Source organism: Streptomyces sp. A 4/2 (assembly GCF_940670765.1).
Classification (GTDB): domain Bacteria; phylum Actinomycetota; class Actinomycetes; order Streptomycetales; family Streptomycetaceae; genus Streptomyces.
In genome coordinates this window covers 1-230,686 of sequence record NZ_CALNVW010000007.1, presented here as the reverse complement: position 1 = coordinate 230,686, position 230,686 = coordinate 1, and the positions used below count along the sequence as shown (strand labels likewise).

Sequence of the window (230,686 nt, the reverse complement as noted above, 5' to 3'; positions counted from 1 at the left end):
CGCAGCCCGCTCCAGGTCGCTGCGGCTGCTGGAGGCCGGGGTCTTCCGGGTAGCGGCGCTGGTCCGGCCCGGCACGCTGGGAATGGGCCACCTCGCGGGTTTCGCGATGCGGCGCTCCGGCGGTGAGCGCGGGGCGGCCGGGGTGCGCGGCCTGCTGGCCACGGACCAGGTGCAGTTCGCCACCGAGTGCGTGGGACGGGCAGATGTGATCGGCACGGTGGGCGGCGAGACGCTGGCCGACGTGCTCGGGTCGCTGGAGAAGCTGCGCGCGCTGAAAGGCGTGCACGGGCTGGAGAGCTGGCTCCATCTGGAGTTGGTCAAGGAGCGGTACGACTCGCTGACGGGCTGAGCACACCACACCGCCGCGCCCGCGCTCGAACGCAATGCGCCGCCCCATCCGAGGGGACGCACCGCCGCATCCCGGCCCACGGCACCCCGCCCGAACGTTTCGTTTGCCGCCACCCCGCCCCGCGAGACGCTTCGCTCGCACCGACCGCGCCCCGCGAGCGAAAAGTTTCCAGCCTGGCCCTCTGGATAATCGTTCGCTCGCGTCGTACTGTCACATGCAGCGAATCGCTCGTACGCGCCCTTACCGGTCGTCGATTCGTTTCCCGGCCGCTGCTGCCACACCCGCACCGGCGCCCGAGCGGCCGACAGCGCCCGCCCTCCGGGACCGCACGCCCTTTCCTGCACTACGGGAGCACCCTCATGGCCACCACCACACCCGCAGCACCCTCGGACCGCACCCTCCTCGTCACCGGCGGCACCGTCCACACCCTCACGCCCTCGGGCCGGACCGAGGCGCTCGCCGTGCGCGGTGAGCGCATCGTGCACGCGGGTACGGCCGACGACTGCCGAGCGGCGCTGGACGGCCGGATCGACACGCGGCTGGACCTCGAAGGGCGCCACCTGCTGCCCGGCTTCGTCGACGCCCACTGCCACCCGGTCATGTACGGACAGAACCTCGCCTGGGCCGACGTGCGGCCGGAGACCGTCCCGGACATCGACGGCCTGGTCGCCGCGCTGCGCGCCCACGCCGGAGGACTCCGCCCCGACGCGGCCGTCCGGGGCTTCGGCTACGAGCACCGCAGGCTGGCCGAGGGCCGCCACCCCACCTGCCACGACCTCGACCGCGTCGCCACCGACCGCGAGGTCTACGTGATGAACGCCTCGGGCCACGGCGGCGTCGTGAACACCTACACGCTGCGCAAGTACGGCATCACGGCCGGCACCCCCGACCCGCTCGGTGGCCGCATCGGCCGCACCGCGTCCGGCGAGCCCAACGGCGAACTCTGGGACGGCGCGTGCGACCTGCTCACCGGCCCCGACGGCGTGAAGATCACCAACCACGGCCCGAACTTCCACCTGGACGACCCCGAGGACGTCATGCGCGGGCACCTGCTGCGCGCCCAGGAGACCTTCCTCGCCGCCGGTGTCACCACCATCGGCGACGCCCAGGCGTCCCGCCGCGAGCTGGGCACCTATCTGCGCGCCCGCGACAGCGGTGACCTGCGGATGCGTACCTCCGTCTATCTGACGTCCGCACTGCTGGACACCGCGCTCGACCTCGGTCTGAGCCACGCGCTCGGCGACGACTCGCTGCGCATCCAGGGCATCAAGCTGTACGCGGACGGCACGCTGGGCGGCTGGACCGCGTACTTCCCCGAGGGGTACGTCTCCGACTGCTGCAACCACGGGCAGCTCTACCACGACCCCGCCGAGTACGCGGAGCTGGTGCTGCGCGCGCACCGGGCCGGGTTCCAGACCGCGACCCACGCGCAGTCCCCGTACGCCATCGGCATGGTCCTGGACGCGGTCGGCGAGGCGCTCGCCGACACGCCCCGCCAGGATCCCCGGCACCGCATCGAGCACTGCGGGCTGCCCACCGACGACGAGATCGCCCGGATGCGGGAGCTGGGCGTCCACGCCGTCCTCCAGCCGCAGCACCATCTGCGTACCGGTGACGCCACGCTCACCGCGATCGGTGACCTCGGTCACCGTTACAACCCGGCGGGACTGCTCCGGTCCGCCGGTACCGAGTTCGCCTTCAGCTCGGACGCGCCCGTCGCGCCGCCCCGCCCGTTCGAGGCGATCGCCGCCGCCGCGAGCCGGGAGACCGTCCTGGGCACCCGGCTCGGCACTCCGGAGATGCGGCTGGCCGTCGCGGACGGCATCCGGGCGCACACGCTCGGAGGAGCGCGCGCGCTGCACCGCGAGAACGAGGCGGGCAGCCTGCGTGCCGGCGCCTTCGCCGACTTCGTCATCACCTCCGCCGACCCGTACGGGATCGAGGATCTCGGGACGCTCGCGACGACCGGCGTCGACGAGACCTGGATCGGCGCCCGCCGGGCCTGGGCCGCGACTGCCTGACCGGGGACCGGCCGGCGGACGGGCCACCCGACCTGCTCACAGGCCCGTCCGCCGGTTCGTCCGCCGGTTCGCCCGGTGGTCTGCCGGCCCCGGCGGTCCCTCGGTTCGCCCGGCGGTCCACGGGTCCCCCGGCCGGTGATTTGTCCGGCCGGCGCACCATTGATCCCAGGCTGTTCGCCGATCCCAGGCTGTTCACCGATATCGGCACACCGCGCCCGCGGCTCGCCACCGTGAAGGAGTACCAACGATGAGCACCACCGCACAGCCGGGCCCGCCGGGAGCCCGCGTCGCCGAGAACGCCGACGGCGGGCCGGGCCCCGCCGCGAGCGCGGTCGAACAGCACGGTTACGACTTCATCCCCGAGTCCGAGCGCTACCTGACCCCGCGCCAACTCGGCTTCTTCTGGGCGGGGATCAACTCGTACCAGTTCTTCTTCGTACTCGGCGCCGGAGCCATAGCCCTCGGCCTCTCGCTCCTCCAGGCCGTGGTCGCGGTCGTGCTGGGCAACGCGCTCTTCGGGCTCGTCGCGTACAGCTCGATCGCCGGGCCGCGGGCCGGACTGCCCGCGCTGACGCTGAGCCGGGCGCCGTTCGGAGTGTTCGGCAACCGCATCAACGCGCTGTTCACCTGGGCCATGTCCCTGGGCTTCAAGACGGTCAACGGGCTCCTCGGCGTCTTCGCCGTACTCGCCCTCTTCGACCGGCTCGGCTGGCACCACTCCGGCGCCCCCGGCAAGATCCTGGCGACCCTGCTCGTCCTGGGCGCGGCCATCGTCATCGCCGTCACCGGACACCGGCTGCTGGTCAAGGTCCAGCCGTACTTCGCCGTGGTGGTGGCCGTGATCTTCGCGCTGCTGCTCTGCTACACCGTCGGCGGCGTGGACTGGCACTGGCAGCCCCCGCACCACTCCGGGGGCGGTGGCAACTGGCTCGTCCTGATCCTCTCCGCCGCCGCGCTGATCGCCTCGGGCTCCCTGTCCTACCTGGTGGTCTCTCCCGACTACGCCCGCTACCTCCCGTCGGACACCCCGGTGCGCAAGGTCTTCCCGAGGGTGCTGGGCGGCGGCGCGGGCATGGCCGTCTACCTGGGCATCGTCGGCGTCCTCGTCGCGACCCGCACCGACCTCACCGACCCGGTCGCGGGCGTCCAGCCCCTCGTACCGGCCTGGCTGTACGTCCTCTACATCGCGGCCTGCTTCATGGGCTCGATCTCCAACAACGCCTCGGTCTTCTACTCGTCGGGCCTGGCCGTCCAGGCCGTCGGCATCCCGCTCAAGCGCTGGCTCGCCACCGCCCTGGACGCCACGCTCGCGCTGGCCGCGGTGCTGCTGATCCTCTTCGTGTACGACTTCGAGACCGCCCTCAACGACTTCCTGTCCCTGGTCAACGTCTGGGCGGGACCGTTCGCCGCGGTCTGGATCGTCGACGGCATCCTGCGCCGCTGGCACTACGACCAGCACGACATCCACACCAGCGACCGCAGCAGCCGCTACTGGGGCAAGGGCGGCGTCAACGTCCAGGGCCTGATCGCTCTCGTCTGCGGCATGGGTACCGGCCTGCTCAGCATCAACTCGCCGCTGCTGCACGGCTGGCTGAGCGGTCACCTCGGCGGCGCCGACGTCTCCTGGTTCCTGCCGATCCTGGTCTCGGGCGCGGTCTATCTCGCGCTGGCCGGACGGCGCGTACGAGGGGAGCGTGCGACGGCCTGAGCGGAGTGCGGGCGCCGTCTCCGGCAGGGGGGAGATCGCGCACGGAACGGGTGCCCCGGCGCCGCGTCCGGAGGTCGTGCGGGCAACACCGCCCACTCGCACAGGTGTTGGTGTGTGGCACGATCTTCGGAGCGGCGATCCGCGGAGGCAGGGATACCGGCCCGCGTCTCGCTCGCCGCGCTGCGTTCAGATCCTTGGAGGAAACCCCATGTCGACAGAGTCGTCCCGTCCGCAGCAGTCCCGGTCGACCGCGCCGATCGACACCAGCAAGCCGCACCCGGCACGTGTCTACGACTACCTCCTCGGTGGCAAGGACAACTACCCGGTGGACCAGGCGCTGGCCGAGAGGCTGACGGTCGAGGCGCAGGAGGGGGCCAGGGAGAACCGCGCCTTCATGCACCGTGCGGCCGACTGGGTGGCCCGCAGCGGCATCGATCAGTTCCTCGACATCGGCACCGGCATTCCGACCGAGCCGAACCTCCACCAGATCGTCCAGGGGATCAATCCGCTGGCCCGGGTCGTCTACACCGACAACGACCCGATCGTCCTGCGGCATGCCGAAGCGCTGCTGGTCAGCACGGTGCAAGGCGCCACCGACTACATCGAGGCCGACGTCCGCGAGCCCACCCGGATCCTCGAACACGCCCGCAAGCTGCTGGACTTCAACCGTCCGGTCTGCGTCTCGCTCATCGCCCTCATGCACTTCGTCCCCGACGAGGACGACCCGTACGGCATCACCCGTACGCTGGTCGACGCCCTGGCCCCCGGCAGCTGCCTCGTGCTCTCCCACCTGACGGCGGACTTCCTGCCCGAGGAGCGGAACAAGGTCGGCGAGTACCGGGCGAGCGGGATCAACCTGCGCCCCCGGAGTCGGGCCGAGGTCGAGCCGTTCTTCGAGGGCCTCGACCTCGTCGAGCCGGGCCTGGTCACCCGCTGGTACAAGGACACGCCGGCCCCGGTGAGCACCGGCATCGAGCTCGGCTACTCCGGAATCGCGTACGTCCGCTGAACCCGTGGCCGGCTCCGCCCGGCCACGGAAGCCCCCGGGTTCTGAGCTGGCCGGATGCAGAGCCAGGACGGCTTGCACGAGGGCTGTGATCCGGGTGGTGGAGCACCGGATTTTGCGGAGCAGCCGCTCTCTTGGTCGAAAATCCATCTACCAGGGGCTTCATCACGTTGTCAGCCCAACGGGCAAGCTGACGCACCAAGTTGAAGAGATTTCCGTGAGCCGCAAGCCCAGGCTGATGTGTTCTCAGCCGACCCGAGCACGCGGGCGCTGCTTGCGGGTGGTTCGCTCTCAGCAGTGGCGTGCATGGATACAACGCCGAAACGTGTGTCCCTGCAGGTCAGTGGTACCTTTTTGCTGGCAGGGTGTCAGATCGCTTCGTCCCACTGAATACCCAGGGGCAACTCCGCACACTGTGCTTGCCCGAGGCGGGCGGACGGAGTGAACCAGACCGCTGGACCCCTCGTCTTGCAAGGCGACGCCCGACTGGCGTCTTCGCCGCGTCGAAGGCGGCACACACCTGTTCCGAAAGGCATGGCTCAGATGACCATTTCACGTGCACGATCAGGCAGCACATTCTCGTGGTTGCGAGGCAAGCGATCCAAGCTGGCGCTGGCGGCGGTATCGGCCGGCGCGCTCGCGCTCACCATGGGCAGCGCCGGATCCGCAAGCGCGGACCAGAACGCGCAGCTCCATTCCATCTTCGTGTATCCCACGGGCGGGGCTCCCATAGCATGCCTGGACATCCTGGGCGGCTCCGCCGCGAACGGCACCCCGGTCCAGGCCTACGACAAGTGTCACTTCGATGGGTCGGTGACCGCCTCCCAGACGTGGACCGAAATCACGGCCGGCAGCACCATCCGGTCCGCTGTCTCCGGCAAGTGCCTGGACATCGTTGGCGGCGGGAAAGCCGCCGGCACCAAGGTGGACATGTACACCTGCAACGGCACTGGCGCCCAGGTCTGGATACGCAATGCCAACGATTCCTTGTACAACCCCCAGTCCGGCAAGTGCCTCGACGTCCCGGGCGGCGCTACTGGGGTCCAGGTACAGATCTGGAACTGCACCAACTCCTCCGACCAGCTTTGGCTGCAGCGTTTTGGTAAATGACCTGGGCTGATATGCGCGACACGCCGTGCGCTGTATCCGCGAGTAGCGGCCTGACCGCGGAACGGCGGGCGTTCCGGGCCCTGTTGTGGCTGGAGGCAGTCGAGCGGTTCAGGCGCGATGAACCCAATACAGGCAAAACACGGACGAACACCAAGAGAGCCCTCCACCCTGACCGTGTGGGCAGGTAGTTGGGGGCGGTGGCTGGACGTGAAGAAGCTCCTGGTAGGCGGGTTCACAAGCAAGATCGCCTGTCCCGCCAGGAGCTTCCGCGTTCTTGTCCACCCGTCTGGCGTCGATGTCCACCTCGGTCCTGCGCTGCCTAGCCACTCGGCGGCGGACCAGCCGCCGTCGCGGGCCCCCGGTGGCGCCGGCTGCCCGTCGACCGGCAAGCGCTCCTGTTCCTCGCCCACTTGCGCTCGGGACACACTTACCCCCACCTCGCCGCCGGTTTCGGGATCGGCTCACACGCAAACCCGCGCACCCGTCGAGCGGGCCATCGGATCGCGGGCATCCCGGGATGCCGCAGCCGGCCGAGCGGCGCCGCTTGATTCCCGCCCGGGCATCACCAGCGCTCTGCCCGTCCTTGCCGTCCGTCCCTTCTCCCCGTCGGATCCCGTCGGGCTCCGTCGGACCCATCCGGTCCTCGTCCCGGAACGGGCACCGGTGCCTCGGCGTGATCCGGCAGGTTGTCGACGGCTCCCGTCGGAATCCGGTGCGGTGGGCGTCCCGCCTTTCGCTTTGATCGGTGCGCGCAGCACCCGTACGCCGTCGGCGAGCGTCGATACGGCGGTGCCGCTCCGGATCACAGTTGTGGAAAGTGCCGGCGCAGGTGCTGCGGCCCCTGTCGCCCGGCCAGGGCTTCTCCGTGCCCTGCCCTTACGCCGTCACTACATCGTTCTCGCTACGTTCCCCAGACCTGAAAAAGCCCTCCCGTGAGGGAGGGCCGGCCGCAGTGCGGCGAGAGTGCCCCCGGCAGGACTCGAACCTGCGGCCAAGCGCTTAGAAGGCGCCTGCTCTATCCACTGAGCTACGGGGGCCGATGGTGGCCTCGGCGGCCTGGAGCCCCGGTGATACGGGTGCGTGACCTTGCCGGGGACCAGGATAGGGCTCCGTTCGCCTGCTCCCCGTTGCTTCACCTCCGTGGCACGATGTGGAGGTTCGGTGAAGCGAACTGATAATCGCAGGCAGGTGCGATTTGCGCACGGCTTTTGACGTCTCATGTCGCGGGTGTTGTGTACTCGTTATGCCTGCGTCCCACTCGTCCCGAGTGTCCCGCGTGTCCTAACGGCCCTGATCGGCCCCGATTGGCGCGCAGAAGTGGCTATACGCTTCAAAAAGCCAATTAAATTGGGCATTCTTCGCATGTGGTGACCTTGGATGTACGGCCTCAGCTGATTGACGCACTCTCCGCCCTGCGTGACCGAGTCGCCGCCGTGCGCCTTCCGCTTCCCCTCCCGGGGGCACCGCGCGCACGACGGACGCGGACGGAACTGCTGGCGCAGCTCGACGACTATCTGGTGCCCCGGCTCAGAGCCCCGGAGGCGCCGCTGCTCGCCGTGATCGGCGGGTCGACCGGCGCCGGGAAGTCCACCCTCGTCAACTCCCTGGTGGGCCGGCGGGTCAGCGAGGCCGGGGTGCTCCGGCCCACCACCCGGACCCCGGTGCTGGTGTGCCATCCCGACGATCATCACTGGTTCTCCGGGCTGCGGGTCCTGCCCCAGCTCACCCGCGTATGGCTGCCGCAGCAGGACGACACCGGCGAGGACGACGGGCCTCCGGAGCCGCACGGTGCCACCAGCGGCGCACTGCGCGTCGAAGTGGTGGAGAACGTGCCGCGCGGGCTCGCCCTGCTCGACGCTCCCGACATCGACTCGCTCGTCGCGGGCAACCGCGCGCTCGCCGCGGAGCTGATCTGCGCCGCCGACATCTGGGTCCTGGTGACCACGGCCTCCCGGTACGCCGATGCCGTGCCCTGGCATCTGCTGCGTACCGCCAAGGAGTACGACGCGACGCTCGTCACCGTCCTCGACCGGGTGCCCCACCAGGTCGTCGGAGAGGTGTCACGGCAGTACGGCGCCCTGCTCACCCGCGCCGGGCTCGGGGACGCGCCGCGCTTCACCATCCCCGAGCTGCCCGAGTCCGCCGGCGGCCGGAGCGGGCTGCTGCCCACCACCGCCGTCGCACCCCTGCGCGCCTGGCTCACCCACCGCGCTCAGGATCCGGCGGCCAGACAGCAGTCGCTGGACCGCACGGCGAGTGGCGTGATCGATTCGCTCGGCGCGCGGATGCCCGAGCTGGCCGCGGCGGTCGCGGTGCAGTACTCGGCGGCCGTACGGCTCACCGGCACGGTCGAGGAGGCGTACCGGAGCGAGGGCGAGCGGGTACGGGCGCGGCTCAAGTCCGGGGCGGTGCTGGCCGGGGACGCGCGGACCCGGTGGCGCGGCTACCCGCTCGACAGCTCGTCCGAGGAACTGCTCGACGCGCTGGTGGAGAGCCTGGCCGTGCTGCTCCAGTGCGCGGTGGCCGCCGCCGACGAAAGGGTCCGCGAGAGCTGGCGGCGCGAACCCGCCGCCGACGGGCTGGAGATGGAGGCGGTGGAGACCGGCGAGCGGGTCGGGCTCGCGGTACGGCGCTGGCGGCGGGTCCTGGAGGAGCTGGCCGACGAGGAGGTGCGGGAGCTGGACCACTCGCCCGCGCCCGACCCGGAGGCGGTCGCGGCCCTGCTGGCTGCCGCGCTGCTCGGCGGGAAGCGGGCACGCAAGGCGGGGGAGCGGTTGGCCGAGCGGATCGGCGCACAGGGAGCGCTGCGGCTCCGCGACAAGGGGGCGGAGCTGGTCAGCACATACATCGACCAGGTGCTCGGCGCCGAACGCGACCGTCGGCTGGCGCCGCTGGACGCCCTCGACGTGAGCCCCGAGCCGCAGGCCGAGCTGATCGCGGCGTTGTCCGTACTGCAGAAGGAGAGGTGCCCGCGATGAGCGAGGCGACTGGGGTGACCGAGGCGGCTGGGGTAACTGGGGTGGTTGGGGTGGCTGGGGTAACTGGGGTGGCTGGGGTGTCCGGGGCGGCTGGAGCGACCGGGATGGCTGAGGTGGCGGTGTCTGCTGGGTCTGCTGGGCCCGCTCTGTCAGCTGTGGTGACTGATGCGGTTGAGAAGGCTGAGACGGCCGAGGATCGCTGGGGCCCGGAGCCGGACGAGAAGGCAGGTGCGGACCGTACTGCCGATGCGCCCGGGGGCTACGACTTGTCAGGGACCACTGGGACCGCCGAGATGATCGAGGCCGCTGAGGTCACCGAAACCTTCGGGGCCTGGAGGGTTGCTGAGGCCTCCGGGATCGGAACCGCCGTGACTGCCGAGACCGCCGTGACTGCCGGGGCCACTGGGATTGCCGAGACTGCAGGTGGGATTGCCGAGACTGCAGGGACTGTTGGGACTGACGGGGCCACCGGGACCGCTGAGACGGCGGGGGCTGCAGGGACCGCCGGGACCGGCGGGAGCCCAGCGATGCCCGGACAGGTCGGCCACCGCTGGGACGACGGCTTCATCGCCCGGCGGGCGGCCGGGCGCGACAGCGCGCCGGGCAGCGCCCGCGACTTCGACATGCGCCCGCTCCCCGAGTCGTACGAGGACTTCCCGCGCTCCGTGTCGTACGGCGCCGACCTGCGCGCCCGGCTGGACGCCCTGCGGGAGCTGGTGGGCCTCTCCCGTACCCGGCTCGAAGGTACGACGCTGACCGAGGCGGGCAGGGTCCTCGACGAGGCGTCCGCCCGCCAGCGGCTCTCCTCGCAGCACACCGTCGTCGCCATCGCGGGTGCGACCGGCAGCGGAAAGTCGACGCTCTTCAACGCCCTCGCCGGGGTGGCGATCTCGGAAACCGGGCTGCGCAGGCCCACCACGTCCGCGCCCCTCGCCTGCAGCTGGACGGACGGTGCCGCCGGGCTGCTCGACCGGCTCGCCATCCCCGGGCGGCTGCGCCGCAGGCCCTGGATGAGCGCGGGCCCCGGCGACGAGCTGCACGGCCTCGTACTCATCGACCTGCCGGACCACGACTCGGCGGTGACCGCCCACCGTGACCAGGTGGACCGGGCGATGGAGCTGGTCGACGCGGTGATCTGGGTGGTCGACCCGGAGAAGTACGCGGACGCGGCCCTCCACGACCGCTACCTGAAGCCGCTCGCGGGCCACGCCGAGGTCACCTTCGTGGTGCTCAACCAGATCGACAGGCTGCCCGGTGACGCCGCCGACCAGGTGCTCGACGATCTGCGCAGGCTCCTCGACGAGGACGGGATGGCACTCGGCGAGCACGGCGAGCCCGGTGCCACCGTCCTCGCGCTGTCGGCGCTCACCGGGGACGGAGTGGGCGAACTGCGGGAACTGCTCGGCCGGTTCGTCCGCGAGCGGGGCGCGGCGGCACGCAGGCTGTCCGCGGACGTGGACGCCGCGGCGGACGAACTGCGCTCGGTGTACGTGGCCGAAGGGCACTCCGGGCTCGGCGAACTGGCCCGCGAGGAGTTCGGCGACCGGCTCGGCGACGCGGTGGGCGCGGCGGCGGCGGGCGAGGCCGCGGAGCGCGAGTGGAGCAGGAACGCGGTGAAGGCCTGCGGGACGCCGTGGCTGAGGCTCTGGCGCTGGTACGAGTCCACGCGCGCGCCCGGCGGCCTCGAACAGACGGCGGCGGTCACCGAGCCGGAACCGGCCGGGACGGAGCCCACCGCCCGGCAGCGGGTGGAACAGGCCGTGCGTACGGTCGCCGACGAGGCGACGGACGGGTTGCCCGCGCCCTGGGCGCAGGCGGTGCGCGAGGCGGCCGTACGCGGGGCCGACGGGCTGCCCGAGGCGCTGGACGAACTGGCGGAGGCGACCGTTGCGCAAGAACCGGGCGGCCGTACGTCCCGGCCCGCCTGGTGGCCCGCGGCGGTACTGGCCCAGGTGATGATGACGGTGCATCAGATCCTGGGCGTCCTATGGCTGTTGGGTGAGACGGTGGGCGCGCTCGACGCGGGCCCGCTGACGCCGCTGCTGGTGATGGTGGCAGGCACCGCGGGCGGGCCGGCCGTGGAGTGGGCCTGCGGAATGGCGGTACGGGGCCCGGCCCGCCGGTACGGGCAGGAGGCCGAGCGCAGGCTGCGGGAGGCCGCCGGGGCGTACGGCCGGGCAAAGGTGCTGGACCCGGTGGCCGCTGAGCTGCTGCGTTACCGGGAGGTGCGGGAGCAGTACGTGACGGTGAACGGGTTGTCCACAACCGGCAAGTAATCCACAGGCGCAAGCAGAGTCGGCCTCCCCGGGCCAGCATGGAAACCGCAACGGACAAGCAGGCCAGGCCAGGTCGGGCCGATCAGGCCAGGTCTGCCGGGTCGGGCCGGACCGGCGAGACGGCCGGCCGAGGACAGCACGGGGAGGCAGGAATCATGAGCGACACCTTGGTGACGTTGGTGGGAAATGTGGCGACGCAGCCGGAATTCCGGGAGTCGGTGGCCGGTGGAATGTCGCGGTTCCGGTTCGCGGTGACCCCCCGTCGCTGGGACCGGCAGAAACAGAACTGGGCGGACGGACCCACCAGCTTCTACACGGTGTTGGCGTGGCGGACACTTGCCGCGAATGTGGCTGGTTCGGTCTCGGTCGGTGAACCACTCGTCGTGCACGGCAGGTTGCGGGTGCATGAAGAAGAGCGGGACGGGCAGCGCAGATTCTCCGCAGACGTCGAAGCGGTGGCGGTGGGACACGATCTGACCCGTGGGACCTCGGCGTTCAAGCGTGTGACCAGGGCTGATCCGTCCCTGACGGAGCGTCCGAAAGCCTTGGTGCCCTGACCGGTGGGGCTGCCGGACCGGTGGAGATTTGTCGATACACCAAGGTGACAGAGGTATGCGGGATAACGATTCCGATTCGGAATGGTTGTCCGGGGGCTTGTGTGGAGACTGTGTTGCCCGCGTGTCCTTAGGATTCCCGGATACTCACGGGCCATTTGAGTCTGCCGGCGAGGAACTTCCCCCACGCGTACCGCGAAGCGAAGCGCAGCGCGCGAAGTGTCCTCGCCCGAAGGGGAATTCTGTGTTTTCTGCGGTTTCTGCTGTTCCTGGTTCCTCCATACGGCGTCGGGGTACCTCCCGTCTCGCCGCTGCGGCCCTGGCCGCAGGACTGGTCGCGGGTGGCGCCATAGCCACTGCCGCGCCCGCGTTCGCCGATGACGCGCCGGCCAGCTCGTCCGGTGTCAACGCCACCCTGGACAACCCGGGCGTGGTGGTCGGCGGCACGGTCAAGATCAACGGCGCCAACGAGACGGCCGGGCTCTTCGAGCTCAAGGTCGACGGCGGCGGCACCATCAAGACGTACTGCATCGACCTGCACAACCACACCCAGGCGAACACCTCGTACCGCGAGGTCACCTGGGCCGAGTCCTCGCTCGCCGGCAACGGCGACGCGGGCAAGATCCGCTGGATCCTTGAGCACTCGTACCCGCAGGTGACGCCCGCGGACCTCGGGCAGACCCTGAACGTCACCCTGAACGACGCCACGGCCGCCGCCGCCACCCAGGCCGCGATCTGGCACTTCTCGGACCACGTCGACGCGGTGCCGAAGGACGAGGCGGGCCAGAAGCTCACCAAGTACCTGGAGGAGAAGGCCAGCAACGTCGCCGAGCCGGCCGCTTCGCTCTCGCTCGGCCCCGCCGAGGTGGCGGGTCACCCGGGTGCGAACCTCGGTCCGGTGACCGTGTCCACCAACGCGGCCAAGGCCGAGGTCGCGCTCGCCCCCGACGCGCCGCGGGGCGTCAGCGTCGTCGACAAGGACGGCAAGCCCGTCACCACCGCGGCCAACGGCACGCAGCTCTTCTTCAAGGTGCCGGCCGGCACCGAGCCGGGCTCGGCCAAGCTGACCGTCAGCGCGCAGACCGCGGTGCCGATCGGCCGCGCCTTCGTCAGTGACTCCAAGAGCCAGACCCAGATCCTCGCGGGCACCAGCACCGCTTCGGTCAGCGCGGTCGCCTCGGCGAACTGGGCCAGCCAGGGTGCCATCCCGGCTGTCTCCGCCAAGAAGGACTGCGCCAAGGGCGGGGTGGACATCACCGCCTCGAACAAGGGCGACGAGGCGTTCACCTTCGAGCTGGCCGGTCAGAAGCACACGGTCGAAGCCGGTAAGTCGCAGACGGTGACCGTCCCGGTCGCCGAGGACCAGGCGTACGACTTCACGATCAAGGGTCCGAACGGCTTCGAGAAGCGCTTCCAGGGCGTCCTCGACTGCAAGACCGCCGGTAGCACCCCGGTGAGCACCGGCACCCCGACGCCCGCGCCCAGCGCGGCCTCGGCCGGTGGCAGCACCTCGGGCTCGCAGGGCGGGGACCTCGCCGAGACCGGTGGCTCCAGCTCCACCCCGATCATCGCCGGTGTCGCGATCGTCCTCGTGGTGCTCGGTGGCGGCGCGGTCTTCATGCTCCGCAGGAAGAGCGCTTCGGGTCAGTGATCCGGAATCCGGCCTGCCGGTGATCCGGCCGGTCAGCGGTGAGTGATCGCCGCTCCGACACAGAGTGACCGAGTGGCCGAAACGGCCCCGGTACGCCCCTCGGCGTACCGGGGCCGTTTTCGTCGGGGGGCGGAGGTGCGGCAAGATGGGGTGTATCTGCCCACACATCGATTGCCGGACGGTTTCTCTTGGCTGAGTACATCTACACCATGCGCAAGACGCGTAAGGCGCACGGCGACAAGGTGATTCTCGATGACGTCACCCTGAACTTCCTGCCCGGTGCGAAGATCGGTGTCGTGGGCCCCAACGGTGCCGGTAAGTCCACGGTGCTGAAGATCATGGCGGGCCTTGAGCAGCCCTCCAACGGCGACGCGTTCCTCTCGCCCGGGTTCAGCGTCGGCATCCTCATGCAGGAGCCGCTGCTCGACGAGAGCAAGACCGTCCTGGAGAACGTCCAGGACGGCGCCGCCGAGATCATGGGCAAGCTCAAGCGCTTCAACGAGGTCGCCGAGCTGATGGCGACCGACTACTCCGACGCGCTCCTCGAAGAGATGGGCAAGCTCCAGGAGGACCTGGACCACTCCAACGCCTGGGACCTCGACGCCCAGCTCGAACAGGCCATGGACGCCCTGGGCTGCCCGCCCGGCGACTGGCCTGTCGTCAACCTCTCCGGTGGTGAGAAGCGCCGCGTCGCGCTCTGCAAGCTGCTGATCGAGGCGCCCGACCTGCTGCTGCTCGACGAGCCCACCAACCACCTGGACGCCGAGTCGGTGAACTGGCTGGAGCAGCACCTCTCGAAGTACCCGGGTGCGGTCGTCGCCGTCACCCACGACCGGTACTTCCTGAACAACGTCGCCGAGTGGATCCTTGAGCTCGACCGCGGCCGTGCGCTCCCCTACGAGGGCAACTACTCCACGTACCTCGACAAGAAGGCCACCCGCCTCAAGGTCGAGGGCCGCAAGGACGAGAAGCGCGCCAAGCGGCTCAAGGAAGAGCTGGAGTGGGTCCGCTCCAACGCCAAGGGCCGCCAGACCAAGTCCAAGGCCCGTCTCGCCCGTTACGAGGAGATGGCAGCCGAGGCGGACAAGATGCGGAAGCTGGACTTCGAGGAGATCCAGATCCCGCCGGGCCCGCGGCTCGGTTCCATCGTCGTCGAGGTCGAGAACCTCTCGAAGGCCTTCGGCGACAAGGTCCTCATCGACGACCTGTCCTTCACGCTGCCGCGCAACGGCATCGTCGGTGTCATCGGCCCGAACGGCGCGGGCAAGACCACGCTGTTCAAGATGATCCAGGGCCTGGAGACGCCGGACTCGGGGGCCATCAAGGTCGGCGACACGGTCAAGATCTCCTACGTCGACCAGAGCCGCGCCAACATCGACCCCAAGAAGACCCTCTGGGCGGTCGTGTCGGACGAGCTGGACTACATCAACGTCGGCCAGGTCGAGATGCCTTCGCGGGCGTACGTCTCCGCGTTCGGCTTCAAGGGTCCGGACCAGCAGAAGCCGGCCGGTGTCCTCTCCGGTGGTGAGCGCAACCGCCTCAACCTGGCGCTGACCCTCAAGGAGGGCGGCAACCTGCTGCTCCTCGACGAGCCCACCAACGACCTCGACGTCGAGACCCTGTCCTCGCTGGAGAACGCGCTCCTGGAGTTCCCCGGTGCGGCCGTGGTCATCTCCCACGACCGCTGGTTCCTGGACCGCGTCGCCACGCACATCCTGGCGTACGAGGGCGACTCCAAGTGGTACTGGTTCGAGGGCAACTTCGAGTCGTACGAGAAGAACAAGATCGAGCGCCTGGGTGCGGACGCGGCCCGCCCGCACCGTGCCACGTACAAGAAGCTGACGCGAGGCTGACCGTGCGGCACATCTACTCCTGCCCCCTGCGCTGGTCGGACATGGACGCCTTCGGGCACGTCAACAACGTCGTCTTCCTGCGGTACCTGGAAGAGGCGCGGATCGACTTCATGTTCCGGCTGGCGCCGGGGGACGGCTCGCCGTCGTTCTCCGGCGGGTCCGTGGTGGCCCGGCACGAGATCGACTACGTGCGTCCGCTGGTCCACCGGCACGAGCCGGTGACCGTCGAGTCCTGGGTGACGAAGATCGGCGCTGCCTCGCTGACCATCGCCTACGAGGTGAAGGACCCGGACCAGGTGTACGTCAGGGCGTCGACGATCGTCGTCCCGTACAACCTGGAGGCGCAGCGTCCGCGGCGGATCACCGCCGAGGAGAAGTCCTACCTCCAGGGGTACCTGGACGAGCCGGGAACGCTCGCCGCATGACGGCGCGCCTGGCCTTCGCCGACGCGGGGGAGGCGGCGGATCTCGCCGCCTTCCTGGCCCGGCTGATCCACTACGACCGGGCCGCCGCGGTGCGCTTGCAGGCGCGGGCCGACGGCGGCACGGGCAGGAGTACGGCAGGCAGCGGTACGGCAGGCAGCGGTACGGAGCACGGGCTGGCGGTCTTCGGCCGCCCGCCCTCCTTCGAGGTGCTGGCCGTCCGTACGGCCCGGCTGGCGATCCCGGTCGAACTGGACGTCACCGTCTCCGCCGGTGAACTCCTGGAGTCCGTCGACGAGTCGGGCGGTACCGCCACGGTCCCGGGCGCGGTCACCGGGCCGCCGTGGGCCGGTGTGCTGCCGCCGCGCGGGGGCTGGCAGCAGCTCCCGGGGCTGCCGTCGCCCGACGCGCTGCGCGCCGCGGTCGCGGCCGTGGTGGCCGAATTCCGCACCCGTACCGAGGCGTTGACCGCCGAGCTGCGCACCCGCGCAGAACTCGACCGGATCGGGCGGGAGATCTGGTCCCGGCCGGTCGGCGACACCGGGCTGCCGGTCCGTGCGCTGCACGCCGCCCAGTCGCTCGGGTTCCTCCGCCCGGTACGGGTCGCCGTACCGGAGCGCCCCGTGGAGACCGGGCGGGACGAGCCGTTCGCGCTGTTCGGCGCGGGTTCCTGGCTGCGGCTGCGCACCCCGTACGGCTCGACCGCCGTCCGGAGCGCGTCGGCCCTGGGAGGGCTGAGCGTCACCCCGGCGTGAGCGGGCGGCCGTACGGTTCGCGGGTGCTACAGGTGGGGCCGGGGCGTCACGCGCAGACCACCTTCGCGTCGGCGAGGTCGGTGTGGTCGTACCAGTTGACGTCCTTCACCTTGTCGACCCGCAGGGTCAGCAGCTGGACGCCGGTGACGTCCACGGTGGGCTGCCAGAGCGGGGCCGTCCTGTTCAACTCCCCGCTGCGGCCCAGCGACGTGCCGTCGCCGAGCACCGAGACGGTGACCCGCGGATCCTTGTCCGCGCCGCGCATGTCGTCGTCGATGCCCGCCGTCATGGAGAAGGACGAGCACTGACCGCCGAGGTAGAACGTCACCGTCGCGTCCGAGTTGGTGCCGAGACCCTTGGCGTAGGTGGTACCGAGCATGGTCAGGGTGTGGCCGTCGCCGGGGGCTTCCTCACCGTTGCTCGTGTCCCGTTCCCAGGGCCCGTATCCGCCCTGCGCGTCGATGAACGGCAGATCGCTCAGATAGTCGGTACCGGCCTTCGGCGCGGCGGCCACCGGGGTGTCGACGCCGGCGACCGCTGCCGTCGTGCTGCCCGCGTGGGTGACGGACACGGCGGCGCGCAGACGGACCGTCGGGGTGGTCGGCGCGCTGTCCGCGCGGACCGTCCAGCTGAGCGTGGCCGACTTGCCGGGGGCGATCCGGCCGGTGGTCACGGTGGCGGGGGTCGTCAGCCGTACGCCCGCGGGCGGTGTCAGCACCGCGCTGACCCGGTCGGTGGACGTCAGCCCGTTGCCGTTGCGGACCGTCGCCGTCACCGTGAGCGGCTTGGCCGGGTCCAGGTAGGGGCTGGCCGTCTTGAGTGTCACCCGGTCGGCCAGACCGTCCTTGCGGAGCTGGTCCCGCAGCGCGGTCGCCAGCCGGACCGGGTCTCCGGACGGGGTGGCGGGCAGCGGCGTCCTCTTCGCGATCCAGTCCTCCCCGACCGTGTACCAGTCGATGGCGGCCGGAGCGGTGCCCTGGGCCAGCGCGGTGTCCAGCGACCGGAAGTACTGCTGCCAGCGGCCGAGGTAGTAGTCCCCGACCAGCCCGGACCACTCGCGGTTCGCGTAGTCGCCCAGTCCGGCGTCCACGCCCGAACGGCCGCCCCAGTTGGTGATGAGCGACCGCATGTCCCGCTGGACGGCCGCCTTGTCAGCGGCGGTGGTGGTTGCGTCCGAGCCGTACTTCAGCCACCCGCCGAGCTGGAACTCCGGGCGTGAGCCGAGCAGGGCGTCCAGGGTGCTCATCGAGCCCAGCCACTGCTGGGAGAGCTTCTTCAGCAGCGGTCGGTCCTTGGCGTCGTACGCGGCCTTGATCTGCGGAAGCCAGGACCGGCTGCGGTTGGAGAGGACCTGCCGGGCCACGTCGACGACGTCGTACTGGTAGAGCGCGTTCCCGCGCAGCGCGGGGGAGACCTGCAGCAGTTCGTCCAGGGCCCGTTCGAAGGCGACCGGGTCGTAGCGCATGGCGTCCGGCGACCAGGCCGCGGCGTTGGTCGTGGTCAGGCTCGGCGCGGCGCCGAAGAGTCCGTCCTGGGCCTCGCTCCAGCCGTCCGCGGGAAGGGAGTACGCGGTACCGGAGATGATCTTCCAGGCGGCCTCGGCGTGCGGATCGGCCCCGTAACGCGCGTCGGCGAACCGGCTGAACCACTGGGCCTGGTCGGGCGCGGCGGGCTGCCAGGCCAGCTCGGTCAGGAACTCGAACGCGGCGTCGTTGTTGTCATTGGCCTCAGGAAGTACGGCGATGCCGTCCAGCGCGGTACCGGGCCGGTCCAGCTGGGCGAAGAACCGCTTGTTCCAGACGCCGGTGTTCGCGCCGAGCGTCGTGTGGCCGCCGAAGTTCCAGATCGCTCCGAACGCGTACGGGGTGCCGCCGAAGAGCTTGTTCGGGTCGGCTGTCGCGTCGGAGTCGGCGTACCGGTCCGTCAGGCCGTCGACGATGAGCATCCGCGACCGGTCGACCCCGCTGAGCAGCGCCGCTCCCGGATTGCTCTGCCAGCCGAGTATCACCCAGGTGGCGTCCGGGTGGGCCAGGTCCAGTGCGCTCTGCACCGCCTTCGCGGCGTCGCCCACCGGGACCGTGCCCGCCTTCCCGCCCTCGTGCAGCAGGTCCATCTTGAAGGCGCCGGTGTCACCGAAGAGCTGCTTCTGGGAGCGGTAGAAGGCCGCCGCCACCTTGCCGAACACCGCCGTGCGCGGGTCGAGCCAGTCCGGCCGCCGGGTGCCGCTCCAGTCTCCCTGCGGGACGACCGCCGCTCCGGGGTTCTTCGCGACGAAGCCGGAGGGGACCGTACCGAAGTAGCCCGGGAAGACCGGCTCCATCCCCATCGTGCGCATCCGGTCGGCGATCTTCCGGCCGAGCGCGGCACGGGAGTCGATCAGCGCCTGACTCTCCTGGTCCGAGGTGAAGTTGGACATGTTCTGGAGCAGCCACCACGGCTGGTGCGCGGGCATCGGGATCCAGGCCCGCATCTCGGCTTCCGAGTAACCGAACTGGCGCATCGTCTGCTGGTACACCGCCTCCATGCCCACCGGCATGAAGAACTCGTTGATGCCGTGCAGCGCCGCCACGTCGATCTCACGCTGCCAACGGTCCCAGTCCCAGTAGGCGTTGGTGTAGCCGTCAGCGGTGTCGTTGGAGAGGACCCGGTGCGAGACATTGGCCGTACGGGTGACGGTCGACGCGGGAAGCGGGGGCCTCCCCTTCACGGCCAGGGGTTCGGCCGAGGCGTCCGACGACCAGGAGATGTCGCGGTGCGCGGTGTACTTGAGGTACTGGCCCACGCCGTTGAGCAGCGCGCTCGGTGAACTCCCGGATATCAGCACCTCGCCCTTGTCGCGGCCGATCCGGTACTGCTCCTTGCCCGACGGCGCGGGGGCGAGGGTGCCCAGTTCGATCTTCGACGACCAGCCGGGGATCATCCGGTCGACCACGCCCCGTGCGGCGGCGGTGGAGAACGCGGGGCGGTCGGGCCGGGCCGGTGCGGCGGCGGATGCCGTTGCCGGGCCGCTGCCGAACATGCCGACCACAAGGGCCAGCCCGAGCCCGCCGACGGCGGCGGTTCGGAAGGGACGCATGAGAACCCTCGATTCTGCGGGGTCCAGCGGGCCCTGGTGGTGCCGCTGGCAGGAAGAGAGATGGGGGAGGAGCAGATGGGGCAAGAGCCTTGTGACGGGGGAGAGTTACTAACGGACGGTTCGTTAAGATGGTTCACCGGGGTGTCCCTGTCAAGAGGTTGTGCCTGCCATGAGGTTGGTCGTTCCTGTCACGAGGTCGTTCCTGCGATGAGGTTGTGCCTGCGATGAGGTTGTTCCTGTTATGAGGTTGTTCCTGCCAAGGGGGCAGAGTTGACGTCCAGCGAAGCGGCCACCGGGCCGCACGTTCTCCGGCGGATCAATGAGCGGGTGGTGCTCGAACAGCTGCGGGTCGCCGCATCCCTGCGGCTGTCCGAACTGATGGAGAGCACCGGGCTGTCCCGCCCCGCCGTCGCCCGCGCGGTGGCCTCACTGACCGAGGCGGGCTGGCTCCAGGAGGTCGCCGAGTCCGACCAGCCCGAACGCCGGCTGGGACGTCCGGCCCAGCGGGTGCGTTTCTGCGCCGAGCGGGGCCATGTGCTGGGCATCGACGCGGGTCCGCACAACGTACGGGTGTGCGTCGCCGATCTCGCGGGCCGGGCCGTGGCCGATCACAAGGTCGAGAAGGGGTCGGGCTCCTGGGCCGCGGCCGATGTCCTCGCGGCGATCACCCGCTGCACCGACGAGGCGCTGGAGCGGGCCGGACTACGGCGGTCCGACATCTGGTCGGTCGGGGTGGGCACGCCCGGCATCGTCGACGAGGCCGAGGGCACCGTGACCCTCGCGCCGAGCATCCACGGCTGGGCGGGCCTCTCGGTGGGCCAGGAGATCCGCGCGGGGTTCGACTGCCCGGTCTACCTGGACAACGAGGCCAACCTCAGTGCGCTGGCGGAGAGTTGGACCGGAGTGGCGGCCGGGACCCGGCACTCCGTCTTCGTCCAGTGGGGCGCGCGTATCGGTCTCGGCATCGTCATCGACGGGAAGCTCCACCGGGGCGGCGCCTCCGGCGCGGGCGAGCTGGGCTTCGTCGATCTGGCCATGCCGCCGGATGCGGACGAACCGCCGGTGCCCCGGTCCGGCGCGGGCGGGAACGAGGGCGAGGGGGAGGGGGAGCGGATGGGCGCCTTCGAGCGGCTCGTCGGGGCCGCCGCCATCGTCGAGCTGGCGGTGTCCGAGGCGGAGCGCGCGGGCGACGAGGAGTTGCGCCGCGCGCTGACCACCCCCGACCAGACGGTCAACGCCGGTACGTTCTTCGCGGCGGCCTCCCGGGGCGACAACGCGGCGGTCACCCGGACCGTCGAACGCGTGGCGGGCCGGTTCGCGCGGGGGATCGCCGTCGCCGCGCTCGTACTCGACCCGGACCTGATCGTCATCGGCGGTGGCGTCTCGCAGTGCGGCGCGCCGCTGCTGGCTGCCATCGAACGGCGGCTGCGGCCCCGGCTGCTGACCGCTCCACGGCTGGAACTGTCCGCGCTCGGCGCGCGCTCCGTGGCCACCGGGGGCATCCGCCGCGCGCTCGACGAGGTCCAGGCCCGGTGGGACCGGGGCGCGTTCGAGAAGTAGACCTCATGCGAGGCGCGCGGCTCACGGGGCGCTCGGTCGATGGGGTGTCCGGCTCACGGGGCACCCGGCTCACAAGCTGTCCGGCTCACAGGGTGTCCGGCTCACAGGGTGTCCGGCCACACCCCGATGTGGTCCTGCTCCAGCTCCAGCGCCACCCGGTCCCGCATCGCCAGCGTCTCGGTGTACTCGGCGGGGAGCTGGAGCCGCCCCGCGCGGTCCAGCATCGCGTACTCGCGGGCCACCACCGACTCCTCGCCGGTCGCCGCGTCCACCTGGGTGCGGCGCAGCACCTCCGTCGACGTGCGCCCGTCGCGGATCGCGACCGTCCGCCGTACCTCGCTCGCCACCGCCTGGTCATGGGTGACGATCACGATCGTCGTGCCCAGCTCCTCGTTGGCCTTGCGGAACGCGGCGAAGATCTGCTCGGCGGTGTGCGAGTCCAGCTCGCCCGTCGGCTCGTCCGCCAGCAGGACCGACGGCTCGTTGGCGAGAGCCACCGCGATGGCCACCCGCTGCTGCTCCCCGCCGGACATCTGCTGCGGGCGGCGGTCGCGGCAGTGCGCGACCTCCAGCATCGTCAGCAGCCGCTCCGCGCGTTCGGCCTTCTTCCTGGAACGGCCGCGCAGCTGCATCGGCAGCGCCACGTTCTGGACGGCGGTGAGATACGGCAGCAGATTGCGCGCCGTCTGCTGCCACACGAACCCCACCACGTCACGGCGGTAGCGCAGCCGCGCCCGCGCGTCCATGGTGAGCAGGTCGCAGCCCGCGACGGCCGCCGCACCCGCGGTCGGCACGTCGAGGCCCGCCAGGATGTTCATCAGCGTCGACTTGCCGCTGCCCGACGCGCCGACCAGGGCCATCAACTCGCCCTCGGTGACCAGCAGATCGAGGCCCTGGAGGGCCTGGACCTCCACCCCGTCCGTACTGAAGATCCGGACCAGCCGGTCGCAGGCGATCAGCGCGTCATGGCCGTAACCGGGCCGGTCCCGCCGGGCCGCGGCCCGGCGCTCCAGCTCGGCGAGCGTCGTCCCACCGGACGCGCCGGGGGAGGCCGCGGCGCCGGAACCGACGGCGGAACCGGCGGCTCCCTTCGAAGCTCCGGTGGAAGGCCCACCGGACGGCCCGGTGGAAGATCCGGTGGATGTTCCCGTCATCGCGCGTCTCCTGCCCTGAGTTCGCTGATCGATCCCTTGCGCCCGGTCCACCAGGCCTGCGACGCCGCCACCCCGGCCGCGAGCAGCACCACCCCGGCCGCCGGAAGCACCAACGACCAGACGTCTGCCCGTAGTTGTACGCCGCCCGCCGCGGAAGCCCCGTCGGACGCCAGGGCGAGTCCGCTCAGATCGACGCCCGCCGCCAGCAGCCGCACCGACGCCCAGCCGGTGAGCGCCCCGCCCGCCGCCGCGAGCAGCGCGTGCGGCAGCGCCTCCAGGACCAGCAGCCTGCGGCCCTGCCCCCGGGTGAGCCCCATCGTGCGCAGCCTGGCCAGCAGCGCGGCCCGCTCGGGAGCCGTACGCAGCAGCGACAGCAGCAGCGCGAGCGCCGCGTACCCCGCCCCGGCGCCGACCGCCGCCCGGTAGATCCGCGAAGCGCCGGACTGCATCGGGGAGTCGGAGTACTTCGCCCGCACCTCGGTACGCACCTGTACGTACGCCTGCTCCTGCGCGGTACGTACCACGCTCCGCAGGGCCTTCGCGTCGAGGGACGGGCCGCTGACCATCAGTGTGGTCGGCACCCGCCTGCCGAGACCGGCCAGATCGAGCACCATGAAATCGCCGTCCGGCAGCACCGGGGTGCGCCGGTCGACCGCCGCCACCCGCACGGTGATGTGGTACCCGGCGACGACCAGTTCGCGCGGCCGGGTGCCGAGCCGTGCGGCCGTACCCGGCGAGACGATCACCGGCAGCGGCGCGGAGCGGTCCGGGCGCTTCAACAGGTCGGCGCGGAAGGGCCCGATGCCGGTGGAGCGGGCGAGCGCCGCGTAGGCGTCCGGGGTCACCCCCAGGACCGGTACGGGCTTCCCGTCGCCCGGCACGGCCACGTCGTACTCGATACGGACCGGCGCCACGGACCGTACGCCGGGCACGGCCGCGACCTTCGCGGCCAGCCCGCCGGGCAGCAGCCCCTCACCCGTCACCCGCGCGTCCGCGCCGGTCGACAGCAGGGCCGCCTGGTCGCGTGCGTGCGCGATCCCGGCCAGCACCGAGCCGCCGAAGGCCGCCGTCGTCAGCGCCGTCAGCAGGGCGAGCAGCGGCAGGGCGCCGCCCGCCGACGAACGTCCGGCGCGGGCCAGCGACAGGAAGCCGACCGGGCCGCGCAGCCGTCCCGCGGGACCGGCCAGCAGGCGCAGCGGCAGCGGATACAGCCGTACGAGCACCAGCGCCGCCACGACCCCGACCAGCACCGGGGCCGCGCTGACCAGCTCGTCGGCGCCTCCGGTGCCCCGCCGGCGCAGGGCGACGACCGCGCCGACGGCCAGGACGAGCAGGGTGAGTTCGGCGACCGTGCGCCGCCGGGACGGCCGCGCGCGTACGACGTCGTCCCGGCCCGCGTTCAGCTGGGGCCTGCGGTGCGCCACGACCGCGCGCAGCGGCAGCGTCAGGCAGGCGGCCACGGCGACCGCTCCGGCGCCGGTCAGCGCGGGCCACAGCCGGGCGTCCGGCAGGGCGAGGACGGCGACCCCGAGACCGAGCGCGGCGGCGGGCAACGCCACCACGGCCGTCTCCGCGCACAGCCGCCCCCCGATGCCGCGCAGCGAGGCGCCCCGGGAGCGCAGCAGCGACAGCTCCGCCCGGCGGCGCGAGGTGGCGAGCCCGCCCGCCATCAGCAGCACCACGGCGGCGACCGTCCCGGTCCCGAAGGCCGCGACGGCGATCACCGGGCCGATGGTGGAGCGCGTCAGCGTGTACGCGTGGAGGATGTCGTCCAGATCGGTGGACGCCTCCGTGGCATCGTCCACCGTGTCGCGCAGCTTCAGCAGGCCGGGGCCGCCCTCCACGTAGGCGACGGCCGAGGTCAGAGCGGCCAGCCGGCGGGCGGTGAGATGGGTGGAGACGGGTGCCAGGTTCCAGTACAACTCCGGGTTGCCCGGCGTCGACTGGAGGACGGGCGCGGCCCCCGGCGCGAGCAGCAGACCGCCCTGCCAGAACTTGGGCGGCACCGGGTCGTTGCCCGGCTTCAGGTCCAGCTCCGGGGTGCGCAGCACCGGATTCACCGACCAGTAGCTGCCGGACGGGCGCAGCGGGCGCACGAACCCGGTGATCCGGAAGGCCACCGTGCCGCTCGGTACGGCCTGCGAGTGCACCACCGAACCCACCTCGATGTGCAGGCTCTTCGCGGTCTCCGGCGTGACGGCGGCCTCCACCTCACGGGTGGCCGCGGACACCTGGCCGTTCGTCCTCGGCAGCCGCCCCGCGACGACCTTCGCGTGCCGGGCGAGGTCGGACTGGTCGGTGACGGTGACCTTCGCGGGGAGTCCGTAGGGGCGCGGCAGCCAGCTGTCCAGGGTCTCCAGCGGCTCGGTGGTGTGGAAGCCGTACGACGACTGGGCGCGGTCCACGGCCAGTTCGGCCGGGATGCGCGCACGGACGTCCCGGTCCAGGCCGGCCAGCGAGGCGGGGCGCAGGATGCGGTCCCGTTCGGCGGGGGCGGTCAGCACTCCCGGCGGCGGCGCGCTCACCCGCAGGGCGCTGCGGTCGGGCCCGGCCGAGGCCACCGCGGAGCGCAGCCCGTCGTCCTCGTACGTGTCCACGGCGCGCGGGAACGCGGCGGCCAGGCAGGCCGTCAGCAGCACCAGCACGGCGAGCGCGGCGGCTCCACCCGGTGCGGTGCGCAGCCGGGTCCTGACCCAGGGGGCGACGGCCCGCCCAACGCCTCGTGCGCGCATGTCAGTTGCCTCCCTGGTGGCGCATGTCCCTCGCCGGGTCGCCGCGGCGCAGCGCGATGGCGGCGACGACCAGCAGCGGGACGGCCACGATCCCCGCCAGCAGAAGAGCGATCCGCCCGGCCGGCAGTTCCACCAGGACGCGGGGCACCGGTTGGGCGGCCTGCCCGGTCAGCACGATCAGCGGGACCACCGCTCTGGTCAGTACCGTGCCCAGCACCAGCCCCACCAGCAGTGCGAGTGCGAGCAGCACGCCCTGCTCGACGGCGATCAGCCGCGCCAGCTGACGGCGCGGGGCACCCAGCGCGCGCAACAACGAGAATTCCTGGCCCCGTTCGCGCAGCGAGCCGACGGCGCCGACCGCGAAGCCGACCGCGGCGAGTGCTGCGGCGACCATCGCGGCAGCGGCCAGCGCCGACTGCGGCCCCGCCCCCAGCGGATCGCCCACCAGCTCGTCGGCGATGTCGTCGCGGGCCACGATCTGTTCCGGGTCGACGTCCGGCCGGTTCCGCAGCGCCGCGGCGACCCGCGCCTCCTTGCCCGGCTCGGTCGACAGCCACCACTCGGTGGGCGTCGCGATGCCGTCCGATCCCACGGCGAGCACGTCGTTGACGGCGCGCAGATCGACCAGCAGCGCCCCGCCGAGGGCTTCGCCCGATCCGTCCACGGCTCCCGCGCCGGTCGTCGGCAGGTCGCGGACCGACTTCACGATCCGCACCTTGAGCGTCTCGCCGCCCAGCGGTACGTCCACGCTGTCCCCGGTCCGGGCGGCTGCGGACTTCAGGAACCGGTCCGTCGCCACGGCCTTGAGCTGCCCGGGGTGCGGACGCACCACCGTGAGCCGCAGCGTGACCTCGGGGGTCTGCAGGAACTCGTCGTTCGGATCGTCCAGTGCGCCCGTCCAGTAGCTGACGGTCAGCGGGCCGTCCGCCGAAGCGGCGGGCCGCAGCTTCTCGTCCGGCTCCGGCATTGTCGCTCCGGCCACCGACAGCACCCCCTGCCAGTGCGCGGCGCCGGGGACGGTGACCGGTTGCGCCCCGCCGCCGGCGCGCACCGCCAGCAGCCCGTCCACCGAGAGCCGGTGGGTCTCGCCGGTGACCGGCTGCGGGAGATCGGTCTCCAGACCGGTCAGGGCGAACGGCCCTGCGGGCTTCCCCTCGGGCGCGTCGGCCGCCTTCAGCAGGTCCAGGGTGAGCGTGTGACGACGCCCGTCGGCCGGCAGATCACCGATCTGTAGCCGGTAGGGCAGCCCGAAGCGGTCCTCGACGATCGCGGTCACCGCGGTGCTCAGCCCTGCCGGGGACCTGCCGTGCGGGGCGCCGTCGGAGGTGAGGCGCAGCCCCAGCGCCAACTGCCCGGTGTCGGCGGGCAGCAGCACGCCCGGCCTGGCCGTGGCGGGCGGGGTGATGTTCTTGAGCAGCCCGGACGCCGGCTCGTCGGCGAGGTCGCCCCTGAGCATCAGCCGGTCCGGGGCATGAGCGCTGTCCACGGCCAGTACCGTCGCCGTCCGGTTCCCGGAGAGCTCCATGGACGAACGGGAGACGGGCGCCACATCGCGTACGCCGGGCAGTGAGCTGTACGTACCGGCCTGGCCGAGCGGATCCGTACGGGAGCCGAGCACCCGGATCGGGGCGCCCGCCCGGAAATCCGCCTGGTCGGCCTGCGAACGCTGCCACGAGGCGCCCTGGCCCACGGCCAGGATGCCCATCGACACGGCGAGGACGAGCAGCAGCACCGGGCCCGCGTTCCGCGCCGGACGGCGGCTGAACTGCCAGCCCGCGAGGGCGGCGGGCAGCCCCCGGCCACCGGCCGCGCGGCGCTCGGCGAGCCGGGCCGCGGGCGGCAGCAGCCGGAGCGTCAGGACGGTGCCCGCGAGCAGCGCCAGCGCGGGGGCCGCCACCAGCAGCGGGTCGATACCGAGTTTTCCCTGCCGGTCACCGCCGAGCGCTCCGCTGCCCGAGGTCTGCCGGTCCAGCTGCCAGTACGCGACGCCCGCGACGACCAGCAGGGCGATATCGGCCCCGGCCCGTACCGGCGCGGGCAGCACGTTCGCCCGGCCGCGCCGTGACCGGCCCGCGGAGAGCGCGGGCGCGATGACGGCAGCCGCGCAGCCCAGCGCGACCGCCGCGGCCACCAGCCACACGGAGCCGGTGGCGCCGGAGTCGAGCCGTAGCCCGACCCGCGCCAGCGCGCCCTGCCCGGCGAGCAGCCGGGTCAGCGGACCGGCGAGCAGCGGGCCGCAGACCGCGGCGGGCACCGCGAGCAGCAGCGCCTCCAGCGCGGCGAGCGCGGCGATCCGCTGCCGGGAGCCGCCACGGGCCCGCAGCAGCTCGGTCTCGCCCGCCCGTTCGGTGCTGAGCAGCCGGGCCACCAGCAGGAGCGTGTACGCGGCGAGCAGCACCAGCTGCAACGCGACGATCAGCAGCGTGGAGCGGGCCACCAGCAGGGCCCGCCCTGCCTGGTCGAGCACCTCGGGAAGCGCGGTGGACGCGGTCGCCTGGCCGCCCAGGGCCGGGTCGGCGCCGACTGCCTCGGGGCCGCTCCGCGCGGCCTTGGTCAGGGCGCCGATCCGGCTGGTGGTGATCTTCCGGAAGTCGCCCGCGGCCAGCCAGGAGGTCTCACTGGAGGTGACCCGCCCGGCGGTGAAGACGGCGGGGTCGGTGAGCAGCGGGCCGTACGTGGTGAAGTCGACGGTCCGCATGCCGCGCCCGCCCAGCCCGTCCAGCTGCCAGTACGGATCGGTCCGGTCGGCCGGCCGGTACACGCCGGTCACACGGACGGCGACCTTCTTGGTGGTGTGCAGCCGGTCGTCGAGTGTGAGCCTCGCCCCGGTCCGCAGCCCGAGCTGTTTGGCGGCGACCTCGGGCAGCGCGACCTCGACGGGACCGCTGCCGGTGGCCCGCGGCCAGGCCCCCGAGGAGAGCCGCACCCGCGAGCGGTCGATCGCGGCGAAGAGCGTGAGGTCCGGGTCCCCGCTGCGGGCGGCGGGCTCCTGGACGCTGCGGGGGAGCGCGTACGGCCCCGACCCGTCGAGCGTGCGCACGGTGACGGGCAGCCCGTCGAAGGTCCGCTCGGCGTGCTTGCGCACCGCGGTGGCCGCCGACTGCTCCTGGCCGGGCGGCACTTGGGCCCGGACGACCAGGGTGGCGCGCGTGGCGTCGCGGGTGAGCAGCGAGTGGCGCAGCCCGGCGTCGCCGATGGAGCCGGAGAAAACGGTGAGGGTGGCCAGCACCGAAGTGGTCAGCAGGACGGCCAGCAACGCGGCTGCCAACAGCAGCCGGTGCGCCCGCACCCGCAGAAAGACGAACCCCGTCACCCTGCTCCCCCGATCCCGCCCCCGAACCTTTCCGGATGCTGTCAGAGGGCGGGCGGACGGGAAAACGCCTGAGGGGCCACCTTCATTGGATTGTGACCGGATTCCGGGTACAGGGCACCGGATTCCGTAATTCCGGTGACGCGGAGGTCAGGCCCCGGTCACTCTTCGCAGGCCCGGTGGGGTGGCCGCGGTCAGCCGTCGCTGTTGACCATCGAAGCCGCCGCGTACGTGAGGTACTTCCACAGCTGCTGCTCGTGCTCCTCGGCCAGGCCCAGCTCGTCGACCGCCGCCCGCATGTGCTTGAGCCAGGCGTCGTGGGCGGCCCGGTCGACCTTGAAGGGGGCGTGACGCATCCGCAGCCTGGGGTGGCCGCGGTTGTCGCTGTAGGTGCGGGGGCCGCCCCAGTACTGCATCAGGAACAGCACGAGCCGCTCCTCGGCCGGGCCGAGGTCCTCCTCCGGGTACATGGGGCGCAGCGTGGGATCGCCGGCGACGCCCTGATAGAAGTGGTGAACCAGTCGCCGGAAGGTCTCCTCGCCGCCGACCTGCTCGTAGAAGGTCTGCTCCTGAAGCGTGCCGCGCGGGATCTCTGTCACCCCTCCATGGTCTCAGACGGAGCGACGGAGGCCGGTGGTCCTAGGACCCGCCGCCGGTCCTCGCCGGGCACCGTGACCGTTCGCCTCCCGGCCCCGCACGCAGCACAGTGGAGACATGGGCGCAGACCGGGAATTGCGGGCGGCGCTGGTGCGGGAGATCGCGGAGGGCGGTGCTCTGGCGGATCCGGCCTGGCGCAGGGCGTTCGAAGAGGTGCCGAGACACCTCTTCGTGCCGTACTACTTCGCGGACGGCTTGTGGCGCCGCGAGCGGCTCTGGAGCGAGGACCCGGACCCGGAGCGGCGCAGACGCTGGCTGGAGGGGGTCTACACCGACCAGCCGCTGGCCATCCGCGTCCGGGACGGCGAGCTGGTGTCGTCCAGCAGCCAGCCCTCGCTGATGGCGCGGATGCTCGACGAACTGGACGTGCGGGACGGGAACGCCGTCCTGGAGATCGGGGCGGGCAGCGGGTACAACGCCGCTCTGCTGGCCCATCGGCTGGGAGATTCTCTGGTCACGACCGTCGACCTCGATCCGGAGATCACCGAATCGGCCCGCGGTCACCTGGAGGCCGCCGGGTACGCACCGGCCGTCGTCACCGGCGACGGGGCCCGGGGCTGCCCGGCGCAGGCCCCCTTCGACCGGATCATCGCCACCTGCACGCTCCCGTCCGTGCCCCGCGCCTGGCTCGCGCAGTGCAGGCCGGGGGCGCGGATCCTCGCGCCGCTGTCGACCGGGCTGATCGTGCTGGAGGTGCAGGACACGGAGTACGCGCAGGGGCGGTTCCTGGACACGCCCGCCTACTTCGTGCCGCTGCGGGGCGGCGGGGGCGACGAGCCGCCGCTGCGTAGTGGAGGACTGCCGCCCAGCGTGCTGGAGAACGGACTCTTCCGCTTCCTGCTCACACTGACCGCGGGGAGCCTGGACCCGGTCGAGGCGTTCTCCCTCTGGGAACGGGAGGAGCGCCCCGCGCGGGAGCGGTACGGGGTGACGGTCAGCGGGGGGCACGAATGGGCCTGGCTGGACGACCCCGAAGGGCCGTACGCCTGGCCGCTCGTACCCCCCGCTTCCCGGCTGCCGGCCGTCAGGCCCGGTGGATCGTGATGGTGGTCCAGGCACCCACGTGCACCCGGTCGCCCTCTTCGAGCGGGATCGGTACGTAGGGCGGGATCGGATCCTCGGCGCCGTTGACCGTGGTGCCGTTGGTGGAGTTCTGGTCGACCACGGCCCAGGAGCCGTCGGGCTGCTGGACCAGGACCGCGTGCTGGTGCGAGACCCCGGGATCCTCCGGCGGGACGGCCAGATCGATGTCGGGGGACTCGCCCGTGGAGTGCCTGCGGCGGCCGATGGTGATCTGGTTGCCGGTGAGCGGAAGCTGCTGCTCCGGGGAGTAGGCGGGCAGATTCAGGCCGGTGGCCTCGGGGCCGCTGCGCTGCATCATCGCCATGAAGTACTCACGGTCCGGACCGACGGTGGCGGACCAGCTCTGCGACTGCGGCGGCTGTGGAGCCTGCGGCTGCTGCTGGGCCTGCGGCGGGTGCTGGGCCTGCGGCGGGTGCTGAGGACCGTGCTGACCCGGACCGTGCTGACCCGGACCGTGCTGACCGGGGCCTTGGGGACCGCCCCCCTGCGGTCCGGGACCCTGCGGTCCGGGACCCTGCGGTCCGGGACCCTGGGGCTGTGACCGGGGAGGCCCCTGCGGCGGCTGCGCCTGGGACGGCGGGGGCAGCAGCCAGTCGTCCGCGCTCGGCTGCTGAGGTTGCTGGGGCTGCTGGGGAGCCTGCGGCGCGCGCGGCGGCTGGGCGAACGACGGCGGCGGCGGAGGGCCCGGCTGCTGCTGGTACGGAGGCGGCGGCGGAGGACCCTGCCGCCGGGACGGGTCGTTCGTCAGCGGCTCGGCGGGGCGGTTCACCTGCGAGGGCCGCGAGCTCTGGTAGTCGAACGCGTCCGGAGGCCGCGGCGGCTGCTGCTGGGACTGGAAGCCCGGCGGCAGATTCGGGGCGACCGGGGTGTACGACGTCGCGGTGCTGGTGAGGAAGTTCCACCGGCACTCCTCGCAGAACGGCGCACCGGCCTCGCGCGGCGTACGGCACTGCGGGCAGATCTCCGCCTGGGCCGTGGGGTCCGGCGGGTAGCCGTAAGCGGCGGCCGGATTCCCTCCCTGCGGCGGCGGGGGCGGCTGCTGGGGTCCGCCGGGTCCCGCGTACGGCGGGGGCGGAGGGGGAGGCGGCGGCACGGCGCCCATGCGGTGGCCGCAGACCTCGCACCAGTCGTCGGATCCCGACTGGTGTCCGTTCGGGCAGGTCGGCATGGAGTCGCTTCCCCCTCTCCTCATCCGGCCCGAAGGCCGCAAAATGTTACTTCTGCTGCTTCTGCTGCTTCTGCTGCTTCTGCTGCACCTGTTGCAGCAGCGGCTACTTCTCGCTGCTTCTCTTACTTCTTCTACTTCTACTTCTTCACGCGAACTGTCTTCGTGGAGCGCGTTTCGAGGGTCATCTCGTCCGCCTCCGCGACCTTTGCCTTCAGTCGCACAGTACCGGTCGCTTCGTCGACGACGTCCACCACCTTCGCGAGCAGCTTCGCGGTGTCCTGGTTGCCCGAGACCGCCGCCAGCTGTACCGCGCGGCCGAGCTTGGCCGTGGCGCCGTCCAGATTGCCGGACTTGCGGGCATCAAGGCCCTGTTGAATGACTTGTGCCAGTTCGGCCTGGCCGGTGTAGTGCGCCACCTGCGGGTTGATGGAGGTGGACGCCACCATGTCGTCCGTCCACACCGCCCGCACCAGCCCCTGCGACAGGGTCTGCGGGGCGCCGCCGGACGGGTCGGGCAGCACGAGCGAGACGCGGGCGGCGAGCATCTCCTGGCCGATGCCCGCCTCGGGGACCTGCACACACACGTGGTAGTCGCGGGACTCGTCGCCCCACGAGCCGGTCGGATAGTCCCCGGCCCGGGGTCCCACCTCCGTGCGACGGTCCGTCAACTGCTCCACCCGGGGGGCCACTTGCTTGACGAACTTGATCTCCACGCCGACGGGTGTCCAGAGGCGCAGCGCCACGTCCGCGATCTCCTTGCCCATCGCGGTCTCCATCATCTGCGTGAAGTCCGCGGCCAGGCCCGCCGGATCGGCCACGATGTCGGCCGTGCCGAGCAGCGCCGAGGCGATGGCGGTGACCTCCTTGACCTCCCAGTCCGTGCCGACCCCGCGGGCGTCACAGGTGAACCGGCCCGCCCCGGCGTCGAGCGCCGCCCGCAGGTCCTCGGGCGACTCGTGTTCGTTGCGGCCGTCGGTCAGCAGGATGCCGTGCCGGATCGGCGGCACGCCCGCCGCGTCGTACGGGCCGTCCGCGGAGTTCAGCAGCCGGTCGGCGAGCCGCAGCCAGGTGCCGATCGCCGTACCGCCGCCCGCGCTCAACCTGCGCAGCGCTTCCTTGGCCTGGGCGCGGGTCTGCGGATCAGCGGTGGCCAGACGGCCGTTGCCCGGATAGATGTCCTTGGCCACATGGGTCCCCGCCACCACGGAGAACGCGGTGCCGTCACGCAGTGCGTCGATGGCCGAGGCCGTCGCGTCGCGGGCGTTGCGCATCTTCGTCGGCGGGTAGTCCATCGAACCCGAGCAGTCCACCATGATCACCACGGCGGAGCCCGGCGCCTGCCCCGGCAGCCGGGGGGACGGAACGCCCGGCCCGGTGAGGGTGCCGCCGCTGGTGCCGCCCCCGGTCGAGGTGACCGTGACGATCGCGTTGACGTCGCGCCCGCCCTCCGGCAGGAACTCGTTCTGGTACACGTCGACCGAGAATTGCGGCACGTTGGACTTGGAGAAGTTGGCCATCTGATCGGCTCCTTGACGAACAACGCGGCAATCACAACAAATGAACGGCAATCACAACAAGTGCACGTATGTAAGCCCTCTTCACGCCGTGCAGGCGGATCCTGCCCCTTGTGCGGGCACGCGGAACGGCACAACGGCCACTGTTACGTTGTCGTGGCCCCCACCGTCGAGCGCGTGGCCGACGAGCACCTGTGCGCAGTGCAGCGGCCGGACGCTCGCGTCGGCCGGAACGACCTGTGTCATTTCCTCCGCCGACTCCGCGTAGTTCCACAGGCCGTCGGAGCACACCACCACCACTCCCGGCCGGTCCGGCTTGAAGGAAGCGGTGTGCGGCTCCAGTTCGTACGCGTCGGCGCCGAGCCAGCCCGTGATGGCGTGGGCGCGCTCGTCGGCGTACGCCTGCGCCTCGCTCATCAGCCCCGTCGCCACCATCTGCGCGGCCCAGGAGTCGTCCTCGGTGAGCCGGGACGGATGTGCCGTGCGGTCGTCGGGCACCCAGTAGACACGGCTGTCCCCGACCCAGCCGACGACGAGCAGCCCGCCCGCCACGATGGCGGCGACCAGGGTGCACGCCGGGGCGTTCTGATGGTGGTGCGGGCCGTGCTCCATGGCCCGGTCGGGCCCGGCAGCCAGTGAGTTGACCGCTTCCGACGAGGCGAGGATCGCCTCGTGCAGCGCCTGCTGCGGGTGCACGCCCGCGGGCAGGGAGGTCTGCAGCGCGTCCTTGGCCGCGGCGGCTGCGGCGGCCGACGCCTCGTCGGGGCGGGTCGCCGAGGACACTCCGTCACAGACGACTGCGACGACGGCCGGTGAACCGTCGGGCAGCGCCGCCGAGGACACCGCGAACGCGTCCTCGTTGCGGTGGTGGCGCAGTCCGCGGTCGCTCACCGCGGCGACCGCGTCCAGCTCCTCCTCCATGTGGTCCCGCTCACGGGGTTGCGCATGGCCGCAGTTCTCGCAGTAGCCGTCGTCGTCGATCCGGCCGGTGCGGCAGGCGACACAGACCTTGGTGCCCTCGGGCGGGGCGGACGCGGCGGCTGCCGCTGCGGGGTCCGGGGCGGGCAGCGCGTACTCCGCGGGCGAGGGAGGCCCGTCGAACCGTACGACCGGGGGGAGTTCGCTCCCGTCCGACGCCACACCGGGCACATCGCCCGCCGTCTGTACGGGGGCGGGTTCGCCCGTGCCGGTCCCCTCCGCGGCGTCCGGCCAGGCCACACCCGGCGCGGGGCCGGTACCGCCGACGGCCGACGCGGGCCGGTCGTCCGGCGGTTCGGGCACGGCCGACAGGTCGTATCCGCACGCGCCGCAGAACAAGTCGCCCGGCTCCAGCGGCTCCTCGCAGCTGGGGCAGGCGGCCAGGTTCGTCTGGGACATCAATTCACACCCACGTCCGGGGGCGGAAACGGTTGGCCCGCTCCACCAGGTCGATCCTCTCCTCGCCACGCTGGGCGAGCCGGGCGAGTACCCGGTACGAGCGTTCGAGACCGAAGCGCAGGCCCCGCTCGTCGAGTGGGCTGCCGAGCAGGGTGGTGGACTCCACCACCTGGCCGCCCCGGCCTCCGGAGAGTACCCAGTCCAGGGCCGTGCCCAGTACTTCGGTGGCGAGCCGCTCGCGGCGTACCGCGTCGAGCCCGAACTGCTGGAGCGCCGCCACCTGGCCCGCGGCTGCCCGCAGGTCGTCCACCAGCGGGTCGGTCGCCGCCCGGCGCCGCAGCCGCGCCCGCACCGTGGCGACGCGGGCCGCCGTGTAGTGGATGGACGCCTCGGGCACCGACTCCAGGGTGCGTACGGCGCCGGTACGGTCACCGGCCGCGAGCTGCACCCTGGCCAGCCCGAAGGCGGCGCTGACGTAGCTCGGATCGGTCGTCCACACGAGGCGGTAGTACTCCGCCGCGTTGTCCAGCTGGCCGAGCAGTTCGGCGCAGACACCGAGCGCCAGCTTGGGCGCGGGCTCACCGGGGAACGCGTCGTAGATCGCGTCGAAGGAGAGCGCGGCGGTCTCCCGGTCGCCGGTGACGAGCGAGGCCACCCCGCGGTACCAGACCACCCGCCAGTCGTCGGGGTGGTCCGTCTCCAGAGCCATGATCAACTCGACTGCGGTGTACGAGTCCTGGTTGTCCAGCCGGGCCCGCACCTGACGCAGGCTCCGCTCCAGGGACTCACCGGGCGCGGCCTCCAGGGCGGCGATCACCTCGCCGGGAGCGGAGGCCATCAGGCCCGCCAGGAAACCGGCGTTGGGGTCGTTCGGGTCCACGCGCGGAACCGGCAGCGCCAGCGCGGTGGCGCGCGCATCGATCCCGGCGAGGAACGCCTGGGCCGGTGCGCCGGTCGCCGGTGCGGCGGACTCCGGCGGTCGCTGCGCGGGGACACCGGACTGCGCGGGGAGACCGGGCTGTGCGGGACCGCCCGCCGTGCCGGGTGCGTACCCGCCGGCCGGGCTGCCCGGTCCGGCCCCCGCGCCGTACGGGGCGCCGGTGACCGCGGCGGGTGCGCCGGTCCTGCCGCCGCGCCCGGTCCGACGCCGGCCGGTGGGCAGTTGGCGTGCCCCGAACAGCGACACGTCCTCCGTCAACTCGGCGAACAGCGTGGTGTCGGTGACCCGGACCTCGGGCCCGAACAGGGTCGACAGCGAGGGCCGCGGCCGGCCCGTCTGGACCGCGACGACCTCGCGCAGCACACCGGTGAGCTGCTCGGCCATCTCCGTGGCCGAAGCGAACCTGCGCGCCGGATCCGGGTCCGTGGCCCGGACGAGCAGCCGGTAGAAGGACTCGTACTTCCGGAAGACCTCGATGTTGTCCGGGTCGGGGAGGCTGTCCACGAACACATTCGTGTAGCCCTGGAAGTCGAAGGTCAGCACCGCGAGCGTGCGCGCCACCGTGTAGAGGTCGGAGGCGATCGAGGGCCCGGCCTCCGCCACCTCCGGTGCCTGGTAGCCGACCGTGCCGTAGATGGCCGACTCGTCGTCGTCCATCCTGCGTACCGCGCCCATGTCGATGAGCTTCAGCTGGTCCTGCTGCTGGATCGCGTTGTCGACCTTGAAGTCGCAGTACAGCAGATTGCGGCTGTGCAGATGCCCCAGCGCCTCCAGGGCCTCGATTCCGTACGCGCAGGCCTGCTCGACCGGCAGCGGATCGCGTCGCCCGGCTGCCCCGCGCCGTTCGTTGGCGATCTCCTTGAGCGACTTGCCGCCCACGTACTCCATGACTATGTAGCCGTCCATGGAGCCGGTGCGCTGATCCAGGTGCTCGACGAAGTTGTAGATCCGCACGATGTTGGAGTGCTCGATCTCGGCGAGGAAGCGCCGCTCCGAGATCGCCGCGGCCATGGCGTCCTGGTCACCGGTGTCCAGCAGGCCCTTGAGCACCACCCAGCGGTCGGAGACCGCCCTGTCGACGGCCAGATAGACCCAGCCCAGACCGCCGTGGGCCAGACAGCCCATGACCTCGTACTGGCCGTGCACGATGTCGCCGGTGTTCAGCTTCGGTACGAAGGAGTACGGGTGGCCGCACTTGGTACAGAACCCCTCGGTCCGGCCCGGCCGCGCACCGCGCGAACGTCCCACCGGGGCCCCGCAGTCGGAGCGCGAGCAGAACCGCTTCCGCTCGGGGACCTCCGCGTGCTGCATCACCGCGGACTGCGGGTCCGGGCGCGGCACGTCCGGGATCGAGACCAGTCCCGCTCCCAGCCGGTTGCGGCCCGACGCGCTCGCCGAGGCTCCGGAGCTGCGCACCGAGACCGAACGGCCCGAGGCCTGGCCCGACACCGCCCGGGACAGCCGCCCCGAAACCGACCTGCGTGACGTCGACGAGCGGGAGGAGGACCGCGAGGACGCCCGCGACGAGGCCCCCGAACCACTGCGCGCGGAAGCGCTGTTGCTGCCCCGGCCGCCACCGGCGATCCCGGTCGGCGGTGAGCTGACCATCCCGTCGCCGGGTCCCCGGCCGTGTTCGGACGGGGAGGACCCCGAGGCCGACACCACCGGGGCGAGGCCGCAGGTGTCGCAGTACAGCTCGCCGCCGCCCATGTCCTCGTAGCTGCCCTCGCACTGGGGCCGCTGGCACTTCTGCTGCTCGCTCATCCCGGACACCTCACGCGTTCCCCCTGTGGTCGGCGGGCCCGGACTGTCCCGGGACCAGGACCTCCGCCGTGGCCTGCTGGTAGCGCAGCACCGCCTGCTCGGCGACGCGCAGATCGCACGGCGCGCTCCACAGCATTCTGCGGGCCGCGTCGTACCGCTCGATCAGCAGCGGATCCTCCGCCATCCCGTGCCGGGAGACCTTCGCCCGGTACGCGTCAAGTCGGCCGCGCAGCTCCGCACGGACCGCGAGCGGCGCGGTGACCGCCGACAACGACTCACGGGCGCGCAGCAGTTCGTCCTCGGCCTCCCGCTCCAGGGACTCCAGGAGCGGCGAGAGCCGGTGCCACTGTGCGTGCCTGCGGTACTCGGCGGCGGCCCGCAACTGCTCCTGGAGCACCGTCGACGGTCCGCTCACCGCGGGCACCTCGGACGCGGCGATCTTCGCGAGCACCTCACCGCGGGCCACCCTGGCCTCGGCCAGCGTACGGTCGGCACGCGTCAGCAGGTCCCGCAGGTGCAGCAGCCGCTGCTCGGCGTCCTGGCGCACCGTGAGCACCGCGTCGATCTCGCGGCGGATATCCTCCAGCGCGCGGGCGGCCCGGTCGTACCGCTCGGTGTCCGGGCGTCCGCCGCCCGGCGCCGAACTGCCCTGGGCGGCACGCCAGTAGGCCAGCGGATCGGAGATCACCTCGGCCCGGAGCGTGGCCAGTTCCTGGGTGATCGACTCCAGGTCGTCGCCCGCCGGGTGTTCCCCCGGGCGTACGCCCACGGAGTGCGCCAGCGAGCGGGTACGGGCCAGCTCCGCGGCGAGCAGGTCTATCCGGGCGGGCAGCGCCGACCACACGGCGTCCGACGCGACCACCATGTCCAGCGCCTGGGCGTACAGCTCGTTCATCCGGGTCACCAGCTCTTCGAGCGAGAAGCGCTCGGTGAGCCTGGCGGGTCCGGTGATCGACAGGGCGGGATACGTCGGGGCCGTGTGCGTGGCGGTGCTGGGGAGGGTGACGCTCCGGCCGCGCAGCACTTCGGTGAGCTCGGTCAGCTCCTCGCGGCCCGGCCAGCGCCGCCGTGAACGCAGCGCCCTGGCGTCCTCCAGAGCTGCCGCGTACGCGTCGAAGTACGCCCAGAGCACCGTGATGGACTGCTCGGTGGCGGCCCAGCGGTCCTTGGTGAACCCGGTCAGCGCGGCGCCTTCGAGGAGCCTGCGCCCCGCGTGGTCCTGCAGGGCGAGCAGCGAGGTCTCGATCGCCTCGTGTTCGGCGGCGAGCCGTGTCAGCGCACGGTCCACCTCGTCCCGGTCCATCACCGGCCCGGAGGCGCTCCCCGGCCAGCCAGGACCGGGGACGGAACCCGCGACGCCCATCGATCACCTCTCCGCTCCGCTGTCCTCAGCCTCAGCTGCCTATGGTCTCAAGTCCTGCCGGTACCACGCTCTGCCGGTATCACGATCTGCCGGTACCCGGTCCGGCCCGCGCAGGTTCTGCCGGTGTCCGGATCCGCCGGTGTCCAGTTCTACCGGTGTTCAGTTCTACCGGGTCCGGGCAGGGCCACCAACCGTCCTACCCCCGCTGCCCTATCGGTACTTGGGTGCCGGCGGACCCTTGATCCCCTTCATGTCGGCCGACAGCCACTTGTCGTACGCCTTCATCCACTCGCTGTTGTCCCCGCCGCTGCGGTAGTCCACCAGCACCTGGTTGATGCGGCGCACCAGGTCGTCATTGCCGATCTTCGTCGCCACGCCGTAGTACTCGGTGGTGAAGGGGGCGCCCCGCAGGCCGACGGCCGGGTCCTGCGCCGCCTGGCCCGCCGCGAGGGCGTTGTCCGTGACCACCGCGTCGACCAGGCCCAGTTGGAGCTGGACCAGACAGTCCAGTTGGTTGGGCACGGTGCGCTGCTCGGTCGGCGTGTCCTCGAATATCGCGCCGTACGACTTGTTCTTCAGCGCGTCGTAGGCCGTCGAACCGGTGGCCGTACAGACCTTCTTGCCCTTGAGGGTGTCGTTGTACCCGGTGATCGTGGAGTTCTTGGGCGCCAGTACCTGCTGTCCGGCCTGGAAGTACGCGGTGGAGAAGGCTACTTGCTTGCTCCGCTCGCAGTTGATCGTCATCGTCCTCACCACGATGTCGACCTTGCCCTCCTGCAGCGCCTCGATCCGCTGGTTGGTCGGGATGGCGCGGTAGGTGACCTTGTCCTCGCTGCCCAGCAGGTTCTTCGCGATGGCCTTGACGAGGCTGATGTCGAAGCCCTCCAGGGTGCGGGTCGCGGGATTGCGGTAGCCCCAGCGGTAGCTGTTCTGATCGACACCGACGACCAGCCGGTCCGCCTTCTTGATCTTGTCGATCGTGGGGCCGTCCGCGCTGGACGGCGGGAGGCTGGCCTCCGGGTCGGTACAGGTGTCGGCCTTGGCGGGCGAGGCCGACGCCACACCCTGGCCGCCCAGCGCGGTGCCACCGGAGTCGGTGCCCCCCAGCGTGAGCGGGATCAGCGCCGCGGCGGCGGTCAGCGCACAGGCCGCGGCCATCGCGGTGACACCGCCCCAGCCACGGAGCCTGACGGTCCGTGCGGCGTGCGGCGAGGGGCCCGGCAGGGCGGCCGGGGGACGCCCCCCGGAAGAATCCAGCGAACTCGGCACGCTGCGCCTCCTCACCTGTACTCCGAAAGCCTGCGGCTGATGCCGAGCCCCGCGGCGGCGGCACCCAGCACGGCCAGTACCGCCGCGCCCACCGGGAGCCCGGCCAGCGCGCCACGCCCGTTCGTGGCGGCCCGGGTGAATTCCTGCTGTTCATGGCCGAGCGCCTGCTCCAGGGCCCGGTCCACCTGGTCGAAGGACTGGCCGGTCGACCCGGTCCTGCCGATGACCTGCGGCAGCGCGGCCTCGTAGTTCCCGGCGTCGTCCGTGCTGCGCGCCGTGGCGTGGCGCGTCTTCCAGGTGGTGACGGCGGTCACCGCGCGCTGCACCGGGAGCTCGCCCGCGGTGTCGTCCTTCGCCAGGCTCTTCGCCTTGTCGAGCCCGCTGACCAGGGAAGCCATCTCCTTGGTGAAGTCGTACTCGTACTGGTCGTGCTTGCCGTCCTTGGTCAGTACGGAGCCGCGCGACACCAGGGTGAGGTTCTCGTTGGACCGTGCCTTGAGCGAGCTGATGCGTGCGTCGTTGAGCACCTTCAGCGACTCCTGGCCGTGCGCCCTGGAGGTCCGCAGATCGGCTCCGGCGACCACGTGGCCGACGACCATCCAGAGGAGGACGACGACGGACGCGGCCGAGGCGGTCACCAGGCCGTGGTTGAACACGCGGTTGGTACGCAGGAAGTTGCGCCGCTGCACGTAGAACAGGCCGGCCAGCGCCAGGATCCCCACCGCGGTGGAGAAGTACGGCCAGGCCGAAGCGGAGTCGTAGTCCTCGTACAGCCGCCCGGTCTCCGCCTCGTAGAGCTTCTCGGCGGCGGGCAGCAGCAGCGTGTTCATCTGCTGGTTGGCGTACCGCAGGTAGGCGCCGCCGAGCGGCAGCCCCTGGCGGTTGCTCGCGCGGGCGCGCTCGATCAGGCCGGTGTAGCGCGGAAGCTGTTCGTTGATCTGCGCGATCTGGCGGCCGGACTCGGTCGAACTGTCCGTGTTGGCCGCGGCCTTCACCAGCAGCCGTGATGCCGTGGCGATGTCCTTGTCGTACCGCGCGTGCACGTCCGCGGGCTCCTGCATGCCCGCGAGGAAGCCACTCGCCGCTGCCGTGTCCGCGTCGGCCAGTGAGCGGTAGATGCTCGCCGCGTCCGCACTCAGTGGCTGGCTGTGGCTGACCACGTCGTCGGCGGCTGCCGCACGGTCGGAGATCTCGAACGCGGTCACCGCTCCGAACGCCACGACCAGCACGGCCACCAGCGTTCCCATGATCCACAGTCGGCCGGGCTCGGTCGTCGCCGCGGCACGCAGCCGGTCCCGGGCCCCGGACACCGCACTGCGGTGCGCCGCCGGGGGCGGCTGCACGGGTGGCGCGGGCGCGGGAATCCGCGCGGGCGCCACGGCGGGGGGCGGCTGCGCGGGCGGTGGACCCTGCGCCGTGCCCCCGTTCGGCGGGTGTACCACTTGACCTCCCCCTCGGTCACGGACGGTTGCCCGTCTTCCCCGGCGTCGGAAGACGAGTGCCCGGCCAGCAAGTATGGCCGCAGGGAGCGACATCCACACCGGGATTGACACGATCTTGTACGACCTGTCGCCCGCCCCCGCTGTATCCCCACCATGAATACGTCGCGGGGATCAATTCGGTTCCCGTTCGAGGCGCATGAATCGGTGGTTCACCTGCGCATCAGGGGCGCACGGAAAGGGGGTTGCGCTCCGTCACTACACGGAACGCAACCCCCTTCACTCCCTGATCAGGCGCACTGCGCCCGGAGCCGCAGCCGCACGGGGCCCGAACCTCAGGCGTACTGCGCCCGGAGCCGCGCATGGGACTCGGTAGGCGCCCCGACCTGGTCCAGCCCCAGCAGGGCCGCGCCCAGCACCGGCGACGCCGTCACCACCCGCGGGACCGCCTTCGGCGCCCGCTCGGCCAGCAGCCGCCGGACGACGTCGTCCAACTGTGGGTGCCGCGCCGCCAGTACGCTCCCGCCGAGCAGCACGGGTACCTCCGCGTCGAGCAGGCCGAGCCGGTCGAGCGCCACCACGGCGAGCGCGACGACCTCCTCCGCCTGCCGCTCGACCACCGAGCGCGCGACCGCGTCACCGGCCGCCGCGGTCGCGAAGAGCACCGGGGTCAGCTCGTGCTTGCGCTCGCCCGGGATGCGGCCCAGATGCAGCGCCTCGATCACCGCGTACATCGTCGGCAGCCCGAAATGCGCGGGTACGGCCCTCTCCAGCTCGGTCGGCACGCCGCGCCCGTCCTCGGCCCGCGCCGCATGCCACAGCGCCTCCTCGGCCAGGCCCCCGCCGCCGCCCCAGTCGCCGGATATCCGGCCGATCGCGGGGAAACGCGCGGTCCGTCCGTCGGGCGTCATGCCGACGCAGTTGATGCCCGCGCCGCACACCACGGCCACCCCGAGCGGCTCGTCCACGCCCGCCCGCAGTATGGCGAAGGTGTCGTTGCGCACATCCACCACGGGACCCCAGCCCCGCGCCTCGATGGCCTCGGCCAACTCCCGTTCCTCGACCGGGAGATCCGCATTGGCCAGACAGGCGGAGACGAACGACGCGACCGGCGCCGCAGCGGAGCCCGCTGCACCTCCGACCTCGCCGGGCACCGCCCCGGCCCCGGCTTCCCTGACCGCCGCGTCGACCGCGGTCGCCAGGACGTCGATCGCCGCGTCGATCCCGACCACCGGCGGCTGGAAGCCACCGGCCCGCCCCCTGCCCAGGACGGTGCCGTCCGCCGCGATGACGGCCACGTCCGTCTTGCTGTTGCCGGCATCGATCGCCAGCACACTTGCTGTCACGCCCACGCGAGGTGCTCCCGGTTGTGCGCGACGAGCTGGTCCGTCAGCTCGTCGGCGTACGCGTACTGCCCGATCAGCGGGTGCGCGAGCAGGGCCCGGAAGACCCGGTCCCGGCCGCCGCGCAGCGCGGCTTCCAGGGCGAGGTCCTCGTACGCCGTGACGTTGGCGATCAGACCGGCGTACAGCGGGTCGAGCGCCGGCACGGCCAGCGGCGTGGCGCCGTTCCCGTCCACCGTCGCCTGGACCTCGATCACGGCGTCGTCGGGGAGGAACGGCAGCGTGCCGTTGTTGTACGTGTTGACCACCTGGTACCGGGAGCCCCCCGCGCCGAGCAGCGAGGACGCCAGGTCCACGGCCGCCTCGGAGTAGAACGCGCCGCCCCGCTTGGCGAGCAGCGCGGGCTTCTCGTCCAGCGCCGGGTCGCCGTACATGGTGAGCAGTTCCTTCTCCATCGCGGCCACCTCGGCGGCCCGCGACGGCTTGGTGCGCAGCTCCCGTACGACCTCGTCGTGCGCGTAGAAGTAGCGCAGGTAGTACGAGGGCACCACGCCGAGCCGGTCCACGACCGAGCGCGGCAGATGCAGGTCGTCGGCGATCGCGTCGCCGTGCTCGGCGAGCAGCTTCGGCAGCACGTCCGCGCCCTCGGGACCGCCCAGGCGGACGCCGAGTTCCCAGGTCAGGTGGTTGAGCCCGACGTGGTTGAGGAACACGTCGGACGGCGCGACGTCGAGCTGGGCGGCGAACTTCCGCTGGAAGCCGATGGCGACGTTGCAGAGCCCGACGGCCTTGTGCCCGGCCTGGAGCAGCGCCCGGGTGACGATGCCCACCGGGTTGGTGAAGTCGATGATCCAGGCGTTCGGGTTGGTGCGCCGTACGCGCTCGGCGATGTCGAGCACGACCGGCACCGTGCGCAGCGCCTTGGCGAGGCCGCCGGCCCCGGTCGTCTCCTGCCCGATGCAGCCGCACTCCAGCGGCCAGGTCTCGTCCCGCTGGCGGGCCGCCTGGCCGCCGACGCGCAACTGGAGCAGGACCGCGTCGGCGTCCGCGACGCCCGCGTCCAGGTCCGAGGTCGTCGTGATGACGCCCGGGTGACCCTGCTTGGCGAAGATCCGCCGGGCGAGACCGCCCACCAGTTCGAGGCGGTCGGCCGCGGGGTCCACGAGCACCAGCTCGCTGATCGGCAGCGTGTCCCTCAACCGCGCGAAGCCATCGATGAGTTCGGGGGTGTAGGTGGAACCGCCCCCCACTACTGCGAGCTTCATTTCAGCTAACCCTTCACTCCGGTCAGTGTGACGCCCTCGACAAAGGCCTTCTGTGCGAAGAAGAAGACGAGGATCACGGGGGCCATGACCAGTACGGTCGCGGCCATGGTCAGATTCCAGTCGGTCTGGTGTGCGCCCTTGAAGGAATCCAGGCCGTAGGACAGCGTCCAGGCGGCCGAGTTCTCCGAGGTGTAGATCTGCGGGCCGAAGTAGTCGTTCCAGGCGTAGAAGAACTGGAACAGCGCGACGGCGGCGATCCCCGGCTTGGCCATCGGGACGATGACCTTGAGCAGCGTGCGGAACTCACCGCAGCCGTCGACCTTGGCCGCGTCGATGTACTCGTTCGGGATCGTCAGCAGGAACTGCCGCAGCAGGAAGATGGAGAACGCGTCGCCGAACGCCATCGGGATGATCAGCGGCCAGAGCGTGCCGGACAGGTCCAGCTGCTTCGCCCAGAACAGATACATCGGGATGATGACGACCTGCGGCGGCAGCATCATCATCGAGATGACGAGCATCAGCGACAGGTGCCGCCCGCGGAAGCGGAACTTGGCGAGCGCGTACGCCACGGGCAGCGACGACACCACGGTCAGTACGGTGCCGAGTCCCGCGTACAGCAGGGTGTTCCGCCACCAGGTCAGGAAGCCCGGGGTGTCGAAGACCTTGCGGTAGTTGGACCACTCGAAGGTGTGCGGCCACAGGTCGCGGGTGAGTGTCTGCTGGTCGCTCATCAGCGAGGTCAGGATCACGAAGACGAACGGCAGCACGAAGAAGAGCGCTGCGGCCACGCCCAGGGCGTGCACGGCGATCCAGTGCAGCAGCGTCTTGCGGCGTGCGGTCCGCTCGGCCTCGTCGGCCTGGACACGGATCGACGGGTTGTCGGTGACGTGGGTGGTGAGCTGTGTCATGACGGTCAGTCACCTGCCTGTACGAGCCCGCTGCGGCGCCGCATCAGCAGTGCGGTGAAAGCCATGGCCAGGGCGAAGAGGACGAGCGCGACCACGCACGCGGAGCCGTAGTCGAAGCGCTGGAAGCCGAGCGTGTAGACGAGCTGCGGCAGGGTCAGCGTGGACTTGTCGGGGAAGCCCGGCTGGAACTGCTGCCCGCTGCCGCCGATGATTCCGGAGGCGACCTTCCCCGCCACCAGTGGCTGGGTGTAGTACTGCATCGCCTGGATGATCCCGGTGACCACCGCGAACATGATGATCGGCGAGATGTTCGGCAGCGTCACGAACCGGAAGCGCTGGGTCGCCGAGGCGCCGTCCAGCTCCGCCGCCTCGTACTGCTCCTTCGGTACGTCGAGGAGCGCGGCCATGAAGATCACCATCAGGTCGCCGATGCCCCACACCGCGAGCATGGTGAGCGCGGGCTTCGACCAGGTGGAGTCGGTGAACCAGCCGGGCGTCGGCAGCCCGATGTCGCCGAGGATCGAATTGACCGGCCCGGTACCCGGGTTGAGCAGGAAGACGAAGGCGAGGGTGGCGGCGACCGGCGGCGCCAGGTACGGCAGGTAGAAGAGCGTCCGGAAGACCCCCGCTCCCGTCTTGATCTTCGTGATCAGCATCCCGATGCCGAGACCGAAGACCACCCGGCAGGCGACCATCACGATCACCAGCCAGAGGGTGTTGCGCATCGCGGGCCAGAAGTCCGGATAGTTCGTGAAGACGTAGGTCCAGTTCTGCAGACCGTTGAAGGTGGGCGGTTTGAAGCCGTCGTAGTCCGTGAACGAGAAGTAGACGGTCGAGACCAGCGGGTACACGAAGAAGACGCAGAACCCGATGAGCCAGGGCGACATGAAGGCCGCCGTCCGGAGCGCCGCGCGGCGGCGCTTCGATCGCGGGGTGTACGTGGTCATGGCGAGGTTACTTCGCCTTCTCGATGTCCTTGTCGATCTGCGACGCGGTGTTCTCCAGACCGCCCTTCAGATCCTTCGACTTGCCGGACTCGAAGGCGTATCCGAAGTCCTGGAGCGTCACCTGGTAGGTACCGCCGTTGATCGAGGCGGGCGTGGTGTTCGAGTGCGGGTCCTGCGCGATGTCCAGGAAGGTCTTCAGGCGTGGGTCGAACTTCAGCTTCGGCGACTTGAGGGCGGCCAGCGTGGACGGGACGTTGTGGATGTCGTTGGCGAAGTCCACGACCGCGTCGGTGTCCGTGGTGATGTACTTCACGAACTCCCAGGAGGCGTTCTGCTTCTTGCTGGTCGAGGCGATCCCGACGACCGTGCCGGTGATGTAGCCCTTGCCGTAGCTGTCCTTCTGGTCCGCGGGGACGGGCAGCGGCGCGACGCCGATGTTCACCTTCGACTTGGCGTCCTGGGCCATGCCCAGCCGCCACTCCCCGTCGACCTGCATGGCGACCTGACCGGTCTGGAAAGGATGCTTGGCGCCCCACTCGTTACCGAACGTGGCCCGGAACTTCTCCAGCTTGTCGAACCCGCCGAGCTTCTTCACCAGGTCCTGCTGCCAGGCGAACATCTTCGCGAACGCGGGGTCCGCGGCGACGTTGGACTTGCCCGCCTTGTCGAAGTAGGTGGGGCTCCACTGCGCGACCAGGTGGCTGGGGGTCGACTCGTATCCGTGGAAGGTCGGCATGAAGCCGAGCTGCTGGTACGAGTCGCCCTTGGACTTCGTCAGCGTGACGGCGTCCTTGTCGAACTCGTCCCACGTCGTGGGCGGTTCGGTGATGCCGGCCTTCTCGAACGCGTCCTTGTTGTAGTACAGCGCGTACGCGTCGCTCAGCAGCGGCAGCGTGCAGCGCGTGCCGTCGAACTGCGTGTAGTCCAGGAGCGGCTTGGAGAAGGTGGCGCCGACGTCGATCTTCGACTTGTCGAGGAACGGCTTCAGATCCGCGAAGGCGCCCGACGAGCAGAACTTCCCGACGTTGTCGGTGGTGAAGGAGGAGACGACGTCCGGCGCGTTCGAACCGCCGCCGCGCAGCGCCTGGTTGATCTTGTCGTCGGTCATGTTGCCGACGACCTTGACCTTGATGTTCGGGTGCACCTTCTCGAAGCGGTCGACGTCCGCCTGCATCGCCTTCACTTCGCTGGCGGCGTTCCAGCCGTGCCAGAAGGTGATGGTGGTCTTGGCGTTCGCGTCGTCGGTGGCGCCTCCCGAACTCTGGCCCGTACAGGCCGAGGTGAGCAGGGACATGGACGCGGCAGCGACGGCAGCCGCGGCCAGTCGGCGGTTTCTGGGCATGACGGAATCTCCCTCTGGCGGATCTGGGGCTGAGCGGGGGTGCGGGACGGGCTGAGTGGTGCGGGCGGGTGGTGCGCGGTGGTGCGGTGTGCGGGTGGTGCGGCGCGGGTGTGTGATGCGGGTGGTGCGGTGCGGAGGTCAGTGGGACGAGGTGTCGAAGACGTCGTCGCGGGTGGTGGCGAGCGCACTCTCCAGCGCGCCGCGCAGGACGGGCTTCTCCCGTACGGAACCGAGGACGAGCCGGGGTCGTGAGGCGGCGAGTTCGGCGAGTTCGCTCTGGACGAGTGCGCGCAGCGGCTCCCCGCCGGCCACCATCAGGTCGCCGGAGAGAACCAGCAGTTCGGGGTCGAGCACGGCCACCAGCGAGGCGAGTCCGGTGGCGACCGCCGTGGCGAAGACTTCGAGGAGCCGCCGGTACGGTCCCTCCTCGGCCGCTGCGGCCTCGGTGATCAACCGGCCCGCCATCTCGGTGTGCGAGCCGGGCCCGATGTTCTCGATGCCGAGTTCACCGGCCAGCCGGGCCAGCGCCTGGGACCCCGCGAGCTCCTGGAACCCACCGGCGTTGACCTTGGTCACCTGGCGCACCAGCGGAGCGCCGGGCACCGGCATGAAACCGACCTCGCCCGCGCCGCCGGTGAATCCCCGGTGCAGCCGGCCGCCGAGGACGACGGCCGCGCCGACACCCTCCTCGTTCCACAGCAGGACGAAGTCGTCGTGCCCCCGTGCGGCGCCGAGGCGCTGCTCGGCGATGGCCGCCAGATTGACGTCGTTCTCGTACTCCACGGGCATCGGCAACGCGGCTGCCAGCTCGTCGAGCAGGGTGGGGGAGTGCCAGCCGGGCAGATGGGAGGCGTACCGCAGCTGCCCGGTGTTGGGGTCGAAGGCGCCCGGGGTGCCCACCACCACCCGCCGTACGTCGGCCCGCACCAGACCGGCCGCCTTCGCGGCGCCGTCCAGCGCGTCGGTCACCTGCCGGACGACTCCGGCGCCGCGCCGGCCCGGGGTCACCAGCCGGAACTCGCCCACGGTCCGGCCGGAGATGTCGGCGACGGCGGCCCGGATGCGCTGCGGATTGACGTCGATCCCGGCCGCGTGGGCGGACCGGGCGTTGACCGCGTAGAGCTGGGCGCTGGGACCCGGACGGCCCTCACTGGTCCCGGTGGCCACGACGAGCCCGGCGGCTTCGAGGCGCGCGAGCAGCTGGGAGGCCGTCGGCTTGGAGAGCCCGGTCAGTTTGCCGATCCTGGTGCGGGACAGCGGCCCGTGCTCCAGCAGCAGGTCGAGGGCCGCGCGGTCGTTCATCGCCCGAAGAACCCGCGGAGTCCCCGGAGTCGTTCCACCGGCCATGCCGTACGCACCTGCCCCTCACGCCACTGTTAGGAAACTTTCCAATTCGGTGTGAGGAACGTAGGCCGCAGGTCAGCCGGTCGTCAATGGTCTGTCCCGGTCCGGCAACCAAAGCGTTACCTGGGCAACCGAAATGAGCGCCCCACGTGTCCCGTGGGGCGCTCCTGTGTACGGAGAGTCAACGGCGGGCGCCGACAGGGCGTCCGACCGGGCTACTTCGACAGTTGTTGCGGCGGAATGGGCGACGCGGCGAGCGACTGCGGGGAGGTCGGACTGGCCAGTGCCGAAGGCGCCGACATGGCGGCGGACGGGTCGGCCGCTTCCTCCGGGTCGGCCGCGACCGGGCTGCCCACCACGTGGATGCCCGCAGCGTCCAGGGCGACCTTCAGCCGCCAGCGCAGTTCGCGCTCGACACCCACGGCCTTGCCCGGCATCGTCCGGGCCGAGACCCGGATGACCATCGAGTCGAGGAGCACGGAGTCCAGGCCCAGGATCTCGACCGGGCCCCAGAGCTGTTCGTTCCACGGCTCGGACTTGGCCAGTTCCTGCCCGACCTCGCCGAGCACCTCGCGCAGCCGCTCCAGATCCTCGGTCGGCTTGACGTGGACGTCCACGGCGGCGGTGGCCCAGCCCTGGCTGAGGTTGCCGATCCGCTTGATCTCACCGTTGCGCACGTACCAGATCGCGCCGTTCTCGCCGCGCAGCTTGGTCACCCGCAGGCCGACCTCGATGACCTCGCCGGAGGCCACTCCCGCGTCGATGGTGTCCCCGACGCCGTACTGGTCCTCCATGATCATGAAGACGCCGGAGAGGAAGTCGGTGACGAGATTGCGCGCGCCGAAGCCGATCGCGACACCCGCCACCCCGGCCGACGCCAGCAGTGGCGCCAGGTCGATCTTCAGCGTGGAGAGCACCATCAGGGCGGCGGTGCCCAGGATGACGAACGAGGCCACCGAGCGCAGCACCGAACCGATGGCCTCGGACCGCTGGCGGCGGCGCTCCGCGTTCACCAGGAGACCGCCGAGCGCGGTGCCCTCGACGGCCGTCGCGCTGCGGTTCATGTGCTCTATCAGCCGGGTGAGCATTCGCCGTATGACGACGCGCAGCACCACGGCGATGACGAGGATCAGCACGATGCGCAGACCCACCGAGAGCCAGGTGGCCCAGTTCTGCTGCACCCAGTCGGCGGCATTGGTGGCGGTCTTCTGGGCGTCGCCGAGGGTGTCGGCCGTATCGGGCCGAGAGCTGTCCCCCGCAGCTAGTGACCAGGTCACGGGCATCACGGGCAGGAACCTCCAGGGAAGCGGGCAGAACCTCCACACTAACGGCGCATCGCGGTGAGGCCGCCGCCCTGCGCGACGGAGAGAGGTATCCCACCCGGCGGAGCGCCGGTCCGTGGGCGAAAACACTCCGAGCCCGTTACCTGGCGTTGGTGGCGCTTCGACCAGGCAGGAGGAGAGACTGAGAGCAGATCGTCCCGGCGCGAGCCACGCGCCGCCGGCGTACAAGGAGGCATCCACCGTGCCGCATGTCCTGGTCCTCAACGCGTCGTACGAGCCCCTCGGCGTCGTACCGCTCCGTCGCGCGCTCGTCCTCGTCCTGGAGAACAAGGCAGTCTCCCTGGAGGAATCCGGCGCCTTCATGCACAGTGCCACCTGCATCGTTCCCGCGCCCAGCGTCGTACGGCTGAAGCGGTTCGTCCGGGTCCCGTACCGGGGTCCCGTCCCGCTCACCCGCCGTGCGCTCTTCGCCCGTGACGGCGGGCGCTGCATGTACTGCGGTGGCGTCGCAACCAGCGTCGACCATGTCATTCCGCGCAGTCGCGGCGGGCAGCACCGCTGGGACAATGTGGTGGCCGCGTGCCGCCGGTGCAACCACGTCAAGGCCGACCGTCACCTGCTGGAACTGGGCTGGCGGCTGCGTCACCAGCCCGCCCCGCCGAGCGGGCTCGCCTGGCGCATCATCGGGACCGGGCACCGGGACCCGCGCTGGCTGCCGTACCTGCAGCCCTTCGGCGCGGACGACGCGCTGGCCCGGATCGACGGCGTCTCGGCCTGAGAGGCCGACGGGGGGCCGGCGGGGCTGCCGGGCCGGGCCTTCGTCGCGGCCGGGTGACAGCGCCTCCGTCACCCGGCGCTCGTGCATGTCCGCGTATCCGCGTATCCGCATATCTGCATGTCCGAACACCCCCGCACGGCCGAAGAAGTGTCCACGCGTGTGGCCGGTGTGCCGGAATTGCCCTGACCCCTGGCGGTGTGGACAATTCCGGTGCCGGGGAATGGAATGTGACCCAGCACACGTTGGTGAGACGTGTACGGATGGGGTCGCGCCTGCTGGGTAGGGGCCTGATTCCGACCCATCAGCCGACCTTACGGAGATTCTTGTGGTCGCTTCAGCGCAGCTTCTGCTCTCGGCCCTGTGCAAACCCGTCACGGAGACTGTTCCGGAGCTCCTGCCGGTCCAGATGTCCGACCCCGACGCGAGCACCAGCTCCATGGAACTGCCCCTGACGAGCGAACCACCCCTCTCCGACGTCGCCCCCCTCACCAGCGAGCCGCCGCTCGCCGACGCCACCCCGCTGACCAGTGAGCCCACCGCATACGGAACGGCTGCCGGAATCTGAAGCCGGAGCCTGAACGGGGAGTCCGCATGAGCCTTGCCAGGCTCGCCGCGTTGCACGGAGTCGCCACCTCCTACTCACCTTCCGCGGACGTCACCGTCCCGGTCTCCGACACCACCGTCGTCGCGGTGCTCGCCGCGCTGGACGTCGACGCGTCGACGCCGGAGGCGATCGGCGAGGCTCTCGGCCGCCACGAGGCGGACCTGGCGAGCCGGCTGCTGCCGCCGACCGTGGTGGCCAGGCCCGGGGAGCGGCCCGCCGTGGTGAGCGACCTGCCGCCGGGCAGCACACTGCGGATCGAGACCGAGCAGGGCCGCACGCTCGACAAATGGCAGGAACTGCCCCTCGGCGTACATGAGTTGCACGCCGAGGCGGAGGACGGCCGCACCGCGCGGGCCACCCTCGTCGTCGCGCCCGAGCGGGTGCCGCAGCCACCCGGCCACCGTCACGGCTTCCTCGTGCAGCTCTACTCCCTGCTGTCCGACCGCTCCTGGGGCATGGGTGACCTCGGCGACCTGGCCGAGCTCGCGGCCTGGTCGGGGCGGGTGCACGGCGCCGGATTCGTCCAGGTCAACCCGCTGCACGCGGCGGTGCCCGGCACGCCCACCGACCCCTCGCCCTACCGGCCCTCGTCGCGCCGCTTCCCCGATCCCGTCCATCTGCGCATCGAGGCCGTCCCCGAGTACGCGTACGTGGCGGACCGCAGCCACCTGGAGCGGGGCGCCGCCCTGCGGGACGAGGTCCTCCGGAACGGCGCGCTGATCGACCGCGACGCCGTGTGGGCGCTGAAGAAGGAAGCCCTGGAACTGATCGCCCGGGTGCCGCTCGGACCCGGCCGCCGCGCCGCGTACGCGGACTTCCTCGCCGCCCAGGGCAGACCCCTGGAGGACCACGCCACCTGGTGCGCGCTGGCGGAGGCGCACGGCCCGGACCGGCACGCCTGGCCCGCGGGCCTCCGCGACCCCCGCTCGCGCGAGACAGCCCGCGCCCGCGCCGCGCTCCAGGACCGCGTCGACTTCCACATGTGGCTGGCCTGGCTGACCGACACCCAGCTCGCCGCCGCCCAGCACACCGCGCACGAGGCGGGCATGGACATCGGTCTGGTCCACGACCTGGCCGTCGGCGTGCACCCGGGCGGCTCCGATGCCTGGGCGCAGCAGGACGCCTTCGCCTCCGGCATGTCGGTCGGCGCCCCGCCGGACGCCTTCAACGCCCGGGGGCAGGACTGGGGCCTGCCGCCCTGGCGCCCCGACGCCCTGGCCGCGTCCGGGTACGCACCCTTCCGCGGGCTGCTCCGCGGCATCCTGCGCAACGCGGGCGCCCTGCGCATCGACCATGTGATGGGGCTCTTCCGGCTCTGGTGGGTACCGGAGGGCGACGATCCCACCACTGGAACATATGTCCGTTACGACGCCGACGCGATGCTCGCCGTCCTCGCCCTGGAGGCCCACCGCGCGGGCGCCGTGGTGATCGGCGAGGACCTCGGAACGGTCGAGCCCGGAGTGCGTGAGGCCCTGTCACGGCGGGGCGTGCTGGGCACCTCCGTGCTCTGGTTCGAGCGCGACTGGAGCGGTACGGGGCGCCCGCTGGCCCCGGCGGAATGGCGGGAGGAGTGCGTGGCCACGGCCACCACCCACGATCTGCCGTCCACCGCGGCCCGGTTGACCGGCGAGCACGTCGAACTGCGCCACCGGCTGGGGTTGCTGACCCACCCGCTCGGCCAGGAGCAGGCCGAGGACAAGGCGGAGACCGCCGAGTGGCTCGGATACCTCTCCCGGCTGGGCCTGCTGCCCGAGGGCTCCGGCGACGAGGAGGGCGAGGTCCGCGCGGTCTACCGCTTCCTGCTGCGCACCCCGGCCCGGATGACCGGTATCTGGCTGCCGGACGCGGTGGGCGACCGGCGCCCGCAGAATCTGCCCGGCACCTGGGACGAATACCCCAACTGGCGCCTGCCGGTTGCCGACGCGCACGGACGGCCCGTCACCCTGGAGGAAGTGGCGGCCTCCCCCCGGCTGCACCGCCTGATGGCTGAGTTCGCGGCGCGTACGGGACCCCCGGGCGCGCGGGCCACAAGGCCGTTCGCTACGTTTGCTCCGTGGACAAGAAGAACGCCCTGCGCGCCGGAGCCGTAGCAGCCGGTACGACGCTGATGATGCTGCTCATGTCGTCCCCCGCGCTCGCGCTCACGCGCGACGACGGCGACGACCCCGGTCCCGGCCTCAGTGTGATCGACACGGTCGGCCTCTTTGTGATCACGCCGCTCCTTCTGTTCGGGATCATCGCCGGACTGGTGATGGTGCTCGACAAGTCCCGCAAGAAGGCCTGACACCTCGCACGTCACTGATGCTGCGGAGCCGCCCGGGGCGACTCCGCAGCATCTCTGTGTCCGGGGCCCCCGCGAGCGGTGCGGGTAGGTTGCGGGCATGACCGAGTGGGACATCAGGAAGCTGCAGATCCTCCGCACCCTGAACGAGCGCGGGACCGTGACCGCCACGGCCGAGGCGCTCCGGATGACCCCGTCGGCCGTCTCCCAGCAGCTCTCCAACCTGGCCAGGCAGCTCGGCGTACCGCTGCTCGTGGCACACGGCAGGCGGGTCAGGCTGACCGACGCGGCCCAGCTCGTCCTCCGGCACGCCGAGGCGGTCTTCGCCCAGCTGGAGCGCGCGGACGCGGAGCTGGCCGGATACCTCCAGGGCGAGGCGGGCGAGGTCCGGGTGGGCGCCTTCTCCACGGCGGTCCCCGCCCTGGTCGTGCCCGCCGTCGCCGCGCTGCGGCTCAGCAGCCCGGAGCTGGACGTCCGGGTACGGGAGGCGGAGGCGGCCGAGGCGTACACCCTGCTGTCGGGCGGTGAGGTCGATCTGGCCCTCTCGCTGGCCGCGCACGCCCCGACGGCCCGGGACCCGCGCTTCACCCGGATACCGCTGCTGGCGGATCCGCTCGATGTCGCGCTGCCCGCCGGCCACCCGCTCGCCGCCGCCGAGGGGCTGCGGCTGGCGGATCTCTCCGGTGAGCCATGGATCTTCGGGGGCAGCGGTCCCTGGTCGGAGATCACCACGGCTGCCTGCGAGGCCGCCGGGTTCGTTCCCGAACAGGCCCACAGCGCCGCGGGCTGGACGGCGATCCTGGCCATGGTGGAAGCGGGCATGGGGGTCGCGCTGGTGCCGAGGATGGCCGCGGCGGAGCGCCGTACGGGGGTGGTCACCCGGGTGCTGAGCGCCGACCAGCCGCAGCGCCATGTGATCGCGGCGGTCCGGCGCGGGGCCGAGGAGGGCGCCGCGGTGGGCCGGGTGCTCGACGCGCTGCGCGAGGTGGCGGCCGTTCGTAGGAACGTTCAGAATTCCTGAAAGAATCCTGCGGAAACTTTCGATGGACGCGATCGGTGTGCAGGGGTGACAGTCGACTCATGACTTCCACCGACGCAGCGAACGCCCAGGACCCGCACGCGAACGACGCCGCCCCGTACGGCGGCGGCGACCCGTACGCCGACTACCGGGTCGGGGACTTCCCCTTCACCGAACTCGTGGACCTGGCGGACCGCCGCCTCGGTGCGGGTGTCGTCGCCGCCAACGACGAGTTCTTCGCCGAGCGCGAGAACCTGCTCGTCCGCGAGCGCGCCGTCTTCGACCCCGAGCGCTTCGGCCACAAGGGCAAGATCATGGACGGCTGGGAGACCCGCCGCCGGCGTGGCACCGCCGAGGCCCCGTTCCCCGCGCCCGGGGAGCACGACTGGGCGCTGGTACGGCTCGGCGCCCCCGGCGTCATCCGCGGGATCATCGTCGACACCGCCCACTTCCGCGGCAACTACCCGCAGCGCGTCTCGGTCCAGGCCGCGGCCGTCGAGGGCTCCCCGAGTCCGGAGGAACTGCTCGCCGACGACGTGAAGTGGGAGGAGATCGTCCCGGAGACCCCCGTACGCGGCCACGCCGCCAACGGCTTCGAGATCACCGACGACCGCCGCTGGACCCACGTCCGGCTCTGCCAGCACCCCGACGGCGGTGTCGCCCGGCTCCGGGTGCACGGCGAGGTCGTCCCCGACCCGGCGTGGCTGGAGCTGCTCTCCACCGTCGACCTGATCTCGGTGCTCAACGGCGGTACCTACGAGGACGCGTCGGACCGCTTCTACTCCTCGCCGACCCAGATCATCCTGCCCGGCACCTCCCGCAAGATGGACGACGGCTGGGAGAACCGCCGCCGCCGGGTCCGCCACACCAACGACTGGGTGCGGTTCCGGCTGGCCGCCCAGGGCGCCGTGCGCGCCGTCGAGATCGACACGGCCTATCTGAAGGGCAACGCGGCGGGCTGGATCGCGCTCAGCGGGCGCGACGGCGAGACGGGCGAGTGGTTCGAGATCCTGCCGCGCACCCGGCTCCAGCCCGACACCTCGCACCGCTTCCCGCTGGACACCGAGGCGGTCGTCACGCACGTACGCCTGGACGCCTTCCCGGACGGCGGTGTGGCGAGGATGCGGCTGCACGGGACGTTCACCGCGGCGGGTATCGCGGAGCTGCGCAGCCGCTACTGAGCTGCACTGCTGCTGACCAGGACAGCTGACCAGGACAGCTGACCAGGACAGCTTCAGGACAGCTGAACAGGACGGACAGGGGCGGGTGCGGAACGGTCCCGGGGGAACCGTTCCGCACCCGCCCCGGCGTCGTTACGCCGTCGCCGCACCCGCGTCGGCGGCCTGCGCCCGGAGCGCCCGCTCCACGCCGGACCGCGACTCGGAGATCAACCGCCGCAGCGCGGCGCTCGGTTCGGCCGAGGCCAGCCACGTGTCGGTGGCGTCCAGCGTCTCCTGCGACACCTGGAGCGACGGGTAGAGACCCACCGCGACCTGCTGGGCCATCTCGTGGCTGCGGGAGTCCCAGACCTTCTTGACCGCCGCGAAGTACTTCTCCGTGTACGGGGCGAGCAGCTCGCGCTGGTCGGTCTGCACGAAGCCCCCGATGACCGCTTCCTGCACGGCGTTGGGCAGCTGGTCCGACTCGACGACGGAGGCCCAGGCCTCCGCCTTCGCGGCCTCCGTCGGACGCGCGGCACGGGCGCTCGCTGCGTGCCGCTCACCCGCCGAGGTCCGGTCACGCACCAGCTCGCCGGCGATCTCCTCCTCGTCGAACCGCCCGACAGCGGCCAGCCGGTGGACGAACGCCCAGCGCAGCTCGGTGTCGACGGCCAGCCCCTCGACCGACTCGGTGCCTTCGAGCAGCCCGACCAGCAGATCGAGCTGGAGCGGCGTACGCGCCGTATCGGCGAAGGCACGCGCCCACGCCAGCTGGTGGTCGCTGCCCGCGTCGGAGGACCGCAGGTGCGCCAGCGTCGCGTCGGTCCACCGGGTCAGCCCCGCCTCGCGCCCGGCCGGGTCCGCGTACAGGTCCAGCGCCATCTTCACCTGACGGTGCAGCGACTGGACGACGCCGATGTCCGTCTCCTTGGAGATGCCGGAGAGGACGAGCGCCAGGTAGTCACGGGTGGCGAGCTCGCCGTCGCGGGTCATGTCCCAGGCGGAGGCCCAGGACAGCGCGCGCGGCAGCGACTCGGTGAAGTCCCCGAGGTGCGCGGTGACGACCCGCAGCGACTCCTCGTCCAGGCGCACCTTGGCGTACGACAGGTCGTCGTCGTTGAGCAGGATCACCGCGGGGCGCGGCGTGTTCGGCGGGAACGGCACCTCGGTGCGCTCGCCGTCCACGTCCAGCTCGATGCGGTTCGTACGGACGAGCTTGCCGCTCCCGTCCAGGTCGTAGCAGCCGATCGCGATGCGGTGCGGGCGCAGCGTCGGCTCGCCCTTGGCGCCGGCGGGCAGCGCGGGCGCCTCCTGCCGCACGGCGAACGAGGTGACATGACCGGCGCCGTCGACCTCGATCTCCGGGCGCAGGATGTTGATCCCCGCGGTCTCCAGCCACGCCTTCGACCAGGCCTTCAGGTCACGCCCGGAGGTCTTCTCCAGTGCGCCCAGCAGGTCGGAGAGCCGGGTGTTGCCGAAGGCGTGCTGCTTGAAGTACGCCTGCACGCCCTGGAAGAACGCGTCCATCCCGACGTAGGCGACGAGCTGCTTGAGCACCGAGGCGCCCTTGGCGTACGTGATGCCGTCGAAGTTGACCAGGACGTCGTCCAGGTCGGTGATGTCGGCCATGATCGGGTGCGTGGAGGGCAGCTGGTCCTGGCGGTAGGCCCAGGTCTTCATCGAGTTGGCGAACGTCGTCCACGACTGCGGCCACTTCGAACCCGGCGCGTACGCCAGGCAGGCGATCGAGGTGTACGTGGCGAACGACTCGTTCAGCCACAGGTCGTTCCACCACTCCATGGTGACGAGGTCGCCGAACCACATGTGCGCGAGCTCGTGCAGGATCGTCTCGGCGCGCGTCTCGTAGGCCGCGTCGGTGACCTTGGAACGGAACACGTACTGGTCGCGGATGGTCACCGCGCCCGCGTTCTCCATGGCCCCGGCGTTGAACTCCGGCACGAAGAGCTGGTCGTACTTGGCGAACGGGTAGTCGTAGTCGAACTTCTCCTGGAACCAGTCGAAGCCCTGCCGCGTGACGTCGAAGATCGCGTCGGAGTCCAGGAACTCGGCCAGCGAGGGGCGGCAGTAGATGCCGAGGGGGACGGACTTCCCGTCCTTCTCGTAGCTGCTGTGCACCGAGTGGTACGGACCGACGATCAGCGCGGTGATGTACGTCGAGATGCGCGGCGTCGGCTCGAACCGCCAGACGTGGTCCTCGGGTTCCGGCGTCGGCGAGTTGGAGATCACGGTCCAGCCCTGCGGGGCCTTCACGGTGAACTGGAAGGTCGCCTTCAGGTCGGGCTGCTCGAAGCTGGCGAAGACCCGCCGCGCGTCCGGGACCTCGAACTGCGTGTAGAGGTACGCCTGGTCGTCGACCGGGTCGACGAAGCGGTGCAGCCCCTCACCGGTGTTGGTGTACGCGCAGTCGGCGACGACCCGCAGCTCGTTCTCCCCGGCGAGCAGCCCGGACAGCGCGATCCGCGAGTCCTGGAAGACCGCGGAGGCGTCCAGCGCCTCGCCGTTCAGTACCACTTCGTGCACCGCGGGCGCGACCAGGTCGATGAAGGTGGCGGCCCCGGCCTCGGCGGACTCGAAGCGCACGGTGGTCGCGGACCGGTAGGTGCCACCCTCCTGCGCCCCGCTCAGATCGAGGTCGATCGTGTACGCGTCCACGGTGAGCAGGCGCGCCCGCTCCTGCGCCTCTTCGCGGGTCAGATTCGTGCCAGGCACCTGGGATCTCCTCGGCCTCGGTATGGAACGTTTCCCGTCATCCTTCCACGCGTGGAGCCGCGGCCGGTGGGGACCTTCCCTCAGCACGGTGCCGCCGCAGCGCCTGCCCGAGCGGGACACGGCACTGCGGCGGCACCTGGGCCTGTGCGGCGGCGGGATTCAGATGGGGCTCAGCCCTGGAGTTCCGCGGCCACCAGCTCCGCGATCTGGACGGCGTTCAGCGCCGCGCCCTTGCGGAGGTTGTCGTTGGAGACGAAGAGGGCGAGGCCGTTCTCCACGGTCTCGTCCCGGCGGATCCGGCCCACGTACGCGGGGTCGGAACCGGCCGCCTGGAGCGGGGTGGGGATCTCGGAGACCTCCACGCCCGGCGCCTCCGCCAGCAGCTCGTAGGCCCGCTCCACCGACAGCGGGCGCGCGAAGCGGGCGTTGATCTGGAGGGAGTGTCCGGAGAAGACCGGGACCCGGACGCAGGTGCCGGAGACCTTCAGCTCCGGGATCTCCAGGATCTTGCGGGACTCGTTGCGGAGCTTCTGCTCCTCGTCCGTCTCGAAGGAACCGTCGTCGACGATCCCACCGGCCAGCGGCAGCACGTTGAAGGCGATCGGGCGCTTGTAGACGGCGGGTTCGGGGAAGTCCACCGCGCCGCCGTCGTGGGTCAGCCGGTCCGCGTCGGTGATCACCTTGGACGCCTGGCCGTGCAGTTCGGCGACACCGGACAGACCCGAGCCGGAGACGGCCTGGTAGGTGGCGACGACCAGCGCTTCGAGACCGGCCTCGGTGTGCAGCGGGCGCAGCACGGGCATGGCGGCCATGGTCGTGCAGTTCGGGTTGGCGATGATGCCCTTGGGGCGGTGCGCGATCGCGTGCGGGTTGACCTCGGAGACCACCAGCGGCACTTCCGGGTCGAGGCGCCAGGCGGACGAGTTGTCGATCACGACGGCGCCCTGGGCGGCGACCTTCTCGGCGAGCACCTTCGAGGTGGCGCCACCGGCGGAGAAGAGCACGATGTCCAGGCCCGAGTAGTCGGCCGTCGACGCGTCCTCGACGGTGATGCCCTTGCTCTGCCAGGCGAGCGTGGTGCCCGCGGAGCGCGCGGAGGCGAACAGCCGCAGCTCGGTGACCGGGAAGTTCCGCTCGGCGAGGATCTTCCGCATGACTGTGCCGACCTGACCGGTGGCTCCGACGATTCCGACCCTCACGGTGACTCCTCCGTACTCGCCGCGCACCTGCTGCGCGTCACTTTCGGCCATGGGTGGCCGCCCCATGATGCGTATGACCGACTGCACCTTGTCCAATCCATTGTCCGGGGAACGGACGGTACGGACCAGTACGGCCGGCGCGGGCCGGCCCGGAACGGCGCGGACCGGCACGGAAAACGGGGCAGGCACCGGATCTACGGCGCCTGCCCCGCTCCCCTTCCGCTCACACGTCAGTGCACGCGCTTACGGTGTGACCTTCGCGATCTGGACGCTGCCGGTCCCCGCCACCGTGCCGCGGGCGTTCAGCAGCTGCACCTGGCCGAAGAACTCGCGCCCCTCGGGAGCCGCGCCCGCGGCGATGATCCGGGCGCCGACCCCGGTCGAGGCCCCGGCGGGCAGCTTCACGGCCTTGGTCTCGTCGACCTCGACCGTGCCGAGCGACGGCGCGAAGTACACATCGCGGTAGTCGTACGACGTGGACCCGGCGGGCACCGCGTACGCGTCCACCTCGATGGTGTACGTACCGGCGGCCGGCTTCAGCAGGCTGACCGACTCCTCGGAGCCGCCGGTCGCGGACGAGCCGACCTGCGTGGCGCCCTTGTAGACGTAGAGGTCCAGGTCCGCGCCGGTGTCCGAGGTGTGGCCGATGGCCACGTCGAGACGGTCGACGCCCGCACCGATGGTGACCGTGGTGGTGCGGGTCGCGCCCTGCTCGATCGTCGGGGTGTCGCTCTTCGACGACCCCAGCGGGCCGCCCTTCAGCGTGCCGTCGATGGCGGCGAAGCCGTTGCCGACCTTCCACTCGACCGGGGCCGGGGTGCCGACCTTCACCTCGGGGAGGGTCTGGACGGCCGGGTCGAAGGCGGCACCGAGCAGCGCCACGTCCAGCTTGTACGGATTGTCGAGGTAGGGCGAGGTACGACGGGCCTCGACCTCGATCTCCCAGACGCCCGGCGCCGGGTCCGCGTACGAGCGCAGGTCCGGACGGCAGGTGTTCGCCGGGTTGTCGTAGTTCGGGTAGCAGCTGGGCGTCCCGGTGTCGTCGACGGCCACACCGTAGGGGTGGATCGAGATGAACCGGGTCTGGCTGCCCGAGCGCAGGGCGCCCATGCCGACCTCGAGGGCCTTCGCGCCCTCCGGCACCGTCACGAAGTACGACGTGGTGCTGTTGCGCTGCACCGAGCCGGAGGCCGTGAAGGTGTACGAGGGCTTCGCCAGCGGCTTGGCGACGATCACGGTCGCCAGGATCTGCTGGTCCACGCCCAGGGTGTTCTTGTCGTCGAGCTGCAGGATGGCGCTGTGCACCCCGGCCGACGCGGGCTTCGCCTGGACCTTGACGGTCACCGGCTTCCCCAGCGGCAGGGCCACCTGGCCGGAGCCGGTCAGCTTGAAGGTGCCGTCGTTGTTCTTGAGCGAGACCTTGTGCGTGACGGCCTTGTCCGGCCCGGTGGTCCGGACGACGGTGACCGGGTACGTCTTCGTCTGCCCGGCCTTCAGCCCGCCCTCACGGTCGTAGATGCCGGTGCCGAAGCCGGGCGTCTTCAGCGCGTAGCTGAGCGCGGTGTCGACCGGCGCCTTGACGGTGTACTCGTGCGCGGCGGCCCGGTGGCCCTTCGCGCCCTTCGTGATCTGGTCCCAGGCGCCGACGATGTTGATCAGGCCCGCACCCTCGGCGTGCGCCGGGACGCCCTTGATGTGGGTGGCGGTGCTGGTCAGCGCGGTCCGCAGATCGGCCGGGGGCAGCTCGATGTGCTTCTGCTTCGCCGCCGACAGCAGCAGCGCGCTCGCGCCGGTGGCCTGCGGGGAGGCCATCGAGGTGCCCTGGAGCATCGAGTAACCGGCGGGCAGTGCGTAGCCCGCCTCCTTCACCGGGGAGCCGGGCAGCCAGGTCTGGGTGGAGTTGATGGCGGCGCCGGGCGCGGAGAGCGTCGGTGTGAAGCCGCCGTCCTCCCGCGGGCCGCGCGAGGAGAACGGCATCATGTCGTTCTTCTTCGTCACGCCGGACCCGTAGTTCGCGGCCCAGGTCTCCTTGGAGATGGTCGCGCCGACGGAGATCACGTGGTCGGCCAGGCCCGGGTCACCGATGGTGTTGAGGCCGGGCCCCTCGTTGCCCGCCGAGATGACCAGCTGGACGCCGTAGGTGTCGATGAGGCGCTTGTACAGCTCGTCGCGGGCGCTGCTGCCGTCGTTGAGCGCGGGCAGACCGCCGATCGACATGTTCACGATGTCCACGCCGCGGTTGACGACGAGGTCCATCATGCCCTCGGTGAGCGCGACGTTGGTGCAGCCGCCGCTCCAGGTGCAGGCGCGCGAGGAGACGATCTTCGCGCCGGGCGCGGCACCGTTCATCTTCCCGCCGAACAGGCCGTTGGCCGCGGTGATGCCCGCGACGTGGGTGCCGTGCTCGGACTGGATGACGCCGATGTTGACGTAGTCGGAGGTGTCCCCGGCCGCGTCGTGGACGACGTTCTTGCGGATCTCGACGACGAACGGGACGCGCTCGGCTACCTGCGTCGCCGGGTCGTCCTTGCCGAAGTAGCCGACCTGGAACGTGTCCTTGTACGGCTTCATCGCGACGTCGTCGGTGAAGTCGCCGTTGTCGTTCAGGTCCACGCGCACGGTCCCGGCCACCGGGTCGTACAGCACGCCCCAGGTGTCGGTGGTGTCGCCGTCCCGGTTCAGGTCGCCCGCCTCGTCACCGCCGACGGTGACCTTCTCGGCGAAGAGCTTGAACTGGTACGAACCGGCCGGGGCCTTCCAGGTGCGGCCCTCCGCGGTGAAGACCGAACCCTTCACCGGGCTGTTCATCCGCAGCCAGGTGCCGTCGCCGTCACCCACCGGGTCGGTGGACGTCACCCAGTCGACGACCTTGCGCTCGCCGGTGCTGGTCTTCTGCAGCGCCGGGTGGCCCAGGTCGACGCCCGAGTCGAGGATGCCGATGGTCACGCCGCGGCCGTCGGACTTCGGGTGCTGCTTCACGAAGTCCACCGCGCCCGTCTCGAAGGACGGGTTGTACGGGTTCCTGGCGGGCGTGTTCCTGCCCGGCGCCGCGTAGGTCCCGGTCGTCGCCTTGGACTTGGCGCCCTTCGCGGTGTCCCCGGCCGGTGTCGGGTCGTCCAGCTGGATCTCCTGCTTGAGGTCGATCCCGTGGACGGAGGAGAGCTTCTCGGCCGCCTTGATGGCGGAGCCCGCCCGGGGGGTGGGCAGTGTCGCCCGTACGTAGCCCAGCTTGTCGTCGGTCCTGCCGACGACCGCGCCGGGGACGCCGTCGAACTGCTTGCGCACCTGCGCGGTGGCGCCCGGCGCGGTGGCGACCATCACCGTGACGGACTTGGTGCCCTCCGCCTCGGCCTGGCCGAGCAGTTGCGCGTCGGCCGCGCCGAGCTTGCCGGAAGTGGCCCCTGCGGACTTGACGGACTTCACCGGGGACGGTGCGGGACCGTCCTGACCTGCGGCGAACGCGGGCCCGGCGGCCGAGGCGGCCAGGGCGAGCACCACGCCCGCAGCAGCGGCGACACGGGCCGTGCGTCTTGCCCGGGTTATGGAGCCGGGGAATTCGAGGGTCATCTGCATCCCTGATTTGTGGAAGAAATGGTCCGTTATTCGGAGCATGATGACCGGAGCTTTACCTAAGTGACAGCTTCTTGGGGAGAGTTGACCGTGGCGTGATCGCCGCTTGGCGGACTTCCGCCATACGCCACTGCGGACATACAGTGGCGAAACCTGGCAAGATCACCCCCTGTTCACCGGCCGGTCTAACCTCACGGAATGAACAAGGAGCTGAGGGTGGCGGCCTACGCCGTCTGCGTGCGCGACGAACAGATCCTGCTGGCCCGCTGGGTGGCACGGGACGGCGAGAAGCACTGGACGCTGCCCGGCGGCGGTATGGACCACGCCGAGGACCCCCTCGACACGGTCGTCCGCGAGGTCGACGAGGAGACCGGCTACGCCTGCGAGCCGGTCCGGCTCCTCGGCATCGACTCGATCACCCGGCACTACCCGCGCAGACTCGGCACCTTCGCGGACTTCCACGGGCTGCGCATCGTCTACGAGGGCCGGATCACCGGCGGCGAGCTGCGGCCCGAGACCGACGGCTCCACGGATCTCGCCGCCTGGCACCCGCTGGACGCGATCGACGACCTGGACCGGGTCGAACTGGTCGACGTGGGGCTGGCGTTGTGGCGCGAGCAGCCGCCGGTCGGACGGATCGGCCGCACCACGGGGTGAGGACAGGACCGCGCGGCCGTGAGTGATCCCTGTGCGGTGATGGGCGCTGCCTGTTGCGGCCTCGTTCACGCGCAGGTCACGCCCGGTGCCAACCATCAAGGAGAGGCGGGGAATCCAGCCCCGCCGTCCGATGCGTTCGCACCCGGGGAGACCGCGCCATGTCACGCATACGCTCCGCAGCCGCCGCACTCGACCGCCGTACCTTCCTCGTCGCCACCGGAGCGGTCGGCGTCTCGGCCGGTGCCGCCGCGGCCCTGGGCACCGGCAGCGGCGCCTCGGCCGCCCCCGCTCCGGCCGAGGCGCCGGCGCCCGCCGTACCCGCCGCCGCCCGCCGGGCCCCCGCCCCGGCCGCGCCCTCGGGGGCCGGCACCACCCTGCTCACCGCGGCGACGCCCCGCACCGGCCACCCGGGCAGCGGTTACCGGCGGCTGGGAGACGGCCCCGGCTGGGCCCGCGTCGTACGCCCGCAGCTCGCCGCTCCCCGGGCGGGCCGCGCCACCCGGCGTACCGTACTCAGCGCCTTCGTGCAGCTGACCGATCTGCATCTCACCGACGTCCAGCACCCGGTACGCGGCGAGTTCCTGCGCCCCGCCGACCCCGCCGCCTGGCGCCCCCAGGAAGCCCTCACCGTGCCCGGCGCGGTCTCTCTGATCGAACGCGTCAACGCCCTGCGCGGCGGCCCCGCCACCGGCGAGCCGCTGGCCTTCGTGATGACCACCGGGGACAACACGGACAACAACTCGCGGGCCGAACTCGACTGGTTCCTCAAGGTGATGAGCGGCGGGCGCATCACCCCCGACACCGGCGACCCGCACCGCTACGAAGGCGTACAGGCCTCGGGCCTCCGGCAGTTCTGGCACCCGGACGCCGCGCTGCGCGACATGGACAAGCAGCGCGGCTTCCCGCACATCGAGGGCTTCCTCGCGGCGGCCGTCCGGTCCGTCAACAGCCCCGGCCTGCGCATGCCCTGGTACTCGACCGTCGGCAACCACGACTCGCTCACCAGCGGCTCCATGGCACCCCGTGGCCGCTTCCTCGCCGACTTCGCGGTCGGCGGGCGGAAGCTGTACGAGATCCCGCAGGCGGAGGCGCGGGCGCAGCTCGCGGCCGACCAGAGGAACGGCGACTACGACGGCAGCCACTTCGCCGCCCTGATGCGCCGCCACGCCAAGAACCTGCGCCCCGTCACCCCGGACGAGACCCGCGCTCCCTTCACACCGCGCGAGTACCTGACCGCGCACCTCGACCCGGCGCACGCGGGGGCGGGCCCGGTGGGGCACGGCTACACGCGGGCCGACCTCGACAGCGGCACCCTCTACTACACGTTCCGCATCGCCGACGGCGTCCTGGGCGTCAGCCTGGACACCACCGGGCGCGGCGGCCACTTCACCGGCACTCTGGGCACCACCCAACTGCGCTGGCTGGAGCGGACGCTGAAGGACCACGCCGACGACCACGTCATCGTCTTCAGCCACCACAACAGCTGGACCATCACCAACACCCACCCCGACCCCGCCCACCCCGGCGACGGCCACCACTCCGGCGAGGAGGTCGTGGCGCTGCTGAAGCGCCACCGCAACGCGCTCGCCTGGATCAACGGCCACAGCCACCGCAACAAGATCCAGCCGCACGGCTCCTTCTGGGAGATCACCACCGCGTCGCACATCGACTTCCCCCAGCTCGCCCGGGTCTTCGAGCTGGTGGACAACAAGGACGGCACGCTCTCCCTCTTCACCACCCTCGTCGAGTCCGCGGCGCCGCACCGCACCGACTTCACCGATCTCTCGCAGACCGGGCTGGCCGCGCTCTACCGCGAACTGTCGTCCAACGCGCCGGGCGCCCGCACGGACCTCTCGGGCGGCGCGGGCGACCGCAACACCGAACTGGTCCTGAAGAAGCGCTGACCGCCCACGCCGACGCGCCCCCGCCGACGCGCCCCCGCGGGCCGGCCCGACGGACCGGCCCGGCGGACCGGCTCAGCGCGGCAGTACCGTCACATACGCCGCGGGCGCCCGGTCCGCCGCGGCCATCAGCGCGGTACGCACCACCGTGGCCTGCTGCGCGGGCGCCTCCCGCAGCTTCTTCGGCGTGAGGTGCACGACGGTGATGCCCAGCCGCTCCAGATGCTCCCGCTTACGGGCGTACGCGGACCGCAGCACCTCCTCCTCGCTCTGCGGCTCGCCGCCCGGCGGCCGGGTGTCCAGTTCCAGCGCCACCGCCTCCTCCGGCCAGTACACGTCCACCCCGCCGAGCCCCGGCCCGCCGGGCAGCCGCAGCTCCACGTTCCACAGCGGGTCGGGCAGCCCGTGGTGGCGCACCATCGCGTACAGCCGGCCCTCGGCGATCGCCCGCCCCTCCGCCAGCAGCATGTCCACCGCCTGCGCCACCTGAGGCCGGGCGAGCAGCCGGGCCCGGATCAACTCGCCGACCACGAGCGCAGGTTCGCAGTGCCCGCCGCGTACCGCCTCGGTCAGCAGCGCGCGCACCACTTCCGGGTCCGCGAGCACGGCGACCGCGTCGGCCAGCGCCCGCTCCACCGGGGCCACCGGCACGCCCTCGATCTGCTGCGTCACGGGCAGCGCCTGCGCGCGGACGATGCGGGCGCAGCCCGTCGAGCGCAGCCTGCGGGTGCGGGGCACCAGCACGTCGATCGGGTCGACGGCGATGAGCGCGGGAGCGGCCGAGAACCGGTACAGGGCGAGCGCCGCGAGGCCGGTGACCATGGTGCTGCCGTACTCGGACCGGTCCGCCGAACCGTCCTGCGCCGTGTCCTTGCGCGGCTGGCAGGGGATCTTCCCGGCCCGCTCCACGGGCGGCCGTCCGGCGTACAGCAGCGCCGCGTGCAGCCGTTCCTCACTCGTCGGGGGCCCCGGGTGCAGCACGAAGACCCCGGGCAGCAACTGCTGCCAGGGGCCTCCGGGCCGGCACTGCGCACTCGTACGGGCCGGGCTCACCCCGTGGTCGCGCAGCTGCGCCATCGAGAGCACCCGGCGGCGGACGCCGGAGAGGTGACCGAGGGAGGCGGGGGAGAGCGGCGGCGTCGTCTCTCCGCAGAGAGGGGAATGGTGAGTCATGATCCGGGGATTCCCGCGTTCCCCCCGCCCTCAACCGCTGTTACACAATCGTCGGCAAAACCGGACAACACCGGCCTAAAGTACGGGCGTTCGAGTGCCGAGCGAGCCGTCGCCCGAATGGTCCAGGCGACGGCTCACGGATGGAGCAGACGGCAGTTCTTCAGACAGTCGGAACCGCAGCCGATGCCGCGTCGCACGCCTGGCCGCGCAGCGAACGCGCCAGGTCGTCCCGCGCCTCCAGCACCAGGCGCCGCAGCGCGGGCGCCGCGTCCCGGTGCCCGTCCAGCCAGGCGTCCGTCGCGTCCAGCGTCGACGGGTCGTCCCGCAGCGCCGGGAAGAGGCCCCTGACCACCAGCATCCCGATCTGGATCGAACGCGTCGCCCACACACGTTCGATCGCCTCGAAGTACTTCGACGCGTACGGCGCGATCAGTTCACGCTGCGAGGCCTGCCGGAACCCCGAAATCGTCGCCTCGACCAGCGCGTTGGACAGCGTGTCGGACTCGACGAGCGCCGCCCAGGCCGCCGCCTTCACCTCCGCGGAGGGACGCGAGGCCAGCGCGCGCACCTCGTGCCGCTTGCCGGACGCCGTGTCGTCGCGGGCCAGTTCCGCCGCGACGACCCGCTCGTCGGCGATGCCGTGCGAGGCGAGCGGCGCCAGGAGTTCCCAGCGCAGCTCCTGGTCGACGTCGAGTCCGTCGACCCTCGCCGTGCCGTCGAGCAGACCCTGGAGCAGCTGGAAGTCGGAGTCCGTGGCCGCCACGGCCGCGAAGAACCGCGCCCAGGCCAGCTGGTGCTGGCTGCCCGGCTCGGCCAGCCGCAGCTCCCGCAGCGCGCCCTCGGCGAGCAGCGGCCCGCCCTGCGCACGCCACTCGGGCGCCACGTAGTTCTGCAGCGCGCTCTGCGTCCAGGAGTGCAGCATCTGCAGGACCCCGATGTCCGTCTCGCGCCCCGCGAAACGCAGCACCAGACCGATGAAGTCCCGGGCCGGCATCAGCGCGTCGCGGGTCAGGTTCCACAGCGCCGACCAGCAGAGGGCGCGGGCGAGCGGGTCGGTGATGTCGCCGAGGTGGGCGCGGAGCGTGTCCAGCGACCCCTCGTCGAACCGGATCTTGCAGTACGTGAGGTCGTCGTCGTTGACCAGCACCAGATCGGGCCGCTCCACGCCGGTCAGCTCGGTCACGACCGTGCGCGGACCGTCGACGTCGGCCTCGGCGCGGGCGTAGCGCACCAGCTCACCGCCGTCGAGCCGGTACAGGCCCACCGCGACCCGGTGCGGGCGCAGTTCGGGGTGCGACTCGGCCGCGTCCTGGACGACGGCCAGCTCCGTGATGCGGTCACCCGCGTCGTACGTCACCGCGGGCGTCAGGGAGTTGACCCCGGCCGTCTGGAGCCAGGACCGCGACCAGGACGCCATGTCCCGGCCGCTGGTCTCCTCCAGCACGGACAGCAGGTCGCCGAGCCGGGTGTTCCCGTACGCGTTCCGCTTGAAGTACCGGCGGGCACCCTCCAGGAAGGCGTCCTGCCCGACATGGGCGACCAGCTGCTTGAGCACCGAGGCGCCCTTGGCGTAGGTGATCCCGTCGAAGTTGAGCTTGGCGTCCTCCAGGTCACGGATGTCGGCCGTGATCGGGTGGGTGGAGGGCAGCTGGTCGGCGCGGTACGCCCACGACTTGCGGTTGTTGGCGAAGGTGATCCAGCCGTCGGTGAACCGGGTGGCGTTCACCATCGAGAACGCGCCCATGAAGTCGGCGAAGGACTCCTTCAGCCACAGGTCGTCCCACCAGGCCATGGTGACCAGGTCGCCGAACCACATGTGTGCCATCTCGTGCAGGATGACGTTGGCCCGGCCCTCGTACGCAGCGCGGGTCACCTTGCCGCGGAAGATGTACTCCTCACGGAAGGTCACCAGACCCGGGTTCTCCATCGCGCCGAGGTTGTACTCGGGGACGAAGGCCTGGTCGTACTTCCCGAAGGGGTACGGGTAGTCGAAGTGGTCGTGGAAGAAGTCGAGCCCCTGCTTGGTGATCAGGAAGATGTCGTCGGCGTCGAAGTGCCTGGCCAGGCCCTTGCGGCACATGGCGCCGAGCGGGATCTCCAGCTCGGTGCCGTCCGTGAAGGTCCGGCGGTAGGTGTCCGTGACGTAGTGGTACGGGCCGGCGACGACCGCGGTGATGTACGTCGAGATCGGCTGGGTCTGCGCGAAGCTCCACACCCCGTCGGTGAGCTCGCCGGCCCCGTTGCTCCACACCGTCCAGCCCTCGGGCGCGGACACCTCGAACTCGTAGGGCGCCTTCAGGTCCGGCTGTTCGAAGTTGGCGAAGACCCGGCGGGCGTCGGCGGGCTCGTACTGCGTGTACAGATAGACCTCGCCGTCCTCCGGGTCGACGAAGCGGTGCATGCCCTCGCCGGTCCGGCTGTACGCACACTGCGCGTCGACGACCAGCACGTTCTCCGCGGCGAGCCCGTCCAGCGCGATCCGGACCCCGTCGAAGACGACGGCCGGGTCCAGCGGCTTCCCGTTCAGCGTCACCGCGGTCACCGACGGTGCGATCAGATCGGCGAACGTGTCCGCGCCGACCTGCGAGGACCGGAACCGGATCGTGGTCACCGAGCGGAACGTACGGGGCTCGCCGTCCGGGCTGTCCCCGATCGCCGAGCGCAGGTCGAGGGCGACCGCGTACCCGTCGACGGAGATCAGTTCGGCCCGCTGGCGGGCTTCGTCGCGGGACAGGTTCTCACCGGGCACGGGCACTCCTTCGTGTATACGTTCCGTGATTCGAATCCTCCCACGGGGCGCTCGGCGGTGGCATCCGGGAATGGCCGCGCGACTCGGGACGTTCCGGGACCAGAGATCCGCGCCTTTCGAGGAGAGACATGTCCGAGAAGACCCCCGTCGACTTCTGGTTCGATCCGCTGTGCCCCTGGGCATGGATGACCTCCCGCTGGGTCCTCGAGGTCGAGAAGCTCCGGGACATCGAGGTCCGCTGGCACGTGATGAGTCTCGCGGTCCTCAACGAGGACCGGCTCGACGACCTGCCGGACGAATACCGCGAACTGCTCGCCGTCAAGGCCTGGGCCCCGGTGCGTGTGGTGATCGCCGCTCAGCAGCTGCACGGTGACGAAGTGGTCGGCAAGCTCTACACCGCGCTCGGCACCCGCTTCCACAACGAGGATCAGGGGCCGACCCGCGAGGCCATCGCGGAGGCACTGGCCGAGGTGGGGCTGCCCGCGGACCTGCTCGACTACGCCGACCAGAGCCCGTTCGCCTACGAGGCCGAGCTGCGCGCCTCCCACAAGGAGGGCATCGACAAGGTCGGCCAGGACGTCGGCACCCCGGTCATCGCGGTCCCCGGCGCCGACGGCGAGCAGATCGCCTTCTTCGGACCGGTCGTCACCCCGGCGCCCAAGGGCGAGGAGGCGGCCAAGCTCTGGGACGGCACGCTGATGGTCGCCTCGATCCCCGGCTTCTACGAGATCAAGCGGACCCGCACCCAGGGCCCGGTCTTCGACTGACCCGGTTCCGCGCCGCACCCCTCACGCGAACAGCAGGCCCCCGCGAGTCACGTCCTCGCGGGGGCCTGCCGTTGTTTCCGCCTGCGGGTGAAGGTGAGAAGACGATCACGAGCAGGACGTATCTCCGTGGTGGCTACGGCGTCACGGCGCCAGCAGCAGCACGTCGCCCCGGGCCTTGGCCGCGGCGTAACGCTTCGCCACGTCCTGCCAGTTGACGACCTTCCACATCGCCTCGATGAAGTCCACCTTCTGGTTCTTGTACTGGAGATAGAAGGCGTGCTCCCAGGCGTCGAAGACCAGGACCGGCACCGAGCCCTGGCCGACATTGCCCTGGTGGTCGTAGACCTGCTCGACGACGAGCCGGCCGCTGAGCGGCTCGTAGGCGAGCACGCCCCAGCCCGACCCCTGAGTGGTCGCCGCCGCCTTGGTGAGCTGGGCCTTGAACTTGGCGAAGGAACCGAAGGACTCGGTGATCGCGTGGGCGAGGTCACCGACCCCGTCCGCCGCGAGGGGCTCGCCGCCACCGTCGCCGGTCATGTTGTGCCAGTAGATCGAGTGCAGGATGTGCCCGGAGAGATGGAACGCGAGGTTCTTCTCCAGCCCGTTCACCGCTCCCCACTGATCCTTGTCCCGCGCTTCGGCGAGCTGGTCGAGGGTGTCGTTCGCGCCCTTCACGTACGCCGCGTGGTGCTTGTCGTGGTGCAACTCGATGATCTGCGGGTTGATGACCGGTTCGAGCGCCGCGTAGTCGTACGGAAGTTCAGGAAGTGTGTACATGGCCATGCCGTCCAAGCCCTCCGACTGCTTATTGCAACCTCTATGCAAGTGCAGGCTAGCAGCAGGAGTGTCGGAAGTCCGGGCGGGCATGCCGAAGGGGGCATGTCGTCGACATGCCCCCTTCGGTCGTCCCGGTCGCCCCGGACGGCTACCCGCGCCGCGCCCTCAACTCCCGTACGCCCGCGACCGCGATCCCGGCGCCGGAACCCACGAAGAGCCCGGCGCCGATCACCCCGCCCAGGCCCAGCATGGTCAGGTGGCGCTGCTTCAGCCCGGGGGACAGGGGTTCCGCGGGAGGGGGTCAGACATGGGGGTTCAACGCTCGCGATGCTCTGGACGATTTGGTGGGACCCAACAGTCTCCCCATCCGGCTGCCCGATGCACAACGGAGGACTCTCCCGCTGGGCCTCCAGTGACAAGCATCACGCGGCAAGGCGGTTGAAGCGCCCTCCTTGTATGAAACCCACCAAACCCTCAACCTCCGCTTTGTCGGCCGCTGATGGTGATCGGCCGAAGGCCCCTGGGCTAACGTCACCCTGTCCCCACCTGCCCTCACCCGCGGAGTCCCGATGAGTACTGCTGCCGTCACCACCCGCCCCGGAGCGGTCCTCGCCGATCTGCTTCCGGCCACCCGTACCCGCGACATCGCGCTCGTGCTCGGCGGCGCCGCGCTCACCGGTATCGCCGCGCAGATCGCCGTGCCGATCCCCGGCTCCCCGGTCCCGGTCACCGGCCAGACCTTCGCCGCGCTGCTCGTGGGCGCCTCGCTCGGCGCGCGCCGCGGTTTCCTCTCCCTCGCGCTGTACGCCCTGGTGGGCATGGCCGGAATGCCGTGGTTCGCGAACGGCACCTCGGGCCCCGGCGGTGCCTCGTTCGGATACGTCCTGGGCATGCTGCTCGCCTCGTCCGTGGTCGGCGCGCTGGCCCGCCGCGGCGGCGACCGGTCCGTCCTGCGCACCGCGGGCACCATGGTGCTCGGCTCGGCGATCATCTACGCGGTCGGCGTCCCCTACCTGGCGCTGACCACCGGCCTGTCGGCCTCCGCGGCCATCGCCGCCGGGCTGGTCCCGTTCCTCATCGGTGACGCGCTGAAGGCGGCCCTCGCGATGGGCGCGCTGCCGAGCGCCTGGAAGCTCGCGGGCCGCCGCGGCTGAACCGCCTCCGTAGGTACGGGGAAGGGCCCGCATCCGGTGATCCACCGGATGCGGGCCCTTCCCGTGTGCGCCGGGCGGCCGGACTCAGGGGCTGACGTCCGCCGCGCTCGGCGCCTCGGTCTTCCGCCGCCGGTCCCGCACCAGCGCGACCACCATGACCAGCGCGCCGACCAGCACCGAGAGCAGCATCTGCTTGCGCCCCTCGGTGTCGTACAGCATGTAGCCGACCACGAAGAGGATCAGGCCGATCGTCGCCCAGGTCAGATACGGGTACAGCCACATCCGTACGGTCAGCAGCTCCGGGCTCTCCCGCTCGATCCTGCGGCGCATCTTCAACTGCGAGAAGCAGATGACCAGCCACACGAAGAGGGCCACCGCGCCCGAGGAGTTCAGCAGGAACTGGAAGACGGTGGCCTTGGCGATGTAGTTGAAGAACACCGCGACGAAGCCGAACGCGACGGACGCCCAGATGGCCACGGCGGGCACCCGGCCCTTGTTGACCGAGGCGAACGCCTTCGGCGCGTCACCGCGCTGGCCCAGCGAGAAGGCCATCCGGGAGGCCGTGTACAGACCGGAGTTGAGGCAGGAGAGCACCGCGGTCAGCACCACGACGTCCATGATCGTGCCCGCGCCGGGGATGTCCAGCGAGTCGAGCACCGCGACGTACGGGCTGGTCGAGACGGCCTTGGAGTCCCACGGCAGCAGCGTGACGATGACGAAGATCGAGCCGATGTAGAAGAGCGCGATCCGCCAGATCACGCTGTTGACCGCCTTGCGGACGGCCTGCACCGGGTTGGGCGACTCGGCGGCGGCCAGGGTCACGATCTCCGAGCCCATGAAGGAGAAGACGACCAGCAGCATCCCGGAGAGGATCGCGCCGGGCCCGTTCGGCAGGAATCCGCCGTGCCCGGTCAGATTGCTCATCCCGACCGCGTCACCGCCCGGCGGCAGACCGAAGACGGCGAGCAGGCCGATCACGATGAAGGCAATGATCGAGACGACCTTGATCCCGGCGAACCAGAATTCGAATTCACCGAAGGACCCGACCGAGACCAGGTTGGTGCCGGTCAGCACCAGCATCACCAGGAGCGCCCACGCCCACTGAGGTATCGCGGGGACCCACCCGGTCAGGATGGTCGCGGCGGCTGTCGCCTCGACCGCGAGGACCACCGCCCAGAAGAACCAGTAGAGCCAGCCGATGGTGAACCCCGCCCACCGGCCGAGCGCCCGGTCCGCGTACGTGGAGAACGACCCGGAGACCGGATCCGCCGCGGCCATCTCGCCCAGCATCCGCATCACCAGGACGACGAGCAGCCCGGTCAGCGCGTACGAGAGCAGAATGCCGGGGCCCGCGGCATTGATCCCGGCCCCCGAACCGACGAAGAGCCCCGCACCGATCACGCCGCCGATGGCGATCATCGAGAGATGGCGGTTCTTCAGGCCGGCCTGGAGCCCGTCCGGGGAGCCGCCGTCGGGCGATCTCTCAGCGACCCGCGAAGGAGGTGCAGCACTCATGCTCTCTGTCCTTAATTGTCGCGAACGGGTCACGCGATACGTGCCCCGACCAGGCGTCCCACCTACCCCACGTGCCACACTCGATGCATGCGCGTGCACCTCGGTTCCGATCATGCCGGTTACGAACTCAAGAACCACCTCGTCGAGTGGCTCACCGCCCAAGGCCATGAGGCCGTGGACTGCGGTCCCCACATCTACGACGCCGTGGACGACTACCCCCCGTTCTGCCTCCGGGCCGCCGAGCAGACGGCCGCGGACCCCGACAGCCTCGGCATCGTGATCGGCGGCTCCGGCAACGGGGAGCAGATCGCGGCCAACAAGGTCAAGGGCGTACGGGCGGTGCTGGCCTGGAGCGAGCAGACCGCCGCGCTCGGCCGTGAGCACAACGACGCCAACGTGATCTCCGTCGGCGGCCGGATGCACACGCAGGAGGAGGCGGTGAAGTTCATCGAGATCTTCCTCAACACCCCGTACTCCGGCGAGGAGCGCCACCAGCGCCGCATCGACATGCTCACCGCGTACGAGGCGACCGGCGAACTCCCGCCCGTTCCGGCCCACCACCCGAAGCCGCAGGACTGACCCTCCGTGCCCGAGGGCCACACGATCCACCGACTGGCCGCCGACCACTCCGAGAGGTTCGGCGGCCGGCCTGTGCGTGCGTCCAGCCCGCAGGGGAAGTTCTCCGGCAGCGCGGCGCTCGTCGACGGGCGGGTCATGGAGGCCACCGAGGCACACGGCAAGCACCTGTTCCTTGGCTTCGGCGCGAGCGGCTGGATCCATATCCACCTGGGCCTGATCGGCAAGCTGCGGTTCGGCGACACCCCGGCGCCGCCGCCCACCGAAACGGTCCGCCTCCGCCTCGTCAACGACGACGCGTACGCGGACCTGCGCGGCCCGGCCACCTGCGCCCTGATCACCGACGGCGAGAAGCAGGCGATTCACGACCGCCTGGGCCCCGACCCGCTCCGCCCCGAGGACTCCGCCGACCAGGCCTGGCCCCGGATCTCCCGCTCCCGTACGAGCGTGGCCGCCCTGCTCATGGACCAGAAGGTGATCGCGGGCGTCGGCAACGTCTACCGCGCCGAGGTCCTCTTCCGGCACGGCATCGACCCGTACCGGGCGGGCAAGGACCTGACCCGCGCCGAATGGGACGCGGTCTGGGCCGACCTCGTCGCCCTGATGCGCGAGGGCGTACGGAACAACCGCATCGACACCGTGCGCCCCGAGCACACCCCCGAGGAGATGGGCCGCGCGCCGCGGGTCGACGACCACGGCGGCGAGGTGTACGTCTACCGCCGGGCCGGCCTGCCCTGCCACCGGTGCGGCACCGAGATCCGCACCGCCCCGCTCGCCGCCCGCAACCTCTTCTGGTGCCCGGACTGCCAGCAGCGGTAGCCGGGCCCTCGCGTCAGAAGCCGTGCGGCAGCCACGGCGCGACGTCGGACCCGAAGGCGAGCGACGCCTCGGCCAGCGCACCGGGCCGCAGCTCCTGTACCAGCCCGGCACCCGCGAGCGCGGACAGCGCCGTCCCGCCGAGGTACGCGGCGCCCAACTCCTTGACGGACAGCGCGAGATCGGCCGCGTCGTCGGTCCGTACGCAGGACGCGCCCTTCGCGTCCCCGGTCAGCCGCCAATGCCCGCTGTTCCAGGGGCAGAAGACGTCCTCCACATCCAGCACCACGTCCACCGGCCGCTGATACGTACGGGCTTCGAGCGCGGCCCCGACGTCCACCAGCCGGACGTGCAGCGAGTCGCGCCGGGACAGTCCGCAACGCCTGACGTCGGAGACCAGCGACAGCCAGGGGTCGTCCACCGGCCGGTTCTGCACCCGCACGGTCGACGTCAGATCGACGTCGAAGAGGAAGCGCCACAGCGCCGCGTACGCCGCAGGATCCAGCGCCGCCATGTCCTTCAGCACGATCACGCCCTCGGGACCGGCCGCGTCCCACTCGGGCTTGTTGTGGAAGCGGACATAACCCACCACCTCGCCGTCCCGCTCGGCCACGACACACTGCAACCGCGAAGCACCCTCGCGCCCGGCGGGCGGGTCGAGGAGCGGCAACCGCTCCCAGCCCGGCAGCCGCGCGGGCATTCCGGGCCGCGAGCCGACCGACCGCAGATACACCGCCTCGCACTCCTCGGCGGCGTCCTCGGGCGGCGCGAACCGCAGCCGCACCGCGTCGGTGCCCCGCGGAACCGTGAGCTTCACCCGCGAGGTGTCGATCTCGGCCGTCAACTGCCAGGTGGCGGCGCCGTATCCGAACCGGCCGTAGATCTCGGGCTCCGAGGCGGTCAGCACGGCCAGCGGCTCACCCAGCGCCCGTACGTCGTCCAACTGCCGCCGCATCATGGAGGTCAGAATGCCGCGCCGCCGGTGCGTCGCCGCGACACTGACCATGGTCACGCCCGCCGCGGGTACGAACGCGCCCCCGGGAACCGAGAGCCGGAAGCTGAACGCCCCCGACGTCCCCACGCACCGGTCGCCGTCCCAGGCGCCGACGGACCGGTCGTACTCGGTGAGTTCCTCGAAGAGCCTGCGCTCCTCGGGAGATTCGTCGACCCCGCCGAAGGCGAGTTCCAACCCTGCATACCAGGTGCCCCAGTCTTCCCGGCGCAGTACCTTCAGCTCTGTACTCATGGGCCATGCCTACCAGCGCGGCCCACGTCGGGCGAGTCGATTTCGAACGCAATGTCATAGGGTCCCCCTGCACAGGACCCGCGTGGGTGGATAAGGTCCGGGCAATGGCCGGTGGCGTCGGAGAAGAATCAGTCACGGCCCGGATGCGGAAGTCCCTGCACCGGGCCCGCATCGGGCTGCGCAGATCAGGCGTCGACTACTTCAGGGGCGACGGCTCGGACTGGATCGCCCTGGCCGGGCTGATGCTGACCGTCCCGGCGCTCGCCTGCGGGACCGTCCTCACGCCCGTGTGGTGCTCCCCCTCGATCCTGGTCCTGCCCATCGTGGCCGGGGGACTGCTGCTGCGCCCCGCGAGCCTGCTCGCGCTGTACGCGGCGGCGGCTGCCGCCCTCATCGTCGAATCGGTCGCGCTCGGCCCGTACACCGACGGCACCGCCCAGGTCACCCCCGGCACGGTCCTCACGGTGGCCGCCTGCGGTCTCTTCGGCCTGCTCATCGCGCAGTTCCGCAGCCGGGTCGGGGTGCCGTGGCGGCGCGGCGGGACCATGCTCTTCGACCTGCGCGAACGCATCCGGGTGCAGAGCAAACTGCCCCGGCTGCCACAGGGCTGGCACCGCGAGATGGCGCTGCGCCCCGCAGGCGGCCAGTCCTTCTCGGGCGACTTCGTGGTGGCCGCACGCACCAGCGGCGGACGCACCCTGGAGGTCGTCCTCACGGACGTCTCGGGCAAGGGGATGGACGCGGGCTCCCGCGCCCTGCTGCTGTCGGGCGCGTTCGGCGGCCTGCTCGGCTCACTGCCGCCGCACGACTTCCTGCCGGCCGCCAACGGCTACCTCCTCCGCCAGGACTGGGACGAAGGATTCGCCACCTCGATCCACCTGGTCCTCGACCTGGACTCCGGCGACTACGAACTCCTCTCCGCGGGCCACCTCCCCGCGCTCCAGCTCCACGCGGGCAGTGGCCGCTGGGAGGAGAAGTCCGGCGAGGGCCCGCTGCTGGGTGTCTACGACGGCGCCGAGTTCGACCCGGCCAAGGGCTCGCTGGGCCCCGGTGACGTACTGATGCTCTTCACGGACGGCCTGGTCGAGGCCCCGGACCGGGACATCAGCGAGGGCATCGACCGGTTGTCGGGGGAGGCCGACCGGTATGTGCCGACCGGCTTCGAGGGCGCCGCGTGGCATCTGATCGAGGCGGTGGCGAAGGACGTGAACGACGACCGGGCGCTGCTGCTGATCTGCCGGGACGCGGATTCGGGGCCGATGCTCTGACGGTCGGGTCTTCTGAAGGCCTGGCCCGCTGCTCCGACGACCGGGTCTGCTGACGGCCGGATCTCCTGAGGGCCTGGTGGGGAGAACCCCACCCCGTATCCGCCAGCAGCCGCCATGGTTCCACCCACCCCGCTCTCCGTAGCGTCGAAGCCGTAGACATCGGGTGAAACGGAAGGCGGACAACATGGGGCTGCGACGCAGCAATCGGCAGGCCGGGCCGGACGACCCTCGTACAGCGGTCGTCCCGGGCACCGACTGGGCCGTGGAGCTGCGCGGCGTCCGCCGCAGGTACGGGCGCGGCAGCTCCGTCGTCCACGCCCTGCGCGGGATCGACCTCGCCCTCCCGCGTGCCGGTTTCACCGCGGTGATGGGCCCGTCAGGATCGGGCAAGTCGACGTTCCTCCAGTGCGCGGCGGGCCTCGACCGTCCCACCGAGGGCTCCGTACGGCTCGGCGGCACCGAGATCACCGGCATGAGCGAGAACAAGCTCACCGCCCTGCGCCGCTCCCGCATCGGCTTCGTCTTCCAGGCGTTCAACCTGCTGCCCTCGCTCACCGTCGAGCAGAACGTCCTGCTCCCGATGCGCCTCGCGGGTGTCCACCAGGACCGGGACCGGGCCGCCGGACTCCTCGCGAAGGTCGGCCTCGAAGGCAAGGGCAAGCGCCGCCCCGGCGAACTCTCCGGCGGTCAGCAGCAGCGCGTCGCCATCGCCCGCGCGCTCGTCACCGAGCCGGACGTCGTCTTCGCCGACGAGCCGACCGGCGCCCTGGACACCACCACGGCGGCCGAGGTGCTGAACCTGCTGCGTGGCGCGGTCGACACCCTCGGCGCGACGGTCGTGATGGTGACCCACGACCCGGCAGCCGCCGCCTACGCGGACAGCGTCCTCTTCCTGGCGGACGGCGAGATCGCCGACAGCCTGCCGCGCGCGTCCGCCACGCAGATCGCGGCGCGCATGAAGGCCCTGACCGCGCCGGTGTACGCGGGGGCCGCAGCGTGATGTCCCGCACCCCCAACGGTCTCGCCCGCGCGGCCATCCGCTTCCGCCCCTCCGGTTTCGCCGGCACCTTCATCGCGCTGATGGCAGCCGCGCTGATCGTCTCCGCCTGCGGAATCCTGCTGCAGACCGGAGTACTGGCCACCGTCCCGCCCGCACGGTACGCGGGCGCCCCCGTGGTCGCCGCCGCCGACCAGCAGTCGCACGTCAAGGCCACGCAGTCGCCGGTCCCGGACAGGGCACGGCTCGACAACGCCCTGGTACGGAAGGCCGCTTCGGTCCCCGGCGCCGCGAAGGCGATCCCCGACCTCACCTTTCCGGTCCACCGGACCGCAGCCGCAGCGGACCGCACGGCCGGCCCGCTGACCGCCCACGGCTGGGGCTCCACCGCCTTCACCGGCACCCGGCTGTCGGCGGGCGCCGCGCCCCGTACCGGCGAAGTGGTGATGGGGGCGGACGCCGCGGTCGGTGACCGGATCACGCTCGACACGGCAGCGGGGGAGCGGGAGTTCACCGTTTCCGGCCTCACCGACGCAGTCGGCACCGTCTGGTTCGGTGACGCGCAGGCGCAGTCGCTCTCCGGCCACCCCGGCCGGGTCGACGCCATCGTCGTCCTGCCCCGGCCCGGGACCACCACCGACGCCCTCGCCGACCAGGTCGGACACGCCCTGGGCACGCAGGCCCAGGTCCGTACCGGCACCGACCGGGGCGCCGTCGAGGACCCCACCCTGGCGTACGCCAAGGAGGCCCTCACCGGCATCGGCGGCTCCTTCGGCGGCATCGCCACCCTGGTGGCGATCTTCACCGCGGCCGGTACGGTCGCTCTCTCCGTAGGCCAGCGCCGTCGGGAGTTCGCCCTGCTGCGGGCGATCGGCGCGACCCCGCGCCAGCTCCGGCGCACCGTCGCCACCGAGGCCCTGCTGGTCGCGCCGGTCGCGGGTGCGCTGGGCTGCCTGCCCGGCATCGCCCTGGCGTCCTGGTGGTTCGGGCAGCTGAAGGAGAAGGGCGCAATTCCGCAGGCCGTCGAACTGACCGTGTCCTGGCTCCCGCTCACCGTCGCCACCGGCGCCGCCTGCGTCACCGCGCTGCTGGCGGGCTACTGCGCGGCGCGCCGTCCCTCGAAGATCAAGCCGGGGCTGGCGCTGGCCGAGTCCGCCGTGGAGCGGCTGCGCCCGGGACTGATCCGGACGCCGCTGGGCGTCGCGGCGCTCGTCGGAGGCTTCGTCCTCGCCGGGCTGGCCGCATCGGAGTCGGGGGAGAACGCGGCCAACACCGCACTCGGTGTGGTCATGCTCTTCATGCTGGCGGTGGCCCTGCTCGGCCCGCTGATCGCCCGGCTCTGCGCGGGGCTCATCGGCTTCCCGCTCCGCGCGGGCGGCGCCGCGGCCTCGCTGGCCGCGGCCAATTCCCGTACCCATGCCCGCAGGCTCTCCTCCGCCATCACCCCGATCGTCCTCGCGATGGCCTTCTCGTCGGTGCTGGTCTTCATGCACACCAGCGAGGACCGGGTGGCGGCCCACCAGCTGCGGGACGGCATCACCGCCGATCACGTCGTCTCGGCGCCCGCGGGCCTGCCGTCCGGCGCGGTGGACCGGGCGAAGTCGACCGCAGGCGTGTCCACGGCCGTCTCCGTGCTGCACACCTCCGTACTGGTACCGATCGGCTCGGGCGACGGCGCCTACCTGGAGAGCGCGTCGGCGCAGGGCGTCTCCGGCCGGGGCCACGACCTGGCCAGGGTCCAGGACCTCGGTGTGCGCGCCGGATCGCTGGACGCGCTGGGCCACGGCACGGTGGCGGTCGACGCCTCCCTCGCCGCCGCGGCCCACGTACGGACCGGCGACCGCCTGCACCTGCGCCTGCCGGACGGCACCCCGGCGGCCCCCCGGGTCGTCGCGGTGTACGGCCGGGGCATCGGCCTGCCGCAGCTGACGCTCCCGCAGGCGGAGTTGACCGCGCACGTCACCTCGCCGTTCGCGACGGAACTCCTCGTACGGTCGTCCACGCGGGCAGCGGCCGGGCTCGCGGGGCTGGGCCAGGTCACCACCAAGGACGGCTACGCCACGGCGCAGGGTCTCGACCGGCAGCTGAACGCCTGGGCCAACACCACCATGGCGGTGGTACTCGGCGGGTTCGCCGCGGTCGCCGCGGCCAACACCCTGGTGATGACGGTTCTCGACCGCCGCCGTGAACTCTCCGTGCTCCGGCTGATCGGCTCCACCCGCCGCCAGGTCATGGGCATGATCCGCTGGGAGGCCCTGCTGGTCGCGCTGGCCGGGATCGCGCTCGGCACCGCGATCGCGCTCGCGACGCTGATCCCGATGATGAAGGGCCTCACCGGAGAGGGCCCGTACATCCCACCGCTGCTGTACGGATCGTTCGCCGCGGGCGTGGTGGCCCTGGGCCTGACGTCGACACTGCTCCCGGCCAGGGCGGTCGTCCGCCGCTGAAGCGTGGTCCAGGAGGTCTGCCAACGGCACACGCCCCGCCCGACGGGTTTCCGTCGGACGGGGCGTGTGCCGTGCGCATGCTGGTTCGGCTCGCGGATCAGGCGGGGACCTTCTCGCGCTCACGGGCGGTCGCCACCGGGTCGGGCCGGAAGGCCCACTTCATCTCGGGCTCGGTCACGAAGCGCATCACCCGCCGTACCGGCGGAGTGCAGAAGAGCGTCACGGCCGCTGCCATGAACAGGGTCGAGAACACCTCGCCGAGCGGGCTCTTCAGCCAGCTGAAGTCGTCGATCCAGCCGGCGTACTCGATGGTCTTGATCAGCAGTCCGTGCAGCAGATAGCCGCAGAGCGTGCCCGCGCCCAGCGCGGTGAACCAGGTCCTGCCCCGCGGCACCAAGGCCAGGAAGCAGGCGGTCAGCACCAGCGAGCAGGCGGTGAGACCGAGAGCCATGACGACCCCTTCCCACCACGAGACGCCCAGCTCCTGGGCGCTGGTGCCCCGGTAGAACCAGTTGAGCGTCATCCGGGGCGCCGCCCAGTACGCGAACACCAGCGTGGCGAGCATGACCGGCACGGCCACCAGCCGCGCACCGCGGCGCTGCACCAGCTGGAAGTGTTCGGGCTTCAGCTTCAGGCCCAGGACGAAGAACGGCAGGAACTGCAGGACCCGCTGGAGATCCAGGTCGTCGCCGATGTTCGGCGTGATCGCCGCGAGCACCGCGATCACGAGTGAAATGGTCATCGGATAGCGCAGATTGCGCCAGATCGGTGTGGTCAGCCGCCAGATGAAGAGGGCGATCAGGAACCAGGTCAGGTAGTACGGGTCGAGCAGGCTGATCTCGTGCGAGGGGTCGTTGTTGCCCCACTTCTCGTAGAGCGAGTACGTGGTCTCGAAGACCACGTACGGCACGACGACGCCCGTCACCAGACGGCGCAGCCGGTCCGGCCGCATGTCGAAACTGCGGGAGAAATATCCCGAGATGACGATGAATGCGGGCATGTGGAAGGTGTAGACGAACATGTAGAGGGCCCTGGTGGTACGGCTGCCGTCCATCAGGGGTTCCCATGCGTGTGCCGTGGCCACGAGCACGATGGCCAGGAACTTCGCGTTGTCGAAGAGCGCGTCACGCTGCTTCTTGGCGCCCGGGGCGGCCGTCTGTGCGGGGGCTGTGCCGGGTCTCTGTGGCGACTGTGAAGAGGTGGGGGGTTCGAGTTCCGTCTCCCGCGCCAGGGGGAGTGGGGCCCGCTGATATCCGTGTGGAGCGTGAACCATTCGAGGAACCCTAGCGTCGCATGAGGGATTCCGTAAAACCCTCTCCGATGGGTGTGATATTCGCAGTACAGGTACCCCGGTAAATAATCTTTACGCGCCGATCTTATGTGCCCATATGGGTGTTCTGATCGCCTCAAACTGGTACATAGTGCCAGCTTTCTGTGCATGATTGCGGCCGGATTCCGCGTTATCAGAATCACCTGTGAATGAAATGTGTGGACAGTGGAACGATCTTTTCGAATTTGTTCGTGAGAGTGACGGGGCGCACAGTCCGGAAATTGCCCCCGGGGGCGCGGGCGGTGCCTGTGAGCCGGGCGCGGGCGCCGTCCGCGCGGGGTGCGCGGGATGGCGCGATCTGATCGGCGGCGTTTCGTCAGCAGGCAACAAGCACAGGCTGGTTGGTGGCACGATGGAGCTCGCGGAAGAGTGCTGGAGCGGCACCGTTCCCGGCCGGCAAGGCGGACCGACCAAAGGTGTGATCAGTTGTGGCCATTTCACTGTCAGTGGTGCTGCTGTTGGCGATCGTCCTTGTGGTGTTGATCCGCAGTGGATCCATCAAACCGGGACCAGCGGTCGTCGCCGCGCTCTTCGGCTTCTTCGTGGCATCGACGGGCATGGCCCCGTCGATCAACAGGTTCCTCAACTCGATAGCCGACACGATCAACCAGATCAAGTTCTAGGCAGGACGCTCCGGGACACGACAACGGCCCGGCCGGTGAGCGGACTCACCGGCCGGGCCGTTGTTCTGTGGAGCGGGCGACGGGAATCGAACCCGCGTAGCTAGTTTGGAAGACTAGGGCTCTACCATTGAGCTACGCCCGCAGGCGCCGCAGGCCGGAACGACCGCGGCGACGAGAAGCATCGTAGCGGGTCGGACCCGGTCGGTGCACACCGGTACCGCGCCGCCGCTCGCCACCGCTCCCGTGGCGCGTGAAAATGCGGCCACGGCGTCACGTGCGGCCATGTACCCTACGTCTCGCACCGACGGGGTGTGGCGCAGCTTGGTAGCGCGTCCGCTTTGGGAGCGGAAGGTCGTCGGTTCGAATCCGGCCACCCCGACCATCAGCAAGATCGCATTGTGGGTCTCCTCCTGCTTGCCGTTACTATGCAAGCTGTGTGCCCGCGTGTCTCTAACCGGGCAGAGATTCTGAAGTCAGCCCCCAAGGAGACCGAACCGTGAAGAGCGCCGTGGAGACCCTGAATCCGACTCGGGTTCGGCTCAGCATCGAGGTGCCCTTCGAGGAGCTCAAGGACAGCCTCGACGCGGCGTACAAGAAGATCAACGAGCAGGTCACGGTGAAGGGCTTCCGTAAGGGCAAGATCCCGAACCGTGTCATCGACCAGCGCTTCGGCCGCGGCGCCGTCCTGGAGGAGGCCGTCAACGACGCCCTCCCGAAGTACTACACCGAGGCCGTCAACGAGGGTGAGCTGAATGTCCTCGGCCAGCCCGAGGTCGACATCACCGAGCTCAAGGACGGCGAGCTGCTCGCCTTCACCGCCGAGGTCGACGTCCGGCCCGAGATCGAGATCCCGGACTACTCCGGCATCGAGGTCGAGGTCGACGCGGTCGAGGTCAGCGACGAGGACGTCGACAAGGCCGTCGAGGAGCTGCGTGGCCGCTTCGCGTCCACCAACCCCGTCGAGCGCGCCGCCGCCGACGGTGACGTCGTCACGATCGACCTGGAGGCCAAGGTCGACGGTGAGGTCCTGGAGGACGGCGTGGCCGAGGGTGTTTCGTACACCATCGGTTCCGGTGAGCTGCTCGACGGTATCGACGAGGCCGTGATCGGTCTGGAGGCGGGTGGCGAGGCCACCTTCACCTCCGAGCTCAAGGGCGGCTCCGCCGAGGGCAAGCCGGCCGAGGTCACCGTCAAGGTCACCGCGGTCGCCGCTCGTGAACTTCCCGGCCTGGACGACGACTTCGCGCAGCTGGCGAGCGAGTTCGACACGCTGGACGAGCTCAAGGCCGACAGCCGCAAGCGCCTCGAGAACACCAAGCAGTACGACCAGGCCACCCAGGCCCAGGAGCGCGTCCTCGACGAGCTGCTGAAGCTGGCGGAGGTCCCGATCCCCGAGAAGCTCCTCGAGGACGAGATCAACACCCGCAAGCACAACCTGGAGCACCACCAGCTCGGCCAGATGGGCCTCGACCTCGCCAAGTACCTGGAGATCCAGGGCAAGACCGAGGAAGAGTTCACCGCTGAGACCAAGGAGCAGGCGGAGAAGGGCATCAAGACCCAGTTCATCCTCGACGAGCTGGTCAACAAGGAGAAGCTGAACGTCAACCAGGAGGAGCTCACCGAGCACCTCATGCGGCGTGCCGCTTCCTCCGGCATGAGCCCCGACCAGTTCGCCCAGGCGGTCGTCGAGGGTGGCCAGGTCCCGATGCTGGTCGGCGAGGTCGCCCGCGGCAAGGCGCTCGCGGTGGTCGTCGAGGCCGCCAAGGTCAAGGACACCAACGGTGAGATCGTCGACCTGAGCGACGACGACGACGAAGAGGCCGAGGCCGCCGCCGAGACCGTCGAGGCCGTCACCGACGGCGCGTCGGACGAGGCTGCCGACGAGGCCAAGACGGAGTCCTGAGCCGCTGTTCGATGCCGGCCGGGGGTTGATCTGACCCCCGGCCGAATCCCATCTCGATCGAAGGGTCCGGGCGTACTGCACGTCCGGACCCTTCGTCGTACGCACGCACATGGCCCGTACCTTGCGCTCCGAGCGAACAGTTCGGGAAGCGGGATGGCGTTGTCCTACCTGCGCGTTAGGGTCCATGAAGAGGAGAGCACGGGAGTAGCCAACCCCCCGGACTCCTGCTGGTACAAGACGCTGAGACGGCCGGAGCCGTCAGAGACGAGCAGGTGGATACGTGACGAATCTGATGCCCTACGCCGCCGGCGAGCCCAACATCGGTGGCGGCCTCGGCGACCAGGTCTACAACCGACTGCTCGGAGAGCGGATCATCTTCCTCGGCCAGCAGGTCGACGACGAGATCGCGAACAAGATCACCGCGCAGCTGCTGCTCCTTGCCGCTGACCCGGACAAGGACATCTTCCTCTACATCAACAGCCCCGGCGGCTCGGTGACGGCGGGCATGGCGGTCTACGACACCATGCAGTACATCCCGAACGACGTGGTCACCATCGGTATGGGCCTCGCTGCCTCGATGGGCCAGTTCCTGCTGACCGGCGGCACCGCGGGCAAGCGCTTCGCGCTCCCGAACACCGACATCCTGATGCACCAGGGCTCGGCCGGCCTCGGCGGCACCGCCTCGGACATCAAGATCCAGGCCGAGCAGCTGCTGCGCACGAAGAAGCGCATGGCGGAGATCACCGCCCTGCACTCCGGCCAGACCGTCGATGCGATCATCCGCGACGGTGACCGCGACCGCTGGTACACGGCGGAGGAGGCCAAGGACTACGGCCTCATCGACGAGATCATCTCCTCTGCCTCGGGCGTTCCGGGCGGCGGCGGCACCGGCGCCTGAAGCTCCGCGTCCCTGCCTCCGAACCCGGCCGACCACTGAACGCCACCAGGATGGTGAACACCGACATGAACGACCTCTCTGCTTCCGCCAGCGGCCTCTACACCGGCCCGCAGGTCGACAACCGCTACATCGTTCCGCGCTTCGTCGAGCGCACCTCGCAGGGCGTGCGTGAGTACGACCCGTACGCGAAGCTCTTCGAGGAGCGCGTGATCTTCCTCGGCGTGCAGATCGACGACGCGTCCGCCAACGACGTCATGGCACAGCTGCTGTGCCTGGAGTCGATGGACCCGGACCGGGACATCTCGATCTACATCAACAGCCCCGGTGGCTCGTTCACCGCGCTGACGGCGATCTACGACACGATGCAGTTCGTGAAGCCGGACATCCAGACGGTCTGCATGGGCCAGGCGGCCTCCGCCGCCGCGGTCCTGCTCGCTGCGGGCACCCCCGGCAAGCGCATGGCACTGCCCAACGCCCGTGTGCTGATCCACCAGCCGTCCTCGCAGACCGGCCGTGAGCAGCTCTCCGACCTGGAGATCGCGGCCCGCGAAATCCTGCGCATGCGCAGCCAGTTGGAGGAGATGCTGGCCAAGCACTCCACCACGCCGCTGGAGAAGATCCGCGACGACATCGAGCGCGACAAGATCCTCACGGCCGAGGACGCCCTCGCGTACGGGCTGGTCGACCAGATCGTTTCGACCCGTAAGAGCACCGCAGGGATGCTGGCCAACTGACGGGCGTTTGATTTAACTGCCTCCCCCTGGCACGGTGCACGTTCACAGTGAACCGTGCCAAGGGGGGCCCGTACGAGGGGCCCGGCAAGGTACCGTCGAATATGAGGCACCAGGAGACGCTGAACGTGGCGCCTCCCAGGCGAAGGGGAAGCACCTCGTGGCACGCATCGGTGATGGCGGCGACCTGCTCAAGTGCTCGTTCTGCGGGAAGAGCCAGAAGCAGGTGAAGAAGCTCATCGCAGGCCCCGGGGTGTACATCTGCGACGAGTGCATCGATCTCTGCAACGAGATCATCGAAGAGGAACTCGCGGAGACCTCCGAAGTGCGGTGGGAGGAACTGCCCAAGCCGCGCGAGATCTACGAGTTCCTCGAGGGGTACGTCGTCGGGCAGGAGCCCGCGAAGAAGGCTCTCTCGGTAGCGGTCTACAACCACTACAAGCGCGTCCAGGCCGGTGAGAACGGCGGCGGGACCAACCGCGAGGACGCGATCGAGCTCGCCAAGTCCAACATCCTGCTGCTGGGCCCCACGGGCTCCGGCAAGACACTGCTCGCCCAGACCCTGGCCCGGATGCTCAACGTCCCGTTCGCCATTGCGGACGCGACGGCGCTGACGGAGGCCGGGTACGTCGGCGAGGACGTCGAGAACATCCTGCTGAAGCTGATCCAGGCCGCTGACTACGACGTCAAGAAGGCCGAGACCGGCATCATCTACATCGACGAGATCGACAAGGTCGCCCGCAAGAGCGAGAACCCGTCGATCACCCGCGATGTCTCCGGCGAGGGCGTCCAGCAGGCCCTGTTGAAGATCCTGGAGGGCACGACCGCCTCGGTACCGCCGCAGGGCGGCCGTAAGCACCCGCACCAGGAGTTCATCCAGATCGACACGACGAACGTGCTGTTCATCGTGGGCGGCGCCTTCTCCGGTCTGGAGCGGATCATCGAGTCCCGGGCGGGCGCGAAGGGCATCGGCTTCGGCGCGACCATCCGTTCCAAGCGGGAGATCGAGGCGAGCGACCAGTTCCAGGAGGTCATGCCGGAGGACCTGGTGAAGTTCGGGATGATCCCCGAGTTCATCGGCCGTCTCCCCGTGCTGACCTCGGTCCACAACCTGGACCGCGAGGCGCTTCTCCAGATCCTGGTCGAGCCGCGCAACGCGCTGGTGAAGCAGTACCAGCGCCTCTTCGAACTCGACGGCGTGGAGCTGGACTTCGACCGCCCGTCCCTGGAGGCCATCGCCGACCAGGCGATCCTGCGCGGCACCGGGGCGCGCGGGCTGCGCGCCATCATGGAAGAGGTCCTCCAGTCGGTGATGTACGAGGTGCCGTCCCGCAAGGACGTCGCCCGGGTCGTCATCACGGCGGACGTCGTCCGGGACAACGTGAACCCGACGCTGGTCCCGCGCGAGCCGCGGATCGTGGGCAACGACGGCCGCCACGAGAAGTCCGCCTGACGCCCGGCAGATACGCGAAGGGGCGCCCGGTCAGTCAACTGACCGGGCGCCCCTTTCTGCTGGGCTGTTACTGCTTGACGCGGGCGGCGTTGTAGACCTTGGCCGCGATGGCCGCGGCGTCGTCCATCGGGAGTGTCTTCTTGGTCAGGATCAGCGACACATCGGTGTTCTGCACGATCCCGAGCGTGCTGTAGTCGGCCCAGACGCAGATGGGCAGCACGAAGGTCTTCGGCACCTGGGCCGCGGCGCCACTGGTGTCGTCGGTGGAGGTGTTCGTGACCTTGGCGTTCTGGCACTTCATGAGGGCGCCGGAGAAGCCGGGAGGCGTGACCTTCTGGGGGCTGTCCTCCAGCTCCACCTTCACACCGTCCGACGAGCTCTTGGAAATACCCGCCTGGGACATCGCGAACGCACCGTCGATGGCCTTCTCCGGGTCGTCGATCGTGCCCCAGAGACCGGAGAAGTTGAGGTCCTTCTCGGTCAGTCCCGTGCCGGTCGTGTACGAGGCGCCGACCTTCGAGGGGTCCTTGATGCCGATGCCCTCGGCCTTCTGCTTGCCGTCCGCGCCCCATGACGAGTCGTCGGAGCCCGACTTCTTCTGGTACTCGCCGATCGACGCCGGGGCGACGAGCTTGTACCCCTTGGTGCTGTCGGCGACGTCACTGCTGCCGCCGCCCTTCGAGGTCAGCAGGAAGACACCGCCGCCGATCACCGCGACGGCCACGACCACCGCGCCCACGATCAGACCCGTCTTCTTCTTCGGTCCCTGCGGCGGGGGCGGCATCTGGCCGTATCCGGGCTGCTGCCCGTACGGCGGCTGCTGCGGCGGCTGGCCGTACGGGTTCGGCTGGCCCGGCTGCTGCTGCGGGTAGCCGTACCCCGGCTGCGGCGGGACGCCCTGCGGGGGCTGCTGCGGGTAGCCGTAGCCGGGCTGCGGCTGGCCGGCGGGCTGGCCGTACGGGTTGGCAGGCTGCTGCTGGGGCTGCGCCGGCTGTCCGTACGGACCGGGCTGCTGCGGCGGCTGCTGCCCGTACGGCCCCGGCTGCTGCGGCTGTTGGCCGTACGGTCCCGGCTGGTTGTAGCTCATGGACTGGGTTCCCCCTCTGGATACTCACGTGACGCGAACATCCTGACCGACGTATTCGCCCACCGGGGAGACGGGGGCCACAGTCTCACCAAAGATTCCCGTTTCAGTACGTGACCGTGACGCCCTTAAACTAGGTCCGTGACCGAGAACTCATCGCAGACTCCAGCGCCCACCACCGAACTGCCGACCCAGTACGTTCCGGCCGAGGTAGAGGGGAAGCTGTACGAGCGCTGGGTGGAGCGCGGCTATTTCGAGGCCGACGCGAAGAGCGACAAGCCTCCGTTCACCATCGTCATCCCGCCGCCGAACGTCACGGGCTCCCTCCACCTGGGCCACGCCTTCCAGCACACGCTGATGGACTCCCTCACCCGCCGTAAGCGCATGCAGGGCTACGAAGCCCTGTGGCTGCCCGGTACGGACCACGCCGGTATCGCCACCCAGAACAAGGTCGAGCAGCAGCTCGCCGAGGAGGGCAAGTCCCGGCAGGACCTGGGGCGTGAGGAGTTCACCGAGCGGGTCTGGCAGTGGAAGGAGGAGTACGGCGGCAAGATCCTCGGGCAGATGCGCCGCCTCGGCGACGGGGTCGACTGGTCGCGTGAGCGGTTCACCATGGACGAGGGGCTGTCCCGGGCCGTCCAGACGATCTTCAAGCGGCTGTACGACGACGAGCTGATCTACCGCGCCGAGCGCATCATCAACTGGTGCCCGCGCTGTCTCACCGCGATCTCCGACATCGAGGTCGACTACCAGGACGACGACGGCGAGCTGGTCTCGCTCAAGTACGGCGAGGGTGACGAGACCCTGGTCGTCGCCACCACCCGGGTCGAGACGATGCTCGGTGACACCGCGATCGCCGTCCACCCGGACGACGAGCGGTACGCGCACCTCATCGGCAAGCGGATCAAGCTGCCGCTCACCGACCGGACCATCCCGGTCGTCGCGGACGCCCACGTCGACCCGGAGTTCGGCACCGGCGCCGTCAAGGTGACGCCCGCCCATGACCCGAACGACTTCGCCATCGGCCAGCGGCACGGCCTGGAGTCCACGACGATCATGGACGAGCGCGGTGTCATCACCGTGCCGGGCCCGTTCCACGGTCTGGACCGGTTCGAGGCGCGCTCCACGATCGTCGAGGCCATGCGCGAGCAGGGCCGGATCGTCGCCGAGAAGCGCCCGTACACGCACTCCGTCGGACACTGCTCGCGCTGCAAGACCACCGTCGAGCCGCGCCTCTCCCTCCAGTGGTGGGTCAAGGTCGAGACGCTCGCCAAGGACGCGGGCGACGCGGTCCGCGACGGGCGGGTCACGATCCACCCGAAGGAGCTGGAGAAGCGCTACTTCGACTGGGTCGACAACCTCAACGACTGGTGCATCTCACGGCAGTTGTGGTGGGGCCACCGGATCCCCGTCTGGTACGGCCCCGAGGGCCAGGTCGTCTGCGTCGGCCCCGGCGACGAGGCGCCCACCGGCGAGGGCTGGCACCAGGACGAGGACGTCCTCGACACCTGGTTCTCCTCCGGCCTGTGGCCGTTCTCCACGCTCGGCTGGCCGGAGCAGACCCCGGACCTGGAGAAGTTCTACTCGACCGATGTGCTCGTCACCGGCCACGACATCATCTTCTTCTGGGTCGCCCGGATGATGATGTTCGGCCTGTACGCGATGGACGGCGTCGCGCCGTTCAAGACGGTCGCGCTGACCGGTCTCGTCCGTGACGAGAACGGAAAGAAGATGTCCAAGTCCTTCGGGAACGTGATCGATCCGCTGGACTGGATGGACGAGTACGGCTCCGACGCCGTCCGCTTCACCCTCGCCAACGGCGCCAACCCCGGCGCGGACGTGCCGATCGGCGAGGACTGGGTCAAGGCGTCCCGCAACTTCGCCAACAAGATCTGGAACGCCACCCGCTTCGCGCTGATGAACGGCGCCAACGTCGAGGGTGAACTGCCGCCCGTCGAGAAGCAGTCGGCCAACGACCGGTGGATCCTGTCGCGGCTGAACGCGGTCGTCGCCGAAGTGGACGCGTACTACGACGACTTCCAGTTCGCGAAGCTCGCCGACGCCCTCTACCACTTCGCCTGGGACGAGGTCTTCGACTGGTACGTCGAGCTGTCCAAGACGACGTTCTTCGCGGGCGGCGAGGCGGCGCAGACCTCGGGGCGGGTCCTCGGTGAGGTCCTCGACGTGATGCTGCGGCTGCTGCACCCGGTCGTCCCGTTCGTCACCGAGACGCTCTGGACCACGCTCACCGGCAAGGAGTCGGTGGTCGTCGCCGACTGGCCGAAGGACTCCGGCTTCCGGGACAGCGCGGCCGAGCAGGAGATCGCGCTGGTCCAGCAGGTGATCACCGAGGTCCGCAGGTTCCGCTCCGACCAGGGACTCCAGCCGGGCCAGAAGGTCCCGGCCGAACTCGACCTGACCGGCACGGCGCTGGCACCGCACGAGGGGGCCATCCGCCAGGTGCTGCGGCTCCAGCCCGCGGGGGAGGGCTTCCACGCCACCGCGTCGCTGCCGGTCGCGGGTGCGAAGGTCGCACTCGACCTGTCGGGGACGATCGATGTCGCGGCCGAGCGCAAGCGGCTGACCAAGGACCTCGGCGCGGCCGAGAAGGAGAAGGCGCAGGCGCTCGGGAAGCTCGGCAACGAGGCGTTCCTGGCGAAGGCCCCGGACCAGGTGGTCGACAAGATCCGTACACGGCTGGCCAAGGCCGAGGCGGACATCGAGCGGATCAGCGCCCAGCTGGACGGGCTGCCGCAGGCGTAGCCGGGTGACCGCACGCGCGTGACGAAGGCCCCCGGTCCGCCGGGGGCCTTCGCCGTGTGCGCCCGGCACGGGCGGTCAGGCGGCGGGCGTCAGCACCTTCGCCGTCACCGTGTCGAACTCCTCGACGCACTGGCCGGTGCCCAGCGCCACACAGTCCAGCGGTGCGTCCGCCACCGTCACCGCGATGCCCGTCGCCGAGGCGAGCCGCAGATCCAGGCCGGGCAGCAGCGATCCGCCGCCGGTCAGGACGATCCCGTGCTTCATCACGTCCGCGGCCAGTTCGGGCGGGCACTCCTCCAGCATCGCCCGCACCGTGCTGACGATCGCCTCGACGGGGCTGTTCAGCGCCGCCCGCACCTCGGTCGCGCTCAGCGTCACGGCGGTCGGGAACCCGCTGATCTTCTGGCGGCCCCGCACGGTGCAGGTCCGGGTCTCCAGCCCCTGGTCGCCGGGGACCGGCCGGGCCGAACCGAGCGCCAGCTTGACCTCCTCGGAGGTCCGCTCACCGACCAGCAGGCCGTGTTCCTTGCGGATGTGGTTGCTGATCGCGGCGTTCATCCGGTCGCCCGCCGTGCGCAGCGAGCGGGCGGCGACGGTCCCTCCCATGGAGATCACCCCGACCTCGGTCGTACCGCCGCCGATGTCGACCACCATCGAACCGCGCGGTTCGTCGACCGGCAGCCCCGCGCCCATAGCCGCCGCCATCGGCTCGTCCAGCAGATGGACGGTCCGGGCCCCCGCCCGCCGCGCCGCGTGCACGATGGCCCGCCGCTCCACCGGAGTGACGCCGCTCGGCACGCACACGATCATGCGGGTGCGCGGCCGTCTGCCCTTGACGGCCTTGCGCACGAAGTACCTGATCATTTCCTCGGCGGCGTCGTATTCGCTGATCACGCCGTCCCGCAGCGGACGGATCGCGGTGACCGACTCAGGAGTGCGCCCCAGGCTCTCCTTCGCCTCGTCGCCGATCGCCGGAGCCCCGCGCCCGTCGTCGCGGACGGCGACCACGGACGGCTCGTTGAGCACAATGCCCTGGCCGCGGACGTAGAGAAGCGTGTTGACCGTGCCGAGATCGATGCCTATGTCCATGATTCTTGAGTGTGCCCCCGGCGGGTCCGGTCCGCGCGCCGGAGTACGCCGAACCGGGCCCCGGCGCCCGGACCGGACCGGGGCGCCCCGACTGTCGGTGGACCTCCGTAGACTGGACCCGTGAGCGAGCCCGACCCTTTCGACGAGATCGTCGACGCAGCAACGACCCGTGACCCCGACCTGGCGGTGATCGAGGCCGGCAGCCGTACCCTGCGCACCCAGGCCGGATCACCGCAGGGCGACGAGGTCCCCACCCGACCCACCGACCCGGAGGTGGACAAGGCGCTGCGCACGGTGGAGCAGGATCTCCTGGGCCGCTGGCCCGAGACCAAGCTCGACCCCTCCCTCGTACGGATGGAGGCGCTGCTCGACCTCCTGGGCGACCCGCAGCGCGCGTACCCCTCGATCCACATCACCGGCACCAACGGCAAGACATCGACGGCGCGCATGATCGAGGCGCTGCTCGGCGCGTTCGAGCTGCGCACCGGGCGGTACACCTCGCCGCACGTCCAGTCGATCACCGAGCGCATCAGCCTCAATGGTGCGCCGATCGAGGCCGAGCGCTTCATCGAGACGTACGAGGACATCAAGCCGTACGTCGGGATGACCGACGAGCAGCAGGAGCACCGGCTCTCGTTCTTCGAGGTGCTCACCGGTATGGCGTACGCCGCCTTCGCCGACGCGCCCGTGGACGTCGCGGTGGTCGAGGTAGGGATGGGGGGCAGCTGGGACGCCACGAATGTCATCGAGGCCCCCGTCGCCGTGGTCACCCCTATCTCGCTCGACCACACGGACCGGCTCGGGAACACGCCCGGCGAGATCGCCGTGGAGAAGTCCGGGATCATCAAGCAGGGTGCGACGGTCGTCCTGGCGCAGCAGCCGGTCGACGCCGCGCAGGTGATGCTGAAGAAGGCCGTCGAGGCGGACGCCACCGTGGCCCGCGCGGGCATGGAGTTCGGCGTCGTCAGCCGGGAGGTCGCCGTCGGCGGTCAGTTGCTGACGCTGCGCGGACTCGCCGGTGAGGCCAACGAGTACACCGAGATCTTCCTGCCGCTGTACGGCGCCCACCAGGCGCAGAACGCGGCGGTGGCGCTCGCCGCGGTCGAGGCGTTCTTCGGCGTCGGCGCGCAGCAGTCCGGCCTGCTCGACATCGACACGGTCCGCAAGGCGTTTGCCTCGGTGACCTCGCCCGGCCGGATGGAGGTCGTGCGCAGCTCGCCGACCGTCGTCCTGGACGCCGCGCACAACCCGGCGGGCGCGCAGGTGACGGCCGCGGCCGTCACCGAGGCGTTCAGCTTCTCGCGGCTGATCGGGGTGGTCGGCGCGAGCGGCGACAAGGACGTCCGGGGGCTGCTCGAAGCGTTCGAGCCGATCTTCGCGGAGGTCGTCGTCACGCAGAACTCCACGCACCGCGCGATGAGCGCGGACGACCTCGCCGCCATCGCCGTCGAGGTGTTCGGCGACGAGCGGGTGGTCGTCGAGCCGCGCCTCGACGACGCCCTGGAGGCGGCGATCACCCTCGCCGAGGAGGAGGACGAGTACGCCGGAGCGGGCGTCCTGGTCACCGGTTCCGTGATCACTGTCGGCGAGGCCCGGCTGCTCCTGGGGAGGCGCTGACCCATGCGTACGCTCTGCGCGTCCACCCTGATCGGTGAATTCTTCGTCATCGGATTCGCCGGTCTGGTCGCCATGAAGGGTGATCTGTCGGGGGCGACCGTCTGGACGGTGTGCGGCATCGGCATGCTGCTCTCGGTGCTGCTCTGCGGAATGCTCAGCCGTCCGGGCGCGGTGCAGATCGGCTGGGCCCTCCAGATCGCGCTGATCGCGAGCGGCTTCGTCGTGCCGATGATGTTCATCCTGGGGGTCGCGTTCGGTGGCCTGTGGTGGGCCTCGGTCCACTACGGACGGATCATCGACGCGGCCAAGGCCCGCTGGGCCGCCCAGGCGGAGGCGGCGGAAGCCCAGTAGCACGCGCCGGGCGGTCACCGGCGCGTGAGTGCCCGGTCCGGGTGTTTCCCGCTCAGTGACTCCCTGTAGCCTCGTGCCCCCGTACATATTTGCCCACAAGGAGCCGCACGCGATGACTCAGCGCACCCTCGTCCTTCTCAAGCCGGACGCTGTCAGGCGCAGCTTGGTAGGCGAGATCGTCGGCCGCATCGAGCGCAAGGCCGGCTGGAGGATCACCGCGCTGGAGATGCGCAGCCTGGACCGTTCGCTCCTGGAGCAGCACTACGCCGAGCACGTGGGCCGGCCCTTCTACGAGCCGCTGGTCGAGTTCATGGCCTCGGGCCCGGTCGTCGCCCTGGTCGTCGAGGGCGAGCGGGTCATCGAGGGCGTGCGCGCCCTGGCGGGTCCCACTGACCCGATTGCCGCAGCGCCCGGCTCCATTCGTGGCGATTTCGGCAGCATCGTCCGGGAGAACCTCATCCACGCATCGGACTCGGAGGAGTCCGCAGAGCGAGAATTGAAGATCTTTTTTCCGGGCGTATCCTGACGTGGCGTCAGCCGAATAGCCGCTCACAGGCTGGGGCGACCGAATTAATTCGGTCGCCCTTCGGCATATGCCGGGCGATTTCGGGAACGCATCGCTCCGACATGACGTCACCATGACTGAGGCGGCTACAAGTTCCGCCCACATGGCGGAGGACCCTCGCGCGGTGTCCGTGCAGGCGGCACTACGATGGAAGTCTTCACACCCACAGCGCTCACTTCGCCTACCAAAAAGCCAATCGCTCCACTTGGGAAGGCCCGACGCATCCTCATGGGGAACAAGGGGAACTCAATGTCGTTCATCGGCCGTGACATGGCTATCGACCTCGGGACTGCCAACACGCTGGTGTACGTCAGGGGTCGAGGAATCGTCCTCAACGAACCCTCCGTCGTCGCCATCAACACCAACACCGGCGGGATTCTCGCCGTAGGCGCCGAGGCGAAGAAGATGATCGGCCGTACGCCGGGCAACATCGTTGCCGTACGGCCGCTGAAGGACGGCGTGATCGCCGACTTCGAGATCACCGAGCGGATGCTCCGTTACTTCATCCTGAAGATCCACAAGCGCCGCTACCTGGCCCGCCCGCGCGTCGTCGTCTGTGTGCCCTCGGGCATCACGGGGGTCGAGCGCCGCGCCGTCATCGAGGCGTCCACGCAGGCCGGTGCCCGTCAGGTGCACATCATCGAAGAGCCCATGGCCGCAGCCATCGGCTCGGGACTTCCGGTCCACGAGGCCACCGGCAACATGGTCGTCGACATCGGCGGCGGCACCACCGAGGTCGCCGTCATCTCGCTCGGCGGGATCGTCACGGCGCAGTCGATCAGGACCGCCGGGGACGAGCTGGACAACGCGATCATCCAGCACATCAAGAAGGAGTACTCGCTCCTCCTCGGTGAGCGCACCGCCGAACAGATCAAGATCACGATCGGCTCGGCGTTCGATCTGGAGAAGGACGAGCACACCGAGATCCGTGGCCGCGACCTCGTGTCCGGTCTGCCCAAGACCGTGGTCATCTCCGCCGCCGAGGTCCGCAAGGCCATCGAGGAGCCGGTCAACGCGATCGTCGACGCGGTCAAGACCACGCTCGACAAGTGCCCGCCCGAGCTCTCCGGTGACGTCATGGACCGCGGCATCGTCCTCACCGGTGGCGGCGCGCTGCTCCGCGGCCTGGACGAGCGGCTGCGCCACGAGACCGGAATGCCGATCCACATCGCCGAGGACCCGCTCGACTCCGTCGCGCTCGGATCCGGCAAGTGCGTCGAGGAGTTCGAGGCGCTCCAGCAGGTGCTGGACGCCCAGCCCCGCCGGTAGCCGCACACCGCTTACGGCCGTACGGGGCACGTCCGCCCCGTACGGCCGATCGTCGGCGGAGACAGCGCCGGGACAGGCGCAGAGTTACACCGACAGACAAACGCATAGACATTCCGACGAGGAAGGCACGGCCTCCGCACGTGAGGGACACACGAGAGAGCCGGCTGCTCCTGGTGCTGCTGATCGCCATCGCGTTCGCGCTGATCACTGTGGACATCCGCGGCGGTGAGGCGTCTCCGGTCGACGGTGCCCGGCATGCCGCCGCCACCGTCTTCGGACCGGTCGAGAACGGGGTCGCGGGCGCCGTGAACCCGGTCGGCAACGCGATCGGCGCAGTACGGGACTCCGGCGAGCGCCACAACCGCATCAGCGCACTGGAGCGTGAGAACGCCGCTCTGAAGCAGCAACTCGGCAGCAGCGACCGCAACCGCAGCCGCGTCCGCCAGCTCGACAGCATGCTCAAGACCGCGGGTGCGGGCCAGTACGGAATCAAGGGCGCCCAGGTCATCGCCATAGGAGCCGCACAGGGCTTCTCCTGGACCATCACCATCGACGCCGGGTCCTCCGACGGCATCAAGCGCGACATGACCGTGCTCAACGGCGACGGGCTCGTCGGCCGGGTCACCACGGTCGGCCCGAACACCGCGACCGTACTGCTCGCCAACGACCCCGACTTCACCGTCGGCACCCGGATGGAGCGGACCGACGAGGTCGGCTTCGCCACCGGCCGCGGCGACCGCCCGCTCGCCGTGCAGTTCCTCAACGGCAAGGCACAGGTCAAGAAGGGTGACCGGTTGGTGACCTTCGGTTCGAGCAACGACAAACCCTTCGTGCCGGGAGTCCCGGTCGGCCAGGTCGTCCGTGTCGACCCGACCGGCGGTGACCTGACGCGGACCGTCTACGTCCGTCCGTTCGTCGGGTTCACCAAGCTCGATCTGGTCGGCGTCGTCGTGGAGCCGCCGCGTGACAACCCGCGCGACACGGTGCTCCCCGCCAAGCCCGCGAAGCCGAAGCCGATCCCCACCGTCACGGTCACGGCCACTCCTCCGGGGAACGCCGACAACCAGCAGCAGGACAACAACACCCCCCAGCAGTAGGAGCTGACCGTATGCGTCTCAACCGGATGCTGCTCTCGGCCACTCTGGTGGTGGTCGCCCTGGTGATCCAGGTGAGCGTGCTCGCCCGACTTCAACTCCCTGGTGCCGTACCGGACCTGCTGCTGCTCACCGTGGTGGCTCTCGCGCTGGTCTACGGCCACGTGGGCGGCGCCCTCGTCGGCTTCGGCGCGGGTCTGCTCGCCGACCTCGCCCCGCCCGCCGACCACGCGGCCGGGCGGTACGCGCTCGTCCTGTGCGTCGTCGGCTACGCGGCAGGGCTCGCCAAGCCCGAGACCGGCCGCATCAGGTCCGTCATGGGCCCGATGCTCGTGGTGGTCGCCGCGGCGGTCGGCTCCACCCTGCTGTACGCGGGCGTCGGCTCCCTCGTCGGCGACACCGCCGCCCGTCATGTGGGCCTCATCGGCCTGCTGTTCAGCGCCGCGGTGTACGACCTGCTGCTCGCGCCGTTCACCGTCCCGTTCATCATGGCCCTGGCGAGACGAGCCGAGAACGACCCGCTCGCCGACAGCAAGAGCAGCGGCGTGGGCAGCGATGTCGCGACCGGCTGGCTGGCGGCCGGCACCGGACTGAAGATCGGCAGCCAGCGCGGCGGACTGCGGATGCGGGCGGCCAGGTCCCGCGCGGCGAAGGCCGGACGCATCAAGGGGGTCAAGCGGCTGTGACGTTGTCTGTCCCGGGGGACGACCCCCGAACCCCCAGCAGGACAACGAGGGGGGCATCGCTGTGAGGCTGTTCCTTCCGGGGGACGTCCCCCGAACCCCCAGCAGGACAACCAGTGGGGCATCGCTGTGAGCAATATTCCCGAGACCGGGCGGACCACGCGGCTCCAGATCCGGCTCGTCGTCATCCAGATCCTGGTCTTCTCCCTCCTCCTCACCCTCGGCGGCCGGCTCTGGTACCTCCAGATCCGCAACGGCCAGGAGTACACGGCCGAGGCCAAGAACAACCACGTCCAGCAGGTCGTCCAGCCCGCCGTACGCGGCTCCATCCTCGATGCGCGCGGGGTGCCGCTCGCCGACAACGAGACCCGTCTCGTCGTCTCCGCGAGCCGCTCCAAGCTCACCAAGATGAAGGACGACGGCAAGGCCGTCCTCATCCGCCTCGCCGACGTCCTGGACATGAAGCCCCAGGACGTCCTGGACAAGGTCAGGCTCTGCGACGCGAAGACCAAGCAGCCCTGCTGGAACGGCTCTCCGTACCAGCCGATCCCGGTGACCGACGAGGCCACCACCCAGCAGGCGCTCCAGATCCGTGAGCGCTCCGAGGACTTCCCGGGCATCACCGCCGAGCCCACCGCCGTACGCCGCTACGCCGCGCCCGCCAACGCCAACACCGCGCAGGTGCTCGGCTACCTCTCGCCGGTCACCGACGAAGAGGTCAACAAGGCCAAGAAGACCTCGTCGCCGTATCTGACGTCCGACCAGGTCGGTCGCTCCGGCGTGGAGCGTACGTACGACAAGGAGCTGCGCGGCAAGGCCGGAGTCACCCGCTACGAGGTGGACAACCTCGGCCGGGTCATCGGCCAGGCCGCCAGCGACAAGGCCCAGCCGGGGTCGAACATCGTCACCTCCATCGACGCGCGCGTCCAGGGCGTCGCCGAGCGCGAGCTCGACGAGGCCATGAAGACGGCCCGCAAGGAGTACGACTCGGTCACCCACGAGAACTACAAGGCCGACTCGGGATCCGTCGTCGTCATGGAGGCCAAGACCGGCCGCGTCGTCGCGATGGCGTCCAACCCGACGTACGACCCCAACGACTGGGCCGGTGGCATCTCCGCCAAGAACTACGCCTCGCTCACCGGTAAGGACTCCGACTTCCCCCTGCTGAACAGGGCGATCCAGAGCCAGGCGGCCCCCGGGTCCATCTTCAAGGTCGTCTCCACCACGGCCGCGGTCAACGCGGGCTACCCCTTCAACGGGCACTACCCGTGCACCAGTTCCTACTCGATCGGCAACCAGACCTTCCAGAACTTCGAGTCGGAGAACTTCGGCCCCATCACCCTCGGCCGCGCGCTGGAGGTCTCCTGCGACACCGTCTTCTACGGGATCGCCCACGACGAGTGGAAGAAGGACGGGGGCATCAACCCGAAGAAGAAGCCGAACGACTGGTTCTACAAGACCGCCCACCAGTTCGGCCTCGGCAAGACCACCGGCGTGGACCTGCCCAACGAGGTCAACGGCCGGGTCCCGGACCGCCAGTGGAAGAAGAACTTCTACGCGGCGAACAAGGCCGCGTGGTGCAAGCAGGGCAAGAAGGACGGCAGCTTCGTCGAGCGGATCGCGTACGAGAACTGCCGCGACGGCTACCAGATGCGTCCCGGTGACTCCGTCAACTACTCGATCGGACAGGGCGACACGCTCGTCACCCCGATCCAGATGGCGGACATCTACTCGGCGATCTCCAACGGCGGCACGCTCTACACGCCGACCATCGGCAAGGCGATCGTCAGCGCGGACGGCAAGACCGTCCAGGAGATCGCGCCCACGTCGCACGGCAAGCTGCCGATGGACCAGGCGACCCGCAAGGACATCGACGGCGCACTCGCGGGCGTCGCGACCAACGGAACCGCCGCCTGGCGGTTCCAGGGCTGGCCCCAGTCCAAGATCCCGATGCACGCCAAGACCGGTACGGCCGAGGTCTACGGCAAGCAGACGACCTCGTGGTTCGCCACGTACACCAAGGACTACACGATCGTCATGACGATCTCCCAGGGCGGTACGGGCTCCGGAGGATCCGGGCCCGCCGTGCGCAAGATCTACAACGCGCTCTACGGTCTCGACGACTCCGGGCACCAGGATCCGAAGAGGGCCCTGCTGCCGCACCCCGAGAAGTCCCTGCCGAAGATCAGCCAGGACGGCTCGATCGTCTCGCCGAAGGTCAAGCCGTACGACCCCAACCCGCCGAAGAAGTTGCCGCCGACGGGCCAGCAGCAGATCGCTGCGGGGCTGGGAAGGAAGGACTAGGACCATGGGCGGTTTCTCCGTAGCGCGGTACGCGCCCGAACAGGGCTCCTGGTCCAAACTGGTCGCCCGCGACTCCGTGGTGCGCAGGCTGGACTGGCCCCTGCTCATGTCGTCGCTCGCGCTGTCGTTCATCGGCTCGCTGCTGGTGTACTCGGCGACGCGTGGCCGTGACTCGCTCACCCACGGCGACCAGTACTACTTCCTGCTGCGCCATGCCATGAACACCGGCATCGGGATCGGCCTGATGATCGGCACGATCTGGCTGGGCCACCGGACCCTGCGCGGCGCGGTGCCCGTACTGTTCGGCCTCTCCGTCCTGCTGATCCTCGCGGTGCTCTCGCCGCTCGGTCAGACCGTCAACGGCGCGCACGCCTGGATCGTCATCGGCGGCGGATTCTCCCTCCAGCCCTCCGAGTTCACCAAGATCACGATCATTCTGGGGATGGCGATGATCCTCGCCTCCCGGGTGGACGCGGGCGACCAGGAGACCCCCGACAACCGCACGGTCGTCAAGGCCCTCGGGGTGGCCGCCATCCCGATCGTGATCATCATGCTGATGCCGGACCTCGGCTCGGTCATGGTGCTGGTGATGATCATCCTCGGCGTCCTGCTGGCCTCGGGCGCCTCCAACCGCTGGGTGCTCGGACTCCTCGGTACCGGGGTGGTCGGCGCCATCGGGGTCTGGAAGGCCGGTCTGCTCGACGAGTACCAGATCGCCCGCTTCGCCGCGTTCGCCAACCCCGCGCTGGACCCGGCGGGCGTCGGCTACAACACCAACCAGGCCCGGATCGCGATCGGTTCGGGCGGACTGCACGGCACGGGGCTCTTCCACGGCTCGCAGACCACCGGGCAGTTCGTCCCCGAGCAGCAGACCGACTTCGTCTTCACCGTCGCGGGCGAGGAACTCGGCTTTCTCGGCGCCGGACTGATCCTGGTCCTGCTCGGAGTCGTCCTGTGGCGCGCCTGCCGGATCGCCCGCGGGGCGACGGAGCTGTACGGCACGATCGTGGCGGCCGGGATCATCGCCTGGTTCGCCTTCCAGGCGTTCGAGAACATCGGGATGACGCTCGGCATCATGCCGGTGGCGGGACTGCCGCTGCCGTTCGTGTCGTACGGCGGTTCGTCGATGTTCGCGGTGTGGATCGCGATCGGGCTGCTCCAGTCGATCCGGGTGCAACGGCCCATGTCCGCCTGACCGTTCCGGTGTGAGGTGCGTGAGGTGCGTGACATGGCGGAAGGCGGGCGGGAGAGCGGGACGGCCCCCGGGCCCGACACCGCGGGCGGCCGGGTGCTGGCCTACGTGCGGGCCCAGGCCGCCGCGCTCGCCGCGAGCGACCCCGCCGTACGGCGTGACCGCCCCGACGCCGTGCACCAGCTGCGCGTGGCCACCCGCAGACTGCGCAGCGCCTTCCGCGCCTACCGGGAGGTCTTGGACCCGACCGTCACGGACCCCGTCGCCGACGAGCTCAAATGGCTCGCCGCCGAACTGGGCGTGGACCGTGACCAGGAGGTCCTCGCCGAGCGGCTGACCGCCCGGATCGACGCGCTCCCCGACGCGCTCCTGCTGGGCCCGGTCCGCGGCCGGCTGCGGATCTGGACCGTCGCCGGGCGGACCGGATCCCGGCGCAGGACGGAGGACGTACTCGACGGCGCGCGCTACCCCGCGCTGCTCGACGCCCTCGACGCGCTGCTCACCGCACCGCCGCTGCTGCCCGCCGCGGACCGCCCCGCCGCGCAGGTACTGCCCGCGGCGGTACTCCGGGCGCACCGCAGACTGGCGGCCCGGATCGGGCACGCGCTGGCGCTGCCCCCGGGGGAGCCCCGGGACCTGGCGATGCACGACGCGCGCAAGGCGGCCAAGCGGGTCCGGTACGCGGCCGAGGCGGCGGCGCCCGCGCTGGGCCCGCCCGCCACGCTGTGCGCGCAGCGGACGAAGGCGGTCCAGACCGTGCTCGGCGACCACCAGGACAGCGTGACCGCCCGCCGGGCCCTGCGGACGCTCGCGATCCAGGCCCAGGCGGCGGGCGAGCCGTCGTTCACCTGGGGACTGCTGTACGGGCAGGAGGCGGCGCAGGCCGCCGAGCGGGAGCGGGAACTGCCGAAGGTGTGGGCGAAGGCATCGGCGGTGGATCTCCGGACGGCGCCGGACAGCTGACCGCCGGGGTACGCTGGATGGTCACCCCTGCCCGCTCATGAGAGACACCACCATGCCTGTCGAGTCGGTCTTCCCGCGGCTGGAAGCGCTTCTCCCGCACGTCCAGAAGCCCATCCAGTACGTCGGCGGTGAACTGAACTCCACTGTCAAAGACTGGGACGCATGCGACGTCCGCTGGGCCCTCATGTACCCGGACGCGTACGAGGTGGGCCTGCCCAACCAGGGCGTCATGATCCTCTACGAGGTACTGAACGAGCGTGAGGGCGTCCTCGCCGAGCGCACCTACAGCGTCTGGCCGGACCTCGAAGAGCTGATGCGCGAGCACCAGGTCCCGCAGTTCACCGTGGACGCGCACCGGCCCGTGAAGGCCTTCGACGTCTTCGGGCTGAGCTTCTCCACCGAGCTCGGCTACACCAACATGCTCACCGCCCTGGACCTGGCGGGCATCCCGCTGGACGCCAAGGACCGGACCGTCGAGGACCCGATCGTCCTCGCGGGCGGCCACGCGGCCTTCAACCCCGAGCCGATCGCGGAGTTCATCGACTGCGCGGTCATCGGCGACGGCGAGCAGGCCGTCCTGGAGATCACCGAGATCGTCCGCGCCTGGAAGGCGGAGGGCCGCCCCGGCGGCCGTGACGAGGTGCTCTTCCGGCTGTCGAGGACCGGCGGGGTGTACGTCCCGCGCTTCTACGACGTCGAGTACCTGCCCGACGGCCGCATCGGACGCACCGTGCCGAACCGGCCGGGTGTCCCGTGGCGTGTCTCCAAGCACACCGTGATGGACCTCGACGAGTGGCCGTACCCCAAGCAGCCCCTCGTGCCCCTCGCCGAGACCGTCCACGAGCGGATGTCCGTCGAGATCTTCCGCGGCTGCACCCGCGGCTGCCGTTTCTGCCAGGCCGGCATGATCACGCGCCCCGTGCGGGAGCGAAGCATCACCGGCATCGGCGACATGGTGGAGAAGGGTCTCAAGGCGACCGGTTTCGAGGAGGTCGGGCTGCTCTCGCTCTCCTCCGCCGACCACACCGAGATCGGCGAGATCGCCAAGGGCCTCGCCGACCGCTACACCGAGGACAAGGTCGGCCTCTCGCTGCCGTCCACCCGGGTCGACGCCTTCAACATCGACCTCGCCAACGAGCTGACCAGGAACGGCCGCAGGTCCGGCCTGACCTTCGCGCCCGAGGGCGGCTCGGAGCGCATCCGCAAGGTCATCAACAAGATGGTCTCGGAGGAGGACCTCATCCGTACGGTCTCCACGGCCTACGGCAACGGCTGGCGCCAGGTGAAGCTGTACTTCATGTGCGGCCTGCCCACCGAGACCGACGAGGACGTCCTGCAGATCGGCGACATGGCGGTCAACGTCATCGCCGAGGGCCGCCGGGTCTCCGGACAGAACGACATCCGCTGCACGGTGTCCATCGGCGGCTTCGTGCCCAAGCCGCACACCCCGTTCCAGTGGGCCCCGCAGCTCTCCGCCGAGGAGACCGACGCCCGGCTGACCAAGCTGCGCGACAAGATCCGCGGCGACAAGAAGTACGGCCGCTCGATCGGCTTCCGCTACCACGACGGCAAGCCCGGCATCGTCGAGGGCCTGCTCTCACGCGGTGACCGCCGGGTCGGCTCGGTCATCCGCGCGGTGTACGAGGGCGGCGGACGTTTCGACGGCTGGCGCGAGTACTTCAGCTACGACCGCTGGATGAAGGCCGCCGAGCAGACGCTCCCGGACTTCGGCGTGGACGTCGACTGGTACACCACCCGTGAGCGCACGTACGAGGAGGTCCTGCCCTGGGACCACCTCGACTCCGGCCTCGACAAGGACTGGCTCTGGGAGGACTGGCAGGACTCGCTCGACGAGACCGAGGTCGAGGACTGCCGCTGGACGCCGTGCTTCGACTGCGGCGTCTGCCCGCAGATGGACACCAGCATCCAGATCGGCCCCACCGGCAAGAAACTGCTGCCGCTGACGGTCGTCAAGTAGCCCCCGCCGGTCACCGACCGGCACACTGCCCGGCCACGGAACTCCGCGGCCGGGCAGTGGCGTACCACGGGGCGTCCCCCGGTCGGCGGAGCGTGCCCGTCCGGGTCCGGGAACCTGTGGTGCCCCGTACGCGTACTCTGGGTAGTAGAAACGACTGTCCCCGACGTGGTACCGAGGCCAGAGATCTCCCTGTCCGGCACAGAGCCGGACCGGGGTGAGCCGGTCCGGGTACCCCGGGAACCCCGCCGTAGGGCGGCGCGTCCCCCGCGCCAGCCCCGCACCGAGGAGAAGAACCACTGGGCAAGCGACAGCCCGAAGGCCCGCCGCCCGCTCCGGCGGTGCAGCGCATCCGACTGCGCTACACCAAGCGCGGCCGCCTCCGGTTCACCAGCCACCGTGACTTCCAGCGCGCCTTCGAGCGGGCACTGCGCAGAGCCGAGGTGCCCATGGCGTACTCGGCGGGCTTCACCCCGCACCCGAAGGTCTCGTACGCCAATGCCGCACCCACCGGCACCGGCAGCGAGGCCGAATTCCTGGAGATCGCGCTCACCGAGGCGCGCGACCCGGAGAAGCTGCGGCAGCTCCTGGACGAATCACTCCCCGACGGGCTCGACATCACCGACGCGGTCGAGGCGCGCACCTCGGGTCTCGCCGATCGGCTGACCGCGTCCGTATGGGAACTGCGCCTGGACGGCGTCGAGTTCGAGGAAGCGGAGCGGGCCGTCGCGGCCTTCGTCGCGGCCGGGACCGTCGAGGTCCAGCGCCGTACGAAGAACGGTGTGCGGACCTTCGACGCCCGCAGCGCCGTGGCCGAGCTGGTGGCCGTCCGCCCCGAGCCCGGTGCGCGCGCCGACGCCACCGGAGCGGACGGCACGGACCTCGTCAATAGGCCGGGGGGTGAGCGCTGTGCGATACTGCGGCTGGTTGTTCGGCACGTGACGCCTGCTGTGCGACCCGACGACGTCCTGTCCGGTCTCCACGCTGTGGCCGACCTCGCGCCGCCGGTCCCCGCAGCGGTGACCAGGCTGGCGCAGGGGCTCTTCGACGAGGAGTCCGGCACGGTGACCGACCCGCTCTCGCCCGACCGCGAGGCAGCCCCGGCCGCTCCACCCACGGCCGCCGGGACGGCCTCCCACCGGCTTTCCGCCGGGGGGACACCCGCGACGGCGTAGGAGGGGGTGCCTCCCCGGCCCTTCAGGGCCTGGGAGCGGTCCCGCCGCGTAAGGACAGTCGTTGTAGCGCAGCCCTTGGATCCGGGAGCCACCTGGGTCGGGCAGCGCACTGACCAGAAGACTTTCGCCAGGCCGTACGTACATCGCGTAGGGAACCGGCGAGCCAGACATCAGCTCCCGTGCGGCGCCCGCGCCCCGGACGAGCGGAACCGCGCATCAGACGCGGACCGTGCCGGACCGGAAACAGACGCGGCGCCCGGGAGCGTGACGGGAGAACCGCCCGCATGCTTGAGTCGAACGAATCCGGTACCACCGGAGCGAACGAAGAGACCAGTCCCAGCGACACGCTGCCGCCGCGCCGCAGGCGCCGCGCGGCATCACGCCCCGCCGGGCCCCCGGCCGGTGCGCGCGACGCCGCCGCGGACGCGGCCGAAGTGGTGACGCCGGCCATACCGGCCGCGGAGGGTACCGCGGCCGGATCGGCGACCGGCGAGGCGGCTCCGCCCGTCCGCCGCCGCGCGACCCGTAAGGCGACCGCTCCGGCGGGCGCCGCGAAGGCCGCCGAGCCGGCGGAGACCCGCCCCACGGACATCGCCGACACCCCGGTCACCGCCGAGGCCGCGGAGCCCGCACCGCGGGGCCGCCGCCGTGCCTCCGCCCCCGCGGGTGCACCGGTGACCGAGGCGACCGCCGGATCCGTCAAGGACGCCAAGGACGCCAAGGACACAGAGGCCGACGCGGCGCCGCCCGCGCGGACCCGCCGTCGTGCCACCCGTGGCACCGGCACACCTGTGGAAGACCCGCAGACCACTCAGGCCCCCGTGGCCGCTGCTGAGCCGGAGGCCGTTGTGGTCGATGAGACCCCGGACGCGGCCCCGCCGCGCGCCCGCCGTCGTGCCACCCGTAAGGCGACCGCACCCGCCGGTGCGCCGAAGAGCGCGGAGGCCCCGGCCGCCGAGCCCGTGGCCGCCGAGCCGGAGACCGCAGCGGCCGACGAGGCCCCGGTGGCGCAGGACGCCGCTCCGCCGCGCGCCCGCCGCCGCGCGACCCGTAAGGCGACCGCGCCCGCTGTCGAGCAGCCCGCCGCCGAAGAGCCGGCGCCGCAGGCCGACGAAGCCCCCGTCGAGGCGCCGCGCGGCCGTAACCGCCGCCGTGCCACCGCGCCCGTCGCCACCCCGGAGCCCGAGATCGCCCAGCCCGAGGCCGCGGGCGAGAGCCTGCCCGAGGCCGTCGCCGAGGCGCTGGCCGAGGAGACGGAGGCGGCGCCCCGCGGACGTAAGCGCCGCAGGGCCGAGTCCCCGCAGTTCACCGCGGTGGCCGAGAAGGAGAAGGCCCCGCAGCCCGCGGAGCCCGCCGAGCCGGCCCGCTCCCGTCGCCGGGCGCAGCGTCCCGCCGTGGCCGTGTTCCAGGCGCCCGTCTTCGCCGAGCCGATGTTCCAGACGCCGGAGACCGCCGCTGCTGCCGCTGCTGCCAGGTCCGCGGAGCCGGTCGAGGAGATCACGGACATCGAGGACGAGGAGGAGGGCGTCGAGGAGACCGTGAAGGCCCCCGAGCCCGCCGAGTCCGCGTCGCACGGCGGCTCGCGCGGCCGTCGTCGCCGTCGCCGTGGCGAGCCCGCCGAGGCCGAGAAGGCCCCCGAGCCGGTGGCCGCGCCCGCGGCCGAGGAGCCCGTCGAGGAAGAGCCGGAGTCCGAGGACGCGCAGGGCGGGGGCGAGGAGTCCGACGAGTACGGCGACCGCCCCTCGCGCCGCCGCCGCCGGGGTGGCCGCCGCCGTCGCCGCGGTGAGTCCGCGGAGACGGACGAGCACCACAACGACCAGCACGACGACGAGTCCGAAGGCGCCGACGAGGGCGAGTCCCGCGACGCCGCCGACCAGGACACGGACGGCGACGACCACGGCGACAGCGACACCGACACCGACGACAACGGTGCCTCCGGGTCGAGCAGCAGCCGCCGTCGCCGTCGCCGCCGCCGTCGCAGCGGTGACTCGGGCACCGACGCCGACGCGGTGGCCGACGACCCGGAGCGTACGGTCGTCAAGGTCCGCGAGCCGCGCAAGAAGGAAGCCGAGCGCGAGCCCGGCACCGGCTTCGACGAGGTCCAGTCCATCAAGGGCTCGACCCGTATGGAGGCGAAGAAGCAGCGCCGCCGCGAGGGCCGCGAGCAGGGCCGCCGCCGCGTCCCGATCATCACGGAGGCCGAGTTCCTGGCCCGCCGTGAGGCCGTCGAGCGCGTGATGGTGGTCCGCCAGCACGGCGAGCGCACCCAGATCGGTGTCCTGGAGGACAACGTCCTGGTCGAGCACTACGTCAACAAGGAGCAGGCCACCAGCTACGTCGGCAACGTCTACCTGGGCAAGGTCCAGAACGTGCTGCCGTCGATGGAGGCCGCGTTCGTCGACATCGGCAAGGGCCGCAACGCCGTCCTGTACGCCGGTGAGGTGAACTTCGAGGCGCTCGGCATGGCCCACGGGCCGCGCCGTATCGAGACCGCGCTCAAGTCCGGCCAGTCCGTCCTCGTCCAGGTGACGAAGGACCCGATCGGCCACAAGGGCGCCCGCCTGACCAGCCAGGTCTCGCTGCCCGGCCGCTACCTGGTCTACGTGCCCGAGGGCTCCATGACCGGCATCAGCCGCAAGCTGCCCGACACCGAGCGCGCGCGTCTGAAGACCATCCTCAAGAAGATCGTCCCCGAGGACGCGGGCGTCATCGTCCGTACCGCCGCCGAGGGCGCCAGCGAGGACGAGCTGCGCCGCGACGTCGAACGGCTCCAGGCGCAGTGGGAGGACATCGAGAAGAAGGCGAAGAGCGGCGGCAGTTCCAACGCGCCGACGCTGCTCTACGGCGAGCCGGACATGACCGTCCGGGTCGTCCGCGACATCTTCAACGAGGACTTCTCGAAGGTCATCGTCAGCGGTGACGACGCGTGGAACACCATCCACGGCTACGTCGCCCACGTCGCCCCCGACCTGGCTGACCGGCTCTCGCGCTGGACCTCCGAGGTGGACGTCTTCGCGACGTACCGCATCGACGAGCAGCTGATGAAGGCGCTGGACCGCAAGGTCTACCTGCCGAGCGGCGGCTCGCTGGTGATCGACAAGACCGAGGCGATGGTCGTGGTCGACGTCAACACCGGCAAGTTCACCGGCCAGGGCGGCAACCTGGAAGAGACCGTCACCAAGAACAACCTGGAGGCGGCCGAGGAGATCGTGCGTCAGCTGCGGCTGCGCGACCTCGGCGGCATCGTCGTCGTCGACTTCATCGACATGGTGCTGGAGTCCAACCGGGACCTGGTGCTGCGGCGGCTGCTGGAGTGCCTGGGCCGGGACCGTACGAAGCACCAGGTGGCCGAGGTCACCTCGCTCGGACTGGTCCAGATGACCCGTAAGCGGGTGGGCCAGGGTCTGCTGGAGTCCTTCTCCGAGACCTGCGTCCACTGCAACGGGCGCGGCGTGATCGTGCACATGGAGCAGCCGACGGCGATCGGCGGCGGTGGCGGGAAGCGCGCCAAGAAGCGCGGCCGGGGCGGCTCCGCGGGTGGCGACCACGACCACACCGGCGAGCACACGCACGAGCAGGACCACGACCACGACCAGGCCGACGACCACGAGCCGGAGGCCGGGTACGCGGACGTCGCGGAGCCGCAGGAGAGCTTCGTACCGGACGAGGACCTGTACAGCAGCCCCGCAGAGGCGGAGGCGGCTGCCACGCGCAGCCGTGGCCGTCGCAGGGCGACCCGCAAGGTGTCGGCCCCGGCCGGTGCGCCCAGGGCGGCGCAGCCGGAGACGGTGGCCGAGCCGGTCGCCGAGGAGCCGGTGGCACCCGAGCCGGTGACCCCGGAGCCGGTCGTCGAGGCCGAGCCGGTCCAGGAGGCCGCTCCGGCCCGTACGCGCCGCAGGGCGACCCGTAAGGCGACGGCTCCGGCCGGCGCGCCCAAGGTCGCCGACGAGGCTGCCGAGATCGTCGTCGCGGAGGCTCCGGCCCCGGTGGCCGACGAGCCGCAGGCAGCCCCGGAGCCGGTCGCCGAGCCCGCGCCGCCGCGGGCCCGCCGCCGCGCGACCCGTAAGGCCACCGCCCCCGCGGGCGCGGCCGAAGCGGCTGTCGTCGTGGTGGAAGCCCCGTCGGACGAGGCCCCCGCCCAGGCGGAGGCCCCGACCGCGGAGCCGGAGGCGCCGGCCAAGAAGACGGCCGCGCGCAAGACGGCGAAGAAGGCGCCGGCGAAGAAGGCCGCCGCCAAGAAGACCGCGGCGAAGAAGACGACGGCCGCCAAGAAGACGACGGCCAAGAAGGCTTCCAAGAAGACCGTGGCGGCGGAGCAGGACGCGCCGTCCGCGGTCTCGGCCTCCACGGAGGACTGACAGCCGTCGCGCAAGTAGCAGTCACCCCGGAGGTGCGGTTTCCTTGGCGGAGCCGCACCTCTGCTGTGTGCGCCTTTCCGGAATCGCCGGACAGCCGGGCACGCGGGCCGGAGGATGTCGTGCAGTGAGGTCGTGCGGCGACATCGAGAGACTGCTGAGGTGATGGTGTGGGCGGCGTACCCGATGCGACGGTGGCCTCCGGGCGGTTCGCGGAGACCGTCGAACTGCTCTCCTCGCGCTGGCTCCAGGACGGTGAGGCACTCTCGCTGGAGCTGGTGGTACGGATCGGGGGAGCCGCCGACCCCGGCACTGCCGCCGTGCATCTGGGACCTGTCCGGCAGGGCGGGACCACCCGCACCGCGACCCCGGACGGCGGCGGTACGGCCGTCCGCGCCCGGTTCCCGGTGGAACGCCGCGACGCCACGCTCCCCGTGCGCGTCTCGTTGGACGTCGCCGGCGCCCCGTACGAGATCCCGCTGCGGGCCGCGGGGCTGCCGATGCCGCTGGCCCGCCGGTGGGGCCGTGCGGACCCGTACAAGGCCGCGGCGCACGTGGACGCGGAGGGGCACATGGTGGTCAGTACGGAACGGCTGTTCCCACCGAGACCCTCGCTCGGCGCGCGGCTGCGCGGGCGGCTGCGCGTACGGCGGTGAGCGACCGGGGGTGAGACCGCGCGGGAGGCATTGCGGGAGGCCTTGTGCACGGTCGAAGGGGGCCGGTTTGACCCTCCGCGCCCGGCCCCGTAGCCTTACCCATCGGCGTGTTTCCTGTACGTCGCACCTCTGAGCAACTCCCTCCTGGCTCCGCCGGGAGAGGCCGCTCGTCCCATCCGGATCGTCACGGGTCCCCGGACCCGTGTGGGCGGCTGGCTTCAGAGGGCCGATTCCGAGCGAAAGAGAGATCCGCGTGTACGCCATCGTGCGCAGCGGTGGTCGCCAGCACAAGGTTGCTGTCGACGACATCGTTGAGGTTGACAAGATTCCCACCGCCAAGGTTGGCGACACGGTCGAGCTCTCGACCCTGCTCGTGGTCGACGGCGACGCCGTCACCAGCGACCCGTGGGTGCTTGCCGGTATCAAGGTCCAGGCCGAGGTCGTGGATCACCACAAGGGCGCGAAGATCGACATCCTTCGCTACAAGAACAAGACCGGCTACCGCCGTCGCCAGGGTCACCGCCAGCAGTACACGGCGATCAAGGTCACCGGTATCCCCGCGGCTGCGAAGTAAGGGACTGAGGAGACATGGCACATAAGAAGGGCGCATCGTCCACTCGGAACGGGCGCGATTCCAATGCTCAGCGGCTCGGCGTGAAGCGCTTCGGCGGTCAGGTCGTCAACGCCGGTGAGATCCTGGTCCGCCAGCGCGGCACCCACTTCCACCCGGGCTCCGGCGTCGGCCGTGGCGGCGACGACACGCTGTTCGCGCTGAACCCCGGTGCGGTCGAGTTCGGCACGCACCGTGGCCGCAAGGTCGTGAACATCGTTCCGGTCGCCTGACCTTTCAGGCTGCCGTAGAGCGATCTGTCGAGGGCGGACCAGGTTTCCCGTTGCTTACGGGAAGCTGGTCCGCCTTTGTCGTGTTACACGTATGACCGGTCGGTCTGAGACAAATTTCGTACTTTCTGGAGGCACACCCATGACCACCTTCGTGGACCGCGTCGAGCTGCATGCCGCCGCGGGTAGCGGAGGCCACGGCTGCGCCTCCGTACACCGTGAGAAGTTCAAACCGCTCGGCGGACCCGACGGCGGCAACGGCGGGCGGGGCGGCGACGTCATCCTCGTCGTCGAGCAGGCTGTGACCACGCTGCTGGACTACCACCACAGCCCGCACCGCAAGGCGACCAACGGCCAGCCCGGCGCCGGTGACAACCGCTCCGGCAAGGACGGACAGGACCTCGTCCTGCCCGTGCCCGACGGCACCGTGGTGCTCGACAGGACAGGGAACGTCCTCGCCGACCTCGTCGGCCAGGGCACCACGTTCGTCGCGGGCCAGGGCGGCCGTGGCGGCCTCGGGAACCACGCGCTGGCCTCGGCCCGCCGCAAGGCCCCCGGCTTCGCGCTGCTCGGCGAGCCGGGCGAGTCGCGGGACATCGTCCTGGAGCTGAAGACCGTCGCCGACGTGGCGCTCGTCGGCTACCCGAGCGCGGGCAAGTCCTCGCTGATCTCCGTGCTGAGCGCGGCCAAGCCGAAGATCGCGGACTACCCGTTCACCACGCTCGTCCCCAACCTCGGTGTGGTGACGGCCGGTTCGACCGTCTACACCATCGCGGACGTCCCCGGGCTCATCCCCGGAGCCAGCCAGGGCAAGGGCCTCGGCCTGGAGTTCCTGCGGCACGTCGAGCGCTGCTCGGTGCTCGTGCACGTCCTGGACACGGCCACGCTGGAGTCCGACCGCGACCCGCTCTCCGACCTCGACATGATCGAGGAGGAGCTCAAGCTGTACGGCGGTCTGGAGGACCGGCCGCGCATCGTCGCCCTGAACAAGGTCGACATCCCCGACGGCCAGGACCTCGCCGACATGATCCGCCCGGATCTGGAAGCGCGTGGCTACCGGGTCTTCGAGGTGTCCGCCGTGGCGCATCTCGGCCTGAAGGAGCTGTCGTTCGCGCTGGCCGGCATCATCGCCGAGGCGCGCGCCGCGAAGCCGCTGGAGGAGGCGACCCGGGTCGTCATCCGCCCGAAGGCCGTGGACGACGCGGGCTTCACGGTGACCTTCGAGGAGGAGGAAGGCGTCTACCGCGTACGGGGCGAGAAGCCGGAGCGCTGGGTCCGCCAGACCGACTTCAGTAACGACGAGGCCGTCGGTTACCTCGCCGACCGCCTCAGCCGCCTCGGGGTCGAGGACCAGCTGCTCAAGGCCGGTGCCCGTGCGGGTGACGGCGTGGCCATCGGCGCCGAGGACAACGCGGTCGTCTTCGACTGGGAGCCGACGCTGACGGCGGGCGCCGAGATGCTCGGCCGCCGCGGTGAGGACCACCGGATGGAGGCCCCGAGGCCCGCGGCGCAGCGCCGCAGGGACCGCGAGGCCGAGCGGGACGACTCGGACAAGGAGTACGACGAGTTCGACCCGTTCTAGGACGCGTTTGAAAGTCCGCCTGCGCCGCGCCGTCGGACCGTTTGCCGCCGCCCGAAGGGCGGCCCCGCGCACCCGGCCACAGGGGCGGACCTGAAGTGATTCAGGTCCGCCCCTGTGGCGTCGGTCACTCACCGTGGCAGGTGGGATTCGAGTGACCTTCCTGCCCTTAGGGTGAACAGGCGGTATCGCAAGGGTTGTGGAGGCTTGGCGTCCATCTTGCGAGACGGTCACGGAGAGTGCGACCATCACACCGTTCCCTCGTCATCGCAAGGTAGGTCGTCTGTGTCTGTGCAGCACAAAGCAACCAAGCCCCGGACTACAGCAGTCGTTCTCGCCGGTGGTACCGGCCAGCGCGTGGGTCTGTCGATCCCCAAGCAACTGCTGAAGATCGCCGGGAAGGCTGTCATCGAGCACACGCTGACGATCTTCCAGCAGGCTGATTCCATCGACGACGTCATCGTGCTGATGGCGCCGGGCTACGTACCCGACATCGAGAAGATCGTCGCCAAGTCCGGCCTCACCAAGGTGACTCGGATCATCGAGGGCGGCTCCACCCGCAACGAGACCACCGAGCGTGCCATCGCGGCCCTCGGCGAGGGCCTGGCCGAGGGTGAGGACCGCAACGTCCTCTTCCACGACGCCGTGCGCCCGCTGCTCTCGCAGCGCGTGATCAAGGACTGTGTGGACGCGCTGGAGCGCTACCAGGCCGTCGACGTCGCCATCCCGTCCGCGGACACGATCATCGTGACCCGCACCCACGGCGAGGACGGCGAGTTCATCACCGAGGTCCCGGACCGCTCCCGGCTCCGCCGCGGCCAGACCCCGCAGGCGTTCAAGCTCTCCACCATCCGCAGGGCGTACGCCGTCGCGTCCGGTGACCCGAACTTCCAGGCCACCGACGACTGCTCGGTCGTGCTCAAGTACCTGCCGGACGTGCCGATCTACGTCGTCGCGGGCGACGAGTACAACATGAAGGTCACCCAGCCGGTCGACGTCTTCATCACCGACAAGCTGTTCCAGCTGGCCTCCACCGCCGCCCCGCGCCAGGCCGACGAGGCCGCCTACCGCGAGCTGCTCGCCGACAAGACCCTGGTCGTCTTCGGCGGTTCGTACGGGATCGGCGCGGACATCGCCACCATCGCCGAGTCCTACGGCGCCAAGGTGTACGCACTGGGCCGCTCCACCACCGGCACGCACGTCGAGAACCCGGAGCACGTCGACGACGCCCTCTCCAAGGCGTACTCGGAGACCGGCCGGATCGACTACGTCATCAACACCGCGGGCGTGCTGCGCATCGGCAAGCTGGCCGAGACCGACAACACGACCATCCAGGAAGCGCTGAACGTCAACTACCTGGCGCCGGTGCAGATCGCGCGCGCCTCGTACAAGTACCTGGCGGAGACCAAGGGCCAGCTGCTGCTCTACACCTCCAGCAGCTACACGCGGGGCCGCGCCGAGTACAGCCTCTACTCGTCGACCAAGGCGGCCATGGTGAATCTCACCCAGGCCCTCTCCGACGAATGGGCGGGCGACGGGATCCGCGTCAACTGCGTCAACCCGGAGCGCACGGCAACGCCGATGCGGACCAAGGCATTCGGCCAGGAGCCCGAGGGGAGCCTGCTCTCCTCGGAGGCGGTGGCCCGTACCTCGCTGGACGTGCTGCTGTCCGAGCTGACCGGCCATGTCATCGACGTACGCCAGCAGGACCCGACCCGCGACGCCAGCGCGGACGCCTCAGGGTTCGAGCAGGCCCTGGCCTCGGTGTTGGACCGTCAGGAAGATGTGTAATACTTCTTGAGCAAAACTGGAAGCTTTTTTCGGGCCTCTGTGATCGCTTCACGCGAATCGCAGAGGCCCGAATGCGTGAGGCCTCGCCTTCACAATTCCCCCAGATAAGCCGACCGACAAATGGGACGGGAGAAGGAGCGGGGTGTGGTGCGTGCCACACCCGGTGACGCCGCCCCCTATTTGCCGGCCGGTCAAAAACCGGCACCCCCTGGAGCAGGTTCTTCGTGATTTCGACCGCCATTCGGCTGGCGCGCGTAGGCAGCCGGTCCGAGCTGTTCGCCGCAGCCTTCATGGGGCTCAGCTACCCGTGCGTGATGATCGCCGCACTCATCCCCAATATCTGGTTCTTCGCCGCTGCCACCGTCGTGACGTACGTCTCCGACTGGTTTCTCCATCAGCGCGGCAGCTATCTGATCAATCGCCTGGCGAAGGTCCGGGCCGGTCTGTCGATCCGATTCCTGCTGCGTGAACTGCTGCTTATTCTGCTGCTGGCCCGGCTGGAGCTCGCCGATCAGAACGTCTACTACGCCGCCGTCGCCTGCTTCCTGGTCTTCTACGGTCTCCAGGCCGCGCACGGCACCCTGACCACCCTCATCCGGCTGCGCCGGGTCATGCCCGTGGTCACCCGCAACGTCGACCTGGGCTCGATCCGGGTCCCCGAGGCCCCGCCGCGGCTGCTGCTCAACCGAGCCGCCGAGAAGATGCTCCACCTGGACGTCTTCGCGGTGATCGGCCTGCTGATCGCCGCCCGGACCGGGACCGACGACTACGGGTACATCGGCATCGTCGCCACCCTGGCCCTCGGCGTCCTCTACATCGCCGTGCTCGTCCCGTACATAAAGAAGGGCCGCAGGCTGCCGAGCGCGGCCGAGGTGCTGGAAGGTCTCGACGGCTGGCTGCGCGAGTACCGGCCGACCGTCGCGCTCTACTTCTCCGGCTCCAGGGACTCCGCCTACCAGGTCAACATGTGGCTGGAGACGATGTCCCAGGTCGAGGGGCGCCCGCTGATCATCCTGCGGGAGCGCGCCATCGTGCCGCAGCTCGCGTCGACCGCGGTGCCCGTGGTGTGTGTGCCGGGTGGCGTGCACCTGATGAACATGGACCTCTCCACCGTGCGTGTCGCGCTGTACGCGGCGAACGTCGGCAAGAACATCCACATGCTGCGCGTCCCCACCATCAAGCACGTCTTCATCGGGCACGGCGACAGCGACAAGCTCGCCAGCGTCAACCCGTACAGCAAGGCGTACGACGAGGTGTGGACCGCGGGCCGGGCCGGGCGCGACCGTTACGCGCTGGCCGACGTCGGTGTGCGCGACGAGGACATCGTCGAGGTGGGCCGCCCGCAGCTGGCACCCATCCGGAGCTGGACCGGCACCCCGAAGCAGCAGATCCCGACCGTGCTGTACGCGCCCACCTGGGAGGGCTGGGACGACAACCCGGGCAACACCTCCCTGCTGCTGGCCGGCGAGAACATCGTCCGGCGGCTGCTCACGGCCGAGCAGCCGGTCCGGGTGCTCTACAAGCCGCACCCCTTCACCGGCACCCGCAGCGCCAAGGCCAAGGCGGCGCACATCCGCATCACCGCCATGGTCGAGAAGGCCGCCGCCGCCCGCGCGGCCGAGCCCCGCTGGACCGAGCTGTCCGCCGCGACGGCGGCCGACCGGACGGCGGCCCGAGCCGAACTGGTCCGGATCGAGGCCAGGCTGGCCGAGCTGGAGAGCTCCGGCAGCGAGAGCGGCGACGAGTCCGACGCCTCGCGGGTCTCGCTGGCCGACCCCGCCCGCGAGGACGAGACCGCCGCGCTGCGCGGCGAGTGGAACAGTGCCTACTGGCGCACCTTCGGCTGGTGGGAGCACCGGGTCATCGAGGGCGGCGAGCCCCGTCTGTACGACTGCTTCAACGAGTCGGACGGCATGGTCTCGGACATCTCCAGCGTCGTCTCGGACTTCATCGCGAGCGGCAAGCCGTACGCGGTCACCGACTCGGCCGAACTGGGCGTGGAAGAGTTCAAGCGGCAGAACACCGCCGTACGGGCCGCCGTCATCCTCTCCAACAGCGCCAAGGAGATCGGCGAGCTGCTGGCGTCGATCACCGACGCGGCGGCCGACCCGCTGGCGGGCGACCGGCGGGAGCTGAAGCAGTATCTGCTCGGCCCCGACGAGCCGACCTCGATGGAGCAGTTCAACGCGGCGGTACGGGCGTTGACGGCCAAGGCCGAGGCGCGCAACCAGGGCGTGGCGCAGCGCACCGCCGGTCCGGACGGCGCACCCGGCCTCAACGACTCCGGCGTGACCGGTGTCGATTCGGCGGTCGGCGGCTGACCGTTTCCCGGCTCCACGGGTGCCTCACGGCCGTCCGCGCACAGTGCGCGGGCGGCCGTTTCGCGTGCTGCGGGGCGGTCCTCGGGCGCCCGGCACTTACGGTGCCATCACGCCAGAACGGATAAAATCCGACCGGACGGATCAAGCTCTGCCAGACCGACTGCTCGCCAGGGACCGAATCGTGAAGGCTCTTGTACTTTCCGGCGGCGCGGGCACGCGCCTGCGCCCCATCACGCACACCTCAGCGAAACAGCTCGTCCCCGTGGCGAACAAGCCCGTGCTCTTCTACGGGCTGGAAGCCATCGCCGACGCGGGCATCACCGACGTCGGGATCGTCGTCGGTGACACCGCCGAGGAGATCCGCGAGGCCGTCGGTGACGGATCCCGGTTCGGCGTCAAGATCACGTACATCCCGCAGGAGGCCCCCCGGGGGCTGGCCCACGCGGTGCTCATCTCCCGCGACTTCCTCGGTGACGAGGACTTCGTCATGTACCTCGGCGACAACTTCATCGTCGGCGGCATCACCGGCCTGGTGGACGGCTTCCGCGAGGCCCGCCCCGATGCCCAGATCCTGCTCACCCAGGTCCCCGATCCGACGTCGTTCGGCGTGGCCGAACTCGACGGGAACGGCCGGGTGGTGGCCCTGGAGGAGAAGCCGGAGGTCCCCAAGAGCGACCTCGCGCTCGTCGGCGTGTACCTCTTCACCCCGGCCGTGCACGAGGCGGTCCGTGCCATCGAGCCGTCCTGGCGCGGCGAGCTGGAGATCACGCACGCCATCCAGTGGCTGATCGACCAGAAGCACGACGTGCACTCCACGACGATCTCCGGCTACTGGAAGGACACCGGCAACGTCACCGACATGCTGGAGGTCAACCGGGCGGTGCTGGAGACCGTCGAACCGTGCGAGGACGGCACGGTCGACGGGGCCAGCGAGATCATCGGCCGGGTCAGGATCGAGGCGGGCGCCCGGGTCGTCCGCAGCCGTATCGTGGGCCCCGCCATCATCGGCGCGGACACCGTGATCAGTGACGCGTACGTCGGTCCGTACACCTCGGTCTCCGAGCGGTGCCGGATCGAGGACAGCGAGATCGAGTACTCCATCGTCCTGCGGGACGCGTCGATCGCCGGGGTCCGCAGGGTGGAGGCCTCACTGATCGGCAGAGGCGTCGAGGTGACACCCGCGCCACGCAACCCGGCAGCCCACCGACTCGTGCTCGGCGACCACAGCAAGGTGCAGATCTCTTCATGACGAACAGGATTCTGGTGACCGGCGGCGCCGGCTTCATCGGCTCGCACTACGTCCGTACGGTCCTCGGACCCCAGGGCCCGGGTGACGTCTCCGTCACCGTGCTCGACAAGCTCACCTACGCGGGCAACCCGGCCAACCTCGACGAGGTAAGGGACGACCCCCGGTTCGCCTTCGTCCAGGGCGACATCTGCGACCCCGGCCTGGTGGACAGGGTGATGGCGGACCACGACCAGGTGGTGCACTTCGCCGCCGAGTCGCACGTCGACCGGTCCATCGACGGCGGCGCCGAGTTCGTCCGGACGAACGTGCTGGGCACCCACACCCTGATCGACGCGGCACACCGGGCCGGCATCAAGACCTTCGTGCACATCTCGACCGACGAGGTGTACGGCTCGATCGACGAGGGATCCTGGCCCGAGACCCACCCGCTGGAGCCCAACTCCCCGTACTCGTCGGCCAAGGCGTCCAGCGACCTGATCGCGCTCTCCTACCACCGCACCCACGGCCTGGACGTGCGCGTGACCCGCTGTTCCAACAACTACGGGCACCACCACTTCCCGGAGAAGGTCATCCCGCTGTTCATCACCAACCTGCTGGACGGCAAGTCCGTCCCGCTCTACGGCGACGGGGGCAACGTCCGCGACTGGCTGCACATCGACGACCACGTGCAGGGCATCGAGCTGGTCCGTACGGAGGGCCGCGCGGGCGAGGTCTACAACATCGGCGGCGGCACCGAGCTGTCCAACAAGGAGCTCACCGGCCTGCTGCTCGACGCGTGCGGCGCGGACTGGGACACCAGCGTCGAGTACGTCACCGACCGCAAGGGACACGACCGCCGCTACTCGGTCGACTGCACCAAGATCCGTACGGAGCTGGGGTACGAGCCGCGCAGGAACTTCGCCGACGGGCTCGCGGAGACCGTGCAGTGGTACCGGGACAACCGCGCCTGGTGGGAGCCGCTGAAGGAGCGCGCGGCGCTCGTCTGACGGGCGCCGCGTTCGGACAGGGCCTCGGGTAGCGTCGACCGGGGGCCCGACGTACCACGGAACAGGTGAGAGATGAGCGGCAGTTGGCTGGTCACCGGAGCGGGCGGCATGCTCGCGAAGGACCTCGTCGCGAGGCTGGCCGGCGAGGGCACACCCACGGTGGCTCCCGACCGCACGGCCCTGGACATCACCGACCCGGCGGCGGTCACCGCGGCCCTCGCCGCCCACCGCCCCTCGGTCGTCGTCAACTGCGCGGCCTGGACCGCGGTCGACGACGCCGAGTCCGAGGAGGACCGGGCACTCGCCGTCAACGGCACCGGGCCACGCGTCCTCGCCGAGGCCTGCCGGGAGAGCGGTGCGGTGCTGTTCCAGGTCTCCACGGACTACGTGTTCGCCGGTGACGCCACCGAGCCGTACCCGGAGGACGCCCCGGTCGCCCCGCGCAGCGCGTACGGACGCACCAAGCTGGCAGGGGAGCGGGCCGTCCTGGACACGCTGCCCGAGCGTGGCTACGTGATCCGCACGGCCTGGCTGTACGGGGCCGGCGGCGCGAACTTCGTCCGTACGATGATCAAGCTGGAGGGCGTCAAGGACACCCTGGACGTGGTGGACGACCAGCGCGGGCAGCCCACCTGGACCGTTGATCTGGCGGACCTGCTGGTACGGCTGGGCGCGGGCGCCCTGGCGGGCACCGCGCCCGCCGGTGTCTACCACGGCACCAGCGGCGGCGCGACGACCTGGTTCGGCCTCACCCGGGAGATCTTCCGGCTGCTGGACGCCGATCCGGACCGGGTGCGCCCCACCACCAGCGAGGCCTTCGTACGGCCGGCGCCGCGGCCCGCGTACAGCGTGCTGGGACACGACCGCTGGGCGGCGGCGGGAATCGAGCCGGTGCGTGACTGGCGGCTCGCACTCGGCGAGGCGTTCCCGTCACTGGTCGCCACCGAGCGGTCCTGATCCCTGGCAAATAGCGGTTTAAATAAATCGCTGCGCATTCACAGGCCCCTTGCCGATGGGGTAACTTCGCCGGAGATCGGACCAGTTGCTTTCCGACGAAAGGCGCTCCTTGTGAACCGTCATGAATTCCTGCGCGGCCTCCATCGCGTATACCGGCCCCGGAACTATCTGGAGATCGGGGTCAATGACGGGCGCAGCCTGGCGATATCCCGGGTCCCTTCTGTGGCCGTCGACCCGGCATTCAAGGTCGTGACATCGATCAGTTGCGACGTCCATCTGGTCAAGGCGACGAGCGACGATTTCTTCGCCCGCAAGGATCCGCTGCTGCATCTGCGGCCCGGCCGCAATCCCTTCCGTGCGCTCGCCCGCCGGGACCCCCTCCAGATGCTCGGCGGCGATCCGAAACTGGAGCTGTCGTTCATCGACGGCATGCACCTTTTCGAGTTCGCGCTGCGGGACTTCATGAACGTCGAGAAGCACGCGCGCTGGAACAGCGTGATCGTGCTCGACGACATGCTGCCGCGCAATGTCGACGAGGCGGCCCGCGACCGGCACACCAGGGAGTGGACGGGCGACGTGTACAAGGTCGCCACCGTGCTGCGGCGTTTCCGCCCGGACCTGCTGGTCGTCGAGGTGGACACCGCGCCGACCGGCGTGCTCGCCGTCTTCGGCGCGGATCCGGGCAGCACCGTGCTGAAGGAGAAGTACGAATCCATCCTGGCGGAGTACGTCACCGCGGACCCGCAGGACGTCCCCGACGAGGTCATGACCCGCAAGCGCGCGGTGGCACCGCAGGCGCTGCTCGGCGCGGACTTCTGGCCCGGCCTGGTCCGGGCCCGTAACCTCAACCGCTCACGCGCCGCCTTCACCGGGCTGCGCCGGAGCATCGAGCGGGTCACGGGCTGAGCAGCTCACCGGCCGGGCGGGTGCCCGGCCGGGGCCGTTGTTCAGCCGCGCAGCTTCGCGGCGTACGCGACGCAGTCCGCGTAGGACGGCAGCAGGCCGCTCGCCTCGGCCTCGGCGAGCGTCGGGGCCGCCGCGTCCTTCTCGGAGAGCAGCGGGGTGAGGCCCGCCGGCCAGTCGATGGCCAGCTCCGGGTCGAGCGGGTGGATGCCGTGCTCGCGCTGGGGGGCGTACCCGGTGGAGCAGAGGTAGATCACCGTGGCGTCGTCGGTCAGCGCGAGCAGCGCGTGGCCCAGCCCCTCCGAGAGGTAGACGGAGCGGTGGTCCACATCGTCGAGGCGTACGGCTTCCCACTGCTTGTACGTCGGTGAGCCGACCCGGATGTCCACCACGACGTCGAGAACGGCGCCGCGCACACACTTGACGTACTTGGCCTGGCTCGGCGGTACGTCGGCGAAGTGGATACCCCGCAGGGTGCCCCGGCGGGACACCGAGCAGTTGGCCTGGGCCAGCCGCAGCCCGTGACCGGCAGCCTCGGCCAGGTCCGGCTCCTTGAACCACTCGTGGAAACTGCCGCGGCTGTCCGGGAAGACCTTCGGCTCGTGCACCCAGGCTCCCTCGATGGCGAGCTGCCGCATTTCGATCACGTCCTTTTCTGCGTTCACCGAGGCCTCTGCCGTGGCCCGCACGGGTGGTCAGCCACCCAGCTTCGCGGCGAGCCGGCGGACCCTCTTGCGGGCCGCCGGGGGAAGCCGGCGGACCAGTGGGCCGCCGAGCGTCCTGAGTCCGTTCCGCAGTGCCGTCCGGCGCCGCCGGACGATCATCGCGCGGATCTCCCCGCGGTCGGCGTACGGCACGCTGTCGTCGGGCCGCAGTCGGCCGTTCTCCGTGACGGTGACGTCGCACAGGGGCAGTTCGGGCCCCTTCGCGCCGTCCAGCCGGACACCGAGCTGCCAGCTCCCGGCCGGGACGCCGGGGGCGCGGGCGGGCAGCGCGAGATGGAAGCGGCCCAGGACCGGCCGGAGACCGACCGGCAGGAAGTGCCCGGCCCCGCTGTCGGAACTCAGCACCAGCTCCGCCGTGGTGGCCGTGGCCGGATCCGGGGCGAAGACGCCGAGCCGCAGCTCGGCGGAGCGGCCGGGCATTCGGAGCACCGGGTGGGCCGCCAGCGCCCGTCCCAGCTTCTTGCCGCGGCGCCCCACGTCGAGCGTGAGGTTGCTGTGCGGGTGCGTGAAGTACGGGATCACCGGGCGGGCCGGAGAGCCGAGCAGCGCGGGCCGGACCGCCGCGTCGACCCGCGCGTGCCGGTCGGCGCCGAGCCTGACCTTGCGGACCAGGCCCAGCCCGCGCACCGTGACCCAGACGTCCCAGAAGCCGCGGGGGAGCGGGCCGCGGTCCCGGAAGGCGTCGGCGGGCAGTTGGGCGGTGCCGCGCAGGATGACCTGGCAGCGTCCGTCGCCCAGGTCCTCGGCGGCTGCGGTGAACGTCACCGGGCACGGCCACTCGACGGCCGTCTCCCGGTCGCGCAGGGCGACTTCGGCCTTGAACGCCTTGATCTCGCCGGTGACGTCGAGCGGTTCACCGGTGGGCAGGCCGGCGTCGGGCAGGTCGGCGTCGGGCCGTTCACCGTCGGGCAGCGGGTCCGCGGTGAGGGCGGGGTGGAGCAGGATCCGGTCGTCGGAACGGAGCAGCGCGAGCGGCGCCTTGTCCTTGCCCACGGTGAGGCGGGCGCTGAGGGTGACGGTGAGCAGGCCGCCGGGCTGCCAGGCGATGTCCTCCAGGCGCGCGGCGCTCTTCACGGTGGCCGCCTGCCGGGCGAGCTTCACCAGACCCTGCCGGTCGTCGTCGCGCAGCAGCGTGGAGCGGAGGCGGTTGACCGCGCCGAGACCCTCGTGCACCCCGTCGCCCATGAACCCGGTGGCCAGCGGGCGGACCGCGTCCACCATCTCGTCGAGGAAGGCGGCGTCGTAGCCGAGGACGGCGGGCTCGCTGAGGCGGCCCAGCATCTCGACCCGGTAGAAGCGCCGGAGCAACCGGTCCTGGAAGGCGCCCGGTTCGGTCCGGGTCCCGACGACCTCCAGCACCTCACGCAGATTCCCGTAGTACCCGGAAGGGACGATTCTCGTGGAACCCGAGTTGTTTCCGTCGTCGCGCTTCGAGTAGTAGTAGCAGGTGTACGAGCCGAGAATGGATACGGTCTCGGCCGGGAAATACGCCTGCATCATGTAGAGCTGGTCCTCCAGCCTGCGCCGGCCCTCCGGGTAAGCGATCTTGTTGTCGCGGAGGAAATCCGTCCGGAACATCTTGTGCGCGGTGAGACTGTCGTGGAGCGGCGCGGTTTCCAGCGTGCACTTCTCCCGGTCGGTACGGAAGATGCCGTGCGGAACTCCGCGGAAATCGCTGGCCACCTTGCCGATCACGATGTCCGAGCCGTTGCGGTGCCCCATGGCGTACATGCGCCGCAGGGCGTCCCGGCCGAGATGGTCGTCGTGGTCGACGAACTGGACGTACTCGCCCCGGGCTTCGGCCACACCGATGTTCCTCGGCTTACCCGGCCATCCCGAATTGGGTATGGTTTTCACCCGGAAATGCGGATGCTCGGCGGCCAGCTTTTCCAGTCTGGCGGGAGTGTCGTCCGTCGAACCGTCGTCGATGAAGAGGACTTCGAATTCGTCCGCGGGGAGAGTCTGCTGCAACAGGGATTCAATGCACGGGTCTATGTACTTTCCCGAGTTGTACACCGGGATGACGACACTCACTTTGACCGGCAATGTATGCGCCTCGTGTCTGGTAGGGATTTTCCCTGTGCTGGTGAGCGCGTGACGGCACCACTTCCGGGCGCTGCGTACGGGACCCGCCGGGCGGCACTCTATCCGGTGTGCCGAACGCCACTTCCCGGACCCCTCACGTATGGGGAATGTAAAATTCCGGATGGGGTGAGGAGAGGGAGATCGTGAAACCAATCCGGGGGTACCAGGCAACCATCTGGCGCATTAGCCCGTCTCCCTCGTGTGATGAGTACCTGTGAGCCCGATGTGACTGTCGTCGTCGGCGCCTATGAAGCGATGCCGTACCTCGTGAAGTGCCTGGCATCCGTCGAGTCCCAGACCCTGGGCGCGGACCGGATCGAGATCGTCGCCGTGGACGACGGATCGACCGATGGCACGGGGGAGTACCTCGAAGAGTTCGCAGCGAGATCAGTGATACGCACCACAGTCGTCAGACAGGAGAACTCCGGAGGGCCCAGCGGCCCGCGCAATGTCGGTCTCGGACTGGCCCGCGGCCGTTACGTGTTCTTCCTCGACGCCGACGACTATTTCGGCGAGGAAGCCCTCGAACGAATGGTCGCCATGGGTGACCGGGCCGGTACCGATGTCGTGCTCGGAAAGGTCGTCGGCGTCAATCGCGGGGCCCCGAAGTCCATGTGGAAAGAGACCGTCGAGCGCGCGGACGTCTTCTCCTCACAGATCAAGTTCACCCTCAGCGCGCAGAAGCTGTTCCGGCGCGAACTGCTCCTGCGCCTGGGCATGAAATTCGACGAGTCGCTCAAGACCGGTGAGGACGCGCTCTTCACCCTGGAGGCATATCTGCGCGGCGGGGGTGTCTCCGTCGTGTCCGATTACACCTGCTACTACCTGGTGGGGCGCGACGACGGCAAGCACGTGACGAAGAGCGGCACCTATGTGCTGCGGTTCGACTCCGCGCGGGCGCTGACCGGACTGATAGCCGAGTACGTCGAACCGGGCCCGCAGCGCGACCAGTTGATGATGCGGCCGTTCATCGTCACCCTGCTGCCGCAGTTCGGCCCCGGCTTCCTGAAGCAGTCCGACGAGGTCCAGCGCAAGCGGATGGAACTCGCGGCCCCGATGATGGCCGCGTACTGGAACAAGGGCGTGGCACGCAAGCTCAAGCCCATCGAACGGCTGCGGCTGCAGTGCGTCGCGCAGGGCCGCATCGACCTGCTCTGCGAAGTCCTCCGCTACATGAAGGCAGGCAAGGAACCCGAGCGGGTCGGACGCGGGCTGAACGGCACCCACCACCTCGCCCTTCCGTACTTCCGGGACCGCGAAGCGGGCATCCCGGACCATGTGTACGCGGTACGGGGAACCCCCGTCTGGCGGCGGCTGCCCGCAGTCGGCCGCACCCGGCTGCGCAGAGTGCGGAAGTGGGCGGCAGCACGCCCTGTCCAGCGCGTGGAATCCCCGAGCGGCGGTCGGCGCGGCTGACATAGATTCGCCCGTGTGACAGAGGCAAGGCAGCTCGTAACGGAAGCCCGCAGGATCGTCGTGAAGGTCGGTTCCTCCTCCCTCACGACCGCGGCAGGCGGCCTCGACGCGGACCGGGTGGACGCCCTCGTCGACGTACTGGCCAAGGTCAGGAGCGGTGGCGAGAAGGAGATCGTGCTCGTCTCCAGCGGCGCCATCGCCGCCGGGCTGGCCCCACTGGGGCTGGCCCGCCGCCCCAAGGACCTGGCCAGACAGCAGGCCGCGGCCAGCGTCGGCCAGGGGCTGCTCGTCGCCCGGTACACCGCGTCCTTCGCGCGCTACGGCGTACGCGTCGGCCAGGTGCTGCTGACCTCCGACGACACCAGCCGCCGGGCGCACTACCGCAACGCCTACCGGACCCTCGACCAGCTCCTCGCCATGGGCGCGCTGCCGGTCGTCAACGAGAACGACACCGTCGCCACGGACGAGATCCGCTTCGGCGACAACGACCGGCTCGCCGCGCTCGTCGCCCATCTCGTACGGGCCGATCTGCTCGTCCTGCTCTCGGACGTGGACGGCCTGTACGACGGCGATCCGGCCAGACCGGACACCAGCCGGATCCCGGAGGTGGCGGGGCCCGGCGACATCGCGCACGTCACCATCGGCGCCGCGGGCAAGGCGGGCGTCGGCACCGGTGGCATGGTCACCAAGGTGGAGGCCGCCAGGATCGCCGCGGCGGCCTCCATCCCCGTCGTGCTGACCTCGGCCTCCCGCGCCGCCGACGCCCTCGCCGGCCGGGACACCGGCACGTACTTCCACCGCACCGGGCGCCGCTCCGCCGACCGGCTGCTCTGGCTCCAGCACGCGTCGACCCCCCGGGGCGCGCTCACCCTGGACGACGGGGCGGTACGGGCGGTCGTCGAGCGCAACTCCTCGCTGCTGCCCGCCGGGATCGCCGCGGTCGAGGGCGAGTTCAGCGCCGGGGACCCGGTCGAGCTGCGGGACACCGCGGGCCGTACGGTCGCCCGCGGACTGGTGAACTTCGACGCCAAGGAGCTCCCGCAGCTCCTCGGCCGCTCCACCCGCGACCTCGCCCGCGACCTCGGTCCGGCCTACGAGCGGGAAGTCGTACACAGGGACGACCTGGTCGTCATGAACCCCTGAACGCACCCCTGAAACGGCTGAAAGTCCAGGTTTGCGGCAGAGACCTTCCGGAAAACCGTCACACGCCGGGCGCCGGGCTGGTCAACTTTGTCCCAGGGGTAACTGCGGGGGCAGTCACAGCAACGCACACAGGAGGCCGCCGGTGAGACGAGCGCGTCCGGGGGCGCCTCCCCGAGGGGCCGGGGAGCGGACCCTGACGAGTGTCGGCGCGGGGGCCGACTTCGAGAACCGCCGGGAAGCGGACGGCCGGGCGGCAGATGCGGAGCAGGGCACGGAGAAGCACAGGGAGGAAGCCACTCTGTCGAAGCTGTGGCACATCACCCTGAGCGTCTCGGGTCCCGCGGCCCCGCTCAAGGAGGTCAGACGGGGCCTCGAACAACTGGCGCACGACCATCCCTTCCTGCTGACCAGCCGGTACGCCGACGACCACGCGGAGATCCGGTACTGGGAGGAGGCCAGGGACCTGCATGACGCCGCCGCGGTGGCGCTGCGGCTCTGGGGCGAGCACCGGTCGACGGCGAAGCTGCCGCCGTGGGAGATCGTCGGTCTGGAGGTCATCGACCGCGAGACGTACCACCTGCGCATAGCCGAGGGGTACGGCCCGCCGCCCGCGGCTCCGGTCGGGGTGCACCCCTACTGAACCCGGCGTCTCGGAGCATGGGACACCGGGCGGATGCCCGCAGACGGCCCATTAGTCTGCGGGCATGACCTCGCTCTCCCCGCACTCCGCCCCGTCCCCGGTCATCCTGGCCGCCCAGCGGTCCCGCGCCGCCGCGGCGGACCTCGCACCACTGCCGCGCGCGGCCAAGGACGCCGCGCTGCTGGCCGTCGCCGACGCGCTCGAAGCCCGTTCGGACGAGATCGTCGAGGCCAACGCCGAGGACGTCGCCAGGGCCCGCGCCGCCGGTACCGCCGAGACGGTCATCGACCGGCTCACCCTCACCCCCGAGCGGATCCGCGCCATCGCCGGCGACGTACGGGACGTAGCGGCGCTGCCCGACCCGGTCGGCGAGGTCGTACGGGGCTCCACGCTGCCCAACGGGATCGACCTGCGCCAGGTGCGGGTGCCGCTCGGCGTCGTCGGGATCATCTACGAGGCCAGGCCCAACGTGACGGTGGACGCCGCCGCGCTCTGCCTGAAGTCGGGCAACGCGGTACTGCTGCGCGGCTCCGCGTCGGCGTACGCCTCCAACACCGCGCTCGTCGCGGTGGTGCGCGACGCCATCAGCGGAGCGTCCCGCGGCGAATCCGGCCAGGACGGACCGGAGTTGCCCGCCGACGCCGTCCAGCTGGTCCCCGGCGAGTCCCGTGACTCCGTACGCGAACTGATGCGGGCCCGCGGCCTGGTCGACGTGCTGATCCCGCGCGGCGGCGCCTCGCTGATCCGCACGGTCGTCGAGGAGTCCACCGTTCCGGTCATCGAGACCGGCACCGGCAACTGCCATGTGTACGTGGACGCGCAGGCCGACATCGGCACGGCCGTCGACATCCTCGTCAACTCCAAGGCGCAGCGCCCCTCCGTCTGCAACGCGGCCGAGACCCTCCTGGTCCACCGGGACATCGCGGACGCGTTCCTGCCGGCGGCGCTCGACGCCCTGGCCGAGGCCGGGGTGACCGTGCACGGCGACGAGCGGGTGCTGCGGTACGCCGCCGACTCGAAGGTGGAGGCCGTCGAGGCCACCGAGGCGGACTGGGAGACCGAGTACCTCTCGTACGACATCGCGGCTGCCGTGGTCGATTCGCTGGAGGCGGCCGTCGCCCACATCCGGCGCTGGACCTCCGGACACACCGAGGCGATCGTCACCACCTCGCAGGCCGCCGCCCGCCGCTTCACCCAACTGGTCGACTCCACCACCGTCGCGGTGAACGCGTCCACCCGGTTCACCGACGGCGGCGAGTTCGGATTCGGCGCGGAGATCGGCATCTCCACCCAGAAGCTGCACGCACGCGGACCGATGGGCCTGCCCGAGCTGACCTCGACCAAGTACATCGTGACAGGAGACGGTCACACCCGGTAACGGTCCGATCGGTCGACTTCGCACTCTCCCTGCCCAAACCCACCCTTCGGGTCTACTCTGATGGCGTGCCGGACGACGTGGGGGGCAAGCCGTTCCAGGACGGCTGGGAGCCTGACGACGACCGCGGAGGAGCGGACGAGGAATTCGCCTCCGTGGTGTTCGGCGAGGACTTCGTGCGGGCCGCCACGATCCACGAACCGACCGCCGTGGAGCGGCTGCTGGCCGCTGCCGAGGCACGCGCCGAGGCCGAGGCGGCCCGAGCGCGGGCGAGCGCCCTGTCGGTCGACGACGACCTCTACGAGGAGTACTTCGGCGAAGGTACGGGCGGCTACGGCCGTCCGTACGACCCGGAGCGGGCCGGCGGATACGACGGCCCCGACGGCGGCGAGAACGGTCCCTACGGGCGGCACGGCGGCGTACTGCGGCCCTACCGCGGCCGGGCCCGCTGGCTCCGGCCGGTGGCCTGGCTGCTGGCGCTGGTGATGGGGATCGGCATGGTCGCCCTGGCCTTCGCCGCCGTGTACCACGGAGCGTCGGCCGGCCGGCAGGACCAGGTGCCGCCGCCCGTCACGACGGGGGTCGGCAAGGTATCGGGCGGCGCAACCGTCACCCGGCCGCAGGTATCCGCCCCCGCCACGGCTCCGGCCGGTTCGTCGCCGCCCCGGGTTTCGGCCATTCCCCGTACGCCCTGACCACACCGGGCCGACGGGGCCCCAGGAGCGCCCGCCGGTGCCCGCCGAGCCGGGTGCCCCCGCAAGTTGTCCTGTACCAGGGCGTTTACGCAGCCCCGCCGCGACCTAATCTGAAGGTATGGCGGGGCGCGATGAGCCACCCGATGGAGCACCCGACGGCCTGCCCGGCGGTGGCGAGGACGAGTACCGGTCCGTCGTCTTCGACGAATCGTTCATCCGGGCTGCCCGGCTCCAGGAGTTCTCCGCCCAGGAGCGCATGGGCGACCACGCGCCGGCCGTGCGCAGCCGCTCCGTGCGGCTGCTGAGGGGCCCCAGACAGATGCTCGTCGTGCTCATGGTGGTCACGCTGGCCCTCGGTGCGGCGATCTTCATGGGGGTGCGCCATCCGTACCTGGCGCCGGGCGGCACGGCCTCCGATCCGCTGCGGTCGACAGTGATCCCGCTGGCGCCGCGGGGCGCGGTACCGGGGGGCACGGCCGCCGGGCTGTTCGCGCACAGCCCCGCCGCCCAGTTCCGTATCGGAGCCGCGGGAGTGAACCCCCCGGCGTTCCGGCGCACCTCGCACTTCTCGGACGTCCAGGTGTCGGCGGCGCTGGCCATGGCCAAGAAGTACGTGGTGGAGTCCTCGCTCGACCCGGCCGTCCTGATGGGCGGCTCGACGGACCGGGTACGGGCCCTGCTCGCCCCGGACCAGTACAGCCAGTTCGAACAGAGCCTCGCGTCGCCGTCCGCCGACGGCGGCCACGCGGCGACCGGCTGGCTGGTGCGCTTCGACCCCGCGCAGGTGGCGCTCGCCGACCCGCAGGTCCGGGTGTCGGGCACCCTGGCGTACCAGGAGGTGGCGGCGGGGACGCTGGAGGTGACCTCCGACCACGTCTTCGTGTACGCGCTCAGGCCCGCCGCCACCGGACCCGCGAAGGCGGGCGGCGCCTCGCTGTTCACCGTCCGCCGTGAGGTGCGCTTCCGCTTCGGCACGGACGACCTGCGGCTGCAACAGGCACGGCTGGCGTCCGCCTACGTACAGGCCGGGCCGCAGAGCTGCACGGCCGACGCGGTGAACCGGCTGCGGCCCCTGCTCGCGGGTCAGCACGCGGCGGCCGGCGGCCCGGCGGGCACGGATCCGTACGCCACCGGGCAGCCGGCCGCCGCGCTGTGCGGGACACTCGCCGTCAGGCCGTGACCGGCGCTCGCAGCCCCGAGCGAACCGGTGTCGTGACCGGCGATGCGCCGTCAGCTGCTGAGCGAACCGGTGCCCGTGACCGGCGCTGCGCCGTCAGCTCCCGGCCGGTCCCTCGCCGTCGCCGGTGGGGCGGTCCGTGCCGCTGCCGGACGCGCCGTCGCCCTTGCCCGCGCTGCCCTTGCCCCCGCCGGAACCGCCCCCGCCGGTGAACTTCCCGCGCAGCTTCCCACCCAGGTCACCCGCTCCGCCGGCGATGTCGCCGACCAGCTTCATCAGCGGGTCCTTGCTGGTGCGCACCGTGTCGGCGTAGTGCGACGCGGACTCCCTGAAGGAGTCGGAGACCGACGTCTCCTTGTCCTCGTCACGCCGCGGGTAGTGCCCGTCCATGATCCGCTGGAAGTCCCGGCTCTCCGCCCACTTCTTCAGCTCGGCGGCACGCACCGTGGTGAACGGGTGGGAACGCGGCAGCACATTGAGGATCTTCAGCACGGAGTCGCGCAGGTCGCCCCCCGCCTCGTACTCCTCCGCCTGTGCCAGGAACGCGTCGACGTTCATCTCGTGCAGGTGGTTGCCGCCGGCGATCTTCATCAGGCCGCGCATCGAGGCCCTGAGGTCCTGGCCGACCAGCAGCCCGGCCCGGTCCGCCGAGAGCTCCGACTTGCGGAACCACTCGCGCAGCGCCGTCACGAGCGCCATGATCGCGACATTGCCCAGCGGGATCCAGGCGACCTTCAGCGCGATGGTGGTGAGGAACAGCAGTATCGTCCGGTAGACCGCGTGACCGGACAGCGCATGGCCCACCTCGTGGCCGACGACCGCGCGCATCTCCTCCTCGTCCAGCAGCTCCACGAGTCCCGTGGTGACCACGATGATCGGCTCGTCCAGGCCGATGCACATGGCGTTGGGCTGCGGGTTCTGCGTGACGTACATGGCGGGGACCTTCTCCAGGTCCAGGATGTAGCAGGCGTCCCGCAGCATGACGTGGAGGTGGGCGAACTGGGCGTCGCTCACCCGCACCGAGTCGGAGAGGAAGAGGAGCCGCAGGCTGCGCTCGGGCAGCAGCCCGCTGAGCGCCTTGAACACGGTGTCGAAGCCGGTGAGCCTGCGCAGCGCCACCAGCGCCGAGCGGTCGGTCGGGTGCTCGTACGCCCGCGAGGAGATGCCCTCGAAGCGTTTGCGCTGCCTGCCCGGCACGTTCTCGTGACTGTTCTCGTGACTGCTGTCTGTCATGAATGTCCCCCTGCCTTCTGTCTTCGAGTCCCTGCTCGTCCCCCTGACGGGCCCCAGAGTATGCGGTGGGGCTAACGTGTGGCGGGGGTCCTACACCGAGAAGGAGCACGCCCGTGATGCCGGACGCGACCACACTGCTTGCTGCTGCCGCCGACCAGCAGGGGCCGGGCGATACCTTGCGGGTTCTCCTGGTTGTCCTGATCGTCGGGGCTGCCCTGCTCGCCTGGTTTCTGCTGCGTGGATATCGCAACAACGACTGAGTCGGCGTGAGCGTGCCCAGGAGGCCCGCATACGATGTTCGCGAAGCCCCCGCTCCGACTCCCGGATAGGTCCTGCTGACCATGAGCCTCCACCACACTGCCGCCAACCTGGCCACTCTCGCTGCCGAGGGTGAGCACGGCGGTAACCATCCAAGCCTGAGCCCCTTCCTCACCGGTGGCGGCGCGCTCTTCGCGCTCCTCCTGTTGCTGTGGATCACCACCCGTTTCAACCGCGACCGCTGACACCGGATCGCAGACGGGCAACAGACGGGCCAGTAGGGTCTGCACGCATGGGAGAGCAGAAGAGGCGTCTCGGCGTGATGGGCGGGACTTTCGACCCGATCCATCACGGACACCTGGTCGCCGCCAGTGAGGTGGCCTCGCAGTTCCATCTCGACGAGGTGGTGTTCGTACCGACCGGGCAGCCGTGGCAGAAGAGCCACAAGGTCGTCTCCCCGGCGGAGGACCGGTATCTGATGACGGTCATCGCGACCGCGTCCAACCCGCAGTTCTCGGTGAGCCGCATCGACATCGACCGCAGCGGGCCGACGTACACCATCGACACCCTGCGGGATCTGCGCGAGACCCACACCGACGCGGACCTCTTCTTCATCACCGGAGCCGACGCGCTCTCCCAGATCCTCACCTGGCGGAACGCGGAGGAACTGTTCGGACTCTCTCATTTCATCGGCGTGACCAGGCCTGGTCACGTCCTGACGGACGACGGCCTGCCGGAAGGCGGTGTCTCCCTGGTGGAGGTGCCGGCCCTGGCGATCTCGTCGAGCGACTGCCGGGCCCGGGTCGAACAGGGGGACCCGGTCTGGTATCTGGTTCCGGACGGTGTGGTGCGCTACATCGACAAGCGCCAGCTGTACCGCGGCGAATGACCGTGGAGAGGGGCACCGTTGAACGACCGACAGAACCCGTATGTCCAGTACGACCAGTACGGGCAGCCGATGCAGCTCGTCGGGTACGACGAGTACGGGCAGCCGGTGTACCAGCAGGTGCAGCAGCAACAGCAACAGCCGCCCCAGTACGACCAGTACGGGCAGCAGCCCCAGCAACAGGGGTACGGATACGACCCGTACGCCCAGCCGCACGCTCAGCCTCAGCACTCGACTGAGGCGTACCAGCAGCAGGGCTACGACTACGGCACCGGGCAGCAGCCCGTGGTCGACACCGGGCAGCAGCCCGCGGTCGACACCACACAGCAGTGGATACCGCAGCAGCCCCACCCGCCGCAGCCGCAGGCTCCCGCCCCACCGGCTGCGGCGCCACGGCCTCCGGAGCCCCAACAGCCGGGCCAGGCACAGCAGTCGCAGCAGACACAGGTGCAGCAGACTCCGCCGCAGCGGCCCGTTCCCGGTCAGCGCCGTCCGGCCTCGGACGAAGTCGACTACCGGACCGAACAGTTCTCCTTCATAGAAGAGCCCGACGAGGACTCCGAAGACGTCATCGACTGGCTGAAGTTCACCGAGAGCCGCACCGAGCGGCGCGAGGAGGCCAGGCGCCGGGGCCGCAACCGCGTCGTCTCGCTGATCGTCGTGGTGGCACTCGTCGTCGCGGGCGGCATCGGATACCTCTGGTACGCGGGCATGCTGCCGGGACTCTCCGGCTCGGACAGCAAGAACGCGACCGCCTCCCGCGCGCAGCAGCACGACGTGATCGTGGTCCACCTGCACAACACGAAGGGCGGCGGCACGTCCACCGCGCTCCTCGTCGACAACGTCACCACCGGGCACGGGACCACGGTCCTGCTGCCCAACTCCCTCTCCGTGGCGAACGACGACGGCACCGCCACGACGCTCGGCAAGTCCGTCGACGACGACGGCTCGGACGGCACCAGGCAGGCGCTCGGCACCCTGCTCGGAGCCAAGATCGGCGGCACCTGGCGGCTCGACACCCCGTACCTGGAGAACCTGGTCGAGCTGGTCGGCAACATCGAGATCGACACCGACACCGATGTTCCGGACAGCAAGAAGGGCGCCGATCCGCTGGTGCACCGGGGCACGGGGCAGACGCTCAGCGGGCAGATGGCTGTGGCGTACGCCACGTACCGCGCGCCCGGCGAGCCCGAGGCGAAGCAGCTCCAGCGTTTCGGGCAGGTCATGACGGGCGTGCTGAAGAAGATCTCGGACGACCCGCAGGCCGCGACGACCACGGTGAAGAACCTGGCGCAGATCCAGGATCCGTCCCTGACGGACAAGGACCTGGGCGCCTCGCTGGCCAAACTCGCCGCGCATGCCAAGAAGGGCGACTACCGGACCACCCTGCTGCCCGTGCAGAGCGACGGCACGCTCACCCAGCAGACGAGCGACGGCGTGGTCAAGGAGATCCTCGGCGGCTCGGTGACGGCGCCCGCGAAGGGCACCGCCGTGAGCGTGGGCATCTCGAACGCCAGTGGCAAGACGGCCGCGACGGAGCGCGCCAGGATCGACCTGGTCAACGGCGGCTACACGGTCCTGATCGGCAGCGAGGCGAGCGTGAGCACGTCGTCGCAGGTCACCTACGGTGACGCGGCGCAGAAGGAGAACGCGACCGAGGTCGCGAAGACCCTCGGTCTGCCGGCCGGCTCGGTCCGTAAGGGCAAGGTCGGGGCGAGCGCGGACGTCTCGGTGGTACTCGGCCAGGACTACCAGGTCAAATAACGTTTACGGGACCGTCGGCGGTCCGTGAGACCCTAGGGAGTCTCCCCGACCGCCGACGAAAGCCTGCCAGTGACCGCCACGGACCGTTCCATCGAGCTCATCAACGCCGCCGCCCAGGCCGCTGCCGACCGGCTCGCGCACGACATCACCGCGTACGACGTCAGCGATGTGCTGTCGATCACCGACGCCTTCCTGCTCGCCTCCGCTCCCAACGACCGCCAGGTCAAGTCGATCGTCGACGAGATCGAGGAGCGGCTGAACAAGGACCTCGGCGCCAAGCCGGTGCGCCGTGAGGGCGACCGCGACGCCCGCTGGATCCTGCTCGACTACGTCGACATCGTCATCCACGTCCAGCACAGCGAGGAGCGCGTCTACTACGCGCTGGAGCGGCTCTGGAAGGACTGCCCCGAGATCCCGCTCCCCGAGGACGCCGTCAAGACCCGCGGCAAGGCCGAGGAGCACGCCAAGCTCAACGGCGGCGGCGACGCCGGCCAGGATCTCCCCCTGGACATGGACGACGCAGACCTGGACGGTGAGCTGCACTGAACGGCACCACGGGCGGCCGTGGCCGCCGCATCGTGCTCTGGCGGCACGGCCAGACCGCGTGGAACCTGGAGCGGCGCTTCCAGGGCACCACGGACATCGAGCTGACCGAGGAAGGCGTCGGCCAGGCGCGCCGGGCCGCCCGGCTGCTCGCCTCGCTGAAGCCCGACGCGATCGTCGCCTCCGACCTGCGGCGAGCGGCGGCCACCGCAGGTGAACTGGGCGCGGTCACCGGCCTCGGCATCGCGTACGACTCCGCCCTGCGCGAGACGTACGCGGGCACCTGGCAGGGACTCACGCACACCGAGATCATCGCGGGTTACGGCGAGCAGTACGCCGCGTGGAAACGCGGTGAGCCGGTGCGGCGCGGTGGCGGTGAGCTGGAGACCGAGGTCGCCGACCGGGCCGCCCCGGTCGTGCTGAAACATGCCGACGAACTGCCCGACGACGGCACGCTCGTGGTCGTCAGCCACGGCGGCACCATCCGCACCACCATCGGTCGGCTCCTCGGTCTGGAGTCGTACCACTGGGAGGGCCTGGGCGGCCTCTCCAACTGCTGCTGGTCGGTCCTGGGCGAGGGTGCCCGTGGCTGGCGGCTGCTGGAGCACAACGCCGGGACCCTTCCGGAGCCGGTGTTCGGCGACGACGACTGAGGGCTCCCCGGTGGCCGTCCGGGCGGATTTCACTTTCTGGCTGGTCACACGCTAAAGTTCTTCTTGTTCGCGCCGCAGGGCCGCAGAGAATGCAGCAAGCGAAGCGAACAGCGGGGCTATAGCTCAGTTGGTAGAGCGCCTGCATGGCATGCAGGAGGTCAGGAGTTCAATTCTCCTTAGCTCCACAATCGACAATCCCGTCCCCGTCAGGGGGCGGGATTTTCTGTATGCCCACAGCTCGTCAACGGGCCCCGGCGCTCCCCGGGTTCGCGCCGGCCGCCCCCGGCGGGCCGCGTTCCGTTCGCCCGGACTCCGTCCACGACCTCGCCCGCGGCGCGGAGAGCGCCCCACGGCCACCGGGCCGGGGCGGGCGAAACGGTTCGCCCGCGGGCCCGACCCGGGCCGTGCTCCCGGGGATGCGGCCGTGCTCGTTCGCCGACGCCACTGACCCCCTTGCGGGGCCATGGCAGAATCGGACCGCCGGAGGGACGACGGCCCGTCAGGGAGGGGAGAGCGCGATGCCCGCGAGCACGCTCCAGAGTGTCCATGCCCTGGTCGGCGGGGCGACGGCCCGCACGCGGCCCGACTGCCCGCCCCACGGTTCCCCCCACACCGCCCGGACACTCGGCGACAGCGGCGGGATGTCGTGCATGTGCCCGGCCTGCGGCCACAGTTGGAGCTGACCGATGGGTGCACACAGGAGGAAATGCGACTGGTGCGGCAGCGGTACGCCCATCGTCCGCGACATGGATCCGGTCAACGCCGACTACCAGTACTGGTGCGAGGAGTGCGCGCGGGCGCTGATCATAAAAGGCGACCCGATCGAGACGTACCGGGAGCTTGAGGGCGAGCCGATCTACGGCCGGCTGCTGGAGGACCACTGCACGCTCAAGCGGTTCTACTCCTTCGCCACCGCCTGACGGGAATGGATTTGGCGGAGCACCCGGTGGACCGTGTAATGTTGGCGGAGCCGAAGGGGAATCCCCCGGAACGGCACACAGCACGGGGCTATAGCTCAGTTGGTAGAGCGCCTGCATGGCATGCAGGAGGTCAGGAGTTCAATTCTCCTTAGCTCCACAGTGAAGCGGTGGGAAGCGGGTCACCCGGACAGGGTGGCCCGCTTCTTGCTTGTCCGCCGCCGTGCCTGTTCCTGCGGCCGGGGCGCGTGCCGTCGGCCTGTGCGGCGGGACACCCCCGGGCCCTGTTCCCCGGTTCCCGATACGTCTGTGCGCGGTGTGAGGGGCCTGCGGTACCCTGACGCCATGCGTGCCGTACGCCTTCTGCTTAGCGAGCCGCGCTGAATCAGTCCCGACCGATGAAGTCCCCTGGTCGGCATCAGCGCGGCGTCCCCTCCTGTGCGAGGGGCTTTTTCGTTTGGTGCCACTGGCGCCGCAGCCGCGGGGAACGCGGGCAGAGACGACCGATGGAGCTTTGAGGACCATGAGCGAGACGAATTCTTCCTCCGCTGCCGAAAGCGCGGGAGGAGTCCCTTCCGAGGTGACCGCAGCGCACCGTTACACGGCTGCCATGGCCGCTGACATCGAGGCACGCTGGCAGGACTTCTGGGACGCCGACGGCACGTACGAGGCGCCGAACCCGACCGGTGACCTGGCGGACGACCCGGTCCTGGCGGCCCGGCCCAAGAAGTTCGTCATGGACATGTTCCCGTACCCCTCGGGTACCGGGCTGCACGTCGGCCACCCGCTGGGCTACATCGCCACGGACGTCTACGCCAGGCACCAGCGCATGACCGGGCACAACGTCCTGCACACCCTGGGCTTCGACGCCTTCGGGCTGCCGGCCGAGCAGTTCGCCGTGCAGACCGGCACCCACCCGCGGGCCTCGACCGAGGCCAACATGGAGAACATGAAGTCCCAGCTGCGCAGGCTGGGGCTGGGCCACGACAACCGCCGGTCGTTCGCCACGATCGACCCCGAGTACTACAAGTGGACGCAGTGGATCTTCGTCCAGATCTTCAACTCCTGGTACGACCGGGACGCGGAGCGGGCGCGCCCGATCGCCGAGCTGATCGCCCAGTTCGAGAGCGGTGAGCGCACGGTGCCCGGCCCGCGCGCGTGGAGCGAACTGGACGCGGAGGGGCGCGCGAACCTGCTGGGCGAGTACCGCCTGGCGTACGCGTCGGACGCCCCCGTCAACTGGTGCCCCGGCCTGGGCACCGTACTGGCGAACGAGGAGGTGACCGCGGACGGCCGTTCCGAGCGCGGCAACTTCCCCGTCTTCAAGGCGAAGCTGCGCCAGTGGAACATGCGGATCACCGCGTACGCGGACCGGCTGCTGGCCGACCTGGACGCGCTGGACTGGCCCGAAGCGATCAAGCTGCAGCAGCGGAACTGGATCGGCCGTTCCGAGGGCGCCCGGGTGGACTTCGCGGTGGGCTCCGGCTCCGAGCGGATCACGGTGTTCACCACCCGCCAGGACACGCTCTTCGGCGCCACGTACATGGTGCTGGCGCCCGAGCACGAGCTGATCTCCGGCGAGCGGTCGATCGTCCCCGACGCCTGGCCCGAGGGCACGCACGAGGTGTGGACCGGCGGCCACGCGACCCCGGCCGAGGCTGTTGCCCGGTACCGCGCCTTCGCCGCTTCGAAGTCCGACGTCGAGCGCCAGGCCGACGCCAAGGAGAAGACCGGCGTCTTCACCGGCGCGTACGCCGTCAACCCGGTCAGCGGCGAGCCGGTGCCCGTCTTCATCGCCGACTACGTGCTGATGGGGTACGGCACCGGCGCGATCATGGCCGTCCCCGCGCACGACAGCCGCGACTTCGCCTTCGCGCGCGCCTTCGAACTGCCGATGCGCTGTGTCGTGGAGCCGTCCGACGGCCGTGGTACGGACACCTCGGCCTGGGACGACGCCTTCGTGGCGCACGACGCGAAGCTGGTGAACTCCGCCGACACCGACATCTCCCTGGACGGTCTGGGCGTCGTCGAGGCCAAGGCCAGGATCACCGAGTGGCTGACCGCGCGCGGTATCGGCGAGGGCACGGTCAACTTCCGGCTGCGCGACTGGCTGTTCAGCCGCCAGCGCTACTGGGGCGAGCCCTTCCCGATCGTCTACGACGAGGACGGCATCGCCCACTCGCTGCCCGAGTCGATGCTGCCGCTGGAGCTGCCCGAGGTCGAGGACTACTCGCCGCGCACCTTCGACCCGGACGACGCCGACACCTCGCCGGAGACCCCGCTGTCCCGCAACGAGGACTGGGTCGACGTCGAGCTGGACCTGGGCCGCGGGGACGGCGTCAAGAAGTACCGGCGCGAGACCAACACCATGCCCAACTGGGCCGGTTCCTGCTGGTACGAGCTGCGCTACCTGGACCCGCACAACAGCGAGAAGCTGGTCGACCCCACCATCGAGCAGTACTGGATGGGGCCGCGCGAAGGCATGCCGCACGGCGGTGTGGACCTGTACGTCGGCGGCGCCGAGCACGCCGTACTGCACCTGCTGTACGCGCGGTTCTGGTCGAAGGTCCTGTTCGACCTGGGGCACATCTCCTCGGTCGAGCCGTTCCACAAGCTGTACAACCAGGGCATGATCCAGGCCTTCGTCTACCGCGACAGCCGCGGCATCGCCGTTCCGGCCGCCGAGGTCGAGGAGCGGGACGGCGGCTTCTGGTACGCGGGCGAGAAGGTCACCCGGGTCCTGGGCAAGATGGGCAAGTCCCTGAAGAACGCCGTCACTCCGGACGAGATCTGCGCCGAGTACGGCGCGGACACGCTGCGGCTGTACGAGATGGCGATGGGCCCGCTGGACGTCTCACGGCCGTGGGACACCCGTGCGGTGGTCGGACAGTACCGGCTGCTGCAGCGGCTGTGGCGCAATGTCGTCGACGAGGAGACCGGTGAGGTCACCGTCTCCGACGCCGAGGCCGGCGAGGACACGCTGCGCGCGCTGCACAAGGCGATCGACGGGGTCGGCCAGGACCTGGCCGGGCTGCGCTTCAACACCGCCATCGCCAAGATCACCGAGCTGAACAACTTCCTGACCAAGGCGGGCGGCGCCGTACCGCGCACGGTGGCCGAGCAGCTGGTGCTGCTGGTCGCGCCGCTGGCACCGCACATCGCCGAGGAGCTGTGGCACAAGCTGGGGCACAGCGATTCGGTGGTCCACCAGGACTTCCCGGCCGCCGACCCGGCGTACGTGGTGGACGAGACCGTGACCTGCGTCGTGCAGATCAAGGGCAAGGTCAAGGCGCGCCTGGAGATCTCGCCGTCGATCACGGACGCGGACCTGGAGAAGCTGGCGCTGGCCGACCCGGCCGTCGTCGCGGCGCTGGGTGAGGCGGGGATCCGCAAGGTGATCGTGCGGGCGCCGAAGCTGGTGAACATCGTGCCCGCGTAGCCCCGCAGCATGGCATCCGGTGCTCCGGTACGGCACCAAGTACGGCACCGGTCCCGCGTGGGGTGCGAGCTTTCCCCCCAGGGGCAGGTCGGGGGTTCCTGAGGAACCTCCGGCCTGCCCTTTCCGTTTACGGTGGAGATACCGGGTCCGGCACGAAGAGTCCGCACCGCGTCGACAACCGAGGGATGCCTCATGGAAGCCCTGATCCTGATCCTGGCGTTGCTCTTCCTCGCCTTCGTCGGGGTGGGGGCCTACGCGGCCGTCAAGGTGGTCGGCGCGGCCAGGCGGGGCGTGGACCAGACGATCGCGCAGGCCAGGCGCACCGTCGAGGACACCGCGCTGCGCGCGAAGAGCTACGGCCAGCCGGGCGCCGGGGGCGAACTGGCGCAGCTGAGGCTCACACTGCGTACGTCGATGAGGGCCACCCAGGACGCCCTGCACGCGGGCGTGGCGGAGGACGAGTCGCTGCGCGAGACGCTGGGACTCTTCGAACGGCTCAGCGTGCACGGCCTGGAGCTGGACGCTGAGCTGAGACGGCTGGAGCGCGAGCCGGACAAGACCGGACTCGGCCGCCGACTGCCCGGCCTGCGGGAGCGTACGGAGCAGATCACGCACTCGGCCGACGCACTGCGCTGGGCGGCCCGGGACCGGGCCCGGAGGTTCGCCGACGACGATCTGATCGCGCTGAACGCGGAGATCGATGTGGAGGCGGGGGCGCTGCGGCACTGGACGACCTCCGGCGAGGAGGGGGCCGGTACGGCGTCAGGGGAGCGGCCGGGTTCGAGTTCGGCTTCGGCTTCGACCGCGGGCGCGCGGCGGCGGTCCGCGAAGGACACCGGACCGGGCGCCGCGTCCGGGACCACTGCGGGACCCGAGGCGATCACCGGGCGGGACCGCGACGAACCGCGGCGCCGCTATCCGTGGCAGAAGACCGGCCGCCCGGAGAGCACCACCTGAGTGATCGCCGGGAGGGGCCGCGCTGCCGTGCCCCGGCACCTGCGGGTAATCTCCCGCTCATGTCCCGCCATGTCGCGATCGTCACCGATTCCACGGCCTACCTGCCGCAGCAGACGTTGGTGCGGCACAGCATCACAGCGGTGCCGCTGACCGTGGTCCTCGGCGACCGGGCCCTGGAGGACGGTACGGAGACCTCGGCCCGCGCACTGGCCCTGGCCCTTCAGAAGCGGCGCTCGGTGACCACGTCCCGGCCCAGCCCCGAGGTCTTCGCGGCCACCTACCGGGCGGCAGCCGAGGCGGGGGCGACCGGCATCGTCTCGCTGCATCTGTCGGCCGAGTTCTCCGGGACGTACGACGCCGCCGTGCTGGCGGCGAAGGAAGCGCCCGTACCGGTACGGGTGGTGGACACCGGCGTGGTCGCCATGGCCCTCGGGTTCTGCGCACTGTCGGCCGCCGGGACCGCGGAGGCCGGCGGCACGCTGGACGAGGCGGTGGCCGCCGCGGAGAAGCGCGCCGGGGGCACGTCCGCGTACTTCTACGTGGACACCCTGGACTACCTGCGCCGCGGCGGCCGGATCGGTGCGGCACAGGCGCTGCTCGGCTCGGCGCTCGCGGTGAAGCCGCTGCTGGAGCTCGACGGCGGCCGGATCGAAATGCGGGAGAAGGTACGCACGGCCTCGAAGGCGATCGCCCGGCTGGAGGAGATCGCCGCCGACCGGGCGGGGGCGGATCAGGTGGACATCGCGGTACACCATCTGGCGGCGCCCGAGCGGGCGGCGGCGCTCGCGGAACGGCTGCGCGACCGTGTGCCGGGCCTGGTCGACCTGCATGTCAGCGAGGTGGGCGCGGTCATCGGAGCGCATACCGGACCGGGACTGCTGGGAGTTGTCGTCTCACTGCGCTGAAGCCGCTCGATCGGGTGGCGGTGTTATCCACAAGTGCCGGGTTCTCCACCGTAATTGACCTTGATCAGCGGGGGCCGGGGGAGATGCCTACCGTCTCGTGGCATGACTTCCCGAACGCTCAGCCCACGTTCTGCGACCAGCGGCCCCGGCCGTGCGCCCGCGTCGGACGGCCGCGCCCGCCATGCCGCCGCACGACGCCGTTCGCGACGAGTCCGTACGCCGTCGCCCCGGGCGCCACTGCTTCTGCGCGCGGAGGCGCTGTTTCCGGCTGCGCCGAGGGAATCGGTGGGGAGGGCTGCGCCGGTCGAGCGGGTCGAGTGTGCAGATCTTGGTGTTCCAGGTCGGGGTGGCACGGGTCGGGATAGCACGGGTCGGGATGGCACGGGTCGGGATGGCACGGGTCGGGATGGCACGGGTCGAGGTGGCACGGGTCGGGGTGGCACAGGTCGGGATAGCACGGGTCCGGGTGGTCCCGGCCCCGGCGGTTCAGGTCCGGGTGGTCCCGGGGTTTCGGGTGCGGCGGGTGCGCCAAGTACGCCGGGTGGTTCGGCTGCAACCGGTGGGGCGCGTGCGGGGGTTGCCGCAGGCGGGCCGGGCGTATCCGCGGCGCCCTCGTCGGCCGGCAGAATCGGCGCGGCCGTGACCGGCGCCGGGGCAGCGCTGCGTGAGCGTCTGCCGTTATGGGCGCAGGCGCGGTGCGGACTCGCTCCCCGGACACTCGCCGCGCTGGCTGCCGTCCTCGTGGTGGCCGTGGTCTTCGCCGTCCAGCACTTCTGGACCGGACGCCCCCAATCCGTCAGAGCGCCGGAGATGGTCAGCGAGGGGGCGCCCGCTGCCGTTCCGAAGGCGACAGCAGGGTCAGGGGCACCCGGTCGGCCCCGGCAGCCTGCCGGCGCCGGGCCGACCGGGGCGTCCGCCGCACGGATCGTCGTGGATGTCAGCGGCAAGGTCCGTAGCCCGGGAATCCAGCGCCTGCCCGCCGGTTCGCGGGTCGCCGACGCCCTGCGGGCGGCCGGCGGGATCAAGGCGGGAGTGGACGCGGTCGGGCTGAACCGGGCACGGGTGCTCACCGACGGCGAGCAGGTCGTCGTCGGTGAGCCGCCCGCACCACAGTCCGCGGTCGGCGGAGGCGCCGCTCCTGCGGGCGGCACCGGCCCGCCGACCGGGGCCGCCGCGGCGCCGGTGAGCCTCAGTACCGCCACTGCGGAGCAGCTCAACACCCTGCCCGGCGTCGGCCCCGTACTGGCTCAGCACATCATCGACTACCGCACCCAGCACGGCGGTTTCGGCTCCGTCGGTGAGCTCCGTGAGGTCAACGGCATCGGTGACCGGCGCTTCTCCGACCTCCAGCCTCTCGTACAGCCATGACACGTTCAGGCGGACCACTGCCAACAGCCGTGGCACGCACCGCAGTCCACGCGGCATCCGGCCACCGGCTCGGCGCGTCCGATCCACGGCAGGAGGGCCCTGTCGATCTGCGGCTGGTGGCGCCCGCACTGGCCGCGTGGCTTGCGGCGGCCCTGGCTGTGGCGGCACCGGGCCGGTGGACGCTCTGTGCGGTCGCGGCCTGCGTCTGTGCGGCAGCGGTGCTGCTGGTGCGCCGGGCCGTCCGGCCGGGAAACCGGCTGAACGCGACCGCCGCGGCAGCGACTCTGCTCTGTGCCGCTGCGGGCGCGGTCTCGGGCGGACTGCACGGGGCCGATGCCCGGCGGGGCCCGGTGCCAGGGCTGGCGCGCCAATCGGCCCGTGTCACAGCGGAGTTGACCGTCACGTCCGATCCCCGTCCGACGCGTCCCCGGATCCGCGGGGACCACGCGGCGCCCCCGTCCTTCGTCCTCGACGCGGAGATCACCCGAGTACGGGCGCCCGGCGGCAGCACGTCCACCGTCCGTACTCCCGTCCTGGTGATCGCCCACTCCGCCGAGTGGCAGCGGCTGCTGCCCACCACCCGGCTGCGGCTGACCGCTCGGCTGGAGGCTCCGCTGTCGGACGACGACCGCATCGCTGCCGTGCTGAGCGTGCCGGGCAGGGAGCCCCCGCGCGTCACCGGAGCGCCGACCGGTGTCCAGAGCCTGGCGGGAGACCTGCGTGCCGGGCTGCGGGCGGCGAGCGACGGGCTCGCCCCGGACGCGCGGGCCCTGCTTCCCGGGCTGGTCGTGGGGGACACCTCCAGGATTCCGCCCGACCTCCGCGACGCCTTCCAGACCACCGACCTGACGCACCTGCTCGCGGTGTCGGGAAGTAACCTCACGCTGATCCTGGCTCTGCTGATCGGCCCGCCCGGTGCTGCGCTGCGGGCCGAACGGGGCGGGCTCGCACCGCGGTTCGGCATCCCGCTGCGGGCGACGGCCGTGCTCGGCGGGATACTGACCCTGGCCTTCGTGATCGTGTGCCGACCGGATCCGAGCGTGCTGCGGGCCGCGGCCTGCGGACTCGTCACGCTGCTCGCGATCGGCACGGGGCGCCGGAGATCGCTCATCCCGGCACTGGCCGCAGCGGTACTGCTGCTGGTGCTGTACGACCCCTGGCTGGCCCGCAGTTACGGCTTCGTCCTCTCCGTCCTGGCCACCGGCGCCCTCCTCACCATCGGGCCGACCTGGAGCGCCGCGCTGCAACGGCGCGGAGTGCCGCCGCGGCTCGCCGAGGTGGTCGCGGCGGCAGCCGCCGCACAGGCGGTCTGCGCCCCGGTCATCGTGCTGCTGTCGTCCCGGGTCGGGCTGGTGGCCGTCCCCTGCAATCTCCTCGCCGAACTCGCGGTGGGACCCGCGACGGTCCTCGGCTTCGCCTCTCTGGCGACCGCTCCGGTGTCCACGGCGGTGGCAGGCGTGCTGGCCCGGTGCGCGGGATGGCCGGCCGGCTGGATCGCCGCCGTCGCACGCGGTGGTGCCGCACTTCCCGGCGCGCAGGTCGACTGGCCCGGGGGCCGGTCCGGTGCACTGCTGCTCGCCGTCGTCACGGTGGCCCTCGTGGCCGCCGCCCGAAGGCTGCGCCATCACCCCTGGGTGGCGGCCGTCTGCGTACTGCTGCTGTTCGTCGCCGTGCTGCGGCCCGCTCCGCTCACCCGTGTCGTCACCGGCTGGCCACCTCCCGGCTGGACGTACGCGATGTGTGATGTCGGCCAGGGCGATGCCACTGTGCTGGCGGCAGGTGCGGGGACAGCCGTTGTCATCGACGCGGGCCCGGATCCGCACCTCGTCGACCACTGCCTGCGTGAACTCGGCGTCACCCGTATCCCGCTCCTCCTGCTCACCCACTTCCATGCCGATCATGTGGCCGGGCTGCCCGGCGTACTGCGCGGCCGGGCCGTCGGCACGATCGAGACGACGAACCTCCAGGACCCGCAGGACCAGAGCGCGTCCGTACGGAGAGCGGCAGCGGCGGCGCACATCCCTGTGGTCCGGGCGGGACCGGGGGAGCAGCGCCGTATCGGACAGCTCGGCTGGCAGGTGCTGTGGCCACCGGCCGGACCCGCGCCGGTCCCGGACGGACCGAACGACGCCAGTGTCACCCTGCTCGTGCACGCCGCCGGCCTGACCCTGCTGCTCCCCGGCGATCTGGAACCACCCGCGCAGGAAGCGCTGTTACGGGCCTACCCGGCGCTGCCCCCGGTGGACGTGCTGAAGGTCGCCCATCACGGCTCGGCGTACCAGGACCCCGGCCTGCTGCGTGCCGTCCACCCTCGGCTCGCGCTGATCTCGTGCGGGCAGGACAACCCGTACGGTCACCCGGCCCCGCGTACGGTCGCGGCCCTGCGCGCGGGCGGCGCCACCGTGCTGCGTACCGACACGGACGGCTCCATCGCGGTGACGGGCACGGGGCCCGCGCTGCGCGCCATACCCAACGGAGGCTGACCGGCGACGGCGACGGCGATGGCGATGTCGTACGGCGTGACCTGGACGCCTGCCGTGCGGCGGGACCCGGACGGCTGACCCGAGGTCCTCGCACGTAGACCCGAGGACTCCGCACGTAGACCCGAGGACTCCGCGCGGCAGCACCGGGTGCCGGTGCTGCGGGACGTCTCCGGCGGTACGGGTTCGTCCACTTCGCAGGGAGTACAAGTCGTGACAGGTGACGCCAACCCCCACGACCAGCACAGTTTGCCCAGAACGCCCCCACAATGATCGAATGTCTATTCGTCAACGGGTCGCCGCCCCGACAACGACGTCCTGCTGTGCGTGCGACCGAGGATCGGTCCTACGCACGGGGGTTCGTGAAAAGTGTTCAGCCGTTGGTTTGGCAGCAGGTCCACCGGCGTCGCCCGCAGCGGTGGCCTCCTCGGAGAGCTGACGGTCCCCGAGCGCGGGGGCGTGCTCACCTGCCGGGTGCTCGATCCGGTCAACGAGCCTGTGCAGCAGGCCGAGTTCGTCCTCACCGACAGGATGGGCCGCAGGACCGTGGGCGGTGAGACCGACCCGTACGGCTCCGTGTTCACCACCGTCCCCGCCGGTGAGTACCGGCTCGCCGTCACCGCCGAGGGCTTCACCCCCTTCCACGGGAACGTCACCGTGACCGAGGGCGGTCACGCCGCCATGGGCGGGGTGACCCTCCAGATCGCCCAGCCCCCCACGCTGCCGGAACCCGGCGAGTGGGAGATCGAGCCGACGCACTCGCACATCAGCTTCACCGCCCGGCACATCGGGATGGCGCGTATCCACGGCCGTTTCAACACCTTCGCCGGAGCGGTCAGGATCGCGGACCACATGGAGCAGTCGGCCATGCACGTGATCATCGACGCGGCGTCCATCGACACCAACGTCCAGATGCGCGACGACCATCTGCGCTCCGGCGACTTCCTCGACGTGGCGCACTTCCCGACGCTGGAGTTCTACAGCGAGCGCTTCGTCCACCGCGGCGGCAGCCGTTGGGGCGTGACCGGCGCGCTCACCCTGCACGGTGTCAGCCGCACCGTCACGCTCGACACGCAGTACCTGGGCATCGGCAACGGCATGGAGGGCGAGATCCGCGCCGCCTGCCGGGCCACCACCGAACTGCACCGGGAGGACTTCACCGTCACCTGGCAGACCATGCTGGCCCGGGGTATCGCGGCGGTCGGCAACAGCGTCACCATCGACCTGGACATCCAGATCGTGAAGAAGGCCGCCCCGAACACGCCCTGACGGGACAAACTCTTAGCCTGGCCTGGCCAGGCCAGGGCCGTGCCTCAGGGCGTCTCCAGCCACCCTTCGTACTCCGCCGCGAAGGTGTCCAGCTCGGCGGGGGCCAGCCGCCCGTCCGGATCCTCGACGACGACCAGCCACTGCGCGTCCTCGGCGTCGTCCTCACCGGCCAGCGCGTCCCGTACGAGCTGGGGCTCCTGGCTCACCCCGAAACGGTCGGCGAGTTCCCCCGCCACCTCCTCCGCGGTGTCGCGGTCCGGCAGCACCAGCACATGTCTCACATCGCTCACCTGGCCATTCTCCGCCACGTACGGGAGTGTCAGTGCCCCGTGGGATGCTGGACCGCGATGATCCGCAAACAGAGCCAGCAGAATTCCGCCGACGACGTCCTCGCACCCGTCACCCTCGCCGTCGGGCAGGAGGACCTGCTGCTCGACCGCGCGGTGCAGCAGGTGGTCGCAGCCGCCCGTGCCGCCGACGCCGACACGGACGTCCGGGATCTCACGTCCGACCAGCTCCAGCCCGGCACGCTCGCCGAGCTGACCAGCCCTTCGCTCTTCGCGGAGCGCAAGGTCGTGATCGTGCGGAACGCGCAGGACCTCTCGGCCGACACGATCAAGGACGTCAAGGACTACCTGGGCGCTCCCGCCGAGGAGATCACCCTGGTGCTTCTCCATGCGGGAGGGGCCAAGGGCAAGGGACTGCTGGACGCCGCGCGTAAGGCCGGTGCCCGCGAGGTCGCCTGCCCGAAGACGACCAAGCCCGCGGAGCGGCTCTCCTTCGTACGGTCGGAGTTCCGCGCCCTGGGCCGTTCCGCCACCCCCGAGGCCTGCCAGGCGCTGGTCGATTCGATCGGCAGCGATCTGCGCGAGCTCGCGAGCGCGGCCTCCCAGCTCGTCGCGGACGTCGAGGGCACCATCGACGAGGCCGTCGTCGGCCGCTACTACACGGGCCGAGCCGAGGCGTCCAGCTTCACCGTCGCCGACCGGGCCGTCGAGGGGCGGACCGCCGAAGCGCTGGAGGCGCTGCGCTGGTCGCTGTCGACCGGGGTGGCTCCCGTACTGATCACCAGCGCGCTGGCCCAAGGGGTCCGCGCCATCGGCAAGCTCTCCTCGGCGCGTGGCGGCCGTCCCGCCGATCTCGCGCGCGAGCTGGGCATGCCGCCGTGGAAGATCGACCGGGTGCGCCAGCAGATGCGCGGCTGGACACCGGACGGGGTCGCGCTCGCGCTGCTGGCCGTCGCCGAGGCCGACGCGGGGGTCAAGGGCGGCGGCGACGATCCGGAGTACGCGCTGGAGAAGGCCGTGGTCACGGTGGCCCGCGCGGCCCGCCTCCGGCGTTAGGGCCTGTCCGACCGCGCCCCTAGCAGACGCCCCGAGCAGGCGCCCCGAGCAGCCGCCCCGACCACGCGCCGGAGCACGCGCCGGAGCACGCGCACCACGCACGCCGAAGGCCCCGCTCCCGTCCTGGGGAAGGACGGCAGCGGGGCCTTCGGCTCAAGCATCTGTGCGCCGCACCCGCGTGGCGAACGCAGGCCGTGTGCGGCGCGGGGTGTCGTACCGGAGCGGGTAGAGGGACCGCTGGGTCCGGGACGACGGCTGGGCTCGGAGAGCCCGTCATGCGAAGTCAGTCGGACGGAACGTCGGACCGAATCGTTCAGGCAGCGAGACCGGCAACGCGCTTGGCGATGGCCGACTTCTTGTTGGCAGCGGCGTTCTTGTGGATGACGCCCTTGCTGACAGCCTTGTCGAGCTGCTGCGAGGCCAGACGAGCGGCCACGGTGGCCTTCTCGACGTCGCCCGCGACAGCGGCCTCACGGGCCTTGCGGATCGCGGTCTTGAGCGACGACTTGACGGCCTTGTTACGCAGGCGCGCCTTCTCGTTGGTCTTGTTCCGCTTGATCTGGGACTTGATGTTCGCCACGAAAGAGCCTTTTCAGGTTCGATTGAATTTCGATGAGTGCCCCACGCCGACCCGTACGGATCCGGTTCAGCGGTTTCGGGTGACCGATGCGCGTCGACGGACTCGTGCGAAGGGGGCAGGAGGCACAGCTGACCACGGTATCAGCCGTCCACCCACCAGCCCAAAACGGGCTCCGGTGCCCAGTCGTGGGACCATGGCAGCTACGTATCGATCCGCCATCGCCCGAGACGAGACGCCCCGCGTCTCAAGAATCAGGACCTTGCGTGCCCGCGACTCCTACCCACGTGCCCGAGCCGAGCCGTACCGACCCGGCGCTGATCCGCAATTTCTGCATCATCGCGCACATCGACCACGGCAAGTCGACCCTTGCCGACCGGATGCTTCAGCTGACCGGTGTGGTCGACCAGCGGCAGATGCGCGCTCAGTACCTCGACCGTATGGACATCGAGCGTGAGCGCGGCATCACGATCAAGTCCCAGGCGGTCCGGCTGCCCTGGGCGCCCACCACGGGCGACGGCCAGGGCAAGACCCATGTCCTGAACATGATCGACACCCCTGGTCACGTGGACTTCACCTATGAGGTCTCCCGCTCCCTCGCGGCATGCGAGGGCACGGTTCTGCTGGTGGACGCCGCCCAGGGCATCGAGGCCCAGACTCTCGCCAACCTCTATCTGGCGATGGAGAACGACCTCACGATCGTTCCGGTGCTCAACAAGATCGACCTGCCGGCCGCGCAGCCCGAGAAGTTCTCCGAGGAGCTGGCGAACCTCATCGGCTGCCAGCCGGAGGATGTGCTGAAGGTCTCGGCCAAGACCGGCGTCGGGGTGGATGCCCTGCTCGACCGCGTCGTCAAGGACGTCCCGGCCCCGATCGGCGCGGCCGACGCCCCGGCCCGCGCGATGATCTTCGACTCGGTCTACGACTCCTACCGCGGCGTCGTGACGTACGTCCGGGTCATCGACGGCTCGCTCAACAAGCGCGAGCGCATCCGGATGATGTCCACCAACGCCACCCACGAACTGCTGGAGATCGGCGTCTCCTCGCCGGAGATGACCCCCTCCGACGGTCTGGGCGTCGGCGAGGTCGGCTACATCATCACCGGTGTGAAGGACGTCAGGCAGTCCAAGGTCGGTGACACCATCACCTCCCTGCACAAGGGCGCCACCGAGGCGCTGGGCGGCTACAAGGACCCCAAGCCGATGGTGTTCTCGGGGCTCTACCCGCTGGACGGCTCGGACTACCCGGACCTGCGCGAGGCCCTGGAGAAGCTCCAGCTCAACGACGCGGCGCTGGTGTACGAACCGGAGACCTCGGCGGCGCTGGGCTTCGGCTTCCGCGTCGGCTTCCTCGGGCTGCTCCACCTCGACGTGGTCCGGGAGCGGCTGGAGCGCGAGTTCAACCTGGAGCTCATCGCCACCGCCCCCAACGTGGTCTACCGCGTGGAGATGGAGGACGGTACCGAGCACACCGTCACCAACCCGAGCGAGTTCCCCGAGGGCAAGATCGACAAGGTGCACGAGCCGGTCGTCCGCGCCACGGTGCTGGCCCCCAGCGAGTTCATCGGCGCGATCATGGAGCTCTGCCAGAACCGGCGCGGCGCCCTGCTCGGCATGGACTACCTCTCCGAGGACCGCGTAGAGATCCGCTACACCCTGCCGCTCGCCGAGATCGTCTTCGACTTCTTCGACCAGCTGAAGTCCAAGACCCGCGGCTACGCCTCGCTCGACTACGAGCCCACCGGCGAGCAGAGCGCCCAGCTCGTCAAGGTCGACATCCTGCTGCACGGCGACAAGGTCGACGCCTTCTCCGCCGTCACGCACAAGGACAAGGCGTACGCGTACGGGGTGCGGCTCGTCGCCAAGCTGCAGAAGCTCATTCCCCGGCAGAACTTCGAGGTGCCGATCCAGGCGGCCATCGGCGCCCGGGTCATCGCCCGTGAGACCGTCCGCGCCATCCGCAAGGACGTCCTCGCCAAGTGCTACGGCGGTGACATCTCCCGTAAGCGGAAGCTGCTGGAGAAGCAGAAGGAAGGCAAGAAGCGGATGAAGATGGTCGGCAACGTGGAGGTCCCGCAGGAGGCCTTCATCGCGGTGCTGTCCACCGACGAGTCCGGCGAGGCCAAGAAGAAGTAGCCGGAGCAGAACAGCGGCCTGGCGCAGTGGACCAGGTCGTAACCCGGAGGGCGGAACGCGCAGGCGGTTCCGTGCACCGGGCTGACGGGCCCCCGTACCTCGGTGCGGGGGCCCGTTCGTTATGAAGCACACGCCTGCTCCCCCTTACGTGGCGGACACTGGCGCTCTACTCTGATCCTTAGTTACTCGCCAGTTAAATACCAGCCACCAGCCAGTCGTGCAGTGCTGCCCGTAGGCCCGGAGGACGACGTCGTGAGCGACACCCAGACCTTGATCGATAACCGGCCGCCCTCCGTGGCGACCCTTTTCACCCAGCGGGTTGCCGACACGCCCGATGCCGAGGCGTACCGCTATCCGGTGCCCGCCGCTTCCGGTGACGGACCCGACGAGTGGAAGTCGCTGAGCTGGGGGCAGGCCGCCGAGCGGGTGTACGCCGTCGCGGCCGGTCTGATCGACCTCGGCGTCGCCCCGGAGGAGCGCGTCGCGCTCGCCTCCGGCACCCGGGTCGAATGGATACTGGCCGACCTCGGCGTGATGTGCGCGGGCGCGGCGACCACCACGATCTACCCGTCGACGAACACCGAGGAGTCCGCGTACATCCTCTCCGACTCCGAGAGCCGGGTGCTGATCGCGGAGGACGCCGTACAGCTGGCCAAGGCGCGGGAGCGGCGGGCCGAGCTGCCGGACCTCCGCCATGTCGTGGTGATCGACGCCGCGGGCCTGGAGCCCGACGAGAGCGGCTGGGTGCTGACGCTGGCCGAGCTGGAGGCCCGCGGAGCGGCGTACCTGGAGAAGAACCCCGGGGCGGTCAAGGAGCGGACCGCGGCCATCACCGCCGACCAGCTGGCCACGCTGATCTACACCTCGGGCACCACGGGCAGGCCCAAGGGCGTACGGCTGCCGCACGACAACTGGTCGTACATGGCCAAGGCCACGGTGGGGACCGGCCTGATCACCAAGGACGACGTCCAGTACCTCTGGCTGCCGCTCGCTCACGTCTTCGGCAAGGTGCTGACCTCCGGGCAGATCGAGGTCGGCCATGTGACCGCCGTCGACGGCCGGGTGGACAAGATCATCGAGAACCTTCCGGTGGTGCAGCCGACCTACATGGCCGCGGTCCCGCGGATATTCGAGAAGGTCTACAACGGGGTCGCCGCCAAGGCACGGGCCGGTGGCCCCGCAAAGTACAAGATCTTCCAGTGGGCCGCCGAGGTGGCGCGCGAGTACGCGAAGGTCACCCAGGACAACTACCGGCACACCGGCACCACCTCGGCGCCGTTCGCGCTCACGGCCAAGCACAAGGTCGCCGACGCACTCGTGTACTCCAAGATCCGCGAGGCGTTCGGCGGCCGGCTGCGCGCCTGTGTCTCGGGTTCGGCCGCGCTCGCTCCCGACATAGGGCTCTTCTTCGCCGGCGCCGGTATCCACATCCTGGAGGGGTACGGCCTCACGGAGTCCAGCGCCGCCTCCTTCGTCAACCCGGGCGAGGCCTACCGCACCGGCACGGTCGGCAAGCCGCTGCCCGGCACCGAGGTACGGATCGCCGACGACGGCGAGATCATGCTCCGCGGTCCCGGCATCATGGCGGGCTACCACCGGCTGCCGGAGAAGACCGCCGAGGTGCTGGAGTCCGACGGCTGGTTCCACACCGGCGACATCGGCGAGCTGTCGTCCGACGGCTATCTGCGGATCACCGACCGCAAGAAGGACCTGATCAAGACGTCGGGCGGCAAGTACATCGCACCGGCCGAGGTCGAGGGACAGTTCAAGGCCGTCTGCCCGTTCGTCTCCAACATCCTGGTGCACGGCGCGGACCGGAACTTCTGTACGGCCCTGATCTCGCTCGACGAGCCGACCATCATGGGCTGGGCGCAGGAGAACGGCCTCGGCGGCCGGACGTACGCCGAGGTGGTGGCCACCAAGCAGGTCGAGTCGCTGATCGGCGGCTATGTGAAGGAGCTCAACGAAGGGCTCCAGCGCTGGCAGACCGTCAAGAAGTTCCGGCTGCTGCCGCGCGATCTGGACATCGAGCACGGTGAGCTGACGCCCAGCCTCAAGCTGAAGAGGCCGGTCGTCGAGCGGGAGTACAAGGCGCTCATCGACGACATGTACGCGGGGGCGCGCGAGGCGTAGACGCGGGCTCGCGGGGCTCCTGGGGCGGACGGGCCGGTCCGGGCCCCGCTCACGCCCTGCGCCCGGTGCGCTCCGGCGCGCGCGGGCGCACCCGTGCCACCCCGCTGACCTGTGTGTTTGGCATCCGGCGTCACCCAGTTCAGTGACTCGGCGCATATGGGCGGGCTCAGTCTGTCACTCTGGCGGTGCCGTAAGCGGCACAACGTCAGATCTGGTCAGGGAGCCGCACTGTGGTGTCCATTCCCGTGCAGAGGGAGACAGCGGTCCGCTCCGCACGCCCTCCCGGACCACCACCGGTCGCCGCACCGTCCGTGGTGGTCCGCACCAGCCTGCCCGGCAACCAACTGGCCGCGTCCGCCGCGCGCCGGTTCGTGCGTGCCGCGCTCGCCGACTGGACCGCGCTCGGGCTGCCGACCGCCACCGGGTTCACCGACCAGCTCGCCGACGACGCGGTGCTCATCGTCAGCGAACTCGTCACCAACGCCGTGGTGCACGCGGGTACCACGGTCGACCTGCTCGTCCGCCTGGAGGAGGCGCTCGCCGACGAGCCGCCCGCGCTGGTCGTCGAGATCTCCGACCACCACCCCGCGCGCGCGGTGCGCAACGAACCGGAGGCACAGCAGGACCCCGGCATCCCCGAGTACGGACGCGGACTGCGGCTCGTCTCGGCCCTGGCCGAGAGCTGGGGCATCACGTACCACACCGGCCGCAAGACCGTCTGGACCAGGCTGCCGGTCGGCGACGGTGACCCGCACCCGGCCCCCGGCAGTGACCAGCGGCTCCAGTGGGGCCTGCGGGCCGCCGAGATCCTGGCTCCCGCGCCCCGGCGTGCGCCGGGGGACGACCGGGAGTGGAGCAGCGGGGGCGCGCTGTCGTTCCTCGCCGAGGCCTCGGAACTGCTCGCCGGACAGTTCGACGAGGACATGATCGCCGCGCTCGCCGGGCAGCTCCTGGTGCCCAGGCTCGGCGACTGGTGCGCCGTCTGGCTGGACCCGGAGGCGGGCGGCCCGGGGCGCAGGCCGCGGCTCTCCCGGGTCTGGCACACCAAGGAGAACCGGATCGACGAACTGCGGGCCGCGCTGGAGAGGGAACCCCCGAAGCTGCCGGAGTCCGCCCGCGGTGCGGGCGTGCCCGTGCCGTGGCCGGGTCTGAACGAGCCCCCCGGGGCCACCGGTGGCGCCGGAGCCGCCGGGACGGACGGGGTGGCGCTCGGCTACCGGCTGCTCGCGGCCGGCCGGCCGCTGGGCACCCTGCTGCTCGGCCGGACCGGACTCCAGCGCGCCTCCGAGGAGGTGAGCGGCCTGGTCGAGGACTTCGCGCGACGGGTCGCCCTGGCGATCGCCGCCGCCCGCCAGTACACCCGGCAGGCCACCATCAGCCGGGTGCTCCAGCGCGGACTGCTGCCCAGCAGCGTCGCGGAGATCCCCGGTGTCGACAGCGCCCTGGTCTACGAGCCGCGCGGCGAGGGCGTCGTCGGCGGCGACTTCTACGATGTCTTCCCCGGCGACGCCGCAGGGGGCCGCTGGTGCTTCGCCCTCGGCGACGTCCAGGGCAGCGGCCCCGAGGCGGCGGTCGTCACCGGCCTCGCCAGACCCTGGCTGCGGCTGCTCGCCCGGGAGGGCTACCAGGTCTCCGGTGTGCTCGACCGGCTCAACAAACTGCTCCTCGACGACGCGATGGAGACGGCCGAGGCGGCGGCCCGGATGGTCGCGGTGGCCGGTGGCCAGGACATGCCCGAGGACCCCCAGTCCCGCTTCCTCTCGCTGCTCTACGGCGAACTGGTGCCGCTCGCCGGAGGCGGCGTGCGCTGCACCCTCTCCAGCGCCGGCCACCCGCTGCCGCTGCTGCTGCGCCCGGACGGCACGGTACGGCCGGCGGCGGCCCCGCAGATGCTGCTAGGCGTGATCGAGGGGGTCGCGTACGAGAGCGAGACGTTCGACCTGCTGCCCGGCGACACCCTGCTCTGTGTCACCGACGGCGTCACCGAGCGGCGGGCGGGTCCGCGCATGTTCGATGACGGTGACGGACTGGCGACCGAGCTGGCGGACTGCACGGGGCTGACCGCACAGGGGGTCGCCGAGCGGATCAAGCACGCGGTGTACGCATTCGGCATCGAGCCCCTCGACGACGACCTGGCGCTGCTGGTGCTGCGGGCGGAGTGACGCGGGTAGAAGCCGTGTTCCGGAAGTCCCGTCTGCCCCGCGGCGTCCGGTACGCACCTGCGTGGACCGGGCGGCCCGCGAGCCGAGTGACAATGGGGACATGCCTTCCGTACTGCCCGATGGTGAACCCGTGCCCGAAGACGGGGCGCTGCCCGGTCATGCCCTGGAGGGCGCGGGTGACCGGCCGCTCGGCTTCTACCTGCATGTGCCCTACTGCGCGACGCGCTGCGGGTACTGCGACTTCAACACCTACACCGCCACCGAACTGCGCGGCTCGGGCGGCGTGCTGGCCTCCCGGGACAACTACGCGTCGACCCTCACCGAAGAGGTCCGGCTGGCCCGGAAGGTGCTCGGCGACGACCCGCGGCCGGTCAGCACGGTCTTCGTCGGCGGCGGTACGCCGACCCTGCTCGACGCCGCCGACCTGGTACGGATGCTCGCCGCCGTCCGGGACGAGTTCGGCCTCGCCGAGAACGCCGAGATCACCACCGAGGCGAATCCGGAGTCCGTCGGCCCCGAGTACCTGGCGACCCTGCGGGCCGGGGGCTTCAACCGGATCTCGTTCGGGATGCAGAGCGCCCGGCAGCACGTACTGAAGATCCTCGACCGCACGCACACCCCCGGACGGCCCGAGGCGTGCGTCGCGGAAGCACGGGCCGCGGGCTTCGACCACGTCAACCTCGACCTGATCTACGGCACACCGGGGGAGTCCGACGACGACTGGCGGGCCTCGCTGGACGCGGCCGTCGGCGCGGGCCCCGACCACGTCTCCGCGTACGCGCTGATCGTCGAGGAGGGCACCCAGCTGGCCCGCCGGATCCGGCGCGGCGAGGTCCCGATGACGGACGACGACGAACACGCCGACCGCTATCTGATCGCCGATTCCGTGCTCTCCGACGCGGGCTTCTCGTGGTACGAGGTGTCCAACTGGGCCACCACCGAAGCGGGCCGCTGCCTGCACAACGAGCTGTACTGGCGCGGCGCGGACTGGTGGGGCGCAGGCCCCGGCGCGCACAGCCATGTGGGCGGCGTGCGCTGGTGGAACGTGAAGCACCCCGGCGCGTACGCGGCAGCCCTGGCGTCCGGGAAGTCTCCGGGCGCGGGCCGCGAGATCCTGCCCGCCGAGGACCGCCGGGTGGAGCGCATCCTGCTGGAACTGCGCCTGCGCGAGGGCTGCCCGCTGTCCGTCCTGGCCCCGGCGGGCCTGGCGGCCTCCCGGCGCGCACTGGCGGACGGACTGCTGGAGGCGGAGGCGTACGGGGCGGGACGCGCGGTGCTCACCCTGCGGGGGCGGCTGCTGGCGGACGCGGTGGTCCGGGACCTGGTCGACTGAGGCCTGGTCGCCCTGCGCGCGGGCCGTCCGTGTCCGGGCGGAGTCCTGTGCGCGGGCCGTCCGTACGGGGGCTCCGCCCGGACCCCGCTCCTCAAACGCCGGAGGGGCTGGAATCAGCTGTGACGAAGTCGATCAGCTCCTCCACCCGCCCCAGCAGCTCCGGCTCCAGATCCCGGTAGGACCGCACGCAGGAGAGAATCCGCTGCCAGGCCGCCCCGGTGTTCTCCGGCCACCCCAGCGCCCGGCAGACCCCCGTCTTCCAGTCCTGTCCGCGCTGCACCCGCGGCCACCCCGGGATCCCCACCGACGACGGCTTCACCGCCTCCCAGACGTCGATGTACGGGTGCCCCACGACCAGCGCGTGGTCGCCGGTGACCTCCGCGGCGATCCGGGACTCCTTGGAGCCGGGCACCAGGTGGTCGACCAGCACACCCAGCCGCGCGTCCGCCGCGGGGCCGAACTCCGCCACGATCGAGGGGAGATCGTCGATGCCCTCCAGGTACTCGACGACGACCCCTTCGATCCGCAGGTCGTCACCCCACACCCGCTCCACCAGCTCGGCGTCGTGCCGCCCCTCCACATAGATCCGCCCGGCCCGCGCGACCCGGGCGCGGGCCCCGGGGACCGCCACCGACCCGGAGGCCGTACGCAACGGGCGCACCGGAGCCGCGGTGGGGCGCACCAGGGTGACCGGGCGGCCCTCCAGCAGGAAACCGCGCGGCCCCATCGGGAACACCCGGTGCTTGCCGAACCGGTCCTCCAGCGTGACCGTCGGCCCCTCGGCCGTCTTCTCGCACCGGATCACCGCACCGCAGAACCCGGTGGCGATCTCCTCGACCACCAGATCGGGCTCGGCCGCGACCTCGCGGGCGGGCGTCTGCTTCTTCCACGGCGGCGTGAGGTCCGGGCTGTAGCTGCGCATTCCGCAGACGCTACGACACCCCGGAGCGCGCTGCCAGCACATCCCGCTGGGCGCGGACGAAGGCCGCGTCGACCACGGCCCCGTGCCCCGGTACGTACCGCGCGTCCTCGCCGCCCAGCGCCAGCAGCCGGTCCAGCGCCGCGGGCCACTGTGCCGGGAAGGCGTCCGGGCCCGCCTGCGGCTCGCCCGACTCCTCGACCAGATCGCCGCAGAAGACGACGCCGGGGCTGCCGGGGACGTACAGGGCCAGGTCGTGCCCGGTGTGGCCGGGGCCGCAGTCGGCCAGGACGACCTGCCGTCCGCCCAGGTCCAGCGTCAGTTCGCCGGAGACCATGTGGTGCGGGGCGACCAGATGGGCCACCGCCTCCGCGGCCTGGGACGCCGGGACCCCGTGGCGTACCGCGTCGTGCCGCAGCACCTCGGCCCCACGGGAGTTGCGGGCCAGCAGACCGTCCAGGCCCGCCGCTCCGTAGACCTGGACCCCGGCGAAGGCCGCCGTCCCCAGCACATGGTCGAAGTGCGGGTGGCTCAGTGCGATGTGCGTCACTCTCCGGCCGCCGAGAAGCGCCTCGGCGGCGATGCGGATCTCCCGGCCCTCGCGGAGCGTCGAGCCGGTGTCGTACAGCAGCGCGGCGTCCGTCCCGGCCACCAGTCCGACCGTCGCGTCCCAGCCGGGGAGACGGCGCCGGCCGACATCCGCCGCCAGGTGTTCCCAGCCGGAGTCTTCCCAAGGGGCGTCCATGCGGCGACGCTATCCCGGACGGCAGGTACCGGCGCGACGGCGTGACGGGCTGCCCTTGCCAGCGGTGAACCTCTCCGCCGTACACTGGGTGGTCATTGGCACTCGAACGCACAGAGTGCCAAGAAGGCTCCGAGATCGACAGCTGGAGGTGTGCGCGGGTGCTCAGCGAACGCAGACTCGAAGTGTTGCGCGCCATCGTCCAGGACTATGTGGGCACGGAGGAGCCCGTCGGCTCCAAGGCGCTCACCGAGCGGCACCGGCTCGGCGTCTCGCCGGCCACGGTCCGCAACGACATGGCGGCCCTGGAGGACGAGGGCTTCATCGCCCAGCCCCACACGAGCGCGGGGCGCATCCCGACGGACAAGGGCTACCGGCTGTTCGTCGACAAGCTCGCGGGCGTCAAACCCCTGTCGTCGCCCGAGCGGCGCGCCATCCAGAACTTCATGGACGGCGCCGTCGACCTCGACGACGTGGTGGGCCGGACGGTGCGGCTGCTCGCGCAGCTGACCCGGCAGGTGGCCGTGGTGCAGTACCCCTCGCTGACCCGCTCCACGGTCCGGCATGTGGAACTGCTCTCACTCGCGCCCGCCCGGCTGATGCTCGTGCTGATCACGGACACCGGACGGGTCGAGCAGCGCATGATCGACTGTCCGGCGCCTTTCGGTGAGACGTCGCTGGCGGATCTCCGGGCCCGGCTCAACGCCCGGGTCGTGGGACGCCGCTTCGCGGACGTACCACAATTGGTGCAGGACCTTCCCGAGTCCTTCGAGCAGGAGGACCGGGGTACGGTTTCCACGGTGCTCGCGACCCTGCTCGAAACCCTGGTCGAGGAGACCGAGGAGCGGTTGATGATCGGCGGTACCGCCAATCTGACCCGTTTCGGACATGACTTCCCACTGACCATCAGGCCGGTGCTGGAAGCACTCGAGGAGCAGGTCGTGCTCCTCAAACTGCTCGGGGAGGACTCGGGCATGACCGTACGCATCGGGCATGAGAATGCCCACGAGGGCCTGACGTCCACCTCGGTCGTCGCCGTCGGCTACGGTTCGGGCGACGAGGCAGTCGCCAAACTCGGCGTGGTCGGACCGACCCGCATGGACTACCCCGGAACGATGGGAGCGGTACGCGCAGTGGCACGTTACGTCGGACAGATCCTGGCGGAGTCGTAAGTGGCCACGGACTACTACGCCATTCTCGGCGTGCGCCGCGACGCTTCCCAGGACGAGATCAAGAAGGCATTCCGCAGGCTGGCGCGTGAGCTCCACCCGGATGTCAATCCCGATCCCAAGACGCAGGAACGCTTCAAGGAGATCAACGCCGCCTACGAGGTGTTGTCGGACCCGCAGAAGAAGCAGGTCTACGACCTCGGCGGCGACCCGCTCTCGCAGGCGGGCGGCGGAGCCGGCGGCTTCGGCCAGGGCGGCTTCGGCAACTTCTCGGACATCATGGACGCCTTCTTCGGTACGGCGTCCCAGCGCGGGCCGAGGTCGCGTACGCGGCGCGGCCAGGACGCGATGATCCGGCTGGAGATCGACCTCAACGAGTCGGCCTTCGGTACGACGAAGGACATCCAGGTCGACACCGCCGTCGTCTGTACGACGTGCAGCGGCGAGGGCGCGGCCCCCGGCACCTCGGCCCAGACCTGTGACATGTGCCGCGGACGCGGTGAGGTCTCGCAGGTCACCCGGTCCTTCCTGGGCCAGGTCATGACCTCGCGGCCCTGCCCGCAGTGTCAGGGCTTCGGTACGGTCGTGCCGACCCCGTGCCCCGAGTGCGCGGGCGACGGGCGCATCCGCTCCCGCCGCACGCTCACCGTCAAGATCCCGGCCGGTGTCGACAACGGCACCCGGATCCAGCTCGCGGGCGAGGGCGAGGTCGGCCCCGGCGGCGGCCCCGCCGGTGACCTGTACGTCGAGATCCACGAGCTGCCGCACGCGGTCTTCCAGCGGCGCGGCGACGATCTGCACTGCACGGTGACCGTCCCCATGACGGCAGCCGCGCTCGGCACGAAGGTGCCGCTGGAGACGCTGGACGCGCTGGAGGAGGTCGACATCCGGCCGGGCACGCAGTCCGGCCAGTCGATCCCGATGCACCAGCGCGGCATCACGCATCTGCGGGGCGGTGGTCGCGGCGACCTGATCGTGCACGTCGAGGTGCTGACCCCGTCGAAACTCGACGCGGAGCAGGAGCGGCTGCTGCGCGAATTCGCGAAGCTGCGCGGCGAGGAACGGCCCACCGGCCAGTTCCAGCCGGGTCAGCAGGGGCTGTTCTCGCGGCTGAAGGACGCGTTCAACGGGCGGTAGCCGTCGGGCTGTCCTTGTGGCCGGGGATTCCGGGAGTTGCCCCGGGAGAATCCGGGCCGCGCGTGATTTCGGCGCCGTACGGAGGACGTGACACCATGCGGTCATGTCCTCCGTACTCGCCGATCTCTGCCGATATCCGATCGTGCAGGCCCCCATGGCGGGCGGTGCTTCAGGCCCGCAGCTCGCCGCCGCCGTATCCGAGGCCGGCGGTCTCGGTTTCCTCGCCGCCGGGTACAAGACCGCGGACGGCATGTACGAGGAGATCAAGCAGCTGCGGGGGCTGACCTCCCTGCCGTTCGGCGTGAACCTCTTCATGCCGCAGCCGGAGAACGCCGACCCGGCCGCCGTCGAGGTCTACAGCCATCAGCTCGTGGGCGAGTCCACCTGGTACGAGACGCCGCTCGGCGACGTCCAGGGCAGTGCGGACGACGGGTACGAGGCCAAGCTCGCGATCCTCGTCGACGACCCGGTCCCGGTCGTCTCGTTCACCTTCGGCTGCCCCTCCCGTGACGTGCTGGACGCCTTCGACCGGGCGGGCACCTTCACGGTCGTCACCGTCACCACGGCCGAGGAGGCCCAGACCGCCCAGTGGTGCGGCGCCGACGCGGTCTGTGTGCAGGGCATCGAGGCGGGCGGCCACCAGAGCACCCACCGCGACGACCCGCAGACGGACGGCACCGGGATCGGCCTGCTGTCGCTCATCACCCAGGTACGCGAGACCGTCCAGCTGCCGGTCGTCGCCACGGGTGGACTCATGCGCGGCTCGCAGATCGCCGCGGTGATCGCGGCGGGCGCGGACGCCGCCCAGCTCGGCACGGCCTTCCTGGTGTGCCCCGAGTCCGGGGCGAACGTCCTGCACAAACAGGCACTGACCAACCCGCTCTTCGTCCGCACGGAACTCACCCGGGCGTTCTCCGGCCGCCCGGCGCGCGGCCTCGTCAACCGCTTCATGCGCGAGCACGGCCCGTACGCGCCCGCCGCCTACCCCCAGGTGCACCGCCTCACCGCCGGGCTGCGCAAGGCCGCCGCCGCAGTGGGCGACGCGCAGGGCATGGCGCTGTGGGCCGGGCAGGGCCACCGCCTCGCGCGCGAGCTGCCCGCGGGCCAGCTCGTCGAGGTACTGATCGCCGAACTGGACGCGGCACGCACCGCATCGGCTCCCGGGAGCACGTCATGACCGCGCCCGTGTTCGTCGTCGACGGAGCCCGCACATTCGAGACCGACCCCGGCGGCCGGTTCGTCCTGGACGGGCCCGAGGGCCGGCACGCGGTGTCCGTGAAGCGGCTGCGGGCGGGGGAGGACGTCGTACTGACCGACGGCGCGGGCCACTGGGCCCGGTGCGTGGTCCTGGCCGCCGAGGGCAAGGACCAGTTGGTGCTCCAGGTGGACTCCTGGACCGAGGAGCCGCCGCCGGCGCCCCGGATCACCGTCGTCCAGGCACTGCCCAAGGGCGACCGCGGGGAGGTCGCCGTCGAGACGATGACGGAGACCGGCGTCGACGCGATCGTGCCGTGGCAGGCGTCGCGCTGCATCACCCAGTGGCGCGGCGAACGGGGCGCCAAGTCCCTTGCCAAGTGGCGCAGTACGGCCCGCGAGTCGGGCAAGCAGTCCCGCCGGACCCGCTTCCCCGAGGTCGCGGACGCCCTGAGCACCAAGCAGGTCGCCGCGCTTCTCGCCGAGGCCGACTTCGCCGCGGTGCTGCACGAGGACCAGGAGTACGGCAGCGAGGCGCTGGCGTCGGCGGAGCTGCCCGCGGAGGGGGAGATCGTGCTGGTCGTCGGGCCCGAGGGGGGCGTGTCGCCGGAGGAGCTGGCGGCGTTCACCGCCGCCGGTGCGGGCGTGTACCGGCTGGGCCGGAGCGTGCTGCGGACGTCGACGGCGGGAACGGTGGCAGCGGCCCTGCTGCTGGCGCGTACGGGTCGCTGGAGTTAGGGCCTTTCGTTTGGATCACGACCGGGTGCAGAGGCCCGGTCGTGCGCCCACAAGGGTGAAGTGACCGCAATAGGGCTACACAGTGGGCCGCCCCGGTGGGACCCTGCCGCATATGGGGGCATCGAGACTCGTACGCTACCGGTCACTCCTCGCGGCAATCGGCGCCACCGCAGCGGCAGTTGCGGGCATCGCGGCCTGCGATCCCGTCGACGGGGTGAACACCGCGTCCATCGCGTACACCACCGACCGCACCGGCACCAGCGCCCTGGAGGGCCACGGGGTCCGCGTCGACTGGCTGACCTGCACCGCGGATGTCGGCGACGGCAAGTCCCCCACTCCGTCCGCGTCCGTGCGCGACGTGGCGCGGGTCGACTGCCAGGGCAGGACCAAGGACCGCAAGGACATCACCATCAAGGGCAAGGTGACCAAGACCGTCGACGGGCGGTGCGTGCGCGGAGATCTGACCAGCACGGTCGGCGGGCAGCTCGCCTTCCGGGCCACGCTGCTCGGCAACTGCGCCGCAGCCCCGCCAGGCAACAACAACGGCGGCAGCAACAACGGCAACAACAGTGGCGGCAGCAACAGCGGCGGCACCAGCGACAACAGCGGTGGCGTCCGGCCGACGGTGACCGTCACCGTCACGGCCACCGTCACGCAGTACCCCGGCAAGTAGCCGCCACCGACGGCCCCTGACAGCCCGCCCGGCTTGATCCGGACCTGCGGCAGACGGCAGTGCGACGACCGGTTTTAGGTAGCCGCCTAGGTATCCCCATCAGCAGAGATAGGTGTACGGATCTTCGGCCCGCACCCGCGCACAACCGCCTCGTTCCGGCCAGGGTGTACCCATGGCCGTTCTCTCCGATCTCTCCGAACCAGAGGTCGGCGCCCTCGCCGACCGCCTTGCCGCCACCCGGATCGTCACCCTCACCGGTCCCGGTGGCGTCGGCAAGACCTATCTGGCCGACCGTGTCACCGACGCCGTCGGCCTGCCCGTCCACCGCGTCGACCTCTCCGCATGCCGGGACGCGGCGCTCGTCCCGTACGCAGTCGCCGACGCCCTGCACGCCTCGCCCGAACCGGGCGCCGACCCGGTGCACGCGGTGCTCGAACTGCTCACCCGCAGCCAGGGGTTGCTCGTCCTGGACACCTGCGAACACGTACTCACCGGCTGCGCCTACCTGGTGGGCAGGCTGTACGACACCTGTCCCGAGCTCCAGATACTGGCCACCAGCCGCAAGCCGCTCGACGTACCGGGCGAACAGCTGACGGCCGTAAGCCCGTTGCCCCCCGAGCGGACCGCCGAACTGCTCCAGGAGAGCGCCGCGGCGCACGACGTGGAACTGCCCGACTACTGGTCCCGGTTGCTGGCGTGCCGGCTCGACGGCGATCCGCTGTCCACCCTGCTCGCCGCCCGCACACTGCGGCTGATCCCCGCACAGCAGCTGTACGGCACGCTCTCCGCCCCCGGCGGGCGCCTCACCGTCCTCACCGACGGCCCCAGGGAACCCGTCAGGCACCGCAGCCTGCTGCGCGCCGTCGAGTGGAGCCACGACCTGTGCTCCAGGGCGGAACGGCTGCTGTGGGCCGGACTGTCCGCGTTCACCGGTGAGTTCACCGAGGAGCAGGTCCGTACGGTCTTTCCCGGCGGGGCCGCACTCGGCGCACTGGTGCGCTCGTCCGTGGTGCTTCCCCAGGGCAACGGGACGTACCGACTGCCGCTCGCCCACCGCGAGTACGGACAACTGAGGCTCGCAGGCTTAGGAGACGCCCAGGGAATCTCCAGCCTAAGCTGACACACGTGACGCACCCTTCCTACCTTCGGTTTCCGCATGTCCAGGGCGACTTGATCGCATTCACCGCAGAGGACGACGTCTGGGTGGCCCCGCTCGACGGGGGCCGTGCCTGGCGGGTCAGTGCCGACAACCGGCCCGTCAACCATCCCCGCATATCCCCCGACGGGGCGTGGGTCGCCTGGACGTCCACCCGGGACGGGGCGCCGGAAGTGCACCTCGCGCCGGTGGACGGCGGCCCGTCGAAGCGGCTCACCTACTGGGGCGACGCCCGGACCTCCGTACGCGGCTGGACCCCGGACGGCGAGGTGCTGGCCATCAGCACGCACGGCCAGGCCTCGCTGCGCCGCACCTGGGCACGGGCCGTTCCGGTCGACGGGGGACCGGCGCGGACCCTGCCGTACGGTCCGGTCGGCTCCCTCGCGTACGGTCCCGGCGAGCAGGTGCTGCTGCTCTCCGCGACCATGGGGCGCGAGGCGGCCAGGTGGAAGCGGTACCGGGGAGGCACCGCGGGCAAGCTGTGGACCGGCGAGACCGGGGGCGACTTCGTACGCGTCCACGAGGACCTCGACGGGAACATCGAGTGCCCGCTCCGGGTGGGCGACCGCATCGCCTTCCTCTCCGACCACGAAGGCGTCGGCGCGCTCTACTCCTCGCTCCCGGACGGCTCGGACCTGCGCAGGCACACCGGCATCGACGGCTTCTACGCCCGCCACGCAGCCACCGACGGTGCCCGCGTCGTCTACGCGTCTGCGGGCGAACTGTGGATCGTCGACGACCTCGAAGGCGCCGAACCGCGCCGCGTCGAGGTCCGCCTCGGCGGTCAGCGCGCCGACCTCCAGCCCCATCCGGTACGCGCCGGACACCATCTGCACACCGCGTCCCCGGACCGCACCGGCCGCGGCAGCGCCGTCGAGTCGCGCGGCGCCGTGCACTGGGTCACCCACCGGGAGGGCCCGGCCCGCGCACTCGCCACCGAACCCGGCGTACGGGCCAGGCTGCCCCGCACCTTCCGCGCCGAGGGCGCCGAGCACGTCGTCTGGGTGACCGACGCCGAGGGCGACGACGCCCTGGAGTGCGCCCCCGCCACCGGCGCCGTACCGGGCGCCGCCCCGCGCCGCCTCGCCCAGGGCCGGATCGGCCGGGTGCTCGGACTCGCGGCGGCCCCCGACGGCAGCCGGTTCGCCGTCGCCGCGCACGACGGGCGGGTACTGGTCGTCGAGCGCGACACCGGCGAGGTGCGCGAAGTGGACCGCAGCACGGACGGCGACGCCTCCGGCCTGGTCTTCTCGCCCGACTCGGCCTGGCTGGCCTGGTCGCACCCCGGCCCGGAGCAGCTGCGCCAGCTCAAGCTCGCGAACCTCGCGGATCTCACCGTGGCCGAGGCGACCCCCCTGCGCTTCCGGGACTTCCAGCCGGCGTTCACCCCCGACGGCAAGCACCTCGCCTTCCTCTCCGAGCGGGCCTTCGACCCGGTCTACGACGAGCACGTCTTCGACCTCGCGTTCGTCGGCGCCTGTCGTCCGCACCTGCTCACGCTCGCCGCCACCACCCCCTCTCCGTTCGGGCCGCAGCGCCACGGCCGCCCCACCGAGAAGGACAAGGACGGCGACGAGCACGACACCGCGACCGCGCTGCCCGTCACCCGGATCGACCTCGAAGGACTCGCCGACCGCATCGTGCCGCTGCCCGTCGAGGCCGCGAGCTACTCCACGCTGCGCGCGGCCAGGGACGGGCTGCTCTGGCTGCGCCACCCGGTGCGCGGCGTGCTCGGCACCTCCAGGGCGACCCTCGACGCCCCCTGGCCGCACAACGTCCTGGAGCGGTACGACCTGGAACGGCTGCGCATCGAGGAAATCGCCCCGGACGTCGACCACTTCGAGGTCAGCGGCGACGGCAAGCGGCTCGTCCTGCACATGGACGGCAAGCTGCGTGTGGTCCCGTCCGACAGCCGGGTGGCCAAGCCCGACGCCGACGAGGACAGCGACAGCAACATCTCCGTCGACCTGTCCCGGATCCGCCGGATGCTCGACCCGGCCGCCGAGTGGCGGCAGATGTACGACGAGGCCGGCCGCATCATGCGGGACAACTTCTGGCGGGCCGACATGTCGGGGGTCGACTGGGACGGCGTCCTGGACCGCTACCGCCCCCTGCTCGCCCGCGTCGCCACCCACGACGACCTGGTCGACCTGCTGTGGGAGGTGCAGGGCGAACTCGGCACCTCGCACGCCTATGTGACACCGCCCGGCGGCTGGCACGACGACGCGACCCGGCAGGGACTGCTGGGCGCCGACATCTCCCGGACGGACGAGGGAAGTTGGCGCATCGACCGGATCCTCTCCTCGGAGACCTCCGATCCGGCGGCGAGTTCCCCGCTCTTCGCGCCCGGCGTCGCGGTGCGCGCGGGCGACACGGTCCTGGCCGTCGACGGCCACCGGGTGGACCCGCTCACCGGACCGGCCCCGCTGCTCACCGGCGCGGCGGGCAGGCCCGTCGAACTCACCGTCGGGCCCGCCGGCGGCGGCGACCCGCGCCATGTCGTGGTCGTCCCCACCGGTGACGAGGAAGCCCTGCGGTACCACGACTGGGTGACCGGCCGGCGGGCGTACGTCCATGAACGATCCGGCGGGCGCCTCGGTTATGTCCACGTCCCCGACATGCAGGGCCCCGGCTGGGCACAGCTCCACCGCGACCTGCGGGTGGAGGTGGCCAGGGAGGGCCTGGTGGTGGACGTGCGGGAGAACCGCGGCGGCCACACCTCCCAGCTGGTCGTGGAGAAGCTGGCCCGCCGGATCGTGGGCTGGGCCCTGCCGCGCGGGATGACACCGGTGAGCTACCCGCAGGACGCACCGCGCGGCCCGGTGGTGGCCGTCGCCAACGAGTTCTCCGGCTCGGACGGGGACATCGTCAACGCCGCGATCAAGGCCCTGGGGATCGGACCCGTGGTCGGGACCAGGACCTGGGGCGGGGTCGTCGGGATCGACAGCCGCTACCGGCTCGTCGACGGCACGCTGGTGACCCAGCCCAAGTTCGCCTTCTGGCTGGAGGGTTACGGCTGGGGCGTGGAGAACTACGGCGTCGACCCGGACGTCGAAGTGGTCCAGGCGCCGCAGGACCACGCGGCGGGACGGGACACCCAACTGGACGAGGCGATCCGGATCGCGCTCGCCGCGCTGGAGGAGAATCCGGCGAAGTCGGCGCCGGAACGGCCGGGGGCCGCAGGCTGAGACCGGGGCCCGGGGCCCGGGGCGGGCTGGGACCGGGGCCCGGGGCGGGCCAAGGGTTACCCCGGGCCCCGGGCCCCGGCCCCCGTGCGGCGGTCGGTCTACCATGGCCGCGTACCGATCACCACCGACCGAGGAGCCCCGCATGGCGGGAGAACCGCAGACCGACTGCCTGTTCTGCAAGATCGTCTCGGGAGACATCCCGGCGACGGTCGTCCGTGAGACCGACACCACCGTCGCCTTCCGCGACATAAACCCGCAGGCGCCCACGCACGTCCTGGTGATCCCCAAGGTGCACTACCCGGACGCCGCCACCCTCGCCGCGGCCGAACCGCAGATCGCCGCTGACGTGCTGCGCGAGGCCGCGGAGGTCGCCGCCGAGGACAAGGTCGACTCGACCGGCTACCGCATCGTCTTCAACACCGGCTCCGGCGCGGGCCAGACCGTCTTCCACGCGCACGCCCACGTGCTGGGCGGTCGCGGGCTCAACTGGCCGCCCGGGTAGTCCCGTTGTCCGTACGGGAGCTGGTGGTGCTCGGCACCGCCAGCCAGGTCCCCACCCGCCACCGCAACCACAACGGCTATCTGCTGCGCTGGGACGGCGAGGGCATCCTCCTCGACCCCGGCGAGGGCACCCAGCGGCAGATGCTGCACGCCGGGGTCGCGGCGCACGACATCGACCGGATCTGCGTCACGCACTTCCACGGCGACCACTCGCTGGGCCTGGCCGGAGTCATCCAGCGGATCAATCTGGACCGGGTCCCGCACCCGGTCACCGCGCACTACCCGGCGAGCGGACAGCACTTCTTCGACCGGCTGCGGTACTCCACCGCCTACCACGAGTCCGTCGAACTCGGCCAGGTCCCGGCGACGGGCGACGGCGGAGTGCTGGCGAGCACCCCGGCGTACGTACTGGAGGCACACCGGCTCTCCCATCCCGTCGAGTCGTACGGCTACCGGCTGACCGAACCGGACGGGCGCCGGATACTGCCCGAGCGGCTCGCCGCGCACGGCGTCACCGGGCCGGACATCGGGCGGCTCCAGCGCGAGGGCGAGCTGAACGGGGTCACGCTCGACCAGGTCAGCGAGGTGCGGCGCGGGCAGCGGTTCGCGTTCGTCATGGACACCCGGCTGTGCGACGGCGTGCACCGCCTCGCCGAGGGCTGCGACCTGCTGGTCATCGAGTCGACCTTCCTCGACGAGGACGAGCAGCTGGCCACCGACCACGGCCATCTGACCGCCGGACAGGCGGGCCGGGTGGCCCGGGACGCGGGCGTCCGGCACCTCGTACTGACGCACTTCTCGCAGCGGTACACCGACCCGGAGGAATTCGCGCGACAGGCGCGCGCCGCCGGGTTCGACGGTGAACTGACCGTCGCCGCCGACCTCATGCGCATCCCCGTCCCCTCCCGGCACACCGCCTCACCCTGAATCCGAAGCGGACCGGAAGCACACCGAAGCACCACCGAACCGAACTGAGCAGGGCCGTCCGATGCAGTTGCAGCACCTCCCCAAGGCCGAACTCCACCTCCACATCGAAGGCACCCTCGAACCCGAGCTGGCCTTCGCGCTCGCCGCGCGCAACGGCATCGAACTGCCGTATCCGGACACCGAGACGCTGCGCAGGGCGTATCTCTTCAGCGACCTGCAGTCCTTCCTCGACCTGTACTACGGGCTGATGGCCGTGCTCCGCACGGAGCAGGACTTCGAGGAGCTCACGGACGCCTACCTGGCGCGCGCCGCCGCGCAGGGCGTACGGCACGCGGAGATCTTCTTCGACCCGCAGGCGCACTCGGCGCGCGGTGTGCCGATGGGGACGGTCGTCGAGGGCATCTCGCGGGCCCTGGCACGGAGCGAGGAACGGCACGGCGTCTCCACCCAGTTGATCATGTGTTTCCTGCGCGACGAGTCCGCCGATTCGGCGCTCCGCACCCTGGCGGCGGCCGAGCCGTACCTGCACCTGATCGCGGCGGTCGGCCTGGACTCGGCCGAGGTCGGGCACCCGCCGTCGAAGTTCCGCGAGGTGTACGAGGCGGCGGGCGCGCTGGGCCTGCGCAAGGTCGCGCACGCGGGCGAGGAGGGCCCGCCCGCCTACGTACGGGAGGCGCTGGACGTCCTGGGCGTGGAGCGCATCGACCACGGGCTGCGCTCGATGGAGGACCCGGAGCTGGTCGAGCGGCTGGTCAGGGACCGGGTGCCGCTGACCCTCTGCCCGCTGTCGAACGTACGGCTGCGGGCCGTGGACGTCCTGGAGGGGCACCCGCTGCGGCAGATGATGGACGCCGGGCTGCTCTGCACCGTCAACTCCGACGACCCCGCGTACTTCGGCGGCTACGCGGGCGACACCTTCCACGCCGTGCACGAGGCGCTCGGCCTCGGGCACGAGGAGCTGCGGACACTGGCCCGCAACTCGTTCCTCGCCGCCTTCCTGGACCACGACGAGGAACGGCGGGCGCGCTACTTGGTGGAGGTCGAAGCGTACGACTTCGACGCCGACTTCGACTTGGGCTGATGGCCGGTCGAGAACCGGTACTTGCGGCGGGGCAGCGGTTCCACGCTGATCTCCGCGACGGTGAGTTCGGGCGCGCCCAGCTCCGGAACCGCGGCGGCCAGACCACCCGTACGGCCCGCGACGAGCGCTGCGGGAGCACCGCCCCTGCGGCGCACCGAGCCGGGAACCAGCGGCCGTCCGGAGGTGTGCAGGGCCACCGCGGTCAGCGGGACCGCGAGCAGCAGGAGCAGCGCGGCCAGGACCAGACCCATCACCGGGAACCCGGTGTGCGCGGAGAGCAGGCTCCCGGCGATGGGCCCGCACGCCACGCCCAGCGAGGACGCCGAGCCGACCAGTACGGCCCAGCGTCCGCGCGGGTCGAGGGAGGCGGCCAGGCCGATCAGATACGACAGGACCACCGGGTAGAAGGTGTTCCAGAGGATCTCGCCCGACGCGAACGAGTTGATCCCGCCCGCCGATGAACTCAGCGCGATACAGCCGGAGATGATCACCGTGCCCGCGCCGATCGGCAGGGCCCGGCCGAGCTTCGAGCCGAGCGCGCTCGCAGCGGAGATCCCGACGAGTCCGGCGGCCAGCGACACCGCGAGGACCGTTCCGACCGTCACCTCGGACAGCCCGGCCTGTTCCTGGCCGATCCGGCTGCTGACGCCCCAGAGCGAGTTCTGGGCCATCGACCAGCAGACCATCGCGCCCGCCAGGACGGTGCCCGAGCGCAGGCGGGGGATCCGGCTACGACCGGCCTCCGGGGAAGGGGCCTCCTGACAGGCCCCGCCGAGCCGGCCCGTCGCAGGCCAGACGAGGGCCGCGACCAGGGCGACGGCGGCGAACGGCATCCGGTGCCCGCCGCCCAGCTGCGGCAGTACGAGATAGAGCGCCCCGGCCGTCGCCGACACCGCGAGCAGCCCGGTGGACGAAGCCCGGTGCGGGTCGCGCAGCCCGGCGATCCCGACCGAGGCCACCGCCATCGCCGTACCGGAGCCGAAGCCGCCGACCGCGACGCCCGTCACGACGAGCGGAAGGTACGTGGTGGCCGCGGCGGCGCCGTACCCGGCGACCGCGAGCAGCAGCCCGGCGCGGGCCAGCCGCTGCGGGCCGATGCGTTCGACACGTGAGCCGAGTGTGAACCCCGCGCCGGCCGAGCACAGCAGCAGGACCGAGCCGACGAGACCGGCTTGGGCGGGGGAGAGACCGAGGCCGGAGACGAGACGGCCCACGACGGTGGGAAGGAGATATGAGGCGAGATATCCGGCGGTGAACACGGCGATGAGAGGCCATGTTGCGCGCGAGCGCGAAGACACGGGCGTTCCAGGGAGAAGACATGCCTGTGACCAGGCAGGAGAGATGGGGGAAGTGGGCGCCCTGTCGATGAGTCGATGACAGGAGCGCGCGGCCAATTTGTATCAAGTGGGCAGGGCGCGCGAAAGCCGCCACTCCGTGATCTATAACACTTTAAGTTTATGATCCGGAAGTCCGGGCATCAGGGCGGCTATTTCGTACGTCTTTGCAGGTCAGCGCCGGTCGGTGTCGACCGGTGCCGGTCGGCGTCGGGATAGCCCGGACGTGGGCCGGGCGTGTCGCCGTCCTGACCGCAGGCGCCTTGACGCCTCTGGTTCATGTATCTAGTGTCCATCTCCATGTATGAACAACGTCTACATGCAGAGACAACGATCGTGGACCGGATCCGAGAGGGCATGGCCCGAGGGGTCCTCTCCTTTCCCCTGACGAGCTTCACCGCCGACGGCGAGCTGGACCTCGACGGATACCGGGCCTACCTGGAGAGCCAGTTGGCCGCCGCCCCCGGCGCCGTCTTCCCCGCCTGCGGCACCGGCGAGTTCTTCTCGCTCGACGAGGACGAGTACCGCCAGGTCGTCACCACCACCGTCGAGGTGGCCGCCGGACGCATACCCGTCGTCGCGGGCATCGGATACGGCTGGGCGCAGGCCACCCGCTTCGCCCGCATCGCCGAGCAGGCGGGCGCCGACGCCGCCCTCGTCCTGCCGCACTACCTCGTCGCCGCCCCGCAGGACGGCCTCGTCGCCCAGCTGGAACAGATCGCCGCCCGCACCTCGCTGCCGCTCATCGCCTACCAGCGCGGCCAGGTCTCCTTCACCGCCGAATCGGTGCGCCGCATCGCCGCGATCCCCGGCGTCATCGGACTCAAGGACGGACACAGCGACCTCGACCGGCTCCAGCGGCTGACGCTCGCCGCGCCGGACGGCTTCCTGTTCTTCAACGGCGCGTCCACCGCCGAGGTCCAGGCCCGCGCCTACGCCGCCGTCGGGGTGTCCGCGTACTCCTCCGCCGTGCACGCCTTCGCCCCCGAGATCGCGGGCGCCTTCTTCACCGCCCTGCACGCCGACGACCGCACCCGCCTGGAAGCGCTCCTGCGGGGCTTCTACGTCCCCCTCGTCGAACTCCGCGACCGGGTCCCCGGCTACCCCGTCTCACTGGTCAAGGCCGCGGCCCGGCTGCGCGGCCACCGGGTGGGACCGGTGCGCGCACCGCTCACCGACCCCGGACCCGACGACCTCGCGGCCCTGGACGCACTGCTCACCACCGGACTCGACCTCGTAGGAGCCACCCGATGAACCGGCAGGAACCCGGTACGGCGGCCGGCACGGCCCGGCAGATGCCCCGGCAGACGACGCGACAGACGCACCAGGACTCCCCACTGCCCGCGCCGGAGCTCACGATCGCCGAGGTCCGGCTCACCCCCGTCCTCATCGCGGACCCGCCGCTGCTCAACGTGCACGGCGTGCACCAGCCGTACACCCCCCGGCTCGTCGTCGAGATCGTCACCGCGGACGGCGTCACCGGCATCGGCGAGACCTACGGCGACACCAAGTACCTGGACATCGCCCGCCCCTACGCCGAACTGCTGCCCGGCCGCTCCCTGTACGACCTCAACGGCATCGCCGCCCTCGCCCAGCAGGTCGGCATCGACGACACCCAGGTGGAGAACGCCGTCGACGTCGGCGGGCTGCGCGGCGTACAGACCGCCGACAAACTCCGGCTGTCGGTCTACTCCGCCTTCGAAGTGGCCTGCCTGGACGCCCTGGGGAAGGTCCGCGGCCTGCCCGTGCACGCGCTGCTAGGCGGCAAGGTACGGGACACCGTCGAGTACAGCGCCTACCTCTTCTACCGCTGGGCCGCACACCCGGACGGCGCCGGGGAGCCCGACACCTGGGGCGAGGCGGTCGACCCCGCGGGCATCGTCGCGCAGGCCAGGCGCTTCGTCGACGACCACGGCTTCACCTCCTTCAAGCTCAAGGGCGGCGTCTTCCCGCCGGACCAGGAGATCGCCGCCGTACAGGCCCTGGCCGAAGCGTTCCCCGGCCACCCGCTGCGTCTCGACCCCAACGGCGGCTGGACACCGGAGACCTCGCTGAAGGTCGCCGCCGAGCTCGCCGGCGTACTGGAGTACCTGGAGGACCCGGCCACCGGAACACCGGACATGGCCACGGTCTCCGCCGGGACCGACGTGCCACTCGCCACCAACATGTGCGTGACGACGGTCGGGGAGATCCGCGAGGCCTTCCGCACGGACGCCGTCCAGGTCGTCCTCTCCGACCACCACTACTGGGGCGGACTGCGCGCCACCCGCGAACTGGCCGCGATCTGCCGCACGTTCGGCGTCGGACTCTCCATGCACTCCAACACCCACCTGGGCATCAGCCTCGCCGCGATGACCCACGTCGCCGCCACCGTCCCCAACCTGGACTACGCCTGCGACAGCCACTACCCCTGGCAGACCGACGACGTGATCACCACCCGCCACGTCTTCACCGACGGCCACCTCCCGGTCTCCGACGCCCCCGGCCTCGGCGTGGAACTCGACCGGGACCGGCTCGCGGAACTCCACCGGCGCTGGCTCGACGACGACGGCACGATGCGCGACCGCGACGACGCCGCCGCGATGCGCAAGGCCGAGGGGTACGAGAACTGGACGAGTCCGGCACTGCCGCGCTGGTAGCCGCACCCCGCGGCATGATCGGGCAGACTGGCCGGATCGCACTGCAACCGGGGAGCGCACGGTGGTCCACGACAACAAGACTCTCGACCCGCTGGACGGGCTGCGCGCCCCCCAGGACCCCGACTGCGACGTGTTCCTCACCGGCACGGTCTTCCTCGACATCATCTTCACCGGCCTGGACAGCGCACCGGTGCGCGGCACCGAGTCCTGGGCGCGCGGGATGGGGTCGAGCCCCGGCGGGGTGGCCAACATGGCCACCGCGCTGGCCCGGCTGGGGCTGCGCACCTCGCTCGCCGCCGCGTTCGGCGACGACCACTACGGGGAGTACTGCTGGGACGCCCTGGAACAGGGCGAACAGATCGACCTCTCGCGCTCCCACACGGTGCCCGGCTGGCACTCGCCGGTCACCGTCTCCATGGCGTACGAGGGCGAGCGCACGATGGTCTCGCACGGCCACGAGGCGCCGCCGCCCTCCAGCTCGTACCCCAACTGCCCACCGCTGGCCCGCGCCGCCGTCGCCTCGCTGGGACCCGGCAGCCGCGAGGAATGGGTGCTGCACGCGGCGAACCGCGGCACCAAGATCTTCGCCGACGTCGGCTGGGACGAGACCGGACGCTGGGACCTGGCGGGTCTCGCCGACCTGGAGCACTGCGAGGCGTTCCTGCCCAACGCGGAGGAGGCGATGCGCTACACCCGCACCGACTGCCCGCGCGCGGCGGCGCACGCCCTCGCCGAGAAGGTCCCGCTGGCGGTGGTCACCCTCGGCGCCGAGGGTGCGTACGCCGTCGACGGCTCGACCGGCGAGGCCGCCTCGGTGCCCGCCATCGAAGTGGCGGCGCTCGACCCGACGGGCGCGGGCGACGTGTTCGTCGCGGGCTTCGTCACCGGCACCCTGGCGAACTGGCCCCTCGCCGACCGCCTCGCCTTCGCCGGACTGACCGCCGCCCTCTCGGTGCAGGAGTTCGGCGGTTCGCTCTCGGCGCCCGGCTGGTCCGAGATCGCCGCCTGGTGGCAGCAGGTGCGGACCTACGACGACCAGGACCCGGCGGCGCTGCGCCGCTACGCGTTCCTGGAGGAACTGCTGCCCGCGGCGGCCCGCCCCTGGCCGCTGCGCAGGGCCGTACCGACGATCGGCTTCCGCACACCGTGAACGCAGCCTGTCCCGCACCCCTCACGGGTGTAAAAGCCCTCGGTGTTGTCGGTGCGGAGTCGTAGGCTTGGAGATCCAGAGGTTGTCGAGCAGCGAGAACCCTGCAACGGGAGGTATGCGCAGGCCCGAGGGCCGGCCCATGACTCAGACACCCACACAGCCGCAGGCGCGTGCCCACATCAGTGTTCCGGCAGCACACCCGATGGTGATGCTCCTGGGATCGGGCGACTCGCTGCTGCGCGTGATCGAAACGGCGTTCCCGGCGGCCGACATCCATGTCCGGGGCAATGAGATCAGCGCCACGGGAACGGCGGCCGATGTCGCCCTGATCCAGCGCCTGTTCGACGAGATGATGCTGGTGCTCCGCACCGGGCAGCCGATGACGGAGGACGCTGTGGAACGCTCGATCGCCATGCTCCGGGCCAACGGGAACGGCGACGGAGAGCCGGGCGGCGAGACACCGGCCGAGGTGCTCACGCAGAACATCCTCTCCAGCCGGGGCCGCACGATCCGCCCCAAGACGCTCAACCAGAAGCGGTATGTCGACGCGATCGACAAGAACACCATCGTGTTCGGCATCGGCCCGGCAGGCACCGGCAAGACCTACCTCGCGATGGCCAAGGCGGTGCAGGCCCTCCAGTCCAAGCAGGTCAGCCGCATCATCCTGACCAGGCCCGCCGTCGAGGCGGGCGAGCGTCTCGGCTTCCTTCCGGGCACACTCTTCGACAAGATCGACCCGTATCTGCGCCCGCTCTACGACGCGCTGCACGACATGCTGGACCCGGACTCGATCCCGCGGCTGATGGCGGCGGGGACGATCGAGGTGGCGCCGCTGGCATACATGCGTGGCAGAGCGCAACCAACATTCACCACCGTCCTGACGCCGGACGGCTGGCGCCCGATCGGTGACCTGAAGGTGGGCGACCTCGTCGTCGGCTCCAACGGCGAGCCGACCCCGGTCCTCGGTGTGTACCCGCAGGGCAAGAAGGACATCTACCGCGTGACCGCCCAGGACGGCTCCTGGACGCTCTGCTGCGGCGAGCACCTGTGGACCGTCCGTACGGCTTCGGACAAGCGTCGCGACAAACCGTGGCGGGTCCTGGAGACCAAGGACATGATCGGCAACCTCCGTGCCGCGCATGCCCGCCGCTACGAACTTCCGATGCTCACGGCGCCCGTCAGTTATCCCCGCCGCGAGGTCCCCATGGACCCGTACGCCCTTGGGCTGCTGCTCGGCGACGGCTGCCTGACCGGTGCCACCACGCCTTCCTTCTCCACCAACGACCCGGAACTCGCTTCCGCGCTGGAGCTGGCGCTGCCCGGCGTCAAGGCGCGGCACAAGGACCGGTGCGACCACGTCCTGAACCGGGTGAGCGCACCCGGCGATGTCATCACGCTGGAGAATCCCGTCACGGGAGCTCTCCGCGCCCTCGATCTGCTCGGCACCAAGTCCCATGCGAAGTTCGTTCCGGACGGCTATCTCCACAACGCTGCGGACGTCCGACTGGCCCTGCTCCAGGGGCTGCTGGACTCCGACGGGGGACCGGTGACCCAGGCCGACCGGACATGCCGCATCCAGTACACGACGACATCGATCGCGCTGCGTGACGACGTCATCGCGCTGGTCCGGTCGCTGGGCGGCGTGGCCTACACCCGGCGCAGGGCTGCGGAAGGCCGTACACCCGGCAGGGCGCAGGGGCGTGATGTCCCGCACCGCTATGACGCGCATGTCGTCGACATCAGGCTTCCGGACGGTATCGAGCCCTTCAGGCTCGCCCGCAAGCGCGAGAAGTACCTCGCCGCAGGAGGCGGAGGCCGCCCGATGCGCTTCATCGACAGCATCGAACCCGCGGGCACCGAAGAGGCGGTGTGCATCCAGGTCGCGGCCGAGGACTCGCTGTACGTCACCCAGGACTACCTGCTGACCCACAACACCCTCAACGACGCGTTCATCATCCTCGACGAGGCGCAGAACACCAGCGCCGAGCAGATGAAGATGTTCCTGACCCGGCTCGGCTTCGACTCGAAGATCGTCGTCACCGGTGACGTCACCCAGGTCGACCTGCCGTCCGGTACCAAGAGCGGGCTCCGGCAGGTGCAGGACATCCTGGAAGGCATCGACGACGTGCACTTCTCCCGGCTCACCTCCGAGGATGTCGTCCGGCACAAGCTCGTCGGCCGTATCGTCGACGCATACGAGAAGTACGACGGCCAGAGCGCACCTCACGGGAAGTAGCACACAAGCACCATGTCGATCGACGTCAACAACGAGTCCGGAACCGAGGTCGACGAGCAGGCGATCCTCGACATCGCCCGCTATGCCCTCACCAGGATGCGGATCCACCCGCTCTCCGAGCTCTCGGTGATCGTCGTGGACACCGACGCCATGGAGCAGCTGCACATCCAGTGGATGGACCTGCCGGGTCCCACCGATGTCATGTCCTTCCCGATGGACGAGCTCCGTCCGCCGGCCAAGGACGACGAGGAGCCCCCGCAGGGCCTCCTCGGTGACATCGTGCTCTGCCCCGAGGTCGCCAAGCAGCAGGGCGAGGACGCCCCGACGCAGCACTCCATGGACGAGGAGCTCCAGCTCCTCACCGTCCACGGAGTGCTGCATCTGCTGGGGTACGACCACGAGGAGCCCGACGAGAAGGCCGAGATGTTCGGCCTCCAGGCGGCGATCGTCGACGGCTGGCGGGCGGAGAAGGGGCAGACAGGTCCCTCCCCGGCGCCGACCGTCTCATGACGGTCCAACTGATCGTCGGCGCGGTCGCGTTGGTCGTCGTCGCCTGGCTGGCGGCCTGCGCCGAGACGGGCATCGCCCGCACATCGAGCTTCCGGGCCGCCGAGGCCGTACGGTCGGGGCGGCGTGGCAGTGACAAGCTGGCACAGATCGCCGAGGACCCGACCCGGTACCTGAACGTGGCGCTGCTCGTGCGGGTCGCCTGCGAGATGGCGGCCGGTTCCCTCGTCACCTACGTCTGTCTGCGGGAGCTGAGCGAGACCTGGCAGGCGCTGGCCCTGGCCATCGGTCTGATGGTCCTGGTCAGCTATGTCGCGGTCGGGGTCTCGCCGCGCACCATCGGCCGCCAGCACCCGCTCAACACGGCCACCGCGGCGGCGTACGTCCTGCTGCCGCTGGCCCGGGTGATGGGCCCCGTCCCGCAGCTGCTGATCCTCATCGGTAACGCGCTGACCCCCGGAAAGGGCTTCCGCAAGGGCCCGTTCGCGTCCGAGGCGGAGCTGCGCGCCATGGTCGACCTCGCCGAGCAGGAGTCGCTCATCGAGGACGAGGAGCGCCGGATGGTGCACTCCGTCTTCGAGCTGGGCGACACCCTCGTACGCGAGGTGATGGTCCCGCGCACGGACCTGGTCTGCATCGAGCGTTCCAAGACGATCCGCCAGGCCACCACGCTGGCGCTGCGCTCCGGTTTCTCGCGGATCCCGGTGACCGGGGAGAACGAGGACGACATCGTCGGCGTCGTGTACCTCAAGGACCTGGTCAGGAAGACCCACATCAGCCGTGACACGGAGACCGATCCGGTCCCCACGGCGATGCGTTCCGCGGTCTTCGTGCCGGACACCAAGAACGCCGGGGACCTGCTGCGCGAGATGCAGCAGGACCGCAACCACGTCGCTGTGGTCGTCGACGAGTACGGCGGCACGGCCGGCATCGTCACCATCGAGGACATCCTCGAAGAGATCGTCGGCGAGATCACCGACGAGTACGACCGTGAACTGCCGCAGGTGGAGTCGTTGGGCGAGGGCCGTTTCCGGGTCACCGCCAGGCTCGACATCGACGACCTGGGGGAGCTCTACGGACTCGACGAGTTCGACGACGAGGACGTGGAGACCGTCGGCGGTCTGCTCGCCAAGGCTCTGGGCCGGGTCCCGATCGCGGGCGCCTCGGCGGTCGTGGACCTTCCGGACGGCCGGCGGCTGCGCCTCACGGCGGAATCCCCGGCGGGCCGCCGGAACAAGATCGTGACCGTGCTGGCCGAGCCGGTCGAAGCGGAGGAGACAGCGGAATGACACCGCAGGAACTCAGGGCGTTCTGCCTGGAATTCAACGCGTCGGCCGAGGAGTTCCCGTTCGGTCCGGAGACCTCGGTGTTCAAGGTGTGCGGGAAGGTCTTCGGGCTCAGCCAGCTGGACGGCGAGCCCCTGCAGATCTCCCTCAAGTGCGACCCGGACGAGGCGGTCCGGCTGCGCGCCGAGTACGAGGAGATCGTCCCCGGCTGGCATCTCAACAAGCGCCACTGGAACACGGTGACGGTCGGGCCGCTGCCCGACCGTCAGATCCGTGAGCTCATCGAGGATTCGTACGACCTGGTGGTGGCCGGTCTGCCGAAGGCGGAGCGCCTGCGGCTCGACCGGGCCTGACCGCGCCCGGCCGGGACGCCGCCTACGCGGTGCGGTCGCGGCCACGGCCGAGACCCACCGCCACCAGCACCGCGGTCCCGACCAGGATCGCCGCGCCGATACCCAGTACGGTCCGCACGCCGCCGAAGAGGTCGGTGCGGGTGGTGGCCAGCACCCCCAGCAGCGGGATGCCGACGGTCATGCCGACCTGCTGGGTGGTGGTGACCAGGCCGGTGGCCAGGCCCTGTTCGGCGTCCGGGACGCCCGAGGTGACGGTCAGTCCGTACGAGACGATCGCGCCGAGGTGGGCCGTGCTGGCCACCGAGACGGCGACCGTGGCCAGCCAGACTCCTGAGGTGGCGCCGAGCCCGAGCATCGTGGCGGTGAGCAGCCCCTGGGCGAGCAGCGAGCCGACCAGCACCCGGCGGGCGCCCCACCGGCCGATGACCTTCGGGGCGGCCATTCCGGCGAAGACGGACGCCACGCCCTGGACACCGAAGACCAGTCCCGTCCGGAAGCTGGACAGGTGCAGGACCTCCTGGAAGTACAGGGTCAGGACGAAGACCACGGTCGACATCATCGAGAAGGTGACGAGCCCGCCCAGGTTGCCCCAGGCCACCGTGCGGCGCTTCAGCATCGGCAGCGACACCAGCGGGGCCTCGGCGCGGGACTCGACGGTCACGAAGGCGGCCAGCAGTGCGATGCCCAGGACCAGCGACACCAGGACGTCCGGGTGGCCGAAGCCGCGCTGGGCCGCCGTCGACAGGGCGTAGATCATCGCGAGCAGTCCGCCGGTGACGGTCACCGCCCCGGGGACGTCGAGGCGCGGCCGTTCCGGGTGGCGCGACTCGGTGAGCAGTCCCGGTGCCAGGGCGAGCACGATCACCGCTGCCCCGCCCAGCAGGCCCATGGTCGAGCGCCAGCCCAGGGTGTCCGTCATCACTCCGCCGAGCACCATGCCGACGGTGAACCCGAGCGAGAGCAGCGTGCCGCTGATACCCAGCGCCCGGTCGCGCTGCGGGCCCTCGGGGAAGGTGGTGGTCAGCAGGGACATCCCGGTCGGGACGATGACGGCCGCGCCCAGTCCCTGCAGGGCCCGCCCGGTGAGGAAGATCTCCTGGTTCCAGGCGAACGTCGCGATCAGTGAGGCGGAGCCGAAGACGGCGAGGCCGGTGAGGAACAGCTTGCGCCTGCCGAACAGGTCGGCTATCCGGCCGAAGAGCAGCAGAAAGCCGCCGGAGGGCAGCGCGAACGCGGTGACGGCCCACTGGAGTCCGGCCCGGGTCATGCCCAGGTCCTTGCCGAGTACGGGGAGCGCCACGTTCAGTACGGAGAAGTCGAGCGCCACCATGAACTGGGCCGCGCACAGGACGAGCAGGACGAGCTTGGCCCGGCCGGAGAGCCGTTCGTCGGCGGGTGGGGCGGAAGTCGGAGCGGGTGCGGTTGAGGTATCGATCGCCATGTCCCGAGCTTCGGGCTCCGGGAACAATCGTGGGGAGCGGGAACTTATGCTGGTGGCCGCACCACCAGGCAGCCGGACAGGGGGACAGGGCATGGCGAGCCCGATCGAGACCGGGGCCGCCGGGGCCGGCAGCAGGGCGCACCGCCTCAGCGAGCTGCGGGAATTCCTGATGAGCCGGCGGGCCAGGATCACCCCGGCCGAGGCGGGACTGCCGGACGGCGGCGCCCGGCGCCGTACGCCGGGGCTGCGCCGTGAGGAGGTCGCCGTCCTCGCGGGTGTGGGCGTCTCCTGGTACCAGTGGCTGGAGCAGGGCCGGGACATCACGGTGTCGCCGCAGGTCCTGGACTCGGTGGGCCGGGTGCTGAGGCTGAGCAGCGTCGAGCGCCGCCATCTCTACGTGCTGGCCGGGCTGAACCCGCCGCCGCAGGAGGTCGATCCGGCCAACATCGACATGTGCGAGGGGCTGAAGCGGCTGATCGATGCCTGGATGCCTTTCCCGGCGCACATCATGGACCAGTACTGGAACACGATCATCTACAACGACGCGGCGGCGATGACGCTGGCCATGCGCCCCGGCATCGTGCAGAACTGTCTGATCGCGTTCTTCACCGACCCCGTGTACCGGGCCCGTACCAAGGGCTGGGAGGCCATCGCGCACCAGGTGGTCGCGCAGTTCCGCGCCACCTGCTCGGAGCGGCCCGAGGACGACGGGTACCGGGCGGTCATCGCCGAAGCGGCCGACCTGAGCCCCGAGTTCGCCGAGCTGTGGGCGCGCCGTGACATCGCGCCGGGCGGGCAGATCCGCAAGGAGCTGGAACACCCGGTGGTCGGCACGCTGCACGTCGAGTCCACCCAGCTGAGGGTCCCGGCCCGGCCGGATCTGGCGATCGTGCTGCACACCCCGCTGCCCGACACCGGGACGGAGGCCAAACTGCAGTGGCTGGCCACGCCCGAGGGCCGCAGGGGATCGATGTACCCGGTCGCCAACTGACCGCGCCCATCTCCTTATGCTCTGCCCATGAGCGACGACACGCAGACCCCCGGCCTCCCGGTCCCCGACGCCGAGGACCGCAAGATCATCACGCTGGCGCGCAGCGCGCGGGCCCGTAACGGAGTGCCGGAGGGGGCTGCCGTACGGGACGAGACCGGGCGTACCTATGTCGCGGGCACCGTCGACCTGGACTCGCTGAAGCTCTCCGCGCTGCGGACGGCGGTCGCGATGGCGGTGGCCAGCGGTGCGCGGTCGCTGGAGGCGGCAGCCGTGGTCGGTGACGGCGCCGCGGTGTCCGACGAGGACCGCGCGGCCGTACGGGACCTGGGCGGCCCGGGAACCCCGGTCCTGCTGGCGGGTCCCGACGGCACCCTCCGGGCATCGGTGACCGCGGGCTGATCAGGTCCGCGGTCACCCGAACGCGGAGTGCCGGACGGCCTCCGGGGAGCGTGATCCCGGCAGTGACCGGAACCACGATCTTGACAGTGACTGATGGGCCATCAGTCACTGCATTTTCCGTCCATTGACTTCTTTCGGACATCGCTCGTCAATAGCCCCCTGTCGGCGCAGAAGAGCCGCTGCGCCCACATCCCTCAGGAGGGGGCAACCATGGCACGAGGTACCCGAAGACGGTTTTGGGCCGCCGCACTCGGCACGATCGCGCTGGCAGCCGGCGGGGGAGGGGTGCTCGCCGCTCCGGCGCACGCCCTGTCCACGGCCGCTGCCGCCGTGGTGGACTTTCCCACGCACTGCATCCCGCCCGCGATCGCCGGAATCCCGCCGATCGACGGCACCACCTCGGCGAAGATCACCGTCGACAACGCCACTCCCAAGGTGGGCGACACGGTCGCCGTGACCTACACGGTGGTCACGGCCGCCGCGAGCAACCCGGTCGACCTCGCACTGCCCGCCGACATCATGACGCCGACCGGGAAGGTCACCCTCGGGGGTGCCCAGAGCGGTGACATCACGGTGGCCGGGCCGAAGAAGAACGATCCGGTGCCGGGCAAGGGCGTCTTCCCGTCGTTCTCCATGACCGGAAGTTTCACCGTCACCAAGGCGGGCGCGATCACGCTCTCGCCCGGTGACTACAACATCCACACCAGCTACATCATGGAGCTGGACACCCCCTGCACCGTGATCACCCCGCCCGCCCCCGTCTCCGAGACGGTCAACGCGACCGACGGTGGCGGCCAGACGAACGAGCGCGCCATCCAGCTCGGTACGGCATCGGGCAAGCCCGGCGCCGGGGTCACCGTCACCGGCACGAAGTTCACCGCGGGCGCGAGCATCACCGTCGCGGGCCGTACGGCTTCGGCGCAGACCGCCGACCAGGTGACGGCCACCGCGGACGCGCAGGGCGGCTTCACCGCCACGCTGCCGGTCACGGACAAGGCGACCACCGGCATCGTCGCCTACGAAGGGGCGAGCTGGAGCGCGGACACGGGCGCCGGGCCGGCGACCTACACCGTCCTCGACGACACCCCGACCCCGCCCGACAGCCAGAAACTCACCACCTCGGTCACGGCGGGCACGCTGTCGATGAGCCAGGCCGGTGACACCGTCGGTATGTCGCCCGTCGACTTCGGCCAGGGCGGTGCCTCCACCGGCGCCCTGCGGTCGGTGACGGTCAGGGACTTCCGCGGTGGCCCCGCGGGCTGGTCACTGACCGGCAAGGTCACCGACTTCACCGGACCGGGTGGCGCGAAGATCAGCGCCGACAAGCTCGGCTGGACCCCCGCCTGCACCACCAAGGCGGGCAGCCCGAGCACCTGCGCGGCCGGATCCGCCGGAACCGTCGGCAGCACCGGCGCGACGCTGGCCTCCACCCCCGACGGGGCGCTCACCGGCGGCCAGTTCACCGCAGACGCGGGCCTGTCCCTGGACGTCCCGCCCTTCACCGCCCCCGGTTCCTACTCGGGCGTGCTGACCCTCACCCTCACCTGACCGGCCGGTGGGCCGGGGCTGCCCCGGCCCACCCCTCACCCCTGGGGGTCCGCACCGTGCGCAAGCTTTTTGCACTCCTCCTGGTTCTTCTCACCGCACTGGCCCTGCCGGTCACGTCCGCCCACGCCGCCGACAACGGCAGCTGGTCCGTCTACCCCACCGCGTCGAAGGCGGCCCAGCGCCCCTACTTCTCGCTCTCCGCCGATCCCGGCGAGGTCATCAGGGACAAGGTCACCGTGGCCAACAAGACCGCGCAGCCGCTGACCTTCCTGCTGTACGGAGCCGACGCCTACAACACCGACCGCGACGGCGGCTTCGCCGTACGCGGTCCGAAGGAGCCGCAGCACGGCATCGGCGCCTGGGTCCGCACCGACCGGCCGAAGCTCACCGTCCCGCCGCACGCCTCCGTGACCGTGCCCTTCACACTCACCGTCCCGCAGAACGCGGAGCCCGGCGACCACCCCGGCGCGCTGGTCGCACTCGACGAGCGGGTGGACCAGGCCGGCGGCCCGGTCGCCGTCGGGGTCCGGTGGGCCGTGGGCGCGCGGGTCTATCTGCGGGTGACGGGCCCCACCGTGACCGGCATCGCCGTCGAAGGCGTGAAGCTCGCCCACCAGCAGCCGCTGGTACCCGGCACGGGAGCGAGCCGCACGGTCATCTCGTACACCCTGCACAACACCGGCAACGTCACCCTCTCCCCCGAGGTCGGCCTGAAGGCACAGGGACTCTTCGGCCGTACGCTGCTGGCCCGCGGCCTCAAGAAGACCCCGTCCGAGCTGCTGCCCGGCCAGAAGGTCAGGCTCAGCGAGCCGTGGCAGGACGCCCCGCAGTTCGACTGGGGCGAGGTGACGCTGACCGCGCACACCAAGGACCTCAAGGAATCCGCGAGCGCGTCGTTCTTCGCGCTGCCCTGGCTGGCCGCCGGGATCCTGCTGGCCGGCGCGGTGGCCGGTGCGGTGGCGGTCAGAGTGCGCCGGGGTCGCGTGCGCCCGTCCTGACCGGGGTACGCCCTGCCGCTGCCCCGGGGGGCAGGGCGTACCCCGTGTTCCCGGCTTGTTCCGCAGGCCAGAGGGCCACCGGGAACTCACCTCACGGACACCTGGTCGGCGCGTACCGGCCGATCGGGGACAATGGGCGCCATGAGCGTTCACACCCAGTCACCCGAAGCCGCCCACCGGGCCGGTTTCGCCTGCTTCGTCGGCCGTCCCAACGCGGGCAAGTCCACTCTCACGAACGCTCTCGTCGGCAAGAAGGTGGCGATCACCTCCAGCCGCCCGCAGACCACCCGCCACACGGTGCGCGGCATCGTGCACCGCCCCGACGCGCAGCTGATCCTGGTGGACACCCCCGGCCTCCACAAGCCGCGCACGCTGCTGGGCGAGCGTCTCAACGACGTCGTACGGACGACCTGGGCCGAAGTGGACGTCATCGGCTTCTGCGTGCCCGCCGACCAGAAGCTCGGCCCCGGCGACAAGTTCATCGCCAAGGAACTCGCCGGGATCAAGAAGACCCCGAAGATCGCCGTCGTCACCAAGACCGACCTGGTCGACAGCAAGCAGCTGGCCGAACAGCTCATCGCGATCGACCAGCTCGCCACGGAGCTGGGCTTCGAGTGGGCCGAGATCATCCCGGTCTCGGCCGTCGGCGACCAGCAGGTCTCCCTGCTGGCCGACCTCATCGCCCCGCTGCTCCCGCTCAGCCCGCCGCTCTACCCGGAGGGCGACCTCACGGACGAGCCGGAGATGGTGATGGTGGCGGAGCTGATCCGGGAAGCGGCGCTGGAAGGCGTACGGGACGAGCTGCCGCACTCCATCGCGGTCGTCGTCGAGGAGATGCTGCCGCGTGAGAACCGCCCGGCGGACAAGCCGCTCCTCGACATCCACGCGAACGTCTACATCGAGCGGCCCAGCCAGAAGGGCATCATCATCGGCCCGAAGGGCGCACGGCTGAAGGACGTGGGCATGAAGTCCCGCAAACAGATCGAGGCCCTGCTGGGCACGCCGGTCTTCCTGGACCTGCACGTGAAGGTGGCGAAGGACTGGCAGCGGGACCCGAAGCAGCTGCGGAAGCTGGGGTTCTGAGCCTGTTGTGATGCGTTGCCGCGGATGTCCTGACGCGTGCCGCGGCGACTCAGGTCGGCCCCTCGTGACCGGATCACCGGATCAGCCATGCAGCCGCAGGGGCGTCAGATGCTGATGAGTCGGATCCGGCCGCGGCACAGTTTCGACATGTCGTCGACGTCCGACGTCAGGAGTGCGACGGGGCCGGGCTGCCGTAGAGCAGCCTCGGCGACCGTGGCGTCAATGGCGTACTTGTGGCCGTGCAGTCCGGCGTCTTCGAGGAGACGTGCCGCAGCTTTGGCGCTCTGTTCCGTGACCGGTTCCACCGTGGTGCGGGAAAGGACCCAGCTCAGGCGAGCCATGTTCGTTGCCGCGTGGGTGACCTCGATGATGGTGTTGGCACTGATCACCAGGTTGGTCTCGGTCTGCTCTGCTGCTTTCAGCAAGGCGAGAGTGCTGCGGTCCTGCCCGATCCAGGCGGAGAGCCCTTCCGAGTCGAGGACGATCGTGGCGAACGGTGTCACGCAGCGTCCTTGTCCCGGGCGGCGTCTGCGGCGTACAGCCGGGCGTGTGCCTGAGCCATTTCCTCCTCGGTGAAGGCCCCGTGCTCTTCCTCGTAGCGGCGCAGATCCTCAGCGAGCAGATCCCGCTTGATCTTGCGCGTGAGGGCCTCCGCCGCATAACCGGAGATGTTGGATGTCAGCTCGCGGGCTGACTCCAGCAGTTCTTCCGGCAAGGTGATGGTGATCTTCTTAGTGGTCACAGGTGTCACCATACTGCGGTATGCCCAGCTGTGGCGAGGGCTCTCGGCTACTCGGCGATCAGCGCCGTGGCCACCCGGCAGAACCCCAGCCGCCCGTACATCCGTGCCACGTCCTCGTCCCCGGCGGACAGGAACACCGTCCCCACGCCGCGCGCCCGCGCGTCCGCGGCCAGCGCCGCGGTCACCGCGAGCCCCAGGCCCTGCCGTCGCGCGGACGGCAGGGTGCCCACGGCGACGATCTCGGTGACCTCGTCCACCGGGTTGTGCATGCCGGAGCAGAGGACCGAGCCGTCCCCGAGGGCCGCGGCGACCGTCGTCCGCCCGGTCCGGATCCGTGCGGCGGTGTTCTCCACCCGGCCGTCGCCGAGGCGGGCGGCGATCTCCCGTGCCAGCTCGGCGGGCCCCGCGTCCCCCACCGCTGTGCCGGGCGCCGCGAAGGCCAGCTGCGGGACGGCCAGCGCGGCGGACAGCAGCGGGTCCGCCGCGTCCAGCACACGTACCGAGGGGTGCGGCGCGCGCGTCGGGGCCGACGGGTCCAGCACCATCAGCGGGTGCTCGTGGACCTCCAGGCCGGACTCCTCAACGGCCTTGCGCAGGAGGGGAGTTGTCTCGGCCACCCACTCGAACGCCTCCGGTGCGCCCACCTCCCGCTGGCGCGCCCTCACCCGGTCGACGTCCGCCGCGGTGGTCGCGGCACCGGACCAGAGCCGTGTGGGGCGCGCATAGAAGGGCCAGCCCGCTCCTTCCCGTACGAAGAGAGTCAGCGGGCCGAAGTCCTCGGTGCGCGCACCGGATCGGGGGACCGTGTCGTAGTACTGCTCAAGGGCGTCGAGAGTGGAGCGGGTGTCGGAGGGCATCCGGCCATCCAAACCGAACGCGCCGTCTCACGCACCTTCTTTCAGCAGCCGTGAGATCAGCGTCCGCTGCGGCTCGGTGAGTTGGGGGTCCGTGCAGTACACCGTCCGGTCGTCCACCGTGAGCCGGTAGTGGAAGCCGTCCGGCACTCCGGCCGGTGGGGCGGCGTGGCCGGAGGTCACCGCCTTCTCGGCGAGGGTGTGCCACTCGTCCGCATCGGGCCGGGCCGAGGTGTCCACCTCGGCCCGGCGCTCGATACCGGCGAAGCCTCCCGTGCGCCTTACTTGGATACGCATGGGAACCGTTCTACTCCATAGGCCGTGTTTTGAAAGTCCCGCCTGCGCCGCGGTGCCTGGCACTTCCCCAAGTTCTCGGCTTCGCTCGAACAGGGGAGACCCCATTGCTCGCGGCGTTGCCGGAGAGTCCTCGTAGCTCCGCTACGAGGACTCTCCGGCGCCTTGCGATCGCACGCACCAGGCACCGCGGCGCCCGCCCTTCGGGCGGACGACGCTACTTTCAAAACACGGCCTATGCGCCCGTCGGGACACCGACCGTGGACCAGGCCTTCAGTACCGCCTCCTGCTCGTCGCTGCTGCCGCCGAAGCGGGTGCGCGCCGCTGCGACGGTCAGCCGGGCGAAGTCCGCGAAGGTCGCACCGGCCGGCAGGTGGCCGCCCGTCAGGGTGTCGTACCAGACCTGCCCGGCCCGCTCCCACGCCTTGCCGCCGAGTGCGGTGGCCAGCAGGTAGAACGCGTGGTTGGGGATGCCGGAGTTGAGGTGGACACCGCCGTTGTCCTGGGTGGTGCTGACGTAGTTCGCCATCGTCGCGGGCTGCGGGTCCTTGCCGAGCGACGGATCGTCGTACGCCGTGCCGGGAGCCTTCATGGAGCGCAGCGCGACCCCGTGGACGTGCGGCGCCAGCAGCCCGGCGCCGATCAGCCAGTCGGCCCGGTCGGCGGTCTGGCCCAGGGCGTACTGCTTGATGAGCGTGCCGAAGACGTCCGAGACGGATTCGTTGAGCGCGCCGGACTGGCCGGAGTACTCAAGGTTCGCCGTGTACTGCGTCACGCCGTGGGTGAGTTCGTGGCCGATGACGTCCACCGGGATGGTGAAGTCGAGGAAGACCTTCCCGTCCCCGTCCCCGAACACCATCTGCTTGCCGTCCCAGAAGGCGTTGTTGTACTTCTGGTCGTAGTGGACGCTCGCGTCGAGCGGCAGCCCGCGGCCGTCGATCGAGTACCGCCCGTACACCTTCAGATAGAGCTCGAAGGTGGCGCCGAGCCCCGCGTACGCGCGGTTGACGGTGGCGTCGCTGCCGGGCTGGTCGCCCTCGCCGCGGACCTTCTTGCCCGGCAGGGACGTGCCGTGCTCCGCGTCGTAGATGGTGCGCTTCGGAGTCTTCTCGGCGGCGGCGTCGGCTGCCGTGTCCGTGACGGCTTCGGCGGCGAGGGCGGTGGCCACGGCCGCACGGCGGACGCGGTGGGCGGCGTCCGCCTCCATGGTGCGGCGGGCCGGTTCGGAGAGCGCGGGGTCGTCGGCCTGGGCAAGCTTGTCGAGGATGTGCGGCGGGATGATCGTGCAGAAGACCGGGTGTGCGTTCATCTCTGTAATGTGGCAGTGGGTAAGTGAGTTGTCACCGGTTGCGACGGAGATTGACGAGAACGAGTGACCGGGAACCCGTCTCTCTTTACCTATCGGAGATCCCGCATACTGATACGGCTGCGGCGTTCTCGGCGCCGCTGGGCTAGGCTGCGGAACATCATGCGTTTCGGGCTGCTTCTCCTTAGCTGCCGCGGCGAGGGCCTGTAGTCGTAGGCCGACCCCCTCCCCGCGGAGTCTGGTGCTGCAGCGTCACAGTCGGCCCCCACCGCTGGATCCCGAGGAGCCCTACGCAGATGTCGAACCCCACGCCGATCACCAACGCCACCCAGATGCAGAAGCCGTCCGGGATGCCGGTGCACAAGTACGGCCGGTACGAGGCCGTGGAGATCCCCGACCGCACCTGGCCCGACAGCCGGATCACCGTGGCCCCCCGCTGGCTCTCCACCGACCTGCGTGACGGCAACCAGGCCCTGATCGACCCCATGTCGCCCGCCCGCAAGCGCGAGATGTTCGACCTGCTGGTGAAGATGGGCTACAAGGAGATCGAGGTCGGCTTCCCGGCCTCCGGCGAGACCGACTTCAACTTCGTACGCTCGATCATCGAGGAAGAGGGTGCGATCCCCGAGGACGTGACCATCTCCGTCCTGACCCAGGCCCGCGAGGACCTGATCGAACGCACCGTCGAGTCGCTGCGCGGCGCGCACCGCGCCACCGTGCACCTCTACAACGCCACCGCGCCCACCTTCCGCCGGGTCGTCTTCCGCGGTTCGAAGGACGACATCAAGCAGATCGCCGTGGACGGCACCCGGCTGGTGGTGGAGTACGCGGAGAAGCTGCTGGGCCCCGAGACGATCTTCGGCTACCAGTACAGCCCCGAGATCTTCACCGATACCGAGCTGGACTTCGCCCTGGAGGTCTGCGAAGCGGTCATGGACGTCTGGCAGCCCGAGGCCGGACGCGAGATCATCCTCAACCTGCCCGCCACCGTGGAGCGTTCGACGCCGTCCACGCACGCGGACCGCTTCGAGTGGATGTCGCGCAACCTGTCCCGCCGCGAGTTCGTCTGCCTGTCCGTCCACCCGCACAACGACCGCGGCACGGCGGTCGCCGCCGCGGAACTGGCCCTGATGGCGGGCGCGGACCGGATCGAGGGCTGCCTCTTCGGGCAGGGCGAGCGCACCGGCAACGTCGACCTGGTGACGCTGGGCATGAACCTGTTCAGCCAGGGCGTCGACCCGCAGATCGACTTCTCGCAGATCGACGAGGTGCGCCGCACCGCCGAGTACTGCAACCAGATGGAGATCCACCCGCGCCACCCGTACGCGGGCGACCTCGTCTACACCTCCTTCTCCGGCTCCCACCAGGACGCCATCAAGAAGGGCTTCGACGCGATGGAGGCCGACGCCGCCGCGCAGGGGAAGACGGTCGACGACATCGAGTGGGCCGTGCCGTACCTGCCGATCGACCCCAAGGACGTGGGCCGCTCCTACGAGGCCGTGATCCGGGTCAACTCCCAGTCCGGCAAGGGCGGTATCGCGTACGTCCTGAAGAACGAGCACAAGCTGGACCTGCCGCGCCGGATGCAGATCGAGTTCTCGAAGATCATCCAGACGAAGACCGACGCCGAGGGCGGCGAGGTCACCCCCAAGGACATCTGGGCGATCTTCCAGGACGAGTACCTGCCCAGCCCGGGTGACGGCGAGGACCGCTGGGGCCGGATCCAGCTGCGTTCCGGCCAGACCACCACGGACACGGACGGCCGGGACACCCTGACCGTCGAGGCCGTCGTGGACGGGGTCGAGACGGCACTGTCGGGCACCGGCAACGGTCCGATCTCGGCGTTCTTCGCCGCGCTGTCCGCGACCGGCGTGGACGCGCGGCTGCTGGACTACCAGGAGCACACGATGAGCGAGGGCGCGAGCGCGCTCGCCGCCTCGTACATCGAGTGCGCGATCGACGGCAAGGTCATGTGGGGCATCGGTATCGACGCCAACACCACACGGGCCTCACTCAAGGCGGTCGTCTCCGCGGTCAACCGGGCGGCCCGCTGACCCCCTTCGTGGGCCCGGTGCGGGATCGGGCCACGAGCACGGCTGTTTCCATGCGGGGGACCGATGGCACATTTCGGTGATCCCGTTCGTACGAATCCCGTGTGACCTCCACTTTTCCCGGTCCCGGTCGCCCGCAGCGGTGGCCGGGACCGAGCCAACTCCGGTCAGGGTGCTGACGTCGCATCACCGATGTGGCTAACATCACGTGCACATGACGGCGCTGTGTCCCACCGGTCAACGGTGCACGGCGGCGGAGTGGAGCGCAGCGCAACGGAGCGTTGCCGGGGTGTTACGGAGGTGGGTCGTGCTGCCAGTCCGAGGACGGAGCGGCAAGAAGTCGATCGTCTGGGCCGTCCGCACCTCCTGGGACACCGTCGGCGACGGCGAGTTCTTCTGTGCGGACTGCGGCGGCGACCGCAACTACCGCCGCCGCACCGGCCGTCGGCGCCTGACCGTGCTCGGTGTCCCGCTTCTCCCGCGCGGGGTCACCGGCCCGGTGATCGAATGCGCGGCCTGCCGGACGAGGTTCCCCACCGACTCCCTCGACCACCCCACCACCACCCGCTTCTCGGCGATGCTGCGCGACGCCGTCCACACGGTCACGCTCGCCGTGCTCACCGCGGGCGGCGCCGCCTCCCACGCGGTCACCGAGGCCGCGGTCGCCACCGTCAGGGCCGCGGGGTTCGACGAGTGCACCGAGGAGCAGCTGACCGCCCTGGTGGACGCGCTCGCCGCCGACACCGGCCGTTTCGTCACCGACGCCGAGCCGTGCGGCGCCGCCCTCACCATCGAGCTGCACGAGGCGCTCCAGCCGCTGGCCCCGCATCTCGCCCCGGTGGGCCGGGAGTCGATCCTGCTCCAGGGCGCCCGCATCGCCCTCGCCGACGGCCCGTACAGCCCGGCGGAGCGTGAGGTGCTCGCGACGGTCGGCGGGGCGCTCCAGCTCGGCGCCGAGGACACGGCCAGGCTCCTCGCGGCTGCGGCCCGTACGCCGTCCTGAGCGTTCCCGGCCCCGGCCCCGTCGCCTCGCTGCGTGCTGTCTCTCGGTAAGTCCGCAGGTGAGCGGCGTGCGGGTATAAATTTTGGGGTAGTTTGCCCGTATTTAGTGGGTCATAACCCCAGAAAGGGACTTTTTGCGGTGTGGTGAAAGTTGCCATGAACCCGTCGGCAGGTTTATAAGAGGGAAGTGACTGTGGCGATTCCGGGAATTCCGGGGACTGCCGTCACGGAGGTTTCCCATGTTTCTCACTCCGTCCGACACGGAGAAATTGCTGCTGAGTGTTGCCGGAATGGTTGCCCGTGACCGACGTGAACGGGGTGTGCGTCTCAACTATCCGGAGGCCGTCGCGCTGCTTTCCTGCTGGGCCATGGAGCGGGCCCGTGAGGGTGCTCGCGTCGCCGATCTGATGAGCGACGGAAGAGCTGTGCTGACCCGCGCCGAAGTGCTCGAAGGTGTACCGGAGATGCTGCACGACGTCCAGGTCGAGGCGACCTTTCCCGACGGGCGGAAGCTCGTCACGATCACCTCGCCCATCCCGTGATCCCGGGTGAGATCCGGACCGGTTCCGGCGTACTCGAAATCAATGAAAATCGTACTCGATTGCAACTCGCCGTGGTGAATGACGGTGACCGGCCCATTCAGGTCGGATCGCATTTTCATTTCCCCGACGTGAATCCCGCACTTACTTTCGACCGGTCGGCCGCCGAGGGATTTCGACTCGATATCCCGTCCGGTACTTCACTGCGCTTCGAACCCGGAGTCGGCGCCGACGTCACCCTGGTCGAGCTCGGCGGCCGTCGGCGGGTCCCCGGACTCGTAGTGCCCGGCACCCGCACCGCACGAACGGAGGACTGACATGGCCCGGATGACGCGCGCCGCCTACGCCGCGCTGTACGGCCCCACCACCGGGGACCGGGTCCGCCTCGCCGACACCGACCTCTGGATCGAGGTCGAGGAGGACCGCTGCTTCGGCGGCGACGAGGCCGTGTTCGGCGGCGGCAAGTCCATCCGCGAATCGATGGCCCAGGCCACCACGCCGCACGCGGAGGGAGCCCTCGACCTCGTCATCACCAATGTCGTGGTGCTCGACCACTGGGGCGTCGTCAAGACCGACGTGGGCGTCCGGGAGGGCCGGATCGTCGCGCTCGGCCGTTCCGGCAACCCCGACATGAGCGACGGGGTCCACCCGGACCTGGTGATCGGCCCCGGCACGGACGTCGTCTCGGGCGAGGGCCGCATCCTGACCGCCGGAGCCGTCGACACCCACGTCCACTTCCTGATGCCGGAGACCCTCCACGAGGCTCTCGCCACCGGCACCACCACCGTGATCGGCGGCGGCACCGGTGCCACCGAGGGGTCCAAGGCCACCACCGTCACCCCCGGCGCCTGGAACCTCGCGATGATGCACCGGTCCCTGGACCGGGTCCCGCTCAACATCATGCTGTTCGGCAAGGGCTCCACCGTCGGGGAAGAGGCCCTGCGTGAGGCCGCGCTCGGCGGCGCCGGCGGCTACAAGGTCCACGAGGACTGGGGCGCCACCCCGGCCGCCATCGACGCCGCCCTGGAAGCGGCCGACGCGTACGGACTCCAGGTCGCGCTGCACGCCGACAGCCTGAACGAGGCCGGTTACGTCGAAGGCACCCTGGACGCCATCGCCGGACGCGGCATCCACGTCTTCCACGCCGAAGGTGCGGGCGGCGGCCACGCCCCCGACATCATCACCGTCGCCTCCCACCCCAACATCCTCCCGGCGTCCACCAATCCGACGCTCCCGCACACCGTCAACACCGTCGCCGAACACCTCGACATGCTGATGGTCTGCCACCACCTCAACCCCCGCGTCCCCGAGGACCTGGCCTTCGCCGAGTCCCGGATCCGCGCCACCACCATCGCCGCCGAAGACGTCCTGCACGACATCGGCGCCCTCTCCATCACCTCCTCCGACGCCCAGGCGATGGGCCGGATCGGCGAGGTCGTCTGCCGCACCTGGCAGGTCGCCCACGTGATGAAGCAGCGCTTCGGCGACCGGGGCACCACGCTCCCCGCCGACAACGAACGCGCCCGCCGCTACGTCGCCAAGTACACGATCTGCCCCGCCGTCGCCCACGGCATCGACCACGTCGTCGGCTCCGTCGAGCCGGGCAAACTCGCCGACCTGGTGCTCTGGGACCCCGCCTTCTTCGGCATCAGGCCCGCAGCCGTGCTCAAGGGCGGCATGGTGGTGTACGCGGCCCTCGGCGACGCCAACGCGGCGATCCCCACCACCCAGCCGGTCCTGCTGCGTGCCACCGCCGCCGCCGAAGCCGCCCCGCACCTGTCGGTCAGCTTCGTCTCCCCGGCGGCACTGGCGGACGGGCTCGCCGAACGTCTGGGCCTGGTACGGGAGTTGGTCGCCGTACGGCCCACCCGCCACCTCACCAAGGCGGACCTGCCGAACAACACCGCGCTCCCGGCCATCGACGTCGACCCGGAGACCTTCGCCATCCGCATCGACGGGGAGCTCGTGGAGCCCGCCCCGGCCGCCGAACTGCCGCTCGCCCAGCGGTACAGCATGTTCTGATGGGCCGGCTCGCCCCTCTGCTGCTCGCCGACGGACGGCTCCCGGTCGGCGCGTACACCTACAGCGCGGGCCTGGAACCGGCCGTCGCGGCCGGGCTCACCCGCGACCGGATCCCCGCCCTTCTGCGGGCCAGGCTCCGCACCACCGCCGTCACCGAAGCCGCCGCCGCCGTCCTCGCCCTGCGGGCGGCGCGGCAGGACCCGGTGGACTACGCGCCCGTACAGCAGGCCCTCGCGGCCAGGACGCCGGTGGCGCCGATGCGGGCGGCATCGGCGACCCTCGGCCGGGGCGTGCACCGGCTGGCCCGCAGGCTGGCCCCCGGCCACCCCGCCGTCACCGCACTGGACACGGCCCGCACGCCGTCGCTGCGCCCGCTGCGTCCGGTCACCCTGGGCGCACTCGGGGCGGTCCTGGACGTGTCCGAGGAGGAACTGGCGTACGGCGTCGTCTACGACGAACTCCAGACCATCGCGTCGGCCGCGCTCAAACTGCTGCCCGGCGACCCGCTGGACTCGGTGGCGTGGGTGCTCGCCGCCGAGCCGGACGCCGCCCACGCGGTGACGGCCGCCCTCGCCGTACGGACCCCGGGCGAGTTGCCCGCCCGTACCGCCCTGCTCACCGAGGAGTGGGCGCTCGAACACGACCGACGAGAACGGAGACTCTTCCTTGCCTGACAACGGCACCCCCACCCCGGCGTCCGGGAACCCCGCCCCCGCCCCGGCCAACCAGCACTTCCACGAGCCCCTCAACCAGCCGCGCGCGCTGCGCCTCGGCGTCGCCGGACCCGTCGGCACCGGCAAGAGCTCGATCCTGGCGACCCTCTGCCGCGAACTCGCCGGTGAACTCTCCATGGCCGTCGTCACCAACGACATCTACACCGACGAGGACGCCCGTTTCCTCCGCTCGGCGGGCGTCCTGCCCACCGAACGCATCCGCGCCGTCGAGACCGGCGCCTGCCCGCACACCGCGATCCGCGACGACGTCAGCGCCAACCTCGACGCCGTCGAGGACCTGGAGGAGGCGTACGGCCCGCTCGACCTGGTGCTGATCGAGAGCGGCGGCGACAACCTCACCGCCACCTTCAGCCCGGCCCTGGCCGACGCGCAGCTCTTCTGCATCGACGTCGCGGGCGGCGGCGACGTGGCCCGCAAGGGCGGCCCCGGCATCACCGGCGCCGACCTGCTGATCGTCAACAAGACCGACCTCGCCCCGTACGTGGAGGTCGACGTGGCGGAGATGGTCGCCGACGCCGAGGCGGCCCGCGACGGCCTCCCGGTCCTCGCCCTGTCCAAGAACGACCCGGCGTCCATCGCCGAACTGGCCGACTGGGTGCGGGCGTTGCTCGTACGCCACCGCTCGGGCCAGCACATTCCGGCCGACCCGGGCCCGATGGCGCCGCACAGCCACTCGTGACCCCGCCGCCCGTACTGCCGGACCTGACGCGTGCGGCCCCGCCGGACGACGGCGGCGCCGACCCCACCGTCGTCACCGTCGAGCGCGACGCGACCGGCCGCCATGTCGCCCGCGAGCTGCGCCCCGGCGCCTTCCTGGCGCCCCGCCCGCTGCGCCCCGCCGCCGACGGGCTGCACATCGCACTGGTCGGCACCCGGGCGGGCCTGCTGGCGGGCGACGCGCTGACCCTGCACCTGACCGTCGGCCCCGGCGCCCGGCTGCACCTGGTCGAACCGGCCGGGCTCGTCGCGTACGACCACCGGGGCGGTACGTCGGCCTGGCGGGCGGTGATCGACATCGCCGAGGGCGGCGAACTGACCTGGGACGCCCGGCCGTTCGTCATCTCCACCGGGGCGGACGTCGCACGTTCCATGGACATCACGATGGCCGCCGGCGCCCGGATGCTCTGGCGCGAGACCCTGGTCCTGGGGCGCTCCGGCGAACGTGGCGGGAGCGTACGGGCGACGACCCGCGCCACCTACGACGGGCTGGACCTGCTGGTCGAGGACCTGGACCTGCGGGACCCGGACGTCCGGGAGCTGCCCGGCATCCTCGGCGCGAACCGGGTCATCGGCGCGGTCACCGCCCTGGGCGCCACCCCGGGCGGCCCGCCGCACCCGTACCGGACGGATCTGGCCGGGCCCGGCGCCCAGGTGCGGCTGCTGGACACGGTGGCCCCGGCGGTGGAGGCGGAGCTGTCGGCGGTCTGGGAGAGCTGGCGGACGACCGGACCCGTGGCCTGAGCGGGGCCCGTCCGCAGGTCCGGCGGTCCCAGCAGTGATCCGCTGGGGCCGCCGGGGAACGGTCCGCCCGGCGCGTACGGGACAATGGGTCCCATGAGTCTTTTCCGTGACGACGGGGTCGTGCTGCGCACCCAGAAGCTGGGCGAGGCCGACCGCATCATCACGCTCCTGACCCGCGGCCACGGCCGGGTGCGGGCCGTCGCGCGCGGCGTGCGGCGTACGAAGTCGAAGTTCGGGGCGCGGCTGGAGCCGTTCTCCCACGTCGACGTGCAGTTCTTCGCCCGCGGCAGCGAACTGATCGGGCGCGGGCTCCCGCTGTGCACACAGAGCGAGACCATCGCTCCGTACGGTGGCGGGATCGTCACCGACTACGCCCGCTACACCGCGGGCACGGCCATGCTGGAGACGGCGGAACGATTCACCGACCACGAGGGCGAGCCGTCCGTCCAGCAGTACCTGCTGCTGGTCGGCGGACTGCGGACCCTCGCGCGCGGCGAGCACGCCCCGAACCTGATCCTCGACGCGTTCCTGCTGCGCTCGCTCGCCGTGAACGGCTACGCGCCCAGCTTCGAGGACTGCGCCAAGTGCGGCATGGAGGGACCCAACCGTTTCTTCTCCGTCGCGGGCGGCGGGGCGGTATGCGGCGACTGCCGGGTACCCGGCAGCGTCGTACCCTCTGCGGAGGCCGTCGGGCTGCTCAGCGCACTGCTGACGGGGGACTGGACGACGGCCGACGCGGCCGAGCCGCGGCACGTCAGGGAGGGCAGCGGGCTCGTATCGGCCTACCTGCACTGGCATCTGGAGCGCGGACTGCGCTCGTTGCGGTACGTAGAGAAGTAGCGAGAGGGAGACGAGCACATGGCACGACGCGGGATTCTGGGGCGCAGCACACGCGAGTACAAGACCCCCGAACTGCACCCGTCGGGCGCCCGCCCGCCGAAGATCCCCGGCGAACTGGTGCCGAACCACGTGGCGATCGTCATGGACGGCAACGGCCGCTGGGCCAAGGACCGCGGGCTGCCGCGCACCGAGGGCCACAAGGTCGGCGAGGCCACCGTCCTCGAAGTACTCAACGGCTGCATCGAGATGGGCGTCAAGAACCTCTCGCTGTACGCCTTCTCCACCGAGAACTGGAAGCGCTCGCCCGAGGAGGTGCGCTTCCTGATGAACTTCAACCGCGATGTCATCCGCCGCCGCCGGGACGAGATGGACGAGCTGGGGATCAGGATCCGCTGGGTGGGCCGGATGCCGAAGCTGTGGAAGTCGGTCGTCGAGGAGCTCCAGGTCGCCCAGGAGCAGACCAAGGACAACGACGCGATGACGCTGTACTTCTGCGTCAACTACGGCGGGCGCGCGGAGATCGCCGACGCGGCGCAGGCCATCGCCCGCGATGTCGCGGCCGGGAAGCTCGACCCGTCGAAGGTCAACGAGAAGACCTTCGCGAAGTACATCTACTACCCGGACATGCCGGACGTGGACCTCTTCCTGCGCCCGAGCGGCGAGCAGCGCACGTCCAACTACCTGATCTGGCAGAGCGCGTACGCCGAGATGGTCTTCCAGGACGTGCTGTGGCCGGACTTCGACCGCCGCGACCTGTGGCGCGCCTGTCTCGAATTCGCCCAGCGGGACCGCCGGTTCGGCGGCGCGGTCGAGGAGACGACCGCCTGACCGGTGCGGGGCCCGGCCCCCGCACGTCGTTCACCGGGCAGGCTCGAAATTCAAGCCCACCCCGCACGCCGATCGCCGGACGAGCCCGAAATTCAAGCCCGTCCGGCGATTGAGGACATCTTTCAGCCCGCCCGGCGCTTGAGGGCGACAAAGCCTGCCCGGCGCCTGAGGGCAAGGGCGCCCGGGAGCCAGAACCCGCTCAGCCCTCCGCCGAGGAGCCCGCACAGGCCGCGCAGGTCCCGAAGACCTCCACCGTGTGCGCCACGTTCACATACCCGTGCTGCGCGGCGATCGACTCGGCCCACTTCTCCACCGCGGGCCCCTCCACCTCGACGGCCTTGCCGCAGGTGCGGCAGACCAGATGGTGGTGGTGCTCGCCGGTCGAGCAGCGGCGGTAGACCGACTCGCCGTCGCCGGTGCGCAGGACATCGACCTCGCCCGCGTCGGCCAGCGACTGGAGCGTCCGGTAGACCGTGGTCAGCCCGACCGAGTCGCCGCGGTGCTTGAGCACGTCGTGCAACTCCTGCGCGCTGCGGAACTCGTCCATCTCGTCGAGCGCCGCAGCCACCGCGGCCCGCTGCCGGGTCGACCGGCCTCGTACTGGTGCTCCCGCAGTCACAGGTGCCTCCTCGCCGTATGTCGCCCGCCCCAATGTGTCGGGCCATTGTGCCAGCTCGGTCAGGCCTTGGCCGAGTCCAGCGGCTGCCGCGCGGCCGGGAGATCGAGGCCGCACTCGGCCTGCGCCGCCTCCACGGCCCGTGCGCGCCTTCTCGCCAGTGGTGCGGCCAGCGCGGTCAGGGCGATGAAGACGCCGATGGCCAGCAGCACAATTGTCGCTCCCGGCGGCACGTCCTGGTAGTAGGACGTGATCGTTCCGGACAGGGTGACCGCCGTACCGATGGCCACGGACAGCGCGAAGGTGACCGCGAACGACTTCGACAGCTGCTGGGCGGCAGCCACCGGGACCACCATCAGGGCGCTCACCAGCAGCAGCCCGACCACCCGCATGGCGACGGTGACGGTGACCGCCGCGGTCACCGCGACGAGCAGGTTCAGCGCGCGCACCGGCAGCCCGGTGACCCGCGCGAACTCCTCGTCCTGGCTGACCGCGAAGAGCTGCCGCCGCAGTCCGAGCGTCACCAGGATCACGAACGCGGCGAGCACGCAGATCGCGGTGACGTCGCTGTCCGAGACGGTGGAGAGCGAGCCGAAGAGGTACGAGGAGAGGTTGGCGTTCGAGCCGGTCGGCGAGAGGTTGATCAGCAGCACCCCGCCCGCCATGCCGCCGTAGAAGAGCATGGCCAGCGCGACATCGCCGCGCATCCGGCCGTACGAGCGGATCAGTTCCATCGCGACGGCGCCGACGACCGAGACGAGCGTCGCCATCCACACCGGGCTGCTGTTGAGCAGGAAGCCGAGGCCGACGCCGGTCATGGCGATATGGCCGATGCCGTCGCCCATCAGGGCCTGACGGCGCTGGACGAGGTAGATGCCGATGGAGGGGGCGGTGATGCCCACCAGGACGGCGGCGAGCAGTGCGCGCTGCATGAGAACGCTCTGGAGAAGTTCCATGATCAGGTCAGCAGTCCTGTGCGGGCCGGCTCGGCGCCGGAGTGGGGGTGGACGTGGTCGTGGGGCAGCGCATGCTGTCCGACCGCCTCGGGCGGCGGCCCGTCGTGCGTCACGCAGCCGTCGCGCAGCACGACCGCACGGTCGATCAGCGGCTCCAGCGGGCCCAGCTCGTGCAGGACGAGCAGCACGGTCGTCCGGGCGGCCACCTGCTCGCGCAGGGTCGACGCCAGGATCTCCTGGCTGGCCAGGTCGACGCCCGCCATCGGCTCGTCCATGATCAGCAGCTCCGGCTCGGACGCCAGCGCACGGGCGATCAGTACCCGCTGGTGCTGCCCGCCGGAGAGCGCGCCCACCGAGTCGCCGGCGCGGTCGGTGAGCCCCACCAGCTCGATGGCGCGGGCGACGGCGGCCCGGTCGGCCTTCGACGGCCACCGCAGCTTCGTACGGGCCAGTCGCCCGGAGGAGACGACCTCGCGGACCGTCGCGGGCACCCCGCCGGCCGCGGTGGTGCGCTGCGGTACGTAACCGATGCGCGCCCACTGGCGGAAGCGCCCCAGCGGGGTGCCGAACAGCTCGATCCCACCGCTGGTGAGCGGCACCTGGCCGATCACCGCGCGGACGGCCGTCGACTTGCCCGAGCCGTTGGCACCCAGCAGGGCGACCACCTCGCCGCGGTGCACGGCGAGATCGATACCCCGCAGCACCGGGCGCGAGCCGAGCGTGGCCGTGGCCCCGCGTACGGAGATGACGGGTTGCCGCAGGACGGATTCCGGTATGACGGGTTCCTGTCCCTTTCCCTGTCCCGTTCCCTGTTCCATGGCTCGCGCCTCCGATGTCGGTGCTGGTACCGGTGTTCTGGTGTGCCGGTCCGCCGGGGCCGGGGTGTTCACGTCGCGCGGGGGGTTCACTTGGCGCCGAGCGCCTTCTGGAGCGCGACGAGGTTGGACTGCATGACCTGGATGTAGTCACGGCCCCTGGACTTGTCCGTGATGCCTTCCAGCGGGTCCAGGACGTCCGTCTTCACGTGCAGATCACTGGCGAGGGTCTTCGCGGTGTCCGGGCTGGTGATGGTCTCGAAGAAGACCGTGGAGACGTGGTGCTGCTCGGCGAGCGCGTGCAGGTCCTTCATGCGCGAGATGCTCGGCTCGCTCTCCGGGTCGATGCCGCTGATGGCCTCCTCGGTGAGGCCGTAGCGCTCGGCGAGGTAGCCGAAGGCGGCGTGGGTGGTGACGAAGGTGTCGGACGTGCGGTTCCGCAGCCCGTCCACGTACTGCGTATTGAGCGCGTCCAGCTTCTTGACCAGCGCGTCGGTGTTCTTCCGGTAGTCCGCCCTGTGGGCCGGATCGGCGGCGGCGAGGGTCTTGTCGACGCCCTTGGCGATCTCGGCGTACTTCACCGGGTCGAGCCAGATGTGCGGGTCGAGCCCTGCTTCGCTCTCCGAGTGGGAGGCGTTGTCCCCGGTGGTGTGGTGGTGGCCGTCCACCTCGGTGCCGTGCGTTTCGAGCGAGGTCATGGTGGCCACGTCGGCGGTGTGCTTCACGCCGGACTGCTTGATCGCTTCGTCCACGGCGGGCTGGAGGCCCTTCAGGTAGACGATCGCGTCGGCGTCGGAGAGGCCGACGGTCTGCTTGGGGCTGAGTTCCAGGTCGTGCGGCTCGACGCCCGGCTTCGTCAGGTTGGTGACGGAGACGTGGCTTCCGCCTATCTCCTGCGTCAGGTACTGGAGCGGGTAGAACGACGCCACGACGTGGAGTTTGCCGTCGTTCTTGTCGGCGGCGGAGGAAGCGGAGCATGCGGAGAGGGCGACCAGCCCGAGTGCGACCGCTGCGGAGGCCGCGCTGACGGGTATGAGGCGTCGTACGTTCATGACAGTCATTTTCAACAAAAGTGGAAACGATTGTCAACAAGGAAGGTTGGAGCCCTCGCATCCGGTCGATCTTCACGCGAACCGGGCAGCGGTCACGCGGGAACTGCGCGAGAACGGCCCGGGAACAGGGAACCGATTTGATCCAGGGGGTGCAGCCGCCGGTAACCTGAGGCATTCCGCTGTTCGCAATCGTCGTAATGAAGAGAGCACCGTGGCCGCCGACAAGATCGACACCATCGTCAGCCTGAGCAAGCGCCGTGGCTTCGTCTACCCCTCCAGTGAGATCTACGGTGGTCAGCGAGCCGCCTGGGACTACGGGCCCCTGGGTGTCGAGCTGAAGGAGAACCTGAAGCGTCAGTGGTGGCGCTACATGGTCACCTCGCGCGAGGACGTGGTCGGTCTCGACTCGTCGGTCATCCTGGCCCCCGAGACCTGGGAGGCCTCCGGCCATGTGGCGACCTTCTCGGACCCGCTGACCGAATGCACCTCCTGCCACAAGCGGTTCCGCGCGGACCACTTGGAGGAGGCGTACGAGGAGAAGCACGGCCACGCCCCCGCGAACGGCCTCGCCGACCTCAACTGCCCCAACTGCGGCAACAAGGGCACCTTCACCGAGCCCAAGAACTTCTCCGGTCTGCTCTCCACCCACCTCGGCCCGACCCAGGACAGCGGCTCCGTCGCCTACCTGCGCCCCGAGACGGCCCAGGGCATCTTCACCAACTTCGGCCAGGTGCAGCAGACTTCGCGCAAGAAGCCGCCGTTCGGCATCGCGCAGATGGGCAAGTCCTTCCGGAACGAGATCACTCCGGGCAACTTCATCTTCCGCACCCGCGAGTTCGAGCAGATGGAGATGGAGTTCTTCGTCAAGCCGGGCGAGGACGAGCAGTGGCAGGAATACTGGATGGAGCAGCGCTGGAACTGGTACCGCGACCTCGGTATGCGCGAGGAGAACATGCGCTGGTACGAGCACCCCAAGGAGAAGCTCTCCCACTACTCCAAGCGCACCGCTGACATCGAGTACCGCTTCCGCTTCGGCGGCAGCGAGTGGGGCGAGCTGGAAGGCGTCGCCAACCGCACCGACTACGACCTCGGCGCGCACTCCAAGGCCTCCGGCACCGACCTCTCCTTCTTCGACCAGGAGAAGGGCGAGCGCTGGACCCCGTACGTCATCGAGCCCGCGGCGGGTGTCGGCCGCGCGATGCTGGCCTTCATGCTCGACGCGTACATCGAGGACGAGGCGCCCAATGCCAAGGGCGTCATGGAGAAGCGCACCGTGATGCGCCTCGACCCGCGCCTGGCGCCGGTCAAGGTCGCGGTCCTCCCGCTCTCCCGCAACCCGCAGCTCTCGCCGAAGGCCAAGGGCCTGGCGACGGACCTGCGCCGCAACTGGAACATCGAGTTCGACGACGCGGGCGCGATCGGCCGCCGCTACCGCCGCCAGGACGAGATCGGCACGCCGTTCTGCGTCACGGTCGACTTCGACACCCTCGACGACAACGCGGTGACGGTCCGCGAGCGCGACACGATGAAGCAGGAGCGTGTCTCGCTGGACCAGATCCAGTCGTACCTGGGCGGCCGGCTGCTCGGCTGCTGACCCTGGTCGTACGCACACCCCGAGGGCCCCGGCTCCGCTTCGGCGGGCCGGGGCCTTCGGCGTGACGGGGCGGTGCGAGGTGCGCTGACCGTTCCCTCCCCCTTGTCAACACCGGCCTGTTGAAGGGCCGTTGGGGATCCGCGCGGAACTGCGCGGGCCCGGTGTTGTCAGTGGCTCCTTGTACCGTGGCAGCGGCGCGGCTGATCAAGAGGAGGGGGCGGCGGTGCTCAAGCACTACTACCGTCTTGTGTACTGGAAGCGAAGACTCACCCGGTCGATACCCGGGGCGGAGGCCCCGGCCCGCGCCCGGACGCGGCGGTTACGCCGGGGGTCGGAACGGCTCCGGCCGCTCATGGTGTTCGCCGCGATGGTCCTGGTCGTGGTCGGCGTCTCGTACGGCATCGGCGCGTGGGAGACCGGCGGCTCTCCACGGACGCCCCAGCAGGCCGACCCGCAAGCCGTGTGCGAGCGGATCGAGGACGACTGTCCCGGCGACTCGGCGCGGGAGACCTGTAGGAAGCTTCTCGCGCAGGCGCGCCAGGAGGACTCCGGCGCCAACGGCCCGCAGGTCCGGGCATTTTCGTTCATCGGGTGTTCCCACGATGACTGACACCGACCCCGAGCCGGCTCGGGTCCCGCGCGTCACCCGTATCTTCCTGGTCGCGGCCCTGGCCGTCAGCGCCGCCGGATACGCGGCGACGCAGATACTCGACAACAGCAGCGACCCCGGACCGCCGCCCAGCCCCTACGCGACGCGGGCCGCCCTGGACTGCACCGGCGCGGACCGGGACCGTGCAGAGTGCTACACCGGCGCCGACGACTGCCCGCCCCACCCGGTCCGGACGGCGGAGGCCCACACGTTCGCCATCCCGGAGGACACGGCAACCCTCGGCCCTGGGGACACGACCGTGGTGCAGGTGGTCTGCTTGGTAGCGGTCGTCCGCCGCTGACAGGGCGCGGTACATGCCGGTGAGGCCCCGCCCGCCCCGCGCTGACACTGCGGTGAGGTGGGCGGGCGGGGCGGGTGGGACACCGGTTCCTGCGCCGACGCGCGGCCCCGGGTCCGTCGTTCCGTCGTTATCCGTGCTGTCCGACCTGGTAGTCCCCGGCGGGCTGCTGGACGATGACGTTCAGGCGGTTGAAGGCGTTGATGACGGCGATGACGAACACCAGGGCGGCGAGCTGGTCCTCGTCGTAGTACTTGGCGGCATTCGCCCAGGCCTCGTCGGTGACCCCACCGGCCGCGTCGGCGAGGCGGGTGCCCTGCTCCGCGATCTCCAGGGCGGCGCGCTCGGCGTCGGTGAAGACCGTGGCCTCCCGCCAGGCCGCGACCAGGTTGAGGCGTACCGAGGTCTCACCGGCGTGCGCGGCCTCCTTGGTGTGCATGTCGAGGCAGCCCGTGCAGCCGTTGATCTGACTGGCACGGATCTTCACCAGCTCCTGCGTCGCGAGCGGCAGAGTCGACTCCGCGAGCACGGTGCCCGCCGCGATGATGTGCTTGAGGGACTTGGCCGCGACCGGGCTGCTGAACGGGTTCAAGCGGGCGTCCATGGTGCACTCCTTGGTTGTTGGCGCTTACACCCCCTTGGACGGACCGGCTCGGCGGGATGTGACATGGGCGGATGTGGCCCGCGTCACGCAGGCGTCCGCTGCTCGCGACCGGACACACTGGTGCCTACCCCCAGCAGGGACAGGCTGTGTGTTTCGGCTCGGCCCATACTCGGATCCATGAACGGAAAAGGGCAGCTCGGGGACTTCCTGCAGACGCGGCGCTCCCAGCTGCTTCCTGAGGACCTCGGGGTCCCCACCTACGGGGAACGGCGGCGCGTGCCGGGTCTTCGACGTGAGGAGTTGGCGCTGCTGGCAGGTGTGAGCACCTCCTACTACACCCGGCTGGAACAGGGACAGTCGCTGAACGCCTCGCCGGAGGTGCTGGACGCGATCGCCCGTGCTCTGCGGCTGGACGAGTCCGAGCGCCTGCACCTGCACAACCTGGCCCGGTCGGCCAAGGGCGCCGGCCGAGGCCGACGGCCCGCGCCGGAGCGTGTGACGGAGGCGACCGGCCAGTTGCTGGAGGTCCTGGCGGACGTCCCGGCGATCGTGACCGGCCGCCGCAGTGACGTCCTGGCCTGGAACCGGCTGGGCCACGCACTGTTCGCCTCGCACCTGGACCCCCGTGCTGCGGACCGGCCGGCCGAGCGTCCCAACATGGCCCGGCTGGTGTTCCTCGACCCCCATACCCGTGACCTGTACGCGGACTGGCCGAGCAAGGCCAGGGCCGTGGTGGGGAATCTGCGCCTGGTGGCGGGCCAGTACCCGGACGACGCCGCGCTGCACGCGCTGGTGGGTGAACTGAGCGCGAAGAGCACGGACTTCGCCTCGATGTGGGCCGACCACCGCGTCAAGGCCTGCACCGTTGCGGCCTACGGGATGCGGCATCCGCTCGTCGGCCCGCTGACCGTCACCCAGCAGACCCTGAGTCAGGGGCCGGGCCAGAACATCGTGGTCGCCACCACGGAGGCCGACTCACCCGCCCGGACCACGCTGGCCCTGCTCGCCCAGATTCTCACTCAGGGCGATCCGGCGCGACCGGCGGCCCGCGCCGAGGCCGGCTGACCTCACACACCACCGGACGACGGGCCTGCATCCGCGAGCGCCCATCCACCCGGGCCCGGCCGACATCCCCCGGGCCCGGCCGACATCCCCCGAGCCCGGCCGACATCCACCCGGGCACGGCCGACATCCGGCCGGGCCCCGAGCAGCCCCTGGCGCACGGCGCCCCGGGCAAAGCCACCCACCCGACCTGTGCGCCGGCGTACCGCTGCCGCATGCCCGAAAACAGTGAAGGCATCATGTCCAAGGAACTGTCCAAGAAGCTGTCCAAGAAGCTGGTCAGGACCGCCGCTGCGGTTGCCGTGCTGTCCGCGACCGCGATCGCGGTCACGACGATCAGCCCGGTTCCGGCGTCGGCCGTCTCCGCCCCGCTGAGCAACGCACGGATCGCCCTGCACCTCGACCTGGCCAAGAAACAGACGCCGGAGAACATCGCCATGGCCCCCGACGGCAGTGCGTACGTCACCTTCGCGGAGGCCCGCCAGGTCGCCCGGATCTCTCCCGGGGGCGCTGTCCGCATCCTGGCGACCCTGCCCCGGCCCGCCGACGACGGCGTCCACACCCCGGCCCTGGGCTTCCCCCTGACCGTCGGCATCGTCCGCGCCCACGACGGCACCCTGTACTTCCTGTACGCCACCGGCACCGCCGACCTGACCGGCGTGTGGCGTCTGCGCCCCGGCGGCAAACCGCAGCGCATCGCCGCGCTGCCCGCGACCGGCCTTCCCAACGGCCTGGCCCTGGACCCGCGGACCGGGACCCTCTACGTCACCGACTCCGCCCTCGGCACCATCTGGAGCGTGCCCGTCACCGGCGGCGTGCCCACCGCGTGGTCCACGGCCCCCGAACTGGCCTCCACCGGATTCCTCGGCGCCAACGGCCTGAAGATCCATGACGGGGCGGTGTGGGCCACCAACCTCGACAAGGGCACCGTCCTGCGCATCCCCATCCTCGGCGACGGGCGCAGTGGCCCGGTCCGGACCCGCGCCACCGGTCTGCCCGGGATCGACGACTTCGCCTTCACCGGCCACGGCGACCAGATGCTGGCCGCCCTCAACGGCCCCAGCGAGGTCGCCCTCATCCAGACCGACGGCTCCCACTCCACCGTCCTGACCGGAGCCGACGGCCTCCAGAACCCCACGTCCGTCACACTGCGCGGCGACACCGTCTACGTCGGCAGCGCCGCCTACCTCACGGGCACGGACCCCAACTTCGTCCGCGCCCGTCTGAACCGCTAGCCAGTGCCGCGACCGGCACTGGCCAGGACCTGTCCGGTCGTTCTCCGCCGGGTCCGGGATTTCCGCCCGGCCCGGCGGATTACGGGTTGCCGACCAGCTGGACGGGTCCCTTCAAGGTGTTCGGGGTGCAGCCGGGACCCGACAGGGTCAGCCGCTCCTTCGTGCCGACCACGGAGAGCGGGCCCGTCAGCGACGTACCGCAGATCTGTACCGTACGGGCGCCGACCGCCTGGACGGGCCCGGTGATCGCGGCGCCCTTCGCCACCAGGCTCCCGCCCGCGCCGACCACGACGGGGCCGGTCAGCTCCGTACCGTCCAGGCAGGTGACGCCGGAGGAGACGACCAGCGGTCCGGTGTGCTTGCCGGTCACCGTCTTCGTACAGGCGGGGGCGGCGGGGACACGGGCCCGGTAGTCGAGGGCGTACGCGAGCTTGCCGGGCTTCGCCTCGGAGATCGGGGCGCTCAGCTTCCCGAACTCGCCGCCGGTCGCCTTCTTGCCGTTGTTCCACTCCTTCATCCGGCCGAGTTCGTCGGCGGTGCGGCCGTCGGCGATGACAGTGTCGCCGGGCGTCGCCGACATCGTCTCCGAGGCGGTGCGGATCGCGGAGAGGTACGAAGCGGGGGCGGTCAGGTCGTACGCGCCGAGGTCGACGCGCTCACGCAGCCAGGTGCCCCACTGGAACTCCAGGAACTCCGCCGCGTCGTCGGGCGCCTGGTAGCCGATGTCGCGGGTGAAGTAGACGAGGCTGCGGTAGGGGTCGTCGTGGAAGTAGGTCAGTCCGAGGTGCTGGGGAAGCTGGTCCGTGGTGATGGGCCGGTTGTTCTCGTCACGCAGCCAGACCCACTTGTTCTCCTGCATGGTCTTCCAGAACGCGGCGGTGGAGAGCCCGCTCAGATCGTCCACGACGCGCAGCCTGATGTGGGTCTTCGGGCCGCCGTCGGGCGCCTCCATGAACGACGTCAGGGAGTGGTGCCCGTCGGTGAGGTACAGGACCCCGCCAGGCCCGACGACGACCGTCTTCATCGCGGCGCGGGTCTCGGCCGTCTCCTTGCCGACGGGGACAGTGCAGGTGAAGCTCGACGCGTCGGAGAGCCTGGCGCCGGGCTTCACACTCGCGGCCTTCTCCTGGCCGTTGGTCTCGCACCAGTCGTCGAACCGCTTGTTGAAGTCGCCGTTCGCCTCGTCCTTGGTGCTCGTGTAGCGGCCGAGCTTGTAGTAGATCTGGTCGAAGCCCACGGCGGGCTGGGTGGGACGCAGCTGGTCCAGGGTGACATCGAGCAGTTCCCCGGCCTTGGGGCTCCCCGCCTTGGGGCTCCCGGCCTTGGGGCTCCCGGTCGTGGAGCCGGTCGCGGTGGCCGCCGCCGTGGCCGTACCGCCACTCGCGAGTACCCCGCCCAGCACCACCGCGCCCACGGCGAGCCCCGCCCCCAGACGGCGCAGGCGAGGGGGACGGGGCTGGGACTGTGTACGGACAGGGGCGGTCATTCGGTCTCCACGTGTCTCTGCGGGGCGGGGCGCGGCGCTGCGTGGGTGCGCCGAGGATTGGGCACATCCACGCATCCGTACCCGCCCGGCTGGTGGATCCCGGCCGTCGGGCGGGTGTCGACCAGGTGAACGCCGGGGCGGGGCGGGACCGGCAGAGCCCGGGGCCCGTGTCACGGTGCGTCATCGACACCTGGGGCGGCTTCCTTCCGGCGTCGTCCCGCCTGTTCCTCGTAGGTCTCGTGCGCCCGCCAGGAATTGCGGGAACCCTCAGGGCTTGCCGATCATCAAGGTATTGCTTCCCGGCCGGTGACTCGTTGGTGCGGTATGCGTATCCCCGGCGAGATTCGTACCCAACTCACTGTGAAGTTCGCGGTGTTGTTCCCCGCATCTGGACGAGCGGCAGCGGCGACTATTGATGGCTGCGGAGGCTCGTGGGCTGGGCCATGGCGGGGTACGGGCCGTCGTGCGGCCGACCACCGTGGCTCGCCTTCCCCGAACAGGTCCTGGCCACCGTGCTTCGTCTGCGGGTCGCCCTGGCCGCGGAACCTCTCGCCGTACTGTTCGCCAGCAGCCGCACTGCCATGCACCGCACCCTCCTGAAGAACCGGAGACTCCTCAAGACACACGGCATTGCCATCCCGCCTGCAACAACTCCACCCGTCGCCCTCTCGGCCCTACGGGCCCGGGTCCGTGCCCAGACCAGCGAGTCAGAAAGCAAGATCAAGACGACATTTTAAAGATCGGCGAGCCATTAGAACTCACTCGCCGTGACCCGGGGCTTTTGCTATTACAGGATGCGGCGGCGTCGTCGTGAGCGGGCCGCTCTGCGGTCGTCGGTCTCGGTTCTGGTCTCAGATGCCGGTTCGGGCTCCGGTTCACCCTTGGAGTGACGGTCCGCGGCATTCCACATTGTCTGCCCCTGCCGGCCCGGCACCCTGACGCGGCGTCATCGGCGCGACTCTCGCTCATAAGCGGACCATAGGCGTGTAGGTGTGGCACGGCAATGTGCTGGAGCGGTCCTTTGTGAGCACCACGAAGGAGGCCGAGGCGATTCGGGACGAACTGACCAGGTGCTCCGCATCCTGGGAAAACACCCGCTCAATGCGTCACCCGGTGCGCTGAAAGGGTGGGCTGCACCCCGCGTACTCATTAGCCTTCTGCCCCATTACCTTCAAGATCCAAATCACTGGCTCGGTAAGGAAGACGGGGGTATGGTGCGTCCGGGGGAAGCGGCGCTGTCTCGGCGTGAAGAGACGTGATCTGGCTCCCTGCGCGCAGCAAGCGAGTTCGACTGCAGGGCTGAAGGCTGGGGTGGAAGTGTCGTTTCGCAGTAGGGCGGGCACGGGAGGGTCTTCGGATCGCCCACTGGCGCAGGTCCTCTATCGGCTGGTACATGAGAATCCGTCGTGGCTGGCGGAGGATCTGGCGGAAGCCGCAGGGATTTCCGCGGCGGAAGTGGAGTCGACGCTCGACAGTCTGGAGGCAATCAGTCTGCTTGTTCCGTCGACTGAGAATCCCGGTGGATATGTTGCGATTGATCCCGATGCGGCGCTTTCTCGGCTTTTCGCGGCTGAGGAACGGCAGGTCTCCCGGCATCAGGAGCAACTGGCGCGCACTCGTGATTCCATCAGGGCCATCATGGGTGACTTTATGAATCTGCGCTCGGACGGGCGCGACGTCGTCGAGATCGAAACGCTGCGCAGCGTCAGTCAAGTCAATGCGTTCCTGGATGATGCGGTGAGCCTCGTGAAATCCCGTGAGTGCACCATGCATCCCGGCGGAATTCCTCCCGTGGAACTCATGGATGACATGCTGCTGCGCGACTCGGAAGTGATGAGCAGGGGAATTAAGGTCCGCACGCTCTATGCCCAGCACATCGCTGAAGTGCCTTATATGGGGGAGTATCTGGAATCGGCCTCTCAGCTCGGAATGGAAATCCGACTGGCCGCCCATCTGCCGCTGCGCATGCTGCTCTTCGATGTCAGTCTTGCGCTCCTGCCCATCGACCCGCAGGACAGTTCGCAGGGCGCTTTCGCCATCCGGGGCATCGAACTGGTCCGCTCACTTCAGGCGCTCTTCGACTTCTGCTGGCACAACGCCGCTCCGTTGGAACAGCGCTCGCAGAACTCGCGCTCGCAGAACCCGCACTCGGAGATCGAGATCACCGTCCAGGAGCAACTCATCATCCGCATGCTTGCCGCGGGCATGAAGGACGAGAGCATCGCACGGCAACTGGGCGTCTCGGCACGCACGCTGAGCCGTACGATTTCCGCGTTCCTCGACCGGCTGGGCGTGGGGACCCGTTTCCAGGCCGCGTTGAAGGTTGCCGACCTCGGCCTTCTGGACACCCAGGACACCCTGACCGCCCCGCCTTCGTCGTCGACACCGTGGACTGCGGAGAGTTAGCCCCGACCGTTCATGAGCCCTCGTCGGGTCGCCGGCGGGGGCTCTGTGCTTGCGAGGTGCGGAAATTCGTGGGCCTGGGCACGGCGGCGGCCCGGCTGTCGCGTCGGGTGGGCGCCGGGGTTCCATGGCTCCGGGATGTTGCTGTGGCTTGTCGGGACGGTCGGGGTTGCTGGTCAGCCACGGTTCCGCAGGGCTGTGAGTGGCTGGATCGCGCGGGTGATCACATGCGTCCGGGGCCAACGGGCGGTGAAGCGGAGCCAGTGACGACGGCCGGACTTCTCACCCCCGCCGGCTCCCGGACCTGCGACCGTACTTCGGCCCGCGTCGACCTGACCGCGGTGAGTGCTTTCGGTCCGCGTCGACCTGACCGCGGCGAGTGCTTTCGGCCGGTCCGGCTGCGGCAGGCGAGTCGGTGAGCCGTGAGGTCGGATGCCTCCGGGTCGAACACCATCCAGGACCCTCCCCGCAATCTCAGGATGTGAGATGGAGGCCGCTCTGGCCACTACCCGTCATGGCTGATGGCCGCATCCCGAAAGCCTGGTTCTGGGGCCCTGGTGGAGAAACGATGGTGAAGCAACGAGGCGGGAGCAACTTCCCGCCAGTTCACATCCGATCAATTCGCCGGGGGAACAGTCATGTCCAAGTTCGGGAATTTCGCGCTCTCCGTCTGTATCACCGGGGCCGCGCTCGTCGGTATCACCGCCACCGCAGCTCCCGGCACCGTGATCGCCGCCGGTACCGGGACGGTCTCGATGGCCGGCGGACAGGCTCCCGTGGCCACGGTGTCCGCGACGAGCGGCGAGGGCGACAGTACCGGCTGGTGGTAACCGCACTCGTCCCTCTCGGCCTCGGCCGCCCACCGAGCGGCGGAACGCCGCCTCCGGAGGAAGGGACCGGCGTGACGGCCACCGCGATCGCCGAACTGCCCACGACCCGTTCACCCGCCGCCGTGCATCAACTACCGGCCGCGCCGGGGCACTTGAGGATGGGGCCGTCCATGTCCTACGGGAAGTGGCAGACCGGTGTCTTGTGCTCTGATCGTTGCGGAAGTTGTCAGGAGCCGTACGGCTGGACGTCGCGCCACCCGCGACGATGACCGGATGAAGTCAGGCCGGCATGGAGGGCCGCAGGTGTGAGGGGCGCCGCTGCCGGACGAATTCCGGCGACCGGCTCGCCGCGCTGGGCACGGTGGCGCAAGAGTGCGACGCCACCCCGGAAACGTCACTGTTCACGAACGGCCCGCGGGACGGACGCGATCAGGCCATCACCATCGATGTAGCGAACCGTCACTTCGTCGCCGTGCGGCGGTTGTTGGTGCCTCTCGACGTCCCTGGGCCTGTCCCGAAACCGTCCGTGAAGGTGGGGAACGCTCCGACCCGGCGACGGCGCGGTGGGACCCTTCTCCCGCCCGGCTCGTCGGCAGCGACATCGCGCGGGTGACGGTGGACGCGCTGCCTGTCGACCCGTACGACGAGATGCGGGCGACCGGCGCCTTTCTGCTGATGGATGGGTATTCGGGCGACACCGTCGCCGCGGGCATGCCTGCGGGTATCACCGTGAAGCAAACAAGTGAAGTAGGTACGCATGACATTCGGTGTGGCCATCGTCGGTTTCGGCGTGGCGGGACGGCAGCATGCCGCGGCCCTGGACGGTGTCCCGTTCGCGCGCGTCGCGACCGTCCTGGAACGGGACGCGTCCATGGACACCGACGGTTTGCCCCGCTCGGCGGACTGGGCCGGCCTGCTCGGCGACCCGTCGGTGGATCTCGTCGCCCTGTGCGTGCCTCCGGGGAACCGGGCCGCCCTCGCGGAGGAGGCCGTGCGCGCGGGGAAGGCGGTGCTCCTGGAGAAGCCCCCGGCCTCCTCGCCTGCCGAGATCGACCGGATCGTGGAGCTCGGCCGCCGACTGGGCCGCCCGATCGGCGTGATGCTCCAGGAACGGCTCAGGCTCCCCGAGTCCGTGCTCGCCTGGGATTGGGGAAAGGGGGCTGTCGGGGTGCTCCAGGTATCCAGGTACCGGCCCAGCGCGCAGTACCGGCGAGCGGGCTGGCGCCGTGACCCGGCTGTGTCGCTCGGCGGTGTCACCGCGCATCTGGCCGTGGACTACCTCGACCTGGCATGCCAGTTGCTCGGTGAGCCGATGGAACTGCGACTGGGCGGTATCCGTGAGTCCGTACCTGGTATCGACTCACGGGTCGCGGGCCTGGTCGAGTTCAGGGAGGGTGCTGTACTCAGCTTCGTGGTCACCGCCGAGACCACCGTCAGGTCCGAGCGTTTGGAGGTCCTGGGTACGGACCGGCGCGTCCTGGTGGCCGACGGCGCCGTCATGACCGGGGCCGTCGGTCTGATCGAGGACCACCCGACCCCGTCCACCACCCAGTTGCGCCGTGCCGTCTACCAGGAGATGGCGTGGGCGCTGGCCACCGGCGAGCCGCTGCCGCGTTCTGGTCTGCGGAGCGCCCGCCACGTCTCGGTGATTCTACGGTCGGTCTTCGACGAATTGAACGCCGTAAGGACCTGAGCACTCGCAAAAATCTCCTTCTGCGGAGACATCGCCGACCGGCACCGTCCTGTGATGCGAAATGCAGAATTACGGAAATGCCTGCACCTGAGGGGTGATCAAGCATTAACACGTCAGATTCGGAAATAATTCGCGCCTACCGCCATCTCATCACCGACGGCGATCTACCGCATCCGAACGTTCTCGCGCTGCTCGGCTCGGATCGGAAAGCTGCCGTCGCCACGCTCGACCAGCTGCGCGATGTCGGTCTTTTCGCCTGCGCCGAGACCAATCCGGAATTCATTACCGCAGTGAGTGCGGACGTCGCAGAGGAAAAGATCTTCGGTCGGCTGCTGGAATCCCTTGATCGTGTGGTGCGCGACGTATCCAGGACCCAGTCCAGCCTGCGGAGTCTGCGAGTATTCAACGAAGCCCTGTCTGTCGACGGGCAGGGCGGGCAGATCGTCGCCATCGTCGATCCTGATGCCGTGGATACGCGGATCGCGGAAGCGGCCGGCGAATGCAAATTCGAGGTTCTGGTGGTCCAGCCCGGAGGTTCGCGGCCCCGGGCGATCCTTGAAAAAGCCTACCCTCGCGACAGTGCCATGCTCAAACGTGGTGTCAGCATGCGCACGATCTACCAGCACAGCGCACGATTCTGCGGGAACACTCAGAATCATGTGGAATCGCTGACCGCGATCGGCGCCGAGGTCAGGACCTTGGACTGTCTCTCTCGACGCCTGATGATCTTCGACCGGCATACCGCCTTCATTTCCGGCGATTCCGAAGACGCCGGGGTGATCATGATCAAGCACGCCGCGGTCGTTGCGTTCCTGGTCGACGTATTCGAGGGGATCTGGAATTTCTCCCAGCCGATGACCTCGTCCTATCGGACGCGCGTCGAGGGTTCGGTCGTGTCTGAAATCCAGAATTCAATCATGAAATTGATGATGACCGAGGAGAAGGACGGGGCGATCGCACGGCGGCTGGCGATCAGTGAGCGTACGTGCCGCAGCCATATTTCCAAGATCATGCGGCGACTCGGCGCACGGAACCGCACGCACCTGGGATATCTCATCGCGCGGGAGGAAGGGGCTCGTCGCGGCAGGGAAATGTATCCGGATCCCGCTGTCGACCACGGTTGGGGCGCCCACCACGGGCATTGCCGGCCGGCGGGAGGGCTCCCGCCCGACAGGGCCCAAGTGGCCTGACCGGTATACCACTTCAAGCACACGGCATCAGGTGCCCCCTGTAGGTCTCGCAGCGTTGGCCACAGGCGTCGCACTGCCTCTGGACAAGGACCATTTCGATGCAATTGCGTACACCTTCGTACGTTGACGTCCTCCGTACCCCCCACGCGACCCGCACGTTCGGCGCGGCGCTACTGGGCAGACTCTGCTACGGCATCACTCCGCTCTCCCTCATGCTCGCGCTGACCGGCAGCGGCCGGTCGTACGCGGTCGCGGGCGGCGCCGAGGCACTCTTCGCCGCCGGAGCCACCCTGCTCGCCCCGCTGCGAGCCAAGTTGATCGACCGTCACGGCCTGCGGCGTGCGCTGTTGCCGATGGCGCTCGTCTTTGCCCTCCTGCTCGCCGCGCTCGGTGCCACCGCATGGTGGCACGGTGCGCCTGTCGCGCTCATCATCGGTGTCGCCGGCGCCGCGGGTTCCTGTGCACCGCCCCTGGGCCCCACGATGCGGGCACTGTGGAACGAACTCATCCCCGACTCCCCGGACCTGCTGCGCCGCGCCTTCAGCCTCGACACGGTGGCCGAAGAGGTCCTCTTCCTGGCCGGCCCGCTCCTTGCCGGGCTGATCGCGACGCTCGCCGCGCCGTCGGCCGGGCTGCTCCTCTCGGCGTCGCTGGTGGCCTGCGGGACGACCGCACTGGTCATTTCGCCCGCAGTGCGGCCCGCGGCGCACCGCTCCGAGGAACGCGGTGAGGCGGGGCGGCTCGGACGCGCGATCGTCCAGCCGGTCATGGCCGCCCTGGGTATCGGGTTCTGTCTGGGTACCGTCAGCCTGCTGATGGTGGCGTTCGCCAGGTTCCACCACCAGGGGGCGGCGGTGGCCTGGTGCAGCGCGGCCCTGTCAGCGGGCAGCGCGCTCGGCGGTCTGGCTTACGGCACGGTGAACTGGAAGATCTCCTCCCGCAAGCAACTGCCGATCCTGGTGGCCGGCCCGGCCATCGGCATCGGGGTGGCCGGACTGTCGCCGAACCTCACGGTGCTGGCGCTGATAGCGCTCTGCACCGGTGTCTGCATATCCCCCGGACTGTCGGCCGCGTACCTCGTGGCGAACCAGTCCGCGGCACCACAGGCCCGCGTGCGGGCTGGGACCTGGGTGAACACGGCCGTGAACGCCGGCAACACCACCGGAGCCGCGACCATCGGCTTCGCCATCTCCAACCTGCCGCTCCACACCAGCTTCGCCCTGGCCGCAGCCCCCGCACTTCTCCTTGCCGGGGCGGCCTTCCTTTTTGTCCGGGTCAAGAGTGAATCAATCCTCCAGGAGGGCTCATCAGTGGCGAGTTCCTGAGATCGGTGGCGAATGCCCAAGAAAACACGAATTCTCACCGAAGTGGCCTCGGGGTGTCGCTGAGAGTGAACCGTGCCCGCCAGAATTCGGCAGATCCGGTTCGCGCAGTTGCATGATCCGGAACCCTTCGTGCGCTGGTGCGAGCGAACGGTCCGGGTGCAACATCGGAAGAAGCTGGCGGTTTCTTGCGGAAGTTCGCGAGGGCTGTCGACTGCGGCACATGTGTGATGGCGAAGAGCGATGACGGACGGGAAGGGTCCGATGTCGATTCCCTGTACCTCGTGGTCACTGATTCGGTCGCGGCCGGTGAAACACCGGTGCAGTCGTTCGATACGGGCGGAGCCGAGTGCTGTCCCGTCGCCCGTCGAATTTGATCGTTTCGCACCGGATTCGATTCCAGTGCTCATTATCTCTGAGAGGGCCCCCGTGGCGGATTCCGTAATTTCGATGCAGGTCAGGCGCCGGCTCATCGAGATTCTCGACCTTGAGCTGTCTCCGGAGGACATAGCGGATGAACTCCCTTTGTACTCCGCCACGATCGGCCTGGATTCGCTGAGTCTCCTTGAACTCATCACCCGGCTCGAAAGCGATCTCTCCTGTGAGATCAACGACGAAGCGCTCATGAAGGTCGACCTCGTCGACGTGGGAAGTCTGGTCCAGCTGGTGACCACACAGGCGGCCTGACCCGACCGACAGTGATTCCGATGGCGAGCCGGCCCGGCAAGGAGGAGTGGCAGTGAGTGAAGACACAGCGCGGAGCGGAGTTCCGACGCACTGGTACAACGTGATCGCCGATCTTGCGGGATACGTCCCGCAGGAGCGGAGGCCGGCCCAGAGGGTGGGGCGGCACGGAGTTCAGCCGCAGCTCCCGCTCTCCATCTACCGGCAGAGCGTGAGCAAAGAGCCGTTCATAGCGATTCCGGATGAAGTGCGGGCGGAGTACGAGCGTTGGCGGCCGACGCCTCTGGTACGCGCCCGGAAACTGGAGAAGGCGCTCGGTACCCCCGCCAAGATCTACTACAAGTACGAGGGGGTCAGCCCTTCCGGTAGTCACAAGCTGAACTCGGCTGTCGCACAGGCCTATTACTACAAGAAGGCCGGGGTCCGCGAGCTGGTGACCGGGACCGGCGCCGGGCAGTGGGGCACGGCGCTGGCGATGGCCTGCAAGTCCTACGACATGGACTGCACCGTCTACATGGTGAAGTGCAGTTACGAGCAGAAGCCCTACCGCCGATTGATGATGGAACTCAACGGCGCGAAGGTCATCCCAAGCCCCAGCATCCATACCGAGGCCGGGCGGACCATCCTCCTGAAGGACCCGGACTGCCCGGGGAGCCTGTCGGTGGCCAGTTCCGAGGCGCACGAGTACGCCAACGAGGGGGACGGCGTCCGCTACTCCGCCGGAAGCGGTGACAACCACGTACTGCTGCACCAGACGGTCATCGGTGAGGAAGCGCTCGTCCAGATGGCGGAGAGGGGCGAATTTCCGGACACCGTGATCGGGGCGATCGGTGCCGGAAGCAACTTCGCCGGCCTCGCGTTCCCCTTCTACCGCGCATCGGTCGAGGCGGGCCGGAAGACGCGGCTGGTCGCGGTCGAGCCGATGTCCTGCCCGAAGCTGACGCGGGGCGTGTACACCTGGGATCACCACGACGCCCTCGGCAACACCCCGATGTCGAAGATGTACACGCTGGGGAACGACTTCATGCCGTCGCCCATCCACGCCGGAGGGCTGCGATACCACGGCGCCGCTCCCGTGATCAGCTGGATGTACCACGAGAAACTGGTCGAGGCCGTCGCCTACTCGCAGAACGAGATCTTCGAGGCGGGTGTGACGTTCGCCCGCGCCGAACAGATCATCCCGGCACCGGAGTCCGCCCACGCCATCAAGCACGCCATCGATCGGGCCGTCCGTGCCCGCGAGAGCGGTTCGGTGGAAACGATCCTCTTCAATCTGAGCGGCCATGGGCTCATGGATCTCGGCGCCTACGAGAAGTACATGAATGGCCTCCTCGGCGATGACTCGGCGACGGAGCGTGAAGTCGACCAGGCCGTCGAGAAGCTCACCAGGGCGCGGGACGAGCAAGGGCACGGCCGTGAATCTTGAGTGGTCCGCGGAGCAACTCGCGCTGAACAACCGCCTCCGCGAGCACGGCGGTTCTCCTGCACCCGGGCAGTCGGGCGGGGGCGGCGCCAGCTGGCAGGCGCTCGCCGCCGACCAGGTCATGGCGCTGCCCGTGCCTGTCGAGTACGGCGGTCTGGGCCATTCCGCGCTCACCTGTGCCTTTGCCCTCGAAGGGCTCGGATACGGCTGCCGGGACATCGGGCTGCTCGTCTCGGCCGGCGCTCACATGTGGGCCGTGCAGCACCCGATCGTGAAGTTCGGCACGCCGCAGCAGAAAGCGACGTACCTGCCCGGCCTGGCGAGCGGGACGCTGACCGGCGCGCACGCCATCACCGAGACAGAGACCGGTTCCGACGCGCTCGCGATGGAGGCCGTCGCCGTCAAGGACGGGACGAAGTACCGGCTGTCGGGACGCAAGAGATTCGTGACGAACGCGCCGCTGGCCGATGTGTTCCTCGTCTACGCGACGCTCGGGCAGCAGTTCGGGTTCACGGGTGTGACGGCGTTCCTGGTGGAGCGCGATCATCCCGGGCTGAAGGTCGAGGCCGAGTACCAGAAGGCCGGACTCCGATCGTGCCCGTGGGGGCAGGTGGTCCTCGATGACTGCGTCGTGGACGAGAGCCGGCGGTTGGGTGCCGAGAAGCAGGGGTCGAAGATCTTCGCCTCGGTGATGGCATGGGAGCGGACCCTGCTGCTCGCTCCGTTGCTGGGTGCCGTCGAGGCGCAGCTCGAAGAGTGTGTACAACGATCCCTGTCCCGACGGCAGTTCCGGCGCCGGATCGCTTCCTTCCAGTCGGTGTCGAACCGGATCGTCGACCTGCGGGTCAGGCTGGAATCGGCTCGCAACCTCACCTACCGGGCCGCCTGGGAACTGGCGGACAACGAAGAGTCCTTCTACCCGGAGATGGTCAAGCTCGCCATCAGCGAGGCCGCAGTGGCCACGTTCGAGGGCGCCATGCAGATCTTCGGCGGCTACGGATACACGGAAGAAGCCGGGATCGAGGAGCGGCTCCGGGACGCACTCGGCACCAGAATTTCCTCGGGGACCTCGGACATGCAGCGATCTGTCATAGCGGCGAAGCTCGGAATGAGGTGAATCAGTTCGTGGAGCGGTCACCTTCGACAACTGCCGGGACCCTGGTGGACCATCTGGAGAAGTCCGCGCGGGACAACCCCGGCAAGATCGCCGTCAAAGAGAGAAACCGGCAGATCAGCTATGCCGAACTGGACGAGATCAGCGATCTGGTGGCGGGAACCCTGGCCGGTCGCGGCCAGGACGGAACCATGCGTGTGGGGATCTGGCTGAACAAGTCGATCGAAGCGGTGGCCGCCATCCATGCGGTGCTCCGGAGCGGCGGGGCCTATGTGCCGATCGATCCGACCGCGCCCGTCCGGCGAGCGGCCACCATCATCGCCGATTGCGGTATGACGTGGCTGATCACGACTACGGACAGAGTCGAGACGCTACGTGCGACCAGGCCCGAGGTGCTGTCCTCGCTCTCCGTTCTCGTCGTCGGCGGGGATCCGGCGCAGGCACCGGACGATCTCTCCGTGGTGTCCTGGGCCGACGCACTCGCCCGTGGTACGCGGACAACGCGCACTGCCGCGGGGCCGGATCCCGATGATGTGGCCTACATCCTGTACACGTCGGGCTCGACCGGCACGCCCAAGGGCGTGACCCTGTCGCACGGCAACGCCCGCGCCTTCGTCGACTGGGCGGGGCGCGAGTTCGGTGTGACGTCCGTGGACGTACTGGCCAGTCATGCCCCGCTCCACTTCGACCTGTCCGTCCTCGATGTCTTCGTGGCCGTGGCGGCGGGTGCTTGTGTGTCGCTGGTGCCGGAGAGCTGGCAAGGCCTCGGCGCGGCCTTGAACCAGTTCGTCGCCGACGAGAAGATCTCGATGTGGTACTCCGTACCGAGCGCGCTGCGAAGAATGGTCGAGGCGAAGAATTCCGAACTCCTCGCGGCCTCCCGGCTGAGGGTCGTGTCCTTTGCCGGTGAGGCGTATTCCACGCACCATCTGAGAGCGTTGCGGGACAAGGTGCCCACGGGGGCCGCTCTCTACAACCTCTACGGCCCGACCGAGACGAACGTCTGCACCTTCCACCGTGTCGAGGACGAGGATTTCGGTGCGGCTGCCGGTGCGGCCCCGCCCATCGGGCAGCCGTGCCCCTATGCCGGAGCGATCCTGCTCGCGGAGGACCGGACCAGGTTGCCCGGCAACGGCGAAATGGTCGGCGAGCTGTGTATCTCCGGTGAATCGGTCATGCGTGGATACTGGAACGATCCCGCGAAGACAGCGAGCCGGATCGTCGATCAGACCGACGGACGCTTCTATCGCACCGGTGACATCGTGCGCCGCGACCGCGACGGGCGGTATGTCTTCATCGGCCGCAACGACAGCCTGGTCAAGATCAAGGGCTACCGTGTCGAGCTGGGGGAGATCGAGGCGGCACTGGAGTCCTCGCCCGCGGTCGACCAGGCCGTATGCGTGGCCGTCGGCGATTCGGCGTCCGGCGATACGCGCCTCGCGGCGTTCGTCACCCCGCTGTCCGGCGTCGTGACGGACGAGCGGGACATGCGCCGCCAGTGCCGTGAATCACTGCCCTCCTACATGGTCCCGGAACTGATCGAGATCCTGCCGGCCCTGGAGTACACCTCCACCGGAAAAGTCGACCGTCTGGCGCTGACCGCTCTTGCGGAGAGCCGGATCACCATGCGCCGGGCAGGCCCCGGGGCGGCCCGGAAATAGTGGCGGTGACGGCGTGTACCGGCTCATAGAGAAATATCAGCTCCTGTCGCAAGAGGTGGAAACCTGGGAATGGCCGAGCCGCGCGCTCGACTGCGACAAACGGGTCAGCGTGCTCAGACCCGTACGGCGAAATTCCTTGGATTCTGCGCTTCCCGTGCTGTTTCTGCTGCACGGATTCGGTGGAACCAGGCTGACCTGGCTGCAGCGCACTCGTCTGATCGAACACCTCGCGGGCCTGGATCTCATGGTCGTTATTCCGGAGAGTGGCCGCCGGTGGTTCATCAACGACCATAGAGGCATGAGATACGAGGACTATCTCATCGGCGAGGTGGTGCCCTTCGCCGATGAGAATATAGGGGCGGATGTGAGAAAGGGGCGCAGGGCCATCGGCGGATTCTCCATGGGAGGTGCCACGGCCCTGATGCAAGCCCTGAGGCACCCGGGCCTGTTCTCCACGGTAATCAGTCACGCCGGAGCTTTCGAAGCGCCACTCAGAGTGGGTGACCCCTACTCCGAGATGCGTCAGAACCGAGATTCCGCCATTCCCTCGACAGCGGCCCACGAGCGGGTCTGGGGGCCACCGGGAAGCCCGGTACGGCTTCGGTACAACCCCTTCAGGATGATGGATTCGTACACGGGCGGCCCGGATCTGTCCCTGTATTTCGACGTCGGGTCGCAGGACTATGCGCGGATCATCGGCATGAACCGGAACATGGCGCTGAAGATCGAGGGATCGGGTATCGACTTCGAGTACCACGAACGCGAAGGAGGGCACGACCTGCGATTCCTGGACCGGTCCCTGCCCTTCTCACTCGCGTTCGCCGCCGAGCGGCTTCATCGCGAGGATCAGGCCTGATGCGCGGCCCCGGACCAGGATCCGGGGCCGCGTACCGCGTCAGGCGGTGACGGCGGTGCGCAGAGCCGTGCGGTCGAGCTTTCCGTGCGGGGTGATCGGGAGTTCCGTGAGGTACTTGATGCGCTGCGGCCGCATATGGGCCGGCAGGCAGGCTGTCAGCGCGTCACGTATGTCCTTGCTGCTCGCGGGTGCGCCCACGGTCGGCACCACGTAGGCGATGAGAACCCCGTCCCCGTGGCGGTTCTCCTCCACCCCGCAGGCGGCCGAGCCGATGCCGGGGAGAGCCCGCAGGGCTGCCTCGACCTCGCCGAGTTCGATGCGGAAGCCGCGTAGTTTCACCTGCTGGTCCTTCCTGCCGACGTAATAGAGATTCCCGTCGGGCCTTCGGACCGCCTGATCGCCACTGCGGTAGCACCTTCTGCCGTCTTCGGTGACGACGAACTTCTCGGCGGTCAACGCGTCACGGTTGAGATACCCGTGGCTCACGCCGGCGCCGCTGACCCACATCTCGCCCGGTTCGCCGTCGGGCACGGGGAGACCGCCGTCGTCGACGAGCGTTACCTTGAGATGGGGCAGGGGGTGTCCGATGGGAGTCGTCCTCGCCGGCGCTTCGGCCAGCAGTTCTTCGGTCAGCTCGCAGTACGTCACATGCACGGTGGTCTCCGTGGTCCCGTACATGTTCGTCAGCTTCGCCCGCGGGGCGGCCGCGACCGTGTTCCAGCGGCCGATGTCGTCCGCGTGGAGCGCCTCACCGCCGAAAATCACATGACGCAGCCGCGGCAGCTCCACGGGCGCGAGTTCGAGTTCCTGGGTCAGCAGCCCGAAGACCGACGGGACCTGGTTGAGGACACTGACGGATTCCTCGGCGAGCAGTTCCTTGAACGCCGCGGGGTCGCCCGCGACCGCAGGGCCGACCATCACGGCGCGTCCGCCGTGGAGCAGCGCGCCCCACAGTTCCCAGACGCTGAAGTCGAAGCTGTAGTTGTGGAAGACCGTCCAGACGTCGTCCGGGCCGAAGTCGAAGACCTTCCCGGCGGCGTCGAAGAGCCCGAGTACGTGCTCGTGCCCGACCAGGCAGCCCTTGGGTGTCCCGGTGGATCCCGACGTGTAGATGACGTAGGCGGTGCCGGACGGCACCTGGGACCGCCCGGGGTCTGCCGGCCTGCGGGCAATCACGAAGGGGCCGACCGAGGCGACCGGGACCTCGTCGTCGTCGACGCCGTTGTCGGTGACGACCAGGGCGCTTCCCGAGTCACGAAGAATGTGCTGCTGACGGGCCGCCGGGTAGTCCGGGTCGACCGGAACGTAGCCGCGGCCGGACTGCAGGACGCCCAAGACCGCTGCGGGAGCCCGCACGCTCCGGCCGATCCTGAGTGCGACCAGGCCCTCACCGTCATTCAGTTCCGCGGCCAGGGCGTCGGACAGTTCGTCGGCGAGCTCGCGAAGTCGGCCGTAGGTCACTGCGTCAGTGCCCGTGGACACGGCGCACCGGTCCGGCCATCTGGTTGCGACCTCACGAAATCGCTCATGGAGTGTGGACGGCTCTGTCATATGTGATTCTCCCGTCGGCATCGGCTTCCCCGATACGCCCAGAATCTACCGGGCGAGATCGTCGAGGAGAGAGGTCCGGCTGTTACCGGAAGCGGAGTCTGCAGAATGATGAACCCTCCATGTGCTCGACACGAATCACTTCTCGGAGTCATGATCGACCGAGCGCTTAACTGAGCCGGAGCCAGAACAATCAATGGCTTTCATCGGCAATTAAGTCACGCCCGATCTGCTGTCCGGCGCCTCAGCGAAGAAATGGATGTGAACCATTGTGTACTTGTGTGCCGAAGCGCCGTCAGTCGATATCGAGCGAACGCTGGTCGCCATGTTCGAGTACCGGGCGGATCTCCACCCGGATCGTTGCGCGGTCGCGGCCGAGGACGCCGAGCTGACGTATGGGGAACTGGACGGTGAGGCGAATGCGCTGGCCGCGGACCTCATGGCGCGGGGCGTCGAGCCCGGCCAGGCCGTGCTTAGCTCCTTCGGTCGCAGCGCCGCCGCCCTGGTGGCCCAGTTGGCGGTGCTGAAGGCCGGTGCCGTGTACGTTCCCGTCGACCCGCAGTCCCCGCCGAACCGTCTACGCCTGATCGCCGAGCGCACCTCGGCCGTCGCGGTACTGAGTACGCCGGAAGGGCTGCGTCCGCTGGAACGCGTCACCGTACTCCGCCTGCCGGTGGTCGTTGCCCGGCGAAGCGGAGTCCGCCCGGCCTCCCGCCCCTGTCCCGCCGATGTCGCGTACATCATCTTCACCTCGGGGTCCACCGGCGAGCCGAAGGGTGTCGTTGTCTCCCACCGGGCCATCACCAGCACCACGCTGGCCAGGCTGCGACACTACGAGGACCCGGTCCGCCGCTTCCTCATGCTCTGGCCCCTGTCCTTCGACGCCTCGCTCGGCACCATCTGGTGGACCCTCGCGTCGGGCGGCACCCTGGAGTTGGCACCCGAGTCCCTCGACGGTGTGATGCGAGCAGTCGACGCCGTGCTCGGCGGCCGGACCCGGGTCTCACACACCTCGATGACTCCGTCGCACTACCTCACCGCGCTGCGTAGGCTGCCCGAACCTTCGACGGGCCCGGTCGTCATGCTGGTCGCTGGTGAACAGTGCCCGGCACCGCTGGTCGCCGAGCACTACCGGCTCCAACCGGGCACCCGCCTGTACAACTCCTACGGCCCGACGGAAGCCGCCGTATGGTGCGCCGGCACCGAACTCCTTGCGGGTGCCGATGTCACGGTCGGGCGGGCGATCCCGGGCGCGGAGATCCTCGTACTGGACGACGAGGGCAACGAGGTACCCGCGGGAGAGCCGGGGGAGGTCTGCGTCCGGGGCGCGGGGCTGGCCGAGGGCTACCTGGGCGATCGCGCGCTGACCGCGCGGCGTTTCGTCCAGCACCCGGCGGGGGTCCGGTACCGGACCGGTGATCTCGGCCGGCTGTTGCCCGACGGACGGCTGGTGATCCTTGGCCGCAAGGACGACCAGCTGAAGATCCGCGGGCGCAGGATCGAACCGGGGGAGATCGAAGGGGTCCTGCACACCCACCCAGGTGTGGCCCAGGCGGTCGTGCTCGCTCACCAGGACCGCCTGGTCGCCTATGTGGTCTGCGCGGCGGACTCCGACGACTGGCAGCGCGAGCTGCGGGAGTTCGCCGGCGACTGGCTTCCGGACTACATGACGCCTCACGTCGTCGTGGTGCTGGACGCCCTGCCGATGAAGCCGAACGGCAAGGTGGACAAGCAGGCGCTGCCCGTCCCCGCCTTGCAGCCCACCGCTACGGGGCGTGCTCCCCGTAGCCCCGACGAGAAGGCACTGTGCGGCCTGGTCGCGGAGGTCCTGGAAGTGCCGGACGTGGCACTGGGGAACGACTTCTTCGAGCTGGGCGGGAACTCCTTGCTCGCCATGCGCCTGGTGTCCCGGGCGCGGACGGTGCTGCACCGCGAACTGACCGTGCGAAGCGTCTTCGACCACCCGGTTCTCGAAGACCTTGTGGCCCAGCTCGGTGAGGAGCCGGCCGTACGTCGTGAACTGGTTCCGGTCGCCCGCCCGGACCTCGTACCGCTGTCTTTCGCCCAGCGCAGGATGTGGTTCCTCAACCAGATCGAGGGCCCCGGCGCGACGTACAACATTCCGTTCCCGCTGCGACTCGGCGGGCCGCTCGACCGCACGGCTCTGTGGGCGGCCATCGGTGACGTGGTGAGCCGCCACGAAAGCCTGCGTACGGTCTTTCCGGAGAACGGCGGGGAGCCGTATCAGCGGGTGCTCGCGACGGACGGGGCCTGGCCGCCCGAGGCCGATGTCGTCGAGTGCGTGCCGGCCGATGTGCCGAGGCTCCAGGCCGAGTTCGAGAATCGGCGCTTCGATGTCTCGGCCGAGCCCCCGCTGCGTGCATGTCTCCTCCGAATAGCCCCGGACGAACACGTCCTGCTGTTGGTTCTGCACCACATCGCCTGTGACGGATGGTCCATGGCTCCCCTCGCCCGGGACCTTGTCCGCGCGTACACCGCACGGACCGGGGGCCCGGTCGCTCCGCCGGAACCCCTTCCCGTCCAGTACGCGGACTTCGCGCTGTGGCAGCGGGAGGCGCTGGGTGGGACGGACATCCCGGACAGCCTGTCCTCGCGGCAACTGGACTTCTGGACAACGGCGTTGGCGGGAATCCCTGATCAACTGGATCTCCCGTGCGACTACGCCCGTCCGGCACACGCGAGCTTCCGTGGGAAGGTCGTCGACTTCCGGCTGGACCCGGAACTCCACCGCCGGATGACGGAATTCGCCGCGTCCGCCGGTGTGAGCGTGTTCATGGTGATGCAGGCCGCGCTCGCCGCTCTTCTCAGCAGGTTGGGCAGCGGGACCGACATTCCGATCGGAAGTCCGGTTGCCGGCCGGTTCGACGATTCGTTGGACGACCTCGTGGGGTTCTTCGTCAATACGCTGGTCCTGCGGACCGACACGTCGGGAGACCCCACGTTCCTGGAACTGGTCGCCCGGGTCCGGGAATTCGATCTCAACGCGTTCGCGCACGAGGATCTGCCCTTCGAGAACCTGGTCGAGGCGCTCAATCCGCCCCGCTCGCTCGCTCGTCACCCGCTGTGCCAGGTCGTACTGGCCTTTCAGAACAACGCCGTAGCGAAAATCCGGATGCCCGGCCTGGACGTCACGGCTCTGGACTGGTGCCTCGACGTCGCCCGGTTCGATCTGCTGGTCACTGTTGACGAGCCGCCGGTATCGGAGGGTCCGCGGTACGGCCTGGACTGCGGCATTGAGTACGCCACGGACTTGTTCGACCGGCGAACCGTGGAATGCCTGGCCGAATGCCTGGTCAGGATGGTCGAGGGGGCGATGGGCGACCCCCGGCTTCCGATCGGGAGCATCGACATCGGGCACTTCGAGCGGGTCGGCTCCGGGACGAGTCTCCGGGATGCCGTCGGCGATGAGGCCCGGGACGTCCCCGCGGCGCCGGACGGGCAGGCCGATCGGCGGACCAAGGAAGAAGCGCTCTGCCGGCTCTTCGCCGACGTCCTCGGGATCGACGAAGCGGGAGTCGACGACGACTTCTTCGACCTTGGCGGGCATTCGCTCCTGGCCACCAGGCTGGTCCTTCGGGTGCGGTCGGAGATGGGATACGAGCTTACTGTGCGGGAACTCTTCGACTTTCCCGCAGTCGAAGCCCTCGCTGGTCGGCTGACCAGAAAGGCGAAGAAACGCCCCGTACCGGGAGCCTCGAAAAACTTGGGAGCACGCGATGTTCGATGAAGAGAACGGCCAATTCGTGGTGGTCGTCAACCAGTGGAACCAGATGTCCATCTGGCCGGATTCGAAGCAGCTCCCGCTCGGGTGGCACCGGGCTGAATTCTCTGGAAGCAAGGAAAACTGTCTGAACCACATCCGGGAAACATGGCAGGACATTTCCAACGGTCGCTTGCATCGCTCCATCGGTCAATGAACGGACCAGGTTTCGGCGTAGCGGATCCACGGCCTTCGGAGGAGTTGCTCAAGATGCCAGAAAACCGTTTTCCCATGTCGTCCGCCCAACAGCGGCTCTGGTTCCTGCAGGGCATGGAGCCCGAGGGGACCGCTTACCACGTGAAAGAGGTCTTCCGGGTCTCTGGACCGCTGGACTTCGTGGCCCTCTCCCGGGCCGTGGACGCACTCGTGGCCCGGCACGCCTCCTTTCGCACGCGCTTCGTCGAGGCGGCGGGCGTGCCGTCCCAAGTGATCGAGGAGGCGCCCGCCGACTGCGAGTCCGCCGGTGTGCTGGCACGGAACGACATGGAGAGCGACTTCGCCCGGGACGGCGAAGGTGCGGTCAGGGAGTTCGTGGACCAGGTGGCCGACGAGCCCTTCGACCTCGGAACAGGTCCCCTGCTCCGGCTCCGGCTCGGCCGTCTCGCCCCGCAGGACCACGTCCTGGTCGTGGTGGCGCACCACATCGTCTGCGACGGCTGGTCCATGGGACTACTGCTGTCCGAGCTGTCCGAGCTCTACCGCGCTGAACGGGCCGGGGAGCCCGCCGAGCTTGCAGAACCGGACCTGCAGTACGTCGATTTCGCTGTCTGGGAGCGTGAACTCCTGGACGCGGAGCGCACGGCCGAATACCTGGACTACTGGACCGGGCATCTCTCGGGTGCGCCTGCCCTGCTCCAGCTCCCAGCGGACAAGGCACGTACGGCGGCCCTCTTCCCCGTGTCGGGGATCTGCGAGTTCACCGTGCCGGACGCTGTCCTCAAGGGCCTGCAAGCGCTCGGCAACAGCTCCAGGTCTTCCATGTTCATGGTGCTTCTCGCTTCCTTCCAGGCCTTTCTGTCCCGGCTGACCGGTGCGGAGGACCTCGTGGTGGGCGTCCCGCTGAGCGGGCGCACCCAGGAAGGCGCGGAATCGGTCATCGGCATGTTCGTCAACACGCTGGCGATCCGTGGGGACCTGCGGAACGATCCGACCGTCCGGGAGTTCGTCGCACGGACCAGGGAGAGCGTCCTCGCCGGTCAGGAGAACGGGGAGCTTCCGTTCGAACGGCTCGTCGAAGCGCTGAACCCGGATCGCGTCTCCGGCGTCAATCCGCTGGTCCAGGTGATGTTCCAGCTCCTGGACTCCGAGTTCTCCGGAGAGCTACTGCTGGACGGAGCCAGGGCCGAGAAGGTCCTGACGCCGCAGCAGACGACGCTCTTCGATCTTTCGCTCGACATGATCCACGACGAACAGGGCTTGCGCGGCTCCTTCAACTACAGCGTCGATCTGTTCGAGGCGGAAACCGTCTCCAGGTTCGCCGGATACTTCCTCACCCTGCTCACGGCGTTGGCCGAATCCGGCTCGGCGCGCGTCTCGGACCTGCCCCTGCTCCGTCCGGGGACCGAACGTGCGGTGCTCGACCAGTACGGGCGGGGGCCCTCGGTCGACGTTGCTCCCGGTGCCACCGTTCTCGGCTTCCTCCACGAGCAGGTGGCCGCACAGCCGCAGGAGGTCGCACTGGAGGACGCGGATCACCAGTGGACGTTCGGTGAACTGGGCGATGCCGTCGATGCGGTCGCCGCCGAACTGGGCCGCCGGGGGGTCGGGCGAGGTGACTGCGTGGGTCTCATGGCCGGGCGGTCGGGACGGCTCTTCATCGGGATGCTGGGAATCATCAGGGCCGGCGCCGTTCTCGTACCGCTGGACGCCAAGCTCTCCCCCGAGCGGTTCCGCCACATGATCGAAGCGGCCGGGGTCAGCCTGCTCGTGGTCGACTCCGGGGTCGGGCCGGAGGCAGTCGCCTCCTCGGTGCCACGCCTCGACCTGAAGGGTGTGGCACCTCTCGCGCAGCCGTTGGAACTCGCCCTTCCGCAGCCCTCGGACCTTGCCTACACCGTCTTCACCTCGGGTTCGACCGGTCTGCCCAAGGGCGTTCTGGTCAGGCACGACTCCTTGGCGAACCTGTTCTGTTCACACCGCGGTTCCCACTTCGCCGCCATGGCGCAGTTCGCCGGGGACGTCCGGCTGAGGGTGGCGCACACCCTCTCCATATCCTTCGACGCGAGCTGGGACCAGCTGCTGTGGATGGTCGACGGGCACCGGCTGCTGGTCGTGGACGACGAGACCTGCCGGGACACCCAACTGCTGCTCGACTTCCTCCGCCAGGAGCGCATCGACGTACTGGAGTCGACGCCTTCCCAGCTCGAACAGCTCGTCGAGTTGGGCCTTCTCGAAGGCGGGCACCGTCCTTCGCTGATGGTTCTGGGTGGTGAGGCGGTACGGCCGTCGTTGTGGGCGCGGCTCGCGGCCGACCCGGGAGTGCTTGCGGTCAATCTGTACGGTCCTACCGAATTCACCGTGGACGCCCTGGGCAGGAC

182 protein-coding genes, 5 tRNA genes and 3 pseudogenes (1 of these 190 cut by a window edge) are annotated in these 230,686 nt (G+C 70.4%); 136 read left to right on the top strand and 54 right to left on the bottom strand.

All coding sequences use genetic code 11. The annotated features are described in order from the left end of the window. From NBY69_RS04950 to NBY69_RS04920, 6 genes and pseudogenes are all read left to right on the top strand, one after another. On the top strand, positions 1–349 hold the final stretch of the coding sequence (locus tag NBY69_RS04950) for an Lrp/AsnC family transcriptional regulator (protein ID WP_250298488.1). The gene continues 551 nt to the left of window position 1, outside the view; 349 of the gene's 900 nt are visible here — the last part of the coding sequence; the start codon falls outside the window, past its left edge; the stop codon is at positions 347–349. Between the two features lie 359 nt (positions 350–708). Then, a complete protein-coding gene (locus NBY69_RS04945) occupies positions 709–2,370 on the top strand; it encodes an amidohydrolase (RefSeq protein ID WP_250298487.1) in 1,662 nt (553 codons plus the stop codon). A gap of 247 nt (positions 2,371–2,617) precedes the next feature. Continuing rightward, positions 2,618–4,078, top strand: a complete 1,461-nt coding sequence (locus tag NBY69_RS04940; protein WP_250298486.1) for a cytosine permease — start codon at positions 2,618–2,620, stop codon at positions 4,076–4,078. Between the two features lie 208 nt (positions 4,079–4,286). Next, positions 4,287–5,087 (top strand): SAM-dependent methyltransferase, encoded by an 801-nt coding sequence (locus NBY69_RS04935; protein WP_250298485.1) that lies wholly within the window; start codon positions 4,287–4,289, stop codon positions 5,085–5,087. 540 nt (positions 5,088–5,627) lie between these two features. Then, positions 5,628–6,194 (top strand): ricin-type beta-trefoil lectin domain protein, encoded by a 567-nt coding sequence (locus NBY69_RS04925; RefSeq protein ID WP_250298484.1) that lies wholly within the window; start codon positions 5,628–5,630, stop codon positions 6,192–6,194. Positions 6,195–6,437: 243 nt separating this feature from the next. Then, positions 6,438–6,655, top strand: a pseudogene (locus NBY69_RS04920) (transposase family protein); the annotation flags it as partial. Positions 6,656–7,158: 503 nt separating this feature from the next. Here the strand turns inward: NBY69_RS04920 and NBY69_RS04915 are convergent. Next, positions 7,159–7,231: transfer RNA gene (locus NBY69_RS04915), tRNA-Arg, on the bottom strand. A 336-nt stretch (positions 7,232–7,567) separates the two neighbouring features. Here NBY69_RS04915 and NBY69_RS04910 point away from each other — a divergent pair. The 7 genes from NBY69_RS04910 to NBY69_RS04880 all read left to right on the top strand — a co-directional run bounded on the left by NBY69_RS04910 (position 7,568) and on the right by NBY69_RS04880 (position 16,683). Next, on the top strand, positions 7,568–9,172 hold the full coding sequence (locus tag NBY69_RS04910) for a dynamin family protein (RefSeq protein WP_250298554.1): 1,605 nt from the start codon (positions 7,568–7,570) through the stop codon (positions 9,170–9,172). Positions 9,173–9,699: 527 nt separating this feature from the next. After that, positions 9,700–11,448: a GTPase gene (locus NBY69_RS04905; protein ID WP_250298483.1), complete on the top strand. Its 1,749-nt coding sequence runs from the start codon at positions 9,700–9,702 to the stop codon at positions 11,446–11,448. Positions 11,449–11,603: 155 nt separating this feature from the next. Next, positions 11,604–12,005 (top strand): single-stranded DNA-binding protein, encoded by a 402-nt coding sequence (locus NBY69_RS04900; RefSeq protein ID WP_250298482.1) that lies wholly within the window; start codon positions 11,604–11,606, stop codon positions 12,003–12,005. A 241-nt stretch (positions 12,006–12,246) separates the two neighbouring features. Further along, on the top strand, positions 12,247–13,653 hold the full coding sequence (locus tag NBY69_RS04895) for an LAETG motif-containing sortase-dependent surface protein (protein ID WP_250298481.1): 1,407 nt from the start codon (positions 12,247–12,249) through the stop codon (positions 13,651–13,653). A 188-nt stretch (positions 13,654–13,841) separates the two neighbouring features. Further along, positions 13,842–15,506 carry an energy-dependent translational throttle protein EttA gene (gene ettA / locus NBY69_RS04890; RefSeq protein ID WP_250298480.1) on the top strand — a complete coding sequence of 555 codons (1,665 nt, stop codon included), beginning with the start codon at positions 13,842–13,844 and terminating at the stop codon, positions 15,504–15,506. A gap of 2 nt (positions 15,507–15,508) precedes the next feature. After that, positions 15,509–15,931, top strand: coding sequence for a thioesterase family protein (locus NBY69_RS04885; protein WP_266643141.1), 423 nt, complete (start codon positions 15,509–15,511; stop codon positions 15,929–15,931). Then, positions 15,928–16,683 (top strand): hypothetical protein, encoded by a 756-nt coding sequence (locus NBY69_RS04880; RefSeq protein ID WP_250298479.1) that lies wholly within the window; start codon positions 15,928–15,930, stop codon positions 16,681–16,683. The genes NBY69_RS04885 and NBY69_RS04880 overlap by 4 nt, the downstream gene beginning before the upstream one ends. 46 nt (positions 16,684–16,729) lie before the next feature. On the opposite strand, the gene NBY69_RS04875 is transcribed toward NBY69_RS04880, so the two are convergent. Then, on the bottom strand, positions 16,730–19,759 hold the full coding sequence (locus NBY69_RS04875; protein ID WP_250298478.1) for an alpha-N-acetylglucosaminidase TIM-barrel domain-containing protein: 3,030 nt from the start codon (positions 19,757–19,759) through the stop codon (positions 16,730–16,732). Positions 19,760–20,029: 270 nt separating this feature from the next. Here NBY69_RS04875 and NBY69_RS04870 point away from each other — a divergent pair, with 270 nt between their 5' ends. Next, complete coding sequence (locus NBY69_RS04870) at positions 20,030–21,319, top strand: ROK family transcriptional regulator (protein ID WP_250298477.1); 1,290 nt, start codon at positions 20,030–20,032, stop codon at positions 21,317–21,319. A 101-nt stretch (positions 21,320–21,420) separates the two neighbouring features. Here the strand turns inward: NBY69_RS04870 and NBY69_RS04865 are convergent, their stop codons facing one another. The 4 genes from NBY69_RS04865 to NBY69_RS04850 all read right to left on the bottom strand — a co-directional run bounded on the left by NBY69_RS04865 (position 21,421) and on the right by NBY69_RS04850 (position 29,114). Next, the gene (locus tag NBY69_RS04865; RefSeq protein WP_250298476.1) at positions 21,421–22,473 is read right to left on the bottom strand and encodes an ABC transporter ATP-binding protein; all 1,053 of its coding nucleotides are present in this window, start codon (positions 22,471–22,473) and stop codon (positions 21,421–21,423) included. Continuing rightward, positions 22,470–25,205 carry an ABC transporter permease gene (locus tag NBY69_RS04860; protein ID WP_250298475.1) on the bottom strand — a complete coding sequence of 912 codons (2,736 nt, stop codon included), beginning with the start codon at positions 25,203–25,205 and terminating at the stop codon, positions 22,470–22,472. Before NBY69_RS04860 ends, NBY69_RS04865 begins: the two co-directional genes overlap by 4 nt. A 1-nt stretch (position 25,206) precedes the next feature. After that, on the bottom strand, positions 25,207–28,518 hold the full coding sequence (locus NBY69_RS04855; RefSeq protein ID WP_250298474.1) for an FtsX-like permease family protein: 3,312 nt from the start codon (positions 28,516–28,518) through the stop codon (positions 25,207–25,209). 191 nt (positions 28,519–28,709) lie between these two features. Continuing rightward, on the bottom strand, positions 28,710–29,114 hold the full coding sequence (locus NBY69_RS04850) for a globin (RefSeq protein WP_250298473.1): 405 nt from the start codon (positions 29,112–29,114) through the stop codon (positions 28,710–28,712). Between the two features lie 115 nt (positions 29,115–29,229). On the opposite strand from NBY69_RS04850, the gene NBY69_RS04845 reads away from it, so the two are divergent. Next, the gene (locus NBY69_RS04845; RefSeq protein ID WP_250298472.1) at positions 29,230–30,216 is read left to right on the top strand and encodes a methyltransferase domain-containing protein; all 987 of its coding nucleotides are present in this window, start codon (positions 29,230–29,232) and stop codon (positions 30,214–30,216) included. Here the strand turns inward: NBY69_RS04845 and NBY69_RS04840 are convergent. The 14 genes from NBY69_RS04840 to NBY69_RS04775 form a co-directional block, all read right to left on the bottom strand. Continuing rightward, positions 30,197–31,423 (bottom strand): FHA domain-containing protein, encoded by a 1,227-nt coding sequence (locus NBY69_RS04840; protein WP_250298471.1) that lies wholly within the window; start codon positions 31,421–31,423, stop codon positions 30,197–30,199. The genes NBY69_RS04845 and NBY69_RS04840 overlap by 20 nt on opposite strands. Positions 31,424–31,560: 137 nt before the next feature. Beyond that, positions 31,561–32,940, bottom strand: coding sequence for a VWA domain-containing protein (locus NBY69_RS04835; RefSeq protein WP_250298470.1), 1,380 nt, complete (start codon positions 32,938–32,940; stop codon positions 31,561–31,563). 81 nt (positions 32,941–33,021) lie between these two features. Next, positions 33,022–34,314, bottom strand: a complete 1,293-nt coding sequence (locus NBY69_RS04830; protein WP_250298469.1) for a PP2C family serine/threonine-protein phosphatase — start codon at positions 34,312–34,314, stop codon at positions 33,022–33,024. A gap of 4 nt (positions 34,315–34,318) precedes the next feature. Continuing rightward, entirely contained in the window at positions 34,319–37,018 is a 2,700-nt protein-coding gene (locus NBY69_RS04825; protein ID WP_250298468.1) for a tetratricopeptide repeat protein, read from the bottom strand. Positions 37,019–37,028: 10 nt separating this feature from the next. Further along, positions 37,029–38,381, bottom strand: a complete 1,353-nt coding sequence (locus NBY69_RS04820) for a hypothetical protein (protein WP_250298467.1) — start codon at positions 38,379–38,381, stop codon at positions 37,029–37,031. A 210-nt stretch (positions 38,382–38,591) separates the two neighbouring features. Next, positions 38,592–39,539, bottom strand: coding sequence for a glutamate ABC transporter substrate-binding protein (locus NBY69_RS04815; RefSeq protein WP_374211211.1), 948 nt, complete (start codon positions 39,537–39,539; stop codon positions 38,592–38,594). A gap of 122 nt (positions 39,540–39,661) precedes the next feature. Then, positions 39,662–41,092, bottom strand: coding sequence for a hypothetical protein (locus NBY69_RS04810; RefSeq protein WP_374211208.1), 1,431 nt, complete (start codon positions 41,090–41,092; stop codon positions 39,662–39,664). A gap of 332 nt (positions 41,093–41,424) precedes the next feature. Next, on the bottom strand, positions 41,425–42,441 hold the full coding sequence (locus NBY69_RS04805) for an N-acetylglucosamine kinase (protein WP_250298466.1): 1,017 nt from the start codon (positions 42,439–42,441) through the stop codon (positions 41,425–41,427). Beyond that, a complete protein-coding gene (locus NBY69_RS04800) occupies positions 42,432–43,697 on the bottom strand; it encodes a 6-phospho-beta-glucosidase (protein WP_250298465.1) in 1,266 nt (421 codons plus the stop codon). Before NBY69_RS04800 ends, NBY69_RS04805 begins: the two co-directional genes overlap by 10 nt. Positions 43,698–43,702: 5 nt before the next feature. Beyond that, entirely contained in the window at positions 43,703–44,605 is a 903-nt protein-coding gene (locus tag NBY69_RS04795) for a carbohydrate ABC transporter permease (protein WP_250298464.1), read from the bottom strand. A gap of 5 nt (positions 44,606–44,610) precedes the next feature. Beyond that, positions 44,611–45,552, bottom strand: coding sequence for a carbohydrate ABC transporter permease (locus tag NBY69_RS04790; protein ID WP_250298463.1), 942 nt, complete (start codon positions 45,550–45,552; stop codon positions 44,611–44,613). 7 nt (positions 45,553–45,559) lie between these two features. Then, positions 45,560–46,894, bottom strand: coding sequence for an ABC transporter substrate-binding protein (locus NBY69_RS04785; protein WP_250298462.1), 1,335 nt, complete (start codon positions 46,892–46,894; stop codon positions 45,560–45,562). A gap of 138 nt (positions 46,895–47,032) precedes the next feature. Then, positions 47,033–48,241, bottom strand: coding sequence for an ROK family transcriptional regulator (locus NBY69_RS04780; protein WP_250298461.1), 1,209 nt, complete (start codon positions 48,239–48,241; stop codon positions 47,033–47,035). Between the two features lie 212 nt (positions 48,242–48,453). Continuing rightward, positions 48,454–49,521 carry a mechanosensitive ion channel family protein gene (locus tag NBY69_RS04775; protein ID WP_250298460.1) on the bottom strand — a complete coding sequence of 356 codons (1,068 nt, stop codon included), beginning with the start codon at positions 49,519–49,521 and terminating at the stop codon, positions 48,454–48,456. A gap of 241 nt (positions 49,522–49,762) precedes the next feature. Here NBY69_RS04775 and NBY69_RS04770 point away from each other — a divergent pair, with 241 nt between their 5' ends. The 6 genes from NBY69_RS04770 (at position 49,763) to alc (ending at position 55,383) form a co-directional block, all read left to right on the top strand. After that, positions 49,763–50,299, top strand: coding sequence for an HNH endonuclease (locus NBY69_RS04770; protein ID WP_250298459.1), 537 nt, complete (start codon positions 49,763–49,765; stop codon positions 50,297–50,299). 325 nt (positions 50,300–50,624) lie between these two features. Then, positions 50,625–50,864: a hypothetical protein gene (locus NBY69_RS04765; RefSeq protein ID WP_250298458.1), complete on the top strand. Its 240-nt coding sequence runs from the start codon at positions 50,625–50,627 to the stop codon at positions 50,862–50,864. Between the two features lie 26 nt (positions 50,865–50,890). After that, positions 50,891–52,993: a 4-alpha-glucanotransferase gene (malQ, locus tag NBY69_RS04760; protein ID WP_250298457.1), complete on the top strand. Its 2,103-nt coding sequence runs from the start codon at positions 50,891–50,893 to the stop codon at positions 52,991–52,993. Further along, a complete protein-coding gene (locus tag NBY69_RS04755) occupies positions 52,957–53,187 on the top strand; it encodes a hypothetical protein (RefSeq protein ID WP_250298456.1) in 231 nt (76 codons plus the stop codon). Before malQ ends, NBY69_RS04755 begins: the two co-directional genes overlap by 37 nt. A 97-nt stretch (positions 53,188–53,284) precedes the next feature. Then, a complete protein-coding gene (locus NBY69_RS04750; protein WP_250298455.1) occupies positions 53,285–54,205 on the top strand; it encodes a LysR family transcriptional regulator in 921 nt (306 codons plus the stop codon). 59 nt (positions 54,206–54,264) lie between these two features. Further along, a complete protein-coding gene (gene alc / locus NBY69_RS04745) occupies positions 54,265–55,383 on the top strand; it encodes an allantoicase (protein WP_250298454.1) in 1,119 nt (372 codons plus the stop codon). A 132-nt stretch (positions 55,384–55,515) separates the two neighbouring features. Here alc and pepN (NBY69_RS04740) read toward each other — a convergent pair whose 3' ends face one another. The 3 genes from pepN (NBY69_RS04740) to NBY69_RS04730 all read right to left on the bottom strand — a co-directional run bounded on the left by pepN (NBY69_RS04740) (position 55,516) and on the right by NBY69_RS04730 (position 62,864). Beyond that, entirely contained in the window at positions 55,516–58,092 is a 2,577-nt protein-coding gene (gene pepN / locus NBY69_RS04740) for an aminopeptidase N (RefSeq protein ID WP_250298453.1), read from the bottom strand. Between the two features lie 170 nt (positions 58,093–58,262). Next, positions 58,263–59,291 (bottom strand): aspartate-semialdehyde dehydrogenase, encoded by a 1,029-nt coding sequence (locus tag NBY69_RS04735; RefSeq protein WP_250298550.1) that lies wholly within the window; start codon positions 59,289–59,291, stop codon positions 58,263–58,265. 243 nt (positions 59,292–59,534) lie between these two features. Continuing rightward, complete coding sequence (locus tag NBY69_RS04730; RefSeq protein ID WP_250298452.1) at positions 59,535–62,864, bottom strand: S8 family serine peptidase; 3,330 nt, start codon at positions 62,862–62,864, stop codon at positions 59,535–59,537. A 195-nt stretch (positions 62,865–63,059) separates the two neighbouring features. Between NBY69_RS04730 and NBY69_RS04725 the strand changes: the two genes are divergently transcribed. Together NBY69_RS04725 and NBY69_RS04720 are read left to right on the top strand one after the other, a co-directional pair. Then, on the top strand, positions 63,060–63,518 hold the full coding sequence (locus NBY69_RS04725; protein WP_250298451.1) for an NUDIX hydrolase: 459 nt from the start codon (positions 63,060–63,062) through the stop codon (positions 63,516–63,518). Between the two features lie 158 nt (positions 63,519–63,676). After that, the gene (locus NBY69_RS04720) at positions 63,677–65,422 is read left to right on the top strand and encodes a TIGR03767 family metallophosphoesterase (protein ID WP_250298450.1); all 1,746 of its coding nucleotides are present in this window, start codon (positions 63,677–63,679) and stop codon (positions 65,420–65,422) included. A 72-nt stretch (positions 65,423–65,494) separates the two neighbouring features. Here NBY69_RS04720 and NBY69_RS04715 read toward each other — a convergent pair whose 3' ends face one another. Next, the gene (locus tag NBY69_RS04715; RefSeq protein WP_250298449.1) at positions 65,495–66,592 is read right to left on the bottom strand and encodes a hypothetical protein; all 1,098 of its coding nucleotides are present in this window, start codon (positions 66,590–66,592) and stop codon (positions 65,495–65,497) included. 160 nt (positions 66,593–66,752) lie between these two features. Beyond that, entirely contained in the window at positions 66,753–69,341 is a 2,589-nt protein-coding gene (pepN, locus tag NBY69_RS04710; protein ID WP_250298448.1) for an aminopeptidase N, read from the bottom strand. A 128-nt stretch (positions 69,342–69,469) separates the two neighbouring features. On the opposite strand from pepN (NBY69_RS04710), the gene NBY69_RS04705 reads away from it, so the two are divergent. Then, complete coding sequence (locus NBY69_RS04705) at positions 69,470–70,108, top strand: DsbA family protein (protein WP_250298447.1); 639 nt, start codon at positions 69,470–69,472, stop codon at positions 70,106–70,108. A gap of 141 nt (positions 70,109–70,249) precedes the next feature. Here the strand turns inward: NBY69_RS04705 and NBY69_RS04700 are convergent, their stop codons facing one another. After that, positions 70,250–70,891: a superoxide dismutase gene (locus tag NBY69_RS04700; RefSeq protein WP_250298446.1), complete on the bottom strand. Its 642-nt coding sequence runs from the start codon at positions 70,889–70,891 to the stop codon at positions 70,250–70,252. Between the two features lie 563 nt (positions 70,892–71,454). Between NBY69_RS04700 and NBY69_RS04695 the strand changes: the two genes are divergently transcribed. Next, a complete protein-coding gene (locus NBY69_RS04695) occupies positions 71,455–72,039 on the top strand; it encodes a biotin transporter BioY (protein ID WP_250298445.1) in 585 nt (194 codons plus the stop codon). 84 nt (positions 72,040–72,123) lie between these two features. Here NBY69_RS04695 and NBY69_RS04690 read toward each other — a convergent pair whose 3' ends face one another. Further along, positions 72,124–73,554 (bottom strand): amino acid permease, encoded by a 1,431-nt coding sequence (locus NBY69_RS04690; RefSeq protein ID WP_250298444.1) that lies wholly within the window; start codon positions 73,552–73,554, stop codon positions 72,124–72,126. 87 nt (positions 73,555–73,641) lie between these two features. On the opposite strand from NBY69_RS04690, the gene NBY69_RS04685 reads away from it, so the two are divergent. Beyond that, a complete protein-coding gene (locus NBY69_RS04685) occupies positions 73,642–74,133 on the top strand; it encodes a ribose-5-phosphate isomerase (RefSeq protein ID WP_250298443.1) in 492 nt (163 codons plus the stop codon). A gap of 6 nt (positions 74,134–74,139) precedes the next feature. Next, positions 74,140–74,949, top strand: a complete 810-nt coding sequence (locus NBY69_RS04680; protein ID WP_250298442.1) for an Fpg/Nei family DNA glycosylase — start codon at positions 74,140–74,142, stop codon at positions 74,947–74,949. A 13-nt stretch (positions 74,950–74,962) separates the two neighbouring features. On the opposite strand, the gene NBY69_RS04675 is transcribed toward NBY69_RS04680, so the two are convergent. Further along, complete coding sequence (locus NBY69_RS04675; protein ID WP_250298441.1) at positions 74,963–76,192, bottom strand: GNAT family N-acetyltransferase; 1,230 nt, start codon at positions 76,190–76,192, stop codon at positions 74,963–74,965. A gap of 104 nt (positions 76,193–76,296) precedes the next feature. Here NBY69_RS04675 and NBY69_RS04670 point away from each other — a divergent pair, with 104 nt between their 5' ends. The 3 genes from NBY69_RS04670 (at position 76,297) to NBY69_RS04660 (ending at position 80,904) form a co-directional block, all read left to right on the top strand. Continuing rightward, entirely contained in the window at positions 76,297–77,460 is a 1,164-nt protein-coding gene (locus tag NBY69_RS04670; protein ID WP_250298440.1) for a PP2C family protein-serine/threonine phosphatase, read from the top strand. Between the two features lie 184 nt (positions 77,461–77,644). Continuing rightward, entirely contained in the window at positions 77,645–78,460 is an 816-nt protein-coding gene (locus NBY69_RS04665; RefSeq protein ID WP_250298439.1) for an ABC transporter ATP-binding protein, read from the top strand. After that, positions 78,460–80,904 carry an FtsX-like permease family protein gene (locus tag NBY69_RS04660; RefSeq protein WP_250298438.1) on the top strand — a complete coding sequence of 815 codons (2,445 nt, stop codon included), beginning with the start codon at positions 78,460–78,462 and terminating at the stop codon, positions 80,902–80,904. Before NBY69_RS04665 ends, NBY69_RS04660 begins: the two co-directional genes overlap by 1 nt. 97 nt (positions 80,905–81,001) lie before the next feature. On the opposite strand, the gene NBY69_RS04655 is transcribed toward NBY69_RS04660, so the two are convergent. After that, complete coding sequence (locus tag NBY69_RS04655; RefSeq protein ID WP_250298437.1) at positions 81,002–82,177, bottom strand: acyltransferase family protein; 1,176 nt, start codon at positions 82,175–82,177, stop codon at positions 81,002–81,004. Positions 82,178–82,662: 485 nt separating this feature from the next. On the opposite strand from NBY69_RS04655, the gene NBY69_RS04650 reads away from it, so the two are divergent. Next, a complete protein-coding gene (locus NBY69_RS04650) occupies positions 82,663–82,857 on the top strand; it encodes a hypothetical protein (protein WP_250298436.1) in 195 nt (64 codons plus the stop codon). A gap of 68 nt (positions 82,858–82,925) precedes the next feature. On the opposite strand, the gene NBY69_RS04645 is transcribed toward NBY69_RS04650, so the two are convergent. Beyond that, a tRNA-Gly gene (locus tag NBY69_RS04645) sits at positions 82,926–82,999 on the bottom strand. Between the two features lie 163 nt (positions 83,000–83,162). Between NBY69_RS04645 and NBY69_RS04640 the strand changes: the two genes are divergently transcribed. The 5 genes from NBY69_RS04640 to clpX all read left to right on the top strand — a co-directional run bounded on the left by NBY69_RS04640 (position 83,163) and on the right by clpX (position 87,842). Beyond that, positions 83,163–83,239: transfer RNA gene (locus NBY69_RS04640), tRNA-Pro, on the top strand. Positions 83,240–83,353: 114 nt separating this feature from the next. Continuing rightward, the gene (gene tig / locus NBY69_RS04635; RefSeq protein WP_250298435.1) at positions 83,354–84,760 is read left to right on the top strand and encodes a trigger factor; all 1,407 of its coding nucleotides are present in this window, start codon (positions 83,354–83,356) and stop codon (positions 84,758–84,760) included. A gap of 292 nt (positions 84,761–85,052) precedes the next feature. Further along, positions 85,053–85,658 (top strand): ATP-dependent Clp protease proteolytic subunit, encoded by a 606-nt coding sequence (locus tag NBY69_RS04630; protein WP_250298549.1) that lies wholly within the window; start codon positions 85,053–85,055, stop codon positions 85,656–85,658. A gap of 50 nt (positions 85,659–85,708) precedes the next feature. Further along, positions 85,709–86,392 carry an ATP-dependent Clp protease proteolytic subunit gene (locus NBY69_RS04625; RefSeq protein WP_284347844.1) on the top strand — a complete coding sequence of 228 codons (684 nt, stop codon included), beginning with the start codon at positions 85,709–85,711 and terminating at the stop codon, positions 86,390–86,392. A 157-nt stretch (positions 86,393–86,549) separates the two neighbouring features. After that, positions 86,550–87,842, top strand: coding sequence for an ATP-dependent Clp protease ATP-binding subunit ClpX (gene clpX, locus NBY69_RS04620; RefSeq protein WP_250298433.1), 1,293 nt, complete (start codon positions 86,550–86,552; stop codon positions 87,840–87,842). Between the two features lie 67 nt (positions 87,843–87,909). Here the strand turns inward: clpX and NBY69_RS04615 are convergent, their stop codons facing one another. Then, positions 87,910–88,929: a hypothetical protein gene (locus NBY69_RS04615; protein ID WP_250298432.1), complete on the bottom strand. Its 1,020-nt coding sequence runs from the start codon at positions 88,927–88,929 to the stop codon at positions 87,910–87,912. 138 nt (positions 88,930–89,067) lie between these two features. On the opposite strand from NBY69_RS04615, the gene NBY69_RS04610 reads away from it, so the two are divergent. Then, the gene (locus NBY69_RS04610) at positions 89,068–91,689 is read left to right on the top strand and encodes a valine--tRNA ligase (protein WP_250298431.1); all 2,622 of its coding nucleotides are present in this window, start codon (positions 89,068–89,070) and stop codon (positions 91,687–91,689) included. 75 nt (positions 91,690–91,764) lie between these two features. Here NBY69_RS04610 and NBY69_RS04605 read toward each other — a convergent pair whose 3' ends face one another. Continuing rightward, positions 91,765–92,778: a rod shape-determining protein gene (locus tag NBY69_RS04605; RefSeq protein WP_250298430.1), complete on the bottom strand. Its 1,014-nt coding sequence runs from the start codon at positions 92,776–92,778 to the stop codon at positions 91,765–91,767. Positions 92,779–92,898: 120 nt separating this feature from the next. Here NBY69_RS04605 and NBY69_RS04600 point away from each other — a divergent pair, with 120 nt between their 5' ends. The 22 genes and pseudogenes from NBY69_RS04600 to NBY69_RS04495 all read left to right on the top strand — a co-directional run bounded on the left by NBY69_RS04600 (position 92,899) and on the right by NBY69_RS04495 (position 121,606). Further along, positions 92,899–94,395 (top strand): folylpolyglutamate synthase/dihydrofolate synthase family protein, encoded by a 1,497-nt coding sequence (locus NBY69_RS04600; RefSeq protein ID WP_250298429.1) that lies wholly within the window; start codon positions 92,899–92,901, stop codon positions 94,393–94,395. 3 nt (positions 94,396–94,398) lie between these two features. Then, positions 94,399–94,746: a DUF4233 domain-containing protein gene (locus NBY69_RS04595; RefSeq protein WP_250298428.1), complete on the top strand. Its 348-nt coding sequence runs from the start codon at positions 94,399–94,401 to the stop codon at positions 94,744–94,746. Positions 94,747–94,858: 112 nt separating this feature from the next. Beyond that, entirely contained in the window at positions 94,859–95,272 is a 414-nt protein-coding gene (ndk, locus tag NBY69_RS04590) for a nucleoside-diphosphate kinase (RefSeq protein WP_250298427.1), read from the top strand. A 288-nt stretch (positions 95,273–95,560) separates the two neighbouring features. Next, positions 95,561–96,580, top strand: a complete 1,020-nt coding sequence (locus tag NBY69_RS04585) for a rod shape-determining protein (RefSeq protein WP_250298426.1) — start codon at positions 95,561–95,563, stop codon at positions 96,578–96,580. A 140-nt stretch (positions 96,581–96,720) separates the two neighbouring features. Continuing rightward, positions 96,721–97,677: a rod shape-determining protein MreC gene (gene mreC / locus NBY69_RS04580; protein ID WP_250298425.1), complete on the top strand. Its 957-nt coding sequence runs from the start codon at positions 96,721–96,723 to the stop codon at positions 97,675–97,677. Between the two features lie 11 nt (positions 97,678–97,688). Beyond that, positions 97,689–98,360, top strand: a complete 672-nt coding sequence (gene mreD, locus NBY69_RS04575; RefSeq protein WP_250298424.1) for a rod shape-determining protein MreD — start codon at positions 97,689–97,691, stop codon at positions 98,358–98,360. Between the two features lie 126 nt (positions 98,361–98,486). Further along, a complete protein-coding gene (gene mrdA, locus NBY69_RS04570; RefSeq protein ID WP_250298423.1) occupies positions 98,487–100,661 on the top strand; it encodes a penicillin-binding protein 2 in 2,175 nt (724 codons plus the stop codon). A 4-nt stretch (positions 100,662–100,665) separates the two neighbouring features. Then, on the top strand, positions 100,666–101,856 hold the full coding sequence (gene rodA, locus NBY69_RS04565; protein ID WP_250298422.1) for a rod shape-determining protein RodA: 1,191 nt from the start codon (positions 100,666–100,668) through the stop codon (positions 101,854–101,856). Positions 101,857–101,886: 30 nt separating this feature from the next. Then, positions 101,887–102,816 (top strand): annotated as a pseudogene (locus NBY69_RS04560) (CHAD domain-containing protein); the annotation flags it as partial. A gap of 52 nt (positions 102,817–102,868) precedes the next feature. Next, positions 102,869–104,794: a TIGR03960 family B12-binding radical SAM protein gene (locus NBY69_RS04555; protein ID WP_250298548.1), complete on the top strand. Its 1,926-nt coding sequence runs from the start codon at positions 102,869–102,871 to the stop codon at positions 104,792–104,794. A gap of 338 nt (positions 104,795–105,132) precedes the next feature. Continuing rightward, on the top strand, positions 105,133–105,966 hold the full coding sequence (locus NBY69_RS04550) for a TIGR03936 family radical SAM-associated protein (protein ID WP_250298421.1): 834 nt from the start codon (positions 105,133–105,135) through the stop codon (positions 105,964–105,966). 284 nt (positions 105,967–106,250) lie between these two features. Next, on the top strand, positions 106,251–110,324 hold the full coding sequence (locus tag NBY69_RS04545) for an Rne/Rng family ribonuclease (RefSeq protein ID WP_250298420.1): 4,074 nt from the start codon (positions 106,251–106,253) through the stop codon (positions 110,322–110,324). A gap of 167 nt (positions 110,325–110,491) precedes the next feature. Then, positions 110,492–110,977: a hypothetical protein gene (locus NBY69_RS04540; RefSeq protein WP_250298419.1), complete on the top strand. Its 486-nt coding sequence runs from the start codon at positions 110,492–110,494 to the stop codon at positions 110,975–110,977. Between the two features lie 253 nt (positions 110,978–111,230). Then, positions 111,231–111,551, top strand: a complete 321-nt coding sequence (gene rplU / locus NBY69_RS04535; protein WP_164265538.1) for a 50S ribosomal protein L21 — start codon at positions 111,231–111,233, stop codon at positions 111,549–111,551. 14 nt (positions 111,552–111,565) lie between these two features. After that, positions 111,566–111,820 (top strand): 50S ribosomal protein L27, encoded by a 255-nt coding sequence (gene rpmA, locus NBY69_RS04530; protein WP_250298418.1) that lies wholly within the window; start codon positions 111,566–111,568, stop codon positions 111,818–111,820. Between the two features lie 139 nt (positions 111,821–111,959). Continuing rightward, positions 111,960–113,399 carry a GTPase ObgE gene (gene obgE / locus NBY69_RS04525; RefSeq protein WP_250298417.1) on the top strand — a complete coding sequence of 480 codons (1,440 nt, stop codon included), beginning with the start codon at positions 111,960–111,962 and terminating at the stop codon, positions 113,397–113,399. A gap of 282 nt (positions 113,400–113,681) precedes the next feature. Next, positions 113,682–115,187: a bifunctional cytidylyltransferase/SDR family oxidoreductase gene (locus tag NBY69_RS04520; RefSeq protein WP_250298415.1), complete on the top strand. Its 1,506-nt coding sequence runs from the start codon at positions 113,682–113,684 to the stop codon at positions 115,185–115,187. A 224-nt stretch (positions 115,188–115,411) separates the two neighbouring features. Further along, positions 115,412–117,508 carry a hypothetical protein gene (locus tag NBY69_RS04515; RefSeq protein ID WP_266643194.1) on the top strand — a complete coding sequence of 699 codons (2,097 nt, stop codon included), beginning with the start codon at positions 115,412–115,414 and terminating at the stop codon, positions 117,506–117,508. Between the two features lie 181 nt (positions 117,509–117,689). Continuing rightward, on the top strand, positions 117,690–118,757 hold the full coding sequence (locus tag NBY69_RS04510; protein ID WP_250298414.1) for a glucose-1-phosphate thymidylyltransferase: 1,068 nt from the start codon (positions 117,690–117,692) through the stop codon (positions 118,755–118,757). After that, the gene (gene rfbB / locus NBY69_RS04505) at positions 118,754–119,743 is read left to right on the top strand and encodes a dTDP-glucose 4,6-dehydratase (protein ID WP_250298413.1); all 990 of its coding nucleotides are present in this window, start codon (positions 118,754–118,756) and stop codon (positions 119,741–119,743) included. The genes NBY69_RS04510 and rfbB overlap by 4 nt, the downstream gene beginning before the upstream one ends. 72 nt (positions 119,744–119,815) lie before the next feature. Beyond that, positions 119,816–120,700, top strand: a complete 885-nt coding sequence (gene rfbD, locus NBY69_RS04500; protein WP_250298412.1) for a dTDP-4-dehydrorhamnose reductase — start codon at positions 119,816–119,818, stop codon at positions 120,698–120,700. Positions 120,701–120,811: 111 nt separating this feature from the next. Beyond that, positions 120,812–121,606 (top strand): class I SAM-dependent methyltransferase, encoded by a 795-nt coding sequence (locus NBY69_RS04495; protein ID WP_250298411.1) that lies wholly within the window; start codon positions 120,812–120,814, stop codon positions 121,604–121,606. Positions 121,607–121,647: 41 nt separating this feature from the next. On the opposite strand, the gene rfbC is transcribed toward NBY69_RS04495, so the two are convergent. Both rfbC and NBY69_RS04485 read right to left on the bottom strand, forming a co-directional pair. Then, positions 121,648–122,241 (bottom strand): dTDP-4-dehydrorhamnose 3,5-epimerase, encoded by a 594-nt coding sequence (gene rfbC, locus NBY69_RS04490; protein ID WP_250298546.1) that lies wholly within the window; start codon positions 122,239–122,241, stop codon positions 121,648–121,650. 57 nt (positions 122,242–122,298) lie between these two features. Beyond that, complete coding sequence (locus tag NBY69_RS04485; protein ID WP_250298410.1) at positions 122,299–124,362, bottom strand: glycosyltransferase family A protein; 2,064 nt, start codon at positions 124,360–124,362, stop codon at positions 122,299–122,301. A 255-nt stretch (positions 124,363–124,617) separates the two neighbouring features. Between NBY69_RS04485 and NBY69_RS04480 the strand changes: the two genes are divergently transcribed. The 6 genes from NBY69_RS04480 to NBY69_RS04455 all read left to right on the top strand — a co-directional run bounded on the left by NBY69_RS04480 (position 124,618) and on the right by NBY69_RS04455 (position 130,862). Then, positions 124,618–125,829, top strand: a complete 1,212-nt coding sequence (locus tag NBY69_RS04480; RefSeq protein ID WP_250298409.1) for a glycosyltransferase family 2 protein — start codon at positions 124,618–124,620, stop codon at positions 125,827–125,829. Between the two features lie 15 nt (positions 125,830–125,844). Continuing rightward, on the top strand, positions 125,845–126,972 hold the full coding sequence (gene proB, locus NBY69_RS04475) for a glutamate 5-kinase (protein ID WP_250298408.1): 1,128 nt from the start codon (positions 125,845–125,847) through the stop codon (positions 126,970–126,972). A 142-nt stretch (positions 126,973–127,114) separates the two neighbouring features. Further along, positions 127,115–127,612, top strand: a complete 498-nt coding sequence (locus tag NBY69_RS04470; protein WP_250298407.1) for a hypothetical protein — start codon at positions 127,115–127,117, stop codon at positions 127,610–127,612. A 64-nt stretch (positions 127,613–127,676) separates the two neighbouring features. Further along, positions 127,677–128,990, top strand: coding sequence for a glutamate-5-semialdehyde dehydrogenase (locus tag NBY69_RS04465; RefSeq protein WP_250298406.1), 1,314 nt, complete (start codon positions 127,677–127,679; stop codon positions 128,988–128,990). Between the two features lie 65 nt (positions 128,991–129,055). Continuing rightward, positions 129,056–129,682 (top strand): hypothetical protein, encoded by a 627-nt coding sequence (locus tag NBY69_RS04460; protein WP_250298405.1) that lies wholly within the window; start codon positions 129,056–129,058, stop codon positions 129,680–129,682. 118 nt (positions 129,683–129,800) lie between these two features. Next, positions 129,801–130,862 (top strand): hypothetical protein, encoded by a 1,062-nt coding sequence (locus NBY69_RS04455; protein ID WP_250298404.1) that lies wholly within the window; start codon positions 129,801–129,803, stop codon positions 130,860–130,862. Positions 130,863–130,955: 93 nt separating this feature from the next. Here the strand turns inward: NBY69_RS04455 and NBY69_RS04450 are convergent, their stop codons facing one another. Further along, positions 130,956–132,092 carry a M48 family metallopeptidase gene (locus NBY69_RS04450; protein WP_250298403.1) on the bottom strand — a complete coding sequence of 379 codons (1,137 nt, stop codon included), beginning with the start codon at positions 132,090–132,092 and terminating at the stop codon, positions 130,956–130,958. Positions 132,093–132,208: 116 nt separating this feature from the next. Here NBY69_RS04450 and NBY69_RS04445 point away from each other — a divergent pair, with 116 nt between their 5' ends. The 7 genes from NBY69_RS04445 to NBY69_RS04415 all read left to right on the top strand — a co-directional run bounded on the left by NBY69_RS04445 (position 132,209) and on the right by NBY69_RS04415 (position 136,381). Beyond that, positions 132,209–132,352 (top strand): hypothetical protein, encoded by a 144-nt coding sequence (locus NBY69_RS04445; RefSeq protein WP_250298402.1) that lies wholly within the window; start codon positions 132,209–132,211, stop codon positions 132,350–132,352. A gap of 81 nt (positions 132,353–132,433) precedes the next feature. Continuing rightward, on the top strand, positions 132,434–132,595 hold the full coding sequence (locus tag NBY69_RS04440; RefSeq protein WP_250298401.1) for a hypothetical protein: 162 nt from the start codon (positions 132,434–132,436) through the stop codon (positions 132,593–132,595). Positions 132,596–132,642: 47 nt separating this feature from the next. Beyond that, a complete protein-coding gene (gene nadD / locus NBY69_RS04435) occupies positions 132,643–133,239 on the top strand; it encodes a nicotinate-nucleotide adenylyltransferase (RefSeq protein ID WP_250298400.1) in 597 nt (198 codons plus the stop codon). Positions 133,240–133,257: 18 nt separating this feature from the next. Continuing rightward, positions 133,258–135,000, top strand: a complete 1,743-nt coding sequence (locus NBY69_RS04430; RefSeq protein WP_284347843.1) for an LCP family protein — start codon at positions 133,258–133,260, stop codon at positions 134,998–135,000. 69 nt (positions 135,001–135,069) lie between these two features. Continuing rightward, a complete protein-coding gene (gene rsfS / locus NBY69_RS04425) occupies positions 135,070–135,546 on the top strand; it encodes a ribosome silencing factor (protein WP_250298397.1) in 477 nt (158 codons plus the stop codon). Then, positions 135,543–136,196 (top strand): histidine phosphatase family protein, encoded by a 654-nt coding sequence (locus NBY69_RS04420; RefSeq protein WP_250298544.1) that lies wholly within the window; start codon positions 135,543–135,545, stop codon positions 136,194–136,196. Before rsfS ends, NBY69_RS04420 begins: the two co-directional genes overlap by 4 nt. Before the next feature lie 112 nt (positions 136,197–136,308). After that, positions 136,309–136,381, top strand: a tRNA-Ala gene (locus tag NBY69_RS04415). Positions 136,382–136,695: 314 nt separating this feature from the next. On the opposite strand, the gene NBY69_RS04410 is transcribed toward NBY69_RS04415, so the two are convergent. Then, positions 136,696–136,944 carry a hypothetical protein gene (locus tag NBY69_RS04410; RefSeq protein WP_250298559.1) on the bottom strand — a complete coding sequence of 83 codons (249 nt, stop codon included), beginning with the start codon at positions 136,942–136,944 and terminating at the stop codon, positions 136,696–136,698. Here NBY69_RS04410 and NBY69_RS04405 point away from each other — a divergent pair. From NBY69_RS04405 to NBY69_RS04370, 8 genes are all read left to right on the top strand, one after another. Then, a complete protein-coding gene (locus NBY69_RS04405) occupies positions 136,883–137,116 on the top strand; it encodes a hypothetical protein (RefSeq protein WP_250298396.1) in 234 nt (77 codons plus the stop codon). The genes NBY69_RS04410 and NBY69_RS04405 overlap by 62 nt on opposite strands. An 84-nt stretch (positions 137,117–137,200) precedes the next feature. Continuing rightward, positions 137,201–137,273: transfer RNA gene (locus NBY69_RS04400), tRNA-Ala, on the top strand. Positions 137,274–137,636: 363 nt separating this feature from the next. Continuing rightward, complete coding sequence (gene leuS / locus NBY69_RS04395; RefSeq protein ID WP_250298395.1) at positions 137,637–140,552, top strand: leucine--tRNA ligase; 2,916 nt, start codon at positions 137,637–137,639, stop codon at positions 140,550–140,552. A gap of 192 nt (positions 140,553–140,744) precedes the next feature. Further along, on the top strand, positions 140,745–141,509 hold the full coding sequence (locus NBY69_RS04390) for a hypothetical protein (protein WP_250298394.1): 765 nt from the start codon (positions 140,745–140,747) through the stop codon (positions 141,507–141,509). A 59-nt stretch (positions 141,510–141,568) separates the two neighbouring features. After that, positions 141,569–142,414, top strand: coding sequence for a DegV family protein (locus NBY69_RS04385; RefSeq protein ID WP_250298393.1), 846 nt, complete (start codon positions 141,569–141,571; stop codon positions 142,412–142,414). A 930-nt stretch (positions 142,415–143,344) separates the two neighbouring features. Further along, positions 143,345–143,782, top strand: a complete 438-nt coding sequence (locus NBY69_RS37585) for a helix-hairpin-helix domain-containing protein (RefSeq protein WP_374211207.1) — start codon at positions 143,345–143,347, stop codon at positions 143,780–143,782. Next, a complete protein-coding gene (locus tag NBY69_RS04375) occupies positions 143,779–146,265 on the top strand; it encodes a ComEC/Rec2 family competence protein (protein ID WP_250298391.1) in 2,487 nt (828 codons plus the stop codon). The genes NBY69_RS37585 and NBY69_RS04375 overlap by 4 nt, the downstream gene beginning before the upstream one ends. Before the next feature lie 366 nt (positions 146,266–146,631). Further along, positions 146,632–147,531 carry a YceI family protein gene (locus tag NBY69_RS04370; RefSeq protein WP_250298390.1) on the top strand — a complete coding sequence of 300 codons (900 nt, stop codon included), beginning with the start codon at positions 146,632–146,634 and terminating at the stop codon, positions 147,529–147,531. Positions 147,532–147,575: 44 nt separating this feature from the next. On the opposite strand, the gene NBY69_RS04365 is transcribed toward NBY69_RS04370, so the two are convergent. Then, complete coding sequence (locus tag NBY69_RS04365; RefSeq protein ID WP_250298389.1) at positions 147,576–147,821, bottom strand: hypothetical protein; 246 nt, start codon at positions 147,819–147,821, stop codon at positions 147,576–147,578. A 57-nt stretch (positions 147,822–147,878) separates the two neighbouring features. Here NBY69_RS04365 and holA point away from each other — a divergent pair, with 57 nt between their 5' ends. Further along, entirely contained in the window at positions 147,879–148,874 is a 996-nt protein-coding gene (holA, locus tag NBY69_RS04360; protein ID WP_250298388.1) for a DNA polymerase III subunit delta, read from the top strand. Between the two features lie 313 nt (positions 148,875–149,187). Here holA and rpsT read toward each other — a convergent pair whose 3' ends face one another. Continuing rightward, complete coding sequence (gene rpsT, locus NBY69_RS04355; RefSeq protein ID WP_250298387.1) at positions 149,188–149,454, bottom strand: 30S ribosomal protein S20; 267 nt, start codon at positions 149,452–149,454, stop codon at positions 149,188–149,190. A gap of 263 nt (positions 149,455–149,717) precedes the next feature. Between rpsT and lepA the strand changes: the two genes are divergently transcribed. The 4 genes from lepA (at position 149,718) to hemW (ending at position 157,214) form a co-directional block, all read left to right on the top strand. Next, positions 149,718–151,586, top strand: a complete 1,869-nt coding sequence (lepA, locus tag NBY69_RS04350; RefSeq protein WP_250298386.1) for a translation elongation factor 4 — start codon at positions 149,718–149,720, stop codon at positions 151,584–151,586. Positions 151,587–151,838: 252 nt separating this feature from the next. Continuing rightward, positions 151,839–153,719, top strand: a complete 1,881-nt coding sequence (locus tag NBY69_RS04345) for a long-chain fatty acid--CoA ligase (protein WP_250298385.1) — start codon at positions 151,839–151,841, stop codon at positions 153,717–153,719. Between the two features lie 230 nt (positions 153,720–153,949). Then, positions 153,950–155,881 carry a SpoIIE family protein phosphatase gene (locus NBY69_RS04340; protein ID WP_374211206.1) on the top strand — a complete coding sequence of 644 codons (1,932 nt, stop codon included), beginning with the start codon at positions 153,950–153,952 and terminating at the stop codon, positions 155,879–155,881. 100 nt (positions 155,882–155,981) lie between these two features. Beyond that, positions 155,982–157,214, top strand: coding sequence for a radical SAM family heme chaperone HemW (hemW, locus tag NBY69_RS04335; RefSeq protein ID WP_250298384.1), 1,233 nt, complete (start codon positions 155,982–155,984; stop codon positions 157,212–157,214). A gap of 91 nt (positions 157,215–157,305) precedes the next feature. On the opposite strand, the gene NBY69_RS04330 is transcribed toward hemW, so the two are convergent. After that, positions 157,306–158,136, bottom strand: a complete 831-nt coding sequence (locus tag NBY69_RS04330; protein WP_250298383.1) for a DUF3097 domain-containing protein — start codon at positions 158,134–158,136, stop codon at positions 157,306–157,308. 10 nt (positions 158,137–158,146) lie between these two features. Next, complete coding sequence (locus NBY69_RS04325) at positions 158,147–158,878, bottom strand: MBL fold metallo-hydrolase (protein ID WP_250298382.1); 732 nt, start codon at positions 158,876–158,878, stop codon at positions 158,147–158,149. Positions 158,879–159,036: 158 nt separating this feature from the next. Between NBY69_RS04325 and hrcA the strand changes: the two genes are divergently transcribed. The 10 genes from hrcA (at position 159,037) to NBY69_RS04275 (ending at position 170,639) form a co-directional block, all read left to right on the top strand. Next, positions 159,037–160,047 (top strand): heat-inducible transcriptional repressor HrcA, encoded by a 1,011-nt coding sequence (gene hrcA, locus NBY69_RS04320; RefSeq protein ID WP_250298381.1) that lies wholly within the window; start codon positions 159,037–159,039, stop codon positions 160,045–160,047. Beyond that, positions 160,048–161,181 (top strand): molecular chaperone DnaJ, encoded by a 1,134-nt coding sequence (gene dnaJ, locus NBY69_RS04315; protein ID WP_250298380.1) that lies wholly within the window; start codon positions 160,048–160,050, stop codon positions 161,179–161,181. A 103-nt stretch (positions 161,182–161,284) separates the two neighbouring features. Beyond that, complete coding sequence (locus NBY69_RS04310) at positions 161,285–162,358, top strand: nitronate monooxygenase (RefSeq protein ID WP_250298379.1); 1,074 nt, start codon at positions 161,285–161,287, stop codon at positions 162,356–162,358. Next, positions 162,355–163,113 (top strand): 16S rRNA (uracil(1498)-N(3))-methyltransferase, encoded by a 759-nt coding sequence (locus NBY69_RS04305; protein ID WP_250298378.1) that lies wholly within the window; start codon positions 162,355–162,357, stop codon positions 163,111–163,113. The genes NBY69_RS04310 and NBY69_RS04305 overlap by 4 nt, the downstream gene beginning before the upstream one ends. A gap of 112 nt (positions 163,114–163,225) precedes the next feature. Continuing rightward, positions 163,226–163,786, top strand: a complete 561-nt coding sequence (locus NBY69_RS04300) for a hypothetical protein (protein WP_250298377.1) — start codon at positions 163,226–163,228, stop codon at positions 163,784–163,786. Between the two features lie 172 nt (positions 163,787–163,958). Beyond that, positions 163,959–164,906 carry a hypothetical protein gene (locus tag NBY69_RS04295; protein WP_250298376.1) on the top strand — a complete coding sequence of 316 codons (948 nt, stop codon included), beginning with the start codon at positions 163,959–163,961 and terminating at the stop codon, positions 164,904–164,906. Between the two features lie 5 nt (positions 164,907–164,911). Then, on the top strand, positions 164,912–168,130 hold the full coding sequence (locus NBY69_RS04290) for a S41 family peptidase (protein ID WP_250298375.1): 3,219 nt from the start codon (positions 164,912–164,914) through the stop codon (positions 168,128–168,130). A gap of 142 nt (positions 168,131–168,272) precedes the next feature. Beyond that, positions 168,273–168,632 (top strand): histidine triad nucleotide-binding protein, encoded by a 360-nt coding sequence (locus NBY69_RS04285; protein WP_250298374.1) that lies wholly within the window; start codon positions 168,273–168,275, stop codon positions 168,630–168,632. A gap of 5 nt (positions 168,633–168,637) precedes the next feature. Then, on the top strand, positions 168,638–169,558 hold the full coding sequence (locus tag NBY69_RS04280; protein WP_250298373.1) for a ribonuclease Z: 921 nt from the start codon (positions 168,638–168,640) through the stop codon (positions 169,556–169,558). 61 nt (positions 169,559–169,619) lie between these two features. Beyond that, complete coding sequence (locus tag NBY69_RS04275; RefSeq protein WP_250298372.1) at positions 169,620–170,639, top strand: adenosine deaminase; 1,020 nt, start codon at positions 169,620–169,622, stop codon at positions 170,637–170,639. Here NBY69_RS04275 and NBY69_RS04270 read toward each other — a convergent pair. Next, positions 170,585–171,937 (bottom strand): MFS transporter, encoded by a 1,353-nt coding sequence (locus tag NBY69_RS04270; protein ID WP_250298371.1) that lies wholly within the window; start codon positions 171,935–171,937, stop codon positions 170,585–170,587. The two genes, NBY69_RS04275 and NBY69_RS04270, sit on opposite strands and share 55 nt — an antisense overlap. A gap of 336 nt (positions 171,938–172,273) precedes the next feature. Here NBY69_RS04270 and NBY69_RS04265 point away from each other — a divergent pair, with 336 nt between their 5' ends. The 7 genes from NBY69_RS04265 to NBY69_RS04235 all read left to right on the top strand — a co-directional run bounded on the left by NBY69_RS04265 (position 172,274) and on the right by NBY69_RS04235 (position 180,144). Next, on the top strand, positions 172,274–173,227 hold the full coding sequence (locus tag NBY69_RS04265) for a 5-dehydro-4-deoxyglucarate dehydratase (protein WP_250298370.1): 954 nt from the start codon (positions 172,274–172,276) through the stop codon (positions 173,225–173,227). A gap of 41 nt (positions 173,228–173,268) precedes the next feature. Then, the gene (locus NBY69_RS04260) at positions 173,269–174,612 is read left to right on the top strand and encodes a glucarate dehydratase family protein (protein WP_250298542.1); all 1,344 of its coding nucleotides are present in this window, start codon (positions 173,269–173,271) and stop codon (positions 174,610–174,612) included. A gap of 61 nt (positions 174,613–174,673) precedes the next feature. After that, the gene (locus tag NBY69_RS04255; protein WP_250298369.1) at positions 174,674–175,762 is read left to right on the top strand and encodes a carbohydrate kinase family protein; all 1,089 of its coding nucleotides are present in this window, start codon (positions 174,674–174,676) and stop codon (positions 175,760–175,762) included. Between the two features lie 139 nt (positions 175,763–175,901). Next, complete coding sequence (locus NBY69_RS04250; RefSeq protein ID WP_250298368.1) at positions 175,902–177,998, top strand: PhoH family protein; 2,097 nt, start codon at positions 175,902–175,904, stop codon at positions 177,996–177,998. A gap of 12 nt (positions 177,999–178,010) precedes the next feature. Beyond that, positions 178,011–178,508, top strand: a complete 498-nt coding sequence (gene ybeY, locus NBY69_RS04245) for an rRNA maturation RNase YbeY (protein ID WP_250298367.1) — start codon at positions 178,011–178,013, stop codon at positions 178,506–178,508. Continuing rightward, positions 178,505–179,794 carry a hemolysin family protein gene (locus NBY69_RS04240; RefSeq protein ID WP_250298366.1) on the top strand — a complete coding sequence of 430 codons (1,290 nt, stop codon included), beginning with the start codon at positions 178,505–178,507 and terminating at the stop codon, positions 179,792–179,794. Before ybeY ends, NBY69_RS04240 begins: the two co-directional genes overlap by 4 nt. Next, positions 179,791–180,144, top strand: coding sequence for an MmcQ/YjbR family DNA-binding protein (locus tag NBY69_RS04235; protein ID WP_250298365.1), 354 nt, complete (start codon positions 179,791–179,793; stop codon positions 180,142–180,144). The genes NBY69_RS04240 and NBY69_RS04235 overlap by 4 nt, the downstream gene beginning before the upstream one ends. A 22-nt stretch (positions 180,145–180,166) precedes the next feature. Here the strand turns inward: NBY69_RS04235 and NBY69_RS04230 are convergent, their stop codons facing one another. After that, positions 180,167–181,585 carry an MFS transporter gene (locus tag NBY69_RS04230; RefSeq protein ID WP_250298364.1) on the bottom strand — a complete coding sequence of 473 codons (1,419 nt, stop codon included), beginning with the start codon at positions 181,583–181,585 and terminating at the stop codon, positions 180,167–180,169. Positions 181,586–181,676: 91 nt separating this feature from the next. Here NBY69_RS04230 and NBY69_RS04225 point away from each other — a divergent pair, with 91 nt between their 5' ends. The 5 genes from NBY69_RS04225 to era all read left to right on the top strand — a co-directional run bounded on the left by NBY69_RS04225 (position 181,677) and on the right by era (position 186,604). Continuing rightward, positions 181,677–182,576, top strand: coding sequence for a helix-turn-helix transcriptional regulator (locus NBY69_RS04225; protein WP_250298363.1), 900 nt, complete (start codon positions 181,677–181,679; stop codon positions 182,574–182,576). A gap of 27 nt (positions 182,577–182,603) precedes the next feature. After that, entirely contained in the window at positions 182,604–182,975 is a 372-nt protein-coding gene (locus NBY69_RS04220) for a cytidine deaminase (protein ID WP_250298362.1), read from the top strand. A gap of 210 nt (positions 182,976–183,185) precedes the next feature. Then, positions 183,186–184,523, top strand: coding sequence for a beta-xylosidase (locus NBY69_RS04215; RefSeq protein WP_250298361.1), 1,338 nt, complete (start codon positions 183,186–183,188; stop codon positions 184,521–184,523). A 56-nt stretch (positions 184,524–184,579) separates the two neighbouring features. Beyond that, a complete protein-coding gene (locus tag NBY69_RS04210; RefSeq protein WP_250298360.1) occupies positions 184,580–185,521 on the top strand; it encodes a WxL protein peptidoglycan domain-containing protein in 942 nt (313 codons plus the stop codon). A gap of 141 nt (positions 185,522–185,662) precedes the next feature. Beyond that, positions 185,663–186,604, top strand: coding sequence for a GTPase Era (gene era, locus NBY69_RS04205; protein ID WP_250298359.1), 942 nt, complete (start codon positions 185,663–185,665; stop codon positions 186,602–186,604). Positions 186,605–186,708: 104 nt separating this feature from the next. Here era and NBY69_RS04200 read toward each other — a convergent pair whose 3' ends face one another. The 5 genes from NBY69_RS04200 to NBY69_RS04180 all read right to left on the bottom strand — a co-directional run bounded on the left by NBY69_RS04200 (position 186,709) and on the right by NBY69_RS04180 (position 189,803). After that, positions 186,709–187,107 carry a PIN domain-containing protein gene (locus tag NBY69_RS04200; protein WP_250298357.1) on the bottom strand — a complete coding sequence of 133 codons (399 nt, stop codon included), beginning with the start codon at positions 187,105–187,107 and terminating at the stop codon, positions 186,709–186,711. Then, entirely contained in the window at positions 187,104–187,346 is a 243-nt protein-coding gene (locus NBY69_RS04195; protein ID WP_250298355.1) for a type II toxin-antitoxin system CcdA family antitoxin, read from the bottom strand. The genes NBY69_RS04200 and NBY69_RS04195 overlap by 4 nt, the downstream gene beginning before the upstream one ends. 47 nt (positions 187,347–187,393) lie before the next feature. Beyond that, positions 187,394–188,203, bottom strand: coding sequence for a GNAT family N-acetyltransferase (locus NBY69_RS04190; RefSeq protein ID WP_250298353.1), 810 nt, complete (start codon positions 188,201–188,203; stop codon positions 187,394–187,396). A 27-nt stretch (positions 188,204–188,230) separates the two neighbouring features. Next, entirely contained in the window at positions 188,231–188,497 is a 267-nt protein-coding gene (locus tag NBY69_RS04185) for a protealysin inhibitor emfourin (RefSeq protein ID WP_250298350.1), read from the bottom strand. Between the two features lie 232 nt (positions 188,498–188,729). Next, positions 188,730–189,803 carry a M4 family metallopeptidase gene (locus NBY69_RS04180; RefSeq protein ID WP_250298348.1) on the bottom strand — a complete coding sequence of 358 codons (1,074 nt, stop codon included), beginning with the start codon at positions 189,801–189,803 and terminating at the stop codon, positions 188,730–188,732. 293 nt (positions 189,804–190,096) lie between these two features. Here NBY69_RS04180 and leuA point away from each other — a divergent pair, with 293 nt between their 5' ends. The 10 genes from leuA (at position 190,097) to NBY69_RS04130 (ending at position 199,277) form a co-directional block, all read left to right on the top strand. Continuing rightward, positions 190,097–191,854, top strand: a complete 1,758-nt coding sequence (leuA, locus tag NBY69_RS04175) for a 2-isopropylmalate synthase (protein ID WP_250298346.1) — start codon at positions 190,097–190,099, stop codon at positions 191,852–191,854. A gap of 304 nt (positions 191,855–192,158) precedes the next feature. Further along, on the top strand, positions 192,159–192,854 hold the full coding sequence (locus tag NBY69_RS04170; RefSeq protein WP_250298344.1) for a TerB family tellurite resistance protein: 696 nt from the start codon (positions 192,159–192,161) through the stop codon (positions 192,852–192,854). Between the two features lie 238 nt (positions 192,855–193,092). Beyond that, positions 193,093–193,395 carry an urease subunit gamma gene (locus NBY69_RS04165; protein WP_250298342.1) on the top strand — a complete coding sequence of 101 codons (303 nt, stop codon included), beginning with the start codon at positions 193,093–193,095 and terminating at the stop codon, positions 193,393–193,395. Then, the gene (locus NBY69_RS04160; RefSeq protein WP_250298341.1) at positions 193,392–193,709 is read left to right on the top strand and encodes an urease subunit beta; all 318 of its coding nucleotides are present in this window, start codon (positions 193,392–193,394) and stop codon (positions 193,707–193,709) included. The genes NBY69_RS04165 and NBY69_RS04160 overlap by 4 nt, the downstream gene beginning before the upstream one ends. A 1-nt stretch (position 193,710) precedes the next feature. After that, entirely contained in the window at positions 193,711–195,414 is a 1,704-nt protein-coding gene (locus NBY69_RS04155; protein ID WP_250298339.1) for an urease subunit alpha, read from the top strand. Beyond that, positions 195,414–196,088, top strand: coding sequence for an urease accessory protein UreF (locus NBY69_RS04150; protein WP_250298338.1), 675 nt, complete (start codon positions 195,414–195,416; stop codon positions 196,086–196,088). The genes NBY69_RS04155 and NBY69_RS04150 overlap by 1 nt, the downstream gene beginning before the upstream one ends. Next, positions 196,081–196,827, top strand: a complete 747-nt coding sequence (gene ureG, locus NBY69_RS04145; RefSeq protein WP_374211204.1) for an urease accessory protein UreG — start codon at positions 196,081–196,083, stop codon at positions 196,825–196,827. The genes NBY69_RS04150 and ureG overlap by 8 nt, the downstream gene beginning before the upstream one ends. 23 nt (positions 196,828–196,850) lie before the next feature. Beyond that, positions 196,851–197,609: an urease accessory protein UreD gene (locus tag NBY69_RS04140; protein WP_250298540.1), complete on the top strand. Its 759-nt coding sequence runs from the start codon at positions 196,851–196,853 to the stop codon at positions 197,607–197,609. A gap of 93 nt (positions 197,610–197,702) precedes the next feature. Beyond that, a complete protein-coding gene (gene recO, locus NBY69_RS04135; RefSeq protein WP_250298336.1) occupies positions 197,703–198,449 on the top strand; it encodes a DNA repair protein RecO in 747 nt (248 codons plus the stop codon). 18 nt (positions 198,450–198,467) lie between these two features. Next, on the top strand, positions 198,468–199,277 hold the full coding sequence (locus NBY69_RS04130) for an isoprenyl transferase (protein WP_250298334.1): 810 nt from the start codon (positions 198,468–198,470) through the stop codon (positions 199,275–199,277). A 199-nt stretch (positions 199,278–199,476) separates the two neighbouring features. Here the strand turns inward: NBY69_RS04130 and NBY69_RS04125 are convergent, their stop codons facing one another. From NBY69_RS04125 to NBY69_RS04110, 4 genes are all read right to left on the bottom strand, one after another. Continuing rightward, positions 199,477–199,896: a Fur family transcriptional regulator gene (locus tag NBY69_RS04125; RefSeq protein WP_250298333.1), complete on the bottom strand. Its 420-nt coding sequence runs from the start codon at positions 199,894–199,896 to the stop codon at positions 199,477–199,479. A 59-nt stretch (positions 199,897–199,955) separates the two neighbouring features. Further along, entirely contained in the window at positions 199,956–200,849 is an 894-nt protein-coding gene (locus NBY69_RS04120; protein WP_250298331.1) for a metal ABC transporter permease, read from the bottom strand. 2 nt (positions 200,850–200,851) lie between these two features. Further along, positions 200,852–201,667, bottom strand: a complete 816-nt coding sequence (locus NBY69_RS04115; protein ID WP_250298329.1) for a metal ABC transporter ATP-binding protein — start codon at positions 201,665–201,667, stop codon at positions 200,852–200,854. Between the two features lie 86 nt (positions 201,668–201,753). Next, the gene (locus NBY69_RS04110; RefSeq protein WP_250298327.1) at positions 201,754–202,716 is read right to left on the bottom strand and encodes a metal ABC transporter substrate-binding protein; all 963 of its coding nucleotides are present in this window, start codon (positions 202,714–202,716) and stop codon (positions 201,754–201,756) included. Positions 202,717–202,927: 211 nt separating this feature from the next. On the opposite strand from NBY69_RS04110, the gene NBY69_RS04105 reads away from it, so the two are divergent. From NBY69_RS04105 to NBY69_RS04095, 3 genes are all read left to right on the top strand, one after another. Then, entirely contained in the window at positions 202,928–204,310 is a 1,383-nt protein-coding gene (locus NBY69_RS04105) for a glycine--tRNA ligase (RefSeq protein ID WP_250298325.1), read from the top strand. A 223-nt stretch (positions 204,311–204,533) separates the two neighbouring features. After that, positions 204,534–204,920 carry a hypothetical protein gene (locus NBY69_RS04100; protein ID WP_250298323.1) on the top strand — a complete coding sequence of 129 codons (387 nt, stop codon included), beginning with the start codon at positions 204,534–204,536 and terminating at the stop codon, positions 204,918–204,920. Then, on the top strand, positions 204,913–205,260 hold the full coding sequence (locus NBY69_RS04095; protein ID WP_250298322.1) for a hypothetical protein: 348 nt from the start codon (positions 204,913–204,915) through the stop codon (positions 205,258–205,260). The genes NBY69_RS04100 and NBY69_RS04095 overlap by 8 nt, the downstream gene beginning before the upstream one ends. 127 nt (positions 205,261–205,387) lie before the next feature. Here NBY69_RS04095 and NBY69_RS04090 read toward each other — a convergent pair whose 3' ends face one another. Continuing rightward, positions 205,388–205,861, bottom strand: coding sequence for a carboxymuconolactone decarboxylase family protein (locus NBY69_RS04090; RefSeq protein ID WP_250298320.1), 474 nt, complete (start codon positions 205,859–205,861; stop codon positions 205,388–205,390). Between the two features lie 177 nt (positions 205,862–206,038). On the opposite strand from NBY69_RS04090, the gene NBY69_RS04085 reads away from it, so the two are divergent. Both NBY69_RS04085 and NBY69_RS04075 read left to right on the top strand, forming a co-directional pair. Next, on the top strand, positions 206,039–206,926 hold the full coding sequence (locus NBY69_RS04085; RefSeq protein ID WP_250298317.1) for a helix-turn-helix domain-containing protein: 888 nt from the start codon (positions 206,039–206,041) through the stop codon (positions 206,924–206,926). Positions 206,927–207,138: 212 nt separating this feature from the next. Then, the gene (locus NBY69_RS04075; RefSeq protein WP_250298315.1) at positions 207,139–208,158 is read left to right on the top strand and encodes a hypothetical protein; all 1,020 of its coding nucleotides are present in this window, start codon (positions 207,139–207,141) and stop codon (positions 208,156–208,158) included. Between the two features lie 79 nt (positions 208,159–208,237). Here NBY69_RS04075 and NBY69_RS04070 read toward each other — a convergent pair whose 3' ends face one another. After that, positions 208,238–209,644: a ParB/Srx family N-terminal domain-containing protein gene (locus NBY69_RS04070; protein WP_250298313.1), complete on the bottom strand. Its 1,407-nt coding sequence runs from the start codon at positions 209,642–209,644 to the stop codon at positions 208,238–208,240. Positions 209,645–210,111: 467 nt separating this feature from the next. Between NBY69_RS04070 and NBY69_RS04060 the strand changes: the two are divergent. The 11 genes and pseudogenes from NBY69_RS04060 to NBY69_RS04010 form a co-directional block, all read left to right on the top strand. Beyond that, a pseudogene (locus NBY69_RS04060) lies at positions 210,112–210,381 on the top strand (ISAzo13 family transposase); the annotation flags it as partial. 508 nt (positions 210,382–210,889) lie between these two features. Beyond that, on the top strand, positions 210,890–212,050 hold the full coding sequence (locus tag NBY69_RS04055; RefSeq protein WP_250298312.1) for a LuxR family transcriptional regulator: 1,161 nt from the start codon (positions 210,890–210,892) through the stop codon (positions 212,048–212,050). A gap of 635 nt (positions 212,051–212,685) precedes the next feature. Then, positions 212,686–212,877: a hypothetical protein gene (locus NBY69_RS04050; protein WP_250298310.1), complete on the top strand. Its 192-nt coding sequence runs from the start codon at positions 212,686–212,688 to the stop codon at positions 212,875–212,877. A 757-nt stretch (positions 212,878–213,634) separates the two neighbouring features. After that, positions 213,635–214,570, top strand: coding sequence for a Gfo/Idh/MocA family protein (locus tag NBY69_RS04045; RefSeq protein WP_250298308.1), 936 nt, complete (start codon positions 213,635–213,637; stop codon positions 214,568–214,570). 290 nt (positions 214,571–214,860) lie between these two features. Then, on the top strand, positions 214,861–215,760 hold the full coding sequence (locus tag NBY69_RS04040; RefSeq protein WP_250298306.1) for a helix-turn-helix transcriptional regulator: 900 nt from the start codon (positions 214,861–214,863) through the stop codon (positions 215,758–215,760). Between the two features lie 98 nt (positions 215,761–215,858). Next, on the top strand, positions 215,859–217,085 hold the full coding sequence (locus NBY69_RS04035) for an MFS transporter (RefSeq protein WP_250298305.1): 1,227 nt from the start codon (positions 215,859–215,861) through the stop codon (positions 217,083–217,085). 447 nt (positions 217,086–217,532) lie between these two features. After that, positions 217,533–217,769, top strand: a complete 237-nt coding sequence (locus NBY69_RS04030; protein ID WP_250298303.1) for an acyl carrier protein — start codon at positions 217,533–217,535, stop codon at positions 217,767–217,769. A gap of 52 nt (positions 217,770–217,821) precedes the next feature. Then, positions 217,822–219,192: a TrpB-like pyridoxal phosphate-dependent enzyme gene (locus NBY69_RS04025; RefSeq protein WP_250298301.1), complete on the top strand. Its 1,371-nt coding sequence runs from the start codon at positions 217,822–217,824 to the stop codon at positions 219,190–219,192. Then, positions 219,182–220,306, top strand: coding sequence for an acyl-CoA dehydrogenase family protein (locus NBY69_RS04020; protein ID WP_250298300.1), 1,125 nt, complete (start codon positions 219,182–219,184; stop codon positions 220,304–220,306). Before NBY69_RS04025 ends, NBY69_RS04020 begins: the two co-directional genes overlap by 11 nt. An 8-nt stretch (positions 220,307–220,314) precedes the next feature. Beyond that, entirely contained in the window at positions 220,315–221,964 is a 1,650-nt protein-coding gene (locus NBY69_RS04015) for an amino acid adenylation domain-containing protein (protein ID WP_250298298.1), read from the top strand. A 13-nt stretch (positions 221,965–221,977) separates the two neighbouring features. Continuing rightward, on the top strand, positions 221,978–222,820 hold the full coding sequence (locus tag NBY69_RS04010) for an alpha/beta hydrolase family protein (RefSeq protein ID WP_250298297.1): 843 nt from the start codon (positions 221,978–221,980) through the stop codon (positions 222,818–222,820). Positions 222,821–222,859: 39 nt separating this feature from the next. Here the strand turns inward: NBY69_RS04010 and NBY69_RS04005 are convergent, their stop codons facing one another. Further along, a complete protein-coding gene (locus NBY69_RS04005; RefSeq protein WP_266643249.1) occupies positions 222,860–224,371 on the bottom strand; it encodes an amino acid adenylation domain-containing protein in 1,512 nt (503 codons plus the stop codon). 322 nt (positions 224,372–224,693) lie between these two features. On the opposite strand from NBY69_RS04005, the gene NBY69_RS04000 reads away from it, so the two are divergent. The 3 genes from NBY69_RS04000 to NBY69_RS03990 form a co-directional block, all read left to right on the top strand. Continuing rightward, complete coding sequence (locus tag NBY69_RS04000; RefSeq protein ID WP_250298293.1) at positions 224,694–228,116, top strand: amino acid adenylation domain-containing protein; 3,423 nt, start codon at positions 224,694–224,696, stop codon at positions 228,114–228,116. After that, complete coding sequence (locus NBY69_RS03995; protein ID WP_250298290.1) at positions 228,106–228,306, top strand: MbtH family NRPS accessory protein; 201 nt, start codon at positions 228,106–228,108, stop codon at positions 228,304–228,306. Before NBY69_RS04000 ends, NBY69_RS03995 begins: the two co-directional genes overlap by 11 nt. A 74-nt stretch (positions 228,307–228,380) precedes the next feature. Continuing rightward, on the top strand, positions 228,381–230,686 hold a 2,306-nt coding region (locus NBY69_RS03990; protein ID WP_250298288.1), incomplete at its 3' end, for a condensation domain-containing protein.

Excerpts from the sequence above, each read along its gene's own strand:
- NBY69_RS04665 (WP_250298439.1), top strand. The coding sequence starts at position 77,645 with ATGGGGCTGCGACGCAGCAATCGGCAGGCCGGGCCGGACGACCCTCGT.
- rodA (WP_250298422.1), top strand. The coding sequence starts at position 100,666 with ATGGGCGGTTTCTCCGTAGCGCGGTACGCGCCCGAACAGGGCTCCTGG.
- NBY69_RS04385 (WP_250298393.1), top strand. The coding sequence starts at position 141,569 with ATGTCCCGCCATGTCGCGATCGTCACCGATTCCACGGCCTACCTGCCG.
- NBY69_RS04840 (WP_250298471.1), bottom strand. The coding sequence starts at position 31,423 with ATGCCGACCTGCCCGAACGGACACCAGTCGGGATCCGACGACTGGTGC.
- NBY69_RS04295 (WP_250298376.1), top strand. The coding sequence starts at position 163,959 with ATGGCCGTTCTCTCCGATCTCTCCGAACCAGAGGTCGGCGCCCTCGCC.
- NBY69_RS04775 (WP_250298460.1), bottom strand. The coding sequence starts at position 49,521 with ATGCCCGTGACCTGGTCACTAGCTGCGGGGGACAGCTCTCGGCCCGAT.
- recO (WP_250298336.1), top strand. The coding sequence starts at position 197,703 with ATGAGTCTTTTCCGTGACGACGGGGTCGTGCTGCGCACCCAGAAGCTG.
- NBY69_RS04000 (WP_250298293.1), top strand. The coding sequence starts at position 224,694 with ATGTTCGAGTACCGGGCGGATCTCCACCCGGATCGTTGCGCGGTCGCG.
- NBY69_RS04030 (WP_250298303.1), top strand. The coding sequence starts at position 217,533 with ATGCAGGTCAGGCGCCGGCTCATCGAGATTCTCGACCTTGAGCTGTCT.
- NBY69_RS04700 (WP_250298446.1), bottom strand. The coding sequence starts at position 70,891 with ATGGCCATGTACACACTTCCTGAACTTCCGTACGACTACGCGGCGCTC.
- NBY69_RS04725 (WP_250298451.1), top strand. The coding sequence starts at position 63,060 with ATGAACAAGGAGCTGAGGGTGGCGGCCTACGCCGTCTGCGTGCGCGAC.
- NBY69_RS04450 (WP_250298403.1), bottom strand. The coding sequence starts at position 132,092 with ATGACAGACAGCAGTCACGAGAACAGTCACGAGAACGTGCCGGGCAGG.
- NBY69_RS04555 (WP_250298548.1), top strand. The coding sequence starts at position 102,869 with ATGCCTGTCGAGTCGGTCTTCCCGCGGCTGGAAGCGCTTCTCCCGCAC.
- NBY69_RS04220 (WP_250298362.1), top strand. The coding sequence starts at position 182,604 with ATGAGCGACGACACGCAGACCCCCGGCCTCCCGGTCCCCGACGCCGAG.
- NBY69_RS04300 (WP_250298377.1), top strand. The coding sequence starts at position 163,226 with ATGGGGGCATCGAGACTCGTACGCTACCGGTCACTCCTCGCGGCAATC.
- malQ (WP_250298457.1), top strand. The coding sequence starts at position 50,891 with ATGAGCCTTGCCAGGCTCGCCGCGTTGCACGGAGTCGCCACCTCCTAC.
- NBY69_RS04455 (WP_250298404.1), top strand. The coding sequence starts at position 129,801 with ATGGCGGGGCGCGATGAGCCACCCGATGGAGCACCCGACGGCCTGCCC.
- NBY69_RS04860 (WP_250298475.1), bottom strand. The coding sequence starts at position 25,205 with ATGCGCGCACGAGGCGTTGGGCGGGCCGTCGCCCCCTGGGTCAGGACC.
- NBY69_RS04190 (WP_250298353.1), bottom strand. The coding sequence starts at position 188,203 with ATGCCCTCCGACACCCGCTCCACTCTCGACGCCCTTGAGCAGTACTAC.
- NBY69_RS04900 (WP_250298482.1), top strand. The coding sequence starts at position 11,604 with ATGAGCGACACCTTGGTGACGTTGGTGGGAAATGTGGCGACGCAGCCG.
- NBY69_RS04085 (WP_250298317.1), top strand. The coding sequence starts at position 206,039 with ATGAACGGAAAAGGGCAGCTCGGGGACTTCCTGCAGACGCGGCGCTCC.
- NBY69_RS04630 (WP_250298549.1), top strand. The coding sequence starts at position 85,053 with ATGCCCTACGCCGCCGGCGAGCCCAACATCGGTGGCGGCCTCGGCGAC.
- NBY69_RS04880 (WP_250298479.1), top strand. The coding sequence starts at position 15,928 with ATGACGGCGCGCCTGGCCTTCGCCGACGCGGGGGAGGCGGCGGATCTC.
- NBY69_RS04705 (WP_250298447.1), top strand. The coding sequence starts at position 69,470 with ATGTCCGAGAAGACCCCCGTCGACTTCTGGTTCGATCCGCTGTGCCCC.
- NBY69_RS04150 (WP_250298338.1), top strand. The coding sequence starts at position 195,414 with ATGGGCCGGCTCGCCCCTCTGCTGCTCGCCGACGGACGGCTCCCGGTC.
- NBY69_RS04410 (WP_250298559.1), bottom strand. The coding sequence starts at position 136,944 with ATGTCGCGGACGATGGGCGTACCGCTGCCGCACCAGTCGCATTTCCTC.
- alc (WP_250298454.1), top strand. The coding sequence starts at position 54,265 with ATGACTTCCACCGACGCAGCGAACGCCCAGGACCCGCACGCGAACGAC.
- NBY69_RS04445 (WP_250298402.1), top strand. The coding sequence starts at position 132,209 with ATGCCGGACGCGACCACACTGCTTGCTGCTGCCGCCGACCAGCAGGGG.
- NBY69_RS04690 (WP_250298444.1), bottom strand. The coding sequence starts at position 73,554 with ATGAGTGCTGCACCTCCTTCGCGGGTCGCTGAGAGATCGCCCGACGGC.
- NBY69_RS04240 (WP_250298366.1), top strand. The coding sequence starts at position 178,505 with ATGACGGTCCAACTGATCGTCGGCGCGGTCGCGTTGGTCGTCGTCGCC.
- NBY69_RS04940 (WP_250298486.1), top strand. The coding sequence starts at position 2,618 with ATGAGCACCACCGCACAGCCGGGCCCGCCGGGAGCCCGCGTCGCCGAG.
- hemW (WP_250298384.1), top strand. The coding sequence starts at position 155,982 with ATGCCTTCCGTACTGCCCGATGGTGAACCCGTGCCCGAAGACGGGGCG.
- ybeY (WP_250298367.1), top strand. The coding sequence starts at position 178,011 with ATGTCGATCGACGTCAACAACGAGTCCGGAACCGAGGTCGACGAGCAG.
- NBY69_RS04545 (WP_250298420.1), top strand. The coding sequence starts at position 106,251 with ATGCTTGAGTCGAACGAATCCGGTACCACCGGAGCGAACGAAGAGACC.
- mreD (WP_250298424.1), top strand. The coding sequence starts at position 97,689 with ATGCGTCTCAACCGGATGCTGCTCTCGGCCACTCTGGTGGTGGTCGCC.
- NBY69_RS04390 (WP_250298394.1), top strand. The coding sequence starts at position 140,745 with ATGGAAGCCCTGATCCTGATCCTGGCGTTGCTCTTCCTCGCCTTCGTC.
- nadD (WP_250298400.1), top strand. The coding sequence starts at position 132,643 with ATGGGAGAGCAGAAGAGGCGTCTCGGCGTGATGGGCGGGACTTTCGAC.
- NBY69_RS04605 (WP_250298430.1), bottom strand. The coding sequence starts at position 92,778 with ATGGACATAGGCATCGATCTCGGCACGGTCAACACGCTTCTCTACGTC.
- NBY69_RS04785 (WP_250298462.1), bottom strand. The coding sequence starts at position 46,894 with ATGCCCAGAAACCGCCGACTGGCCGCGGCTGCCGTCGCTGCCGCGTCC.
- NBY69_RS04845 (WP_250298472.1), top strand. The coding sequence starts at position 29,230 with ATGGGCGCAGACCGGGAATTGCGGGCGGCGCTGGTGCGGGAGATCGCG.
- NBY69_RS04480 (WP_250298409.1), top strand. The coding sequence starts at position 124,618 with ATGAGTACCTGTGAGCCCGATGTGACTGTCGTCGTCGGCGCCTATGAA.
- NBY69_RS04820 (WP_250298467.1), bottom strand. The coding sequence starts at position 38,381 with ATGGGCGTCGCGGGTTCCGTCCCCGGTCCTGGCTGGCCGGGGAGCGCC.
- NBY69_RS04595 (WP_250298428.1), top strand. The coding sequence starts at position 94,399 with ATGCGTACGCTCTGCGCGTCCACCCTGATCGGTGAATTCTTCGTCATC.
- NBY69_RS04935 (WP_250298485.1), top strand. The coding sequence starts at position 4,287 with ATGTCGACAGAGTCGTCCCGTCCGCAGCAGTCCCGGTCGACCGCGCCG.
- NBY69_RS04310 (WP_250298379.1), top strand. The coding sequence starts at position 161,285 with ATGTCCTCCGTACTCGCCGATCTCTGCCGATATCCGATCGTGCAGGCC.
- NBY69_RS04115 (WP_250298329.1), bottom strand. The coding sequence starts at position 201,667 with ATGGAACAGGGAACGGGACAGGGAAAGGGACAGGAACCCGTCATACCG.
- NBY69_RS04585 (WP_250298426.1), top strand. The coding sequence starts at position 95,561 with ATGTCGTTCATCGGCCGTGACATGGCTATCGACCTCGGGACTGCCAAC.
- NBY69_RS04835 (WP_250298470.1), bottom strand. The coding sequence starts at position 32,940 with ATGGCCAACTTCTCCAAGTCCAACGTGCCGCAATTCTCGGTCGACGTG.
- rfbB (WP_250298413.1), top strand. The coding sequence starts at position 118,754 with ATGACGAACAGGATTCTGGTGACCGGCGGCGCCGGCTTCATCGGCTCG.
- rpmA (WP_250298418.1), top strand. The coding sequence starts at position 111,566 with ATGGCACATAAGAAGGGCGCATCGTCCACTCGGAACGGGCGCGATTCC.
- NBY69_RS04625 (WP_284347844.1), top strand. The coding sequence starts at position 85,709 with ATGGTGAACACCGACATGAACGACCTCTCTGCTTCCGCCAGCGGCCTC.
- NBY69_RS04305 (WP_250298378.1), top strand. The coding sequence starts at position 162,355 with ATGACCGCGCCCGTGTTCGTCGTCGACGGAGCCCGCACATTCGAGACC.
- NBY69_RS04615 (WP_250298432.1), bottom strand. The coding sequence starts at position 88,929 with ATGAGCTACAACCAGCCGGGACCGTACGGCCAACAGCCGCAGCAGCCG.
- leuA (WP_250298346.1), top strand. The coding sequence starts at position 190,097 with ATGTCGAACCCCACGCCGATCACCAACGCCACCCAGATGCAGAAGCCG.
- NBY69_RS04720 (WP_250298450.1), top strand. The coding sequence starts at position 63,677 with ATGTCACGCATACGCTCCGCAGCCGCCGCACTCGACCGCCGTACCTTC.
- NBY69_RS04185 (WP_250298350.1), bottom strand. The coding sequence starts at position 188,497 with ATGCGTATCCAAGTAAGGCGCACGGGAGGCTTCGCCGGTATCGAGCGC.
- NBY69_RS04035 (WP_250298305.1), top strand. The coding sequence starts at position 215,859 with ATGCAATTGCGTACACCTTCGTACGTTGACGTCCTCCGTACCCCCCAC.
- NBY69_RS04095 (WP_250298322.1), top strand. The coding sequence starts at position 204,913 with ATGACTGACACCGACCCCGAGCCGGCTCGGGTCCCGCGCGTCACCCGT.
- NBY69_RS04045 (WP_250298308.1), top strand. The coding sequence starts at position 213,635 with ATGACATTCGGTGTGGCCATCGTCGGTTTCGGCGTGGCGGGACGGCAG.
- NBY69_RS03995 (WP_250298290.1), top strand. The coding sequence starts at position 228,106 with ATGTTCGATGAAGAGAACGGCCAATTCGTGGTGGTCGTCAACCAGTGG.
- NBY69_RS04130 (WP_250298334.1), top strand. The coding sequence starts at position 198,468 with ATGGCACGACGCGGGATTCTGGGGCGCAGCACACGCGAGTACAAGACC.
- NBY69_RS04905 (WP_250298483.1), top strand. The coding sequence starts at position 9,700 with ATGCCCGGACAGGTCGGCCACCGCTGGGACGACGGCTTCATCGCCCGG.
- NBY69_RS04405 (WP_250298396.1), top strand. The coding sequence starts at position 136,883 with ATGGGTGCACACAGGAGGAAATGCGACTGGTGCGGCAGCGGTACGCCC.
- NBY69_RS04235 (WP_250298365.1), top strand. The coding sequence starts at position 179,791 with ATGACACCGCAGGAACTCAGGGCGTTCTGCCTGGAATTCAACGCGTCG.
- NBY69_RS04225 (WP_250298363.1), top strand. The coding sequence starts at position 181,677 with ATGGCGAGCCCGATCGAGACCGGGGCCGCCGGGGCCGGCAGCAGGGCG.
- NBY69_RS04685 (WP_250298443.1), top strand. The coding sequence starts at position 73,642 with ATGCGCGTGCACCTCGGTTCCGATCATGCCGGTTACGAACTCAAGAAC.
- NBY69_RS04050 (WP_250298310.1), top strand. The coding sequence starts at position 212,686 with ATGTCCAAGTTCGGGAATTTCGCGCTCTCCGTCTGTATCACCGGGGCC.
- NBY69_RS04075 (WP_250298315.1), top strand. The coding sequence starts at position 207,139 with ATGCCCGAAAACAGTGAAGGCATCATGTCCAAGGAACTGTCCAAGAAG.
- ndk (WP_250298427.1), top strand. The coding sequence starts at position 94,859 with ATGACTCAGCGCACCCTCGTCCTTCTCAAGCCGGACGCTGTCAGGCGC.
- NBY69_RS04465 (WP_250298406.1), top strand. The coding sequence starts at position 127,677 with ATGACCTCGCTCTCCCCGCACTCCGCCCCGTCCCCGGTCATCCTGGCC.
- NBY69_RS04825 (WP_250298468.1), bottom strand. The coding sequence starts at position 37,018 with ATGAGCGAGCAGCAGAAGTGCCAGCGGCCCCAGTGCGAGGGCAGCTAC.
- obgE (WP_250298417.1), top strand. The coding sequence starts at position 111,960 with ATGACCACCTTCGTGGACCGCGTCGAGCTGCATGCCGCCGCGGGTAGC.
- NBY69_RS04660 (WP_250298438.1), top strand. The coding sequence starts at position 78,460 with ATGTCCCGCACCCCCAACGGTCTCGCCCGCGCGGCCATCCGCTTCCGC.
- NBY69_RS04265 (WP_250298370.1), top strand. The coding sequence starts at position 172,274 with ATGTATGAACAACGTCTACATGCAGAGACAACGATCGTGGACCGGATC.
- NBY69_RS04275 (WP_250298372.1), top strand. The coding sequence starts at position 169,620 with ATGCAGTTGCAGCACCTCCCCAAGGCCGAACTCCACCTCCACATCGAA.
- NBY69_RS04800 (WP_250298465.1), bottom strand. The coding sequence starts at position 43,697 with ATGAAGCTCGCAGTAGTGGGGGGCGGTTCCACCTACACCCCCGAACTC.
- NBY69_RS04655 (WP_250298437.1), bottom strand. The coding sequence starts at position 82,177 with ATGGTTCACGCTCCACACGGATATCAGCGGGCCCCACTCCCCCTGGCG.
- NBY69_RS04780 (WP_250298461.1), bottom strand. The coding sequence starts at position 48,241 with ATGGCCGGTGGAACGACTCCGGGGACTCCGCGGGTTCTTCGGGCGATG.
- NBY69_RS04325 (WP_250298382.1), bottom strand. The coding sequence starts at position 158,878 with ATGGACGCCCCTTGGGAAGACTCCGGCTGGGAACACCTGGCGGCGGAT.
- NBY69_RS04260 (WP_250298542.1), top strand. The coding sequence starts at position 173,269 with ATGCCCCGGCAGACGACGCGACAGACGCACCAGGACTCCCCACTGCCC.
- NBY69_RS04815 (WP_374211211.1), bottom strand. The coding sequence starts at position 39,539 with ATGGCCGCGGCCTGTGCGCTGACCGCCGCCGCGGCGCTGATCCCGCTC.
- NBY69_RS04090 (WP_250298320.1), bottom strand. The coding sequence starts at position 205,861 with ATGGACGCCCGCTTGAACCCGTTCAGCAGCCCGGTCGCGGCCAAGTCC.
- leuS (WP_250298395.1), top strand. The coding sequence starts at position 137,637 with ATGAGCGAGACGAATTCTTCCTCCGCTGCCGAAAGCGCGGGAGGAGTC.
- NBY69_RS04155 (WP_250298339.1), top strand. The coding sequence starts at position 193,711 with ATGGCCCGGATGACGCGCGCCGCCTACGCCGCGCTGTACGGCCCCACC.
- NBY69_RS04750 (WP_250298455.1), top strand. The coding sequence starts at position 53,285 with ATGACCGAGTGGGACATCAGGAAGCTGCAGATCCTCCGCACCCTGAAC.
- NBY69_RS04715 (WP_250298449.1), bottom strand. The coding sequence starts at position 66,592 with ATGACTCACCATTCCCCTCTCTGCGGAGAGACGACGCCGCCGCTCTCC.
- NBY69_RS04375 (WP_250298391.1), top strand. The coding sequence starts at position 143,779 with ATGACACGTTCAGGCGGACCACTGCCAACAGCCGTGGCACGCACCGCA.
- NBY69_RS04730 (WP_250298452.1), bottom strand. The coding sequence starts at position 62,864 with ATGCAGATGACCCTCGAATTCCCCGGCTCCATAACCCGGGCAAGACGC.
- NBY69_RS04120 (WP_250298331.1), bottom strand. The coding sequence starts at position 200,849 with ATGGAACTTCTCCAGAGCGTTCTCATGCAGCGCGCACTGCTCGCCGCC.
- NBY69_RS04250 (WP_250298368.1), top strand. The coding sequence starts at position 175,902 with ATGACTCAGACACCCACACAGCCGCAGGCGCGTGCCCACATCAGTGTT.
- NBY69_RS04830 (WP_250298469.1), bottom strand. The coding sequence starts at position 34,314 with ATGTCCCAGACGAACCTGGCCGCCTGCCCCAGCTGCGAGGAGCCGCTG.
- NBY69_RS04180 (WP_250298348.1), bottom strand. The coding sequence starts at position 189,803 with ATGAACGCACACCCGGTCTTCTGCACGATCATCCCGCCGCACATCCTC.
- NBY69_RS04215 (WP_250298361.1), top strand. The coding sequence starts at position 183,186 with ATGGCACGAGGTACCCGAAGACGGTTTTGGGCCGCCGCACTCGGCACG.
- NBY69_RS04795 (WP_250298464.1), bottom strand. The coding sequence starts at position 44,605 with ATGACACAGCTCACCACCCACGTCACCGACAACCCGTCGATCCGTGTC.
- NBY69_RS04790 (WP_250298463.1), bottom strand. The coding sequence starts at position 45,552 with ATGACCACGTACACCCCGCGATCGAAGCGCCGCCGCGCGGCGCTCCGG.
- rfbC (WP_250298546.1), bottom strand. The coding sequence starts at position 122,241 with ATGCGGCAGCTCGCCATCGAGGGAGCCTGGGTGCACGAGCCGAAGGTC.
- NBY69_RS04865 (WP_250298476.1), bottom strand. The coding sequence starts at position 22,473 with ATGACGGGAACATCCACCGGATCTTCCACCGGGCCGTCCGGTGGGCCT.
- NBY69_RS04925 (WP_250298484.1), top strand. The coding sequence starts at position 5,628 with ATGACCATTTCACGTGCACGATCAGGCAGCACATTCTCGTGGTTGCGA.
- NBY69_RS04165 (WP_250298342.1), top strand. The coding sequence starts at position 193,093 with ATGTTTCTCACTCCGTCCGACACGGAGAAATTGCTGCTGAGTGTTGCC.
- NBY69_RS04695 (WP_250298445.1), top strand. The coding sequence starts at position 71,455 with ATGAGTACTGCTGCCGTCACCACCCGCCCCGGAGCGGTCCTCGCCGAT.
- NBY69_RS04110 (WP_250298327.1), bottom strand. The coding sequence starts at position 202,716 with ATGAACGTACGACGCCTCATACCCGTCAGCGCGGCCTCCGCAGCGGTC.
- NBY69_RS04285 (WP_250298374.1), top strand. The coding sequence starts at position 168,273 with ATGGCGGGAGAACCGCAGACCGACTGCCTGTTCTGCAAGATCGTCTCG.
- rfbD (WP_250298412.1), top strand. The coding sequence starts at position 119,816 with ATGAGCGGCAGTTGGCTGGTCACCGGAGCGGGCGGCATGCTCGCGAAG.
- era (WP_250298359.1), top strand. The coding sequence starts at position 185,663 with ATGAGCGTTCACACCCAGTCACCCGAAGCCGCCCACCGGGCCGGTTTC.
- NBY69_RS04330 (WP_250298383.1), bottom strand. The coding sequence starts at position 158,136 with ATGCGCAGCTACAGCCCGGACCTCACGCCGCCGTGGAAGAAGCAGACG.
- NBY69_RS04070 (WP_250298313.1), bottom strand. The coding sequence starts at position 209,644 with ATGACCGCCCCTGTCCGTACACAGTCCCAGCCCCGTCCCCCTCGCCTG.
- NBY69_RS04005 (WP_266643249.1), bottom strand. The coding sequence starts at position 224,371 with ATGACAGAGCCGTCCACACTCCATGAGCGATTTCGTGAGGTCGCAACC.
- NBY69_RS04945 (WP_250298487.1), top strand. The coding sequence starts at position 709 with ATGGCCACCACCACACCCGCAGCACCCTCGGACCGCACCCTCCTCGTC.
- NBY69_RS04675 (WP_250298441.1), bottom strand. The coding sequence starts at position 76,192 with ATGAGTACAGAGCTGAAGGTACTGCGCCGGGAAGACTGGGGCACCTGG.
- NBY69_RS04670 (WP_250298440.1), top strand. The coding sequence starts at position 76,297 with ATGGCCGGTGGCGTCGGAGAAGAATCAGTCACGGCCCGGATGCGGAAG.
- NBY69_RS04440 (WP_250298401.1), top strand. The coding sequence starts at position 132,434 with ATGAGCCTCCACCACACTGCCGCCAACCTGGCCACTCTCGCTGCCGAG.
- holA (WP_250298388.1), top strand. The coding sequence starts at position 147,879 with ATGATCCGCAAACAGAGCCAGCAGAATTCCGCCGACGACGTCCTCGCA.
- NBY69_RS04230 (WP_250298364.1), bottom strand. The coding sequence starts at position 181,585 with ATGGCGATCGATACCTCAACCGCACCCGCTCCGACTTCCGCCCCACCC.
- NBY69_RS04875 (WP_250298478.1), bottom strand. The coding sequence starts at position 19,759 with ATGCGTCCCTTCCGAACCGCCGCCGTCGGCGGGCTCGGGCTGGCCCTT.